The 230,686-nt window shown below is 63.5% G+C and carries 173 protein-coding genes, 1 pseudogene and 1 riboswitch (1 of these 175 cut by a window edge); of the genes and pseudogenes, 93 read left to right on the top strand and 81 right to left on the bottom strand.

Annotated features, from left to right (window positions below; genetic code table 11):
* Positions 1-42: the final stretch of a cysteine--1-D-myo-inosityl 2-amino-2-deoxy-alpha-D-glucopyranoside ligase gene (gene mshC / locus H7C86_RS05570; RefSeq protein WP_172932879.1), read on the top strand. Its footprint begins 1,200 nt before the window's first position; only the last 42 of its 1,242 coding nucleotides appear in the window; its start codon lies off the left edge, out of view; its stop codon occupies positions 40-42.
* A 57-nt stretch (positions 43-99) separates the two neighbouring features.
* Here mshC and H7C86_RS05565 read toward each other — a convergent pair whose 3' ends face one another.
* From H7C86_RS05565 to H7C86_RS05540, 6 genes are all read right to left on the bottom strand, one after another.
* Positions 100-4,275, bottom strand: a complete 4,176-nt coding sequence (locus H7C86_RS05565) for a TIGR02680 family protein (protein ID WP_092763963.1) — start codon at positions 4,273-4,275, stop codon at positions 100-102.
* The gene (locus H7C86_RS05560) at positions 4,272-5,714 is read right to left on the bottom strand and encodes a TIGR02678 family protein (RefSeq protein WP_182261216.1); all 1,443 of its coding nucleotides are present in this window, start codon (positions 5,712-5,714) and stop codon (positions 4,272-4,274) included. The genes H7C86_RS05565 and H7C86_RS05560 overlap by 4 nt, the downstream gene beginning before the upstream one ends.
* Positions 5,711-7,216, bottom strand: coding sequence for a TIGR02677 family protein (locus tag H7C86_RS05555; protein ID WP_182261215.1), 1,506 nt, complete (start codon positions 7,214-7,216; stop codon positions 5,711-5,713). The genes H7C86_RS05560 and H7C86_RS05555 overlap by 4 nt, the downstream gene beginning before the upstream one ends.
* A gap of 33 nt (positions 7,217-7,249) precedes the next feature.
* The gene (locus tag H7C86_RS05550) at positions 7,250-8,335 is read right to left on the bottom strand and encodes a hypothetical protein (RefSeq protein WP_182261214.1); all 1,086 of its coding nucleotides are present in this window, start codon (positions 8,333-8,335) and stop codon (positions 7,250-7,252) included.
* 146 nt (positions 8,336-8,481) lie between these two features.
* Positions 8,482-9,642, bottom strand: coding sequence for an MFS transporter (locus H7C86_RS05545; RefSeq protein ID WP_372461233.1), 1,161 nt, complete (start codon positions 9,640-9,642; stop codon positions 8,482-8,484).
* Entirely contained in the window at positions 9,639-10,493 is an 855-nt protein-coding gene (locus H7C86_RS05540) for a PAC2 family protein (RefSeq protein ID WP_223257810.1), read from the bottom strand. The genes H7C86_RS05545 and H7C86_RS05540 overlap by 4 nt, the downstream gene beginning before the upstream one ends.
* A gap of 168 nt (positions 10,494-10,661) precedes the next feature.
* Between H7C86_RS05540 and metH the strand changes: the two genes are divergently transcribed.
* From metH to hisG, 6 genes are all read left to right on the top strand, one after another.
* Positions 10,662-14,231, top strand: coding sequence for a methionine synthase (gene metH / locus H7C86_RS05535; protein WP_020907816.1), 3,570 nt, complete (start codon positions 10,662-10,664; stop codon positions 14,229-14,231).
* Complete coding sequence (locus H7C86_RS05530; protein ID WP_182261213.1) at positions 14,224-14,922, top strand: HAD family phosphatase; 699 nt, start codon at positions 14,224-14,226, stop codon at positions 14,920-14,922. The genes metH and H7C86_RS05530 overlap by 8 nt, the downstream gene beginning before the upstream one ends.
* Positions 14,923-14,934: 12 nt before the next feature.
* Positions 14,935-15,795: a rhodanese-related sulfurtransferase gene (locus tag H7C86_RS05525; protein WP_003944828.1), complete on the top strand. Its 861-nt coding sequence runs from the start codon at positions 14,935-14,937 to the stop codon at positions 15,793-15,795.
* Between the two features lie 57 nt (positions 15,796-15,852).
* The gene (locus H7C86_RS05520; RefSeq protein WP_046379912.1) at positions 15,853-16,713 is read left to right on the top strand and encodes a pseudouridine synthase; all 861 of its coding nucleotides are present in this window, start codon (positions 15,853-15,855) and stop codon (positions 16,711-16,713) included.
* A gap of 59 nt (positions 16,714-16,772) precedes the next feature.
* Positions 16,773-17,036, top strand: coding sequence for a phosphoribosyl-ATP diphosphatase (locus H7C86_RS05515; RefSeq protein WP_003944933.1), 264 nt, complete (start codon positions 16,773-16,775; stop codon positions 17,034-17,036).
* Positions 17,037-17,133: 97 nt separating this feature from the next.
* On the top strand, positions 17,134-17,985 hold the full coding sequence (hisG, locus tag H7C86_RS05510; protein ID WP_003944905.1) for an ATP phosphoribosyltransferase: 852 nt from the start codon (positions 17,134-17,136) through the stop codon (positions 17,983-17,985).
* Positions 17,986-18,031: 46 nt separating this feature from the next.
* Here hisG and H7C86_RS05505 read toward each other — a convergent pair whose 3' ends face one another.
* Positions 18,032-18,841: a thioesterase family protein gene (locus H7C86_RS05505; RefSeq protein ID WP_182261212.1), complete on the bottom strand. Its 810-nt coding sequence runs from the start codon at positions 18,839-18,841 to the stop codon at positions 18,032-18,034.
* Between the two features lies 1 nt (position 18,842).
* Complete coding sequence (locus H7C86_RS05500) at positions 18,843-19,733, bottom strand: RecB family exonuclease (RefSeq protein WP_370627683.1); 891 nt, start codon at positions 19,731-19,733, stop codon at positions 18,843-18,845.
* A gap of 138 nt (positions 19,734-19,871) precedes the next feature.
* On the opposite strand from H7C86_RS05500, the gene H7C86_RS05495 reads away from it, so the two are divergent.
* The gene (locus H7C86_RS05495) at positions 19,872-20,795 is read left to right on the top strand and encodes a tRNA (adenine-N1)-methyltransferase (protein WP_007729892.1); all 924 of its coding nucleotides are present in this window, start codon (positions 19,872-19,874) and stop codon (positions 20,793-20,795) included.
* Between the two features lie 64 nt (positions 20,796-20,859).
* On the opposite strand, the gene H7C86_RS05490 is transcribed toward H7C86_RS05495, so the two are convergent.
* A complete protein-coding gene (locus H7C86_RS05490; RefSeq protein WP_020907811.1) occupies positions 20,860-21,384 on the bottom strand; it encodes a hypothetical protein in 525 nt (174 codons plus the stop codon).
* Positions 21,385-21,579: 195 nt separating this feature from the next.
* On the opposite strand from H7C86_RS05490, the gene arc reads away from it, so the two are divergent.
* Both arc and H7C86_RS05480 read left to right on the top strand, forming a co-directional pair.
* Complete coding sequence (arc, locus tag H7C86_RS05485; protein WP_003944870.1) at positions 21,580-23,355, top strand: proteasome ATPase; 1,776 nt, start codon at positions 21,580-21,582, stop codon at positions 23,353-23,355.
* A 118-nt stretch (positions 23,356-23,473) separates the two neighbouring features.
* Positions 23,474-24,151 (top strand): TIGR00266 family protein, encoded by a 678-nt coding sequence (locus H7C86_RS05480; protein WP_003944961.1) that lies wholly within the window; start codon positions 23,474-23,476, stop codon positions 24,149-24,151.
* 50 nt (positions 24,152-24,201) lie between these two features.
* Here H7C86_RS05480 and H7C86_RS05475 read toward each other — a convergent pair whose 3' ends face one another.
* A complete protein-coding gene (locus H7C86_RS05475; RefSeq protein WP_020969670.1) occupies positions 24,202-24,759 on the bottom strand; it encodes an NUDIX domain-containing protein in 558 nt (185 codons plus the stop codon).
* Positions 24,760-24,817: 58 nt separating this feature from the next.
* Here H7C86_RS05475 and dop point away from each other — a divergent pair, with 58 nt between their 5' ends.
* From dop to prcA, 4 genes are all read left to right on the top strand, one after another.
* Complete coding sequence (gene dop / locus H7C86_RS05470; RefSeq protein ID WP_019748516.1) at positions 24,818-26,317, top strand: depupylase/deamidase Dop; 1,500 nt, start codon at positions 24,818-24,820, stop codon at positions 26,315-26,317.
* A gap of 147 nt (positions 26,318-26,464) precedes the next feature.
* Positions 26,465-26,659 carry a ubiquitin-like protein Pup gene (locus tag H7C86_RS05465; protein WP_003944925.1) on the top strand — a complete coding sequence of 65 codons (195 nt, stop codon included), beginning with the start codon at positions 26,465-26,467 and terminating at the stop codon, positions 26,657-26,659.
* A complete protein-coding gene (prcB, locus tag H7C86_RS05460) occupies positions 26,656-27,534 on the top strand; it encodes a proteasome subunit beta (RefSeq protein ID WP_182261211.1) in 879 nt (292 codons plus the stop codon). Before H7C86_RS05465 ends, prcB begins: the two co-directional genes overlap by 4 nt.
* Positions 27,531-28,298 carry a proteasome subunit alpha gene (prcA, locus tag H7C86_RS05455; RefSeq protein ID WP_182261210.1) on the top strand — a complete coding sequence of 256 codons (768 nt, stop codon included), beginning with the start codon at positions 27,531-27,533 and terminating at the stop codon, positions 28,296-28,298. Before prcB ends, prcA begins: the two co-directional genes overlap by 4 nt.
* 37 nt (positions 28,299-28,335) lie before the next feature.
* Here the strand turns inward: prcA and H7C86_RS05450 are convergent, their stop codons facing one another.
* Entirely contained in the window at positions 28,336-29,754 is a 1,419-nt protein-coding gene (locus H7C86_RS05450) for a phosphatase PAP2 family protein (RefSeq protein ID WP_182261209.1), read from the bottom strand.
* 144 nt (positions 29,755-29,898) lie between these two features.
* Here H7C86_RS05450 and pafA point away from each other — a divergent pair, with 144 nt between their 5' ends.
* The 7 genes from pafA (at position 29,899) to H7C86_RS05415 (ending at position 38,516) form a co-directional block, all read left to right on the top strand.
* Positions 29,899-31,257, top strand: a complete 1,359-nt coding sequence (gene pafA / locus H7C86_RS05445; RefSeq protein ID WP_007729869.1) for a Pup--protein ligase — start codon at positions 29,899-29,901, stop codon at positions 31,255-31,257.
* Between the two features lie 110 nt (positions 31,258-31,367).
* Positions 31,368-32,381, top strand: a complete 1,014-nt coding sequence (locus tag H7C86_RS05440) for a YafY family protein (protein ID WP_019748512.1) — start codon at positions 31,368-31,370, stop codon at positions 32,379-32,381.
* On the top strand, positions 32,381-33,358 hold the full coding sequence (locus tag H7C86_RS05435) for a YafY family protein (RefSeq protein ID WP_182261208.1): 978 nt from the start codon (positions 32,381-32,383) through the stop codon (positions 33,356-33,358). The genes H7C86_RS05440 and H7C86_RS05435 overlap by 1 nt, the downstream gene beginning before the upstream one ends.
* Before the next feature lie 134 nt (positions 33,359-33,492).
* Positions 33,493-33,768 carry a Sec-independent protein translocase subunit TatA gene (gene tatA / locus H7C86_RS05430; RefSeq protein ID WP_003944836.1) on the top strand — a complete coding sequence of 92 codons (276 nt, stop codon included), beginning with the start codon at positions 33,493-33,495 and terminating at the stop codon, positions 33,766-33,768.
* Between the two features lie 73 nt (positions 33,769-33,841).
* A complete protein-coding gene (gene tatC, locus H7C86_RS05425; RefSeq protein ID WP_019748510.1) occupies positions 33,842-34,870 on the top strand; it encodes a twin-arginine translocase subunit TatC in 1,029 nt (342 codons plus the stop codon).
* Positions 34,871-34,918: 48 nt separating this feature from the next.
* A complete protein-coding gene (locus H7C86_RS05420) occupies positions 34,919-37,630 on the top strand; it encodes an RNA helicase (protein WP_021344319.1) in 2,712 nt (903 codons plus the stop codon).
* 52 nt (positions 37,631-37,682) lie between these two features.
* On the top strand, positions 37,683-38,516 hold the full coding sequence (locus tag H7C86_RS05415) for a DUF4333 domain-containing protein (RefSeq protein ID WP_020907805.1): 834 nt from the start codon (positions 37,683-37,685) through the stop codon (positions 38,514-38,516).
* Positions 38,517-38,520: 4 nt separating this feature from the next.
* Here H7C86_RS05415 and H7C86_RS05410 read toward each other — a convergent pair whose 3' ends face one another.
* Entirely contained in the window at positions 38,521-39,486 is a 966-nt protein-coding gene (locus H7C86_RS05410; RefSeq protein ID WP_069146631.1) for a 5'-3' exonuclease, read from the bottom strand.
* A 37-nt stretch (positions 39,487-39,523) separates the two neighbouring features.
* Here H7C86_RS05410 and H7C86_RS05405 point away from each other — a divergent pair, with 37 nt between their 5' ends.
* Complete coding sequence (locus tag H7C86_RS05405) at positions 39,524-40,660, top strand: Xaa-Pro peptidase family protein (RefSeq protein WP_182261207.1); 1,137 nt, start codon at positions 39,524-39,526, stop codon at positions 40,658-40,660.
* Here the strand turns inward: H7C86_RS05405 and H7C86_RS05400 are convergent, their stop codons facing one another.
* Positions 40,661-41,086: a PPOX class F420-dependent oxidoreductase gene (locus H7C86_RS05400; protein WP_019748505.1), complete on the bottom strand. Its 426-nt coding sequence runs from the start codon at positions 41,084-41,086 to the stop codon at positions 40,661-40,663.
* Positions 41,087-41,116: 30 nt separating this feature from the next.
* Here H7C86_RS05400 and H7C86_RS05395 point away from each other — a divergent pair, with 30 nt between their 5' ends.
* From H7C86_RS05395 to H7C86_RS05360, 8 genes are all read left to right on the top strand, one after another.
* On the top strand, positions 41,117-41,878 hold the full coding sequence (locus tag H7C86_RS05395) for an SDR family NAD(P)-dependent oxidoreductase (RefSeq protein WP_182261206.1): 762 nt from the start codon (positions 41,117-41,119) through the stop codon (positions 41,876-41,878).
* On the top strand, positions 41,875-43,158 hold the full coding sequence (cbiE, locus tag H7C86_RS05390; RefSeq protein ID WP_182261205.1) for a precorrin-6y C5,15-methyltransferase (decarboxylating) subunit CbiE: 1,284 nt from the start codon (positions 41,875-41,877) through the stop codon (positions 43,156-43,158). The genes H7C86_RS05395 and cbiE overlap by 4 nt, the downstream gene beginning before the upstream one ends.
* Positions 43,155-43,904 carry a precorrin-4 C(11)-methyltransferase gene (gene cobM / locus H7C86_RS05385; RefSeq protein WP_182261204.1) on the top strand — a complete coding sequence of 250 codons (750 nt, stop codon included), beginning with the start codon at positions 43,155-43,157 and terminating at the stop codon, positions 43,902-43,904. The genes cbiE and cobM overlap by 4 nt, the downstream gene beginning before the upstream one ends.
* A gap of 23 nt (positions 43,905-43,927) precedes the next feature.
* A complete protein-coding gene (locus H7C86_RS05380) occupies positions 43,928-44,674 on the top strand; it encodes a cobalt-precorrin-6A reductase (RefSeq protein WP_182261203.1) in 747 nt (248 codons plus the stop codon).
* A 115-nt stretch (positions 44,675-44,789) separates the two neighbouring features.
* On the top strand, positions 44,790-45,740 hold the full coding sequence (locus H7C86_RS05375; RefSeq protein WP_229757156.1) for a HAMP domain-containing protein: 951 nt from the start codon (positions 44,790-44,792) through the stop codon (positions 45,738-45,740).
* 159 nt (positions 45,741-45,899) lie between these two features.
* Positions 45,900-46,541: a ScbR family autoregulator-binding transcription factor gene (locus H7C86_RS05370; RefSeq protein WP_182261202.1), complete on the top strand. Its 642-nt coding sequence runs from the start codon at positions 45,900-45,902 to the stop codon at positions 46,539-46,541.
* 10 nt (positions 46,542-46,551) lie between these two features.
* Complete coding sequence (locus H7C86_RS05365) at positions 46,552-46,911, top strand: VOC family protein (RefSeq protein WP_046378578.1); 360 nt, start codon at positions 46,552-46,554, stop codon at positions 46,909-46,911.
* Complete coding sequence (locus tag H7C86_RS05360; RefSeq protein WP_182261233.1) at positions 46,911-47,426, top strand: DUF1990 domain-containing protein; 516 nt, start codon at positions 46,911-46,913, stop codon at positions 47,424-47,426. The genes H7C86_RS05365 and H7C86_RS05360 overlap by 1 nt, the downstream gene beginning before the upstream one ends.
* Before the next feature lie 13 nt (positions 47,427-47,439).
* On the opposite strand, the gene ccsB is transcribed toward H7C86_RS05360, so the two are convergent.
* Positions 47,440-48,399, bottom strand: coding sequence for a c-type cytochrome biogenesis protein CcsB (ccsB, locus tag H7C86_RS05355; protein WP_182261201.1), 960 nt, complete (start codon positions 48,397-48,399; stop codon positions 47,440-47,442).
* 273 nt (positions 48,400-48,672) lie between these two features.
* Here ccsB and H7C86_RS05350 point away from each other — a divergent pair, with 273 nt between their 5' ends.
* Positions 48,673-49,455 (top strand): alpha/beta hydrolase, encoded by a 783-nt coding sequence (locus tag H7C86_RS05350; protein ID WP_182261200.1) that lies wholly within the window; start codon positions 48,673-48,675, stop codon positions 49,453-49,455.
* 212 nt (positions 49,456-49,667) lie between these two features.
* Here H7C86_RS05350 and H7C86_RS05345 read toward each other — a convergent pair whose 3' ends face one another.
* The 9 genes from H7C86_RS05345 to cobG form a co-directional block, all read right to left on the bottom strand.
* Positions 49,668-50,426 carry a nucleotidyl transferase AbiEii/AbiGii toxin family protein gene (locus H7C86_RS05345; RefSeq protein WP_029538141.1) on the bottom strand — a complete coding sequence of 253 codons (759 nt, stop codon included), beginning with the start codon at positions 50,424-50,426 and terminating at the stop codon, positions 49,668-49,670.
* Positions 50,416-51,447, bottom strand: a complete 1,032-nt coding sequence (locus H7C86_RS05340; RefSeq protein ID WP_182261199.1) for a helix-turn-helix domain-containing protein — start codon at positions 51,445-51,447, stop codon at positions 50,416-50,418. The genes H7C86_RS05345 and H7C86_RS05340 overlap by 11 nt, the downstream gene beginning before the upstream one ends.
* A gap of 82 nt (positions 51,448-51,529) precedes the next feature.
* Entirely contained in the window at positions 51,530-52,099 is a 570-nt protein-coding gene (locus H7C86_RS05335) for a dihydrofolate reductase family protein (protein WP_021333484.1), read from the bottom strand.
* A gap of 77 nt (positions 52,100-52,176) precedes the next feature.
* Entirely contained in the window at positions 52,177-52,416 is a 240-nt protein-coding gene (locus tag H7C86_RS05330) for a PLDc N-terminal domain-containing protein (protein WP_182261198.1), read from the bottom strand.
* A gap of 148 nt (positions 52,417-52,564) precedes the next feature.
* Positions 52,565-52,732 (bottom strand): hypothetical protein, encoded by a 168-nt coding sequence (locus H7C86_RS37150; protein WP_259349040.1) that lies wholly within the window; start codon positions 52,730-52,732, stop codon positions 52,565-52,567.
* Positions 52,729-53,088 carry an HNH endonuclease gene (locus H7C86_RS05320; RefSeq protein ID WP_019748490.1) on the bottom strand — a complete coding sequence of 120 codons (360 nt, stop codon included), beginning with the start codon at positions 53,086-53,088 and terminating at the stop codon, positions 52,729-52,731. Before H7C86_RS05320 ends, H7C86_RS37150 begins: the two co-directional genes overlap by 4 nt.
* Before the next feature lie 26 nt (positions 53,089-53,114).
* Entirely contained in the window at positions 53,115-54,602 is a 1,488-nt protein-coding gene (gene cobJ / locus H7C86_RS05315; protein WP_182261197.1) for a precorrin-3B C(17)-methyltransferase, read from the bottom strand.
* On the bottom strand, positions 54,599-55,225 hold the full coding sequence (locus H7C86_RS05310; protein WP_007729839.1) for a precorrin-8X methylmutase: 627 nt from the start codon (positions 55,223-55,225) through the stop codon (positions 54,599-54,601). The genes cobJ and H7C86_RS05310 overlap by 4 nt, the downstream gene beginning before the upstream one ends.
* A gap of 19 nt (positions 55,226-55,244) precedes the next feature.
* Positions 55,245-56,387: a precorrin-3B synthase gene (gene cobG, locus H7C86_RS05305; protein WP_029255379.1), complete on the bottom strand. Its 1,143-nt coding sequence runs from the start codon at positions 56,385-56,387 to the stop codon at positions 55,245-55,247.
* Between the two features lie 74 nt (positions 56,388-56,461).
* A riboswitch (cobalamin riboswitch) is annotated at positions 56,462-56,547 on the top strand.
* A 63-nt stretch (positions 56,548-56,610) separates the two neighbouring features.
* On the opposite strand from cobG, the gene cobN reads away from it, so the two are divergent.
* Positions 56,611-60,231, top strand: coding sequence for a cobaltochelatase subunit CobN (cobN, locus tag H7C86_RS05300; RefSeq protein ID WP_182261196.1), 3,621 nt, complete (start codon positions 56,611-56,613; stop codon positions 60,229-60,231).
* Positions 60,232-60,270: 39 nt separating this feature from the next.
* Here the strand turns inward: cobN and H7C86_RS05295 are convergent, their stop codons facing one another.
* Complete coding sequence (locus H7C86_RS05295; protein WP_182261195.1) at positions 60,271-61,926, bottom strand: GMC oxidoreductase; 1,656 nt, start codon at positions 61,924-61,926, stop codon at positions 60,271-60,273.
* A gap of 203 nt (positions 61,927-62,129) precedes the next feature.
* Here H7C86_RS05295 and H7C86_RS05290 point away from each other — a divergent pair, with 203 nt between their 5' ends.
* A complete protein-coding gene (locus H7C86_RS05290) occupies positions 62,130-62,510 on the top strand; it encodes a PPOX class F420-dependent oxidoreductase (RefSeq protein WP_029255376.1) in 381 nt (126 codons plus the stop codon).
* Between the two features lie 5 nt (positions 62,511-62,515).
* On the opposite strand, the gene H7C86_RS05285 is transcribed toward H7C86_RS05290, so the two are convergent.
* Genes H7C86_RS05285 through H7C86_RS05270 form a run of 4 tightly spaced genes read right to left on the bottom strand, consistent with a single transcriptional unit; the run spans position 62,516 to position 67,094 of the window.
* Positions 62,516-63,421 (bottom strand): TIGR01777 family oxidoreductase, encoded by a 906-nt coding sequence (locus H7C86_RS05285; protein WP_182261194.1) that lies wholly within the window; start codon positions 63,419-63,421, stop codon positions 62,516-62,518.
* Positions 63,421-64,779 carry a metallopeptidase TldD-related protein gene (locus H7C86_RS05280; protein ID WP_020969645.1) on the bottom strand — a complete coding sequence of 453 codons (1,359 nt, stop codon included), beginning with the start codon at positions 64,777-64,779 and terminating at the stop codon, positions 63,421-63,423. Before H7C86_RS05280 ends, H7C86_RS05285 begins: the two co-directional genes overlap by 1 nt.
* Entirely contained in the window at positions 64,776-66,296 is a 1,521-nt protein-coding gene (locus H7C86_RS05275; protein WP_042951923.1) for a TldD/PmbA family protein, read from the bottom strand. Before H7C86_RS05275 ends, H7C86_RS05280 begins: the two co-directional genes overlap by 4 nt.
* A 30-nt stretch (positions 66,297-66,326) precedes the next feature.
* Positions 66,327-67,094 carry a TSUP family transporter gene (locus tag H7C86_RS05270; protein WP_080910376.1) on the bottom strand — a complete coding sequence of 256 codons (768 nt, stop codon included), beginning with the start codon at positions 67,092-67,094 and terminating at the stop codon, positions 66,327-66,329.
* Positions 67,095-67,132: 38 nt separating this feature from the next.
* Between H7C86_RS05270 and H7C86_RS05265 the strand changes: the two genes are divergently transcribed.
* Positions 67,133-68,296 (top strand): sensor histidine kinase, encoded by a 1,164-nt coding sequence (locus H7C86_RS05265; RefSeq protein ID WP_070386243.1) that lies wholly within the window; start codon positions 67,133-67,135, stop codon positions 68,294-68,296.
* A gap of 57 nt (positions 68,297-68,353) precedes the next feature.
* On the top strand, positions 68,354-69,013 hold the full coding sequence (locus H7C86_RS05260; RefSeq protein ID WP_003945024.1) for a response regulator transcription factor: 660 nt from the start codon (positions 68,354-68,356) through the stop codon (positions 69,011-69,013).
* Positions 69,014-69,050: 37 nt separating this feature from the next.
* On the opposite strand, the gene H7C86_RS05255 is transcribed toward H7C86_RS05260, so the two are convergent.
* Positions 69,051-69,710 (bottom strand): hypothetical protein, encoded by a 660-nt coding sequence (locus tag H7C86_RS05255; protein ID WP_003944837.1) that lies wholly within the window; start codon positions 69,708-69,710, stop codon positions 69,051-69,053.
* Positions 69,711-69,960: 250 nt separating this feature from the next.
* Between H7C86_RS05255 and H7C86_RS05250 the strand changes: the two genes are divergently transcribed.
* The 6 genes from H7C86_RS05250 to H7C86_RS05225 all read left to right on the top strand — a co-directional run bounded on the left by H7C86_RS05250 (position 69,961) and on the right by H7C86_RS05225 (position 76,677).
* Positions 69,961-70,521 carry an FxsA family protein gene (locus H7C86_RS05250; RefSeq protein WP_003944915.1) on the top strand — a complete coding sequence of 187 codons (561 nt, stop codon included), beginning with the start codon at positions 69,961-69,963 and terminating at the stop codon, positions 70,519-70,521.
* A 12-nt stretch (positions 70,522-70,533) separates the two neighbouring features.
* Complete coding sequence (locus H7C86_RS05245) at positions 70,534-72,168, top strand: amidohydrolase (protein WP_182261193.1); 1,635 nt, start codon at positions 70,534-70,536, stop codon at positions 72,166-72,168.
* 37 nt (positions 72,169-72,205) lie between these two features.
* Positions 72,206-73,774: an apolipoprotein N-acyltransferase gene (gene lnt / locus H7C86_RS05240; protein WP_182261232.1), complete on the top strand. Its 1,569-nt coding sequence runs from the start codon at positions 72,206-72,208 to the stop codon at positions 73,772-73,774.
* A 92-nt stretch (positions 73,775-73,866) separates the two neighbouring features.
* Positions 73,867-74,712, top strand: coding sequence for a hypothetical protein (locus H7C86_RS05235; RefSeq protein ID WP_019748476.1), 846 nt, complete (start codon positions 73,867-73,869; stop codon positions 74,710-74,712).
* Positions 74,713-74,848: 136 nt separating this feature from the next.
* The gene (locus H7C86_RS05230) at positions 74,849-75,502 is read left to right on the top strand and encodes a hypothetical protein (protein WP_257209737.1); all 654 of its coding nucleotides are present in this window, start codon (positions 74,849-74,851) and stop codon (positions 75,500-75,502) included.
* Positions 75,499-76,677, top strand: coding sequence for a PrsW family intramembrane metalloprotease (locus H7C86_RS05225; RefSeq protein ID WP_020969637.1), 1,179 nt, complete (start codon positions 75,499-75,501; stop codon positions 76,675-76,677). Before H7C86_RS05230 ends, H7C86_RS05225 begins: the two co-directional genes overlap by 4 nt.
* Before the next feature lie 358 nt (positions 76,678-77,035).
* Here the strand turns inward: H7C86_RS05225 and H7C86_RS05220 are convergent, their stop codons facing one another.
* Positions 77,036-77,374, bottom strand: coding sequence for an RNA polymerase-binding protein RbpA (locus H7C86_RS05220; RefSeq protein WP_019748472.1), 339 nt, complete (start codon positions 77,372-77,374; stop codon positions 77,036-77,038).
* A 189-nt stretch (positions 77,375-77,563) separates the two neighbouring features.
* Here H7C86_RS05220 and H7C86_RS05215 point away from each other — a divergent pair, with 189 nt between their 5' ends.
* From H7C86_RS05215 to H7C86_RS05200, 4 genes are all read left to right on the top strand, one after another.
* Complete coding sequence (locus H7C86_RS05215) at positions 77,564-77,920, top strand: hypothetical protein (RefSeq protein ID WP_020907776.1); 357 nt, start codon at positions 77,564-77,566, stop codon at positions 77,918-77,920.
* A gap of 279 nt (positions 77,921-78,199) precedes the next feature.
* Complete coding sequence (locus tag H7C86_RS05210; RefSeq protein WP_182261192.1) at positions 78,200-104,776, top strand: non-ribosomal peptide synthase/polyketide synthase; 26,577 nt, start codon at positions 78,200-78,202, stop codon at positions 104,774-104,776.
* 110 nt (positions 104,777-104,886) lie between these two features.
* Positions 104,887-106,062 (top strand): lipase family protein, encoded by a 1,176-nt coding sequence (locus H7C86_RS05205; protein ID WP_254664956.1) that lies wholly within the window; start codon positions 104,887-104,889, stop codon positions 106,060-106,062.
* Positions 106,063-106,135: 73 nt separating this feature from the next.
* Entirely contained in the window at positions 106,136-106,609 is a 474-nt protein-coding gene (locus H7C86_RS05200; protein WP_019748468.1) for a DUF5709 domain-containing protein, read from the top strand.
* On the opposite strand, the gene H7C86_RS05195 is transcribed toward H7C86_RS05200, so the two are convergent.
* A complete protein-coding gene (locus H7C86_RS05195; protein WP_020969633.1) occupies positions 106,598-107,731 on the bottom strand; it encodes a diguanylate cyclase in 1,134 nt (377 codons plus the stop codon). The two genes, H7C86_RS05200 and H7C86_RS05195, sit on opposite strands and share 12 nt — an antisense overlap.
* 487 nt (positions 107,732-108,218) lie before the next feature.
* Between H7C86_RS05195 and H7C86_RS05190 the strand changes: the two genes are divergently transcribed.
* Complete coding sequence (locus H7C86_RS05190) at positions 108,219-109,283, top strand: hypothetical protein (RefSeq protein ID WP_259349039.1); 1,065 nt, start codon at positions 108,219-108,221, stop codon at positions 109,281-109,283.
* Here H7C86_RS05190 and galE read toward each other — a convergent pair.
* The 5 genes from galE to H7C86_RS05165 form a co-directional block, all read right to left on the bottom strand.
* Positions 109,174-110,208, bottom strand: coding sequence for a UDP-glucose 4-epimerase GalE (gene galE / locus H7C86_RS05185; protein ID WP_182261191.1), 1,035 nt, complete (start codon positions 110,206-110,208; stop codon positions 109,174-109,176). The two genes, H7C86_RS05190 and galE, sit on opposite strands and share 110 nt — an antisense overlap.
* Positions 110,205-111,335, bottom strand: a complete 1,131-nt coding sequence (locus tag H7C86_RS05180; protein ID WP_182261190.1) for a nucleotidyltransferase family protein — start codon at positions 111,333-111,335, stop codon at positions 110,205-110,207. Before H7C86_RS05180 ends, galE begins: the two co-directional genes overlap by 4 nt.
* Positions 111,314-112,192, bottom strand: coding sequence for a hypothetical protein (locus tag H7C86_RS05175; protein WP_235867796.1), 879 nt, complete (start codon positions 112,190-112,192; stop codon positions 111,314-111,316). The genes H7C86_RS05180 and H7C86_RS05175 overlap by 22 nt, the downstream gene beginning before the upstream one ends.
* Positions 112,193-112,199: 7 nt before the next feature.
* Positions 112,200-112,472, bottom strand: coding sequence for a PqqD family protein (locus H7C86_RS05170; RefSeq protein ID WP_020969628.1), 273 nt, complete (start codon positions 112,470-112,472; stop codon positions 112,200-112,202).
* Between the two features lie 61 nt (positions 112,473-112,533).
* On the bottom strand, positions 112,534-114,621 hold the full coding sequence (locus tag H7C86_RS05165; protein WP_182261189.1) for a glycosyltransferase: 2,088 nt from the start codon (positions 114,619-114,621) through the stop codon (positions 112,534-112,536).
* A 58-nt stretch (positions 114,622-114,679) separates the two neighbouring features.
* Between H7C86_RS05165 and H7C86_RS05160 the strand changes: the two genes are divergently transcribed.
* A complete protein-coding gene (locus tag H7C86_RS05160; RefSeq protein WP_070386236.1) occupies positions 114,680-114,973 on the top strand; it encodes a hypothetical protein in 294 nt (97 codons plus the stop codon).
* Positions 114,974-115,394: 421 nt separating this feature from the next.
* Here the strand turns inward: H7C86_RS05160 and H7C86_RS05155 are convergent, their stop codons facing one another.
* Complete coding sequence (locus H7C86_RS05155) at positions 115,395-116,192, bottom strand: metalloregulator ArsR/SmtB family transcription factor (protein ID WP_020907765.1); 798 nt, start codon at positions 116,190-116,192, stop codon at positions 115,395-115,397.
* 410 nt (positions 116,193-116,602) lie between these two features.
* Between H7C86_RS05155 and H7C86_RS05150 the strand changes: the two genes are divergently transcribed.
* Complete coding sequence (locus H7C86_RS05150; protein ID WP_019748456.1) at positions 116,603-118,018, top strand: NAD(P)/FAD-dependent oxidoreductase; 1,416 nt, start codon at positions 116,603-116,605, stop codon at positions 118,016-118,018.
* Between the two features lie 87 nt (positions 118,019-118,105).
* On the opposite strand, the gene H7C86_RS05145 is transcribed toward H7C86_RS05150, so the two are convergent.
* Together H7C86_RS05145 and H7C86_RS05140 are read right to left on the bottom strand one after the other, a co-directional pair.
* Positions 118,106-118,534 (bottom strand): PaaI family thioesterase, encoded by a 429-nt coding sequence (locus tag H7C86_RS05145; RefSeq protein ID WP_020969625.1) that lies wholly within the window; start codon positions 118,532-118,534, stop codon positions 118,106-118,108.
* A gap of 236 nt (positions 118,535-118,770) precedes the next feature.
* A complete protein-coding gene (locus H7C86_RS05140; RefSeq protein ID WP_020907762.1) occupies positions 118,771-119,553 on the bottom strand; it encodes a hypothetical protein in 783 nt (260 codons plus the stop codon).
* A 202-nt stretch (positions 119,554-119,755) separates the two neighbouring features.
* On the opposite strand from H7C86_RS05140, the gene H7C86_RS05135 reads away from it, so the two are divergent.
* From H7C86_RS05135 to H7C86_RS05125, 3 genes are read left to right on the top strand one after another with little or no spacing between them, the layout of a single operon-like run.
* Positions 119,756-121,216 (top strand): iron ABC transporter permease, encoded by a 1,461-nt coding sequence (locus tag H7C86_RS05135; RefSeq protein ID WP_019748453.1) that lies wholly within the window; start codon positions 119,756-119,758, stop codon positions 121,214-121,216.
* Complete coding sequence (locus tag H7C86_RS05130; protein ID WP_019748452.1) at positions 121,213-122,304, top strand: iron chelate uptake ABC transporter family permease subunit; 1,092 nt, start codon at positions 121,213-121,215, stop codon at positions 122,302-122,304. The genes H7C86_RS05135 and H7C86_RS05130 overlap by 4 nt, the downstream gene beginning before the upstream one ends.
* The gene (locus H7C86_RS05125) at positions 122,301-123,152 is read left to right on the top strand and encodes an ABC transporter ATP-binding protein (protein ID WP_020907760.1); all 852 of its coding nucleotides are present in this window, start codon (positions 122,301-122,303) and stop codon (positions 123,150-123,152) included. Before H7C86_RS05130 ends, H7C86_RS05125 begins: the two co-directional genes overlap by 4 nt.
* 10 nt (positions 123,153-123,162) lie before the next feature.
* Here H7C86_RS05125 and H7C86_RS05120 read toward each other — a convergent pair whose 3' ends face one another.
* Entirely contained in the window at positions 123,163-125,736 is a 2,574-nt protein-coding gene (locus H7C86_RS05120; protein ID WP_182261188.1) for a bifunctional lysylphosphatidylglycerol flippase/synthetase MprF, read from the bottom strand.
* Positions 125,737-125,927: 191 nt separating this feature from the next.
* On the opposite strand from H7C86_RS05120, the gene H7C86_RS05115 reads away from it, so the two are divergent.
* The 14 genes from H7C86_RS05115 (at position 125,928) to H7C86_RS05050 (ending at position 142,817) form a co-directional block, all read left to right on the top strand.
* Entirely contained in the window at positions 125,928-126,341 is a 414-nt protein-coding gene (locus H7C86_RS05115; RefSeq protein WP_003944876.1) for a BlaI/MecI/CopY family transcriptional regulator, read from the top strand.
* A 25-nt stretch (positions 126,342-126,366) separates the two neighbouring features.
* On the top strand, positions 126,367-127,320 hold the full coding sequence (locus tag H7C86_RS05110) for a M56 family metallopeptidase (protein ID WP_003944922.1): 954 nt from the start codon (positions 126,367-126,369) through the stop codon (positions 127,318-127,320).
* Positions 127,321-127,581: 261 nt separating this feature from the next.
* The gene (locus tag H7C86_RS05105; protein ID WP_084325946.1) at positions 127,582-129,549 is read left to right on the top strand and encodes a DEAD/DEAH box helicase; all 1,968 of its coding nucleotides are present in this window, start codon (positions 127,582-127,584) and stop codon (positions 129,547-129,549) included.
* Between the two features lie 217 nt (positions 129,550-129,766).
* Positions 129,767-131,224, top strand: a complete 1,458-nt coding sequence (gene gndA, locus H7C86_RS05100; protein ID WP_007730904.1) for an NADP-dependent phosphogluconate dehydrogenase — start codon at positions 129,767-129,769, stop codon at positions 131,222-131,224.
* Positions 131,225-131,286: 62 nt separating this feature from the next.
* Positions 131,287-132,789: a DEAD/DEAH box helicase gene (locus H7C86_RS05095; protein ID WP_020969621.1), complete on the top strand. Its 1,503-nt coding sequence runs from the start codon at positions 131,287-131,289 to the stop codon at positions 132,787-132,789.
* Between the two features lie 4 nt (positions 132,790-132,793).
* Positions 132,794-133,675 carry a DMT family transporter gene (locus H7C86_RS05090; RefSeq protein WP_020907757.1) on the top strand — a complete coding sequence of 294 codons (882 nt, stop codon included), beginning with the start codon at positions 132,794-132,796 and terminating at the stop codon, positions 133,673-133,675.
* 3 nt (positions 133,676-133,678) lie between these two features.
* On the top strand, positions 133,679-135,115 hold the full coding sequence (locus H7C86_RS05085; protein ID WP_020969620.1) for a GuaB1 family IMP dehydrogenase-related protein: 1,437 nt from the start codon (positions 133,679-133,681) through the stop codon (positions 135,113-135,115).
* A 311-nt stretch (positions 135,116-135,426) separates the two neighbouring features.
* Entirely contained in the window at positions 135,427-136,809 is a 1,383-nt protein-coding gene (locus H7C86_RS05080; protein ID WP_019748444.1) for a hemolysin family protein, read from the top strand.
* Positions 136,802-137,890: a hemolysin family protein gene (locus H7C86_RS05075; protein WP_003944826.1), complete on the top strand. Its 1,089-nt coding sequence runs from the start codon at positions 136,802-136,804 to the stop codon at positions 137,888-137,890. Before H7C86_RS05080 ends, H7C86_RS05075 begins: the two co-directional genes overlap by 8 nt.
* A gap of 3 nt (positions 137,891-137,893) precedes the next feature.
* A complete protein-coding gene (locus H7C86_RS05070) occupies positions 137,894-138,772 on the top strand; it encodes a hypothetical protein (protein ID WP_019748443.1) in 879 nt (292 codons plus the stop codon).
* Between the two features lie 18 nt (positions 138,773-138,790).
* Complete coding sequence (locus tag H7C86_RS05065) at positions 138,791-140,104, top strand: CoA transferase (protein ID WP_182261187.1); 1,314 nt, start codon at positions 138,791-138,793, stop codon at positions 140,102-140,104.
* A gap of 31 nt (positions 140,105-140,135) precedes the next feature.
* Positions 140,136-140,612 carry an OsmC family protein gene (locus H7C86_RS05060; RefSeq protein ID WP_019748441.1) on the top strand — a complete coding sequence of 159 codons (477 nt, stop codon included), beginning with the start codon at positions 140,136-140,138 and terminating at the stop codon, positions 140,610-140,612.
* Positions 140,605-141,639, top strand: coding sequence for a nucleoside hydrolase (locus tag H7C86_RS05055; RefSeq protein WP_113683628.1), 1,035 nt, complete (start codon positions 140,605-140,607; stop codon positions 141,637-141,639). The genes H7C86_RS05060 and H7C86_RS05055 overlap by 8 nt, the downstream gene beginning before the upstream one ends.
* A 230-nt stretch (positions 141,640-141,869) precedes the next feature.
* Positions 141,870-142,817: a sulfite exporter TauE/SafE family protein gene (locus tag H7C86_RS05050; protein WP_019748438.1), complete on the top strand. Its 948-nt coding sequence runs from the start codon at positions 141,870-141,872 to the stop codon at positions 142,815-142,817.
* A gap of 61 nt (positions 142,818-142,878) precedes the next feature.
* Here the strand turns inward: H7C86_RS05050 and meaB are convergent, their stop codons facing one another.
* The 3 genes from meaB to mutA are packed head-to-tail and all read right to left on the bottom strand — an operon-like array spanning position 142,879 to position 148,033.
* Complete coding sequence (gene meaB, locus H7C86_RS05045; protein ID WP_003945003.1) at positions 142,879-143,871, bottom strand: methylmalonyl Co-A mutase-associated GTPase MeaB; 993 nt, start codon at positions 143,869-143,871, stop codon at positions 142,879-142,881.
* Positions 143,872-143,888: 17 nt separating this feature from the next.
* Positions 143,889-146,141 (bottom strand): methylmalonyl-CoA mutase, encoded by a 2,253-nt coding sequence (gene scpA / locus H7C86_RS05040; protein WP_019748436.1) that lies wholly within the window; start codon positions 146,139-146,141, stop codon positions 143,889-143,891.
* Positions 146,138-148,033: a methylmalonyl-CoA mutase small subunit gene (gene mutA / locus H7C86_RS05035; RefSeq protein WP_029255353.1), complete on the bottom strand. Its 1,896-nt coding sequence runs from the start codon at positions 148,031-148,033 to the stop codon at positions 146,138-146,140. Before mutA ends, scpA begins: the two co-directional genes overlap by 4 nt.
* A 423-nt stretch (positions 148,034-148,456) precedes the next feature.
* On the opposite strand from mutA, the gene H7C86_RS05030 reads away from it, so the two are divergent.
* From H7C86_RS05030 to H7C86_RS05020, 3 genes are read left to right on the top strand one after another with little or no spacing between them, the layout of a single operon-like run.
* Positions 148,457-149,164 (top strand): TVP38/TMEM64 family protein, encoded by a 708-nt coding sequence (locus H7C86_RS05030; RefSeq protein ID WP_007727829.1) that lies wholly within the window; start codon positions 148,457-148,459, stop codon positions 149,162-149,164.
* A 31-nt stretch (positions 149,165-149,195) separates the two neighbouring features.
* Positions 149,196-149,792 (top strand): hypothetical protein, encoded by a 597-nt coding sequence (locus tag H7C86_RS05025; protein WP_003944858.1) that lies wholly within the window; start codon positions 149,196-149,198, stop codon positions 149,790-149,792.
* Between the two features lie 55 nt (positions 149,793-149,847).
* Positions 149,848-150,381 (top strand): hypothetical protein, encoded by a 534-nt coding sequence (locus H7C86_RS05020; RefSeq protein ID WP_182261186.1) that lies wholly within the window; start codon positions 149,848-149,850, stop codon positions 150,379-150,381.
* Between the two features lie 36 nt (positions 150,382-150,417).
* Here the strand turns inward: H7C86_RS05020 and H7C86_RS05015 are convergent, their stop codons facing one another.
* Genes H7C86_RS05015 through H7C86_RS05005 form a run of 3 tightly spaced genes read right to left on the bottom strand, consistent with a single transcriptional unit; the run spans position 150,418 to position 153,002 of the window.
* A complete protein-coding gene (locus H7C86_RS05015) occupies positions 150,418-151,701 on the bottom strand; it encodes an SPFH domain-containing protein (RefSeq protein ID WP_003944935.1) in 1,284 nt (427 codons plus the stop codon).
* Entirely contained in the window at positions 151,701-152,132 is a 432-nt protein-coding gene (locus tag H7C86_RS05010) for an NfeD family protein (RefSeq protein WP_019748432.1), read from the bottom strand. Before H7C86_RS05010 ends, H7C86_RS05015 begins: the two co-directional genes overlap by 1 nt.
* Positions 152,133-152,174: 42 nt before the next feature.
* Entirely contained in the window at positions 152,175-153,002 is an 828-nt protein-coding gene (locus H7C86_RS05005) for a DUF3097 domain-containing protein (protein ID WP_003944813.1), read from the bottom strand.
* Positions 153,003-153,069: 67 nt separating this feature from the next.
* Between H7C86_RS05005 and H7C86_RS05000 the strand changes: the two genes are divergently transcribed.
* Positions 153,070-153,861 (top strand): hypothetical protein, encoded by a 792-nt coding sequence (locus tag H7C86_RS05000; protein ID WP_019748431.1) that lies wholly within the window; start codon positions 153,070-153,072, stop codon positions 153,859-153,861.
* Here H7C86_RS05000 and H7C86_RS04995 read toward each other — a convergent pair.
* The gene (locus tag H7C86_RS04995; RefSeq protein ID WP_259349038.1) at positions 153,851-155,617 is read right to left on the bottom strand and encodes an enoyl-CoA hydratase-related protein; all 1,767 of its coding nucleotides are present in this window, start codon (positions 155,615-155,617) and stop codon (positions 153,851-153,853) included. The genes H7C86_RS05000 and H7C86_RS04995 overlap by 11 nt on opposite strands.
* Before the next feature lie 181 nt (positions 155,618-155,798).
* Entirely contained in the window at positions 155,799-156,290 is a 492-nt protein-coding gene (locus H7C86_RS04990; RefSeq protein WP_134999245.1) for a hypothetical protein, read from the bottom strand.
* A 77-nt stretch (positions 156,291-156,367) separates the two neighbouring features.
* Here H7C86_RS04990 and H7C86_RS04985 point away from each other — a divergent pair, with 77 nt between their 5' ends.
* Together H7C86_RS04985 and H7C86_RS04980 are read left to right on the top strand one after the other, a co-directional pair.
* A complete protein-coding gene (locus tag H7C86_RS04985; protein ID WP_003944783.1) occupies positions 156,368-156,709 on the top strand; it encodes a metallopeptidase family protein in 342 nt (113 codons plus the stop codon).
* 106 nt (positions 156,710-156,815) lie between these two features.
* Positions 156,816-157,424: a transcriptional regulator gene (locus H7C86_RS04980; RefSeq protein WP_182261184.1), complete on the top strand. Its 609-nt coding sequence runs from the start codon at positions 156,816-156,818 to the stop codon at positions 157,422-157,424.
* 17 nt (positions 157,425-157,441) lie between these two features.
* On the opposite strand, the gene H7C86_RS04975 is transcribed toward H7C86_RS04980, so the two are convergent.
* From H7C86_RS04975 to H7C86_RS04940, 8 genes are all read right to left on the bottom strand, one after another.
* Positions 157,442-158,494: a ferrochelatase gene (locus tag H7C86_RS04975; RefSeq protein ID WP_021344248.1), complete on the bottom strand. Its 1,053-nt coding sequence runs from the start codon at positions 158,492-158,494 to the stop codon at positions 157,442-157,444.
* 84 nt (positions 158,495-158,578) lie between these two features.
* Positions 158,579-159,376, bottom strand: a complete 798-nt coding sequence (gene inhA / locus H7C86_RS04970; RefSeq protein WP_003944803.1) for an NADH-dependent enoyl-ACP reductase InhA — start codon at positions 159,374-159,376, stop codon at positions 158,579-158,581.
* 54 nt (positions 159,377-159,430) lie between these two features.
* Positions 159,431-160,180 (bottom strand): 3-oxoacyl-ACP reductase FabG1, encoded by a 750-nt coding sequence (gene fabG1 / locus H7C86_RS04965; RefSeq protein WP_182261183.1) that lies wholly within the window; start codon positions 160,178-160,180, stop codon positions 159,431-159,433.
* 70 nt (positions 160,181-160,250) lie between these two features.
* Positions 160,251-161,231 carry a VWA domain-containing protein gene (locus tag H7C86_RS04960; protein ID WP_003944878.1) on the bottom strand — a complete coding sequence of 327 codons (981 nt, stop codon included), beginning with the start codon at positions 161,229-161,231 and terminating at the stop codon, positions 160,251-160,253.
* The gene (locus tag H7C86_RS04955; protein WP_182261182.1) at positions 161,228-162,220 is read right to left on the bottom strand and encodes a DUF58 domain-containing protein; all 993 of its coding nucleotides are present in this window, start codon (positions 162,218-162,220) and stop codon (positions 161,228-161,230) included. Before H7C86_RS04955 ends, H7C86_RS04960 begins: the two co-directional genes overlap by 4 nt.
* Complete coding sequence (locus H7C86_RS04950) at positions 162,217-163,413, bottom strand: MoxR family ATPase (protein ID WP_019748425.1); 1,197 nt, start codon at positions 163,411-163,413, stop codon at positions 162,217-162,219. Before H7C86_RS04950 ends, H7C86_RS04955 begins: the two co-directional genes overlap by 4 nt.
* A gap of 150 nt (positions 163,414-163,563) precedes the next feature.
* Positions 163,564-165,111, bottom strand: coding sequence for an NlpC/P60 family protein (locus H7C86_RS04945; protein WP_030245593.1), 1,548 nt, complete (start codon positions 165,109-165,111; stop codon positions 163,564-163,566).
* Positions 165,112-165,562: 451 nt separating this feature from the next.
* Positions 165,563-166,153, bottom strand: coding sequence for a DUF6676 family protein (locus tag H7C86_RS04940; protein ID WP_020969605.1), 591 nt, complete (start codon positions 166,151-166,153; stop codon positions 165,563-165,565).
* Between the two features lie 456 nt (positions 166,154-166,609).
* On the opposite strand from H7C86_RS04940, the gene acnA reads away from it, so the two are divergent.
* Complete coding sequence (gene acnA, locus H7C86_RS04935; RefSeq protein ID WP_019748421.1) at positions 166,610-169,411, top strand: aconitate hydratase AcnA; 2,802 nt, start codon at positions 166,610-166,612, stop codon at positions 169,409-169,411.
* A gap of 101 nt (positions 169,412-169,512) precedes the next feature.
* A complete protein-coding gene (locus tag H7C86_RS04930) occupies positions 169,513-170,079 on the top strand; it encodes a TetR/AcrR family transcriptional regulator (protein WP_003944970.1) in 567 nt (188 codons plus the stop codon).
* Between the two features lie 60 nt (positions 170,080-170,139).
* Here the strand turns inward: H7C86_RS04930 and H7C86_RS04925 are convergent, their stop codons facing one another.
* Positions 170,140-171,771, bottom strand: coding sequence for an ABC-F family ATP-binding cassette domain-containing protein (locus H7C86_RS04925; RefSeq protein ID WP_020907739.1), 1,632 nt, complete (start codon positions 171,769-171,771; stop codon positions 170,140-170,142).
* A 129-nt stretch (positions 171,772-171,900) separates the two neighbouring features.
* Here H7C86_RS04925 and H7C86_RS04920 point away from each other — a divergent pair, with 129 nt between their 5' ends.
* Together H7C86_RS04920 and H7C86_RS04915 are read left to right on the top strand one after the other, a co-directional pair.
* A complete protein-coding gene (locus H7C86_RS04920; RefSeq protein ID WP_182261181.1) occupies positions 171,901-172,686 on the top strand; it encodes an SDR family oxidoreductase in 786 nt (261 codons plus the stop codon).
* Positions 172,687-172,696: 10 nt separating this feature from the next.
* Positions 172,697-173,827, top strand: a complete 1,131-nt coding sequence (locus H7C86_RS04915; RefSeq protein WP_182261180.1) for a lycopene cyclase family protein — start codon at positions 172,697-172,699, stop codon at positions 173,825-173,827.
* A gap of 30 nt (positions 173,828-173,857) precedes the next feature.
* Here the strand turns inward: H7C86_RS04915 and H7C86_RS04910 are convergent, their stop codons facing one another.
* Positions 173,858-174,829, bottom strand: coding sequence for an alpha/beta hydrolase family protein (locus tag H7C86_RS04910; RefSeq protein ID WP_020969603.1), 972 nt, complete (start codon positions 174,827-174,829; stop codon positions 173,858-173,860).
* A 140-nt stretch (positions 174,830-174,969) separates the two neighbouring features.
* Here H7C86_RS04910 and H7C86_RS04905 point away from each other — a divergent pair, with 140 nt between their 5' ends.
* A complete protein-coding gene (locus H7C86_RS04905) occupies positions 174,970-175,818 on the top strand; it encodes a Ku protein (protein ID WP_020907736.1) in 849 nt (282 codons plus the stop codon).
* Position 175,819: 1 nt separating this feature from the next.
* Here H7C86_RS04905 and H7C86_RS04900 read toward each other — a convergent pair whose 3' ends face one another.
* The 8 genes from H7C86_RS04900 to H7C86_RS04865 all read right to left on the bottom strand — a co-directional run bounded on the left by H7C86_RS04900 (position 175,820) and on the right by H7C86_RS04865 (position 197,114).
* Positions 175,820-190,129, bottom strand: a complete 14,310-nt coding sequence (locus H7C86_RS04900; protein WP_182261179.1) for a non-ribosomal peptide synthetase — start codon at positions 190,127-190,129, stop codon at positions 175,820-175,822.
* Between the two features lie 338 nt (positions 190,130-190,467).
* Complete coding sequence (locus tag H7C86_RS04895; RefSeq protein ID WP_003944963.1) at positions 190,468-190,890, bottom strand: metal-sulfur cluster assembly factor; 423 nt, start codon at positions 190,888-190,890, stop codon at positions 190,468-190,470.
* The gene (sufU, locus tag H7C86_RS04890) at positions 190,887-191,390 is read right to left on the bottom strand and encodes a Fe-S cluster assembly sulfur transfer protein SufU (protein ID WP_003944894.1); all 504 of its coding nucleotides are present in this window, start codon (positions 191,388-191,390) and stop codon (positions 190,887-190,889) included. The genes H7C86_RS04895 and sufU overlap by 4 nt, the downstream gene beginning before the upstream one ends.
* A gap of 3 nt (positions 191,391-191,393) precedes the next feature.
* On the bottom strand, positions 191,394-192,659 hold the full coding sequence (locus H7C86_RS04885) for a cysteine desulfurase (protein ID WP_003944865.1): 1,266 nt from the start codon (positions 192,657-192,659) through the stop codon (positions 191,394-191,396).
* 5 nt (positions 192,660-192,664) lie between these two features.
* Complete coding sequence (gene sufC / locus H7C86_RS04880) at positions 192,665-193,471, bottom strand: Fe-S cluster assembly ATPase SufC (protein ID WP_003944795.1); 807 nt, start codon at positions 193,469-193,471, stop codon at positions 192,665-192,667.
* Positions 193,472-193,532: 61 nt separating this feature from the next.
* Complete coding sequence (sufD, locus tag H7C86_RS04875) at positions 193,533-194,753, bottom strand: Fe-S cluster assembly protein SufD (protein WP_020907733.1); 1,221 nt, start codon at positions 194,751-194,753, stop codon at positions 193,533-193,535.
* Entirely contained in the window at positions 194,753-196,213 is a 1,461-nt protein-coding gene (gene sufB / locus H7C86_RS04870; protein ID WP_003944799.1) for a Fe-S cluster assembly protein SufB, read from the bottom strand. The genes sufD and sufB overlap by 1 nt, the downstream gene beginning before the upstream one ends.
* A 154-nt stretch (positions 196,214-196,367) precedes the next feature.
* Positions 196,368-197,114 carry a metalloregulator ArsR/SmtB family transcription factor gene (locus H7C86_RS04865; RefSeq protein WP_269455348.1) on the bottom strand — a complete coding sequence of 249 codons (747 nt, stop codon included), beginning with the start codon at positions 197,112-197,114 and terminating at the stop codon, positions 196,368-196,370.
* Between the two features lie 130 nt (positions 197,115-197,244).
* Between H7C86_RS04865 and mptB the strand changes: the two genes are divergently transcribed.
* The 5 genes from mptB (at position 197,245) to H7C86_RS04840 (ending at position 203,306) form a co-directional block, all read left to right on the top strand.
* Positions 197,245-198,999 carry a polyprenol phosphomannose-dependent alpha 1,6 mannosyltransferase MptB gene (mptB, locus tag H7C86_RS04860; RefSeq protein WP_081329031.1) on the top strand — a complete coding sequence of 585 codons (1,755 nt, stop codon included), beginning with the start codon at positions 197,245-197,247 and terminating at the stop codon, positions 198,997-198,999.
* Complete coding sequence (locus H7C86_RS04855) at positions 198,996-199,937, top strand: ABC transporter ATP-binding protein (RefSeq protein WP_007727917.1); 942 nt, start codon at positions 198,996-198,998, stop codon at positions 199,935-199,937. Before mptB ends, H7C86_RS04855 begins: the two co-directional genes overlap by 4 nt.
* A 14-nt stretch (positions 199,938-199,951) precedes the next feature.
* Positions 199,952-200,788: an ABC transporter permease gene (locus H7C86_RS04850; RefSeq protein WP_370333988.1), complete on the top strand. Its 837-nt coding sequence runs from the start codon at positions 199,952-199,954 to the stop codon at positions 200,786-200,788.
* A 47-nt stretch (positions 200,789-200,835) separates the two neighbouring features.
* Positions 200,836-202,230, top strand: a complete 1,395-nt coding sequence (locus H7C86_RS04845; RefSeq protein WP_021344236.1) for a hypothetical protein — start codon at positions 200,836-200,838, stop codon at positions 202,228-202,230.
* A gap of 101 nt (positions 202,231-202,331) precedes the next feature.
* Positions 202,332-203,306 carry a heme A synthase gene (locus H7C86_RS04840; RefSeq protein ID WP_175413843.1) on the top strand — a complete coding sequence of 325 codons (975 nt, stop codon included), beginning with the start codon at positions 202,332-202,334 and terminating at the stop codon, positions 203,304-203,306.
* 63 nt (positions 203,307-203,369) lie between these two features.
* On the opposite strand, the gene H7C86_RS04835 is transcribed toward H7C86_RS04840, so the two are convergent.
* The gene (locus H7C86_RS04835; protein WP_019748406.1) at positions 203,370-203,732 is read right to left on the bottom strand and encodes a hypothetical protein; all 363 of its coding nucleotides are present in this window, start codon (positions 203,730-203,732) and stop codon (positions 203,370-203,372) included.
* A gap of 83 nt (positions 203,733-203,815) precedes the next feature.
* Here H7C86_RS04835 and H7C86_RS04830 point away from each other — a divergent pair, with 83 nt between their 5' ends.
* A complete protein-coding gene (locus H7C86_RS04830) occupies positions 203,816-204,781 on the top strand; it encodes a quinone oxidoreductase (protein ID WP_182261178.1) in 966 nt (321 codons plus the stop codon).
* A gap of 56 nt (positions 204,782-204,837) precedes the next feature.
* Here the strand turns inward: H7C86_RS04830 and H7C86_RS04825 are convergent, their stop codons facing one another.
* A complete protein-coding gene (locus H7C86_RS04825) occupies positions 204,838-205,821 on the bottom strand; it encodes a heme o synthase (protein WP_003944994.1) in 984 nt (327 codons plus the stop codon).
* A 201-nt stretch (positions 205,822-206,022) separates the two neighbouring features.
* On the opposite strand from H7C86_RS04825, the gene tkt reads away from it, so the two are divergent.
* The 10 genes from tkt (at position 206,023) to H7C86_RS04775 (ending at position 215,980) form a co-directional block, all read left to right on the top strand.
* Positions 206,023-208,125 carry a transketolase gene (gene tkt, locus H7C86_RS04820; RefSeq protein WP_047888340.1) on the top strand — a complete coding sequence of 701 codons (2,103 nt, stop codon included), beginning with the start codon at positions 206,023-206,025 and terminating at the stop codon, positions 208,123-208,125.
* A 5-nt stretch (positions 208,126-208,130) separates the two neighbouring features.
* On the top strand, positions 208,131-209,255 hold the full coding sequence (gene tal / locus H7C86_RS04815; RefSeq protein WP_113683658.1) for a transaldolase: 1,125 nt from the start codon (positions 208,131-208,133) through the stop codon (positions 209,253-209,255).
* 4 nt (positions 209,256-209,259) lie between these two features.
* Entirely contained in the window at positions 209,260-210,804 is a 1,545-nt protein-coding gene (gene zwf / locus H7C86_RS04810) for a glucose-6-phosphate dehydrogenase (protein ID WP_020907722.1), read from the top strand.
* Entirely contained in the window at positions 210,804-211,712 is a 909-nt protein-coding gene (opcA, locus tag H7C86_RS04805) for a glucose-6-phosphate dehydrogenase assembly protein OpcA (RefSeq protein ID WP_019748400.1), read from the top strand. The genes zwf and opcA overlap by 1 nt, the downstream gene beginning before the upstream one ends.
* A complete protein-coding gene (pgl, locus tag H7C86_RS04800; RefSeq protein ID WP_182261177.1) occupies positions 211,705-212,442 on the top strand; it encodes a 6-phosphogluconolactonase in 738 nt (245 codons plus the stop codon). The genes opcA and pgl overlap by 8 nt, the downstream gene beginning before the upstream one ends.
* Positions 212,443-212,768: 326 nt before the next feature.
* The gene (locus tag H7C86_RS04795) at positions 212,769-213,692 is read left to right on the top strand and encodes an SDR family oxidoreductase (protein WP_182261176.1); all 924 of its coding nucleotides are present in this window, start codon (positions 212,769-212,771) and stop codon (positions 213,690-213,692) included.
* A 206-nt stretch (positions 213,693-213,898) separates the two neighbouring features.
* Positions 213,899-214,243 carry an iron chaperone gene (locus H7C86_RS04790; RefSeq protein ID WP_182261175.1) on the top strand — a complete coding sequence of 115 codons (345 nt, stop codon included), beginning with the start codon at positions 213,899-213,901 and terminating at the stop codon, positions 214,241-214,243.
* A 32-nt stretch (positions 214,244-214,275) separates the two neighbouring features.
* Positions 214,276-214,998 carry an AAA family ATPase gene (locus H7C86_RS04785; protein ID WP_020969592.1) on the top strand — a complete coding sequence of 241 codons (723 nt, stop codon included), beginning with the start codon at positions 214,276-214,278 and terminating at the stop codon, positions 214,996-214,998.
* 27 nt (positions 214,999-215,025) lie between these two features.
* On the top strand, positions 215,026-215,346 hold the full coding sequence (locus H7C86_RS04780; RefSeq protein WP_019748395.1) for a TfoX/Sxy family protein: 321 nt from the start codon (positions 215,026-215,028) through the stop codon (positions 215,344-215,346).
* Between the two features lie 121 nt (positions 215,347-215,467).
* Positions 215,468-215,980 carry a hypothetical protein gene (locus tag H7C86_RS04775; protein WP_244891365.1) on the top strand — a complete coding sequence of 171 codons (513 nt, stop codon included), beginning with the start codon at positions 215,468-215,470 and terminating at the stop codon, positions 215,978-215,980.
* Here H7C86_RS04775 and H7C86_RS04770 read toward each other — a convergent pair.
* From H7C86_RS04770 to secG, 3 genes are all read right to left on the bottom strand, one after another.
* Positions 215,967-216,752: an oxidoreductase gene (locus H7C86_RS04770; RefSeq protein WP_182261173.1), complete on the bottom strand. Its 786-nt coding sequence runs from the start codon at positions 216,750-216,752 to the stop codon at positions 215,967-215,969. The genes H7C86_RS04775 and H7C86_RS04770 overlap by 14 nt on opposite strands.
* A 104-nt stretch (positions 216,753-216,856) precedes the next feature.
* Positions 216,857-219,631 carry a phosphoenolpyruvate carboxylase gene (gene ppc, locus H7C86_RS04765; RefSeq protein WP_182261172.1) on the bottom strand — a complete coding sequence of 925 codons (2,775 nt, stop codon included), beginning with the start codon at positions 219,629-219,631 and terminating at the stop codon, positions 216,857-216,859.
* A gap of 103 nt (positions 219,632-219,734) precedes the next feature.
* Positions 219,735-219,968 carry a preprotein translocase subunit SecG gene (gene secG / locus H7C86_RS04760; RefSeq protein ID WP_003944946.1) on the bottom strand — a complete coding sequence of 78 codons (234 nt, stop codon included), beginning with the start codon at positions 219,966-219,968 and terminating at the stop codon, positions 219,735-219,737.
* 209 nt (positions 219,969-220,177) lie between these two features.
* On the opposite strand from secG, the gene H7C86_RS04755 reads away from it, so the two are divergent.
* Positions 220,178-220,978 (top strand): tyrosine-protein phosphatase, encoded by an 801-nt coding sequence (locus H7C86_RS04755; protein WP_182261171.1) that lies wholly within the window; start codon positions 220,178-220,180, stop codon positions 220,976-220,978.
* A 126-nt stretch (positions 220,979-221,104) separates the two neighbouring features.
* Here H7C86_RS04755 and tpiA read toward each other — a convergent pair whose 3' ends face one another.
* The 10 genes and pseudogenes from tpiA to H7C86_RS04705 all read right to left on the bottom strand — a co-directional run.
* On the bottom strand, positions 221,105-221,890 hold the full coding sequence (gene tpiA / locus H7C86_RS04750) for a triose-phosphate isomerase (RefSeq protein WP_019748390.1): 786 nt from the start codon (positions 221,888-221,890) through the stop codon (positions 221,105-221,107).
* A gap of 6 nt (positions 221,891-221,896) precedes the next feature.
* Positions 221,897-223,108: a phosphoglycerate kinase gene (locus H7C86_RS04745; RefSeq protein WP_182261170.1), complete on the bottom strand. Its 1,212-nt coding sequence runs from the start codon at positions 223,106-223,108 to the stop codon at positions 221,897-221,899.
* A gap of 17 nt (positions 223,109-223,125) precedes the next feature.
* Positions 223,126-224,145 carry a type I glyceraldehyde-3-phosphate dehydrogenase gene (gene gap, locus H7C86_RS04740; RefSeq protein ID WP_003944851.1) on the bottom strand — a complete coding sequence of 340 codons (1,020 nt, stop codon included), beginning with the start codon at positions 224,143-224,145 and terminating at the stop codon, positions 223,126-223,128.
* 158 nt (positions 224,146-224,303) lie between these two features.
* On the bottom strand, positions 224,304-225,281 hold the full coding sequence (gene whiA / locus H7C86_RS04735) for a DNA-binding protein WhiA (protein WP_021344225.1): 978 nt from the start codon (positions 225,279-225,281) through the stop codon (positions 224,304-224,306).
* Positions 225,278-226,342 (bottom strand): uridine diphosphate-N-acetylglucosamine-binding protein YvcK, encoded by a 1,065-nt coding sequence (gene yvcK / locus H7C86_RS04730; protein ID WP_019748388.1) that lies wholly within the window; start codon positions 226,340-226,342, stop codon positions 225,278-225,280. Before yvcK ends, whiA begins: the two co-directional genes overlap by 4 nt.
* Positions 226,339-227,238, bottom strand: coding sequence for an RNase adapter RapZ (gene rapZ / locus H7C86_RS04725; RefSeq protein WP_003944872.1), 900 nt, complete (start codon positions 227,236-227,238; stop codon positions 226,339-226,341). Before rapZ ends, yvcK begins: the two co-directional genes overlap by 4 nt.
* The gene (gene uvrC, locus H7C86_RS04720) at positions 227,235-229,427 is read right to left on the bottom strand and encodes an excinuclease ABC subunit UvrC (protein WP_060938546.1); all 2,193 of its coding nucleotides are present in this window, start codon (positions 229,425-229,427) and stop codon (positions 227,235-227,237) included. Before uvrC ends, rapZ begins: the two co-directional genes overlap by 4 nt.
* A gap of 74 nt (positions 229,428-229,501) precedes the next feature.
* Positions 229,502-229,975 (bottom strand): PH domain-containing protein, encoded by a 474-nt coding sequence (locus H7C86_RS04715; protein WP_007727982.1) that lies wholly within the window; start codon positions 229,973-229,975, stop codon positions 229,502-229,504.
* Complete coding sequence (ribH, locus tag H7C86_RS04710) at positions 229,972-230,469, bottom strand: 6,7-dimethyl-8-ribityllumazine synthase (RefSeq protein ID WP_003944999.1); 498 nt, start codon at positions 230,467-230,469, stop codon at positions 229,972-229,974. The genes H7C86_RS04715 and ribH overlap by 4 nt, the downstream gene beginning before the upstream one ends.
* Positions 230,466-230,686: pseudogene (locus H7C86_RS04705) on the bottom strand (bifunctional 3,4-dihydroxy-2-butanone-4-phosphate synthase/GTP cyclohydrolase II); the annotation flags it as partial. The pseudogene H7C86_RS04705 and the gene ribH, both read right to left, overlap by 4 nt.

The raw sequence follows: 230,686 nt of genomic DNA, 5'->3' as shown, positions 1-230,686 counted from the left end.
GCCGATGCCGTCGACGCCCTACTGGGTATTTCGCTTCGCTGAACCCCTGCTGTGCGCCTTTATTAACCGCGGGCGGTTAATAAAGGCGCACAGTGGTTTCTAGGCGTAGTCCAACGCACCTTCGGCTGGTGTCGGGACCCGGCGCCGTAGCGGCGAGCCCAATGCCCGCGCCAGATCCGTTCCGTCGTGCTCGGCGAGCAGCTCACCGTTCGACCACACCAGCAGCGCGGCGCTGACAGCTTGTTCGGCCGTGGAGTGCGCGAGGTCGTAGTGCGCACAGCCGGGGACGTCTGCGTACGTGATCCACAGGTCGTAGCCGGTCATGAAGAGATCCAGGTCGAACTGAACGCTCAAGCCGAGCAGCTCGCTGCGTCCGTTGTCGTCGACACCGGCGAAGGCCTCGTCCAGTGCCAGCAGACGCGGGGCGTGCGGGTCGGCCGAGTCCAGCATGACGTGCGCCGCGGCGAACAAAGGAAGGTGCAGCGAAACCGACTGCTCGCCACCGGACAGCGCGCTGTGCCGCGCGACGGTAAGGCGGTCTTCCTTGCCCTCACCGCTGATGAGGGTGAACGAGAACACGCGCCACTGCCTGTAGTCGAGCGCCGAGGACAGGATTTCCGGGTACGAGCGTTCGGGGTGCGCCGCGCGGGCGGTACGGATCTGGGTCGCGAAATGAGCTCGCAGAGTAGCCAGTTCATCGACGCCGAGGGCCGACGCATCTCGATCCAGCAGCTTGGAGATCGCCCGCGAGCTGTCGTCGAGGTTGTCGGCGAGCACCCAGTGAACGCCGATGGTGTTGCCCGAGGACATCCGACGCTCACGCATCTCTGTGCCCATCTGTGCGATCAACACGCGTGCATCGACCGTGCGCTCGTGGATCTGCTGAGCCAATCCGGTCAGCAGGGCATCTTCGAGAATGCGACGCTCGGATTCGGTGAGCAACTGCTCCTGATCGCCGCGAGCATCGTGGATCCGCGTTGCGAATTCACCGATCGACGAATAGCCCTGATCGTCCTGCACTCGTACGACGGTCAGTCCGTCCGGTGCGTCCCACTGCAGGCGGTAGTCCTGTCCGGCCGCTGCGAGTTGGGCGTCGAAGTCCTGCAACGCCGAGGTCAGTGCCGTGCGGGTTGCCTTGCGGGCTCCGTCGGTGACGCGTACCGCCGAGGTCGCAGCCTCGAGCGCTCGGTACAACTTGTCGACGTCTTCGGGGAGGACGGGCGGGTGGGCCGCGTCCTCGCTGCGATCTTCGTTCTGGATGCGGTAGACCAACTGATCAGGGCTCATCCACGCCGCTGAACTTGCCGGCCAGCTCAGATGTTCCTTGACGCCCAACAACTCGAGAAGGTCCGGGCGCGCATAGGGTGCGAGTCGCTCTGCATCACTGCGGGTTTCGGTCAGGGTGTGCCGAAGAGTCTCGACGGCGGTGTTGTACGCACCCTCTGCCGTGCCGATCTGGAGGACGGCAGCGTCGTACGCCTTTCGTGCTGCACGCTGTTCGACCTTGCATTCTTCGATCTTCGCGCGGGCTTTTGCCAGGTCGAGGTCGATCTGCTCGGCGCTGGCCCCGAGGGTGTCGCGCAGTGTCTCGAGGCGCTGGACCTGCTGAAGCAGACTCTCCTCGGCGATGGCGGCTTCCTCGGCGAATTCCTCCGCATTGGCGCGTGATTCGTCGAGACGGTCGCGAGACTCGCGTTCGAGTTCGACTTCCTTGGCATGTTCGCGTCGGCAGCGCAGCGCCAGTTCGCCCTGCTTCTCGAAATGACGGATCGCCGCCGCGAGGGAGTCGAGTTCACGGCCGATATGCGGGGTCCGGTGCTGCGACGCCGTCGCCCGGAGTTGCTTTTCCTTCGCCGCGAGATCGGCGATCGCCGCATCGAGTTCGCGTTGTGCCGTTTCCGTGGCCTCCGAGCGAGTGCGGAGTGCACCGGCGGATTCGGTGACAGTTTTGAGTGCGCGGAGGATCGATCCTGTCTTCGGCAATTCCTTTGCCGCAGAGTTGATTCGGCTCAGCTGCTCGTTGGTCTGCGTCACCAGTGCCTTGGCTGCATCGACAGCGGCGGCAAGTTCTTCCAGAGCCGCGTCGATCTCGGTGATCCGAGCTTCGCGTCGACGCGCCCGCGCTGTCGTGCCGATGTACTCGGCGTCGGCCTTGACGTGCCGGCCACGCGCGACGCCCTGCCAGAAGCGCCCGTCGACGCCGATCGCGACGCTGGCATCGGAGTCGCCCGGTGCCTCGACGAGACTGATCGACGCGAGAATGTCCTGTACCCGAGCGTCGGGTACGTCGGCATTGCCTTCGACCTCGAGGACGTCGGCCAGCGTTCGTCCCTTCGGGCGCTGCTTGACCGGCAGAGCGGTCAGGAACTGCTCACTGACGTGATCGGGAATCTTTTCGTCGGGGCAGACCCAGCCGTCCAGCAGATTTGCCGCCTGGAGTGCGGATTCGATTCCCGTGGCCACGTCTGGTTCGACGGAATCGGCGAAGCGCACCAGCTGCCACAGCGGTGCCCCACCCAGATCACTGCGGTTGTCGGTGCGTGCGTGGAAGGCCGGCGGAGCATCGTCATGTTCCGCCGAGACGGCCTTGCGCTCGGATTTCAGAGCTGCGATGGAGGCGTGTGATGCAGATATTTCAGCTTCGGCCTCACGACGTCGCTCACGCAGCGTCTCGGTGCCTGCCTCGGTGTGCTCGGTGAGAACTGCGGACAGCGCCGGAGCGTCCTCGTCGCCGACCTCGGCGAGCGCCGCGTCGAGAGCCTCGAACAGCGACGTGTCCGCGCCGACAGCCGAAAACAGGGAGGAGTGATCGGTCCACCACGCGCGCAGCCCGCTGGCGCACTGACTGCGTGCGAGTTCCACGGCAGCTTCGCCTTCGAGCACAGCGGCCTTGGACGCTTCGAGCAGCTCTTGTCCACGGCGCGAGCTGTTTTCGGCCCGGGTTCGTTCGGTAGCGGCCTTCTCGACGGTCGCGAGCGCAGTGCGGACTACGCGTACGTCGCCGTCACGCTCCTCGGCATGGCCACGCACTGCTGCGGTGATCTGGTCGCTGCGTGAGCCGTCGGGCAGGGGAGTCCAGACGATGCCGGCGTCCTCGGCGGCTGCCTGCAGTTCGTCCTCGGCACGTGAGAGTGCCTCGGCTGCACGCTTGACCGACGATGCGGCCTTGTCGGCTTCGTCGCCGCGCTGCGCGAGTGCAGCCTGCGCCTTCCTCGACTTGTCTGCCTGTTGCTCGGTCGAGAGCTTGAGCGTCGAGACGGCCTGGGCGAGATCGTCGAGCTGCTGTTTGCCTTCGTAGGCGCTCGAGCGTTGCAACGCCTCGACATTGGCGCGCGCGTTCTCGAGTGCCTGCTCGGCCTGGTTGAAGCGCTCCTCGGCTGCTGCCCGGGCTTCACGGCTGCGGGTCTGGGCGAGCGACGACTCGTCCATGGCGGCAACGCCTCTGGTGACTGCTGCGAGGCGGGTGCTGACCTGTTCGATCTCTCCGCGCGACTGCTGACGCAGGTACTTGGTGTAGACGCCGATGAAACTCTGCGCTGCCTGATCGGCGGCTGCGAGCCCCTCGAGCGCGCGGCCGACCTCTTCCATATCGCTGAACGAACGCGCAGCTTCGAGGACGAGTTGGTCGTCGAGTGGACGGAGGCCGTCGGTGAGCGCTTGCGAAAGGCCCTTCGGATCAAGGTTCTTCGCGAGCTGGGGACGGCGAAGCGTGAGAATGAGATTGATCAGCTGGTCGTAGCGCTGCACTCCGAGACCGAACATTCGCGCGTCGATCGCGGTGCGGTAGTCGAGGGGACGGTCGGTGATGGAATCGCTGCCGAGTTGTTCGGCCAACTGCTTCTTGGTGAGAGGACGATCGTCGTTGCCGATCAGCGAGAAGTCGACTCCGACGCGGCCGTCGGCGACGAAGTACCAGCGGGTGACCTTGTCGTTGGTGCGGGTTGCCCGCATGCCGATTCCCACGGTCACCGACTCGGGATCTTCGAGGGAGCCGCGGCAGAACTCCATCCACACGTAGGAGTGCGCGCTGTCCTGGCCCCGGTAGAGAAGGTTGGACTTCATCGTGCGCTCTTCACCGGCGAAGGGGTTGAGGCGCCGCGGTTCGATGCGGCCGTCGAAAACGAACGGGAACAAGACCTCGAGGGCCTTGGTCTTACCGGATCCGTTTGGCCCTCGTAGGACCAGTCGACCGTCGGCGAACGAGAACTCCTGGTCTCGGTAATCCCAGAGGTTGATGATTCCAGCCCGAGTAGGTCGGAAGCGGGCGTTGCTCATACGTTCTCTACCTCTGATAGTTCGCCGTTGGTGGAAGATTCGGGGCCGAATTCGTCGACCGGATCCGGTGCGGAGTTGTCTACCGCGAAGTCGATCTGAGGATCGCGTTCGCGTACGGAGACCACGACGTCGCGGTACCGGGCAAGGACGGGCAACACCAGTACGCCGCCGTCGACCGCATGCGTCAGGCGCAGACGTTGCAGCAACCCGAGCGCCTGCTTGCGCAGCCCGTTGTGATCGGCCTGCCATTGCGCTGCGAACGTGCGTCCGAACTGGTCCACCAACTCGCTGACCTTGTCGGCGAGCCAGTCGTCGTCGATCATCGGGTACGTGACGGGTTCCGGGGGCTCGGCCGGTTCGCCGGCAGGCAGCACGAAATCGTCGTCCTCGTCGGCGAGGTCCTCGAAGATCCCGGCCTCGGGGATGGCGGCATCGAGTTGTTCGATCAGGTGATCGTCCGACAAGTGCGGGATCGGAAGTTTCGGCAGCTCCGGAGCGTCGACGTCGAGCACGCGGTCGGCAATCTCGCCGGCGAGGAGTAGCGCTACCTGGGCGATCGTTCCGGTGCTCGGGAAGCGGACGTCGGAGAGGCGACCGGTGGGATCGATCATCGCGATTCCCTCGGCGCGACGCTCGGCCACCAACCCCGTCAGGAGTTCGACTTCCGACGCGGTCTTGGGCTGCGCCAACGCGATCAATTCGTGCTGATCGAGTTCACCCGCCAGTACGACCGGCCGCTCGACCAGAGCCCGACGCACTCGGCGTCCGATCTCTTTCGCGTCCACAGGAATTCCGTCGTCCTCGGCAGCGCTCGAGGTCTCCGTGGCCAGGAGTCCGCGGATGGAGTGCAGGTGCTGCAGTGCGCGCGGCGGACGGAACAGGGCTACGACGACGGAACGGTCGATGTCGTAGAGCGCTTCTCCCGCTTCGGGATTGGACGCCCAGCCGTTTGCGTCACCGTCGGCGAGTGCGATGGCGCCTCTGACGCCGAGCCAGCCCACTGCGTCGACGAAGGCGTCGCGGTCCGACGCACGATCGGTGGAGAGTTCGACGCCGTCGACTTGTGCAGCGTCGGCCGCGACGTGATCGGCCAACTCCGACAACGTGATCTGGTTCCCGGCGCGGCCCAACGCGGCCAGGCACAGTGCCAGGTAGGCGTAACGCGTGCGATCGAAGGTTCGCTCGGAGGCAGTTCGGGCCGGTGCCGACGGGTTGAGTCGATCCGACACCGTGAACAGGCGCGCGGTGGTCTCCGTCACCTCGAGGCGGTAGCCGAACAGTTCGAGTAGGTCGTCACGCAGCTCGGTGGCCCAACGGCGCAAGAGCGGCAACGCAATTCGATCCGGGTACGTCGAGGTGATCAGGTGGTTGGACAGGATCACTCGTGCCGCGCGTTGATACGAGTCGAGGGCAAGGGGCGTGATCTCGCGAGCTCTCATCGAACACTGACCTCGATGCCGTCGAGGTGCATACGCCCGCGGGCGGTCTTGATGGTGGTCGAACCGTCCGAGGGACTGAGCGTCAGCTTCACCCCGTTCTCACTACCGGTGGAGCTCTTGACGCGTCCCACTACCGGAACGCGCGCGGTCAGTGCTGCATTGAGCAGACTCAGCAAAACTTCGGTCTCCTGCTCGTCGAGTTCACGCTGATAGACGCCGTTGGACGCGAGTGATTGCGCCGCGGCGCTGCGCGTACGTTGCGCTGCCAACTGCTCTTCGCGTAGGCGGCGGATGCTGCCGTCGTTGCGGGCGACCTTGCTCGGCAATCCTGGTGAGGGCGGGCGGCCGGTTTCGGCGAGTGTTCGCGCGATCTCGACCGGCGGCGCCTCCCACCACGAACGTGAGTGAGAAATGATGTCGGCGTCCGGATGCACCATCGAGAGGTGGCGTGGACGGCCGAGGTCGAACACTGCCTGGAACAGAGCATGAGCTGCGTCTTCGGACGGCGTGGCGGCGAACCAGCCGGCGAGGTGCCGGAGCTGGCTCTCGCGGCTGACGCCGCCGCGACGGGTTTCCGTGACGCGGCGAAGGAGCGCCAGAACCGCGGCGATCGCGCTCATCGTGCCCTCACGTAGACGCTCGGACTCGCTGATCCCCGATTCCGCGGAGACGAACCAGGCGGTCAATCCTCGCCAACGCGCAGCCCAGTCGTCTTCGCGTTCGGTGATCGGGACGAACACCCGTTCGTCACTGGCGGCGGCGAGGCGGATCATGCGATCGACCCCGGTGGATTCGACGTGCTCGATCGCTTCCTTGAGCTTGGGGGCGTAGCGCGCCAGATCGGAGCTGAACTCCCGCATGTGCGTGAGCAGAGCGTCCTTGTGCGTGAGGAAAGCCTGCGGAGTGATCTCCGTGGTCCGTACGAGGTCCCCGAGGGTCAGATAGAAGTGCGCGGCTCGATCGGCCATGTCGGAGAGCGTCGAGTCGAGGCGCTTGAGCTTGCGGAAGATCAGGTCGCCGTCGGAGCTTCGGTTGGCCTCGGCGAGTTCGGACATGTCTGCGAGCAGGTCCGGCAGAGCGAGGCGCGAGAGCGAGGCCGAGTCCAGGCGTGCGGCGAGAACGTCTTCGACTGATCGATAGACCTGGTATCCGGCCTGACCGAACTGGTAGACGAAGTGGCGATTGCGGTACTCGGCCAGCGTGGCCGCGCGGGTGCCGTCGTAGCTGCGCTCGAGGATCTCCCACACATGGAGCTGATCCAACAGGGGAGTGACCTCTGCTGCCGACAGATCGGCCGCCGGATCCGATCCACCGATCTTCTCGAGGATTTGCGCGACGGCTCCGGCATGCAGCAGGACGGTGTAGTTGGCGCGAGCATGGTCGAAGGCACGAAGTACCCAGAGGTACTCGGCCCGTTTTTCCGCGATCGTGAACGAAAACAGCTTCAGTCGATTGGTGTCGGCGTACGCGGCGTAATCGGGCGCACTCGTTTCTTCCACCATGACAGGGTAGGCGAGAGACGCCCCCTCTTTTTCCTACGGGCGATCCGTAGCAGGGGATGCGGCGCGTCGCCACTGCGATTCGTTCTCGATCATCCATGTGAGCAGGTGCTCGGCCGCCGCCTCGTCGGAGTCCGGGCCGACCAGCAGATCGGCGAACGCTTGGCTGGGGGCGACGATGCGGATGCCGTCGCGGGTGAGCAATCGGTCGAAGGCAGACGGTGAGAGGGGAGCGGTGATCCACACGTCACCGCCGGATTCCACCCGCCGTAGTCCGAGAGCGTCGGCGAACTGATCGACGTTGTCGGCATGGAAGTGGGCACGTCGAGTGGGCGCGTACCGAGCAAAGGGTGCCGCGGCCACCGAGGCGGTACCGGCGTAGATGTGACCGCTGAGCTGACGCAGTTGATCGAAGAGTGCTTCCAACCCGTCCGGCGCGTGAAAGCCGTGAGGCGTCGGCGCTTTGGCGCCGGCTTCAGCCGCCCATTCACGAAGCATCTTCGGCCAGCGGACGTCACCGATCCCGCCGCGGGGGAGCCTGGTCACCAGTTCACGATCCGACAGTGTCTGAACCACCCGATAGGTTGCTCCCGTCGACGCACCGGCCAGGCGCACCAAGGCAGTGATCGCCAGTGGCGCCGCGAAATCGGCAAGCGCACGCACGACGCGAGCTGACGGATCGCCCGTCAACTGTCCGGAAGGACGTCCGGGCCCCCGCCACGGATCGGCGTCGGCTCCGCGTCCACGCACCCAGACGGCGGGTCGATCAGCGGTCAACGACACGTTGCCCGTGGCGTCTGCGTACGAGATCGCGTGGGAATCGAGCTGCCGGCGGACCGGCTCGGACAGATATTTTGCGCACACGAAGCCGGGTTGACCGGTGGGGAAGCGATCGGCGATACCGGGAACGTCGCTGCTCAGGACACCGTGAGCGGCGTAGACGCCGAATTTGGCCACCGCGCCGTCAGGGGAGCGGAGGTCGAGTCGGAGTGGCGCCTCGGACAGGTCGGGGGAGCGCTGTGTCGACAAAGACCAGGTAGGAGGCAAATTTTCTTCGATGACGGCAATCGATCGCCGAAAAATGTCGATCGGCCGTTCCGGTTCCGACTCAGATTCGCTCATGTTCCAATGGTATCAATATCTGTCGACGACGGAAAAACAAGATTTTCCGAACAATGTTCGCCCTGACAGCCTCGCGACAACGGTGGTCGCTTTCACCGACAAACTCACTACCTACACAACTTCAAATTCGAAACTGCCGAGACCGATCAGCGTTGCTTCGGCATGATCAGGGGAGCGACGACGGCGAGCAATAGTGCGGGGATCAGGAAGCTCGCGGCAGGCGAAGAGTCGTAAATCGGTGTCAGGGCCAGGGGAGCAAGAGCGGCGCCGCCGAAGCGCATCGCTTGGACGACCGAGACAGCGCCGCCACGGTTGGGCCCCGCGGATCCGAGCACCGCCGCGTTGACGCCGACAAGGACGAACTGGCTCGCGACACCTGCGACAAACCATGCGATCGCGATCACCGGCACCAAGCCGGCAAGGCCGACGACGGAGACCAGAACTGCTCCGCCCAGTGCACCGATCATCACGGAGGAGCGTGCGCCGATGCGATCGATGAGGATTCCGATGCGCCGGGCCGAGAGGATGCCGGCCACGCCGAAGACGGTGAGCAGTAGGCCGCGGACGGTGGGGGACAGCCCGAACTCGTCTTCGAAGCGGAAGGCGAGCAGGAAGCTCAGTCCACCGAGGGCGCCCCAGCCGAGCAATGCAGCGATACCGATGCGGAGCACTTCGGGGCGTAATGCATCGCGGAGACGGGCGGGAGTGGTCGCTGCCGGTGCTTCGGACTTCGGGAGCCCGACGGCTCCCAGGATGCCCGCGACCAATGCGATGACGAGAAAGGCCAGACGCCAGTCGAATTCGGCCGCCAGTCCGCCGATCAACGGAGCCGACGACTGCCCTGCAGCCTGGAATGCGCCGAAGGCACCGAGGGCTCGACCCAATCGAGCCTGCGGAGTTGCGGCCGCCAACGAAGCAAGCAACAGCGGCGTGGTGAATGCGTTCGCGGAGCCCTGCAGTACCCGGGCGGCCAGGAAGATCTCGAGTGTCGGGGCGAGAAAGCATGCCAACGACGCGAAGACGTAGACGCCGTATGCGATCCGCACCGTCCGGACCTTGCCCCACCGTGTCCCGAGCGTCCCCGACACCAACATCAGAGCGGCGAAGGGGAGCAGGTACGCGGTGAGGGAGGAGGCGGCCGCCGACGGTCCGACCCCTAGATCGTCACCGATCTCGGGGAGGATCGAAGCAACCACGCCGCCGCCGAACGGGCCGAGGAACCCGCCGGCGTACAGCGCGATCAGTTGAAGCCGGAGGCGCAGTGGGCGCTGTGTACTTCCACCTTCTTCTGGAGTGTTCTTGCTCACAGTCCGAAGCTGCCGGGTCCTCGCCGTCTGAGGTAGCGCTCGAATTCCGCGGCGATGGCGTCGCCGTCGATCTTGGAGATTGCTTCGCTGATGTCGGTTTCGGCGTCTCCCCGCTCTTCCAGGGTGCGCACGTATTCGCCGATTTCCTCGTCGTCCGCGGTCATTTCGTTGACCGCTTCCTCCCAATCTTCCGACTGAGCTGGGAGTTCACCGAGGGGGACCTCGATGTCGAGAACATCCTCGACTCGTTGAAGGAGGGCCACTGTGGCCTTCGGGTTGGGTGGCTGCGAGACGTAGTGCGGAACCGCTGCCCAGAACGAAATAGCGGGTACACCAGCACGAACGCACTCGTCCTGAAGAACTCCGGTGATGCCTGTCGGGCCTTCGTATCGGGTCTGTTCGAGGTTGAATCGTGCCGCGGATTCGCTGCTGTACGCCGTGCCCGTGACCGGCACCGGGCGGGTGTGCGGAGTATCGGCGAGCAGGGCTCCGAGGATGACCACGGTCTTGACGTTCAGTTGGTCGATCAACTCGAGCAGATCCTCGCAGAAACTGCGCCACCGCATGTTGGGTTCGATCCCGCGAAGAAGGACGATGTCGCTCTCACTGCCTGGAGGTGAACAGACCGACAAACGTGTTGCCGGCCAAACGATTTCGCGAGTGACACCGTCGACCTGACGGACCGTGGGACGGTTGACCTGGTAGTCGTAGTAGTCCTCGGAATCGAGTTCGGCGAGCGGCTGGGCATCCCAGATCAGCTCGAGATGTTCGACCGCACCGCTGGCTGCGTCACCGGCGTCGTTCCAGCCCTCGAAAGCTGCAACGAGGATGGGATCACGTAGGACAGGGATGTCGCCCTCGAGGCGGTCGCTGCTGTCGACGGCAAAGCCGTCAGGGCTCTCGAAGGCCGCGGAATCGTCGAAATCGACCGGGCCGTCGGGAGTGACGGGGAACTCACTTGGACTCACCCACCCAGCCTACGGCCAGAGCTTGTCGGTGCGCCCACTACTCTGGACGGCATGTCTGCCCCATTTAACTCTGCCCTGCTTGATGCGCTGAAACAGCGCGTTGTCATCGGCGACGGAGCGATGGGCACCATGTTGCAGGCCGCGGACCTCACCCTGGACGACTTCCTCGGCCTCGAGGGGTGCAATGAGATCCTCAACGACACCCGTCCCGACGTGCTCAAAGACATCCACCGTGCGTACTTCGCCGCTGGTGCCGATGCCGTCGAGACCAACACCTTCGGTTGCAACCTGCCCAACCTCGCCGACTACGACATCTCTCACCGGATCCGCGAACTCGCGGAAAAAGGCACTGCTCTCGCCCGTGAAGTAGCGGACGAGATGGGACCAGGCCGCGACGGCATGGCCCGATTCGTACTCGGCTCGATGGGACCGGGAACCAAGCTCCCCAGCCTCGGACACGCACCGTACGCAGTCCTTCGTGACGCGTACACCGAAGCTGCGCTCGGCATGATCGACGGTGGCGCCGACGCCATCCTCGTCGAAACCTGCCAGGACCTGCTTCAGGTGAAGGCTGCCATTCTCGGCAGTCAGCGCGCGATGGAGCAACTCGGACTGCGGTTGCCGATCATCACGCACGTGACGGTAGAGACAACTGGAACGATGCTCCTGGGCAGTGAGATCGGTGCGGCGCTGACGGCACTCGAGCCACTCGGTATCGACATGATCGGCCTGAACTGTGCCACCGGGCCGGCCGAGATGAGCGAACATCTCCGGCACCTGTCCAAGTACTCGACGCTGCCGGTGTCGGTCATGCCCAATGCCGGTCTGCCGCAGCTCGGCCCCAAGGGCGCCGAGTACCCGCTGACCGCCGACGAATTGGCCGAAGCCCTCAGTGGTTTCGTTTCCGAGTTCGGACTCGGCCTCGTAGGCGGCTGCTGCGGTACGACACCCGAGCACATCAGCGCGGTCGCCGACGCGGTCCGTCAGGTCGAGAAGGCCCAGCGCACCCCGATCCACGAGCCGAGTACCTCTTCGCTGTACTCGGCGGTGCCGTTCGAGCAGGACGCCAGCATCCTGATGATCGGTGAACGCACGAACTCCAACGGCTCCAAGGCTTTCCGCGAGGCAATGCTCTCCGCGGACTACCAGAAGTGCCTGGACATCGCCAAGGACCAGACCCGCGACGGCGCACACATGCTCGACCTCAACGTCGACTACGTGGGCCGCGACGGTGCCGCCGACATGTCGGAACTGGCCAGCCGTCTGGCGACGTCCTCGACGCTGCCGATCATGCTCGACTCCACCGAGCCTGCCGTGTTGCAGGCTGGTCTCGAACACCTCGGTGGCCGCTGCGCTGTCAACTCCGTCAACTACGAGGACGGCGCCGGCCCCGAATCGCGTTTTCACAAGATCATGACGTTGGTCAAGGAGCACGGCGCGGCAGTCGTCGCCCTGACCATCGACGAAGAGGGCCAGGCTCGCACAGCCGAGACCAAGGTCGCCATCGCCAAGCGTCTGATCGAGGACATCAAGGGAAACTGGGGACTCGCCGAGTCCGACATCATCGTCGACGCCTTGACCTTCCCCATCTCCACCGGTCAGGAAGAGGTGCGACGCGACGGCATCGAGACCATCGAAGCCATCCGTCAGCTCAAGGCTGCGTACCCGGAACTGCACTTCACCCTGGGTATCTCGAACATTTCGTTCGGTTTGAACCCGGCCGCACGGCAGGTCCTCAACTCGGTGTTCCTGCACGAGTGCACCGAGGCAGGTCTGGACACGGCGATCGTTCACGCGTCCAAGATTTTGCCGATGGCGCGAATTCCGGACGAGCAGCGTGAAACCGCACTCGACCTGGTCTACGACCGTCGTAGCGAGGGCTACGACCCGCTGCAGAAGCTGATGGCTCTGTTCGAGGGTGTCTCGGCTGCGTCGGCGCGCGAGTCACGTGCGCAGGAACTCGCCGGACTTCCGTTGTTCGACCGGCTCGAGCGTCGCATCGTCGACGGCGAGCGCAACGGCCTCGACGACGATCTCACCGAAGCGATGACGGTCAAGTCCCCGATCGAAATCATCAACGAGACACTGCTTTCGGGCATGAAGACCGTCGGTGAACTGTTCGGTTCCGGACAGATGCAGTTGCCGTTCGTTCTGCAGTCCGCCGAGGTCATGAAGGCAGCAGTTGCGTTCCTCGAGCCGCACATGGAAGCGACGGACGACGACGGCAAGGGTCGCCTCGTCATTGCGACGGTCAAGGGCGACGTCCACGATATCGGCAAGAACCTTGTCGACATCATCTTGAGTAACAACGGTTACGACGTCGTGAACCTCGGCATCAAGCAGCCCATCGCGACCATTCTCGATGCTGCGATCGAGCACAAGGCCGATGTCATCGGCATGTCCGGACTGCTCGTGAAGTCGACAGTGGTCATGAAGGACAACCTCAAGGAACTGAACTCTCGCGGTGTCTCGGAACAGTTCCCGGTTTTGCTGGGTGGTGCCGCGCTGACGCGTTCGTACGTCGAGAACGATCTGCAGGAGGTGTACGAGGGCGACGTCAGCTATGCCCGCGACGCTTTCGAGGGTCTGAACTTGATGGACCAGATCATGACGACCAAGCGCGGCGGCGGCCCGGCGCCGGACAGCCCGGAGGCCATCGCTGCTCGCGAGAAGGCTGCCGAGCGTAAGGCTCGTCACGAGCGTTCCAAGCGCATCGCCGAAAAGCGTAAAGCTGCAGCGGTTCCCGTCGTCCTGCCGGAGCGTTCCGACGTCGCTACCGACATTGCGGTGCCGACACCGCCGTTCTGGGGCTCGCGCATCGTCAAGGGAATCTCTCTGTCCGAGTACTCGGGGCTGCTCGACGAGCGCGCTCTCTTCCTCGGCCAGTGGGGCCTTCGCGGTCAGCGCAAGGGCGACGGTCCGACGTACGAGGAACTGGTCGAGTCGGAAGGCCGTCCGCGGCTCCGGTACTGGCTCGATCGGCTGACGTCCGAGGGCATCCTCGCGCACGCCGCGGTTGTGTACGGCTACTTCCCGGCGATCTCGGAGGGCGACGACGTCATCGTGCTCACCGAACCGAAACCGGATGCACCTGAACGGTTCCGGTTCACCTACCCGCGTCAGCATCGCGACCGTTTCCTGTGCATCGCTGACTTCGTGCGCTCGCGTAAGGAAGCAGAAGCGACCGGCCAGGTGGACGTTCTTCCGTTCCAGTTGGTGACGATGGGTCAGCCGATCGCGGACTTCGCCAACGAATTGTTCGCGTCGAACTCGTACCGTGATTACCTCGAAGTTCACGGAATCGGCGTCCAGCTCACGGAATCTCTGGCCGAGTACTGGCATCGACGCGTTCGTGAAGAGCTTGTGCTTCCCGAGGGGCATACCGTCGCGGAGCAGGACCCGACCGAGGTTGCCGGCTACTTCGATCTCGAGTACCGCGGAGCGCGTTACTCGTTCGGATACGGCGCGTGCCCGGACCTCGAGGATCGTGCCAAGTTGGTGGCGTTGCTCGAACCCGAGCGAATCGGCGTCGAATTGTCCGAAGAACTGCAGCTGCATCCCGAGCAGTCCACGGACGCTTTTGTCCTGCACCACCCGGAAGCAAAGTATTTCAATGTCTGAGTTGTTGACCGAGGTATCCGAATCGACCCTCGGTGGTGTCCTGTGGGACATGGACGGCACCCTGCTCGATTCGGAGAAGCTGTGGGACATCGCGCTTCGTGAGTTGTCCCTACGCCTGGGCGGACCGATGACGGAAGCGACACGCATCGCCGTCATCGGTGCGTCGAGCCCCTTCGCTCTGGCGACGGTGTTCAACGCGCTCGGCCTGGAGAAGCATCCCGATGCCGTCGCCGAGGCGAAGGACTGGATGTACACCCGCGTCGGCGATCTGTTCGAGGACGGCGTGACCTGGCGGCCGGGTGCTCGCGATGCACTGGCGACCGTGCGTGACGGTGGTCTGCGTTCTGCACTGGTCACCAACACCGAGCGAGTACTGGTCGATCGGGCACTCGGCATGCTCGGCCGTGAATTCTTCGACCACTCGGTGTGCGGCGACGAGGTTCCCAACGGAAAACCGGCGGCGGATCCGTACCTGCGCGGAGCGCATCTGCTCGGACTCGAACCGGCGCAGTGCCTCGCGATCGAGGACTCGCCGACCGGTACTGCGTCGGCAAGCGCCGCGGGTTGCGCGGTGCTCGTCGTTCCGTGTGAGGTCGATGTCCCGGCGGGTCCAGGACGCGTGTTTCGAGAGTCTCTGGTGGACTTGTCCATTCACGATCTTCACGACGTTCACTCGAGCGCGGCACGTTAGGCTGGATTTGCTGTGGCTATTCCGAAAATTGTTCTGTTCTACCAGTTCACGCCATTGGCGGACCCGGAAGCGATCAAGCTGTGGCAGCACAGCCTGGCCGAGTCCAACAACCTGACGGGCCGGATCATCGTCTCGCCTCACGGAATCAATGCGACGGTCGGCGGAGACATCGAGGATGTCAAGCGATACGTCCGCGGAACGCGTGGCTACGAGCCGTTCCGTACCGCTGACATCAAGTGGTCGGACGGACTCGGAAACGACTTCCCTCGCCTCAGCGTCAAGGCTCGCTCGGAGATCGTGACGTTCGGAGCCCCCGACGAGCTGAAAGTCGACGAGAACGGTGTTGTCGGTGGCGGAGTTCATCTGGCGCCCAAGGAACTACACGAACTCGTCGACAGTCGCGGTGACGACGTTGTGTTCTTCGACGGCCGAAATGCCTTCGAAGCCGAGATCGGCCGCTTCCGGGATGCGGTAGTTCCGGACGTCGCCACCACCCGCGATTTCGTCGACGAACTCGACAGTGGAAAATACGACCATCTCAAGGGCAAAGCCGTAGTCACCTACTGCACTGGCGGAGTGCGCTGTGAGGTGTTGTCTTCGCTGATGCGCTCACGCGGCTTCGACGAGGTCTACCAGTTGGACGGCGGAATCGTCCGTTACGGCGAGACTTTCGGCGACCGGGGCCTCTGGGACGGCTCCCTGTACGTGTTCGACAAGCGGATGAACATCGAGTTCTCATCCGAAGCCAAGACACTCGGCGTGTGTGTCGATTGTGGTACTCCGACACCGCGGTACCGCAATCGGATCGACGGCGACGGCCGCACCCTCGAATTGCTCTGCGAGAGTTGTTCACCAGACCTCGAGCAGGACTGAGCAGTGCCCAAGGCTCCGTTGCCGATCCGAAACGGTCTCGGACCCGACCGGCTGCGGATGCCGGCGGAGTCGTCGGCGCATACCGTCCTCGAGCATCTGATCGGCGAGCACCCGGGGGAGCGGGACCTGTGGGCGGACCTCGTGAATGCCGGAGACGTCGTCGACGAGCACGGGCGGAAGATCACGAGCCGAACGCCCTATCAGCCGACCCGTTTCGTGTACTTCTACCGCGAGCCGGCCCCCGAGATTCCGGTTCCGCACGAGATCGAGATCTTGTACCGCGACGACTCCATTCTCGTGATCGACAAACCGCACTTCCTGGCGACCATTCCACGGGGAGCGCACATCGTCGAAAGCGCCGTCGTGCGACTGCGTCGTGATCTGGATCTTCCGGACCTTGCGCCCGTTCACCGCCTCGACCGAATGACGGCGGGTGTCATCGTGTTCACGGTGACACCGGACTTACGACGGCCGTACCAGGAACTTTTTGCCGAGCAGCGGATCGTCAAGGAATACGAGGCGATTGCAGGCTTCGATCCGGAACTGACTTTCCCCCGCACGGTGCGTAGCCGCATCAACAAAGTTCACGGCGAGATGACGGCTACCGAGATCGATGGCGAGCCGAACAGTGAGACTTCGATCGAACTGATCGAGACGATCACCGACTCGGCCGGCCGGACTCTCGGCCGATACAGGTTGCTCCCACGGACCGGCCGTACCCATCAGCTTCGGCTGCACCTCAACTCGCTGGGCGTCCCGATCGTCGGTGACAATTACTACCCCGAGTACCTTCCCTCGGTGCCCGGCGACTTCTCGACTCCGTTGCGATTGTTGGCGCGGGCGTTGGAATACCCGGATCCGATCACCGGGCAGACTCGCAGGTTCGTGAGTTCGCGCAGCCTCGACGCAGGCCTGTGAACACCGCTGTTCGTGGGCGTGTGCAAACCGCTTCCGTCCTCGTGAAAGAATGTGTACCCGTGAAGACCTTCGAATCCTTGTTCGCCGAATTGACCGAGCGTGCTGCTACTCGCCCCGAGGGGTCCGGCACTGTCGCCGCCCTCGACGCCGGTGTGCATGCTCAGGGCAAAAAGGTCATCGAGGAAGCCGGTGAAGTGTGGATCGCTGCGGAATACCAGAGCGATGAGCAGCTAGCCGAGGAAATTTCCCAGCTGCTGTACTGGACGCAGGTGTTGATGGTCGGTCGCGGACTGACCCTCGAGGACGTGTACCGACATCTGTGATCGGAGCTGACCAGCGAGATGTTCGCCATCTCGCTCGTCCAGGGCTTCCGATTCATGTCGTCTCACGTCACCCACACCTTCCGAAAGGACATCCACCATGCTGCGCGTAGCAGTTCCCAACAAAGGCTCACTGTCCGAGTCCGCCGCCGAAATTCTCAGCGAGGCCGGCTACCGTCGACGCACCGATTCCCGTGATCTGACGGTCCTCGATCCTGCCAACCAGGTCGAGTTCTTCTTCTTGCGTCCCAAGGACATTGCGATCTACGTCGGCTCCGGTGAGCTGGATCTCGGCATCACTGGTCGTGATCTTGCCGGCGACTCGGGCGCTCCCGTATCCGAGCGTCTGTCACTGGGCTTCGGCCGTTCGTCGTTCCGCTACGCAGCACCGGCAGGCAAGGACTGGGCCGTTGAGGATCTGTCCGGCCTGCGCATTGCGACGTCGTACCCGAACCTTGTCCGCAAGGACCTCACCGATCGTGGACTCGACGCAACCGTCATCCGTCTCGACGGAGCAGTGGAGATTTCGATTCAGCTCGGTGTCGCCGACGCGATCGCCGACGTGGTCGGGTCGGGGCGTACTCTCCGCCAACACAACCTCGTGGCTTTCGGTGAATCGCTCTGCGATTCCGAAGGTGTCCTGATCGAGCGCACCGGCGCTCCGCAGGACGATCCCGCACGCAACCAGCTCATCGAACGCGTACGCGGAATTGTCTTCGCGCAGCAGAATCTGATGATCGACTACGACTGCCCGCGCACCATCCTCGACGACGCCATCAAGATGACTCCGGGTATGGAGTCGCCGACCCTCTCGCCGTTGGCTGACCCCGACTGGGTCGCGGTTCGCGCGATGGTTCCGATCAAGGGACACAACCAGGTGATGGATGCCTTGGCGGAACTCGGCGCCAAGGCCATCCTCGCGTCGAACATCCGCTCGGTACGCGCTTTCTGATCACCGTCTGAATAGATTTACGCGCATTCGCGCCCGTTCCTGGAAATCAGGAACGGGCGCGAATCTGCAAAGTCTGGGCGATACGGCCGACGGCACCCTGCTCGTCGTAGAGCACTCCCGCACACATGCCGACGCCATCCGGACCGGTCGTGGTTTCGGCGGCGACACCGACCCACTCGCCCTCGGGCGCACGGAAGATATGCACCGTGAGATCGGTGTTGAGGAACGTCCAGTGCTCCGGGTCGAGCTTGGCGCCGACGCCGTTGGAGATGTCGGCCACCGCGAACAGACGCTCGAGGGCAGACATCTTCTCGCCCTCGACCAGCTCGGGCTTGGGGCGCGCCCATACCTTCCCGGTTCCCACGCACCCGATCGGAGCAATCCAGGACCAGTCGAGGGTCTTGAGGTAGCCGACGCTCCAGAGACCCTCGAGAACGCCCGGGGTGCCGCTGTCACGGGGTTCGAGCGGGGGATCGACTACGTGGACGACCTCGCCGGTATCGACGGTCTCCATCCGCCATGCCGTACCGCGCGCAACCGCGCGGGCAGATCCGTCGGCGGTGGTTGCCCACAGCTCGGCGACGATCAATTCGATTCGGCGACCGGGGCGTTCGATCCACGACCGGACTTCGAGGTCGGCAATCGGAATGGGCCCGAGAATCTCGACGACGACGCGCGTCAGACGGGTTTCGTCGCGCGCACCGCACCGCTCGAGGGCTCGTACCAACAGCGCCGACGGGGGAGCACCGTGCTGCAGTGTCGGGCCCCAGATGCTGACAGTCGCCTGCGTGCTCGCGAACCGCTCGTGCCCTTCCTCCGTGGTTCCGAGGTAGCGGTAGTACGAACTGTCCGTCATGTTATGAATTCTCCTTTGCAGCAACAGGTTCGGTGCTCAGCAGGTCCGGCCAACCTGGATACGGCGGTGGTGTTCCGCCGAACGAGGGGCACAGTGACTTGTGATCGCACCAGTCGCACAGTTTGCCAGGCTTGGGTCTGAAGTCTCCGGTCGCACCTGCCGCGAGGATCGCCTTCCAAATGGCGGAGAGGGTCCGCTCGAATCGAATGAGCTCGTCGTGATCCGGGGCGTACGTCAGAATCGAGCCGGAGGCCAGATAGATCAGGCGCAGTTGCGCGGGAACGATTCCGCGAGTGCGCAGTAGTACGAGCGCGTAGAACTTCATCTGGAAGAGCGCTTTGGACTCGGTGAACTCGCGGGGTGCCTTTCCGGTCTTGTAGTCGACCACCCGCACCTCACCGGTCGGTGCAACGTCTATCCGGTCGACGAAGCCGCGGAGTCGAACGCCGTTCTCCAACTCGGTCTCGACGTAGACCTCGCACGCCTCGGCATCGAATCGAGTGGGATCTTCGAGCGTGTAGTACGTCGCGACGAGCTTGCCGACTTCGCCGAGAAACGCGTCCAGCTCGTCTTCCGGAATCAGATCAGCTGCCTCGGGCGACTCGGCACTGACACGTTCCCACGCGGGACGGACGAGTTCGGCTGCGCGATCGGGAACCCGGTGACCGGTCGGGAGTGCAAACAGCGCTTCCAAGGCCGCGTGGACGACGGTGCCTCTGACCTGGGCTCTGGTAGGTGTTTCCGGAATTCTGTCGACCGCTCGGAACCGGTAGAGCAGGGGGCATTGCTTGTAGTCACCCGCACGCGACGGAGAGAGCGCCGGCCGACTACGCGGGCGCTCCTGTGATGTTGCACCCGTTGGAGTGGGGGTTGGCAATTCGACAGAGCTCACACCTGGCAGGCTATGCGGTTGGTCCGACAACTCCGTCGGAGCCGGTGGCGAGGACACCGGAAACAAGCGAACAGGGATCATCTGCGCATGGCGAACGAGCTGCAACCAGAAGAAGTCACGACCGAAGTGGATGAGGTTGTGCAGTCCGCTGTCGCCGAGATTCCCGAACAAGAGCTTCCAGAAGCTGATCTCACTGCGCCGGGCAAGCGGCCGTCGGGGCCGTTTCGCGTCGGCGACCGAGTCCAGCTGACCGACGGCAAGGGACGCCACTACACGATCGTTCTCGAGGCGAACCGCGAGTACCACACCCACAAGGGCGGAATCGTTCACAACGATTTGATCGGCGCCGACGAGGGCAGCGTCGTCAAGTCGGTCAACGGCACGCCCTACCTCGCCCTGCGCCCGCTACTGGTCGACTACGTGCTGTCCATGCCGCGCGGCGCACAGGTCATCTACCCGAAGGACGCAGCTCAGATCGTCCACGAAGGCGACGTGTTTCCAGGAGCACGCGTGCTCGAAGCCGGAGCCGGCTCCGGCGCACTGACGTGTTCACTACTGCGTGCCGTCGGACCCGAGGGCAAGGTCATCTCCTACGAGGTCCGCGACGATCATGCCGAACACGCGGTTCGCAACGTCGAGACCTTCTTCGGTGAACGTCCGCCGAACTGGGAACTGACCATCGCCGATCTGGCAGAGTTCGATCCGGAAGCACACGGCGGCAAGGTCGATCGCGTCGTACTCGACATGCTGGCTCCATGGGACGTCTTGCCTGCCGTCTCGAAGGCGCTCGTGCCAGGCGGCGTGTTGATCGTCTACGTCGCGACCGTTACTCAACTCTCGAAGGTCGTCGAAGCGATGCGTGAGCAGGAATGCTGGACCGAGCCACGGTCGTGGGAATCGATCGTGCGCGGTTGGCACGTCGTCGGATTGGCGGTGCGTCCCGAGCATCGGATGCAGGGCCACACCGCGTTCCTCGTGAGCGCTCGTCGTCTGGCCGAAGGAACGGTCACCCCGAAGCCGCAGCGGCGCGCGGGCAAGGGCTCGAACACGGCAGCCAAGTAGTCATACGAAATCAACAAGAGCGGCGATCCGGATTCCGGATCGCCGCTCTTGTCGTAGCTGGAAGTTATGCGGTGCAGGAAGCGCGGCCCATTTCCAGGAGCACGCATGCCGAGGTGTCGGACAGCTTCCAGGAGCCGTCTTCGAGCTCCCAGGTCCACGGGGTGGCGGGTGCGGCGCCGTGCGGGCTGACGACGGCGACGTCTGCGGTTGCGGTCTGACCGTCGACCTTGACGTTGTCCACGTTGAACGTGATCGCGTAGGCCGGGTTACCGCCCAGCGCAGCACTCATCGTCTCGATGTTGGCCTGACGCTTGGTTCCGTCGACCACCAGAGCGGTCTTCTCCTCGATCGGCTTGGCCGGATCGATCAGAGCGACGAGCGAAGCGTTGAGCTCCTCGGCCGTCGGAGCCGTTGCGGCAGCGGCAGCTGACGTCGTGGCGGAAGCCGAGGCCTTGGCCGTGGTGCTCGAGGCGGCGACCGAAGTCGAGCTGGCAGCCGTCGAATCCTTGTTGTCGTCCGAGCTGCATGCGCCCATGGTCAGGACGGCAGCGACGGCACAAGCGCTGATGAGAGTCTTGCGGATGATCACAGCGTTACCTTTCGTTGTAAAGAGAGACAGGCGCTGTCTCCATCTTGTAGGCAAGGCTAACATGACCAAAATCTGGCTCGAGACCAGTCGGCACGGTCCGTACGCCGGTGTGAATTCGCACTCGCGCACCGTGTCTGGCGACACTTGGGGCCTTATGCCGGTAGCGTTGATGGATCGCACTGGGAGGAGACGCACATGAGCTCGACAGAGAACCCGGATTCGGTTGCGGCAGCAGAAGAACTCCACGCGCTACGAGTGGAAGCACAAGTACTGCGCCGACAACTTGCACAATCGCCGGAGCAGGTGCGTGAGCTGGAGTCGAAGGTGGACTCGCTGTCCATCCGAAACAGCAAGCTGATGGACACCCTCAAGGAGGCCCGTCAGCAGCTCATCGCACTTCGTGAAGAAGTCGACAGACTCGGTCAGCCGCCGAGCGGTTACGGAGTCCTTCTCTCGGTACACGAGGACAAGACCGTCGACGTGTTCACGTCGGGTCGCAAGATGCGATTGACGTGTTCACCGAACATCGACACGGACACCCTTGCCCTCGGACAGACGGTGCGCCTCAACGAGGCACTCACCATCGTCGAGGCGGGCACCTACGAGCAGGTCGGTGAGATCAGCACGCTCCGTGAGGTACTCGACGACGGCTTGCGCGCTCTGGTTGTCGGTCATGCCGACGAAGAGCGCATCGTCTGGCTCGCAGCGCCGTTGGCAGCCGTCTTCGCCGACCCCGAAGCCGACATCATCGCGTACGACGCCGATTCTCCGACCAGGAAACTGCGTCCGGGCGACTCGTTGCTCGTCGACACCAAGGCCGGGTACGCCTTCGAGCGCATCCCGAAGGCCGAGGTCGAAGATCTGGTTCTCGAAGAAGTTCCGGATGTTCACTACGACGACATCGGTGGTCTCGGGCGTCAGATCGAACAGATCCGTGATGCCGTCGAACTCCCGTTCCTCCACAAGGACCTGTTCCATGAGTACTCGCTGAGGCCGCCGAAGGGTGTACTGCTCTACGGTCCGCCTGGTTGCGGTAAGACGCTCATCGCCAAGGCCGTCGCCAACTCGTTGGCGAAGAAGATCGCCGAAGCTCGCGGTCAGGACAGCAAGGACGCCAAGTCCTACTTCCTGAACATCAAGGGCCCGGAACTTCTGAACAAGTTCGTCGGCGAAACCGAGCGTCACATCCGGATGATCTTCCAGCGTGCTCGTGAGAAGGCGTCCGAGGGGACGCCGGTGATCGTCTTCTTCGACGAGATGGACTCGATCTTCCGTACCCGTGGTTCGGGAGTCTCTTCCGACGTGGAGACAACGGTCGTCCCGCAGCTGCTCAGCGAGATCGACGGTGTGGAAGGGCTCGAGAACGTCATCGTCATCGGCGCTTCCAACCGTGAGGACATGATCGACCCGGCCATCCTGCGTCCGGGCAGACTGGACGTGAAGATCAAGATCGAGCGCCCCGACGCGGAATCCGCTCAGGACATCTTCTCGAAGTACCTGGTGGACGGTCTGCCGATCAATGCGGACGACCTCGCCGAGTTCGGTGGCGATCGCACCGCATGCTTGAAGGCGATGATCGTTCGCGTCGTCGATCGCATGTACGCGGAGAGCGAAGAGAATCGTTTCCTCGAGGTCACCTACGCCAACGGCGACAAGGAAGTTCTGTTCTTCAAGGACTTCAACTCGGGTGCGATGATCCAGAACATCGTCGACCGCGCCAAGAAGTACGCGATCAAGTCGGTACTCGACACCGGTGCTCCTGGCTTGCGTGTGCAGCACCTCTTCGATTCCATCGTCGACGAGTTCGCCGAGAACGAGGATCTGCCCAACACCACCAATCCTGATGACTGGGCACGTATTTCGGGCAAGAAGGGTGAGCGGATCGTCTACATCCGCACACTCGTCACCGGTAAGAACGCCAGTGCCAGCCGCGCGATCGACACAGAGTCGAACACGGGCCAGTACCTGTAGCGAAACGAACACCGATCGGGCCGGCCACTCCACGGGAGTCGTCGGCCCGATCTGTGCGTCGCTGCCGTTCCCTCCGTTGCGATTGGACCGGTCGGTCGCGCTGGTTTAGAGTCCCGCCGTGCAGATACATCTTCGACACAATCCGTCGTCCACTGTCGCTCGCTGCTACCTCGCGCCCGGCGAACCGCTGCGCGTGGAGAGCGGGGCAATGCTCGCGCATTCCGCAGGCGTAGTTCTCGAAGCGAAGGCGCAGGGCGGCGTCCTGCAGGGACTCAAGCGGTCGATGCTCAGTGGGGAGTCGTTTTTCGTCACGACGTATACCGCTCCGCCGCAAGGTGGTTGGGTCGACGTGACCGGCGTGCTTCCCGGCGATCTGATCCCACTGACCATCACGTCCGACCGCCCGTTCTTCCTCAACCGTGGAACCTGGTTGGCCAACTCCTACGGCGTGACCGTCGAGTCCAAGTGGGGAGGCATGTCCAACCTCTTCGGCGGTGAGGGTGGATTCGGTCTGCGGGCAAGTGGCGACGGTGAAGTAGTGCTGGCCGTCTACGGCGCGATCGACGTCATCGACTTGCAGCCAGGCGAGACGGTCACGATCGATACCGGTCACGTGGTCGCCTACGACCTCGGGATGAACTTCAACATGCGGCGCGCCGTTCAGGGGCGCACCATTCAGTCGATGAAGTCCGGTGAAGGGTTTGTCTTCGACTTCACCGGCCCAGGACGCGTTCTCGCGCAGACCCGCAACCCCAGCGCGTTTGCAGCTTGGCTCTCAGCGATCACCCCGGGCTGATCACGGTCGCAGCAGTGTTCAGTCCCAGCGGTGTTCAACTCCAGCGGTGTTCAGCTCCAGCAATAGTCGGCCAGCAGCGCGCGTGAGTCCGGAACGAACGGCCACGACGGGTCCTGCAGGTGGGCGCCGAGTTCTTTCGGCGTCCACCACCAACCTTCGGCGATCTCGCTGGGTTGATGTGCCATCGGCCCGTCGTATCTGAGTTCGAACGCAAACAGGTGACAGCGCAACGGAGAGTTGTTCCACTCGCCGTCCCAGGAGATTCGAGCGATCTCCGTCAGTTGGAGTGGCTGATCTGCTGTTCCGAAGATTCCGAGTTCTTCACCGACTTCACGGATCGCGGTTTCCTGCGGCGTCTCACCTGGATCAACGACACCTCCGGCAAGACAGTCGTGATAGCCACCGAACACCGCTTTCGTGTCGGTTCGGCGATGGACGTAGATGCGGGAGCCGTCCCCGGTGCGAACCAGGACGCCCGCACTCGCGTGCCAGAGCCCACCCGAGTAGACGACGGAACGTGGTGCTCGGCCGATCGGATTACCCGTCCGGTCGTACACGGCGACTACCTCGTCCGCGGGATTCAGGTCTGCGGTGAGAGGTTGGTGCATTCCTCCAACTGTGCCACGCCTGTGGGTGCCGCGCCGCAATCACATAGGCTCTTGTGTCATGCAGCGGATCATCGGTGTCGAGGTCGAATACGGAATATCTTCACCCAGTGAGCCGTCGGCGAATCCGATTCTCACTTCAACCCAGGCGGTGCTTGCCTACGCCGCCGCAGCGGGCGTGCCACGGGCCAAGCGCACACGCTGGGATTACGAGGTCGAATCTCCGCTGCGAGATGCCCGAGGCTTCGATCTGGGGCGAATGAGCGGTCCCGCACCGGTCATCGACGCGGACGAGATCGGCGCCGCGAACATGATTCTCACCAACGGGGCACGGTTGTACGTCGACCACGCCCATCCGGAGTATTCGGCCCCCGAGGTCGCCGACCCGCTCGATGCCGTGATCTGGGACAAGGCCGGCGAACGAGTGATGGAGGCAGCTGCGCGGCACGCCTCCAGCGTGCCGGGTGCCCCACGGTTGCAGTTGTACAAGAACAACGTCGACGGCAAGGGTGCGTCGTACGGCACGCACGAGAACTACCTCTGCTCGCGTGACACCCCGTTCGCCTCGATCGTGACCGGCTTGACGCCGTTCTTCGCGTCCAGGCAGGTGATCTGCGGTTCCGGTCGTGTGGGTCTCGGTCAGTCCGGCGACGAGGCCGGATTCCAGCTTTCGCAGCGATCCGACTACATCGAGGTCGAAGTAGGCCTCGAGACCACGCTCAAGCGCGGAATCATCAACACCCGCGACGAACCGCACGCGGATGCGGACAAGTACCGCCGGCTGCACGTCATCATCGGTGACGCGAACCTCGCGGAGATGTCGACCTACCTCAAGGTGGGAACAACCGCGCTGGTACTCGACCTGATCGAGGCGGGCGTCGACCTCACCGATCTGCAACTGGCGCGTCCGGTCACCGCCGTCCACCACATCAGCCACGACCCCACCCTTCGCAAGACCGTTGCGCTGGCCGACGGTCGTGAACTGACGGGGCTTGCGCTGCAACGTATTTACCTCGAACGTGTCTCGAAGTTCCTCGATCGCGAGGCGGATCGTGATCCGCGAGCGGACGATATCGTCGCCAAGTGGGCGATGGTTCTCGATCTTCTCGAGCGCGATCCCATGGAGTGCGCGAACATCCTCGACTGGCCGGCCAAACTGCGCCTGCTCGAAGGTTTCCGCAATCGTGAGGGACTCGCGTGGTCGGCTCCGCGATTGCATCTGGTGGATCTGCAGTACTCCGACGTGCGACTCGACAAGGGCCTCTACAACCGTCTGGTTGCTCGCGGCTCCATGGAGCGGCTTGTCACCGAACAGCAGGTTCTCGACGCGGTCACGAACCCTCCCACCGACACTCGCGCATACTTCCGTGGCGAGTGCTTGCGCCGATTCGGTGCCGATATCGCGGCTGCGAGCTGGGATTCGGTCATCTTCGATCTCGGCGGCGAGTCGTTGATCCGCATCCCCACCCTAGAGCCGCTTCGAGGTACCAAAGCGCACGTCGGAGCGTTGCTCGACTCCGTTGACAGCGCCGCGGAATTGGTAGATCAGCTCACTCACTGAAACAGCCGATGCGGCTCGCCGTCGCGTCTCTCCACACCTGACGGTGCCGCTCGGTAGGGTGAAGGTCCGAGCGGGATCAGTTACCGACTCTGCTGGGCCGAACAGGATGCTCGCGAGAGCTCCCTTCACACAAGGAGGTCGACGGCGATGGCTCAAGAACAGACGCAGCGTGCCGGTGGCGGCGAAGACGACGAAACCACTGGTGGCGACGGCAGTGCCGGCCAGGAACGTCGTGAGAAGCTCGCTGCAGAAACCGACGACCTGCTCGACGAGATCGACGACGTGTTGGAAGAGAACGCCGAGGACTTCGTCCGTGCCTATGTCCAGAAGGGCGGCCAGTGACGGTGGATCGCGCGCCCCGGATCACCGACGGGGACACACGGTTGAGCTTCGGCTCGAATCTGTCGTCATTCTCGGAATACCTTCGGGTGCATGCACCGGAGCATCTTCCGCAGAACCGCTTCGCCGACACAGGAGGTGTTGTCATGGGCGGGGGAGACGTAGCTCCGCACGGCACCACCATCGTCGCGATCAGCTATGCGGGTGGTGTTCTGCTCGCGGGTGATCGCCGAGCGACGATGGGCAACCTCATCGCCAGCCGTGACGTGCAGAAGGTGTACGTCACGGACGACTACTCGGCTGCGGGTATCGCCGGTACGGCCGGGATCGCAATCGAACTGGTCCGGCTCTTCGCGGTCGAGCTCGAACATTACGAGAAGATCGAAGGCGTCCCACTCACGTTCGACGGCAAGGCCAATCGACTTTCGTCGATGGTTCGAGGAAATCTCGGAGCAGCGATGCAAGGTTTGGCGGTCGTGCCATTGCTCGTGGGTTACGACCTGGACGCGGTCGATCCGTCGAGGGCAGGCCGCATCGTCTCCTACGACGTCGTCGGTGGGCGATACGAGGAGCGCGCGGGCTATCACGCAGTCGGATCCGGTTCCCTGTTCGCGAAATCGGCGCTCAAGAAGCTGTATTCCCCGGGAATCGACGAGGACACCGCGCTTCGGTTCGCAGTCGAGGCGCTGTACGACGCGGCAGATGACGATTCGGCTACCGGTGGTCCTGATCTGACGCGCGGGATCTATCCGACAGCGGTCACCATCACCTCGGCCGGTGCCGTGGAGTTGTCGACGGCCAAGGCTGCCGAGATCGCAAGGGAGATCGTCGCGGCTCGTACTGCGACAGCGAGTCCGGAAGGGGAGGCTGCGCTATGACGATGCCGTACTACGCATCAGCCGAACAGATCATGCGCGATCGTTCGGAATTGGCGCGCAAGGGAATTGCCCGCGGACGCAGCGTCGTCGTTCTCACCTACCGCGACGGAGTGCTCTTTGTCGCCGAGAACCCGTCGAGGGCGCTGCACAAGGTCAGTGAACTGTACGACCGTCTCGGATTTGCGGCAGTGGGCAAGTACAACGAGTTCGAGAATCTGCGCCGCGCGGGCATCGTCCACGCCGACATGCGTGGGTACTCGTACGACCGTCGGGACGTCACGGGGCGTTCCCTCGCCAATGCGTACGCACAGACCTTGGGAACGATCTTCACCGAGCAGCCCAAGCCGTACGAGGTCGAGATCTGCGTTGCCGAGATCGGCCGTTTCGGGAGTAGTACGCCGGCTCAGCTCTACCGGATCACGTACGACGGTTCCATCGCGGACGAGCAGGAATTCGTGGTCATGGGCGGTACAACCGAACCGATCGTGACGGCGATGCGCGAGTCCTACCAGCGAGACCTCGACCTCGAATCCGCGGTGCGGCTCGCGGTTGGGGCGCTTCAAAAGGGCGGTCCGGCGCCGGCCGGAACCACTGAGGCGGAACCGCGAACACTCGATGTGAGTGCACTCGAGGTTGCCGTTCTCGACAGCAACCGTCCACGCCGTGCGTTCAAAAGAATCGCTGGTTCGTCATTGGAAGAGATGCTTCCAACTCCGGCAGCAACTGAGGACGCGCCGCCGGCAAACGGCGACGCACCCTCGTAGTTGCTGCGTCGGTCTGGGAGTTACTGCAGGTCTGGAGTTACTGAGTGATTCTGTAGACGGCCACCGCGCCCGGTTCGGTGTCGAAATCGAACCGGCGCGCGTCTGCCACCACTTCACCGTCGGTGGCGATGGCGACCGGTGAATCGGCCACTCGAACCGACATCGAGGACACGAGTTCGCGAACGTAGACCCGCGAGCTGCCCAATGTTCCTGTGGCAGCAGCAAACAGCAGGCGTGAACGCGAGAACTTCTTGTCCGCGCGCAAGTAGCGGACGTCGAGCAGTCCACGGTTCATCTCCGGACGCGACATCGGCACCTGATCAGCGGGGGAGTATCGCCCGTTTCCGACGAACAGCATCCAGATGGTGGTCCGCTTCCCGTCGATGGTGACAGTCGTCGGCTCTGCCGCTGCGAGAACCCGGATCATTGCAGCACCAGCGGCCGGCCACTTACCGAAACGCGGTTCCCACTTTTCCCTCAGACGCACAGCGTCCGGGTATCCGCCCAGGCTGGCTGTGTTGAGAAACCGTGCAGTCACTCCGGAATCCGTGCGCACCACCGCGTGGTCGACAAATGCCGCCTGACCGGACTCGACTGCCTGTGCGGTCTCCTCGACATTCACCGCCCCGACGTCGCGGGCGAAATGGTTCAACGTTCCGCCGGGAAATACCGCAAGTGGTAGCTCGTGCTTTGTCGCCGCGGTCGCGACCGTGACCACTGTTCCGTCGCCGCCGCATACTCCTAACGCTTTCGGCGAGAGTTCGGGGATCTTGGCATCGATCTGCATGTCGAAGTCGATGTCCGCGTCGAACTCGTAGACGATGGCCTCCGGTAGCAGTTCTCGAATCGATTCCACGATCCCGTCGTCCTCGGAGCCTGAACCAGGATTGGTGAAGACCAACAAGCCTTCTCCGCGCGCGAGCGCGGGAACCACACACTCGGGTCCGAGTTCGGCGGGTTCTTCGTCTCGCACCGCCCACCAACGACGCGTGCCGGCAGCGATTGCGCCGCCGACCGCGAGGCCTGCGAAGACGTCGGACGGCCAGTGCACTCCGTTGTGAACGCGTGAGTACGCCACTGCTGCGGCCAGTGGTGCGAGTGCGGCGCCCGCCGCCGGGGACTCCATGGCCACTGCCGCGGTGAATGCCGCGGCCGAAGACGAATGCCCGGAGGGGAACGAGGACGACGTCGGAATGTCGACGCCTCGCTTCGGGCTCAGCCAGACACGCGCCGGTGGGCGCCGCCGAGGGAAGAGGGGCTTGAGTATGCCGTTTGCCAGCGCGCTCGAACCTGCCAGCGCGAGCATCCCACGTGCCGCTGCCCTCCTGGGGCGGCCACCGATCATCGCGAGCAAGGCTGCGACAACCATCCACAAAACGCCGTGATCGGCAGCTCTGGAGAGAAACCGCATGGTCGGGTCGAGCACGGAAGGGCGCAGTGCTCCAGTGCTTTCCATGACTTTGACGTCGCTTCGGACAACTTTTCGGCGAATAAGGCTCACACCGTCACACTATGCCGCCGCCCGACGTTGTCGAGTCGTGACTTACGACGCGATCGAAGTACACGGGTGAACCTCGCATTCTGGTTGTAGTGTCGAAGTGTGCAGAGACGAATCATGGGTATCGAGACGGAATTCGGCGTTACCTGCACCTTTCACGGGCACAGGCGACTGAGCCCCGACGAGGTTGCTCGTTACCTCTTCCGTCGTGTCGTGTCGTGGGGTCGCAGCTCCAATGTCTTCCTCCGTAACGGAGCCCGCTTGTACCTGGATGTGGGTTCGCACCCGGAGTACGCGACCGCAGAGTGCGACAGCCTCATCCAGTTGGTCAATCACGACCGTGCCGGTGAGCGAGTGCTCGAAGAACTGCTGATCGACGCCGAGGCGAGACTCGCCGAGGAGGGGATCGGCGGCGACATCTACCTCTTCAAGAACAACACCGACTCGGCCGGAAACTCGTACGGATGCCACGAAAACTTTCTCGTCGCGCGCGCCGGTGAGTTCTCCCGCATTTCGGATGTCTTGTTGCCGTTCCTCGTCACGCGCCAGTTGATCTGCGGCGCCGGCAAGGTGCTGCAGACACCCAAGGCCGCGACGTTCTGCCTCTCGCAGCGCGCGGAACACATCTGGGAAGGTGTCTCGTCGGCGACCACTCGCTCGCGTCCGATCATCAACACCCGCGACGAACCGCATGCCGACGCCGAGAAGTACCGCCGACTGCACGTGATCGTCGGCGATTCGAACATGGCCGAAACAACGACGATGCTCAAGGTCGGTTCTGCAGCACTCGTGCTCGAGATGATCGAAGCCGGGGTTTCGTTCCGCGATTTCGCTTTGGACAACCCGATTCGTGCCATCCGCGAGGTCAGCCACGACGTGACAGGTAAAAAGCCTGTCCGCCTAGCTGGTGGTCGTCAGGCCAGTGCCCTCGACATTCAACGCGAATACCACGCCAAGGCAGTCGAACACCTGCGTAACCGCGAACCGGACCCGCAGGTCGAGCAGGTAGTCGACCTGTGGGGTCGCACCCTCGATGCCGTCGAAGCTCAGGATTTTGCGAAGGTCGACACGGAGATCGACTGGGTCATCAAGCGCAAGCTGTTCCAGCGTTATCAGGACCGTCACGGTTTCGACCTGTCCGATCCCAAGATCGCGCAGCTCGACTTGGCGTACCACGACATCAAACGCGGCCGGGGAGTCTTCGACGTGCTGCAGCGCAAGGGCTTGGTCAAGCGGGTCACCGAGGACGAGACGATCGACGACGCCGTCGAGAATCCGCCGCAGACCACGCGCGCCAAATTGCGAGGCGACTTCATCACTGCAGCCCAGGCCGCAGGCAGGGACTTCACGGTCGACTGGGTTCACCTCAAGCTCAACGATCAGGCGCAGAGAACGGTGCTGTGCAAGGATCCGTTCCGTTCCGTCGACGAGCGTGTCGAGCGTTTGATCGCTTCGATGTAGGTCACCCATTTTCACGATTTACAACACGGCAGGTCTGTTTTGCGGCGACGCGCCGGGCACGAAAGTGTCCGGCGCGCGTTCGGTTATCGGATAGCCACTAGGATTTCGGCGTGGCGACATCAAAAATCGAGCGGTTGATGAACCTGGTGATCGCATTGCTGTCCACCAGACAGTTCCTCACGGCAGAGAAAATCCGCGACAGTGTGGCCGGGTACAACGATTCCGCGAACTACGAAGCGTTCAGTCGCATGTTCGAACGCGACAAGAACGAACTTCGTGACCTGGGTGTCCCGTTGGAAACCGGTCTGGCAGGACGGTTCTCGACGGTCGAGGGTTATCGGATCAATCGCAATGCCTATGAGCTTCCGGACGTTGACCTCACCAGCGAGGAATCTGCTGCGGTTGCTGTCGCCGTGCAGTTGTGGGAGTCGCCGGAACTGATTTCGGCAGCCCAGAGTGCACTACTCAAACTCCGAGCGGCCGGCGTCCAGGTCGACTCAGAAGTCAGTGCCGCGCCGGTCACGGCGATTCCCGCGCGCACCCGGGGTTCGGAGCCCGCGCTCGGCAAGCTGCTTGCAGCCGTCGACGCCGGCCGAGCAGTTCATTTTCAGCACCGCGGCGCATTGAACGAACCGTTCACCGAGCGCACCGTCGAGCCGTGGGGCGTCGTCACCCACAACGGCAAGTGGTATCTGGTCGGGCACGACGTCGACCGTGATGCGGTGAGGACCTTCCGGCTCTCCCGGATCGGTGACGACGTCAGGGAGTTCGGCCCGGCCGGTTCGGTTCACAAACCCGAAGGTGTTGATCTTCGCGAGGTCGTCGACCGCGTGACCGGATCGGGAGTCGTCACCGGAACCGCCACGGTCTGGGTCGCAGACGGCCGCGCACATGAGCTTCGGCGGCTTGCGACGTCGTCGTCCGATCGGCGGCTGACCGATCGTGATGGCAGCGTGCTGGCCATTCCCGTCCGATCCTGGGAATGGACCGCTCGGTTGATCGCCGGTCACGGTTTGGATGCACTGGTGTTGGACCCACCGGATTTGCGTGCTGAGGTCGTCGCGAAGCTTCGCGCCGCCGCGGCGAGCCCGGCCACCAGCAATGACGGACAGGGGGACAACTGATGAGCAATCGACTGTCATCGCGGTTGGCACGGCTGCTCAACCTCGTGCCGTACTTCATCGCGAATCCGGGTATCAGTCCCGCCGAGGCCGCCGAGGAACTCGGCGTCAGCACGACTCAACTGATGACCGATCTGAATCAGCTGTGGGTGTGCGGACTGCCCGGGTACGGTCCCGGCGATCTCATCGACCTGTCCTTCTCCGAGGAAAGTATCGAGGTCACGTTCTCGGCCGGGATCGATCGCCCGCTACGCCTCACCTCTACCGAAGCGACGGCATTGCTGATCGCCCTTCGGTCGTTGGTGGAAATGCCGGGCATGGTCGATCCGTCGTCGGCCCAGCGCGCTATCGCGAAGATCGAGGACGCAGCAGGCTCGGCCGCGGCACGAGTTATCGGTCAGGACCGGGATACATCGCCGGCGCCGGACATCGCCGAAAACCCGATCGCCGCGACGGTCAGAGCCGCGCTGGCAGACAAGACCGCCCTGCGATTGACGTATTACTCGGCCTCGCGTGACGCGGTCTCCGAGCGCATCGTCGATCCCGTTCGTATCGTGTTGGTCGACAACTACAGCTACCTCCAGGCCTGGTGCCGTCAGGCCGAGGGTCTGCGGTTGTTCCGATTCGATCGGATCGATGCCGCCGTCCAACTCGACGAGCCAGCCGACCCGCCGCCGCAGGCCCTCGAGGAGGATTCGAATCTCGAGTTGTTCAGCGGCGACGGTTCCCTTCCGGAAGCACGGTTGTTCATCACCAAAGAGTGGGTGTGGATGCTCGACTACTACCCGATGGACGTCGAGCACGTGAACGGTGACGGGTCGGTCGAGGCGACGATGAGTTTCGGAACACTCGAATGGATGGCAAGGCTGGTGTTGGGATTCGGTGAGGGAGTTCGGGTCCTTCATCCGCCGGAACTAGTCTCCGAAGTCCACGATCGGGCCGTTGCGGCACTCGACGCCTACGACGTAATCGGTTCGTAAAAGTTGGGGAAACTGCGCGTTCAGTGGGTTCGCAGGAAACAAACAGGTAAAAGGTAGCTGAAGTAAGTGCTTTGACACCTCCGAGCGCCGGTTGTGTCCGGTAGCATCGAGGAATCTGATCATGGGAGGTCGTTATGGGTGCAATGCAGCCGATGCATTGGCTGATTGTCGCTGTTGTCGTCGTAATTCTGTTCGGGTCGAAGAAGCTTCCCGATGCAGCACGCGGTCTGGGTCGTTCACTCCGCATCTTCAAGAGCGAAGTCAAGGAAATGCAGAACGACGATGCGGCGCCCGCAAGCGCGCCGGTCGCACAGCCTGCTCCGGCACAGTTGCCGACGGCCAACACCGCGGTGGTCGCAAACGGTGCAGCAGCACCTGTTGCGCAGCCGACCGAAGTCAAGCCGCTCTAGTACACACTGCGTTCTAGCCGGGGTGAAATATTCGTTCACCCCGGTTGTCTGCTGACCAAGACCAGGATGCACAGTGCGTATTCCGTTAGATCCGCGTAACCGCAAGCGGAAGGTCAACCCAGACGGCACCATGTCGTTGGTCGACCACCTGTACGAATTGCGGACTCGTTTGTTGTTCGCATTCCTCGGCGTGATCATCACCACGGCGTTCGGCTTCTTCTGGTACTCACACTCGATACTCGGTCTCGAGAGTCTGGGCGATCTGCTTCGTGGACCGTACTGCGAGCTTCCGTCCGAGAGTCGCGCCAACCTCAGCACCGACGACGCGTGCCGATTGCTGGCGACCGGGCCGTTCGAGCAGTTCATGCTGCGATTCAAAGTGGCGCTCACCGCCGGCATCGTTCTTGCTTGCCCGGTGTGGCTTTACCAATTGTGGGCATTCATCACCCCGGGGCTCTACGCCAAAGAACGTCGATACGCGGTCGGATTCGTCACCGCCGGTGCCGCTCTCTTCATTCTCGGCGCGATCCTGGCGTACCTCGTCGTGGCGAAGGCTTTGCACTTCCTCCTGACCATCGGTGACAACGTCCAGATCACCGCGCTCAGTGGTTCGGAGTACTTCGGCTTCATCATCAATCTGCTGCTCATCTTCGGTGTCAGCTTCGAAATTCCACTGCTCGTCGTCGTGCTGAACTTTGCCGGCATTCTGACGTACGAGCGTTTGAAGGCCTGGCGTCGAGGATTGATCTTCGGGCTTTTCGTATTTGCTGCAGTCGCCACGCCGGGTTCGGATCCGTTCTCGATGCTGGCGCTCGCGCTGGCCCTGACGCTTCTCTTCGAGGTCGCTGTTCAGATCGCTCGCCTCAACGACAAACGTAAGGCCAAGCGAGCCGGTGAAGACTGGGGCGCACTGTCCGACGAGGAAGCTTCCTCCATCTCGTCTCCGTCCGATCTGAACGAGGCTTTCGACAATCCGACCAAACCCAAGGCCGAATCGAGTGGATTGTTCGGACGTAAGTCCAAGTCCAAGGCTCCGGTTGCGGAGAAATCCGACACCGGCGGCGACAACGCGCCCGGTCAGGATTTCACTGACACCCTCTGAGCGCCGTGCCACCACGTCGGCGGCGTGTGAAACCCTGACGAGGTGGTTATGAACAAGAGTGAACTGAGCACGTTTGCGTCCAGCCTGAAGTTCGAACTCGATCCATTCCAGGTGAAGGCATGCGTTGCGCTCGAAGCGGGCCACGGAGTCCTTGTCTGCGCGCCGACCGGTGCAGGCAAGACCGTGGTCGGCGAGTTCGCTGTCCACCTGGCTCTCGCGGCGGGCCGCAAGTGTTTCTACACGACGCCGATCAAGGCGTTGAGTAATCAGAAGTACGCAGAACTCGTCGAGCGGTACGGCCCGAGCGAGGTCGGCCTGCTGACGGGTGATTCGAGTATCAACTCCGACGCACCGGTGGTCGTCATGACCACTGAAGTCCTGCGGAACATGCTCTACGCAAATTCCGAGGCACTGCGCGGGCTTTCGCACGTAGTCATGGACGAAGTGCACTACTTGGCGGACCGGTTCCGTGGTGCGGTGTGGGAGGAAGTGATCCTGCACCTGTCCGAGGATGTTCGGCTGGTGAGTTTGTCGGCGACCGTGAGCAATGCCGAAGAATTCGGTTCCTGGATGGAAACCGTCCGCGGCGACACCACCGTGGTCGTCGACGAGACGCGGCCGATCCCGCTGTGGCAGCACATCATGGTCGGTCGACGGATCTTCGATCTCTTCGACAGCCGCAGTCATCCTGCGGCTGGGCCGAAGACCGTGCTCGTCGATCAGGATCTGGTTCGCCACGTCAAGCAGCGTCAGGCTCTCGAACGCGTCGAGAGCTGGCAGCCGCGTGGCCGCGGGCGTCGTGGCAGCTACCAGAGTTCCAACGATTTCCGACCCTTGCCACGACCTGACGTCATCGCGCAGCTGGACCAGTCCGGACTGCTCCCGGCGATCACCTTCATCTTCAGCCGCGCCGGTTGTGATGCGGCTCTTGCACAGTGCCTGCGGTCCCGACTGGATCTGACTTCGCCGGAGCAGGTTCGCGAGATCGACACCATCATCGAGAAACACACCGGGGAACTACCCGAGGAGGATCTCGAAGTTCTCGGATATCGGGACTGGTGCAAGGCACTGCGACGCGGACTGGCCTCTCACCATGCCGGCATGTTGCCGGCATTTCGCCAGACAGTCGAGGAACTGTTCGTCAAAGGTCTCGTGCGCGCGGTCTTCGCGACCGAGACGCTGGCCCTCGGCATCAACATGCCGGCACGCACGGTGGTCCTCGAACGTCTGGTCAAGTACAACGGTGAATCGCATGCCGAACTGACACCGGGGGAGTACACGCAGCTGACCGGTCGGGCAGGCCGACGCGGCATCGACGTCGAAGGGCACGCTGTGGTCCTGTGGCAGCCCGGGGTCGAGCCCACGGATGTCGCCGGCTTGGCGTCGACCCGGACTTTCCCGCTCCGCAGTTCGTTCCGCCCCTCGTACAACATGTCGATCAACCTCGTCGAACGCATGGGCGCGGCCGATTCACGGAAGCTGCTCGAGCGTTCCTTCGCACAGTTCCAAGCGGATCGCTCGGTGGTCGGCCTGGTGCGTGGCATCGAGCGAAACGAAGAAGCACTGAAGGGTTTGCAGGAGAAACTCGGCGGTGCGGACGGCGAATACTTCGAATACGCGTCGTTGCGTGAGCGGCTCAGTGCGCGCGAGCGCGCGCTCGAACGTAAGGGCCGCGAAGATCGACGCGGAGATGCGGTGGAGTCCCTCCGTGCACTCGCCCGCGGTGACGTGATCGCAATTCCCATCGGTCGTCATTCCGGGGTGGCAGTGGTCCTCGTCCCGGACAACGATCCGAAGGACCCGCGTCCGCTGGTTCTGACTGCCGATCAGTGGGCCGGCCGACTCTCCTCGGGTGATTTCCCGGAAGCAGCCGACGTTCTGGGAAAGATGCGCCTGCCCAAGCATGTCGATCACCACACCGCAAGGATCCGGCGCGATCTGGCCTCGGCATTGCGTAGTACCGGGATCAGTGCTCCCCGGCGGAAGAAGCGCCACAAGGCGGGCGCGTCCGAAGACGCCGAGGTCGCTACTTTGCGACGCGCTATTCGCTCGCATCCGTGCCACAGCTGGCCCGATCGTGAACATCTGAGCCGGATCGGTGAGCGCTACAACCGGCTGGCCCGGGAAACGCAGTCGATGAGGGAAAAGGCAGCGGCCACGACCAACTCGTTGGCGCGGACGTTCGACCGCATCATTGCGCTACTCAAAGAGCGTGAATACATGACTGCCGAAGCAGCGCCCGAAGTCACCGAATCCGGACGACGACTCAGCCGCATCTACTCGGAAAGCGACCTTCTGGTCGCCGAGTGCCTGCGGACCGGGGCGTGGACAGGTCTCAGCCCGGCCGAGTTGGCGGCCGTCGTCTCCTCGGTGGTCTACGAATCACGTCGGGACGGCGACACCGTTGATCGGGTGCCGACAGCGGCGCTTCGTCACGCCCTCAACGACACTCAACGATTGTGGAGCGAACTGCGGTCGGACGAGATTCGTCACAAGCTGCCGCCGACGCGGGAACCGGATCTCGGATTCGTCACCGCCGTTTATCACTGGGCGAGTGAGAACTCGCTTGTCGACGCACTGATCGCGGCCGGAGTGCAGGGCCGTGCGCTGTCTGCGGGTGACTTTGTACGTTGGTGTCGTCAGGTGATCGATCTCCTCGATCAGGTCCGCCTGACATCGACGGATGCCGACGTCGCGAAGACTGCGGCGCGGGCGGTAGCTGCAATTCGTCGCGGGGTAGTTGCTGTCGACGCAGCATGACCGCAACTATGTGGTTTGATTCGCAGACTGGTATTTCGAGTGGGAGGCGAACATGAGCGGGCCTTACGGACCGAACGATCCGAATCGGCAATGGGGTCCTGGTGATCAGCAGCAGCCGAACGAGCAGCAGTGGGGGCAGAATCCTCAGCAGCCGGGCGGTCAGCAGCAGCCTGGTCAGCAGCCCGGCCAGCAGCAGCCGTGGGGTCAGCCTGGTCAAACACCGCAGCCCGGTCAACAACCCGGCCAGCAACAGCCGTGGGGACAACCTGCCTACGGCCAGCCCGGGCAGCCTGGTGGTCAGCCTGCGTACGGTCAGCCGCAGCAACCTGGACAAGGACAACCCGGCCAGCAACAGCCGTGGGGACAACCCCAGCAGCAGCCTCCCGCTCAGCCGTGGGGTCAGCCCGGGCAACAGCAGGCACCTGACGCAACCCAGGCCTGGGGTCAGCCGCCTGCTGCCGCACCTCAGCAGGCATGGGGCGCCGCCGCTCCCGGCCAAGCGCCGGGACAGCAGAATCAGTGGAACCAGGCTCAGCCGTTCCCGAGTCCCGGTGCGCCCGGAAACCAGTCGGGTAAGTCGAAGAAGCCCTTGATCTTCGGTGCGATCGGTGTTCTCGTCGTTCTTGCTGCTGTCGTGGTGGCCCTGGTGTTCGGTGTCTTCGGCAAGAACACACTCGATCAGAGCGCAGCTCAGGCCGGCGTCGAGAAGATCGTCACCGAGTCCTACGGGGCAAAGAACGTGAGCAACGTTCAGTGCCCCGCGGACCAGGAAGTCAAGTCAGGCAACAAGTTCACCTGCACGCTTTCGATCGCGGGTGTGAAGTCGAACGTGACTGTGACTTTTGTCGACGACAACGGCACGTACGAGGTCAGCCGCCCGAGCTGACGCTCTACTGGTCGGAACGGCCTGCCGCCGCAGCCGCGAGCGCGGCGGCAAGCCGTCCGGCCGAGCGCTCGATGTTCAGCGAGGCCGCCACTTCCTCGAAGCGTGCGGGATCGGCAGGGGTCGCCGGGAGTTGGTCGTCCTTCGAGAACTGAACGTCCGCGTCGCGAACCACTCGTACTACCGGCAACGCAGCATCAAGGTAAGCGATGGCCTCTGGTGAGGTGAGTTTTGCGCGAATTCCCTTGGCCATGTCGGATTCCGGATCAGCTGCGGCCGCGCGAAGTCCGGCCAACGAGCCGTAGCGCAGCATCAGCGTCGACGCAGTCTTCTCACCGACACCCTTGATGCCGGGTAGACCGTCGGAGGCGTCTCCGCGCAGTACCGCGAGTTCGGCGTATGCCTCGCCCGCACGGTCACCGGGTACTCCGTACTTCTCGGCAACCTCGACCGGTCCGAAGAGTTCTGCCTTGGACAAGCCACGGCCCACGTAGAGGACACGAACGGGCACGTACTCGTCGGTGACGACCTGCAGAAGGTCTCGGTCACCACTGACGACGACGGTGAGATCTTCGCGCTCGGTGGCGGCAAGCGTTCCCAGCACGTCGTCGGCTTCGAGTCCGACGGCACCCGCCGTCGCGATTCCTGCTGCTGCGAGCACGTCCATGATCATGTCGACCTGAGGCGTCAACGTGTCCGGAACTTCTTCGGACGAACCGTCAGAGCCTTCTTCGACGCGATGCGCTTTGTACGTCGGGACTGCATCGACGCGGAACTGCGGTCGCCAATCCAAGTCCAGGCACACCGCGAGACGACTCGGCTGGTGTTTGGTGATCAGGGAAGCCACCATGTCGGTGAAACCGCGCACGGCGTTGACAGGTCTTCCGTCGGGGTCGACGAATGACTCGGGCAGCGCGTAGAACGCACGAAACCACAGGCTGGCACCGTCGAGGAGAAGCAATGGCCCACTCATGGTCACCATCCTGCCAGTCGGCACTAACCTGTAAGCCATGACGTCTCCAGCCGAACAGGATTCCCGATTCTCCAGCGCCGTGTACGGCGCACGTATCGCTCGCGCCGCGGAGTTGGCTCGATCAGCAGGACTCGACGGTCTGGTGGTGACTCCAGGCCCGGATCTGCGGTACCTGACGGGTTCTCGGGCCGACTCCTTCGAGCGCTTGACCGCGTTGGTCATCGCTGCGGACACGGCGAAGGCGTCTGTCGTGCTTCCTCGCTTGGAGTTGGCGTCGTTGAAGGAATCGGCGGTGGGCGATCTCGGGCTGACCGTGCTCGACTGGGTCGACGGTGTCGACCCGTATGCGATTGTGGCGGCGCAACTCCCGACCGGCGCCAAAGTTGCCGTGACGGATGCGATGCCTGCATTGCACCTGATCCCGCTCGCAGACACCTTGGGCGCGTTGCCGATCCTCGCTACCGGCGTCTTGCGTGAATTGCGGATGGTCAAGGACGACGCCGAGATCGAGGCGTTGCGACGGGCCGGTGCGGCGATCGACCGTGTTCACGCCCGCATGGCCGAGTTCTTGATCGTCGGCCGTACGGAAGCCGAAGTGGGCGAGGCGATTTCGGAGGCGATTCTCGAAGAGGGGCACACCGAGGCCGCGTTTGTGATCGTCGGATCAGGCCCGCACGGCGCCGATCCGCACCACGAGGTTTCGGACCGGGTGATCGAGAGCGGCGATGTCGTCGTGATCGACATCGGCGGACCGGTCGAGCCCGGCTACAACTCGGATTCCACCCGCACGTACAGCATGGGACAGCCGTCCGCCGAGGTATCAGCGCAGTTCGCGGTACTCGAAGCGGCACAGCAGGCTGCCATCGATTCGGTGCGGCCAGGAGTATCCGCAGAATCCGTCGACGTTGCCGCCCGCGAAGTGCTTGCCGCACAAGGTCTTGCGGAGGTCTTCGTTCACCGCACCGGTCACGGTATCGGGCTGTCCGTGCACGAGGAGCCGTACATCGTCGAGGGCAACACCATCGAACTCGTCGAAGGTATGGCCTTCAGCATCGAACCGGGAATCTACTTCCGCGGCAGTTGGGGTGCCCGTATCGAGGACATCGTTGTCGTGACCGCGGACGGTTGCGAGTCGTTCAACAACCGTCCGCACGGCCTGACTGTCCTCGGCTGATCAGCTTTCCTTGAACGCCGCGGACCCGAGGATGCGTGTGACGTCGATTTCGATGACCACGCGCGCTGGGTTGACCCGTGGCTGGCGGTACCGCTCGGCATAGCGCCGAACGGCGTCGGCCACGGAGTCCTCGTCGGCGAGCACGCGTGCCGGCCCTTCGAGCGTGAGCCAGCGACCACCGTCGACCGAACTGACTGCGGCGTATCCGCCACGCGCTGCGTTGATCGCCTTCTGTGAACCACCGCTGGTGATCACGCGCGCCTTTCCGGCTTCCTGGTCCCAGGTGAACCCGACGGCCACGACGTGTGGGGTGCCGTTCGGACGCAACGTCGTGAGTGTCGCGAGGTGGTATTCACCGACGAACTTCAGCCCGTCTTCGGTGAGAGTCTGCTGTGCCGATGGCGTGGTGGAGGGGGTGAGCGTCATGCCACGACGGTAATCCAGGAGACTGGAGCGGTGACTGCGGGTGCGAACGTGAATGACATCGAGACGGTACTGCTCCTCGGCGGACGAAGTGAGATCGGCCTCGAGATCGCGGTCAGGCTCGCGCCGGGCCGCAACATCGTTCTGGCTGCCAGACGCAGCGGCGAGCTGTCGGAGCAGGAGCAGATGCTCAGGAACGCCGGAGCGGTCGGCGTCTCCACCGTCGAGTTCGACGCCGACGCCGTCGACACGCACGGAGACCTCCTGGGCGCCGTAGTCGCCGAGCACGGTCGGATTTCGGTTGCAGTGCTGGCCTTCGGAATTCTCGGCGATCAGGCGCGTGCCGAAACCGACGCGGCGCATGCGGTCGCGGTGGTGCACACCGACTACGTGGCTCAGATCAGCATCCTCACGCACCTCGCGGAGATCATGCGCCGACAGGGAACCGGAAAGATCGTGGTGTTCTCGTCCGTCGCCGGCGTTCGGGTTCGCCGCGCCAACTACGTCTACGGGAGCGCAAAGGCCGGCTTGGAAGGTTTTGCCAGCGGTCTGGGCGACGCGCTGCACGGTTCGGGCGTGCAGTTGATGCTGGTACGGCCAGGGTTCGTCATCGGCAAGATGACCGAGGGAATGTCGCCTGCCCCAATGTCGAGCACTCCGTCGCAGGTCGCCGACGCCGTCGTACGGGGACTGAACTCCGGTGCGACTCGGGTGTGGGTTCCGCGAATTCTGCAGCCGGTGTTCTTCATCATGCGGCTTCTGCCTCAGACGATCTGGCGCCGGATGCCGCGATGACCGCACACCCGGTGGTGATCGTCGGCATCGGCGCCGACGGCTGGGACGGGCTGTCCGAGAGCGCAAAGGGCGCAATCCTCGGTGCGGAGGTCCTGATGGGGTCGCCGCGCCAGCTGGACTTGGTCCCGGCGGCACATCTCGGGGCACGGCGTGCGCCCACCCGGCTCACCTGGCCGTCTCCGATGATTCCGGCGTTGCCGTCGATGTTCGCCGAGAACGCTGACCGCAAAGTATGTGTGCTCGCCAGCGGTGACCCGATGTTCCACGGCCTCGGTGTCACGTTGGTCCGGCTGCTCGGCGCGGACAACGTGCGAGTGATCTCGCACCCGTCGTCGGTGGCGTTGGCGAGCGCGCGAATGGGATGGGCATCGGCCGACGTCGACGTCGTGAGCCTGGTGAACCGAGACTCGGCGACCGTCTTGGCGGCAGTGGTCGATGGCGCGCGCCTGTTGGTTCTGAGCAACGGGCGCTCGACACCGGGGGAGGTGGCTCGTCTGTTGTCCGCCGCGGGCTTCGGACGATCGACTCTGACTGTGCTGGCCCAGCTGGGCGGGGCCGAGGAATCGCGGACCGTCACGGTGGCAGACGAGTGGGATCACGCGGACGAGGACGTGGACGCGTTGAACGTTCTGGCCGTCGAGTGCATCTCGGTCGATCATCCGTTGCGGCTGACTCGAATCCCGGGTCTACCGGATGCTGCGTTTGTCGGCGACGGTCAGATGACCAAGCAGGAGATCCGCGCATTGACGTTGTGTGCACTCGCACCGGCGCCGGGAGAACACCTCTGGGACGTCGGCGGAGGGTCGGGAACCGTCGCCATCGAGTGGATGAGAACCCACCCGCGTTGCACTGCAACAGCATTCGAGAAGGTGGCGGGCCGGGTATCGCAGATCGGTGCCAATGCACTCAATCTCGGCGTGCCTGCGTTGGCAGTGAAAGGGACCGCGCCCGAGGCGTTTGCGGACGAGGTTCGGCGTCCCGATGCGGTGTTCGTCGGCGGCGGCGTCACGCAACCGGGAATGCTCGAAGCGTGCTGGGAGCAGTTGAGCGTGGGTGGTCGTCTGGTTGCCAACGCCGTGACTGCCGAGTCCGAATCATTGCTGCTCGGCTGGATGAGTCGCCATGGTGGGACGCTGCGACGCTTTCAGGTGCAGCGCGCCGAGCCTTTGGGCGCGTTCAACGTTTGGCGACCGCAACTTCCGGTGGTCCAATGGTCCGTCACAAAAAGTCAGCCGTCTGCAGGCGCAGACACAGATACGCCGGAGGAATCCACACAATGACCGTTCATTTCATCGGTGCGGGTCCCGGTGCGGCAGATCTGATCACTGTCCGCGCGCAACGCATCATCGCTGCGAGCCCTGTGTGCTTGTACGCCGGAAGCCTTGTCCCGGCGGAGTTGCTCGAGTGGTGCCCGGTCGGGGCGCAGGTCGTGGACACCGCTCGCCTGAGCCTGGACGAGATCACCGCGATCCTTGTCGAAGCGCATTCGGCCGGACTGGACGTCGCGCGTCTGCATTCCGGTGATCCGTCGATCTTCAGTGCAGTGGCCGAGCAGGCTCGTCGCCTGGACGCCGCGGGTGTCGATTTCGACATGATTCCCGGTGTTCCTGCATTTACCGCGGCCGCCGCCGCGCTGAGGCGTGAGTTGACCGTCCCAGGCGTCTCGCAGACCATTGTTCTCACCCGAGTCTCCACCTTGTCGACAGCAATGCCGGAGGGCGAGGATCTGCGGTCCCTGGGCCGCAGCGGCGCAACGATGGTGGTTCACCTCGGCGCTCATCGCATCGAACAGATCGCATCCGAATTGGCCGACAATTACGGCGAGGGCTGCCCGGTGGCGGTCGTCGCCTTCGCCTCGCGGCCTGAGGAGATCGTTGTTCGAGGCACTTTGAAGACGATCGTCGAACTTGTTCATGCAGCCGGCATCACGAAGACGGCCGTTGTGATCGTCGGCCGAGTGTTGACTGCTGAAGGATTCCCGGACAGCTATCTCTACTCGGCGGCGCGTGAGAGAAGCACACACTGACCCCGACGGGTACTCGTCGTCGCGTGCTCCTGCTCGGCGGCACGGGTGAAGGGCGAGTGATCGCTTCTCGGTTGGCCGGTTCAGCCGACCTCGAAGTTGTCACATCGCTGGCCGGCCGGGTTCGTGATCCTCGATGGCCGGAGGGGGAAGTCCGCATCGGTGGGTTCGGGGGAGCCGAAGGCCTCTCGGAGTGGTTGTCGGCCAACGATATTCGTGCAGTGCTGGACGCCACACATCCGTTTGCCGCTCGCATCACCAAAAATGCATTCGACGCGTGCCGCGCGAATTCCGTTCCGTACGCCATGTACCGACGCCCCCCGTGGCGCGAGCAACCCGGCGACACCTGGCTTCCGGTACGCGATCTCGATCGCGCCACAGAATTGGTGCCGACGGTCGGCTCACGCGCTTTTCTGACGATCGGGAGGCAAGGAGTTTCGGCGTTCGACCGTGTGAAGGACGTCTCGTTTCTCGTGCGTTCCATCGATCCGCCTTCAGGGACATTGCCGCCTCATTCGCAATTGCTGCTCGCACGTGGCCCATTCGACGTCGAAGCGGAAGTCGATCTGATGAGAACTCACGGCATCGACGTCGTGATCACCAAGAACAGTGGCGGCGAGCAGACGTACGCAAAGATCGCCGCCGCCAGGCAATTGTCGATCCCGGTGATCGTCGTCGAACGACCACCGATCCCGGCGACCGCTCCGGCCTTCGACACCGAAGCCGGGGCGGTGGACTGGCTCACGGCTTTCGGTAGTGGAACGGCGCTGTGAGGCCGACATCGCGTTCGCTTCAGGTTCGTCTAAGGTTCCGTGACCATACTGGAGGGATGTTGGGATCTTTCGACGCCGCACTGCGGGACCGCGCATGAGAGTGTCGGTTCCCGGAATGAGCCGTCGAAAACCATCGGGAATTCACGTTCGGACGCTCCATGCGCGCGTAAAATTGCTGACTGCAGGCCTGGTGGCGATCGCGGTGATCGTGTCGGCGTCGGCGGTGTACATCGTGTTCAACGCGTATTTGCAAGGCAACGTCGATCGACAACTCGAGCGCACGAGTGACGCGATCACCGACACCGTCAATTTCGGCGGTGTCACACCGGTTCTGGGATTGACGGCCGGCGCGGATACAGCGGTCATCCAGGCGGTGGGGCTTCTCACTGCCGACGGCGCATTGGTGACGGCGACTCCCGGTCTGCCGCCGTTCAGCACCAGCGCAGACGCCATCAGGTCGATCGCAGACGGCAATTCGTCGCAGACGATCGCAACCGTCGATGCGTATCGAATTCTTGTCGAGCCCTCGGTTGCGGGCCAAACTTTGGTTGTCGCGCAATCCTTGGGGCCGACACGTTCGGTCCTCAAGCGACTCGCAGTGGTGTTGGCGGCACTCGGGGCGGCCGGTATCGCACTCGCTTACGCGGCCGGAGATGCTGTGGCACGCACAGGATTACGGCCAATTGCGCGACTCACTGCGGCAACGCGGCGGGTTGCCGAAACGGATGATCTTGCGCCGATTCCGGTGACCGGCGACGACGAGTTGGCGTCGTTGACAGTCAGTTTCAATCGGATGCTCGGGACGTTGTCGGAATCGCGGGCGCGCCAGAGAAGTCTGATCACCGAAGCGGGCCAGGACCTTCTGGCTCCGTTGACTGCACTTCGCACCAATATCGAGTTGTTGATGTCTTTCGATACCAAGTCCGGCGCGATTTCCGAGGCAGATGCAACGCAGTTGCGTGAGGAAATCACGGACCAGATGATGGAGTTGACGCTCCTCGTCGGAGAGTTGGTGGACCGTGCGCGGGTTGACGAAAGCACGTTGGGGAGAGGAGATTCCCTCTAAATCGGACGTCTGACCAGCGCCTTTGTTGCATTCGTAATTGAAGCAATGGAAGGAGCGCTGGTAATGTGGGGCAATTGTGAAGTTTTTGGGTATAGCTGGAGTGTGGCGCGAACCGTGGGGTTTGCTGGGCGGGGGCCTTTGGAGGACGAGAGGGATTCAGTGGTCAAGCAAGCACGCGCCGAGCTGACTCGGCAGCAAATCGTTGCCGGCGCGGCCGCGCAGTTCGAGAAGACTGGTTACGGCAGCACCAGCATGGCCGACATAGTCTCGGGGGCCGGTACTACCAAGGGCGCGTTGTACTTCCATTTCGCGTCGAAGGACGAGCTCGCGCAATTCATCATTGCCGAACAGCATCGGCTCTCGATCGAATCGGTGCGGGCGATTTCCGCGACGGGCAAGGACCCGTTGGAACAGATGATCATGCTCACGCACGAAATGGCACGCCAGATTGTCGACGAGCCGATCGTTCGCGCGGGCATTCGCCTGACGCTGGAACTGAGCACGTACGAGGGGCCGGTGGAACCGTACGCCGAATGGATCTCGGCAATCACCGATCTCACCGCCAGAGCTCAGGCGGAAGGTGAAATCCGAAAATCGGTCAGCGCAGAATCGTTCGGCAGGTTCATGCCCTCGGCATTCACCGGGGTACAGCTGGTTTCGAACGTTCTCACTCGACGCTCGGATCTTCCGGATCGTGTCGACGAGATGTGGCAGATCCTGCTTCCGGGAATCGTCAGCGACGAACTTTCCGGTGACATCGAGCGCCTCGTCAAGTCGCGGTGGACTCCGGCGGCGGCGTAGCCTGCGGGACATGGCCGTCACGCGGATAGTTTCGGATCTGTCGAGTAGTTCGCTCGAGGCCGCGCAGCGCTTCTACACCGAAGTGCTGGGCCTCGAAGTTGTCATGGATCACGGGTGGATCGTGACGTTGGCTTCGCCGACGGATCCGTCCTTGCAGATCAGCATCATGACGCACGACGCTCATGCGCCCGTAGTACCGGATGTCTCCGTCGAGGTGGATGATCTCGACGCGGCGTACGAGGCCGCCGTGCAGCGCGGCGACACCATCGTCTATCCCGTCACCGAGGAGCCGTGGGGGGTCCGCAGGTTCTTCGCTGCCGACCCCGACGGCCACGTGATCAACATCCTCAGCCACCGACGCGAGCAATGATGGCGTCCCGCCCGGGCGGGCTGACGTACCTCGAGGTGGGCGCAACGTCAGGCGTTCTCCCCGCCGGCTATCACCACGTTCACGAGAGCGCGACGGTCGGATCCGGACGGGAGGATTTCGAGGTCGCAGCTCGTACCGTCCTGGAATGGGGAATGCACCGCGGAGCCGGTCTGACTGTCCGTACGGCAGCCCCGACCGCGGTGGCAGGTCAGGATGCGACTTTCGGACTCGGTCCGGTGACTATCCCCGTTCGGATCGTCTATGTCGTCGACGACCCCAATCGCAAGGGCTTCGCGTACGGAACCCGCGCAGGCCACCCCGAATGCGGGGAGGAGTTGTTTGTCGTCCAGTTCGACGAGACCAGCCAAGCGGTTCGTATCGAGATCGTCGCATTCTCCAAGCCTGGAACGTGGTGGGTGCGTCTCGGCGCTCCGATCGGACGTCGAGTTCAGGCGTTTGTGACGCGCCGCTACATCCGTGCCGTCCGCGCGAGCGTCGACCGATCGCGGGTTTGACCCGTTGTAGGCGTCAATTCAATCCAGCGTACGAGTGCAATCCCGACACGACGTAGTTGATTGCAAACATGTTGAAAAGCATGGTTGCGAGCGCAGCAACATTGATCCATGCCGCACGCATGTTCTTCAACCCTGCGGTAGCGCGCGCATGGAGGTACGCGGCATAGAGAACCCAGGAGATGAACGAGACCGTCTCCTTGGGGTCCCAGCCCCAGAAACGTCCCCACGCGGCTTCCGCCCAGATCGCCCCGCAGATCACCCCGATGCTGAACAATGGGAACCCGACGACCGTAGTTCGATAGGCCACGCGGTCAAGCAATTCGGATGACGGCAGTCGTGCCGCAATCCAACGCAACGCGCGTTTCTTCGACTGCGGACCCACCTCGGCAATCATGAAAAGTGCGCTGACCGCACTTGCGAACGTAAGGATGCCGGAGGCGGCGACGATGATCGTGACGTGCACGCCGATCCAGTACGAACGAAGAGCGGGTACGACCGGCGCTGCCTCGGCATACATGCTTGCGGCGGCGACGAACAGAAGCACCACGGTGGGTGACAGAACGAAGATGGTCAACGATCGAATCGGGTACCGCCGCAGAATGACCAGCCAGCATGCCACCAATGCCGCGCTGAGGAAAAGCGCGTACTCGTAGAGGTTTCCGAGAGGCCATCGGTGCGTCGAGATGCCGCGAAGTGCAAGCGCGGTGACGTTGAGCACCAGGGCGACGACGATGAGAGACATGGCAGCGCGACCCGCACGATGGGCGCGGGTTCGATTCGGCGGCAATGCGATCCGGCCGGGCAACGCCGGATTCGGTGCACTTCCGGCATGTGCGAGTGCCGGTCGCACTGTGGCAGAGAGGGGTGCGCTGGAGAAGTCGACGACGGAAAGAATAAGGGCGAGAACGTAAATCGCGAAAGACGACGCGAAGGCGTAGTCGCTGTACTGCGCGAGAACTGGATCGACCGACATCAGGCTCCTCATAACGACCGGTTGGTTGTCATTTGGAATCTACTACACACGATCGTAGAACTGGCAGGGCCGTCAGTCGGATCAGTGGTCCGGAAAATGATTGGACGAGCTTCGGTTCGGGTTGATAGCTTGTGCGAGACCGTGACAACACGCCAGGAGGTGAGACCCATGAACGCTGTAACCATGTGGGTGCTCCCACTCGTGTTCACGGATCGGCGATTGACGTAGGTGTCGCCGGGAGCGCCTCGAGTAGGCATCCCGAAAGGTGACACCATGCAATCCAATTCTCAGACCATCGAATTCACTTCCGAGACGACGTTGAACGGTGTCGTCGAACGCCATTTCATTCTGGACGACATCACCGGTGTGCTCTGGTCACCCGCGTCCGGATCTGTCGAATCACCCCTTCTGCTGTCCGGGCACTCCGGCGGCATGCACAAGAAGGCACCAGGACTGGTTGCCAGCGCACTCCACAGTGTGAGCTCCCACGGGTTCACAGTCGCCGCGATCGACGCGCCCGGACACGGCGACCGGCCGCGGAACACACAGGACGAACAGTGGGTCGAGGCGATCCACCAGGCTAGGGCGGCCCACGAGCCGATCGCCCCGATCGTCGTCGAGTACAACCGATCGTTGGCGGAGCGTGCAGTGCCGGAATGGCAGGCGACCATCGACGCTCTGCAAACGCTGCCCGACGTCGACGCCGACGCTCCGATCGGCTTCGGCGGCGTGTCGCTAGGGGTCGTGACCGGGCTGATGTTGGCCCCGGTCGAATCCAGGATCGCTGCCATGAGCTTCGGGGGAGTTTTTGTGGACGACTCCCTCATCGAAGCGGCACGAAAGCTCGCGGTCCCGGTCGAGTACCGGATCCCTTGGGACGACAAGGATTACGACCGCACGTCGGGGATAGCGTTGTTCGATGCCTTCGGCTCGAAGGAGAAGACGCTGCACGCCTACTCGGGCAGGCACTATCCGGTGCCCGACTACGAGCGCGACAGTTCGGCTCGGTTCTTCGCCCGCCACCTCGGCGGGAGCGTTGGCGCTTCCGCGAGCTGACGTGAACACGTATCGGCGTCCGGCGGTGTCGGACGCCGATACGAAGTCGAACAGTATGGCGTGACCGCCCGGACTCCGCGACGCGCTCACAACGGGGAGGACACAGGCCCAGTCGGTGAGCAGATCGTCGAACACGTCGACACCGTACTTACGGGAGTTTTTCACTAATGTCACCCGGGCCGGTTCCCGCGTCCGACATAGCCCGTTTGTGGTCAGCGTTGATGATCTGTTGCGTCAGTTAGCAATTCGGCGACCAGATCGAAGTCGTCGGCGGCGATATCTCGGTCGCCCGCTGCTCGGATCCGCTGGAGAGATTGCTCTCGTCTCTCCTTGAACCACAGATTGACGTGAAGGGCGATGTCGCGGGCAACGGCAATATCGACGGAGCTGATTTGCGCCATCGCCGCGGGGCGGGTGGCTGCGTCGAGCGCGAGGTGCACGATGTCGAGAAGGTCAGTGCCTTGTTTGTCTCCGGAACGATTCATCACCGCCTGAAGTTTCATCGCGATAAGTGGGCCCGGCTCGGCAACTGGGGTGGTGACCTCGACAAGATTGCCGTGGGCCCGGATCACCGCGATGGTCATGTCGCTGGCGGTGTCGTTGGCCCACGCGTGCGCTGAAGCGTGGAGCCGATCGCCAGGATCGTCGCTGGGGTGGTCGATCTCGATCTGACGGACTTCGAGCACGTCGACCTTCACTGATCCGTACGGCGTGGGCAGTAAGACGGCTGCCGGCTCGACAGGCTCAGCGCCGTTGGCAGAACGCAGGACTTCGAGTTGGGGGATATCGCCGAGAAGTCGATCCACAAGATCGAGGTCGACCGTGGCTCGGTGGGGATTCGACAACCGCGACAGTACAGCGAGTCCGCCTACGATGACAGGCGGCCCCCCGAGCAGTGACCGGACCTCGATAACACCCTGAACTACGGCGGCCATCGCATCACCGGCAAAGGTAACTCGGCTACCAGACACGGGTCCACCGGACGTCGGGTGTCCATGCGTCCAAGATCTCCCGGCCGCGTCCGGCGTCTTGGGCGAGATCGAGTGCGACGAACAACGGATGTGTGAGTGGCCATTCGAGCGCATTGGAGTCGAAATTGACGCGGTGATTCACGGCTGCGGGTACAGGCGCGACCCGCAACGTGGCCTTCGCCTGCATCGCAGAGGCTGAAGTTCCCAGCAGGGTAGTAGCGCGCCGGAGGGTCGAAGGGTCGGGGACAAAGAAGTCGAGGGTTTGGTCTGAGCGGAATGCCAAGGGCGCACCGTACATAGCGGCCGCCGCAGAGTCGGTCAAAGCCCAACCCGGTTCCTTCTCGATTGTGTCGAGATTGAGCCGCAGTGGTCGCATCAAAGTTGCATCGTCCCGAGACGGGAGCGCAGCTAAGTGAACGCGGGGTTTCGGCCAGCGCTCGGCGACCTGCCAGAACAGTTCGGTGCTCGTCGGCATATTCCTCGCATCGACGAAACCGTCGCGGCGGAGGGCAGCCAGTATCTCCGAGACCGTGCTGGGGGAACGACCCAACTCCCGCGCGAGCTCACGCACCGCGAAAGTTCGCTCGGGATGCATGAGCACTGAAACTGCGACCTCGAGGCCGGCCTTGCCGCCGAGTGCTTCCGACCGTTCAAGGCGTTTCTGGAGCGTCTTTACTTCGGCGTCTATGACCATGCTGCCTGTACGTATGGCAAGTCGTCCGCGGAGATCGAGGTAGCCGCAGCGTCGCTGGACGAGGATCGCGCGCGCGGTTTCGGTGAGGCGGTCCGATACGACAAACAATGTCGTGTCCGTGGACTGGTTTTCGGTGAGTAGTCGTTCGGCAACCTGGTCGGTGACCAGAGAGCGGTACTTCATCTGGATTGGGACGGCAAGACCGTCTGGGTCCAGCACAAGATCGATGCCGGTGCCGGGTTCGCGGATTGGTGGTTGGGCGTCGATGCCTAATTCTGCGAAGGCGTCGATCACGAAAGCCTCAACGGCGGAAGCCTGGTTGTTCACGCGTGTATCGTTTCAGCATGTTCGGTGTTCGGTCAATACCGAACACCGAACATGGTTGATTGCAGCTCTTCGCGCATTCACATCATGTCGGTACTTGAGCGGGCCGATATCGCACGGCGACTGCACCCGACTGGAACTCGTGGCGGTCGACGAGCTCGAGTTGGATGCGCTCGCGCAGGCCCGCGAGCAACGTCGGTCCGTGTCCGGCGAGGACCGGTTGAACAAGGAACTCGTACTCGTCGATCAGTCCCAGGTCTGCCAATGCCAGGGGGAGTGTCACTCCGCCAACCCACAGGCCTTCGCCGGGCTGCTCCTTGAGTCGCTGAACTGCTGGCCCCAAGTCGCCCGGCACCAGCTCGGCATTCCAATCGACCCCGCTCAGCGTGCTCGACACGACGTACTTCTTCGCCTCGTCGATGGTCTCGGCGAACGGGATCTCCCACTCGTCCATCCAGTCAGGCCATGTGCCCGTTGCGGGCCGCCGCCACGCCGACTCCATCATCTCGTAGGTCGCCCGGCCGAATACAAGGGCGTCGGCTCGTTCCATCTGGGCGGTCCAGTAGCGCATCGACTCCTCGTCGGGTGGGAGCCCCGCCTCGTGATGGCAGCAGCCGTCGAGGGTGACGTTGATCGAGTATCGAAGTGGTCTCATCTCGTTGTTCTCCCCTGATATGCGCAGAGTGACAGCACCGGACCGTACTCAGACTACTGCCGGGCCGTCGGTGTAGATCAGGTTCGGGACCTGGAGTCACGCGGGGGTCGACCGAACAGCAACCAGGCGAGCGCACCGAGTACGGGCACCGCGATCACCAGTGCCGACCACCAGAATTTGGCGCCCGAGCGGTCGAAGTCGGTGCGCACGATCGCCACGAGCGCGCTAATCGTGATGAAGATCCAGGCAAGAACGAAGACGGTGAAGGTGATGTCCACCCAAAGCGGAATGGTGGGGTTGTGGATCGATTCGTTCACGCTTCCAGACCACTTTCGACGACTGTGCCTTGATGAAACAACACGCTCCATCGATTCTCGGCGAACCGCCAGATGGATGATCGCTCGGTAACCCGATGCGCCTGCGCCAGACGGTACATCACCAGATACGTGTCAGGCGCGATCCTGCTCAGCGTTGGCCGGTCAACCCTTCACCCGAGGCTCCGATCTCCCGGAACTCCGGGTCGACGACCGCATCGAACTCGTCTCGTGACATCGCTACTCGAGTTCGGTGAAACAGAGGTTCGAACTCCATCAACTCGTCGAGGATCGGGCGCAACTCGTGCGGGGTCGTCACGACTGCTCCGAGAACTGCGCCTTCATCTCGATACCTATCTCCGCGTGTCGCAGGAGGAAGGCCTTCTCGTCATACCCCTTGCGCCGCAACCAGAGAGTGACCTCGCTGTTGCATTTGCTTGCATTGCACGAGCGGCACGCCGGTGCGATGTTGTCGAGCGTGTAGCGCCCACCGCGGGAGATCGCCAGCACACAGTCACGCTGCGGCGACTCGTCCGGCTCGCCGCAGTACGCGCAGCCACCCCAGGCCGCTTTGAGCGCGGACCACTGCTCGACGGACAGGTCGTGCTCCACCAGATCCATTCGGCGTTTGCGTTTGCGCGCGTATCTGGCTTTCCGGGTCCGGTTGACGGGCATGACGCCATGCTATCGCCGAGTGGTGGTTACTCCGGGTACCGCCGCGGGGTGAACACCTGACGGCCCGAACCGGTTTCGACGACCGTCGTCATCGACGATCCGACGATCAGCAGCGTCCGCATGTCGATCTCGGAAGGCTCGAGCTCGCCGAGGGTTACGACGCGAACTGATTCCTCGGCGCCGGCAACATCGCGCCCGATGACAACAGGAGTCTCGGGGGAGCGGTGCTCGAGCACGAGGTCCTTCATGGCTTGGACCTGCCACGTCCGGGACTTCGACGCCGGGTTGTATACCGCAAATGCCATGTCTGCGGCTGCAACTGCCGAGATACGGCGAGCGACGACATCCCACGGCTTGAGGCGATCAGACAACGAGAGCACCGCATAGTCGTGCCCGAGGGGAGCGCCGACGCGACTGGCGACAGCGTTTGCCGCCGTCATACCGGGAAGGATGCGGACCGGGACCCCGCGCCACTGGTCTTCGGCGGCAACTTCGAGAACTGCTGCGGCCATGGCGAATACGCCGGGATCTCCCGACGAGACGACAGCTACACGGGCGCCGTTCTTCGCCAGGTCCAACGCCATCGCGGCGCGTTCGGCTTCGACGCGGTTGTCGCTGGAATGGCGCCGCTGGCCCGGACGCGTCGGCACGCGATCGACGTACGGGCCGTAGCCGACGAGGTCGGTTGCCAACGAAAGCTCATGCGCCACTTCGGGTGTGGTCCAGGCGGTGTCGCCCGGCCCGAGTCCGACCACGACCACCTCGCCGCTCAACTCGGCTGCGGGTCGAGGGTTGTTCGACGGGCTCGGAACGATGGCGATCGAGAAGTACGGAACTCCGTCCGGGTCGACCTCGGCAGCGGATTCGACGCGTTGACGTGTGGTGCTCGCGCGCTCGACGTAGTGCGCTTCATCCAAGCGGCCGGAATCCTCGAGTGATTGCAGGACCGGCGGGAACGTGCGTCCGAGCTTGAGGATGGCTGCGGCGTCGGTTTCCTTGAGCCGCCTGGTCAGCTCGGCCTGCGGCAATGTTCCGGGCAGGATCGTCAGGATTTCTTCACCCTCGACCAGCGGCTTTCCGAGTGCAGCAGATGCCGCGCTGACGGAGGTCACGCCGGGAATCACTTCGGCGTCGAAGCGATCGGCCAGCCTCTTGTGCATGTGCATGTAGGAGCTGTAGAAGAGCGGATCGCCGGCCGCGAGCAACGCGACGGTTCGACCGGCCGCGAGGTGAACTGCCAGCCGTTCGGCAGCCGCTTCGTAGAACTCGTCCATCGCGCCCTGGTATCCGCCGGCATGATCAACGGTCTCGGTGGTCACGGGGTAGACGAGGTGTTCTTCTATCTGTCCTTCGCGCATGTACGGCGCTGCAACTCCGCGGGAGATGCTCTTGCCGTGCCTCGCGGAGTGGAACGCAACCACATCGGCCTCGCCGATGACGCGGGCGGCCTTGACGGTCACCAATTCGGGATCGCCGGGGCCGATACCGACACCCCAGAGCTTGCCTGCACTCATTCGACTTCGCTCGCAATCGCATTGACGACGGCCGCGGTGATCGCGCTACCGCCGCGTCGGCCGCGGAGCACGAGATGATCGATCCCGCTGGCGTGTTCGATGAGGGCTTCCTTCGACTCGGCAGCACCGATGAAGCCGACCGGCCCTCCGACGATGGCGGCCGGACGGGGCGCGCCGGCTTCGATGAGGTTCAGGAGATGAAACAGTGCGGTGGGTGCGTTTCCGATCGCGACAACAGCGCCCTCGAGCTTGGCTCCCCACAGTTCGAGAGCAGCTGCCGAACGAGTGTTGTCGATGGTCGACGCCAGCACGGGAACCCGCGGATCTCCGAGGGTGCAGATGACGTCGTTGCCGGCGGGCAGACGCTTGCGCGTGATGCCGGCAGCCACCATCTGGGCGTCGCAGAAGATCGGCGCGCCGTCGCGCAGAGCTGCGCGCGCAGCCGAGACGACACCGGGGGTGAAGGCGACGTCGTCGACGAGATCGACCTGGCCACTTGCATGAATCATGCGCACTACAGCTTGCGAGACATCCGCCGGGAAACGGCTCAGGTCGGCTTCGGCCCGAATGGTGGCAAAGGACTGGCGATAGATTTCCGCGCCGTCACGGATGTACTCGATCATGTGCCACACGATAGAGGCATCACCGATCGGCCGGATTCACCCGGTAACCGTCACCCGTCGCAATCACATCCGCTACGTCCCCGCGGGGACGTCCGCAGCTGCGGTCGCACCCGGCCCAGTGCTGGCGCCCGACGACAGGCAGTTCTGCCTGCTCGACGGCGGTGATTGCGTCGGTGCGCACATCGGCGAGCGACTTCTCGCATCCCGGGCTTCCGGTGCAGGCGGTGACGTCGAGCCACGGTGAGTTCTCGTCGAAGATCAACCCCATCGGCGCCAACACCCGGACTACCTGCTCGGCAGCCCATTCGTCGAGGTCGAAGATGTGCACCGATCGCCACGGCGTCACGACAACGGGCTTGTCGACGGCGGCCAGGAACTCGGCCAGCCGAGCGTCGAGCAGCCCGAATCGCAAGCCTCCGCCCAGGGCTACGGTCCCGTCGCGCTGCTCGAGCCAGCCGATGGTGGGTCGTGCATCCGGCGTGAGGTCCGCCGCACCGGTGGACTCGGCGCTCAGACCCAGCTGCTCGAGGGTGCGTTCGATTCCGTCCGGAACCTCGGCCAGGCGCCAGTGCTTGTCGCGGACGTCGAGGAATGATCGAGCCGCCTCGAGGAGCAATTCGACGGCGTCGTCCGCCTGGACGCGGTGAGTGGTGTGGTGACCGGCGAGCACCAGTGAATGCTCGGTGGCGCTGCGCGCATGGAGCCCGAAATCGCCCCGTAGCCCGGTGATGTCTCCGCGCCCGTCGTCCAGGGTGAACAGGGTTCGCCCTGGCAGATCCGCCAATGCTTGATCCGCTTGGATCGCCGAATCGAGACGGTGGACCAGTTCACGAATGTCGGCTACGCCCCCGATACGGCCGGACAGTGGGGACGCGAGGATGTTGCGCACTCGCTCGTGCGTCGCGGACGGCAGCAGGCCGGCCGACGCGATTCGCGACGCGAAGGCTTCGGGGTCCGAGACCGAGCGCAGTTGGACGTTGCCCCTCGAAGTGAGTTCCATCTGCCCGTTGCCGAGATCGCGCGCTGCGTCGGCGAGCGTCTGCAATTGGACCGGGGTGAGGAGTCCGCCGGGTAGGCGCACGCGTGCCAGTGCGCCGTCGGCGGCGTGGTGAACTTGCAGTGCACCCGGGCACGCGTCTGGCTGTGAACGGTCCGTGGGCATGGCTCCAGGGTACGACCTGTCATGAGTGCCTTCTGCGGACCGGTAGCATCACCACCACCAGTGACGGCAGTTGAGGAAACCGGTGAAAGTCCGGTGCGGTCGCGCCACTGTGAGTGTTGCTCGAGCGGGACGTGTTTCCGCTCGGAAACACGAGTCAGACCCTCAACCGCCGTCGATGACAGATCTGTGCCACGGGGCGCGAAACCCCAGGAAGGCTTCACCCGTGATTCTTCTGCTCTCCACGTCCGACACCGATCTGCTGAGCGCCCGCGCCAGCCAGGAAGCCGGCGACGGCGTCTCCTATCGCTGGGCCAACCCCTCACGCTTGCTGGTCTCGGAGGACTTGCCGCCCTTGCTCGACGGCGTCGACCTCGTGATCGTTCGTATCCTCGGCAGCCGTCGCAGCTGGGAAGACGGCCTGGACATGGTCCTCGCCTCCGGACTGCCCGTAGTCGTTCTCGGCGGCGAGCACGCGCCGGATGCCGACCTCATGGAGTGCTCGACGGTCTCCGCCGGTGTTGCTGCCGAGGCGCACAACTACCTGGCCGAGGGTGGCGCACAGAATCTGGCACAGCTGCACCACTTCCTCTCCGACACCGTCCTGCTCACCGGCCACGGTTTCGAGCCGCCGGCTCACCTGCCTTCCTGGGGCATCGCTGATTTCGCGCCCGATCTCGACTCGGCGAGCGGTCCGGTCATCGCAGTGCTGTACTACCGCGCCCAGCATTTGGCCGGAAACACCCGGTACATCCAGGCCTTGTGCGACGCGGTCGCCGAGGCCGGTGGCACCGCGCTCCCGATCTACTGCGCATCTCTGCGAACCGCAGAAGCCGAACTTCTGAGCACGCTCCGCCGCGCCGACGCCATGGTCGTGACAGTTCTTGCTGCCGGCGGCACCAAGCCCGCCACCGCGTCCGCCGGTGGGGACGACGAAGCCTGGGATGTCGCCGCACTCGCTGCACTCGACGTCCCGATCCTGCAGGGGTTGTGCCTGACCAGTAGCCGCGCCACCTGGGACGAGAACGACGACGGACTGTCGCCTCTCGACGTCGCGACGCAGGTGGCGGTGCCGGAGTTCGACGGTCGCATCATCACCGTCCCGTTCTCCTTCAAGGAGATCGACTCCGACGGACTGTCCACGTACGTCCCCGATGTCGAGCGCGCTGCCCGTGTCGCCGGCATCGCAGTCCGTCACGGCAAGCTTCGTCACATTCCGACCACCCAGCGTCGCGTTGCTCTGATGCTCTCGGCGTACCCGACCAAGCACGCCCGTATCGGCAATGCCGTCGGCCTCGACACTCCGGCGAGCGCAATCGATCTGCTCACCGAAATGCGTTCTGCCGGTTACGACCTCGGTCCGGTCGACGGCCCTGACGCAGTTCCCGGCCTGGCAGCCAAGGACGGCGATGCGCTGATCCACGCCCTGATCGCGGCCGGCGGACAGGATCCCGACTGGCTCACTGCCGAGCAGCTCGAGGGCAATCCGATCCGCATCTCGGCAGCGAAGTACCGCGACTGGTTCGCCACCCTGCCCGAGGAACTGCGCAGCGGAGTCGAAGAACACTGGGGCACAGCGCCCGGCGAGTTGTACGTCGATCGCTCGCAGGATCCGGACGGCGAAATCGTCATCGCGGCACTGCGATTCAACAACATCGTCCTCATGGTCCAGCCGCCACGGGGATTCGGTGAAAAGCCTGTCGCGATCTACCACGACCCGGATCTGCCGCCGAGCCACCACTACCTCGCGGCCTACCGCTGGATCGCTGCCACCCCGGACAACGGCGGATTCGGCGCCGACGCCGTTGTGCACCTCGGCAAGCACGGCAACCTCGAATGGTTGCCGGGCAAGACGCTCGGCATGTCCAGCAACTGCGGCACCGACGCAGCGCTCGGTGACCTGCCGCTGATCTACCCGTTCCTGGTCAACGACCCGGGCGAAGGAACACAGGCCAAGCGTCGTGCTCATGCGACGCTCGTCGATCATCTGATCCCGCCGATGGCCCGTGCCGAAAGCTACGGCGACATCTCCCGCCTCGAGCAACTGCTCGACGAGCACTCCAACATTTCCGCACTCGATCCGTCCAAGCTCCCGGCTATTCGCCAGCAGATCTGGACACTGATGCGTGCCGCCAAGATGGACCACGACCTCGGCCTCGCCGAGCGGCCTGAAGAAGACGTGTTCGACGACATGCTCCTGCACGTCGACGGTTGGCTGTGCGAGATCAAGGACGTCCAGATCCGCGACGGTCTGCACATTCTCGGCCGTGCACCCCAGGGCGACGCCGAAATCGAACTGGTCCTCGCCATGCTGCGAGCCCGTCAGATGTGGGGCGGCGAACAGAGCGTCCCCGGTTTGCGTGAAGCACTCGGGCTCAGCGAAGACGGCGACGAGTCGCGCAGCCGTGTCGACGACGTCGAGGAAAAGGCGCACGCACTGGTTCGCGGCATGTACGACGCCGATTGGAACCCCGCTGCGGCAGAACAACTCAGCGACGACGAGACCGTCGTGAAGATCCTGCAGTTCGCGGCCACCGAAGTGGTTCCGCGTCTGCGGCAGACCGACAACGAGATCAAGCAGGTCCTGCACGCGCTCGACGGCGGATTCATCGCCGCGGGCCCGAGCGGGTCACCGCTGCGCGGCCTGATCAACGTTCTTCCCACTGGTCGTAACTTCTACTCCGTCGACCCCAAGGCAGTTCCTTCACGCCTGGCGTGGGAGACCGGTCAGGCGATGGCCGAGTCGCTCGCCGCTCGCTATCTCGCCGATCACGGCGAATACCCGCGCTCGGTGGGTCTGTCGGTGTGGGGAACCGCCGCCATGCGTACCTCCGGCGACGACATCGCCGAAGTGTTCGCGCTCCTCGGTGTTCGCCCCGTCTGGGACGAAGCAAGCCGACGCGTCGTCAACCTCGAAGTGATCGATCTCGAAGAACTCGGCCGCCCGCGCATCGACGTCACCGTCCGCATCTCCGGATTCTTCCGTGATGCGTTCCCACACGTGCTCGCACTGCTCGACGACGCCGTTCAGCTGGTCGCGGCACTGGACGAGACGGACGAGCAGAACTATGTGCGCGCCCACGCACAGGCCGACCTTGCCGAGCACGGCGACGCCAGGCGTGCGACCACCCGTATCTTCGGTTCGAAGCCCGGAACCTACGGCGCCGGACTGCTGCAACTCATCGACTCCAAGACCTGGCGCGGTGACGACGACCTCGCCGAGGTGTACACCAACTGGGGCGGCTTCGCGTACGGCCGTGGGCTCGACGGAATCCCGGCAGCCGACGACATGCGCAGTGCATACCGTCGAATCAACGTGGCAGCCAAGAACACCGACACACGTGAGCACGACATCGCCGATTCGGACGACTACTTCCAGTACCACGGCGGCATGGTTGCCACCGTGCGCGCGCTGACCGGAAAGTCGCCCGAGGCATATATCGGCGACAGCACTAGGCCGGAATCGGTTCGCACACGCACACTTTCGGAAGAGACCGCACGTGTCTTCCGGGCGCGCGTGGTCAATCCCCGCTGGCTCGACGCGATGCGCCGTCACGGGTACAAGGGTGCCTTCGAGATGGCAGCCACGGTCGACTACCTCTTCGGGTACGACGCCACCACCAACGTGGTCGCGGACTGGATGTACGAAAAGCTCGCCGAAACCTACGTTCTGGATGAGCAGAACCAGAAGTTCATGACGCAATCCAATCCGTGGGCACTACACGGAATCGCCGAGCGGCTCCTCGAAGCCGCCGAGCGCAACATGTGGGAGCACCCCGAGCAGAAGACACTCGACGGCTTGCGTCAGGTGTACCTCGAAACCGAAGGCGAACTCGAGGGGGAGTAAACCTCGAGAATCACCGGCAGGTCCGGGCGCTGAGGTGTTTCAGCGTCCGGACTTGATGATCTGAGCGATGTTCCGCTCCGCCAGAGCAGTGATGGTCAGTGACGGATTGACGGTGCCGGTGCTGCCCGGAATGGCAGCGCCGTCCATCACGTACAGGCCGTCGTAGCCCTTGACTCGCCCGTAGCCGTCAGTGGCCTTGCCGAGAACCGCACCGCCGAGGGGATGCGCGGTGAACGAGGAATTGACGTCTTTCGCGAACGGCAGGGCGGACGGCAGCGTGGTGCCGGCGAAGGCCATCTTGTTCTGGACGGCGCGCAGGGCCTCGACGGTGGCGTCGTTGCCGTTCTTCGGCCAGTTCAGCACCACCCGATCGGAGCCGCCGTCGTAGGCGAAGTCGGCGCGCTGCGAATCGAGGGTCATACCCAAGGTTCCGAGCATGCCGATGTTGACGGGTAGCCCGGGGACGTACCAGTTTTCCAGGGAGAGGGGCATTCCCGACTCGTCGACGATGCGTGATGCCGACGGTGCGGCGTGCGCAGTGCCGTCACTGAAGCCGAACGAGCGCACCATCCCGGCGTCGCCGTTCGTTCCCCAGCCCTTACCGACGTGTTCGTTGAGGTTCGGCAGCGCGCCCGTCGCCTGGGCGCGTACCAGCAGTTCGGAGGTGCCGATCGAACCGGCGCCGAGGAACAGACGGTCACAGGTAAGAGTCTTCCGGGCCAGAACGCCACCCGTCGGATCCGTCGATTCGACGTCGACGACGTAGCGTCCATCACGTTCGCGACTGATCGCGAGCACCTGATGTCCGTAACAGACGGTGGCTCGTCCGGTGGCTTCGGCGGCGGGAATGTAGTTCTGCGTGAGGTCGAACTTCGCGCCGTTGGAGTTACCCATGTTGCTGTCACCGACAGTGGCCGAGGCTCGGGTTCGGCCGTCGAGTTCTGAGCGCACCACGTCCCAGTTCCAGATCCCGTCGATCCGCTGCGGATCGAATCCGGCACGACGAGCGTCCTGATCCCAACGACGCGAGTGGCCGAAATTCGGGGTTTGGTAAATATCTTCGGGCAACGCGCTCAGACGCAGCATCTGGCGCACCTTGGGGTACCAGGTGGTCGCCATCTCGTCGTAGTCGAGGGAGTTGCCGAAGACTGCGTCGAAGAATCGGCGCTCGGGCGCGATCATCACGCCGGTGAAGATGATGGAACCACCGCCGACTGCAGCGCCGCGCCAGACCGAGATGTGTTCGTAGTCGGTGGCATCGAGGACGCCGCTGAAGTAGTCGCACACCACCGGGAGTCCGGTGAGGTTGGTGAACGATGTGCGCCGGAAAACTCCGCGGCCGTCGGCCAGCATGTCGGAGGTGTGAATCTCCCGCTGCGGATCATGCGGCCATCGGAGTCCGCGTTCGAGGATGGTGACCTGGGTGCCGCTCTGCGCCAACCGGAGAGCGGTCGCGCTGGCGCCGAAACCTGACCCGATGACGATGGCTTCGGAATGTTCCGGGGGAGTGGGCGAGGGTACGAACAACTCGGGGACGAGTGCGCGGTAGTGATCGGCACCCATCGGTAGCGCACGCAGAGGCGCGGGGGCGGCGTGGCTGATCGATGTCGACATGAGCGGTGTCGCGGCTGCAACTGCTGCCCCCACTCCGGCCGCTTTGAAAAAGTCACGACGCTGCATGTCACGACGCTGCATGTGTTTGTTCGACTCCCCAGTTCGACGATTTGCCTCAGAATAACTCGAGATGGAGTTTGGGGACGAAACGGCATGTTGAATGCGCACAGAAACCGGATAAAACGTGCATAAGTGGCATGTTTCAGCCGATTGCGGAAGGTCGCCGGATAGTCGCCGAGGCTCATCGGTGTCCAGTGAGAGGTTCCCGCCCCTATCCTCGAGGAGTGAACTCCGACTTCAAGCGCGTCTCCGAGGCCAAGTACGTCCTACTCACTACCTTCCGCAAGGACGGAACGCCGGTGGCGACGCCCCTCTGGGCCGCGCCGGACGGCGACAAGCTCCTGATGTGGACCGTCACCGATTCCTACAAGGTCAAGCGCATCAAGCGAAACCCCTCGGTCACAGTCGCCGCGTGTGACGCGCGGGGAAATCCGAAGGGTGAACCGGTTGCCGCCGTCGCCGAGATCCTCGACGCGCCGGGCACCGATCATGCTCGCGACGCGATCGCGCGTCGCTACGGAATCCTTGGCTGGATCACCATGAAAGGCAGTCTCCTGCGCCGCGGCAAGACCGGAACGATCGGACTTGCCATCACTGCAGCTTGACCGCGTCAGTTGCCGAGCAGATCGTCCAACGCTGAATCGAACCGCGGATAGGTGAAGGGGAAGCCGTTGTCCGTCAGCACTTTCGACACGGCGTGACGACCCGTCAGGCCCAAGGCAGCGTCGCTGCGCAGCAGGAACGCGCCGAATCTGACCATGACAGCGGGCGTCGGCGGCGCAGGTGGCCGGTGAAGGTGCTTGCGCAGCCCGGCCATCAGTTCTGAATTGCGGACGGGATCCGGGGCAGTCGCGATGACCACCCCCGAGGCAGCCGAATCGGGTTCGAGGGCCCAACGAACGATCGACAGCCAGTCGTCGATGTGAATCCAACTTGTCCATTGTCGACCTGACGCAACGCGTCCGCCCAGACCGAGACGTACGAGCAACAGGAGTCGCTCGAGCGCCGGTGTGCCCTTCTCCAATACGACGCTGGTTCGCAGGATCACTACTCGTGACGTGTTTGCTCCCTCGACCGCTGCCTCCCAGTCCTTTGCGACGTCGGTCATCTGAGGTGGTCCGTCAGCGAGTGGGGAAGCCTCGTCGAGTCGGGTCTCTCCGGCGTCGCCGTAGATTGCGAGCGTGCTCGCTTGGATCCACACCGGAACAGGGTGCGCCAGTAGTTTCGACGCTTCGACCAGCGCGCGGGTCGGATCGACTCGGGAACTGGTGAGCAGTGCGATGTTTGCCGGGGTGGGTCGGCGATCGACCAACTCGCCGGCGAGGTTGATCACCGCGGCGCCGTCGAGTTCTCCTGCCCAGTCGCCTACCGTGACACCGTCCCACTGAACCTGCCTGTGCCTGCCGGGTTTCGGTGACCGAGTCAGGACCACGACGTCATACCCGCGGTCGGCGAGATCGTCGCTGATTCGGCGGCCGAGAGCGCCGGTACCGCCGGCCATCACGACCTTCGTCATCACTGCGCCTGGCTGACCGAGGACATGTGGAAGTCGGGAATCCGCATCGGCGGCATGGCCGTGCGGGTGAACCAGTCTTTCCACTCGCGGGGAAGCGTGATCTCGGTGCGTCCAGCCTCGGTGACCCGCCGCAGGAGATCGAGCGGGCTCTCGTTGAAACGGAAGTTGTTGACGGCGCCGACGATCTTGCCGTCCTCGATCAAATACACCCCGTCACGGGTGAGTCCGGTCAACAGCAGCGTCGTCGGATCCACCTCACGGATGTACCAGAGGGTTGTGAGCAGTAGACCCTTCTCGGTACCTGCGATCATGTCCTCGATCGAGGTGTCGTCACCACCGGTCAGGATGAGATTGTCGCCGGGAACTGCGACAGGTCGACCGAATTCTCGTGCAGCGTGGCGCGGGTACGCCAGTGCATTGACGACGCCGTCTCGGACCCAGTCGACGGGTTCGATCTCCATACCGTTGTCGAACAGTGAGACGGATTCACTCGACGACGTCGTGATCACGAACGGCGCGGACTGCAAGCCCTCGGCGCCGGGGTCGGAGGTGAGTGTCAGTGGCAATCCGAGCTTCTCGCCGATCCGGGTACCACCGGTCGTGGAAAGTGCGGTGTGGCCCTCTTCGGCGCCGCGCCCCTCCATGGTCCACATCAGATAGATCATCAGGTCCGCGACAGCCGAAGGCGGAAGAATCGTCTCGTAGCGGCCGGCGGGCAGACTGACCGAATTTTCCGCCCAGTCGAGTCGAGTGGTCAACTGCGACAAAAGATTCGGCACTGAAATGTCAGTGAAATCGACAGTTCCGGATCCGACCCAGGCGCTGGCGTCGCCGCGCTTGCCGTTGATCTCCACGGAGCCGGTGGCCTGAGCCGTTCTACGTCGCACGCCCGTCGAAGTTCCGAGCCAGGTGGTGTGCAACTGGTGGTGAGCGAAGCCGAACAACTGGTCGTCACCGTCGAAGGCCGTGGACAGGTCGGCAGCCAACTGCGCAAAGACACCGATGTCGGTCAGGGCGGCCGGCAGGTCCCAGTCGGTCTCTGCCGCCGACTGCGTGATCAGGTCGGACGCGTCGTCAGCCGGAGTGGCTGTGCGCGCAGCCTGTTCGCTTGCCTGTACGAGTGCGGAAATCTGCTCCGGATCGACACTGCTGGAACTGACAGTGCCCACCTTCGCGATGTCACCCTCGCGCACGATCGAGATCACCGTCCACGTCCGGGACAGCGAAACTCCGTTGGTGGTCATCGAATTGTTGGCCCACCGCAGCGACGCCTCACTCGCATCGGTCACGATCACCAACGATTCGTCTACCGTCCTCGCGGCCAATGCACGCTCGACGACCTGCTGCGGATCGATCACTGCTGAGCCTCCGAACGAGTATTGAGGATGTTGACTCCGCGGAACAGAGCGGACGGGCAGCCGTGGCTGACCGCCGCAACCTGACCGGGTTGCGCCTTGCCGCAGTTGAACGCGCCCTGCAGGCGCCAGGTCGACTCACCGCCAACGGCTTCCATCGAGCCCCAGAAATCCGTCGTCATCGCCTGATACGCCACGTCACGTACCTGACCGTCGAGCTTTCCGTCACGGATCTTGAAGAACCGCTGACCGGTGAACTGGAAGTTGTAGCGCTGCATGTCGATCGACCAGGACTTGTCACCGACGACGTAGATGCCGTTCTCGACTCGCGAGATCAGGTCTGCGGTCGAGGTGTCCGTAGAAGGGTCGGGGGAGAGCGAGACGTTGGCCATTCGCTGGATGGGAACGTGATGTGCGGAGTCGGCGTACGAGCAGCCGTTGGAACGCGTCAGCCCCAGCCTCGGCGCGAACACGCGGTCTAGTTGATACCCGACCAGTGTTCCCTCTGCCACCAGATCCCACCGTTGAGAGGCGACGCCGTCGTCGTCGAATCCGACGCTGGCCAGGCCGTGCTCTTCGTTACGATCGGCGGTCACGTGCATGAGTGGCGTTCCGTATTTCAGCGTTCCCAGCTTGTCCGGCGTCGCGAACGACGTACCGGCGTAGGCCGCTTCGTAGCCGATCGCCCGGTCGTATTCGGTGGCGTGTCCGATGGATTCGTGGATCGTGAGCCACAGATTGGTCGGATCGATCACGAGGTCGGTCGGACCCGCTTCGACGGTCGGTGCCTTCGTCTTCTCGGCCAGCCACTCCGGGATCTGCGCGAGCTCATCGCCCCAGTTCCATGTGCTCTGCGCCCCGAGGTACTCCCATCCGCGACCTACCGGCGGCGCCAAGGTGCGCATCGATTCGAAGCTGCCGGCCGACTTGTCGACGGCGGTCGCCTCGAACTCGGGGTGCAGACGCACCCGTTGCTGGGTGATCGACGAACCGGCCAGATCCGCGTAGAAAGTTTGCTCCTTGACCTGGAGGACACTCGCCGTGACGTGATCCACGCCGTCAGCGGCTTGAAGCCGTCCGGAGTAGTCGACCAGCAGCGCTACCTTGTCGGCCGTCGGTGTCGCGAAGGGATCTTCGAGGTACGGGGACACCCACGTCGCGTCGGCGTAGACGGGCTCGTCGGCGAGGGTGACCGGATCCCGATTGAGCGAGCGTAATGCCTTCGCAACCTCGACCGCTTGGCGTGCCAGCGCAGCCGCGACGTCAGGGGATACGTCGGCGTGCGAGGCGAAGCCCCACGTGCCGTCGACGATCACACGGACGGCGACCCCGATCTCGTCTCCGTCGGACACCGCCTGAACTAAGCCGTCGCGCAAGCGGATCGACTGTGTGAGCACGCGGTGGACACGAACATCGGCGTGCTGGGCGCCGGCTGTTCTCGCTGCCGACAGCGCCGCATCAGCGACGGCTCGCAGCGGGAGGGCGAGGAAATCTGCATCGACATCTCGGGTGACGGTCACGCACACGACGCTAGCCGACGACCGCCGATCTCAACCGAACTGCTGCCATCCGAGGCGAATCACCATGGCGATCACGACCACCAACAGCGTGATCCGGACGAATCCGGATCCCTTGCTCAGCGCCATCCGCGAACCGATGACCGCGCCGAGCACGTTGCACACCGCCATCGCCAAACCCAAACTCCACCAGACATGCCCGGTGACGGCGAAGTAGGCGAGCGCGCCGAAATTGGAACCGAGATTGATCACCTTCGCCATGGCTGCGCTCCGAACGAATTCGGTTCCGAGGAAGGTGGCGAAGCTGATGATGAGGAAAGTGCCGGTGCCGGGTCCGAGCAGACCGTCGTAAAGCCCGATGAGTCCGGCGGAGAGCAGCAGGACGAGGACGGTCTTGCGCTGCGTCGGACGATGAGTGGCGATCGTGGTGCCCAGCGTCGGCCGCATTGTCACGAAGACGGCGACAGCGACGAGTACGACCATCACGATCGGAATGAAGTACTTCTTGTCGATCAGTGAAACGGCCGCCGCCCCGCACGCGGACGTCACCGCAGCCAAGGCGGCTGCCGGCGCCATCTGCCGCCATTGCATCGGGATTCGACGCGAGAACGTGTACACCGCAGCACTCGTCCCGGTGAATGCCGTCAGTTTGTTGGTGGCCAGTGCGGCCTGCGGGGTCAATTGCGGGGCGACCAGAAAGAGCGCGGGCAACAGAATCAATCCGCCGCCGCCGACGACGGCGTCCACCCAACCCGCCGCCGTTGCTGCCGTCATCAGCAGTCCCCAATCAGCAATATCCACGGCGGTGACTCTTTCACAGCTGTGACACTCTTGAGCACATGCGGAGGTTCAGCCTGTGGCTGCGAGGAAAGCCGATGATCGCGGACAGCGCGCTGGCGCTCGTGTTCTTCGCGCTCGAGGTAGTCACGTTCGTCAGTTCGCCGCGTGAGGAGCGGTGGCCTCAGCTCGTCGTCGGATTTCTGATCTGCATTCCCGTCGTGTGGCGTCGCAAATATCCGCGTGTGTCCGCTGCGTCCATATTGTCGATGTCGTACTTCGCGACCCTGATGATGTGGGCGACCGGGGATCCGGCTGCGGAACATCCAGGCCTGCTGGCGCTCGGAGTTTCGCTCTACACACTCGTTGCGTACGTCGATCGGCGTACCGGGGCGATATTCGCGTGCTTCCTTGCCCTGGACATGACTCTCTCGTTGCTCGTCATCCGCCAAGACGTGATCCTGACGATCATCATCGCGACGCTGCTCTATGCATTGGCCTGGATCACCGCCGAGTTCTTGAGCGCGCGACGTGCCTACGACGAGGAAGTGGCCGCCAGACTCGAAGTGGCCGAATACGAACGAGACCGCCGCGCCGAGGATGCGGTGGCGACGGAACGAACCCGGATCGCCCGCGAACTCCACGACGTCGTTGCCCACGCGGTCAGCGTGATGATCGTTCAGGCGGACGGCGCCTCGTACGCCGTCGATTCCAATCCGGCGTTGGCGAAGAAGGCGCTCGGCAATATCTCCAGCACCGGACGTGATGCGCTTGCAGAGCTTCGCCGGACCGTCTCGCTTCTGCGCACCGAGGTCAGTAGCGATTTGATGCCGCAACACGGAACGGCCGGCATTGCCAAGGTTGTCGAGATGATGCGTGCCGCCGGTCTCGGCGTGCGCCTCGAGCTGACCGGCGAGCTCGACGACGTCAGTCCATCGGTCAGCCTTGGCATTCATCGCCTCGTTCAGGAATCACTGACCAATGTCCTCCGCCACGCCGGCGCGAACCCGAAGGCCCGAGTCACCGTGCGCCGCACCGAGACCGCGGTACTGCTCGAGGTCGTCGACAACGGAACGTCGAGCTCGACCTTCGCTCACGGTTCGGGCAACGGACTGGTCGGCATGCGTGAGCGGGTGGCGGTACTGCACGGGACACTCGAGACGGGACGACGCCCCGACGGCAGTTGGCGTGTGTACGCAGAGTTGCCGCTCGAGATCCACGATTGATCCCGGCTCGCCGCAATCGCATTGGCACCGACGTCTCAGGCCCGATAGGTTTACGCCGTGCCCATCACCGTGCTGCTAGTCGACGACCAGGAACTCATGCGGATGGGCCTGAACATGGTGCTCGAAGCACATGAGGACATCTCGGTGATCGGTGAGGCCGGTGACGGAGCCGCGGCGGTCGCAGCGGCGGTGGCGCTGAAGCCTGACGTCGTGTTGATGGATGTGCGGATGCCGATTGTCGACGGTGTGAAAGCGACGGAGCAGATTCTTGCCTCCGGGATCGAATCCAGGGTCCTGGTCATGACGACGTTCGACCTGGACGAACACGCGCTCGGCGCCCTGCGTGCCGGAGCGAGTGGGTTTCTTCTCAAGGACACCCCGCCCGAGGACCTCGTGTCGGCTATCCGCAGCGTGGCGGCCGGTGATGCGGTTGTTTCCCCGAAGGTGACACGTCGTCTGCTGTCGAGGTTCATCGTGGACGGTCCGGCGCCGCGACGCGATCCGGTGGTTCTCGACGTCCTGACCGAACGCGAACGCGAAGTCCTCGGGCACGTGGCCACGGGACTGTCGAACATCGAGATCGCACAGCAGCTGTACCTGTCCGAATCGACGATCAAGTCGCACGTCGGACGCATTCTGACCAAACTCGATCTGCGTGATCGTGTGCAGGCGGTGGTGCTGGCCTACGAGACCGGACTGGTGACTCCGGGCGCGTAGGCCAGCCGCCTGTCAGGCAGCGAGCGTTTCGCTCTGCTCAGGCATCAAAAGCGCCCACTGTTGGCAGCACGATGCAGGTCTTCCCGTCTGCGTAATCGACATTGCCGAACAGAGCGGCAAACACCTTGCCGTCGCCGGTGTCGACGACCTTCGAGAGCAACGGCGTATCGAGTACGGGTAACTTCTCGTCCAACGGGACGATGCCGCCCTTGAAGGTGCCAACGTTGATCCAGGCAACACTCAACCCTGAGGTCTTGGGTATGCCGACGTAACCCGGGATTGCCTGGAACCGGAGATGGTCGGCCTCGACCCACGGCGGCAACGGGAAGTTCGGACCGGCCTGTGCGGAGCTGAGGGTGACGGTGACAGGTTCACCGGCCACGCCACACCCGACCGTCGGTGCGGGGTACATGAACGACTGCGGCTTGGTGACGCCGATGTCCGGGAGATCGAGGGCGGTCGTGATCTGATCAGCTCCTGCCGTGCCGATCAACTGCTGAACAGCAGCAGAGGCTTCGGGGGAGATGGCTGCGGCCTGCGCGATCAGCGCGGCAATTCCTTCGGGTACTACCGGTTCTGCGGCCGCGGTTCCCGCGCTGATCATCGCGCTGCCGGCGGTGAGTGCCACGACGGCGGCAGTGCCGGCGATGGCAGCGGGAATGCGTCGGGCGAGTGTCTTGCCGGGGAGTCGGCTCATGTCGGGCTCCTTCATTTCATGAGGCCGGGAAATGCGGCCCGAAGTGACTTGACCACGCGCATAGTCTCAACGTCAACTTGAGGTTTAGAATCGTTAGCGGAGCGTTAGTTAACGCCAGGCAAGTCGCACGTGCGCGAGAGAAGGCCCGTGTGACTCACGGCACTCGCTTGTTTTGCACCTCTGCGTCGTTGTCGGGAGAAAATCCGGCCCCTCGAGCGTTGAACGGATAGACCGTCTGAAAGGGGACGTCATGATCGCCGCCGTATTCCTCCTCTACGTGATCGTCGAGATCGCCGCATTGGTCATCGTGGGCAACGCCATCGGTGTCGCCTGGACAGTGCTGCTGTTTCTCGCCGGTTCGCTTGTCGGATTGATCCTCATGCGTTCGCAGTGGCGACGAGTCATGGACGGATTCCGCAAGGCAACGAGGGGTGAGGGATCGCCGTCACTGGCGGTCGCCGACGGCGCCTTGGTCGCGGCGGGCTCCGCGTTGATGTTCGTACCCGGACTCGTGACTTCCGTTCTGGGCCTTCTGCTTCTGATTCCGCCGACCCGGTGGGCGCTCCGCCCGCTTGCGGTGCTCCTGGCAGGCAAGCGCGCAGCAGCATTTGCCGCCGGTGGTGACGCCTTCGCCGGAACCGTCGGCTACGCGGCGCGCATGCGCGGAAACGGCGAGGTGATCGACGGCGAGATCATCGTCGAGACACCCGAAACCACCGAGTACGTAGCAAGCAACGGCAAGGAACTGGTCCTCGAGGGTGAGATTCTGGACACGGATACACCCACCCGTTCGCGGGGGCCGCAGTACTAACAGGCAGACTGGGTGCTCGTGACTACTCGTCTGCTGGTCAACGGCCGGATCTACAGTTCATTTGCACCTGACGCGACCTCGATCGCCATTACCGACGGCACCGTCGTGTGGGTCGGCGACGAGCGCGCCGGACGGGCGTTGCACCCCGCCGCGGAGATCGAAGACCTGGGCGGTGCGTTTGTCACTCCCGGGTTCGTCGACACCCACGTCCACATCACTGCATTGGGACTCAATCTCGTCGGTCTCGATCTCGTGGGCGCGAACTCACTGGACGAATGCCTCTCGCGAGTACGAACATTCGCAGCGGCAAACCCCGAAACTGCCCATCCCGACGCAGTCATCTGGGGACACGGTTGGGACGACACCGAGTGGGCAGATCAGACGCCGCCCTCGACCGCGGATCTCGACGCGGCTGCCCCTGGCCGCAAGGTGTATCTCTCGCGGATCGACGTTCACTCGGCCGCGTGCTCGAGCGCATTGCGCGACGGGATCTCCGGCCTCGCCGACACTGCCGGATACTCGGCCGACGGCCCGCTGACCTTCGACGCACACCACCTGGCGCGCAATGCGGCTCGGAACCTGCTGACCGAATCTCAGCGCGCGTCTGCTCGTACCGCGGCGCTCGATCTGTGCGCCTCCCGCGGGATCGTCGCAGTGCACGAGTGCGGCGGACCGGACATCTCGGGACTGACCGATTTCCAGGAACTACTGGCCCACGACCACGGAGTGGAGGTTCGGGGTTACTGGGGTGAGCGCGTCGACACCGAAGAGGATGCTCGCGCACTCCTCGACAAAACCGGAGCAGACGGACTCGGCGGGGATCTCTTCATCGACGGTTCGCTCGGTTCGCATACCGCGTGGCTGCTCGAACCCTATGCAGACCAACCTGATTCGACGGGCAACGCCTATCTCGACGTCGACGCGATCGCCGCACACATCCGGGCCTGCACCCTCGCGGGTGTCCAGGCCGGCTTCCATGCCATCGGCGACGGTGCCGTCTCGTCGGCAGCGGCCGCGTTCCGCAAGGTCGCCGACGAACTGGGTGGCCTCAAGGTCGCCGCGTTGGGTCACCGCCTCGAGCACGCGGAAATGATGTCGATGGCCGACGCGGAAACCTTCGCGGCCTTGGGTGTCATCGCGAGCGTCCAACCGGTGTTCGACGCACTGTGGGGCGGTACCGACGGTCTGTACGCCACGCGCCTGGGAGTCGACCGCGCAGCAGCGTTGAATCCGTTTGCACCTGCTGCCGGTAAGGGTGTCTCGCTCGCATTCAGCTCCGATGCCCCGGTCACCCCCATCGAGCCGTGGGCGATGCTGCGCGCCGCTGTCCAGCACCGCACCGACGGAAGTGGAATCTCACCGCGTGCGGCCTTCTCCGCCGCAACGCGCGGCGCCTGGCGTGCGGGCGGAGTGCGGGACGGCGCCGCGGGAACGCTCAATCCGGGTGCACCCGCCTCCTACGTGTTGTGGGAGGCAGGCGAACTCGAAGTCAGTGCACCGGCCGATTCGGTCCAGCGATGGTCTACCGATCCGCGCTCGCGAGTACCCGCTCTGCCCAGGCTGGCGGAAGGTGCGCCGATTCCGGTCTGCATCAAGTCGGTGCATCGCGGACGCGTCGTCTACCAGCGCGGCTCGACGAGTGAGTGAGGCCGGCGCAGAGGCGCCCAGCAGTGATCGCTCCCGCGTGAGCGCTGTGCTCACCGGTTCGGCATGGCTACGTTCGCTGTACGCAGCCGCAGGCGGATTCTTGATCTTCGCCGGGTTCCCACCTCGTCCGCTGTGGTTTCTGGCGCCAGTCGGGATCGCTCTTCTGACGTGCGTGTTGACGAACTTCGGTCGAGGCGGATTGCGTCTTCGTGCCGGCTTCGGTTACGGGTACCTGGCCGGTCTCGGATTCCTGGTGCCGTTGCTTCCGTGGATCGGTGTGTTCGTGGGCGCGGTCCCGTGGATCGCGTTGGCCGCGGTGGAGTCGTTGTTCATCGGACTGTTCGGGTTGCTGGCGGTACTGGTGGCGAGGTTGCCTTGGGCACCTTTGTGGATTGCCGCGACCTGGACGCTTACCGAGTGGCTTCGTTCCAGCGTCCCTTTCGGCGGATTTCCTTGGGGCAGGCTCGCATTCGGTCAATCCGAAGGATGGCTCCTCCCACTCGCGAGTATCGGCGGTGCGCCGCTGCTCAGCTTCGCGGTGGCCCTGACCGGTACCGGCTTGGCAGCAGTCGTCGTCGTTGTCGCGGCAAAACGATGGGACCGAGGATTCTTCGGAGCCGTTGCCGCCGCCATCGTGCCCGTGATCGTTGCTCTCGTGGTGTCGCCGTTTCTTGCCACCATGGATTCCGGCGACCGAACGATCACCGTCGCCGCGATCCAGGGCAGCGTTCCGCGGTTGGGCTTGGACTTCAACTCGCAACGCAAGCAGGTCCTCGACAACCACGTCACCGAAACTGTGAAACTGGCAGCCGAGGTGGACGCGGGCCGCGTCGATCAGCCTGACGTCGTGATCTGGCCGGAAAATGCCTCTGACATCGACCCACTGCGAAACGCCGATGCCGCGGCCGACATCACCCGAGCCTCCGAAGCGATCGGAGCCCCGATTCTTGTCGGCACCGTACTCGTGAATGCCGATCGTACGACCACCAATTCAGTGATCGTGTGGGACGGCGCCAATGGTCCTCAGGAACAGCACGACAAGAAGATCATCCAGCCGTTCGGTGAATACCTGCCATACCGAAGCTTCTTCCGGAACTTCTCCTCGTACGCCGATCGTGCGGGCAATTTCGTGCCCGGCGATGGCAACGGCGTTGTCCACGCAGCGGGTGTACCGATCGGCGTCGCGACTTGTTACGAGGTTGCGTTCGACCGGGCGTTCCAGGAATCGGTGCGCAATGGTGCGCAGCTGCTGGCAGTACCGACCAACAACGCCACCTTCGGGGACACCGAGATGACGTATCAGCAGCTGGCAATGTCCCGTGTGCGGGCAGTCGAGCACGGCCGTGCCGTCGTTGTGGCCGCAACCAGTGGTGTCAGCGCCATCATCGCTCCCGACGGGGCAGTGACTTCGCAGACCGACCTGTTCGTGCCGGCGGCACTTGTGGCCAAGGTGCCGCTGTCGACCAGCTCCACCCTCGCTACCCGAGTAGGTCCGGCGCCGGAGATCGTGCTCAGCATCATCGCGGTCGGTGCGATTGCCATGGCGCTGGTAGCCCGGCGCCGAGATCGGGCCGAGCAATCACCAGAGGAGACTGCGGCAATCTGACCCGAGCAACGGATATCGGGCTGCCGATGTTCCGAGGGGCGCCTACGCGGGTACTCGCTGTGCCACCCGTTCCTGCGTAAAGGCGGCCTCCTGTGACCGAGCCAGACAAGACCGAGCCAGACAAGGCCCAGCCTGAGAAGACCGAGCCCCAGACTGCAGTTCGCAAGACCAGTGTCGTCGACGCGGTGCTGCAGTCACCGCTCGCGGGGCTGTCACCGTGGATCCTGCTGTCCTTGCTCTCCGGGCCGGGAAGGTTCGAGGAATCCGCGGCCGCCGCGCTCGGGTTGTCGCTGCTGATCTTGGCGGCCAGTCACCGGCGCGGCGGCACGGTGAAGCTGTTGGAGGTCTTCGACGTCGTGTTCTTCGGCGTTCTGGCGGCCATCGGCCTCCTCGCGTCGGCGAACACGATTCGGTGGTTCGAACTCTGGGGAGGCGAACTGACCAACATCGCGCTGGTGGTCTTTGCCTTCGGATCGATCCTGCTCCGCAATCCTTTCACTTTGCAGTACGCGAAAGAGTCGACGCCTGAAGAGTATTGGACGACGCCACTGTTTCTGCGCATCAACTACGTCATCACCGCAGTGTGGGCGCTCGCCTTCACATGGTCGGCCGCAGTGGGCTTGTTCGGAGACGCACTGCTGCACGACGGAGACAACTTCTGGACCGGATGGATTCTGCAGTTGCTCGGAACCTTCTTCGCGATCTCCTTCACCGAGTGGTACCCCGAGTATGCGCCGAACAAGGCCGCTCAGGCTCAGGGCCTCGAAACCGAACCACCGCAGTCGATTTTCAGGCTGTTCGACTTTTTGCCGGTGTTCGTAGCCGTGACCGGCATCGCGGGGTTGGTGACCGACTCCGTTTCCGTGACCGCAGGCGTCACGTTGATTCTGGTCGGCGTGTTCGGACATCTGGCGATGCGACGGTTCACCGTCGACTAGGAGCTCTCGGTGATCTCGCGCCGACGGGAACTTGGTGCACGATCGTCTCGATGACCGGCAGGTGCCGGCTGATGCACGGAATTTGTCCGTTTCTGCGATAGTCAGTGCACCTGCCGTGCAATGGAAACGAGGGAAATTGAGCGTTATTTCGAGTACTGCACACAAGCACGATCCCATACACGGACGACGTCCACCAGCGGATCACCGCTTCCTCGGACTCGACACACGCGTCTTCCCACACGCCCTCGCGATCTTGGGGGTGTGGATGCTCTGGACCGTGATCGTGCCCGCCATCGATTCGGCTGTCTCCTCCGAAGATCCAACCGGCGCCGGAGACCGAATGGCCGTGACCGAAACGGTCTCCTTCGCCGCACCTGCGGGCTGGAATGTCGACAGTGGTTTCCGAACCGACCAACATGGCGCGTCCGATTCGCTCCCACGTGTGACGTTGACCGGCGGCACCGTCACCGTGAGCGTCGACGCCGACACATTCAGTGGAACTGCCGACGAGCTCCTCTCCCAAACAGATGCCGTGAGTCTTGCGACGAACGGCAGTTCCGTGCTTGCGGTCTCCGGTAAACGCCAGCCGATCAGCACCGACGGGGGTCTGAGCGGCGTCCAGGTCAGCTTTGACACTCCGCGGTCCGCCGGATCGGTGACCACATTCGTCGCCGACGGCGAGGGAATTCGGGTACAGGTAGTCGGCCCACCCGATCAGATCGCCGCCCGCAGTCGAGAAATCACCGACATGATCGCCTCCATCGGCACACATGAGGGAGACACCAAGTGAGCAGCGATCTCCTCGAAACCCGCTCCCGCGCATTCGATACGACGGCCTGGGGCGAGAAATTTCACTTCTTCCAACCACGCAACGTCGTGTTCTGGATATACCTGTGGATGTGCGGATTCGGCCTCGTCAAAGGCTGGCAGATGTTCGCCCCCTTCGCCGGATACTTCGGGCGCGCACTCCTCGTTGCCGGCATCGTCGGCATCATCAGCGCCGCGGTCTGGACATGGTGGTTCCGGCACATCGACCGCTACGAACGCCAACCCGTAGGACTAGTGGTCACCGGCTTCATCTGGGGCGCCACCGCAGCAACGTTCACTATCGCAGTACCCGCGAACGGAGCAGTCGGCTCGCTCTACACGAAGATTTTCGGGCAGGTATGGGCTCAGGACTGGCATGCGGGCCTCTCTGCACCGTTCGTGGAGGAAACCGCCAAAGGCATCGGCATCGTCGTCCTCCTCGCGCTTGCACCGCGACTGGTGCGCACCGCAACCGACGGCCTGCTCCTCGGCGCTTTCATCGGCTTGGGATTTCAGACCAGCGAAGACTTTCTGTACTCGATTGCCGGCGCGACGCAGGGCTTCGGCGCCCACCAAACCGACGGACTGATCGGTTCCATCGCCACCCGCACCTACTCCGACATCGTCTCTCATCCACTCTTTACAGCCCTTTTCTGCGCCGGCGTGATCTATCTGATCGGCACCCCGGCCCAGCCCCGGCGGATCGGACGCGGATTGGCGTTGATCGTGGCCCCCATCCTGATCCACGGCGTGTGGGATTCGATGCTCGCGATCGCCGGCGGCAGCAGTTCGCTCGTGTTCGTCATCATGATCGGCGACATCGTCTTCGCTTTCACTGCCTTGTGGATCGCGTTCGTCTGGGCGCACCCACGTGAGTCCCACTTCGTCCGTGACATTCTCGCCCCGGAAATCGAGTCCGGCGTCCTGACCGACGCCGAGGTGACAGCCGCCGGCGGATGGCGACAACAACGCACTTACGCGAAAGCCGCACCCACTCGCACCGAACGTCGCCAACGACGACATATCGTTCGTGCCGCGCTGGATCTGTGCAGCGACCTTGCTGTAAGCAAGGGCGACGACAGCTCCCAGGTCGTCGAATCACGCAACGAAATCACCCGCCTCCGCCAAGGAACCGCGGCACAGAGCATCGCTCGGTGACCGCGAAGTAGCGGAAGTACCGTTCAGCACCGTAAGTCATTTACCCACACCCCAGTCGGCGTGAGTGGGGTACCGAAGTTTGGTGTGTCGCGGGGTGGGGGATACAGCTCACACTGGTGCACGAAGCAGTGCCGATGGTTCTCCAGCGCGAATCGCGAATCCGCGCACTGTCGGCTCGCGAGTGCGCCTGGATGCTGAATGACGGTGTCCTGAAGTGCCTTTGAGGACCACGAAGCATCCTGAAGTTGCCACGTCGAAGAAGGGCCGAAGTATGACGTCGACTTGTGAACGATCACTCCCCGTAGAACGAGAAAGACCGCCCGGTGTAGAACCGGACGGTCTTGATCGAAGTGCTAGTTCATGCGCCGCGACGCTTGGCCTTCAGCAAATCGAGACGCTCTTTGAGGAGCTCTTCGAGTTCCTCGACCGAGCGACGCTCGAGCAGCATGTCCCAGTGGGTGCGGGGAGGCTTGACCTTCTTGGCTTCGGGGGCAGTTCCCTCCATGAGGGCGCCTTCGAGGCCGTTGCGGCACAACCAGGTGCCGGGGATCTCGGCTTCGTCCGCGAACGGGATGTCGAAGATCTCGCCGTTCTCGCACTTGTACTTGGCCATACGACGGGGCGCGAGGTCATGGTCACGGTCGGTCTCGTAGCTCACAGCTCCGAGACGGCTACCTCGAAGTACGCGATCTGCCATGGTGGTGTCCTCTCTTCGTTCGTCACCGCTGGTGGGCGCCCTGACTTGGGGAGTAGACGCTCACACTCATCTACAACGCCACGAGCACCCGATTGGTTCCCGTGTGGCGAGAAGACGCAACCTCTCCATCTTACCGGGTACCGCGCGCGTTCATCGAAGGCGTCCGAATCTCGAGTACAGTGTCGACTCATGGCTGAGAGCACACGCGTCGGATCACCGCAGACTGCGCGTTCCGGAAACCCGTGTGTGTGGTGCGGCCGCGAGGTCGCGGTGACGGGAGTGGGTCGTCGTCGCCGGTACTGCAGCCAGTCTTGTCGCCAGCGCGCGTACGAGCAGCGCAATGCCGTCAAGGGCACGACGATCCCGGCTGACGCCGTCATCTTGACCGCCGTCGAGGCCGTCGAACTGGTGGATCGGATGTTCGAGGTTCGCTGCGCCGCCGAAGATGTGGCGACTGCTGTTGCCGAGGGAGCCGAAAGTTCGGAACTCGCACAGTTGTGTGAACGGTTGACCGAACTTGCCCGTGAAGCCGAACGTTTCCGGTGAAGCAGGTGTGGGCAACCGGTTTCTAGCCTTGCGTTGAGCACCGCAGCACTGCGGTGCGCCTGACGCCTGACGACGACAAATTCTGATCCTGAGTTCGGACCTTCGGGGAGGTTCGGACTTCGAAGCGACCCTTCGTCGAGGTCGATGACCTTCGGCTGCGCTCCCGCAGGATCGCCACATGGTTTCCACTCGATATCGAGGCGGTGCGATGTTTCTCTTCAATCCCCGAGCCACAGTTCCCGGCGCTGATCGTCACAACGCTGTGTGGGGGTGGTCGTGATGGATACCGACAAGAGGATCGATCCGCTGACCGGATCGCGAAGCCTGCCGGCAGGGGCGTTTCCCCTGTCAGCGGTGCAGCGCAGTATGTGGTTTGCGCAGCAACTTCACCCGACGGTGCCGTATTTCATTGCGCAGTACATCGAGTTCCACGGCGACCTGGACATGCAACTGCTCAGCCGCGCTGCAGTGGAGGCCGCCCACGAGTTCGAGTCGCCATTTCTGCGGTTGATGTACCCCGATGGTGAGCCGTGCCAGATCGTGGACTTCACGATCGATCCGGGTATCGACTACTTCGACTTCCGCGAGCGTGAGAACCCTCGGCAGGCTGCGTCGGAGTGGATGGACAACGATTACGCGACGACGCTCGACTTGACGCGTGATCGTCTCGTCGAGATGACAATTCTCCAAACTGGCGATCGAGACTACTTGTGGTACACCAGGATTCACCACGTTGCTCTCGACGGATACAGCGGAATGACGATAGTGAATCGAATTGCCGCGATCTACACCGCAGCAGTCGAGGGCCGGGAGCCTGCGGTAAACAAGGCGCTCGACGTCACGACGCTGTCCGAACTCGATCAGAAGTACCGCGAATCGAGTCGGTTCGAGGCCGACCGCGAATACTGGGCCCAGCGAGTGTCCGGCGTCGAGCACGGTTCTACGTTGGCGACGCGTGAGGGACCGCCGACTGCGCGTAGCGAACTCGTCAGTGCCGCGATGTCGGCGAACAGCCTTGCTGCCTTGGACGAGTGGAATTCGCGTTCCGGTGCCACTGCGGCGGCGGTGCTGATTTCGGCACTGGCGTGCTATTTGTCTCGAAACACCGGCTACGACGACGTTCTGATAAATCTGCCGGTCTCGGCGAGGACCACGGCACCGCTGCAACGCTCCGGCGGAATGCTGGTCAACGTCGCGCCCCTTCACATCCACGTCGACCCCGACGAAAGCGTGGACGATCTGGTCGGGCGGGTCCAACTCGAACTCCTCGGCGCGCTTCGTCATCAGCGATGCAGTCTCGAAGACATCAGGCGCGATGCGGGCTTGGCGGTCGGCGATGCACGACTGTCCGGTCCGATGATGAATGTGATGCTCTTCCGGCAGGAGATAACACTGGGATCACTGACCGGCGAGTTTCACATCGTCACGTCGGGGCCCGTCGAGGATCTCCTGGTCAACGTGTACCAGAGTGGCGACCCAGCTCAGACGTTGATCGACTTTCGTGGCAACCCCAATCGCTACGGTCACGACGAACTGGTTGAACACCACCGGGCGTTCACCGAGTTGGTCGCAGAACTGACAGCAGCACCGGCCGGTACGCCGATGAACCGGATTCATCCGGCAAGCGCCGAGGCCGGGGCACGCAGTGCGCAGCGGAGGGAAACCGAAAGGTTCTGGGCTGGATATCTGGGGGACTCCGACGAGGGTTCGGCGCTGGGGCTCGAGCGAATCGACGCAGAATCGGAGCCGACCACTACGAATCGGCTCAGCTTCCCGCTCGATCCCGCGGTCGCCGAACTTGCACGTACGGAAGATGTCTCACTCTTTGCCGTTGTCCACGCGGCATTTGCGGCATTGTTGTCGAGATCGACCGAGCGCCGTGACGTGTTGATCGGAACGAGGACAGAGTGGGGGACTTCGCCGCTGCGCTGCGAGGTCGATCCGGCGGCGCCGTTCGACGAGTTCGTGAGTTTTCTTGCTCGAGAACGCGACACGTTGTTGGTTCGATCGGCGGCAGGTATCCCCGAGCTTCCCGAGTTGCACGTCCATCTCAACGACGGCTCGCAGGAGACCACGATTGCCGGCCTCGATGTGGCGATCGACGTCCACGCGGATACCGGCGCCCTCGAGGTGGCGTACTCCACGCAGCACTACGCCGAATCCACGGTCCAAGCCTTCCTCTCGCGACTGGTGCGGATCCTTGCGGGCGCAGCGGCAGCCCCGCGAACGTCGGTCGGAGATCTCGATCTTCTCGACGAGTTCGAGCGTGAGTTCCTTATGCCGGCACGGGGAGCGACCGCGTCCGCGCCGTTGACCCTGCCCGATATCCTCCGCCGGGCCGCGGCTGTGAACCCCGATGCCCCAGCGCTCGTTTTCGGTGATCGTGAGGTGAGCTACCGGGAACTCGACGCCGAGTCGAACACACTCGCCCGCGAACTGATCAACAGGGGAGTCGGCCCAGGTACCTACGTCGCCCTTCCACTGTCGAGGTCGATCGAATCGGTGACCGCGACGTGGGCAGTGGCCAAGACCGGCGGCGCCTTCCTCCCGATCGATCCGCACTACCCCGAGGATCGTATTCGGCACATGCTCACCGATTCGGGAGCTGTTGTCGGAATCAGCGTGGGGGAGCACCATGCCGGGCTCGCCGATTCGGTGGACTGGCTGCTTCTGGACGAATTCTGCACCGACGAACCGAACGCGTACCGCTCGGACGCACCGCTCGACGATGTCGAACGTCGCTCACGCGTGCGCTACGACGACCCGGCTTACCTGATCTACACCTCGGGATCTACCGGCGTCCCCAAAGGCGTCGTGGTCAGTCACCGCGGGCTGAGCAGCTTCGCCGACGAAGAACGAATCAGGTTCGGAGTCGAACCAGGCGACCGCACCCTGCATTTCTCGTCGCCGAGCTTCGACGCTTCGGTACTCGAACTTCTCCTTGCCTTCGGCGGCGCGGCGACGATGGTGATAGCGCCGCCCACCGTGTACGGCGGCGACGAACTGGCCCAGGTGATGCGCGTCGGCCGGGTGACACACGCTTTCGTCACCCCGGCCGCGCTGGCAACTGTTGATCCCGCCGGCCTACCGGATCTACGAGTGGTCGTGACCGGCGGCGACGCCTGCTCGCCCGCGCTGGTAGATCAGTGGTCACACGGACGCTCGATGTTCAACGCGTACGGACCGACCGAAACCACCGTCGTCGCCACCCTGACCGGACCGCTGAGCAGCGATGTTCCCGTCACGATCGGAAAGCCGATGCGCGGCGCCGCGGCCGTCCTCCTGGATTCGCGGCTTCAACCGGTGCCGATCGGTGTCGCCGGCGAACTCTATGTGAGCGGTATCGGTTTGGCGCGTGGATACCACGCGCGAGCCACGATCACGGCCGAACGATTCGTCGCCGACCCCAACGGCGTTGCGGGAGAGCGCATGTACCGCACGGGTGACCTCGCGCGGTGGAACGGCGCGGGTGAGCTGGAGTACCTCGGACGGAGCGACTTCCAGATCAAGATCCGCGGTTTCCGCGTCGAACTCGGCGAGATCGACGACGTACTGCGCCGCCATCCGAGCGTCGCGCAGGCCGTCACCGCCGGAGTTTCGGGCCCGAGTGGGGAAACACTGTTGGCGGCGTACGTCACGGCGGCTGAGGGCACGCACATCGACAACTCCGAATTGATCGCCCACGCCGGATCCTCGTTGGCAGCGCACATGGTTCCGTCGCGGATCGTCGTACTCGATTCCATTCCACTGACTCCCGCCGGAAAGATCGACAGGAAAGCATTACCGGACATCGATTCGGCTGGCGGCACGGCCGAATACCGTGCCCCCGAGACCTCGACCGAGAAGCGAATTTCTGCGGTGTTCTGCGATCTGCTCGGCATCACCAGGGCAGGAGCAGACGACAGTTTCTTCGACCTCGGCGGTGACTCGCTGATCGCGACCCGAGTCGTGTCGAGGGTCAACGGAGCACTCGGGACGACGCTGAGCGTTCTCGACCTCTTCGAGGCGCCGACCGTCTCCGATCTGGCTGCTCGCGCAGACCTCGCGGACTCGCGGAACACGCGCGCCCCAGCACTGACGCGTATCGATCGCCCTGACCGGATACCGGTATCTCTGGCTCAGCAACGTATGTGGCTGACCAATCAACTCGATCCGAGTTCGCCGGCGTACAACATTCCGATCGCGGTTTCGATGACCGGCGATCTCGACGTCGACGCACTGTTCACCGCACTGCGGGACGTGATCGTTCGGCACGAGGTCTTGCGGACCGTTTTCCCCGAGAGCGCCCGTGGTCCGGTCCAGCACGTTCTCGGTGTGGACGAGATGTTCGATCATCTCGAGGTGGAAACGGTGCCTGCCGCAGCGGCCGCAGCGCGGGCGAGCGAACTGGCACGAACGGGATTCGACGTCAGCGAATCGGTGCCGATCCGCGCCACTCTGCTCGAGGTGAACGAACGCGAGCACACGCTGGTCCTCGTCGTTCACCACATTGCAGCGGACGGCCTGTCGATGGCGCCGCTGGCTCGTGACGTGATGGTCGCTTACGCGTCGAGGGCGAGCGGGCGTGTACCGGCGTGGTTGCCGCTCGAAGTGCAGTACGGCGATTTCAGCGAATGGCAACGAGGAGCGCTCGGCGAAGCGTCCGACCCGGATTCGATTCTCGCCGAGCAGTTGCGGTTCTGGTCGCACACGCTCGCCGAACGCGGTGAGCTCGCGGAACTGCCGATGGATCACCCGCGGCCTGCAGGTGTCTCGCTGCGCGGTGGAGATCTCGATTTCCGGATCGACTCCGCGACGTACCGCCGGGTCGGCGAGATCGCGGCGCGATGCGACGTCAGCGTGTTCATGGTGATCCACGCCGCGCTGGCCGTCCTGCTCAGTCGAGAATGTGGAGCGAACGACATCACGATCGGCACCCCGGTGGCCGGGCGTAGCGAGCGCGCCCTCGACGACGTCGTCGGAATGTTCGTCAACACGGTGGTGCTGAGGACGGTTCTCGACGGGGGACTCACCTTCGGTGAAGTTCTCACCCGCGTCCGGGACGTCGACGTGGCGGCCTTGCAGCACACCGAAGTGCCGTACGACGTACTCGTCGAATCCCTCGCAGAGCGCCAGGCACCGCTGTTCCAGGTCATGTTGGTGATGCAAGGCGCTGCTCCCGCCGAGGTCACCTTGCCCGAGCTCGACGTCACTGTTGACGAACTGTCCACGGGTGCAGCGAAGTTCGATCTTCAGGTCATTCTCACCGACCGCGGCGACCATCTCGACGGCCAGTTGAACTATGCCAGCCAACTTTTCGACTCGGACACCATGTCTGGCCTCGCTGATCGCTTCACGATGCTCCTCGACGCGGTAGCGGCCGACCCCGAATCAGTCGTCGGCGACGTCGATCTCACAGCTGTGGGCGAGGCGGAACTGGTCCTCGAGCGCTGGAATGCCACCGAACACGCCGTACCGATCACCACCCTCTCCGACCTGGTGGCGGAGCAGGCAGCCCGGACGCCCGAGGGGGCCGCGCTCATCTACGGCGAGCGGACACTGACGTATGCGGAGTTCGACGCGAGGGTCAGTGAACTTGCCAGAACCCTCATCGCCCACGGTGTCGGCCCGGACATGCGCGTCGCGGTGTCGATTCGCCGGTCACCCGAACTGCTCGTCGCGGTCCACGCCGTGATCCGTGCCGGCGCGGCGTATGTCCCGGTGGACCCCGACCATCCGGCCGAACGTATCGCGTACGTCTTCGACATCGCCGCACCGATCTGTGTGCTGAGCCGGCCCCAGGACCACGGCGCACTTCCCGCGCGAGTCCCGATCGTCGACGTCGATCTCGATCGTCCCGTGTCCACGACGGTGCCGATCACCGACGCTGATCGGATCCGACCCCTCCTCCCGGACAATGCTGCATACGTGATCTTCACGTCCGGATCGACCGGTCGGCCGAAAGGCGTTGCAGTATCACACCGTTCGATCGTCAATCGCCTTCTGTGGATGCAAGACGCGTACCCACTTCACGCGTCGGACGTGGTGCTGCACAAGACTCCGGTGACCTTCGACGTCTCGGTGTGGGAACTGTTCTGGCCCCTGCAGACTGGTGCGCAGTTGGTGATCGCGGAACCGGAGGGGCACCGTGATCCCGGGTACCTGTCGGCGTTGATGGCCGAAAAAGGCGTCACGACGGCGCACTTCGTTCCGTCGATGCTCGCGGAATTCGTCGCGGTCGCGACTGCCGGGCAGTGCGCAAGCCTGCGTCAGGTGTTCTGCAGCGGTGAAGCTCTCGCTCCCACCACCGCGGAGGCGTTCACCCGTCTGAGTTCTGCAGGATTGTTCAACCTGTACGGGCCCACGGAGGCTGCCGTCGACGTGAGCGCCGCCGAATTCACCCCCGACATGACCGTCACCGTTCCCATCGGTGCTCCTGTGTGGAACACCCAGCTCTATGTCCTCGACGGGCGGCTGCATCCCGTTCCGGTCGGAGTTCACGGCGAGCTGTACCTGGCGGGAGTGCAACTGGCGCGTGGATACCTCGGGCGCAGCGATCTCACCGCCGACAGATTCGTGGCCGATCCGTACGGCCCGGCTGGCACCCGGATGTACCGAACCGGTGATGTCGTCCGGTGGCGCGCCGACGGGCTGCTCGACTACGTCGGTCGACGCGATTTCCAGGTCAAGATCCGCGGCCAGCGCATCGAGCTCGCCGAGGTCGAAGCAGCGTTGCTCAGGCTGCCCGGTGTCACGCAAGCTGCTGCTCTCGTCCATCACGACGACGTGGTCGGTGACAGCTTGGTCGGCTACGTCATCGCCGAGACCGGCACCTCGATCGACACGGACGGCATGCGCGCCGAGTTGAGAGGTCTCCTTCCCGCCTACATGGTTCCCGCAGTGGTCATCGCCCTCGACGTGTTTCCGCTCGGCTCGACCGGCAAGCTCGATCGGAAAGCTCTGCCCGCTCCCAGCTTCGACAGCTCGCAGACGTATCTGGCGCCGCGAACACCGCTCGAAGCACAGTTGGCGGCGATCTTCGAGGAGCTGCTGGAATCCGGGGCAGTCGGTGTTCACGACAACTTCTTCGAGATCGGCGGAAACAGTCTCGTCGCTGCCCGCGCCGTGGCGCGCGTGAACGATTCACTGTCGTTGAACCTGTCGATCAGAGAGTTGTTCGACGCGCCGACCGTTGCGCAGTTGGCGGTCGAGTGCGCAACGGCGCGAGGGGGAGCAACCGTTCTTCCGCTCGAGGCGTTGCCGCGGCCACAGTCGATTCCGCTGTCGCTGGCGCAGAAGCGCATGTGGTTCGTCAATCAATTCGACGTCACCTCCGCGGCGTACAACGTGGCCATAGCGATCAGGCTGAGAGGCCGGTTGGACGTTGTGGCCTTGGAAGGCGCGATCATCGATGTGCTCGATCGCCACGAATCGCTGCGCACGCTGTTTCCCATGATCGAGGGAGTGCCGGCGCAGGTGATCGTGGAACCCGTTGAAGCGTTGGGGTCGCTACCGATTGTCGGCGCGAGCGCCGAAGCGGTACTCGGGGAGATCGAACGCGTCACCGCGAGGGGCTTCGACGTGACGCAGGCTCCACCGATCAGGGCCGAACTGATCGAGGTCGACGCAGAAGATCACGTCCTGGCTGTGGTCGTCCATCACATCTGCGCCGACGGATTCTCGATGGCACCGTTGGCGTTCGACGTGATGAGCGCGTACTCGGCACGGCATCGAGGTGAGGCCCCCGACTGGTCTCCTCTCCCGGTCCAGTACGCGGACTTCGCGATCTGGCAGGAAAGGGCACTCGGACGGATCGACGAAGCGGAGAGCACCCTCGCCGGCCAGCTCGAGTACTGGACACGTCAGCTGGCAAGTGTGCCCGAGCTTCTCGCGCTCCCCGCAGATCGCCCGCGGCCGCGCGTACAGGATCTCTCGGGCGGCGTCGTTCGATTCGACATCGATGCCGGCATTCATCGTCGTCTGAGCGAAACCGCGATCGAACACCGAAGCAGTATGTTCATGGCGATACACGCCGCGTACGCGGTGCTCGTGGCCAGATTGTCCGGCATGGAAGACATCACGATCGGCTCACCGATCGCCGGACGCGGAAATGCCCTCCTGGATCCGATGGTCGGTATGTTCGTCGGAACGTTGGTGCTGCGCGCCGATGTCGACCCCGCAGCCTCGTTCACCGATCTGTTGGCCAGAGTTCGCAGCACCGACCTCGACGCCTTCGCTCACGCAGACGTCCCCTTCGAGCGCGTCGTCGATGCGCTCGCTCCGGAGCGGTCGACTTCGCATTCACCGTTGTTCCAGGTGATGCTGGAGTTCAAGAACACCAGTCGACCAGCAGTTCGTCTGACGGACCTCGAGGTCGAGGTCCTCGAACTCGAATCCGCCGTCTCGAATTTCGATCTGCAACTCACGCTTGCCGAGACATTCGACGAGGAGGGCCGGCCGGCGGGAATCGAGGCCGGGTTCACCTACGCGAGCGCCCTGTTCGACGAGTCGACGGTCGAAGGCTTCGCTCGATATCTTGTTCGGATCCTCGGTGCGGTGACCGAATCACCGCACACGCCGGTCGGCGACATCGATCTCGTGGTCGACACCGACACGATGAGCGTCGTGTCTGCACCGGAACTTCCCGGCCAGGTTCACTTCTCGACGTTGCTCGAGCGGAAGTACGTCGACGAACCGCAGAGAACTGCACTGATTTTCGGCGACCGACATCTGACGTACTCCGATCTGGACCGCCGGGCCAATCGGCTTGCACGACTGTTGATCGTCCGCGGGGCAGGTCCGGAATCCGTTGTCGCCCTGGCATTGCCACGCTCACTGGAATCCGTGGTCGCGATCTGGGCGGTTGCCCGGACCGGCGCCGCATTCGTACCCGTCGACCCGGCGTACCCCGTCGACCGCGTACATCACATGATCAACGACTCGGGAGCGGGCGTCGTCCTCACCACCGCCGAGCATGTGGGTGTCGTCCCCGACGAGGCAGACGCAGTTCTGCTCGATCAGGCCGAGACACTGGCAACCCTCGAACAGTTCGGAGATCAGCGGCTGGAGGCCTCGGAACTGGCGGGGACGGTGTCTCTGGACAATCCCGCCTATGTCATCTACACCTCCGGTTCCACCGGCGTCCCCAAAGGTGTCATGGTCACTCACCGTGGGCTTTCGGCACTCGCCGAACAGGAACGTACTCGATTCGGGGTGGAATCGACTTCGCGCACGCTGCATTTCAGCTCACCGAGCTTCGACGCCTCGATTCTCGAACTCCTGATGGCCGTTGGTGCCGGGGCCACGATGGTCATCGCTCCACCGAGCATCATCGGCGGAACCGAACTGACGAGCCTGATCGCCGATCAGCACGTCACGCACGCCTTCATCACCCCGGCCGCTCTGGCCACGGTCGATCCGAGCGAACTGAACGAGCTGGTTTGCATCGGAACCGGTGGCGACGTCTGCCCGCCCGATCTCGTCGCCGCCTGGGTCAGTGATCACCGGATCATGATCAATGCCTACGGACCGACCGAATCGACGGTCGTCGCCAGCATCACCGAGCCGATGGCCCCGGCCGATCGAGTGACGATCGGCCGCCCGTCGACAGGCATCACTGCGTGGGTCCTCGACAATCGCCTGCACCGCGTCCCGGTCGGAGTGACGGGGGAGCTGTACGTCAGTGGCGACGGACTCGCCCGCGGTTACCGCAACCGCGCCGGCACCACCGCCGAACGTTTCGTGCCCAATCCCGCGGGCAGTGCGGGCACACGGATGTACCGCACCGGCGACCTCGCCAGGTGGAACAAGAACGGCGAACTCGAGTACCAGGGCCGAGGTGATTTCCAGGTCAAGATTCGTGGGTTCCGCATCGAACTCGGCGAGATCGAAGCAGTTCTGGCTCGCTATCCCGGGGTCGCGCATTCCGTGGTGACCACGCTCGAACGTGACGGACGCGCCGCGCGAATCGTCGGATACGTCGTGCCCGCCAACGATGCTCAGACTGTGGATCCCGAGGCCGTCATCGCGTTCGCGGGTTCGGCTCTGGCCCCGTACATGGTTCCTGCGGCGGTGGTCGTGCTCGACGAACTGCCGATGACTGCCAACGGAAAGCTCGACCGCCGAGCCCTGCCGGTTCCCGACCTGCGAGCAACCCAAGCGCGCTCGCGGGCTGCCGAGTCCGATACCGAGCGCACGCTGGCCGCCTTGTTCGTCGATGTCCTCGGTGTCGAATCGGTGGGCGTCGACGACTCGTTCTTCTCGATGGGCGGCGATTCGATCATGTCGATTCAGCTCGTCGCCCGTGCCCGCGACGCCGGGCTCGTGTTCACCCCGCGTGACGTCTTCGAGGTGAAATCGGTCGCCGGTCTTGCGGTTTTGCTGGCATCGACCAAGGACGACGAACCCGAGGTGCTCGAGGAACTTCCCGGAGGCGGCGTTGGCCACGTGCCGTTGTTGCCGGTGGCTCAGTGGTGGCTCGACCGGCTCGGCTCCGATCTCCAGGGGCTCGATTCGTTCTCCCAAGCGACCCTTCTCAATGCGCCGCACGGGCTTCGCAGTGTGGAGCAGTTGACCGCAGCGCTTCAAGTCGTTCTCGATCGTCACGACATCCTTCGCGCGCGCCTCGAACTCGACGGCGAGCGCGGGCTCTTAGTCGGCGATCCGGGATCTGTTGCAGCCGAAGACATCTGCCGGGTAGTCGAGGTCGAGGCCGAGCCGGGCACCGCCGTGTTCGACGCGGCGATCGTCGCCGCCCTGGGTGATGCACGTCGAGAACTCGACCCCGTCCGGGGCGAGATGGTGCGGGTCGTCTGGTTGTCCGGCGTACGCAACACCGGCCGGTTGCTCCTGGTGATCCACCACCTCGCGGTGGACGGCGTGTCCTGGCGCGTGCTCGTACCGGAACTTGCGTCCGCTTTCCACCGGATCGACGCCGGCGAGGAGCCGGAGCCGTCGTATTCGGGCACGTCGGTTCGTCGTTGGTCGCATGCGCTCCGTGACATCGCGCCCGATCGAAGAGTCGAATTGCCCCGGTGGCGTTCGATCCTCGAAGGTGACGACCCCCTGATCGGAACCCGGCCGCTGGACCCGCGGCTCGACACGTTCGATTCGGTCGGCCGAGTTGTCGCCGACGTGCCCGTCGAACTGTCCGACACAGTCCTGACCACGCTTCCCGCGCTCTTCGGTGGATCCGTCAACGACGGTCTCGTTGCTGCTCTCGCGCTGGCACTGACGCAGTGGAGGCAGGCACAGGGCATACGAACCGACAACGTGCTCGTCTCGATGGAAGGTCACGGACGCGAGGCTCACGTGGTGCCCGGTGCGGACGTCCTGCACACCGTCGGCTGGTTCACCAGTGTCTTCCCGATGCGAATCGACCTCGCCGACATCGACATCTCGAACGTGTTGAGCAGCGGCCCCGAGGCAGCGGTGGTTCTCAAGCGGGTCAAGGAAGAACTGTTGGGAGTTCCGGACAGTGGCATCGGGTACGGAGTTCTGCGTTATCTCGACGAGGTGGGCCGAGCGGAACTGGAAGATCTCCGCCAACCGCAGATCTCCTTCAACTATCTCGGTCGTTTCTCCGGCACCGAAGTAGGAGAGTCGCTGGGGGACTGGGCACTGGCCCGTGACGTCGATCTGGAAGCGGCAGCTCGGTCCGAGATGCCCGTGGGTTCGGTCCTGGACGTCAATGTCGTCACCACCGAAATCTCGGGTGCACCGCACATCGGTGCCACAATCGCCTATCCCACCGGCGTGCTGGCAGAGCGCGATGCTCGCGCCATCGCCGAACTCTGGGTGCAGTCGTTGCGCGCTCTGGCCACCTACGCCGAACACAGCGAACGCGGGGGACTCACACCGTCGGACATCGACCTGATCGAACTGGACCAGGAGTCCATCGACCACCTCGAGCGCGAGTTCCCGACACTGACCGACGTCTGGTCCCTTTCACCGCTGCAATCCGGACTGCTCTTCCACGCCCGCTACGCCGAACACACAGTCGACGCGTACACCGTCCAACTCGCACTCGAACTCGACGGCGTCGACGCGTCCAGGTTGCACCGCGCCGCACAGGCGTTGCTCGACCGTCATGAGAACCTGCGAGCTGCGTTCACGACCGACACCGGTGGGCGATCGGTGCAGGTGATCAGCGCCGACGTGGACGTGCCGTGGACCGAGATCGACATCTCTCCCTTGGCCCCCACCGAACAGGCAACCGAGATACGCGAGCTCCTCCATGCGGATCGGGTGCGAGGCTTCGACATGGCCACGCCGCCCCTGCTGCGGTTCCTGCTTCTGCGAACCGGAGACGACGCGTATCGGTTGATCCTGACCAACCACCACATCCTCCTCGACGGATGGTCGATGCCGCTGCTGGTCCGTGACCTACTGACGCTCTACGCCACCGACAGTGATCACAGTGCCATCCCACGCGTGCACCCCTACCGGGACTATCTGAGCTGGATCAGCACTCGCGACGACAGCGTGTCGATCGAAGCCTGGGGCGAAGCACTCCGCGGACTCGGCGACCCGACGCTGCTCACCGGAACTCACGCCGTCGACGAGGACGGCGCCACCTCACGCTCGACCACCACAGCCCTCGGAGAACGTGAGACGGAACTTCTGCGTGGATTCGTCCGCTCCCGTGGCCTGACGACAGCCTCCTTGATCCAGGTGGCCTGGGGAATCGTGCTCGCCGAACTCCTCGGCCGCGACGACGTCGTCTTCGGTGGAACCGTCTCCGGCCGACCACCCCAGGTGTCCGGCGTCGAGTCGATGGTGGGTTTGTTCATCAACACTGTCCCCGTCCGAGTTCGCCTTGACCCGCGAGAGTCACTGGCAGCGCTGTGCGTTCGTGTCCAAGCGGAACAGGCGCGGTTGTCCGATCACCATCATGTGGGGCTTTCGCACATCACTTCGGCAGTGGGGGCCGCTGCATCGTTCGACACGCTGACTGTGTTCGAGTCGTATCCCGTTGACCGCGGTGGACTCTCCTCCGGCACCGACATCGCCGGAATGCACGTTCTCGACGTCCACGACGCCGAGGATGCCGCGCACTATCCACTCGCGATCGTTGCCTCTGCGGCAGACGGGCGACTGCGGCTCAAATTCGAGTATTTCCCGGGAGTCCTGGGCGATCACGACATCGACGCGATCGCGGACCGGCTGCTCCGCACCCTCGAACTGATCACCGCACAACCGGATCTTCCGCTGGCGAAACTGCGTTTGATGCCGGATTCGCAAGTGCAGCAATTGGTTCCCGCGCGCGGCCGGCAAGGCCGCTCGGTAAGGACACTCGATCGCATCTTTTCGGACACCGCGAGCAGATTCCCCGAACGGGTCGCACTGTCCTGTGGTGACAGAAAGATGACCTATCGAGAGCTGGACGAGGCGTCGAATCAGTGGGCGCGCGTGCTCATCTCGGAAGGCGCGGGCCCGGACTCACGGGTGGCGATCTGTGTGGAACGGTCCTTCGAATCCGTCGCAGCGGTCTGGGCGATCACCAAGACCGGTGCCGCCTTCGTGCCGATCGATCCTCGCTACCCGAGTGACCGGATCTCGTTCATGCTCGAGGACTCGGCATCATCGCTCGGAATGACCACGGCTGCAAATGCACCGGCCGACGGTGGCGCAACGAAGTGGCTCGAACTCGACGACTCGGCGAACGCCACTCGGCTCTCCGGAGTGTCCACATCACCGCTACGCGAAGACGAGCGCCGGGGAACCCCGCGGCTGGAGAACACTGCCTACCTCATCTACACCTCGGGCTCGACCGGCCGGCCCAAGGGTGTCGTCGTCACGCACACCGGTCTCGAGAACTTCGCCGACGAACAGCGTCATCGCTACGGTCTCACGGAGAATTCACGCGCACTGCATTTCGCCTCGCCGAGTTTCGACGCCTCAGTTCTCGAGTATCTGCTCGCCTTCGCCGTCGGCGGCGAACTGGTCGTAGCTCCCACCACCGTCTACGGAGGAACCGAACTGGCCGACGTTCTCCGAGAGGGACATGTCACCCACGCGTTCATCACGCCCGCAGCGCTGACGTCGGTGGATCCCGAGGGACTCGACGAACTGACCACCATCACGGTCGGTGGCGAGGCGCCCTCGGCGGACCTGGTGCGCACCTGGGCGCCGGGAAGATCGTTCGTCAACGTCTACGGACCCACCGAAACCACCATCTCCTGCAACCTCAGTGACCCCATCCCAGCCGGTGAGAAGGTCTATCTCGGGCCGCCGAACCGCGGCTTCAGCGAGGTCGTCCTCGATCGCAGACTTCAACCGGTGTCCGTCGGAGTTCCCGGCGAACTGTATGTCGCCGGAGTTGGACTCGCGCGCGGCTATCACGGGCGTTCACCGCTGACGAGCGAACGATTTGTCGCCAACCCGTACGGCGAGCCGGGGGAGCGGATGTACCGCACCGGAGACGTGGTGCGCTGGCGCAGTGACCGCACCATCGAGTACCTCGGACGCAGCGACTTCCAGGTCAAGATCCGCGGGTTCCGTATCGAACTCGGCGAGGTCGACACGGCGTTGGGTCAGCTGCCCGGTGTGGAGTACGCGGTCACATTGGCGGTGCGCGGACCCTCCGACGAGCAGGCCTTGGCGGCATATGTCGTCTGCGACGACGAACGCCCGGTGAGCGCCGAGGACATCCGGGCGGCGGCACGGGAGCTACTGCCGGCACACATGGTGCCCGCGAGCGTCGTCGTGCTCGACGAGCTACCACTGACCGGCGTCGGCAAGGTCGATCGGGCTGCTCTTCCTGCGCCTCGCTTCGACACCGATGCCGAAACACTCGCTGCACCGGCGACCGAGCTCGAACGGCTGGTCGTGGGCGTTTTCGAGGACGTGCTCGGAGTGTCCCCGATCGGTATCGACACTCACTTCTTCGACATCGGCGGAAACTCACTGACCGCGACCCGCGTCATCGCCCGCGTCAACGCACTTCTCGGCACCGACATCGGCGTTCGAGGATTGTTCGAGTCTCCGACAGTTCGGCAGCTGTCTCGTCTGGCGGAGAGTGTCGGCCGCGGCGAGAACCCCAGACCACCGTTGACTCGGCGATCTCGCCCGGATCCACTGCCCGTGTCATTGGCACAGAAGCGGATGTGGTTCCTCAACCAGTTCGACGTGACCTCCCCCGCCTACAACGTTCCCCTGGCAGTGCGCCTCGACGGCGATCTGGACTTCGCAGCATTGCAAGCCGCGGTAGCGGACGTATTGGGTCGCCACGAGAGCTTGCGGACGAAGTTCCCCTCGATCGACGGACAGCCGGTGCAGCAGGTGATGTCCAGCGACGAGGTCATGCCGATCCTGGAGCCGGAAATCGTCACTGGTGCCAGACTGTCCGATCGAATCCTCGAGCTGGCCTCGGCAGGCTTCGACGCCTCGGCCGAAGTTCCGATCCGCTGCGCGGTCCTGCGCGTCGACGGGGACGAGCGCAGGCACGTACTCGTGATCGTCGTCCACCACATCGTCGCCGACGGGTTCTCGATGAACCCCCTGGCAGCGGACGTGGCAGCGGCATATGCGGCCCGCAGCGCCGGCAGTGCGCCGAGCTGGTCGGAACTGGCCGTGCAGTACGGCGACTTCGCTGTGTGGCAGCACGAAGTGCTCGGCTCCGAGGAAGATCCGGACTCGGCTCTGACCCGTCAGCTCGATTACTGGAAGGACCGACTCGCGGGACTGGGCGAGCCGATCGCCCTGCCGACGTCGTTCCCACGTCCGGCAAAGCCGTCCATGGTCGGCTCTGTTCACCGGTTCGCGGTATCGCCGCAGACCCATCGGGCGCTGACCGATCTGGCCCGCGAGCACGGCAGCACCATGTTCATGGTCGTGCACGCAGCACTGGCGGTACTTGCGGCACGCCTGGCCGGTACCGAGGACATCGCCATCGGTACACCTGTCGCCGGGCGCGGCGAGGCCGAACTCGATCACCTGGTCGGAATGTTCGTCAACACTCTTGTGCTGCGGACACAGATCACGCCCGACGCGTCGTTCGAGGACGTACTCGCCCAGGTTCGCGAAGGCGACCTCGGCGCGTTCCAACACACCGACTTGCCCTTCGAAAGGTTGGTCGACGCACTCGCCCCGGAACGCTCGACGTCGCACACTCCGTTGTTCCAGATCCTCATCGAGTTCCGTAACAACGCGCTACCGCAACTCGAACTGCCAGGTCTGTCGGTCTCGGGAGTCGAGTTCGACCTACCCGTCGCCAAGTTCGATCTGCAACTCTCGGTCACCGAGCGTTACGACGCGGATGGCGGAACGGATGGAATCGACGCCGAATTCATCTACGCCACAGACCTGTTCGACGGTGAATTGATCGAATCGTTCTCACGCAGGCTGCTCACCCTCCTCGAGGCGGTCTCCCGAGAGCCGTCGACTCCTACCGGTGACATCGACGTCGTGGGCGTCGGCGAGCGTCGACAGATGCTGACCGAGTGGAACACTCACGCCGAACCGGCTCCGGCCGACAACATCGCGGACCGATTCTTCGAAGCTGTTGCAGCACATCCGTCGTCGACCGCGGTCAACGACAGCGACGGCGCCATGACGTACGCCGAACTGGACGGGCGCGCGAACCGCCTGGCGCGGCTCCTGATCGGCCGCGGTATCGGTCCGGAATCCGTGGTTGCCGTTGCGATGCCCAGAACCACCGATCTCGTGCTCGCCCTCGTCGCTGTCATCAAAGCGGGGGCGGCATACCTGCCGGTCGACATCACCTACCCGGCCGAGCGCATGCGATTCCTCTTCGACGACGCGCGGCCGGTATGCCTGGTCACGACCGGAGACTTCCGAAGCGACCTACCTTCGGAGATCATCGAATCCGGCATCGACATCGTCGAACTCGGATCGCCGGAGATCGCGGTACGCCTCGATCACTCCGCGCCACATCGCATCACCGACGCGGACCGGACGACACCACTTCTGCCCGACGCGATCGCGTACATCATCTACACCTCCGGATCCACAGGGCGCCCCAAAGGTGTCCAGGTCAGCCACCGAAACGTCCTGACTCTGATGGACAACACCTCCCCGACATTCGGGTTCGACAACACGGACGTGTGGACGATGTTCCACTCGTACGCATTCGACTTCTCCGTCTGGGAGCTGTGGGGGCCGTTGCTGCACGGTGGCCGGCTGGTCGTCGTCGACTACTACACGACCAGATCGCCGGACATGTTCCACGAACTGCTCCGCCGTGAGCGAGTGACGGTGCTGAACCAAACACCCACCGCCTTCTACCAACTCGCCGAAGCCGACCGTGCGTACTCACCGAACGGCACGGACCCCGACCTTGCACTGCGTTACGTCGTCTTCGGTGGAGAAGCGCTCGATCTCGGGCAATTGCGCAAGTGGTACGACCGTCGTGCGGACACGGCGCCGACGCTGGTCAACATGTACGGGATCACCGAGACGACAGTGCACGTCAGTCGAATCGCACTCGACCGCAACGACAGCGAGCACGCGTCGGCGAGCATCATCGGGCGAGCAGTACCAGGATTGTCCGTCTACGTACTCGATCGGCGACTGAACCTGGTGCCACCAGGTGTTGTCGGCGAAATGTACGTCGCCGGTGACCAGGTGACTCGGGGATACCTCGGGAAACCCGCATTGACTTCGGTGCGGTTCCTTCCCGATCCATTCGGTAGTTCGGGGGATCGAATGTATCGGAGCGGGGACCTGGCGAGGTGGAACGACGCGGGGCAGTTGGAGTACGTGGGCCGCAGTGATTTCCAGGTGAAGGTGCGTGGTTTCCGCATCGAACTCGGAGAGATCGAAGCCGCAATGCTCCGCTGCCCCGGCGTCGCTGCCTCGGTAGCACTTGTTCGCACAGAGGGAGCGTCACCGCGGATCGTCGGGTACGTGGTCGCCGAAACAGGCAGTACCGTCGATTCAGCGACGGTGACCGACTTCGTCGCCGCCGAACTCGCGGAGTACATGGTGCCCACCGCGATCGTCGTCCTCGAATCGCTTCCACTGACGGTCAACGGAAAGCTCGACCGACGCAGCCTCCCGGCTCCGGACTTCACCGTGACGGGAACAACCGAGGCAACGCGGGCACCAGCCACCGCCACCGAAGCGGTCCTCGCGGACCTCTTCGGAGAGGTTCTGGGGCGGGGCGGTATCGGAGTGGACGATTCCTTCTTCGGCCTCGGCGGCGATTCGATCATGTCGATCCAACTCGTCTCACGGGCGAAGTCCGCAGGCCTCATCTTCACTCCGCGGGACGTCTTCGAAGCGAAAACCGTGGCCGGCCTCACCAAGGTCCTCCTCATCGAATCATCGGAAACGGCACCGGTTCTCACCGAGCTACCCGGCGGGGGAGCCGGCCCGCTACCGCTCACACCGATCATGGAGTGGCTCGTCGAACGCAGTCGCGGTGACCTGAGCACGATCCGCAGTTACAGCCAGAGCGCGCTGATCGCACTGCCCGCGGATGTGTCCGGCCCCGCGCTGGAGCGCGCACTACAAACGATCCTCGACCGCCACGACGTACTGCGGGCACGTCTGGAGGCCGTGACTCACCAACTCGAGATCAGCGAACCCGGCACCGTCGCAGCCTCCGACATCTTGCACCGAACCCCCATCGTGTCCACCGGCGGCGAAGAATTCCTACGCGCGGCAGAAGCCGCGATGCAGGACGCATCCAGCCGACTCGATCCCGAGCACGGCAAGATGATCAGCGCAGTCTGGTTGGATCCGGTCAGCGCGAACGGCAACCGGCCTGAGGCGGGACGGTTGCTCCTGGTACTTCATCACCTCGCGGTCGACGGTGTGTCCTGGCGAATGCTGGTCCCCGGACTGGTCACGGCATATGCGTCGGCGTTCGACGGCGAAACACCGATTCTTCCCCCCGGCGGAACGTCGATACGTCGTTGGGCGACAGCGCTCGCCGAGGCCGCCGCAGATCGACGCGACGAGATCGACCTGTGGTCGAGGATGCGGACCGACGAACCAATGCTCGGAACGCGCGGGCTAGACCCCGCGGTCGACGTCGGAGCCACCGTCGACCGCGTCAGCGTCGACGTACCGACCTCGGTGACCGAGAACATCATCTCGGCGGTGCCTCGACATTTCGGAGGCTCGGTGAACGACGGGCTGCTTGCTGCTCTCGCGATTGCCGTCACCGCCTGGCGTCGATCGCGCGGACAGCGCAGCGGGGAAGTGCTCGTCAACCTCGAGGGACACGGGCGCGAGGAGAACGCAGCGCCTGGCGCCGACCTCTCGCGAACTGTCGGTTGGTTCACCACCTTGTTCCCCGTCCGGATCGATCTCACCGGACTCAATGTCGTCGATGCACTGTCCGGGGGATCAACCGCGGCCTCCGCTGTGAAAGTCGTCAAGGAAACGCTGCTCGGTCTGCCGGACAACGGCATCGGGTTCGGGATGCTCAAGTACCTCGACCGGAACGAAGAACTACAGGAGTTGCCCACACCTGAGATCTCGTTCAACTACCTCGGACGTTTTGCCGGCTCGGATCCCGAGCACGGCGAGGTGCCGTGGCTGCCGATCTCGGAAGTGACGCTCGACGAAGCGCACAGCGGAGATCTTGCCGCCGCGTCGGTGCTCGACATCAATGCCGTCACCACCGACACCACGCACGGTCCGATTCTGCGCGCTACGTGGTCCTTCCCCCGCGGCATTCTCAGCGAGGCCGAAGTCACGGAACTGGCGGAACTCTGGTCCCGAGCACTCGGCTCGTTGAGTGAATACGTGGACGAACACTCCGAACGCGAGCTCACGCCCACCGATCTCGATCTCGTCACCGCGGATCAGCAGAGCATCGAACAGCTCGAGCGTAGGTTCCCCGACCTGACCGATATCTGGTCACTGTCACCGCTGCAGTCGGGCATGCTCTTCCACGCCCAGTTCGACGAAACGGAAATCGATCCGTACATGGTGCAACTGACCCTCGAGCTCGGGGGTCGGGTGGAGGCGCCGCGCCTGCGTCGCGCCGCGCAGGCCTTGGTTGATCGTCATCCGAGCTTGCGCGCGGGATTTGTCTCCGCGCCGGGAGGGCGGGCGCTGCAGGTAATCCGTTCCGGTGTCGAGATCGGCTGGGCCGAGATCGACCTGTCCGGGACCGAGGACAGTGAAGTCGCGTTCGCTCAGCTGCTCGAGCGTGATCGCGCTCAGCGTTTCGACATGGAAACAGCACCCCTGATCCGGTTCATGCTCGTACGATTCGGACCGGACACAGCACGCTTCGTCGTGACGAACCACCACATCCTGCTCGACGGCTGGTCAACCCCTCTGTTACTTCGAGACCTGCTCACTCTCTACGCAACCGACGGCGACCCCGAGATTCTGCCCAGAGTTCAGTCGTATCGCGACTACCTCACCTGGATCTCGAAGCAGCACCCCGACTCTTCTCTGCGAGCCTGGCAGGAAGCGCTACGAGGAGTGGACTCATCCACCCAACTCTCGCAAGCGAGCACCGCCGCCGAAACCGTTGCCAGTGACATTCACTCGTACTCGCTGCCGACCGAACGAGCCGAGACCCTTCGGGCGTTCGCGCGAAGCCGCGGATTGACCATGGCAACCCTGGTCCAAGTGGCCTGGGGAATCGTGCTCGCCGAACTCCTCGGCCGCGACGACGTCGTCTTCGGTGGAACCGTTTCCGGACGCCCACCACAGGTGTCCGGTGTGGAATCGATTGTCGGCCTGTTCATCAACACAGTGCCCGTGCGAATCCGCCTCGACGCCCGAGAAACCCTCGCGGAACTGGCCATTCGCGTCCAATCCGAGCAAGCGTCACTACTCGACCACCACCACATCGGACTGTCGGACATCGCGGGAGCAGTGGGCGCCGCCGGTTCATTCGACACCCTGACGGTATTCGAGTCGTATCCCGTCGACGAGGCAGCCCTGACCGCCGAAACCGACATCGCGGGAATGCACGTCCTCGGCATCGACGGACGCGACTCCGCGCACTATCCGATTGCCGTTGTCGCGTCGGAAAGTGACACGCTGAACCTGAAGATGGAATACTTGCCGACGCACTTCTCCGCCCGCGAAGTCGCGAAGATCACCGAGCGCGTGGGCATCGTCCTCGAGCAGCTGGCGTCGGCGCCGGATCAGCCGCTGGCCCGCCTGCAGGTTCTCACGGAGTTCGAGAGCCGTGATCTTGCGCCGGTCTTCGGATCCCCGGGTCGCTCCGCTCGTACGCTCCCGGAAATACTCGCCGACGTCTCCGCCACATATCCCGACCGCATCGCGCTCTCGGCCGGCAGCCGTTCCATGACCTACATCGAACTGGACCGACGCTCGAACCAGTTGGCCAGAGCCATGATCCGCCGCGGCGCCGGGCCCGAGACGTCGGTGGCCATCGGCATCGAAAGATCCGTCGAATCAGTACTCGCGGTGTGGGCAGTGGCCAAGACCGGCGCAGCGTTCGTCCCCGTCGACCCCACCTATCCGGCCGACCGAATCGAACACATGCTCAGCGACTCCGAGGTGTTGTTCGGGTTGACCGTCGTCGACGCCATCGACACATTGCCACCCATCGTGTCCTGGTTGGTGCTCGGAGAGGAAGCATTCGACGACGACGTCGCCACAAGCTGCACGCTGCCGATCGCCCAGGACGAACGGCTTGCACCGGTGGTCATGGACAACGCCGCCTACGTCGTCTACACCTCGGGATCCACCGGCCGACCCAAGGGAGTTGTCGTCACCCACACCGGACTCGACAGCTTCGCACTCGATCAGCAACGTCGATTCCACGCCGATCACCGCTCTCGGACCCTGCACTTCGCCACCCCCAGCTTCGACGGAGCCATCTTCGAGTACCTGCAGGCATTCGGTGTCGGAGCAACCATGGTGATCGTCCCGACCGACATCTACGGCGGCGCCGAACTGGCAAGTCTGATCCGCCGCGAACACGTCACTCACGCGTTCGTCACCACGGCGGCACTCGCCACCGTCGATCCGGCCGGCCTGGACGAATTCCGGCACGTCGTCGTCGGGGGAGAGGCCCTGCCACCACATCTCGTCGGTCTGTGGGCACCCGGGCGGGAATTCGTCAACGCCTACGGCCCCACCGAGACAACCGTCATGGCAGACATCAGCGAACCCATGACAGTGGGTGCACCCATCACGATCGGTGGCCCGATCCGCGGTGTGCACGAGATGATCCTCGATTCGCGGCTGCAACCGGTGCCCGTCGGAGCTCCCGGTGAGCTGTACATCGCCGGCATCGGCCTGGCTCGCGGATACCACCGGCGTCCCGGCTTGACCAGCGAGCGATTTGTCGCCGACCCCTTCGGCAAGCCAGGCGACCGGATGTACCGCACCGGTGACATCGCCTCCTGGCGAAGCGATCACACCATCGAGTACGTAGGCCGCAGCGACTTCCAGGTCAAGATTCGCGGATTCCGTATCGAACTCGGTGAGGTGGACGCCCAGATCACTGCAATGGCAAGTGTCACGAACTGCGTGACACTCGGCGTCGACGGACCGGCCGGCGCAACCGTTCTCGCGTCTTACCTCACCGTCGAGGAAGGGTCGACGCTGACCGGGGCAGAGATTACCGCGCACCTCGCCGGACGTGTTCCCTCGCACATGGTTCCGGCCAGCATCATGATCGTCGACGAGCTACCGCGCACCGCGGTCGGCAAGCTCGATCGAAAAGCGTTGCCGACCCCGGAGTTCACCGGAACCGGCGTGGAATTCCGGGCTCCCGGCACCAGCCTCGAGCGTCGGATCGCCGACGCCTTCATCGATGTACTCGGCGTCGAGCAGGTAGGCGTCGACGACAACTTCTTCGAACTCGGCGGCAACTCGCTGATCGCCACTCGTGTGGTCTCGCGGCTCAACTCCGCACTGAACATCGACGTCGGGGTGCGCGTGCTCTTCGAGGCACCGACGACAGCTCAGCTCGCCGAACGGCTTTCCGACGCTGTCACTGCCGTCGGCACTGTGCCGCTCACTCCCATGGAGCGCGACGGTAACGTCCCGCTCTCGTTGGCGCAGAAGCGCATGTGGTTCCTGAACCAGTTCGACACACGCTCAGCCGCGTACAACATCCCCCTAGCTGTTCGCCTCACCGGTGACCTCGACGTCACCGCCATGCAACAGGCGATCGCCGACGTCGTCGAGCGGCACGAAACCCTGCGGACGGTGTTCCCCGCCGTCGGCGGCGATCCGATTCAGAAAGTGCTCACCGCCGACGAGGCAGTACCGCCGGTCCGTGAAATGACGTTGGGAGAGCACGAACTCGCAGAGCGCATGCAACGACTCGCCACGACCGGCTTCGACGTGTCGGTGGACCTGCCGCTGCGCGTCGCGCTCTTCCGCCTCGACACCGATGAACCCGTTCACATTCTGTTTGTCGTGGTCCATCACATCTGCGCCGACGGTTCGTCGATGGCGCCGCTCGCACGCGACGTGATGACGGCCTACCTGGCGCGCACGGCAGGAACCGAACCCACCTGGGCGCCACTCGAAGTGCAGTACGCGGACTTCACGTTGTGGCAGCACCGCGTCCTCGGATCGGAAGACGATCCGGAATCCGTCATCAGTCGCCAATTACGCTACTGGAGTGAGCAACTCGCCGGCCTCGACGACGTCATCGCACTGCCCACCGACCACCCGCGGCCCGTGCAACAGACCTTCCACGGCGACCGATTCACCTTCGACATCGACGCCAACACCCACCGCGCCCTCGCGGACCTCACCAGGGCAAACGGAGTGACGATGTTCATGGCTCTGCACGGCGCACTGGCCGTGCTGATGTCGAAGCTGTCCGGCGCCGAAGAGGTCACCATCGGCACACCGATCGCCGGCCGCGGTCAGGCAGCGCTCGACCATCTCGTCGGAATGTTCGTCAACACGTTGGTCCTGCGCACCGGCGTCGACCCCGACATCACGTTTGCCGAACTGGTGGAACACATCCGGGAAATCGATCTGGCCGCATTCCAGAACTCGGATCTGCCATTCGAACGGCTCGTGGACGTCATCAATCCGACCCGATCCACGTCGTACTCACCGTTGTTCCAGGTCGCCCTCGAACTTCAGAACAACGAGCTAGCGCATTTCCACTTGCCCGGCCTCGATATCGAAGGCCTCACCGTGGAAACCGAATACGCGAAGGAAGATCTCGAACTGATCGTCGACGAGAAGTTCGACGAGTCCGGCGCCCCGGCCGGGATGTCCGCTGCCTTCGACTTCGCAACCGATCTCTTCGAACCCGCCACCATTCGGCGCTTTGCCGACCGTCTGCGTCTGATCCTCGACACTGTCGGACGCGAACCCGCAACACGTATCGCCGACATCGGCATCCTCGCCGCCGACGAAACAGCAGCCCTGGTGCCGGCATCCGGTGCAGCAGCGACTCGCGCGCAGGTGTGGCCGGAGATCCTCGCCGAGGCAGTCTCCTCGAACCCGGATGCTCCAGCCCTCTCGAGTCGCGAAAGGTCGATGACCTACCGCGAGCTCGACGAGGAATCTACGAAGCTGGCTCGAGCGTTGTGCCGGCGCGGTGTCGGACCCGAAGATTTTGTGGCGCTGGGTCTGCCGCGGTCCACGGCGGAGATCGTCGCCATCTGGGCGGTCACGAAAACCGGAGCAGCATTCTTGCCGGTCGACCCGAACTATCCAGACGATCGCATCAACCACATGCTCGACGATTCGCGGGCCGTACTCGGCATCACCGACGACGCTCACCGCAGTCAACTTCCCGACACGGTCGAGTGGATGGTCCTCGATGAAGCGCAGACCGTCGACGAGATCGACGGCCAGAGCGCCGCCGCGATCACCGACCTCGACCGCACGATCCCCTTGCATCACGGGCATCCCGCGTACCTGATCTACACCTCGGGTTCAACCGGGAAGCCGAAGGGCGTCATCGTCACCCACCTCGGTTTGTCCAACCTCAACGCCGAGGAACATCAGAGATTCAACGTCCAGCCCTATTCGCGTATCTCTCACTTGGCATCACCGAGCTTCGACGCCTCGGTCTTCGAACTCATGATGGCGTTCGGCAGCGGAGCCTGCCTGGTCGTCATCCCACCCACGGTCTTCGGCGGATCCGAGTTGGCCGAAATCTTTGCCGACGAACACGTCTCACACGCGTTCATCACTCCGACCGCGCTCAGCTCCATCGAAAGCTCCGCGCTGCCAGAACTCCGCGTGCTCGCAGTCGGTGGCGAAGCCTGCCCACCCGAACTCGTGGACATCTGGGGCCGAGACCGCCGCATGTTCAACGGATACGGACCTACCGAATCCACCATCCAGGCCAGCGTCAGTGAACCCATGCGGCCGGGCAAGGACATCAACATCGGCCGACCGGCCATCGGCTTTGCCGGCCTGGTCCTCGACGGGCACCTCAAGCCCGTGCCAGTGGGAGTCATCGGGGAGCTGTACGTGACCGGCCCCGGACTCGCCCGCGGGTACCACAATCGTCCCGACCTCACCGCCGACCGATTTGTCGCCGATCCGTTCGGCGAACCAGGCCAGCGGATGTACCGCACAGGCGACCTGGTGCGCTGGCGCTCCGACAGCACCCTCGAATACCTCGGCCGCAGCGACTTCCAGATCAAGGTCCGCGGATTCCGCATCGAGCTGGGCGAAATCGACTCAGTCCTGATGGCACACCCATCCGTCTACTTCGCCGCAACACTTGGGCACGAAGCACCGTCGGGGGAGACGATGATCGCCTCCTACATCCAGCCTGTGGAAGGACAGACCGTCGACGACTGGGAGCTTCGCCGCCACCTGTCTTCTCGCCTGCCTGCGCACATGGTTCCCGGCGCGATTGTCGTCGTCGACCGAATTCCGGTGACACCGGTCGGCAAGCTGGACCGTAAAGCACTGCCGACGCCGAGCTTCGAGCGTCGTACAGTCCCGTACGCGCCGCCGACCAATGACACCGAACGAACGGTCGTCGACATCTTCGAGGCAGTGCTCGGTCACGAGCACATCGGTGTCGACGACGACTTCTTCGAACTGGGAGGAACGTCGATCGTCGCCACTCGAATAACCATCGAACTCGAGAAGCGCCTCGGGATGCGAGTGCCGTTGCAGTCGCTTTTCCTGGATCCGACACCGGCCGGTGTCGCCCGTGCGGCCGACGGAATGGACGCACACTCGCCGGACGATTCTTCGGATCTGCTCGCCCCGATGATCACGCTGCGCGCCGGATCCGATCGAGCACCACTGTTCTTCGTCCATCCGGGTATCGGATTGTCCTGGGGTTATGCAGAATTCGTCAAGCACCTCGAGCTGGATCAACCCGTCTACGGTCTTCAGCTACCGTCCCTGAGCGGCGGACCCAGCTTCGACTCGCTGACCGAACTCGCCGACGACTACGCGAATCGCATTGCAGCCGTGGCACCGACCGGCCCGATCCATCTGGCCGGCTGGTCGCTCGGCGGCGTCATCGCACACGCCGTGGCGCACAGTCTCACTCGGAGCGGACGTGACGTGACGTTGTCGATCCTCGACAGCTATCCGTCGTCGGATTCCGATCAGCCCGCAGAACTCTCGGTCTCCGAACTACTGGCCGGGCTCGCGATGCCGGCGGGATCCAAGCCCGTCGAAACCTTCGAAGAAGCGGCGGAATTGCTGGAGCAGACCCTGGGCGCCGGAATCGGAATCGAAGCGGAGCATCTAGCGCGGATCAGTCGCGGTTACTCCCACTCCGTCGAATTGACGAATCGGCACCAACCGCCTGTCCATCTTGGAGCCATCGACTTCTTCGTAGCCGGAAGATCTACGGAGAACGGACACGACGTGGCCGAATGGCGAAGGTTTGTACAAGGCGACATCCGAGTCACCGAAGTCGACTGTGAACACAACCAGATGATCGAACCGGGTCCGGCGGCAACCATAGCTGTACGATTGCGGGAAGTTATCGCTCAGTGGGGTGTCTGAACCAGGTTCGACATGGGTATGAGTGAAACACACAGGGTGATGGACCCCGGGTGGGTCCGGACGAGGGGAAAACGTTGAAACTGCGAACCAGACGCGTGTTTACCGGATCGATGCTGACTGCTGCTGCACTGACTGCCGCACTTCTCTCCGGGTGGACTGCACAAGCAGATCCCGCATATCCGGCACCGGACCCTGACCCGTTCTATTCGCAAGCAGCGGCCGAAGGGACCGCCGGCACGCCGATCTCCGTGCGCCGGGCCCCTGACCTGATGACTTTCCCTGGTGTCGCGATCTGGCAGGTCAGTTATCGGTCCACGAACTCCGAGAACAAGCCGATCGCCGCGGTCAGCACGATTCTGGTCCCGCCGAATCAAGCGCAAGACGGCCCGTTGCTCTCCTATCAGCACATCGTCAACGCACTCGGAACGGGATGTGCGCCATCTCGCGCGCTTTACGCATCGGATCCCAACATCGTCATCCGTGAAGCGCCCATCCTCAACGTCGCGCTTCAACGTGGATGGACCATTGCCCTTCCCGACCATCTCGGACCCAACAGCGCCTACGGCGCCGCGCGCCTGGGCGGACAGATCACGCTCGACGGTATCCGCGCCGTTCAGAAAATCTCCGAATTGCGTAGTGGCGCCAGCCCAGTCGGTATTGCCGGTTACTCCGGCGGCGGCATGGCCACCGCGTGGGCGGCCGCACTGGCCCCGAGCTACGCACCCGAGGTCAACCTCGTCGGTGTAGCCGAGGGCGGCGTTCCGATGAATCTGTCCAAGATGGCCAACGGCCTCGGACAGGATCCGCACCCGGCATTCGGCCTCGCGTTCGCCGCAGCAATGGGCCTCGAACGCGAGTACCCCGATCTTCTTCCGCTGAGTAATCAACTCAACGACCTCGGTCGGTCGATGCGGACCGAACTCACCAACGCGTGCACCAACGACATCCTGAGAGTTGGCGCAGGACGCAGCGCTTCCCAGGTGTCGACGTCGACTTCCCTGTTGTCCAGCCCCGAAGTGCGAAAGGTTATGGACGACAACAGCGTCGAACTCTATCCGGGTGTGCCGACTGCCCCGGTATTCGAATGGCACACCCCCGACGACGTCCTTATCCCCATCGATTCGGTGGTCAACACGATTTCTCGGTACTGCGCCGCCGGAGCCACGGTTCAATCTCAGCTGTTCCCCAGCCCGGACCACCTCACCACTGCGGTCCTCGGCCTGCCCACCGCGTTCGAGTACCTGCAGGACCGGTTCGACGGAGTGCCGGCCCCGCGTTCGTGCTGAATGTCTCCGGAGTGATGTATCGAGCAGGCGCGGCACATGGCCAACTCGGTGTGCCCGTGGCATCGTTGATCGTATGAGCGACACGGATGACACCGGCGCGGCCGGCAATGGCGATTACAGTCTCGATCCCGACGACCAGCTTCAACCCGAAGACACCCTGATCGATCGAGGCGTGGACGACATTCTCGACGAGGGAATCTCACCACCGGAACGCCCATTGGGCCTGGACGCTCACGGGTTGACCGGCAGTGAAGAATCGGCGGGGGAGACCCTCGACGAGCGCCTGGCCGAGGAAGAACCTGATCCGTACGCGTCACTGGGAGATCCCCTGAAGGATCCGGCAGATGCCGACGAATTCGAACGGGAAGAAGAATTCCCGAACGGTGACGAAGTCGGAAATCGCCGCGTCGGGCGTCTCGTTGCCGAAGACGAGGGCCGATACGAGGACGAGGAAAGCGAACTCATTGCCGGAGACGTCGGAATCGACGGCGGCGCAGCGTCGGCGGAGGAAGCCGCGATGCATCTGATCGAAGAATCAGACGACTGACCGACCGCCTGACTGTTGTGGCTGTTGATCGGTGAGAACGATGGAGTGGACGTGATTTCCACCCATCCTCTTGCTTTCGTACATCGCCGAATCGGCTAGGCGATGTAGATCGTGAACGCCACTTTCTGCTGCTTGCACGTCTGGCCAGCCGCCGTTGTGTATGGCTATGCCGATGCTTGTCGTCGAGAGTGGTTCGCCCGTAGGGGAGTTCATGATGGGGGCGATCCGTGCGAGCAAGTCGCCGACGTACGGCAACGGCATGATCTGAACGACGACGAACTCGTCACCGCCGATACGAGCGATCGCTGCGTCCGATCTGGCCCAGTCGTGGAGTCGATACGCCGTGCGCAGGATGACGCGGTCGCCGACGTCGTGACCGTAGGTGTCGTTGAAGTGTTTGAAATTGTCGATGTCGATCACCACCACCAGCAAGGACTGGTCGAGGCTGGATTTCGCTTGCAGGAGTTCGGAAGTCCGCCGTGAGAGTCCGCGCCGATTCAGCAGGTCCGTCAACGGATCGAGTTCGGAGCTTTGAGCGTCGTTGCTCAGGAGCGCCAGAGCAATCTGCGTGACGACCGGTATGACGGTGATGACAGGGATGGCAAAGGCAATGCGTCCCAGGACGTCTGACAGGCCGGAAGGTACATCGGTGAACACGCCAATGCTGGCGATAACGATGACCGCCCCGGAAAACAGCAGGTGCCACAGCTGCGCTCGAAGATTGTGAAAGAACGCTATGTACGAGCCGACGAGTCCGAAGACGAGGCACCCCAGCAGCCTTTGATCCGGATTGGCCTCCGCCAGCACGATCACCGCGACAGCGAGGTCGCCCGCGATGACGAAAAGGTACGACCGTTCCCGGGTCGTCGCGGTGAACGGCAGCGCTGTTCCGCCGATCATCACGAGCACTGCGATGACGACGTCCAACGGAAATCCGATGGTCTGTACCGAATGGGTGCCCAGTCGCTTCAGCAGAATCGTGACTCCCAGGAGGAAAACCAATATGCCGATGCCTATCCGAGTCGGCATCAGAATTCCGTTGTCGCGCAAGAATCGCGTGAATCGGTCGAACTGGTCTGGCACTGCAAGCCAGCGGTGCACGGCCTTGGGTGTGTCACTCATCGCGGCCACTGATCATTCGAAGCGGCCGGTCGAAATAAAACACATGCGGCGATAGTAGTCCGTGGCGATGACAATGGAACTGCACCCGCTCGCAGCCTGTCGTCCCCAATACGTCACAGTGACGAATTGGGGCGGGATGGCTGGGAGTGGGCGAGACTCATCCATCAACATCAACCCGCGTCAGGCGGCCTGCCGCGCGGCCTGGACACCTGAGCGGCAGGGCGGCTCGGTGGCCGGCCGGGGTCGGACGGCGATCGACGATTGATTGTCCGACGACGGGCACGCCAAGATGATCAGCTCACACAATGCGTCCAGCGGTCCAGGGTGGAAGCACGCGAATGGTCGACAGATACATCTACGGATCGACGACGCAGGAAACGGATCAGGAGCCGATATCGCCAGGTCGACAATTTGCCGATAATCTACATTATGTCAAGTAATGGGTATTCGGACGTCCCCCGTCAGCCTGTCCGCTAGCTTTGCTCACATGGATTCCGTTGCACTCGTCCTCGGTTCACCACGTGGCCGTCGCTTCTGTGCGAACGTCGGGCACGCGTGCCGCGCCAGCGCACGCACATCCGGTGGACACTGGCCTCAATCGCCGGAACATGCGCTCGAAGTTCTCGGCGCTGTTGATATCCGGGCAATCGCCGAGATGTCCGAACTCGAGATTCTGCACTGTCTTGCGTATGCCGTAGATTGCGCACGCTACTGGGAGCCGCCGGACGAAGAAGACCTGATCTTCGTCCGGCCGGATGTCGCAGCGGCGCTGCGACCGATTGCCGGAGCACTACTCGACTCGCCACACGCCGCCTGGTGGACCGAGCCGATCGACCGTCTGAACCAGAATCTGGTTGAAAAGCGAAACCCTATTTACGGCTGGTCGGGCCTACCCCTGCGGATTTACCCCACGAAGGACGGCCTCGAACAGTGGCGCGATGAGGCACTCGATACCGAACGCCGGTTTCTGGAATACCAGATCGAAGATCCGGACCGTAACATCGGAGGCGAATGGTGGTCTACCCCTTTTGCCAACGGCACAACCGAAACAACCAGGGCCCGCGACGGTATCGGGGCCCTCGGGGTGTTTCTCGAAGAAGACAGCTCCTCGAACGAGGCGCGGGTGCAGCCGGTAAGGATCTACGGCGCGCCCCGCATCTACGAGATCACCGGTCCGCGGGACTGGGCGAATCTGGTCGATACCTATCCCCTGCCAGTGCCCGCTTCACGACGCTCCGTTTGGTACGACACGACCGGTGAATACCGTGACTGGTTCATTCCGGACTGGGTTTCGGTCGCCGCAGATTACGACGCCGTCCACCTGACCTTGATGGCTTATCTGACCACGCCAGGCATCGCGATCCCGTTGTCGGCCAACTCGGGGGCCACCGTGCTCGCCGGGTGGGATCCGGACGCCACATTCTGGCTACGAAGCAACAACATCACCGTCGAGGGCGAGCCACCAAGCCGACGCTCAGCGGCGCAGAATTCAGCAGGTGCGCCCGTACGGCCAGCCACCGTGCAGTGTCCTCGATCCCCTGTTCCAGGGTGAACGTCGGAACCCATCCGAGTAGTCGTAACGCACGATCGTTCGACGCGTAGGCGCCGGCAGTGTCACCGGTGCGTCGGTCGGCAACGACCACGTCGATTTCTTCGCCGAGCACGTTCTCGAATGTGTGTACCAATTCCCACACCGTCGTCCCCCGCCCGCTGCCCAAGTTGACCACAGTCATGCGTGATGAATCAGCGGTGACCCGGTCGAACCTTTCGAGTGCTCGAACATGAGCGTCTGCAAGGTCCCAGACATGAACGTAATCACGCACACCCGATCCGTCGCGCGTCGGCCAATCCGTCCCCGTAATCCTGAAAGGTATTCCTGCCGAATATGATTCGAACAGCTTTCCGAGTGCGTGGGTCGGGCGTGCCGACGCTGTTCCGCTTCGCAGCTCCGGGTCTGCCCCGACAGGGTTGAAGTAGCGTAGAGATATCGCCGATAATCCTGTGGCCGCCACGATGTCGTCAAGCATCGTTTCGAACTGAGCCTTGCTGTGCGCGTAGGGACTCTGCGGTGCGATCCGCCAATGTTCGTCGACACACCCACCGTCGCTCGGCGCGTACACCGCAGCAGAGGAACTGAACAAGAGGCGCTCACACCCGTTCCGAAGGACACTCGATACCAGCGTCAGTGACTTGGATACGTTGTTCTCGTAGTACCGCGCCGGGCTACTCACGGAATCTCCGACCACGATCAAGGCCGCACAGTGAACTGTGGCATCGATATCGGGATGATCTGCGAATATCTTGTCGAGCAGTTTCTCGTCCGCGATGTCGCCGCGGTAGAACGGGAATCTCTGCGCAAATTCGGCACGGCCGGTCAGCAGGTTGTCGAGAATCACGACATCGATCCCGGCGTCGACGCACTTCGACGCCACGGTGCTTCCGATGAATCCCGCTCCGCCGGTGATCAGTACTTTCACGCTGCTCCCCCGGCATCTTCGACGGCAGTCCTCGCACGACGGACGAAGTGGGATACGCGTGCGCGTGCCAAGTCCCATCCACGTAGGTCGCGCCCGTCCCGGATGGAAAGCCGATCACGGTCGAGAAAGAGCGGCACCATGACCAGATCGCGGTAGAGCGAGTGCAGGCGTGGGCGATCGGCCAACCACAGCGTGCATTGCCACCACCAACGCGCCGAGGTGGTCGTCACCCCGGTACTCACTCCGAAGATCGATTCCACCGCAGCCCAGTGGACGTTCACCGCCCGACGGACATCGCGTGGCAATCGGCGTCGCGCGAGCATCGCCGGGAGTGACGGCTCGGAGGTGAACAGGTACCCCACGTCGAAGACGCTGTTCAACGCCAGATCGGCGCGAATCAAGGCGCGATCGGCAAGCCGCGCGTGAGCGATGACATGAAGCGTGACATCGGAAAGGGCAAGCCTGGATCCTTCGGTCTCCGCGCTGAGTCCTCGGACCACGGACTCGCGGGTCAACGCGTGACGGGCGAACCGCGGAAGCAAGTGCGAATGGATTTCGACGGAGCCGTGACGGTCGTCGCGAAGGAGCGCTGGTTCCTGATGATCGTCGTGATCGATGGAATCCCCTGCCACCTCGTCCGCGCGAACCATTCGATAGCCGAAGTCGATGATCGCGTCGTTGGCTGGAACGGCGTGTGCGGGATCTACGACCAAGAGGTCGATGTCCGTCATCCGTCGTGCCGCCGGGTTCGGCCAGATTCTTCGCTCGAGAAGGGCAGCACCTTTCAGCGCGACAGTCGGAAATCCGCTGCTGTGTAACAACTCTTGCAGTTCTACGCGCTGCGCATCGAGGTCCGCGATACGAAGCGCGTTTCGGTGATGGACAAGGCTCAGCGTCAATTCCGGACTCGACGCGCTAGCTGCGGATTCCGACAGCATTTCGGCGAAACTCGCCGGCAGGACCGATGCGAAGCCGGCATCGACTGCGCGGGCGGCCAGCAGCGGCAGCACCTTGTGCCTGGCGGCGACGTCGATGACTCGCGGCCAATCCCGCTGCGAACACGAACGGATGACGTCGGCCCCGTGCTTGGCTTCCAACATCGAAATCAGGTACCGGGTGTCACGCATGACGCCACCAGTTCCTCCACGGTGTCGGCGCCGGTGTCGCCGTGGTGCCGGATCATTCTGTAGCACGGGGCATTCGAGAGCAGGGCAGCGATGTTTCTCAGGGTCAGACCGTGATTGTCGGACCACAACGCGGATTGCTCGGCCAGCGACTGTATCGCCTGGGGTGCGGGCATCGGCGCGATACGAGTAGGACCCCCGTCCCATTTATCGAGAATCAGCACCAGATCGATTCCGCGAACCGCCGAATCGACGTTGGGAGTAGCGGGCAATGTCGACGGGTCCAGTGCCCACACCGAAGGGGTATACGGGAGATACAGCGAATCGTGCGCCTTGATGTCCGGCAGAACGTCGAACGTACCGGCTTTGAGGTGGACCCGGCGCGGCAAGCCCACCGCTTCGGTACCGCGAATGAAGACCCCTTCGTCAGCCCGCAGTTGTGCACCCCGTAAGGCAAGGGCAAGCGCCAAGGTGGTTTTACCCGCCCCGGAGTGCCCGGCGATCGCCACTCTCACACCGTTGCAGTCGACCAGAGCGGCATGCAGGCGTGTCCACAGTTCGTTATCTGCGGCCGTCATGACATCCCGGTGCACAGTGCGGTAAACGTTCTCCGCGAGGTGGAGTCCGTCGAGACCGATCAGCGGTTCCTTTCTGCCTCCGATGCTCGAGTCGATGGTGGCGTCCCAGCGACCGAACGTCGATCGATTCCGCTGAATCCGAACTTCGACGTTGTGGTCCGCGGGCCAGGGGCTGGCAATTCGATGCTCGATGACACCGAGTTCGGGTATGGCAGGGCCGCGCACGATCGCATCAACCCACAGGTAGTGCGTTCGGAATTGTGGTACATGGCTGCCTGTCACGGGATTCTCACACCAGCAGACGCGAGGCGCTCAGCTGTCCATAGGTCTCGCTGACTACCGACTCCGCGTCATGGTCAGGGATCTCGAGCACCTCCGACACCGCCTGGACAATGTCACTGACGGTCCGGCCGTCACACAGTTCCCACACCAAAGTCGCGACGGGGTTGAGGTGATGGGCAACCTCGCTGGAACTGTCGTACAGCACGACACCGTCGGTGAGATCATTGCTCTCCACCGTCTGTGAGCGCTGAGGCCTCGCGTCTTCGAGTAGTTCCGTCAAGATATCTCCTTGTTCCAACCAGTCCGATATTCGTGTTGAGCTATTTGCGTTTGGGGTGGTGTCAGAGCGAGAAGCGTCGTGAGTATTCGGATTCGATTGCGCCCGAACGAATCAGGCTGCGTGTGGAGGCGATGCCGGGTGCGAGCGTCAGACACGTGAGCGCTCCCCCGGCGTTCGCATCCACCAGGTAGTTGCCCAAAGTTTGGTAGTGGCCCGCCCATTTTTCGAATGCTTCGGGGTCTACCTCCGGATCCGCAATCGCGTCCAGAATTCGTTCGAAGGCGCGCGAATGAACGAGGACGGCGTGAATTCCACGGTTCTCCGGACTGGTGCGCAAGAGCGCCGAACCGTCGATCAGCGCTCCGTCGGCCGATTTCGCGTCGTGTCCGAGTTGGACGACATCCCAATCGCGGTGATCGAGGTCTTCACGTGCGTGGTCCAGGATCGACGCAGCCGCATCCAGCAAACTCACGTCGTCAGCTGCAATGAGGACCGAATCCCAGCTCTTCTCGGTCGCCCGAGAAACCGCGCGACGCCATGAGACGGCAAAGGCCGCTTCCTGATTCATCACGTCCTCGAAAGCTGATTCTCTCTCCACCGCTGTTGCGCGCGGTAAGCGAATGAATCGATGCCAGGACGCCTTCCATCTGTCGATATCGAGGTCAAGATTCACGACGACAACACCGAGGTCCGACTTCGAATCCTCGACAGCCGGGGTGGGTTCTCCCCCTACTCGGGCAGGCGACAGTGGGCGATCGAGCACAACGTCGACTGCGCCCCGCTCGAGCAGATAGGTCGCCAGTGAAAAGTCGGACCGCACGGGTCCGTCCATGCTCCGAGAGAGTTCGTCTCGCAAGGTTCGGTATGCCGCGGCGCGAACAATCAGTGCAGCCCCGACCAGGTCTTCGCCGTGTGCGTGGATGACGGCCGCATCGGCTTCGGCGGGGAGGTCGTCTGTTATGTTCCGCAGCTTGTACATAACCGCGGGTTCGATCACGCGAGCCTCGTCCAGGAAGACCACCGACTTCCAGCCCAGCAGAATCGCCTTGTCGAGTCCGGCGACGAACGATGAGGCCGTCCTCCACCCATCCGGACCGTCGTCCTCCGCCGGAATGGCACGGTGAACGGTCAGTTCGATCGACTCGGCCTCCGCCAGGCATGAACGCCACGGAGCTACTCGGCCGTCGTCGCTGAGAACGATCACCCCGCCGAAGACCAACTCGGGTCGCTGGACGCTCAGTTCGGCACGGCGACGAATCTCGGGATACGAATCACCGAGGTACCTGGAGAACTGACGATGGAGTGAGTCGAGATCCCATCCGACCTCATTCCAACCGAGCAGGTAATTGTGAACGCGATCTTCCCAATTTATTCGATACGGGACACCCGCCGGGCGCTCGAATCGATGGTGCCAACCAAATGTCGGAAGGCAGACGACCTTTCCGCCGTTGATCCGGAACTTCTCGTGGATGTATCCCTCCTCACCGCCGAATCCGGTGAAGTGCGAGTTCAATCCCGGCCATGCCTCACGCCTGCAGGCAAATGAGCCGAGGCCCTGCATGATGATCTCGAAAGGCACGTCCGGGTGTTGCTTCGCTCGCGGATCAACTCCCCAGGAGCCGAACATTCCGTTGCGCCACTTGGGGTCCATGTGGGTGGCCGCGATGTGCGAGGAATCCTGGGAGAGCATCGGTCCCTGGATCAGATCGTCAGTTTCCGGATTTGCATCGAAATACGCCAGCAACGCCGACAACGATCCCGGTGCCAGGATCACGTGGGAGTCGAGGACCAGGACATACTTTCCGGTGGCCTTGCGGAACAGGACGTCCCGCACCGCAGTCGATCGAACGTCGGTGAACGGGATGTAGCGGAACCGATCGATGTAACCGGCAAACGATTCGAGCATCGGCGCCGGCAACCCCTCGGGGTTGTTGTCCAACAAGACGAATTCGACTCTGTCCAGAATCTCGCGATGATGGACCAGGATCGAGTGGATCGTGAAGTATGCGCCGTCGAAATCGTCGTAGGTCGCGATTGCAATGGTGAGGTCGGCAGATTCTCCGTGCGGCGGAGTTTCTTTCACCTGTACTGGCACCGCGCTCTGAAGCCTCTTCAGAGCGCGGTGCAGGGCGTCGTCGAACTCGGGCATCGGTCTGCTCCCTGGGAACCCGTGGCGTTGTATCGATTACGTCGGTTACGCAGGTTCCGTGGGATCTGTCGGCTTGGTCGGGCTGGTTGGGAACGTCGGCTCGGTGCGAGTGGTCGGCACAGTTGGGACAGTTGGGACGGTCGGCTCTGTCGGCCCGGTGGGCTTGGCGGTCGTCGTTCCACCCGAGCCTGACGAGCTACCGGTTGATCCGGAACCTGTGGAACTTCCCGACGATCCCGAACTCCCGGAACTACCCGAACTTCCCGACGATCCCGAACTTCCCGACGATCCGGGGTTGCCCGGCTCGTTTCCGCCCGGCTGGTTCCCTCCCGGAGTATTACCACCGGGCTGATTCCCGCCTGGTTGCTCGCCGCCTGGTTGATTCGGATTCTGCTGGCCACGAGTAGGAGCTCCGGAGAGGTTCGGCGTATCACCGGCTGCGAAGGCCGGTGCCGCACCACCGAGGCTGATCGATGTCACGACCGGAACAGTTACCGCCGAGGCCGCTAGAACTGTCTTGACGAACTTGCGTCGATCAACCGGAACATTCTGAAAAGCGTCGCCGCCCATAGCGTTTCTCCCATGCGTCCGAGACGAGGTCGTCCTCACTCGATGTCGGGCAAAACGCTAGCATCCTTACGGCAACTTTACAGACTGAACGCGCCGATATTTGACGGGTATGCGAATTTGAGTCCGGACTGCGCCGACTGTTCGGACAGAAGTACGGCGATCTCCTCCTGTTCAGGGGACTCGTTTGTCCCGGTCGACAACCGTCAACCGACCGGCATCTCCCACGGCGCCACCGGAAGAGTATTTCCGGTCTCGAGGTAGGACTTCAGATTCGACAGCACCGCCGACCATCCGCCCGCTACCTCCATGCGAGCCGATTCGTCCGCCAAATCGGTGTGCTTGACGGTCAATCGCACGATCGCGCCGAAGGCTTCGATGTCGAAACTCACCCGCGAGATATCGACGCCCGGTTCACCGTTCGGATCAGCCCAGGTGGTGACCAACCTCGACGGTGGGCTGCTTTCGACTACGGTGCCGACTACATCCGCGATGTTCGAACCGTCGATCCGGCGGTGCTCCCACGTCGATCCCGGCTGCCAGTCGGAGACGTTGCTGTGTCCCCAATACTCTGCAGTGGCCCCCGCGTCCGTGAGTGCTTTCCAGACGTTCTCGGCCGTACTGGCGATGTAGGTGACATATACAAAACTGGGCTTGTCGGTCATGGCTTCCTCCGCGAGTTTTTTGACGGCACTGAGCGCATGCAGGCGCGGTACCTCGAACTTGTTGATCCATCGCTCTCGAATCTCCTCGAGCGCAACGGGATTGAGATAGTGAAGTTTCGTTCTCCCCTGCCGCACCGTGCTGATCAGATTTGCATCCTCGAGCGCCGTGAGGTGTTGCGTGACAGCTTGGCGACTCATGTCGAGGCTCTCGCACAGCTCACCGAGCGACTGCCCGTTGGCTACGAACAGGCGGTCCAGCAGAAGTCTTCGCGTGGGATCGGCAAGTGCTTTGAAGGCTGCATTCATCCGGTCGTTCACAACTTCACGATATGCAAGCATTTGCTTGCATGTCAATGGTTGGGCGTGCCGGGTTTCGGAAGTGGGGATAAATAGGGTGTGATGTCTTCAGGCAGATGTGATCTGAATCCCGGATCGCACCATAAGAGAGGTTGGGCACATGGACTGGGCAGCAATTGGAGTGGGTGTCGGGTATGCCTCGGTGGCTCTGTCGATCCTGGTTTTCGTCGGCGGGTGCATCGCACTGTTCATTTTGTCGGTCCGCCAGTAGCTGACACCTCGACAAAGTGGTGAACACCCCCGGCGCGACGATGACACGCGTCTCGGGGTGATCGCCGCCGGAGGCTGCTTGATCGATTCGGACACACCGGCGCGCGTCGGACTGCTCGCAGAGAAGCTCGGCCGCGGTGGGACTACCGTAGGACTGTCGCCTAGAACTCGAGGAGTACGGAATGAGCATCCAGTCGGTTGAACCGCACCGCCACCGCGTAGTGGTGATCGGTTCCGGCTTCGGAGGATTGTTCGGCACTCAGGCTCTCAAAAAAGCCGATGCCGACATCACGATGATCGCGCGTACAACCCACCATCTGTTTCAGCCGCTCCTCTATCAGGTTGCGACCGGCATCCTCTCGGTCGGTGACATCGCTCCCGCCACGAGACTGGTGCTGCGCAAGCAGAAGAACGCCCAGGTGCTGCTCGGTGAGGTCGAGACCATTGATCTCGAGAATCAGACCGTGACCTCGCGTCTGCTCGAACGCGTAACGGTTACGCCGTTCGACAGTCTGATCGTGGCAGCAGGTGCCGGTCAGTCGTACTTCGGCAACGATCAGTTCGCGGAGTTCGCCCCCGGAATGAAAACGATCGACGACGCCCTCGAACTGCGCGGACGAATCCTCGGGGCCTTCGAACAGGCCGAACTGTCGGACGATCCCGCCGAGCGCGCGCGCTTGCTCACCTTCGTCGTGGTCGGCGCCGGCCCCACCGGGGTGGAGTTGGCCGGGCAGATCGCCGAGCTTTCCCGTCGAACGCTGGACGGCGCCTTCCGCAAGATCGATCCTCGTGAAGCGCGCGTCGTGCTCCTCGACGGCGCCCCTGCCGTGTTGCCCGTGTATGGCGGGAAGCTCAGCCGCAAGGCTGCCGAGACGCTCGAGAAGCTCGGCGTCGAGATCCAGCTCGACGCAATGGTCACCGACGTCGACAACGACGGTCTGATCATCAAGGAAAAGGACGGCACTCTTCGCCGCATCGAGTCGCAGTGCAAGGTCTGGTCCGCCGGCGTGCAGGCCAGCCCCCTCGGCAAGCAGCTTGCAGAGCAAAGCGGCGGAGAAACCGACCGCGCCGGCCGAGTGATGGTCAATCCTGACCTGTCGCTTCCCGGACACCCCAACGTCTTTGTCATCGGCGACATGATGTCGCTCGACAAGCTTCCCGGACTGGCTCAGGTCGCCATGCAGGGCGGCAAGTACGCGGCCAAGCAGATCAAAGCGTCACTGGATGGAAAGTCCCCGTCGGAACGAGTTCCGTTCAAGTACTTCGACAAGGGCAGTATGGCGACGATCTCGCGCTTCAGCGCGGTAGCCAAGGTGGGCAAGCTCGAGATCAGCGGGTTCATCGGGTGGGTTGCCTGGTTGGCAATTCACCTCCTGTACCTCGTCGGATTCCGTTCACGCGCCTCGACGCTCTTGTCGTGGGCAGTGACGTTCTTCGGGCGTGGCCGTGCTCAGATGGCGTCCACCGAGCAGCAGGTCTTCGCGCGAAACGCGATGGGCGAGTTGGAGAAGAAGAACAAGGAAGCGACGGAGTCCGGCAGCACTTCGAATGGCGAAGCCAAGAAGGCTGCCGGCAAGCAGCAGAAGGCCGCCGGCTGATCGATCAGCACCTGGGCGAATAACGAAGGGCGGCTGTGGAGTTGAACTCCACAGCCGCCCTTCGTTATTTGATCGACTGCCGCGTGGTCAGTTTCCGATCTTCGCCACCTCGGTGATGTTCGCGAGGCGAACCTGTCCCTTGGAAACGAGTCGGCCGTTCTCGTCGGTGATGCGAACTTCCCAGAGTTGCTGGGTGCGTCCGCGATGAATTGGGGTGGCTTCAGCGGTGAGAGTGCCCTCCCGCGTTGCGCGCAGGAAGTCGGTGTTGTTGTTGACTCCGACTACGTGTCCTCGCTCGCCCAGCCACACGGTGCCGCCGACGCTGGCGAGAGACTCCACCACCGAGCAGTACACACCCCCGTGCTGTATCCCGGCGGGCTGGTGCAGCGTGGGCTTGACCGTCCATTGCGCCCTCACACGGTCTGGGCTCAGTTCGGTGTATTCCAGGCCGATGGTGGCGTCGAAGCCCGTCCCGAGCCGTTTCATCATCTCTGCGGTCTCAGCAGTGTCGACCATGCCATCTCCATCTGTGATTCTCTGGCGCCGGTGTGGCTGCCACTCCCTACCTGATTACACGAGAGGTAACTCGAGCTAGGAATCAGGTCTGGAAAAAGAACCGGCGGGTTTCCCATCATTCGATGGGAAACCCGCCGTGGGAAGGACCGGGAGTCTCTGCAGCCCTCAGGACTCCGGCGCGGTCCGGCAGTTTCGTCACTCTCGCGTCGTGTAGCTCTCTGCGAGGTGTTCCACAATCATAGGCAAGGCTGACCTAATTTAGCAAGCCCTTCGTCGAACTGGTTCCAACGAGGGCGTAGCGAGACCTTGCGGCGCGCACGAACCGGCAGCCCGGCGGCGACAAAGGCGTCCAGCAGTCCCTGCCCTCGACGCTGAGCGGCCGATTCGCCCTCACCGGCCAAGATGGGGACGTAGGCCGCTGCACCCAGGATCGACTCCCCTACCAGGCCCCAGAATCTGAACTGGTCGACGGGCGCACACCTGGCGACGGCGTCATAAATGGCTCGGAGTGAAGTCAGGCAACGGTGCGCGGTCCAGACAAGGAGCGCTTCTTCACACGGCATGTCGACGACGCCGTCACTGCCGGACTCCCGTCCGTTGGGCGCAACGCGCAGCGTTTCGTCGACCACGCCGGCCCAGTCGATCCCGCCGTCGCTGTCCATGTGGATGAACAGGTTCTCGAGCCCCGGGTCCCATGCGGACCCCTCGGAGACGATCGACGCGGCCACCCTGCCGACCACGGCATGAATAAGTGACGTGGCAACCTGGATCGCCGCAGCTTCGGCGCTGTCGAGATCTTGAAGTGAACGGGCGAACATCTGATGCACCCGATCCCCGCACAGGCCCTCGCTCAGTTGCCACCAACGCCGTTTACCTTCGCCCGCCATGGCGGCAACCGCGTAGACGCGCGGATAGTCAGGGTTGAGTGCTCGTAGGCGAACGCTGGTGCGGCTCAATGCGTTCGACCGGAGTTCGAATTCACGAACATCCGCATGCTGGGTGGTCAAGGTGATGGTCACCGTGCACTCCAATCGGCCGAAGTTGTCTTGTGGTTCTTAATGTAGGTTAGCCTCACCATAATTCAAGAGTAAAGAACTGTGACGCTGGGCACCGCATATTCACAGGAACGTCCCCCGCAGGAAGCGCACCCGCATAGGGTTCCGTAACCTAAGATGCGAATTCCCTGCGCACCAAGACCAGGAGCTCGAACCGCCAGTGACGATGATCAAATCTCTCGGGAACGGACATCCCCGAGGACCCAGCGAGACGTACGGACGGCGCATCGTGCCGCGCGGCCCCGCTCCTGTCCGAATGCGTGTCCTGGCTGGACTTTTCGACGCGGCGGTGTTCCTACTTCCGTTGATCGTCGGCTGGTACATCGTCCAGTCGCTCCGTGACGACAACGGTGGCGGCGAGGCCGATCGAGCAGTCTTCGGCGGGACAGCAATAGCGATCGCCGTCGGTCTCCTTGTGTGGAACCTCGGATTCCGTGAGGGGGCCACCGGTCGGACCTCGGGGAAGGGATGGGTTGGCCTGGTCACGCGTGACGCGACCACCAAACAGCCCATCGGTGTCCGCCGGGCTCTGCGCAGACCGTTCGACCGAAGCGGCATCGAGGTGGTCCGAGAAAGCACGGCCCGCGACGAGGGCTTCGAAGAACTCGCACGCGACAACAGTGTCGGTGCAACTCGCCGGCGCCGCCTGATCGGACTCGCGGTCCTCACCGTGCTGCTCGCGCTTGTGATGCTCGCGAGTATCGCGGTGGGTGCTCGTCCACTGACGTTCGCCGAGATCTTCCACGCGCTCTTCAATTCGGACGGAACTCAAACGGACATCATCGTGCGGACGTTGCGCGCCCCACGAACGATTTTGGGTCTTGTTGTCGGAATTGCACTCGGTATCGCCGGTGCCTTGATTCAGGGACACACGCGCAACCCGTTGGCGGATGCCGGTCTACTCGGCCTCAACGCAGGCGCAGCGTTCTTCGTGGTCATGGCGATCTACCTCTTCGGCTTTACGGCACCGAGTCAATACCTCTGGTTCGCGTTCGCAGGATCCTTCGTCGCCAGCATCGTCGTTTTCGGCTTGTCTTCCATCGGAAACGGCGGCGCAAGTCCTCTGAGTCTGGCTCTGGCGGGCGCGGCCGTCGCATTCTTCCTGCAAGCCATGACCAACGCCGTGATAATCCTCGACCAGACGAGCCTGGACGCCTACCGTTTCTGGGTTGTCGGGTCGGTGTCCGGTCGCGGGTTCGACGTCCTCTGGCAGGTCCTGCCGTTCCTGATACTCGGATTGGTCATCGCCTTGGCAAGTACGCCGGGGCTCAACGTCCTCAGCCTGGGTGAAGACGTCGCAAAAGCACTGGGAACTAACATCGCGTTCAGTCGCACACTCGGCATCGTCGCGATCACCCTGCTGACCGGCGCCGCCACCGCGGCGTGTGGTCCGATCGCGTTCATCGGTTTGGTGGTCCCTCACGTGGCCCGGGCCATCACCGGACCCGACTACCGCTGGCTGGTCCCGTACGCGGGCTTACTCGGCGCGGTCATGTTGATCACCGCGGACATCATCGGCCGCGTGGTCGTGCGCCCTGGTGAGTTGCAGGTCGGCATCATCTTGGCCCTGTTCGGCGCTCCGTTCTTCATCGCTCTCGTACGCCGCAGGAAGTTGGCAAGTCTGTGACGCTCAAGCAGGAACTCCGGGTACTCCCCCGGACCGTCCCCTCACGTAAGTCGATCCGCCTCGGTGGATTCTCGCTGGTCTACCGCCCACTCGCGGTGTCGGTGAGCATTGCCCTCGCAGTTGCGCTGTTCCTTCTGCTTTGCATCAACATCGGGCGGGGCGACTATCCGATCTCGATCCCCGATGTCATTTCGGTCCTGCTCGGCAATGGCAGCAAGACACAGAACCTGATCGTCTTCGACCTTCGACTTCCTCGGTCGCTCACCGCGCTCTTCATCGGTATGGCACTCGGCATTGCCGGTGCGGTCACCCAGACGATTGCGCGCAATGCCCTCGCCAGCCCCGACATCCTCGGAATCACGGCTGGATCGAGTGCCGCCGCAGTGGCACTCATCGTACTCGGCGGGGGTGGCTCGTTCGTGGGACTGCTTGCCACACTGGGGATTCCGTTGGCTGCGCTCTGCGGCGGCCTACTGACAGCAGTGGTGATCTACGCCTTGGCGTGGCGCAAGGGCGTCGAGGGGTTCCGCCTCATCCTGATCGGTATCGGCATCAACGCCATGCTGGTGGCAGCGACGGGATGGCTCCTCATCTCGGCGGACATCAACGACGCTTCTCGTGCACAGGTGTGGCTCAACGGTTCACTCAACGGTGCCACCTGGAATCAGATGTGGCCGGTCGCAATCGCCGTCGCAGTAGTCGGCGGCTACGCGGTGATCGCATCGTTCACCATGGGAGCACTGCGGTTGGGCGACGACAACGCAACCTCACTCGGTGTTCGCTTGCAATCATCACAGGCCAAGTTGTTGCTTTCCGCCGTGGCACTGGCCGCCATCGCGACCGCAGCAGCAGGTCCGGTCGGCTTTGTCGCCCTGGCTGCGCCACAGGTCGCCATGCGTCTGGTGCGCTCCGCCGGCCCGCCCATCGTGGCTTCCGCGCTGACCGGTGCTGTACTGGTGGTAGGCAGCGACGTCATCGCTCGAACAATTCTGCCTGTGGAACTCCCCGTCGGAATCGTGACTTCCGCACTGGGCGGCCCGTTCCTGCTCTACCTGTTGGTTCGTAACAATCGGAAGGTCACAGCATGACCACCATCGCCCAGTCCACCGATGCTCCTTCGCGTCTCGTCGCGCAGAATCTGACGCTCGGGTACGGGGATCGCATCATCGTCGACGGACTCGATCTCGAGATCCCCACCGGCGTGATCACGACGGTCATCGGACCCAACGGTTGCGGCAAGTCGACGCTCTTGCGCGCGCTCGGTCGTCTGCTCAAGCCAAAGGGTGGATCGGTCATCCTCGACGGCAAGGCGATCAGTTCGATGAAGACCAAGGAAGTCGCGCGGGTGCTCGGAATGCTCCCCCAGACTCCGGTTGCGCCGGAAGGGCTCACCGTCGCCGATTTGGTCTCACGTGGGCGCCACCCGCACCAGTCGTGGATCAGGCAGTGGTCCGCGGACGACGAGGGCGAGGTCGCCGAAGCGCTCGAGCTGACCGGTGTCTCGGATCTCGCCGATCGGCCCGTCGATCAATTGTCCGGCGGTCAGCGTCAGCGAGCCTGGATCTCGATGGCTCTCGCCCAGGGAACCGACATCCTGCTTCTCGACGAACCGACTACCTATCTGGACCTCGCACACTCGATGGAAGTCCTCGACCTGGTGGATCAACTCCACGAGGAAATGGGGCGCACCGTGGTGATGGTTCTGCACGACCTCAATCTCGCGGTCAGATACAGCGATCATCTGATCGTGATGCGCGACGGCGCCGTCGTCGCTTCTGGTGTCCCCAAGGACATCATTTCCGCGGAACTTCTGCTCGAGGTGTTCGGTCTCGAAGCCGCGGTCATCGACGATCCCGTCTCGGATCGGCCGCTGATCGTTCCGATCGGAACCCGGCACGTGTTCGGCGCCGTCGGCGGGCCGGCAAAGCCTGCGTGACGATCGCGAATCAGCGACCCAGAATCGTCCGAACGAGTTTGAATCCCTGACCGATCGTCACGGTCGGCAGGTATGCCCGTCCGACCGCGTTGCCGATGCTCGGCAACGCGGCTGGATCGGCGAATGTCATGTGCATCGGCACGTACCGCGGCTGGAACTTCGATTTGAAGGCCAGCAGCGATCGAAATCCGTACACCGGTTCAAGGGTGCGACCGAGTAGGTCGAGCACGCTGTCCATCATCGCCGAGAAAGTCGTGGCCTCCGGTTCGTTCGCATTCCTCTCGGAGTCACCGGCGATTGTTGCCAGCGGTGCACCGGACAGACTGAGGAACTCGACGCCCTCCTCCTCCAATTTCAGTGCAGCGGAAGCGATGAGGAACTCCATCGCGGGACGGAACCCTTCGGAGCGTCGCCTCATGAAGTCGAGTGTCCACCCGACGACTTTGCCGTCGCGGTACACCGGTAGCCACGACGTGACACCGTGCACGGTGCGATCCTCGTCGACCGCGATCAGGCATCGCACTTGTTCGTCGTCGACCTCGTCGAGTCCGCCGAGGGTGAATCCCATCTCGGGCATCCCCTTGTCCGCTACCCACTCCTCCGAGATCGCTACTATCTGATCCTTGATCGCGAGAGGTGCATGAGGGAAGGAAATCCACTCGGCGGTGATACCGGACTTCTTCGCCCGGTTCAGTGCTGTGCGCACGTCCTGGAACCGCTTTCCTGTGAACGCGACTTGTCCCAGGTCGAGCACGGTTTCCTCGGCGACCTGTAGACCGCTCCAGCCCATCGAATCGGTGATGGTTCGGGCGTCGTCGGTCACGGAATAGAAGCAGGGAATCCAACCGTTCGACGACGCGAACTCGGCGAACCCCTCGATCGCTGCGCGCATGCGATCTGGAGGACCGACCGGATCACCGGTGGTGAGAGCAACGCCGGCGATGACGCGATACGCGACGTAACTCGAACCGTCCGCGCTGAACCAGTACGTGTTCCCCTTCCACGTCGTCATCCACGACAACGGGCTGCCGGTACCGGCGATCAACATGGATCGCGCTCGTTCGGCGGCTTTGGGATCGGCGGTCTTGACCGGCTTGAGGAAACTCACGAATACCAACACGGCGGCAACGCCCCAGAACACGACGCCGGTCCACTCGAAGAGCAACGTCGACTCGATGTCCACGGGAAGCAGGCGCGGGTCGATCAACTGCAGGTACACCGGCGGTACAAGGCGCTGTGGGAAGTCCGCGAGCAGCAACGTGACCGTGGGCTCGCGGTCGAACCCGTGCCTGGCGAGCATTCCGCCGCCGACGTAGATCACGGCGAGGACCGCGAGCAAGGTCACGATCGCAGCACCGAGACGTCGATACGTCTTGGCCGGGGCCGCGACGTCGAAGTATCGACGTGTGGCGATCAGCAGGATCAGCACGAAGAGCGGTGTCAGGAACGGCACCAGAGTTCGATACACGTTCGGATCGCTGATTCCGTAGAACAAGCTGTCGCTGTCGACTGCGTCGACGAACCTGATGACGAAGTTCCCGATCGAGAGGACGAGTAAGACGACCTGAGCACAGACAGTCGCAATCCAGGCGAATCTGCGGCCACGACGGAGCCCATCGCTCAACACCAGCACAAAAATCGACGGCATCAACGAGAGCAGAGTCGGCCCGATCCCCGAGAGTCTCAGCTCGAGGAGGCCGCGTCGGCAGTCCGGATCCGACGCGGATTCGGCGCACAGCTCACGTACTTCTGCGACAGTCCAGGGAACACCACGGAAGAGATCGCGGAGTACGGCGAGTGGGCCAACCGCCTGTGGGGACAGCGCGGCGATCATCGGGCCGATCGCACTTGCCGCGACGACGATGGCGACCAGGACGCGGCCCTCTCGCTGTGTCCCGGCGATGCGTTCACCGCGAGCCGATCGTCCGACGATCCACTGTCCGATGACCAAACCCACCACAGCGGCAAAGAATCGGATGACATCTTGCAGCTGACCACTGAACAGGGCCAAGGTGATGGTCAAAGCCAGGGTTCCGACGCGGATGCGGCGACGCCACAATGTCCCCATGTTCGAGCTGGCGGCCATCGCGGCGCCGACGATCCACGCGCTCGCGCCGACAGCGGAGCCGACATGGAGGCGGAACCCCCAATTGGAGTCGAACACTTTCACGAAGGATGCCCAGCCGAGCCCGAGCAGAACTCCCAAGATTTGAGTGCTTGCGCCGGCGATCGCCAGCTTGATCGTTCCCATCCGCCGTTCGAGGGGTGCAGCGACCGCAATCAGGAGCACGCTCGCGCCGATGTACCCGAGCAGGTTTCCTGCCCACAGCGCGGAGCTCAGTGGAATCCAGACATGTCCGTGCTGGATCGAGCCCATTCCCGCACCGATCGTGTGCTCGAGATCGCGGGACGGTCCGTGAACGATGCTGCCGGTTACGGCGCCCAGTATCCACATGGTGAGAAGTAGGACGACGGTCAAGGGTGCGTCGCGAATGCCGAAACGGATGATGCCGGCAGCTTTCTGCGTGACTACCCGCGCCCGTGATGTCGATTCTTCGGTGCCCGGCGAACTGTCGATCGTCATCTACGTGCGGCTACTTTCTGCGGATCGACTGTTGGCTTGCAATTATCGGGCATCGTCATTGTCGGGACTTTGGTCGTCTCACACCACCGTAACCGTCACGCAGATCACTATGGCCAATACCACACCCCCACCGAGGCGGTTACTACTACCAGTAGTACGTATTTCGTCGTGGAAGTCCGTAGAATCGAAGAATGGCAGGTCTAGGTGAACTCGAACGCGCGGTGATGGATCATTTGTGGTCCACATCGGAACCGCAAACTGTGCGACAGGTGCATGAAGCACTCGCGACACATCGCGAATTGGCGTACACGACGGTAATGACCGTTCTGCAGCGCCTGGCGAAGAAGCATCTGGTGATTCAGCAGCGTGACGATCGCGCCCATCGCTATCTTCCCGTCAACAAGCGCGAAGAACTGGTCGCGAGCCTGATGGTCGACGCTCTGGCCCAGGCTCCGGAGTCCGGCGGTCGCGCTGCGGCACTCGTCCACTTCGTGGGACAGGTCAATGCTGACGAAGCCGATGCTCTTCGCGAAGCGCTCGCTGCCCTCGAGGTGCGCGAGTCCGCGAAAAAGGCTGCGCAGCCCGGAATTTCTAGGCCGAACTGATTTCGTCGTGCATGATGTGTAGGACATGAACGCCACTACTGCACTGGTTTTCGGACTGCTTGCCTTGTTGCTGGCCGGTCCGGTTCCCGCACTCCTGAGCCGCTCCACGTGGCCTTACCGCGCTCCACGCGCGGCGTTGGTTCTGTGGCAAGCCGTCGCAATTGCTGCGGTGCTGTCGGCATTCAGCTCGGGCCTGGCCATTGCCAGCCAGCTGCTCGTTCCCGGCGCTGACGGTAGGCCGACGACGGCCCCGACCGCCGAAATCGATGCACTCGGGCTCCCGCTGTGGATTCTGTACGTGGTTGTTTTTGCCCTGACGCTTCTGATCGGCGCGAAGCTGATCTTCTCGATAATCCAGGTCGCTGTGAGAACCCGACGTCGCCGTGCACGTCACCGCGTGTTGGTGGACCTTCTCGACGACTGCGCCATGCCCGCGTCGGTGGAACGCACACCCGATCTGCGGGTGCTGGACGTGGACGAACCGATCGCATACTGCCTGCCAGGTCTGCGCCAACGCGTGGTTCTCAGTCAAGGCACTCTGCAGAACCTCGATCATGCCGAGGTCAAAGCAATTCTGACGCACGAGCGTTCACACCTGCGAGCTCGTCACGATCTGGTCCTCGAGGCTTTCACGGCCGTCAACCACGCGTTCCCCCGTTTCGTCCGTAGCAAGTCGGCTCTGGGATCGGTACAACTGCTGGTGGAGTTGCTCGCCGACGATTCAGCTGTGCGGGCTACCGGTCCCACTCCCCTCGCGCGGGCACTTGTCGCGTGTGCCGGATCGACGGCACCCCGCGGAGCGATGGCAGCGGGCGGCCCGTCGACGCTCATCCGAGTGCAGCGCCTCTCGGCCGACGATGCAGATCCCCGCATCGCAGTTTTTGCGTATCTCGGGGCGGTCGCGATTCTCGTTGTTCCCACGGTTGCGGTGGCTGTGCCCTGGCTCACCGAACTTCGACTGCTTTTCAACGCTTACTGAGTCTTGACCTGCGCAACCCCGTGTAGTAGTGCAGGTCACAGGCGGGGCTACCTGACTTCGGTGTCCCCGGTGGCGTAGAGTGGACCTCGGCCACCATCGTGGTCCGTCAACATATAACGGCACACAGCCCAATTCCCCGCAGTATGCGTTCGGATTGCCAGGTGACATGTGCCCTGGCTCGTCCCTTTGCGAACTGTGTCGTGTATTTCAGCATGGCTTCTTCCGCTCCGCGACGTGCCCGTAGTCCGGAGAGGTTTCCGCGTGACCAACGCTGTCCAAATGTCGTCTTCCGAGAACATCGAAGACCCCACCGTCAACACCCCCGCTGCCGAAGAAGCAGTCGCCACCGAGCCGGGTATCACCTTCGCCGAGATCGGCCTGCCCGAGCAGCTTGTTGCCGCATTGGCGCGCAACTCCATCACCGTCCCGTCCCCCATCCAGGCGCAGTCCATCCCGGACGCGCTCGCCGGAACCAACGTTCTCGGCCGCGCACAGACCGGATCGGGTAAGACCCTCGCCTTCGGCCTGCCGATGCTGACCCGCCTCTCACGCCACGAAGATCGCCCGGCCGCAAAGCGTCCCCGCGCACTCGTGCTCGTCCCCACCCGTGAGCTTGCTTTCCAGGTGGTCGACTCCCTCAACTCCTACGCCGGCGCACTCGGACTCACGGTTCGTCCCGCTGTCGGTGGAACGCCGTTCGCCAAGCAGGTCGATCAGCTTCGCCGCGGCGTAGACGTCCTCGTCGCAACGCCGGGTCGCCTGGGCGATCACCTGCGTCAGGGCACCTGCATCCTCGACTCGGTGGAAATCACCGCACTCGACGAAGCCGATCAGATGGCGGACATGGGCTTCCTGCCCGAGGTTCGCTCGATCCTCGGCGAGACCCCCGCAGACGGACAGCGTCTGCTGTTCTCGGCAACCCTCGACCGTGAGGTCCAGTCGCTGGTTCGTCAGTTCCTGGCCAACCACGTCACCCACTCCACCGAAGACGGCCGCGCAAGCGTCGACACGATGGAGCACTACGTCCTCCTCGTCGATCGTGGGCAGAAGGATTCCGTCCTCGCCGAGATCGGTGCCCGTGACGGACGCACCATCATGTTCGCCCGCACCAAGCTCGGTTGCGAGGGAATCACCGATCGCCTCCGCGCAGTCGGCATCGCTGCCGAGTCGCTTCACGGCGGCAAGGCACAGAACCAGCGCACCCGCGTCCTCGAGCGTTTCAAGAACGGCCGCACCCCGGTCCTCGTCGCAACGGACGTTGCAGCGCGCGGTATCCACGTCGACGGCATCGACCTCGTCGTTCACGTCGATCCCCCGGCCGACCACAAGGACTACCTGCACCGCGCTGGTCGTACCGCTCGCGCCGGCGAGAAGGGTACCGTTGTCGCCATCGTGCTGCCGAACCAGAAGCGTCAGTTCAAGCGTCTGACCGGAATGGCCGGCGTCAATGCCGCAGCCGTTGCCGTCACCCCGGGTTCTGCTGAACTTGCTCGCATCACCGGCGCCAAGAAGCCGACCGGAGAACCCTTGCGCGAGAGCTCTTCTCGTGGCGAGCGTTCCTTCGGTGATCGTGGCGGAAGTCGTGGCGGCTACCAGGGCAACCGCTCTTCCGGCGGCTACCAGGGCAACCGCTCTTCGGGTGGATACCAGGGCAACCGTGACGGTGAGAGCCGCGGCGGATACCAGGGTGATCGCTCCAGCGGTGGTTACCAGGGCAACCGCGACAGCCGCCCCTCGACCGGATACCAGGGCAACCGCTCTTCCGGTGGATACCAGGGAAGCCGCGACGGCGAGAGCCGCGGCGGATACCAGGGCAACCGCTCTTCCGGTGGATACCAGGGTGATCGCTCCAGCGGTGGTTACCAGGGCAACCGTGACAGCCGTCCGTCCTACGGAGACCGCGACAGCCGCCCGTCGACGGGTTACCAGGGCAACCGCTCTTCGGGTGGATACCAGGGAAGCCGTGACGGCGAGAGCCGCGGCGGATACCAGGGCAACCGTTCGTCCGGTGGTGGCTACCAGGGCAACCGCGACAACACGCGCTCGTACGGCGATCGCGACAGCCGCCCCTCGACCGGATACCAGGGCAACCGCTCTTCCGGTGGATACCAGGGCAACCGCGACGGCGGCGACAACCGTGCAGCCTCGACCAGCGGTGGCGGCTTCCGCAGCCGCACCGACCGTCGTAGCTATGACGGATTCGACGGCCCGAAGCGCGATCAGCGGTAATACCTGCGCTGAGCTGCGGCTCGACAACTGAACACTGAGAACCTTCCGGCTGTGCCGGAAGCTGTATCGAGACGGATGCAGGTCACTGCAATTAAAGTGATCTGCATCCGTGTTTTGTATGCACGGTCTGATGTTCACGCGCGTCGCGGCCGCACCGTTTTCGGCTGCGCACAGCGCAGGATTTCACAGCCGCGGACCGAGAGGGAAAGCTGTAAGTATGTCAACCACTAGCACCGAATCACCCCGAGCTCAGATCGGCGTCACCGGCCTGGCCGTCATGGGTTCGAATATTGCCCGCAATTTCGCCCGCCACGGTCACACCGTTGCCCTGCACAACCGCAGCATCGCGAAGACCGATGCCCTGATCGCCGAGCATGGTTCCGAGGGCGATTTCGTGCGCACCGAGACCGTCGAGGAGTTTGTTGCCGCACTGCAGAAGCCGCGACGCGTCCTGATCATGGTCAAGGCCGGTGCCCCGACCGACGCCGTGATCGAAGAGCTCGCGAACGCCATGGAGCCCGGCGACATCATCATCGACGGTGGCAACTCGCTCTACACCGACACGATCCGTCGTGAAGCAGCGATCCGCGCCCGCGGTCTGCACTTCGTCGGCGCTGGTATCTCCGGTGGCGAAGAAGGCGCACTCAACGGTCCGTCGATCATGCCCGGCGGCCCGAAGGAGTCCTACGAGGCTCTCGGCCCGCTTCTCGAGTCCATCTCCGCTCACGTCGACGGCACCCCGTGCTGCACGCACATCGGCCCCGACGGCAGCGGTCACTTCGTCAAGATGGTGCACAACGGCATCGAGTACGCCGACATGCAGCTCATCGGCGAGGCGTACAACCTCTTCCGCGACGCACTCGGTTACGACGCCGGTCAGGTCGCAGACGTCTTCACCGAGTGGAACAAGGGCACGCTCGAGTCCTACTTGATCGAGATCACCGCCGAGGTGCTCCGCCAGGTCGACGCCGAGACGGGCAAGCCGTTGGTCGACGTCATCGTCGACGCTGCCGAGCAGAAGGGCACGGGCCGCTGGACGGTCAAGTCCGCTCTGGATCTGGGCGTGCCGGTCACCGGTATCGCCGAGGCCGTTTTCGCTCGCGCACTGTCCGGTAGCCGCAATCAGCGCGCCGCAGCTCAGGCGCAGGGTCTGGCCGCCGGCTCTCTCGGCGACAAGCCTGCTGACGCCGAGCAGTTCGCCGCCGACATCCAGGCCGCGCTGTACGCGTCGAAGATCGTGGCGTACGCGCAGGGCTTCGATCAGATCGCTGCCGGCAGCGCCGAGTACGACTGGAACCTCAAGCCTGCCGACCTGGCGACGATCTGGCGCGGTGGCTGCATCATCCGTGCGCAGTTCCTCAACCGCATCAAGGACGCGTTCGACGCGGATCCGAGCCTGCCGAGCTTGATTCTGGCGCCGTACTTCCGTGAGGCCATCGAGGCAGGCATCGACAGCTGGCGCCGTGTGGTCGCCACCGCGACGATGCTCGGCATTCCGGTACCGGCGTTCGCGTCTTCGCTCTCGTACTACGACGGTCTCCGCGCGGAGCGTCTGCCGGCCGCCCTGACTCAGGGGCAGCGCGACTTCTTCGGCGCGCACACCTACGAGCGCATCGACAAGCCGGGCAAGTTCCACACACTGTGGAGCGGTGACCGCAGCGAAATCGAGGCCTGATTCACAGCGGGTATCGGTAGATGCGGTCATCTGCGTCTACCGATACCCGGTAGCCTGGACAAATGCAGGAATCGACGATCGACTCGCCCACCTCGACCGAAGGGCGTTCGTTCGTCGACCTCGGAATCCCCGCCGTGATGGTGCACGCGTTGCGCCGAAGCGGCATCGATGCCCCCTTCCCCATTCAGTCGGCAACCATCCCCGATGTCCTTGCCGGCCGCGATGTCCTCGGGCGCGGCGCGACGGGTTCCGGAAAGACTCTGGCCTTCGGGCTTCCGATGCTGGTGCGCCTCAAGGGCGGGGCGAGCAAGCGGAATCGTCCGCGCGGTTTGGTGCTCGCTCCCACCCGTGAGCTGGCGATCCAGATCCACAAGGCACTCGACGACGCTGCTACCGAGATCGGTTTGCGTGTGGCAAATGCGGTCGGTGGCGTTCCGATCAAGCGTCAGGCCGACATCCTTGCACGCGGCGTCGATCTGCTGATCGCGACCCCAGGGCGCCTACTCGACCTACTCGAGCAGAAGTCGGTGATTCTCGACGACGTCGTGATCACGACCATCGACGAAGCCGACCACATGGCAGACATGGGTTTCATCGACGAGGTTGCGAAGATTCTCGACACGACACCGAAAGACGGTCAGCGCCTTCTCTTCTCGGCAACACTCGACGGCAAGGTCGACGATCTGGTCGCGGGTTACCTGCGCAATCCGGCGTCGCACTCGACTGCTCCCCCGGTTGCCACCGTCTCGACCATGGAGCATCACCTGCTCTTCGTCGACCGCGACGACAAGAGATCCGTTGTCGCACATATCGGTTCACGGGCGGGGCGGACCATCATGTTCGTCAAGACCAAGCACGGTGTGGATCGTCTTGCGCAGCAACTACATTTGATCGGTGTCTCGGCCGGCGCCCTGCACGGCGGCAAGACGCAGAACAACCGGACCAAGACCCTCGCGTCGTTCTCCGACGGGACGACACCGGTCCTGGTCGCCACCGATGTCGCCGCGCGCGGAATCCATGTCGACGACGTGACGCTCGTCGTTCACGTCGATCCCCCGGCGGAGGCGAAGGACTACCTGCACCGGGCCGGCCGGACAGCACGCGCCGGGGAATCGGGCGTCGTCGTCACCATCGTCACCGACGAAGAACGTGATTCGGTCGAGAAGTTGACCAAGCAGGCAGGTATCAAGGTTCACGGCGTGCGGGTTCGTCCTGACGATCTGGAGCTCACGCGCATCACCGGCGCGATGGAGCCGACGGGAATACCGGTCGAAGCTCCCGATACGACGGTCGCCGTCAAGCACACCGCCAAGCGCGGCCGTCAGGAACACGACACTGCAGGCCGGACCGCTGCCGGAGGCCGGATGAAGAAGGACGGAGACAAGCGCGCGGCTTCCTCGCGGCGCGTCACCGATCCGAAGAGTGTGAAGAAGATCCGTGCGGACGGCACTCCGGTCCCGACCCGTTCGGAGCGTCTGGCGTCCAAGGGCTTGACCCCGCGTCGCGGCGCACCCGGCGCAGGAAAGCCGTCTGCCGGAAATCGGGCGGGCAAGCGCGCACACTGAGGGAATGGGTGATCTTCCACTGATCTCTGTTCTCTGCGCACTCGTCGCCGCGCTTCTCTTCGCGTGTGCCTCCGTCGCTCAGCAGCGCGCCGCGTCTGCGGTTCCGGAGGGCGAGGCGTTGGTGGCGTCGTTGATTCGCAGTCCTCGGTGGTGGGCCGGGCTGATCGGTGACGGCGGCGGTTACGTCATGCAGGCCGTTGCACTGTCGTTGGGTTCGGTGTTGGTGGTGCAGCCGCTGATCGTGACCTCGCTGCTGTTCGCGCTGCCACTTTCGGCCAGGTTCTCGGGAATTCGCATCACCCGTTCTGCGTGGTCATTGGCGATCATGCTCGCGATTTCCTTGGCGATCTTCCTCGTCGTCGGCGATCCCACCGAGGGAGACAGCAACGCTCCGTGGTCGGATTGGGCTGTGCCACTGACGATCACGGTCGCAGTGGCCGTGGTCGCAACTATCGGCGGCTTGTCCAAACTCGACGGTGGCTGGCGCGCTCTGCTTCTCGGCTCTGCGGCCGGAATCTTCTACGGCGTGGCCGTCGCATTCACCAAGTACGTCACCGACCTACTCGGACATGGCGTCGTCGGGGTGATTTCGGCATGGCAGACGTGGGCGCTGATCGCCTCGGGCGCAATCGGGGTCTACCTCCAACAGCGCGCTTTCCAGGTCGGGCCCCTGTCGGCGTCGCTACCTGCCCTGACGATCGGCGAGCCGATCGCGGCCATCTTCCTGGGGATGACGGTTCTCGACGAACGCCTCCGCGTCGACGGTCCCGGAATTGCTCTCATCGGGTGCGCCGTCGCCGTCATGATCATGACCACGATCGCCCTCTCCCGCTCACAAGCACGCGATACCGAGGGCGCTACGGCGGAATCGACGGTAGGCTCGTGAAACGTGCAGTTCCTCGAAGGGCAACGCCCCCCATACGACCTGACCTACGACGACGTCTTCCTCGTCCCTAACCGGACCGAGGTCACCTCTCGGTTCGACGTCGATCTCAATTCTTCCGACGGATCCGGAACGACCATTCCCGTCGTCGTCGCCAATATGACCGCAGTCGCCGGCCGCCGCATGGCGGAGACTGTCGCCCGCCGCGGCGGACTGGTCATCATTCCGCAGGACGTCCCCACCGAAGCGGTCGCCGAGACCGTGGCGTTCGTCAAGAGCCGCCACCTCGTCGCTGATACGCCGGTCACGCTGAGTCCGGACGACGCCGTCTCAGATGCGCTGGCGCTGCTACCCAAGCGTGCACACGGCGCAGTCGTGGTGGTCGAGGACGGCAAGCCTCTCGGTGTCGTCACCGAGGCTGCCTGCGCGGATGTCGATCGGTTCACTCGCCTACGTACCGTCGCGATCACCGACTTCGTCACCGCCCCGGTCACCGCCACACCGCGTGAGGTCTTCGAACTGCTCGAAACCAAGCACGATCCGTTGGCCGTCATCGTCAACGAGGACGGAACCCTCGCCGGCGTCCTCACCCGCACCGGCGCGATTCGTGCCGGCATCTACGACCCCGCAGTCGATGAGCGCGGCGCACTCCGGGTCGCCGCAGCGGTCGGTGTGAACGGTGACGTGGGCGCCAAGGCCAAGGCACTCGTCGACGCCGGTGCCGACGTGATCGTCGTGGACACAGCTCACGGTCACCAGCAGAGAATGATCGATGCGCTCACCACCCTCAAGGCGCTCGACCTCGGCGTCCCGTTGGTTGCAGGCAACGTGGTGTCCGCACAGGGAACCCGTGATCTGATCGCCGCAGGCGCGGACATCGTCAAGGTCGGCGTCGGGCCCGGAGCCATGTGCACGACTCGCATGATGACCGGCGTCGGACGCCCGCAGTTCTCGGCCGTCGCGGAATGTGCTGCAGCAGCACGCGAGCTCGGCAAGCACGTCTGGGCCGACGGCGGCGTTCGCCACCCTCGCGACGTTGCACTCGCCCTCGCGGCGGGCGCGTCGAACGTCATGATCGGCTCGTGGTTCGCCGGCACGTACGAGTCCCCCGGCGATCTCAAAGTCGATCAGGCGGGCAACGCGTACAAGGAGAGCTTCGGTATGGCCTCCAAGCGCGCTGTTGCCGCTCGCACAGCCACCGAAACGGCTTTCGATCGCGCCCGTAAGGGATTGTTCGAGGAAGGCATCTCCAGTTCGCGGATGCGTCTCGATCCCGAGCGCCCCGGAGTCGAGGACCTGATCGATCAGATTTGTTCCGGCGTACGCAGTACCTGCACGTACGCGGGTGCGCGCTCACTCGAGGAGCTGCACGAGAAGGCAGTTCTGGGAGTGCAGTCCGCCGCCGGATTCGCCGAAGGACGGCCGCTTCCGTCGGGTTGGTGAACCACGTTTTATGACAGTCGGCGGGTGCTCGGGTCCCTACTCCCGGGCACCCGCCGGTATCATTGGATCCGTAAACAGGAAACAAAACTCGGTCGGGTGCCCATCGGCGACCCGACCGAGCCCGCTACAGCCGAGAAATACTCGGCTCCGACGAGAGGAACCCGGTGCCCGAGGCACCCACACACTTACCCGGCGCTACACCCGTCGTTTTATCCGAGGAATCGTCTGATTCCGCTGGTTCGGAGGGCTCCTCTAGCGAGCCGGGAGACAAACCCGGCGGCCCCCGTGCACACCTCAGGTGGCGATGACACATGGACATCGTTTTCACCATTCTCAGCCTGGTCGGCTTCATCGCGCTGACTGCAGGCACCGCCCTCTTCGTGGCGGCCGAATTCTCACTGACCGCGCTCGAACGCAGCACCGTCGACGAAGCTGCTCGTGGCGGCGACCGACGCTCGCGGCAGGTTCAACACGCGCACAAGACTCTCTCGTTCCAGCTCTCCGGCGCTCAGCTGGGTATCACGATCACAACCCTGATCACCGGTTACCTGGCCGAGCCCGTTCTGGCACGGTTCATCACACCGGTCACGAAGGCCGTCGGGCTCAGCGAATCCGCTGCCTCGACAACGTCTTTGATCCTGGCGCTCGTGATTGCGACCTCGTTCTCCATGATCTTCGGTGAGCTCGTACCGAAGAACCTCGCAATCTCCAAGCCGATGCCCACCGCCCGCGCGACTGCGGGCCTGCAAGCGGGCTTCTCGCTGATCTTCCGGTGGGCCATCAACGGCCTCAACGGAACCGCCAACTGGATCGTGCGACGCCTGGGCATCGAACCCGCGGAAGAATTGCGCTCGGCGCGATCACCGCAGGAACTCGGGTCCCTCGTGCGGACGTCCGCGCAGCGCGGGTCCATCGACAAGGGCACGGCGATGCTCGTCGACCGTTCGCTGCAGTTCGGTGACCGCACCGCAGAAGAGCTGATGACTCCGCGAGTGAAGATCGAATCGCTGGAACTCTCGGACACCGTCGCAGACCTGATCGTGACGGCGTCGCGAACTGGCTACTCGCGCTTCCCCGTCGTTCGCGGCGATCTCGACGACACAGTCGGCGTCGTACACATCAAACACGCGTTCACCGTTCCGGCCGAGCGCAGGCGCACGACGCGCGTCGACAGTCTGGCTCAACGTGTTCCCGTCGTGCCGTCGAGCCTGGACGGAGACACCGTCATGGAGCGGATCCGCTCCGACGGCATGCAGGTCGCGCTTGTCGTCGACGAATACGGCGGAACAGCCGGCATCGTCACGATGGAAGACCTCATCGAGGAAATCGTCGGTGATGTGCGCGACGAACACGACGAACCCGAACTCGACGTACAGCGCGTCGGCGACGGCTGGTCGTGCTCCGGTCTCCTGCGCATCGACGAGGTCACGTCGGCAACCGGATACACCGCGCCCGAAGGCGACTACGACACGCTCGGCGGTCTGGTGCTCACCGAACTGGGCCGAATCCCCGACGAGGGTGACGAAGTGGAATTGCCCGACGTCGACTCGTCCGGTGATTCCCGCGGCAAGTGGATCGCCCGAGTGACCAGTATGGACGGCCGTCGTATCGACCGAGTGACCATCACGCCGGTCCCGGCACATGTCGAACCCGAATCCGCAGACGACGACACGAAGGAGTCCGACGATGAATAACCTCTTCGGTGTACTCCTCACCGTCGTGCTGCTCGCCGGTAACGCATTCTTCGTCGGTGCGGAGTTCGCGCTGATCTCCGCACGACGCGACCGCCTCGAGGCACTTGTCGCGCAGGGTAAGAAGCGGGCACTCACGGTCATCAAGGCCGGTGAGAACCTCTCGCTGATGCTTGCGGCAGCTCAGCTGGGCATCACGATCTGCTCGATCCTGCTCGGTAAGGTCGCCGAGCCCGCCATCGCGCACCTCCTCGAGGTGCCGATGGAAGCCGTCGGCCTTCCCGACGGATTGCTACACCCGATTTCGTTTGCGATCGCGCTCTCGCTGGTCGTCGTGCTGCATATCCTCCTCGGGGAAATGGTGCCCAAGAACATCGCGTTGGCGGGCCCCGAGAAGACGGCCATGCTGCTCGTTCCCGTGCATCTGGCGTTCATCAAGATCGCTCGCCCGATCATCGCGTTCTACAACCTCTGCGCCAACGGAGTGCTCAAGCTCCTGCGCGTCGAGCCCAAGGACGAACTCGATGTCACTGTCTCGGCGGTGGAGTTGTCCGCGATGATCGGTGAATCGCGGTCCGAGGGTCTGATCGACGCCGAAGAACACCGGCGCTTGAAGCAGGCACTCGAATCGACAGATCGCACCGTCTCCGAGGTCCTGATCACCCTCGACAAGGTGCGGACCATTCCCCTCACGCCGTCGGGAACAACACTGGGTGAGATCGAGCGTGCGGTCATCGAGACCGGATACTCGCGTTACCCGGTCCGAGCGAGCGACGGATCGCTGGCCGGGTACGTGCACCTCAAGGATGTGCTCGACGAGGTGCTCGACGAAGCTGCCGGGCCGGACACCGTCGTTCCGACATCGGATATCCGCCCGTTGCCCATCGTTCCGCTCAGCACGCCGCTGGCCGAAGCGTTGGCCGGCCTTCGTCGGGCCAGCTCGCACCTCGGCGCAGTCACGGACGCCGACGGAGTGGTGATCGGTATCGTCGCGCTCGAGGATCTGCTCGAGGAGTACGTCGGAACGGTTCGCGACGGCACGCACCGCGGCACGGATGCTGTTCCCGGACAAAGAAACAGCTGATCGATGACACGTTCGGTGCATTCACTCGCACTCGCACAGAGCGAGTGGACGGCTCGGCGGGCACTTCACCTCGAGGAGGTGGAAAAGCTCGTCGAGCCGCACCGAGCGCGTCGTAGCGCCGGTATCTCTCACCCGGTGCACGACTTCCTCTTCACGTACTACAACTTCAAGCCCGCGCAACTGCGCCGCTGGCACCCCGGGTACGGAGTCGCACTCGAGAACGCCGGCGAATACGCAGCCTTCTCCGGCTACCGCGTCGACGAATCGGGTACCGCGACGGTCGAGGCCGCCGTGCTGGAGCGTCGGCGTCACACAGTCGAATTCGTGTGGAATCTGTTGAATCAGACGTCGGCGCGGCCCGCTGTGCTGGGCTGTTTCGGCCTCCACGAATGGGCGATGGTCTATCGCGGCGGCGAGGACGCGATCCGTCACCAGTCAGTGCCGCTGCGGCTCGGGTTCGCCGGTACCGACGCGGTAGTCGAATCCCTGCCACTCAAATGCACGCACTACGACGCGTTCCGGTTCTTCACACCGGACGCGGCCCCCAAGAACTCGCTCCCGCTTGCACGCGAAACCCAGATCGATCACGAACAGCCGGGCTGCCTGCACGCCGGTATGGATCTGTACAAGTGGAGCTTCAAGTTGTTGCCACTCGTGGATTCCGATCTGGTGATGCGGTGCTTCGAACACGCGCTCCTGGCCCGTGAACTCGACATGCGCGCGAGCCCATACGACCTCGCCGAGTACGGGTACTCCCCCATTCGTATCGAAACTCCCGCGGGCCGCGCCGAATACGTGCGTCAGCAACAACAGTTGGCGGATCGTGCTGCGCCGCTCCGCGATACGCTGGCAGAGAAGTGCCGGGAGCTTCTCGGCCACTGAACTGCCGAAAGGCGCCACATGGATCACGGGTACGGGTTCTATCTCGACGAATACCAACGTGACGTCGGGGTGCACACCGACGACCGACGCGGCCACATCGAATGCCCGGACTCGGCGGGCTTCCTTGCGGCGCACTTGCCGGTGTTCGACCTCGCTGCAGGCTCAGTCGCGGCCTTCGCCTCGGCAATTCATCGGTCAACCAGCCCGGGCGACGGACACTGGACCCTCGATCCCGAGCGCATCGCCGCGTCCTTCTCGAGCGATCGACTGTTCCGGATCGGCGGCGAATCGATCAACGGATTCTCCGAATACTCGGGGTTCTTTGCCGCCCGCGACGGTTGGGTCCGCACGCACGGCAACTATCCACACCATCGCGACCGCCTGCTCGCCATCCTCGAACTCGACCATGGATCACCTAAAGATGCAGTGGCGCAACGGATATCCGAACTCAGCGCCATCGAGATCGAGCAGCAGGCCGCCGAGATCGGCGCCATCGCGGTCCGTGTTCGTACCGAGACCGAGTGGCGCCTGAGTGAGCAGTGCGCAGCTGCGAGGTCTGAGCCTCTGGTATCCATCCGAGTACGCGACGAGGGAAAACCCCGCACGCATCCGACGCGCCCACGTGTTCTCGACCTGACCCGCGTCATCGCCGGCCCGGTCGCGACCCGTGCCCTCGCGCTGGTCGGCGCTGACGTTCTGCGGATCGACCCTCCGGCGATCCCCGAGATCGGATGGCAGCACCTCGACAGTGGCCAGGGCAAGCGGTCGGCGCTTCTCGACCTGAAGTCCTCGGCAGAAGCGGCAGCATTCCGCGAACTCCTCGACACCGCAGACGTACTGGTCACCGGCTACCGTCCGGGCGCACTCGAAGCACTCATCGGGCAGGATCTTCCCGCCCACCTGATTCACGGGCGCGTCAGCGCATGGGGATGGGAAGGTCCGTGGGCGAATCGCCGCGGCTTCGACAGCATCGTGCAGGCCGCATCCGGTATCTCGTTCCTCGAGGGCGGCGAGAAACCGGGCGCACTTCCAGCGCAGGCCCTCGACCACTCGACCGGATACTTCTTGGCAGCTGGGATCCTCGACGCGTTGACGCTGCGCTCGCACGACGGCCGTGGCCGTGATGTCGACGTGTCATTGGCCAGCACCGGCGCCCGTCTTCTCGACGCACCCGGCCGAACCGTCCATCCCGGTCTACCGACCGCTCCCGGCCTGAATGCTGTTGTCAACCATGCCGACGTGACCACCGCACGACCCGCGCTGGCAGAGTTCGAGGACTACCCCGAACCATCCCATCCGTGGGGATCGGATCGGGCGGAGTGGGCACACTGAGGGACCGGCACATTCAGGGCAAGATGGACCTGTGAAGTCACATACCTACACACTCGACCTTCAGTGGACGGGCGATCTGGGAACCGGAACGTCCAGCACGCAGGGATATTCGCGCAATCATGCAATATCCGCGGTCGGAAAGCCGGAACTTCTCGGCAGCTCCGATCCCTCGTTCCGCGGTGACGCGCAGCGATGGAACCCCGAGGAACTGCTCGTTGCCTCCCTCGCCCAATGCCACATGCTCTGGTACCTCGGTCTGGCAGCTGCCGCTGGGGTCGTCGTTCTCGACTACAGCGATCAGCCGGTCGGCAGCATGATCGAGGAATCCGATGGCGGCGGCCAGTTCATCGAAGTGACGTTGAATCCGACGGTATTGGTCGCGGAGGCGTCGATGGTCGAGAAGGCCGAGGAGCTTCACGGCCCCGCACACACGAAGTGCTTCATCGCTCGGTCGGTCAACTTCCCTGTCCTGCATTCACCGACGATCCTGGTGGCCACCGATGAGTGATACGCACAAGCTCATCGTCGACGTCGACACCGGCATCGACGACTCGTTGGCGCTTCTCTATCTCCTTGCCAGCCCCGAAGCCGAGATTCTGGGGATTGCGAGCACCGCCGGCAACGTTCCGGTGGAACAGGTCGCGGCCAACAACTTGAACTGGCTTGCGCTCTGCGGCGCCCCGGACATCGAGGTTGCTCTCGGCGCCCGCGAGCCACTGGTCATCCCGTTGCGCACCACCGAGGAGACTCACGGTCCGCAAGGGATCGGCCATGCCGTCCTCCCCGATTCGGGTCGCAAGCGCTCGGTCCGAACGGCCACCGACCTCTGGGTGGATCTCGTGCGTGAGTACCCCGGACAACTCACCGGATTGGTGACGGGGCCGCTCACCAACCTTGCGCTGGCGATCAGACGTGAACCCGATCTGCCGTCTCTGCTGAAGCGACTGGTCGTGATGGGTGGGTCGTTCAACTATCCGGGCAACACGACGCCGACCGCGGAGTGGAACGTCTCGGTGGACCCGCACGCCGCCAAGGAGGTGTTCGACGCGTTCTCCGTCGTACCCGCGCACCGGCGCCCGATCATCTGCGGCCTCAACGTCACCGAATCCATCGAGATGTTCCCCGAACATGTGCGTCGGCTCGCCGACGCTGCCGGGAGCACTCCGGAAGAGATCATCTCGCCTGACGACGGCCCCGACGTCCGCAGTTCCGCGTCCAACAGCGTGATCAGGCATATGTCCGACGCGATCCGGTTCTACATGGAATTCCATCGTGAATACGACCAGGGCTTTCTTGCTCACATGCATGATCCCTTTGCTGCTGCCGTCGCGCTCGATCCGAGCTTGGCGACGCTGAAGCCGGCAACGGTAGATGTCGAAACCGAGAGTCCACTGCTGATCGGAACGACGGTCGCGGACTGGGTCGGGCACTGGAAGCGTGAGCCCAACGCGGATATCGCGGTCAGCACCGATCCGGCGGAATTCTTTGATCGACTTGTCCACCGAGTGGGAAATTACGCCCGCGTCGTGGGTTGACCGAGCCGGGCACCGGCTATGCTCGCATGGACAGAACACCAACGAACGAGAACAAAGGACCTGACGTGCAGATTTCCAGCCACGATGCCTCCCCGGCATTTGCGCTCGGATTGATGGCGTTCTGGCCCACTCGTCGTAGCGCATGCTTCGATCAGGCGTGTTGCTGAGCGGCGATTCTCGCTGCCTGCACCCCTGACTTTGTCGCTTCTTCGCTCGGAGTCTGTCTTCTCATGTTCAACCTTCTTTTGTTCACCCTTGTCGGCGTCGGCGCCCAGCTCGTCGACGGCGCCCTCGGTATGGCCTTCGGTGTCACCGCAACCACTCTGTTGATGATCGGTGGCCTCGGTCCGGCTCAGGCCAGCGCCGCTGTTCACCTGGCCGAGGTCGGCACCACCCTCGCTTCGGGCGTGTCGCATTGGAAGTTCAAGAACATCGACTGGAAGCTCGTCGCCAAGCTCGGTGTGCCCGGCGCAGTCGGTGCATTCATCGGCGCAACCGTGCTCTCGGGTCTGTCCACCGAAGCGGCAGTCCCCATCACGGCGACGATCCTGCTGGCCATCGGTATCTATGTGGCACTTCGCTTTTCGGTCCGCCCACCGGCCGTCGCGGATGCTCGTACCACTCCGCACACTGCACGTTTCCTGTCCCCACTCGGCCTGTTCGGTGGTTTCATCGATGCATCCGGCGGTGGTGGTTGGGGTCCGATCACCACCAGCACGCTGCTCTCGCGGGGCAAGACCGCGCCGCGCACCGTGATCGGCTCGGTCAGCGCCTCGGAGTTTCTGGTCGCGTCAGCCGCGTCGCTGGGATTTCTTGTCGGATTGGGTCGTGAGTCTGCTGGAAACCTCCTCGTTGTCGCCGGTCTCGCGCTCGGCGGTGTCATCGCTGCCCCGTTCGCGGCGTGGCTGGTCAGCCGCGTGCCTGCAACCTTGCTCGGAACGGCGGTGGGCGGCGTCATCGTGTTGACCAACGCACAGAAGCTGTTCAAATCCTTCGACATCACCGGGGCGGTCACAGTGGCCGGCTACCTGGCCATTCTCGGCGCGTGGGCAGCGTTGCTGTTTTACGCGTGGAAGCGGTCCACGCTCACCCCAGCCGAGGCAGAAGGCGATTTCACGGGAGTCGAACTCGCTGTCGAGAACGAACTCACCGAGCCTGCGGTCAAACGCGAACGATAGCTCGTCACAGAAGAAATCCCGGGTATCCGCGCTCGGATACCCGGGATTTTGTTTTTTCGCCCTAGTTGCTTCCGTCGAACGCGTCGAGAATTCGCCCCGCCGCCAACGCTGCTGTCAGCGAACCGTCACGCACGCTCTGCTCGACGTCGGCCCGGATCGCACGCACCCGATCGTTGCTCGAGAGCCTGCGTAGCAGCTGATCGTTGACCATCGTCCAGGTCCAATCGACCTGTTGCTTGCGACGCTTCTCCTCGAACTGTCCTGCTTCGGTGAGCACCTCACGGTGTTTGGTAACAGTTCCCCAGAACTCGTCCAGCCCGACACCTTCGAGGCCGCTCATCGTGATGACGGGCGGCTTCCAAATGGCGTCGTGCGGGTAGATCAGGCGAAGCGCTCCGGCCAATTCGCGGGCAGCACCCTTTGCCTCGCGCTCATGCTTTCCATCGGCCTTGTTGACCGCCACCAGATCTGCGAGCTCGAGGACACCCTTCTTGATGCCCTGGAGCTGATCACCGGTACGAGCGAGGGTCAGGAACGTAAAGCAGTCCACCATGTTGGCAACAGTGACTTCGGACTGGCCGACACCCACTGTCTCCACCAGGATGACGTCGAAACCGGCAGCTTCGAGAAGCACGATGGTCTCTCGGGTTGCCTTGGCAACACCACCGAGCGTGCCGGACGTCGGTGACGGCCGGATGTACGCATTCGGTTCGACGGTGAGCCGAGCCATGCGTGTCTTGTCGCCGAGAATCGAGCCGCCGGTGCGGGTGGACGACGGATCGACCGCCAACACCGCAACCCGATGCCCCTTGCCCAGCAAGTACATTCCGAGCGCGTCGATGAACGTCGACTTGCCGACGCCGGGAACGCCGGTGATGCCGATCCGGTGCGCTCCCCCGGCCTCGGGCAGCAACTTCAGTAGAAGCTGCTGCGCAAGGGCCCGGTGGTCGTCGCGAGTGGACTCGACGAGGGTGATCGCCCGAGCGAGGCCGGCACGCTGATTCCCGCGTACCGCCTCGGCGAGGGAATCAATGTCGATGGGCTGACGTGCCATCTTCAGTGACCCCCTTCTCAGCTGTGGTCGTGACCCAGTTGGGCGGAGAGCTTCTCCAACAATCCGCTGGCAGCGTCGGCGATGACGGTTCCGGGCGGGAAGATGGCAGCAGCGCCGGCCTCGTAGAGTTCGTCGAAGTCACCGGGCGGAATGACGCCGCCGACGACGATCATGATGTCGGGACGACCGGCCGCAGCCAGAGCCTCCCGCAGCGCCGGCACCAAGGTGAGGTGACCGGCTGCCAACGACGACACACCGACTACGTGGACGTCGTTGTCGGCCGCCTGATTGGCGACCTCTTCGGGAGTCTGGAACAGCGGTCCGACGTCGACGTCGAATCCGATGTCCGCGAAGGCCGTGGAGATGACCTTCTGGCCACGGTCGTGACCGTCCTGGCCCATCTTCGCGACGAGAATACGGGGACGACGTCCCTCGTCCTCGGCGAACTTCTCGACCAGTTCCATCGCCTTGCTGATGTTGCTCACCGTTCCTGCCTCGTCGCGGTACACACCACTGATGGTGCGGATCTCGGCCTGGTGGCGTCCGTACACCTTTTCGAGGGCGTCGGAGATCTCGCCGACGGTAGCCATCGCACGGGCGGCGACAACAGCGAGGGCGAGGAGGTTGTTCTCCATGCCGCCTTCGGTGGATGCGGCAGCGCGGGTGAGGTTCGCGAGTGCGGCCTCGACGGCTTCCGGATCACGTTCTGCGCGAAGGCGAACCAGCTTCTCGAGCTGTTCCTTGCGGACCTTGGAGTTCTCGACCTTGAGAACTTCGATGGTGTCGACCTCGTCGGGAACGTACTTGTTCACGCCGACGAGCGGCTGCCGACCGGAGTCGATGCGTGCCTGGGTGCGGGCGGCAGCTTCCTCGATGCGCAGCTTCGGGATGCCTTCGTTGATGGCCTGAGCCATTCCGCCGGCTTCCTCGACCTCTTCGATGTGCTTACGAGCCCGGTTGGCGAGTTCGTTGGTGAGCCACTCGACGTAGTACGAGCCGCCCCACGGGTCGATGGGACGCACTGTGCCGGATTCCTGCTGCAGCAGCAACTGGGTGTTACGGGCGATGCGGGCGGAGAAGTCCGTCGGCAGTGCGATGGCCTCGTCGAGTGCGTTGGTGTGCAGCGACTGAGTGTGGCCCTGGGTGGCAGCCATGGCTTCGACGCAGGTACGCGGAACGTTGTTGAAGACGTCCTGCGCGGTCAGGGACCAGCCCGAGGTCTGCGAGTGGGTACGCAGCGAGAGCGACTTCGCGCTCTTGGGATCGAACTTGGCAACAAGCTCGGCCCACAGGAGGCGTCCGGCGCGGAGCTTGGCGACCTCCATGAAGAAGTTCATGCCGATGGCCCAGAAGAAGGACAGGCGAGGTGCGAACTTGTCGATGTCCATACCGGCGTCGAGGCCGGCGCGGATGTACTCGACGCCGTCCGCAAGGGTGTACGCCAGTTCCAGATCGGCCGTCGCTCCGGCTTCCTGGATGTGGTAGCCCGAGATGGAGATGGAGTTGTACTTCGGCATTTCCGCGCTGGAGTACGCGAAGATGTCCGAGATGATCCGCATCGAGGGCTTGGGCGGATAGATGTAGGTGTTACGAACCATGAACTCTTTGAGGATGTCGTTCTGGATCGTTCCGGCCAGCTTGTCCGGGGTGACGCCTTGCTCGCCTGCCGCGGCGACGTACAGCGCGAGAATCGGGAGCACAGCGCCGTTCATCGTCATCGAGACCGACACCTGCGAGAGGTCGATTCCGTCGAAGAGCTGACGCATGTCGAGGATGGAATCGATTGCGACACCGGCCATTCCGACGTCACCCGCAACGCGAGGATGATCGGAGTCGTAGCCGCGGTGTGTAGCGAGGTCGAAGGCAACCGAGAGGCCCTTCTGACCGGCCGCGAGGTTACGACGATAGAACGCATTCGACTCCGCGGCAGTGGAGAATCCGGCGTACTGGCGAATGGTCCACGGCTGGTTCACGTACATGGTCGGGTACGGACCACGCAGGAACGGCGCTGCGCCCGGGAAGCTGTCGAGCGGGTAACCGGACTCGGCGGCGGCCGTGCGGTCCGCACCGGTGTACACCGGCTTGACGTCGATGCCTTCCGGGGTGGACCAGACAACCTGCTCGGCGGCGTAGTTGTTGGCGTTTGCGCCCTCTTCGATGAGCGCCTGTGCCTGCTCGACCGACGGCGGTGTGGGTGCCGGAGACTGCGGGTCCTCGAGTGGGACCTCGGCGAAACTGCCGATCACGTGCTTGACCTCTCGTGTCGTCACTTGGAGCTTCCCGTCTCGATGAAGTCGAGCAGTTCGGTCAGAGCCGACACTGCGTCGATGCGGGCTGTGAGGAATCCGTCCGGGCGAGAATCGCCGGTCGCGTCGGCGACTGCCTTTTCCGGTCCTGCGAGCAGCACCTTGGTGATGCCGGCAGCGCGAAGTTCGGCGACGGCCGCTGCGGCGCTCTCGCCGTAGCGCTTGTCCGTGCCGCACAGCACCGCGACGGTGGCACCGGAAGCCTTGACGGCTGCGGAGATGGCTTCTGCGCCTACCTCGAGGGGGCCGGGGTTGACTGCGTCGATACCACCCGAAGCGAGCAGGTTGGACGCAAACGTGGTGCGCACGTTGTGTTCTGCAACCGAGCCCAGCGGCGCGAGAAGCGCAGTGGGACGGGCGCCGCCGGCGGCGAGGAACGCGTCCGAACGGTCACGAAGCGCTTCGAATGCAGCTGCGTAGCGGGCGACGGACTGGCCGGGCTCGACGGCTTCGGCGGACAGCGGCGTTTCGCCGAGGTTCGGGAACTCGTTGACACCGGTGACCGTGGTCTTACGGTGTGCGATGTCGGAGTCGCGCTTGGCCTTCGTGGCAGCGATACGACCGGAGACGATTCCCGCTTCGAGTGCCGCCAGATATCCGCCGGCTGCTTCGATTTCCTGGAAGAACTCCCACGCGGTGGCGGCGATCTGCTGCGTCAGGTCCTCGACGTACCAGGAGCCCGCCGACGGATCGAGCACGCGGCCCAGGTGCGACTCCTCGAGGAGAAGCAACTGCGTGTTGCGCGCGATGCGCGAGGAGAAGGACTTGCTGACACCAAGGGTGCCGTCGGCCAGGGCGACGTCGAACGGAAGAACAGTCACTGCATCTGCTCCGCCGACGCCGGCGCCGAATGCGGCGAGGGTCGTGCGCAGCATGTTCACCCAGGGATCACGCTGAGCCATCATCGCGGCGGAGGTGACTGCGTGCTGCGGCGCTCCACCGAAGTCGGAAGCTCCACAGACCTGAGCGATGCGGGCCCACACGAGACGTGCGGCGCGGAACTTCGCGATGGTCTGGAACTGATCGTCGGTTGCCGAGTAGCGGAAAGCCAACTGCGACAACGCAGCACCGATGGTCAGACCGCTCTCTGCGGTGAGTGCGCGGAGGTATTCGAGTCCGGCGGCAATCGCGGCTCCGAGTTCCTCGGCGTCGCCGGCACCCGCGTTGTGGAAGGCCGTGCCGTCGACGGTGATCGCGTGCACGGTTTCCGCGCGAGCTGCAGCGAGGGCGGCCAACTCGACGGCGCCTGCAAATTCGACGTCGGCTGCGCCTGAGAACGAACTGGTCAGCGGCGCTGCACCGAGGTGAACTCGGATACTGCTGCGATCACTGACGCCGTCGCCGGCTTCGTCGCGAGCATCGAGGAGAGAGAAGAGTGCGCGGGCTGCATCGTTCACCTCGGCGCCTGCGTCGAGCGTGAGCGGTGCGAGGTCGAGAAGAACGCCCTCGAGCGCAGCGGCGAGGTCGGTGACCGGAACGCCGTCGGCGCCCACCTTCAACCAGAGTGCGCTGACTCCGTTTTCGAGGGCGTCCAGGATGGCGCGATTAGTCTCGGCCGCCGAAGCGGTTCCGAATGCAGCGGAAACCAACCAACCGGCATTGACATCACGGTGAGCGTCGACGCCACGCACGTACGGAAACGTGCCCGGCAAGCTCTGCTCGGGACGCTCGTCGCGTGGGCTGTAGAGCGGTGCGACAGTGACACCGTCGTAGGTGACGGTTTCGAGCAGTTTCTGTGGCTCGGGGCCCAGTTCTGCCGCATCGACTCTGCGGGACTTGGCGAGCACACCGGCTACGGAGCGCTGCCACTCCGCGTACGCCTGCTCGACAGCCTCGGCTTCTGAAGCTAATGACACTGTGTCCGCTCCCTCTCATTTTTTGCGTGAGCGCTTTACCGATAATCGGATTTGTTCGTTAGTTCTGTGATGCTAACCCGCGGTTGAGCCCAGATATCGTGAGGATCACGTCATGTTCTTCACAGGGCTGTTCGCGGCCACTTTCCGACCGGTCAGACGACGTGCAGATTCGGTCGTTCGTGCACGTGTGACCGGCCCTTACCTAGCGATTGTTCAGCATGTTTACGGGTTACCCGCGAGTTCGTTTCACTGGCCGGGACTACAGGTGAAGGCCACTCCGAAAGCCTAGTGGTTTTCGTCACAGCGCCGTTTCATTGTCGCCTGGAGCACGTCGCTTTCCCGCCCCCGTGGCGATGTTCGACTCACGATTGCGGGTCGGCAGTCGGCCCGGTTCACCGTTCGCAGGTAGCCTTGTGACCTGTGATGGGACGCCTGCTGGACCGAAGATTGATCGCAATAGTCCTGGTAGTGCTCGCTTTGTTCCTCGCAGCCCTCCTCGCCCCACATCCCACGGTGTCCCAGGTGCGAGAGTGGGCGGACTCGGTTGGCCCGGCGTTTCCCCTCGTGTTCTTCCTGGTTCATTCGATAGTCACCGTCGCGCCGTTCCCGCGCACCGTCTTCACCCTCAGTGCGGGGGTTCTTTTCGGCTCGGTGACCGGCATCGCTCTTACCGTGGCAGCAACGACTGTGAGCGCCGTTCTGGCCCTCTACCTGGTCCGCGCCATCGGCCGTGACGTCGTGTGGCAACGGATTTCGAGTCCGACGATCCGGCGGGTGGACGAGCGGATCGAAAAGCGGGGGTGGCTGGCCGTCGGCTCTCTGCGCTTGATCGCGTTTGTCCCCTTCTCGGTGGTGAACTACTGCTGCGGCATTTCGTCGATCCGGATCGTGCCCTACATCCTTGCCACCGTCGTCGGCATCTTGCCCGGCACTGTTGGGATTGTCGTTCTGGGCGATGCGCTCTCCGGCGAAGCCGATCCTCGTCTCCTGATTCTGTCCGGGATCTGCATTGCGATCGGCATCGCCGGTCTGGTGTTCGACGCTCGCCGTCAGCCTTCACCGGGCGAAACCATCGTTGACAACGGTCAACCTCAAGAGGTTGATTTGATTGAGTCAACCCAAAACGATTGACTATTGAAAGTCAACTATCTAGCATTGACTAATGTTCGTACTGACAGTGGATCAGCGAGGTAGCCGACGCGATGTCGACCGCGTCGGGGACATCATCGACGACATGGCCGATCGCAGGCTCCTGCGGCCGTTCGAGCGCACTGCGGGCGACGAGATTCAAGCGGTGACCGACGATCCGGCGCTACTCGTCCTCGTCGCACTCGAGCTGATTCGGCGCGAGCACTGGAGTGTCGGGATCGGGATCGGTCCCGTCGAGCAGCCTCTCCCACGGCAGACCCGGGCCGGACGCGGACCGGCATTCGAAGCTGCTCGGATCGCCGTCGAGCGAGCCAAGCGAGCTCCGGCCAGAATTGCTGTCGAACAGGCGCCGGCCGACAGCTCACGCGACGAACTCGCCGCCGATGTCGATGCCGCGTTCACCTTGCTCGGAACGATTGTCACGAGACAGACGAAGGACGGACGCGAAGCCATCGCTCTGATGGACAGCGGACTCACTCAGGTCAGCGCGGCAGCCCACCTCGGAATCACCAAGCAAGCCATGTCCAAGCGACTCCTGACAGCCGGGTGGCACGCAGAACTCGCGGGGCGCAGACTCGCAGAACGACTTTTGGTCAGACTCCAGCCCTAGACTGCTCACGCTCGCACCGGTACAAACTCGTCGACACAGCAGGGGGCTCGAATACATGGTCGTTCTGGCGTTGATCGCGCTCGCCGTCGCCGCCGCGGCACCAGCAGTTGCAGCGGCACTGGGACCGCTCAGTCGTGGTCGACTGGAAGTCCCCGAATGGGCGTCGTCCGTGGTGGCTCTTCCGGCGCTGGGTGTTGCCGCACTGGCATCGACCCGAACGACCCCGGTCACCGGTTTCGCTCTCGGGGCGACGCTTGTCCTGTGCGCACTTGCCGCCGCCACGGCCGGTGCACCGTTGGTACTTGCCACCTTCAAGATCGCTCGTCGCCAACCGGACGGGAGCCCGGCACCGGACGCCGGACCTCTTCGCGGCGGACGTGTGATCGGCATCCTCGAACGGCTCGCGGTGGCGGCGTCGATTCTCGCAACCTGGCCGGAGGGGATCGCGATCGTCTTGGCAGTCAAGGGGCTCGCACGGTACCCGGAACTTCGCGAACCTCACGCGTCCGAGCAGTTCATCATGGGAACTTTCGTCAGTGTCCTCTGGGCGATCGCTGTATGCGGAACGGGACGGGCACTCATCACGTAGGTGACGAGCGCCCGTCCCGATTACTACGAGAGGAGCCTACCGGCGCTGGCCGCCCTCCGGCGGCTGATCCTGGTACGGGTACTTCTGCTGGAATTCTTCGCGTTCGGACGGCAGCGGTAGCTGACCGGGCCAAGGATTTTCACTCTGCTGCGGCAGCGCGGGATCTACGAATCCGGGCTGCTCGGGCGCACTTTCACGGAGGTGCCTGACCGCAGCTGCCGGATCTTCGACGGGAGTACGTGCAGCAACTTCAGCGGCGCGGACTGCTTCTGCGATAGCCGGATCGGATTTCGTTTCGAACCACTCCGCCACCTCCGCTGAATCGTCCTCAGGGTTGGGAAGATTCTCTTCGGCGGCCGGCGGCTCGTAACGGAAGACACCGTCCTGCCCCTGCGCGCCAAGCGTTTTCGCAAATCCCTTCAGTGCGTCACCGAAGTCGCTGGGCACGAGCCACACCTTGTTCGCATCGCCTTGCGCCATCTGCGGCAACGTCTGAAGATACTGGTATGCAAGCAATTCCGGAGTCGGCTTACCGGACTTGATAGCAGCAAAGACCTTCTCGATGGCCTTGGCCTCGCCTTGGGCCTGCAAGTACTTGGCCGCGCGGTCACCTTGAGCCCGAAGAATCTGGGACTGACGCTCACCCTCGGCGTTGAGGATCGAGGCCTGCTTGTTGCCCTCGGCGGAAAGAATCTGGCTCTGCTTGGCACCCTCGGCTGTCTTGATAGCGGATTCGCGGTGGCCTTCAGCCGTCAGAATCATCGCGCGCTTCTCGCGGTCCGCCTTCATCTGCTTTTCCATCGACTCCTGGATGGAGGGCGGAGGATCGATGCTCTTGAGTTCGACGCGGGCCACTCGCAGGCCCCAGCGGCCGGTCGCCTCGTCGAGGACACCACGAAGCTGACCATTGATGGAATCACGCGAGGTCAGCGTCTCTTCGAGGGTCATTCCGCCGACGACGTTTCGCAGCGTCGTGGTTGTCAACTGCTCGACGGCAGCGATGTAGTTGCTGATCTCGTACACCGCAGCTTGCGGATTGGTGACCTGGAAGTACACCACCGTGTCGATGGACAGTGTCAGGTTGTCCTGGGTGATCACCGGTTGCGGTGGGAAGGAGACCACCCGCTCACGAAGATCCACCTTGGCGCGCACACGATCGGCGAACGGGATCAAGAATGTGAGCTGACCGGACACCGTCTTCGAATACCTACCGAGCCGCTCGATCACCGCGGCTTCTGCCTGCGGTACCAGTGCTACCGACTTCGCGACCACCAAGATCACGAATAGCACCAACACACCGAGCACTATGAGTGCTGCCATTAAGGTCCCCTCCAGACGACTGCTGTTGCGCCGTTGATTTCCATCACCGTCACCTTGGTGCCCGGCGGGTACACCTCGGTGGTGTCGTACGGCCTGGCAGTCCACACCTCGCCGTTCAACTTGACCTGCCCGGAATGCTCGCCCACTTCTTCCAGAACCAGAGCGTGTTTACCTTCGAGTGCCTGAATTCCGGTCGGGGTCGGTGGCGGACTACCGAAGCGACGCAACATGATCGGTCGCACACCCAGGACGAGGGCGGCGGAGAACACTCCGAACATGACGGCGTCGACCCACACCGGGAAGTCGGTGACAGCACTGACACCGGCAGTAGCGAGCGCCCCACCGGCGAGCATCAGCAGGAAGAAATCCCCCACCAGCGCTTCGGCCCCGGCGAGCACCAGTGCTCCGATCAGCCAAATAAGTGCAGCCACAACACCATCTAACCAGAATGTGTGCCCCAGGCCGCCGCTACGTCAGTTCGGCTCGGTAACGAAATCGACAAGTTGTTCGACGGCACCGATCAAGGGAGCTTCCAGATCGCGGAAGCTCTCGACCGAGTTGTAGACCCGCCGCCAGCCCTCCTGAGGTGTCCCCCAGCCCAGTTCGCGGCAGATTCCCGTCTTCCAATCCTCGCCGCGTGGAATCTTCGGCCAGGAGGCGATTCCGACAGATTTGGGACGAACGGCCTCCCACACGTCGATGTACGGATGTCCGGTCACCAACACGTTCGGGCCGAGGCCCTGAGTCAGTTGGGTTTCCTTGGAACCGGTGACCAGGTGGTCGACGAGGACACCGACACGGCGGCCGGGGCCCGGCCCGAATTCGGCAAGCCGCTCCCCCAGATTGTCGAGCCCTTCGAGATGTTCGACGACAACACCTTCGACGCGAAGGTCATGGCCCCACACCCGCTCGACGAGGGCAGCATCGTGTACTCCCTCCACCCAGATCCGGCTGGGCAGTGCCGTGCGTGCACGTAAGCCTTCGACTCGGGTCGAACCCGAAGCCGATCGTGCGGGTTTGGTGGACGCGGGCTTGGGGGCCGGGCGAACGAGGGTGACCGGTGAGCCGTCGATGAGGAAGGCCGCCTCGCGCATCGCGAACAACCGCGTCCGGGAACGCCCGTCCTCGAGTCGCACGAAATCGCCGTCGTACGTGCGCTCGAAACCGACTACCGCACCGCAGAATCCTGTCGCCGCATCCTCGACGACAAGATCACGTTCGGCCGCCACTTCAGGCGTCACGCGCTTCTGTTTGCGGGTATGACCCGCAAAAATGTCACCGTATCCGTTGCCACCGCTCACGCCGGATCACGCTAGGTCACAACGCCGGGGCCGCGCATGTCGCCACGCCGAACTAAACTTCACGGTCATGAGTTCTCCCAGCGCAACCCTCACCGTGTGGGCAGCGTCATGGCTCGCCGGCGACGCTGCGCCGGACGACGTCATCGACGCCCTTGCCGCGTGGGCGCCGATGCACCTGATCGGCGCCGCCGATGCGGAAACCGCGGTCCGCCACGATCTCGAGTGGCCGGGAGTCACGGCTTCGGGTGTGTCCACCCTGTTGAGAATCGCCCGCTCGGAGGCTGCTGAAGTCCGCCTGGTCCTGCCTACGGCCGGCGATGTACGTGGCCTGCCCACTGGCACCGAGTTCGCACGCGCTGCGATCGCAACGGGTGAAGGGATACAGATCGGCGCCGTCGGCAAGCCGGGAGTCGGCCTCGTGCCGTCGAAGGAAGGTCCGGACGTCTTGCGGTGGACGGTTTTCTCCATTCCCACTGTGGCGGGCAGCGCCGAATCGATCGGACTCCGTGAAGCCGAATACGAACTGCGCCAGGCTGTTCGGGACGCAGCGGAGGTGCTCGGCGGGCTTCCGACCGTAGCCACCGGAATGCCTGGGGGCGACGCTCGTACGCTGGTCGCCGAAGCGCTGCAGGCCCAGGCCGGGTACCGCTGGCCGTCGACACTGTCACCTCGGCATCTACAGGTGATCGACACCGCCGACAACGTGGCAGCCATTCTTACCGTCGCTGCGTCGGTCTCGACCAATCAGGCCCCGAGCGTGTCCACTGCGCAGAGGCGTGACGACCTGCTGCGACGACTGTGGGACGTCGTTCGCACTGCCCGTGTCGCGTCGGCGAACAGCGTGTCGATCAGAGCTTGAGCACGAAGTTCCGGCGTTTCTCGGCAAACCCGTTGCGGTCACCGAACATGTCGATCTTCATCTCTTCGAGCTCACGCTCCTCGTAGGGCTCCACCGGATCACGTTCCAGTCGACGACGTTTGCGCTCCAGCATCGATTCCATCCGATCTCCTTCGAGCAAGTCGGTGGCGACCTCGTGCAACCACGCCTCGAACAGATCCGGCCGCCTGGGGCCGATCGCGTCGACAAGTCCGATGTCCAAGGCTCGACGGATACCGATCGCACTGCACTCGGCCAGCAGGCTGCGGGCCTGCTCCTCGCCGACCCGAGCCGGAAGTGTGTACGTGTGCAGTTCCGAGCCGAACAGGCCCATCGTGGCGTAATGAGGATTGAGAACCACACCGTCCCTGGCCACGACTACGTCGGCTCCAAGCGGGAGCATGACCCCGCCGGCACCGGCGTTGCCTGTGAATGCCGCCACCACAACCTGTTCCGTACAGGTGACGATCGCTTTCGCGATCTCGTTGATGGCTTTGATGTTGGCCCACGCTTCTCCGGCTTGATCAGACGCGGCCTCGATGACGTTGAGGTGGATACCGTTGCTGAATCTGTCGTAGTCACCCGTCAGGACAAGGATCTTGGTGTCCTGCGCGATCGCCCAGCGGAGCCTGGCGGCCAGTCGGGCGCATTGCTTCGTACTCATCGCACCGTTGTAGAAGCGGAACGAGAGATATCCGATTTCGCCGTCGCGGTGATAGTCGGTCTCGGGGTAACGACTCTCCCAGACCTGTGGAACGAACACGTCCGGACGTACGACCGCGGTCGACGGAAGTTTGACATTGCCGGCGCCGACGAGCCGCGCATGTCCGATCCATACGGAGCCCGCACCGGTGGCGACACGTATCGCCTGGTGGAAGTACTCGACGATGGTGCCGGGCGCTGCATCGACGTGGGTATCGGGGTGAGCGTCGTAGACGTAGACCCGGTCGAGCCCCAACTGAACGGCGACGCCGGGAAACCCGTCGGCGGCGTTGACGGCGCGGACGATGCTCGACGCGTCTTCCTCCCAGCTGAAAACGCGATCGGCCTGTTTCATGCTGGGCCTCGATCGGGCCGATGCCACGGGCCGCGCAACTCGGTCCGATGGGATCGCCTGGAAGTCAGGAGTACGGAAATGTTCGACGACCTCCGTAATGCACTCCATCGCCGCGTCGGTGACTGCCTCGTTGTATACCGAAGATTTGGTTACACCGCTCTGGAGTTCGAATGTCCGCCACGCCCACACCGCTCCGGCATCGAGTTCCTCGGCGGCCTGCAACGCGGTCACTCCCCAGATCGGTTCGCCATCCGTTATCGCCCAGTCCAGCGACGACGGTCCGCGATCACCGGGCGGGCCGGGATGGATGATGATCGTTGTCCACCGCTGCCAAATAGATTCCGGTACATAGGCTTTCAGAAACGGGCAGATGATGAGATCAAAATCTCCCGCAGACGTCGCGGCCAGCACTGCGTCCGCGTCGGCGACGACGGCGGTGCGGACTTGGTGCCCCGCCTCGCGAAGAACAAGACCAGCCCGCTGCGAGAGACCATTGTCGGAGGTGACGAGAAGAAGCACGCTCAACGGTGGCGCGGAAGCCGCGCGTGGGCGTGAGCGCCGGAACAGTGCCGCCGTCGCCGCTCGCAGACGACCCCTGCCCGTTGCATCTTCGCGTAGCTTCGTCGTTGCTCCAGCGCTGGAAATAGCCACAGAAGTCGTGAGTGCGGCCGATTTGGGCATCGGTCTAACTTCGGGGGTCGAAACCATGGATTCCTGCTCGCATGCTCGGGTATCTGCAGCGCAGACCAAACTCCCCCCAGAGCAGGACCGACGCACCGATAGATTGATTGAGGTATTTAGGGACTTTATACCTACCATCGGTTTGTTTCAATAGCTATTTTCAGGCAAACAGCTTGATCGGTCAACCCGCAGTCTTGTGATTGATCGCAATATGTCGGTCGATGCGAATATGTTCGTCCAGCGTCGGGTAGCGCAAACCGGTGTCCTGGCTGTACCCCTGACGGCGCAACCAAGCCAGGACATCGCCCCAGAACCAGATCCCCCCGGCGACCGAGTTGTACGGAATCGGGAAGGGAGTAGCCGCCTGCCGGACCCCTCGCACCCACTGTCCGACAGCTTGCCGCGTCACCCCCGCGCGGTCGGCAATGTCCTGACGTGACACCAAATCGGGATGCGTCCGCTGGGGACGCACGCCTGCAGCCACCAACTGGTCGACCACGGTGATAGCCGTCGTCGCCGCTCGCATACCTTCCGAGGTGAGCGTCAGCAACTGCAGTCCACGCCGGTCCTCGACCTTTCCGCCCAAGCTCTCTTCGATCGCCTGCTCTTGCGAGACTGTCAGCATCTGAACGATGAATGTGAATTCGTAACGGTGATAGAGGTCTTCGGCCACGCAATGAACATAGCCGTAAGCTGCACTGTTTCCACATGGACACACCCGGATCCCGCCCTCGCACGCACAATGGGCAGATGATCGACGTGGACGACAGTCAGTTCGAGGACATGGTCAAGCGGGCGCTCGACAGTCTGCCCCCGAAGTTGGGTGCGGAGATGGCCAACGTCGCGGTGACCGTTCAACTCGAAGGGGGACGACCGGGGTTGCTCGGGTTGTATCAGGGCATCCCACTGACCAAGAGAACCACCACGTACGCCGGCGTCCTCCCCGACCGCATCACGATCTACCGCAGGGCCATCTGCGCGATCTGCAGCACCGAAGACGAGGTGATCGAGCAAGTTCGCCGAACCGTGATCCACGAAATCGGCCACCACTTCGGGATCGGAGATCCCCGGTTGCGTGAACTCGGATGGTGACAACCGACTCATCTACAAGTCGGAAATCAGCTAGAGGTTGATAATCGGCGAATTGTCATGTCAGCTGTACCAAACCCGCAACAATTGAACACTTACAGGAGTTCGCATGGTCAATTTGATCCAGATCGCCCCGAAGAATGCCCCGACGTTTGCGATGAGCCGACAGAAGGCCGCCGAACTGCTGGGCATCTCGGTCGACAGCGTTGCGTTTCTCCTCAAGTCTCGCTATCTCCCGGATCTGGACGCCGGCCGGTTGATCTCGATGGCCAACCAACCCTGGTTGTACTCGGACGGCGACTTTCCCGTGCTGCAGCAAGGTGCATCCGAACTAGCACCGAAGAAGATGCTCCCCGCCCGTAAGTACATCGGCGAGAGCGCAATTCACTCCGACGCCGAATGCGTGGAAGCCAACCAGGGGCAGTGGGCGGGATTCAACGTCGACCATGTGCTCGGCGCCCGCTTCCTGCCTGTGACGCTGCGCAAGTTTCCGGTGTCGGTGCTGCAGATCCACGACGTCAACGACGATGACGAAGAACGAGTGTCATTTGTAGCGACCCTCGCCGGGCGAGTCCGCGAACTGGGGGCGCCCAAGCTCAACTTCATCGACCCGTCACTGAGCCCCGAGGATCGACAGATCGTCGAGACGCTCCTCGCCTCACGCAGCACGTCCACCGTTCCGGGACCCTGCGGAAAGCTGAAGCAGCCGAACTCCTGAGCGTCGGAAAGCTTCCGTCAGCGGGGGCGCTGAACGGCGGCGCAGCAGTTCACCGCACACGAGAGACCGTTGGTGGTCGAGCCGAGCAGCGGCTCGACCCCCAATCGCAGTGGCTGCTCGGCGTCGGCCAGTTCCCGAACGAGCGTGGGCACCAGCTGCGCAAAACGCTGATCGCGGCCGGGTGTCGCGGCGCGCACGAAATCCATACCGAGTTCGGCCGCCTTGTCCTTGGCCTCGGTGTCCAGGTCCCACACCACTTCGAGGTGATCGGAGACGAAACCGACAGGACACACGATCACGGCGCGAACGTCCTTGGCGGACAGCGTATCCAGGTGATCACAGATGTCGGGGTCGAGCCACGGAACCTGCGGCGGGCCTGATCGCGACTGCCACACCAGATCAAAATCTTCGACGCCGACGGCCTCGGCAACCAACTTCGCAGCCTCGGCAACCTGTCGGCTGTAGAGGTTTCCGCCCTCTGCCGGCGGCCCTGCATTGCGGTCTGCGGCACTCGGGACCGAATGCGCCGTGAACACCAGGCGCGCGGTATCGCGAGTCGCTTCGGGCAACTCTGCGCGGGCCGCGCGCACACCGTCGGCGAACGCGCCGACGACGAGCGGATGGTCGTAGTACTGGCGAAGTTTTGTCAGCGTCGGTGCGCCGTCACCGACGGCTTCACGGGCACGGACGATGTCCTCGTGGTACTGCCGACATCCCGAGTAACCGCCCCACGCCGACGTGGCGAACACGGCGGCATTGCGGACACCGTCCTCGCGCATCTTGGCGACGGTGTCTTCGACCATCGGGTGCCAGTTGCGGTTGCCGAAGTACACGGGCAGGTCCACGCCGGCTGCTGCCAACTCACCTTCGACCCGTTCGATCAGGTCTCGGTTGAGCGCGTTGATGGGCGAAACTCCACCGAAATGCATGTAGTGCTCGACAACGGCGTCGAGCCGCTCCGGTGGCACTCCCCTACCGCGCGTGACGTTTTCGAGGAACGGCCGTACGTCTTCGGGTTTTTCGGGACCGCCGAACGACAAAACGAGAAGAGCATCGAACTGCATGTCCATACTTGCGGTCATGAGTTCAATCTTGCGTGATGCCGTTCGGCGGGGGTCACCCGGGTACTCACCTGTGTAGTAGAAGGGGTGCTACTAGCCGACCATCGCGTGGAAGCCGCCGTCGACGTAGATGATCGACGCGGTCGTGCCGGGCAACCAATCCGAGAGAACGGTGCAGACCGTTTTGGCGACCGGCTCGCGATCGTCGACGTCCCAGCCGATGGGCGCAGCACCGTCCCATGCGGTGTTCAGCTTGTCCAACTCCGCGCCCGGACCGGTGCTGTCGCCGGCAATGGCCTTGGCGGCCAGGGTCTTGATCGGGCCGGAGGACACCAGGTTCGAGCGGATGCCGCGGACGCCCACCTCTTTGGCCACGTAACGGTTGACGGCCTCGAGGGTTGCCTTGGAGACACCCATCCAGTTGTAGAAGGGCATTGCGCGTGCCGGATCGAAGTCCATTCCGACGATGGACGCGTTGTCGTTGAGCACCGGCAGCAAGGCCTTGGCCAGTGCGCTGTACGAGTATGCGGACACCTCGAGTGCGACCGCCACGTCTTCCCACGGCGCGTCCATGAACGGGCTTCCCAGGCAGGAGCGGGGAGCGAAGCCGATCGAGTGGACCACGCCGTCGATACCCTCGGGAGCCAGCTCGCGCACACGCTCGGCGAGAGATGCGAGATCCTCCGAGCTCTGGACGTTGAGCGAGATTGCCGGCGGCACGGGCTGCGGCAGTCGCTGGGCGATGCGATCGATGAGGCGCAGACGATCGAATCCGGTGATCAGCACCTTCGCACCCTGCTCCTGCGCGACCTTGGCCACGTGGAACGCGATCGACGAATCGGTGATGATGCCGGTGACAAGAATGGTCTTACCCTCGAGCAAACCGCCCATGAGATGTCCTCCTGATTTCAGACGTACGAGAAAGGTGTGTGTGCGAAAAGCGGGTCAGTGCCCCATGCCGAGTCCGCCGTCGACGGGGATGACTGCACCCGAGACGTATGCCGAATCGTCGGAGGCGAGGAAACTGACAACTGCTGCAACATCTTCCGGCTTTCCGGTCCGCTGCAACGGGATGAACTCGGTGGCCTTGTCCTTCACGTCGTCGCCCAGTGCTGCCGTCATGTCGGTCTCGATGAAACCCGGTGCGACAACATTGGCGGTGATCGAACGCGAGCCGAGTTCCCTTGTCAGGGAACGAGCGATACCGACGATGCCTGCCTTGGACGCGGCGTAGTTGACCTGGCCGGCTTGTCCTGCCAGACCCACCACCGAACCGAGGAAGATGAAGCGTCCGAAACGCGCGCGCAGCATCGACCGGGTCGCACGCTTCGAGAGGCGGAACGTACCGGTGAGGTTCGCGTCGACGACGCTCGTGAACTGCTCTTCACTCATTCGCATGATCAGTGTGTCGTCGGTGACGCCGGCATTGGCGACGATGACCTCGACCGGCCCCTGGTGCGCTTCGACCTCTTTGAATGCACGGTCGATCGACTCGGTGTCGGTGACGTCGCAAACGACGCCGAACAACCCTTCGGGGACACCGGAACCGCGGTGCGTGACGGCTACCTTGTGGCCGTCTGCGGCGAGCCGCTGAGCGACGGCCAAGCCGATTCCGCGGTTACCGCCGGTGACGAGCACCGAGCGCGGTGTGGTGACGGTCCGTTCGGAAACCACTGCCGTGGGAGGGGTAGACATGGCGATCAACCTATCAATTCTCTGCGGGCCGCGTACCAGCGGTATTTGGACAATTCGGAACTGCTCTCGATCAGGGCAGACGCTGCCTGCGTACCAGGGCAATCGTCAGACCAGCGGTCGCGAACACGACGCCGAGGACCAACCACGGTCGACTCGCATCGCCTCGTGTCGTCTCGAAACCGATCTGCTCTTCGAGCGTGTCGTACACCTGGCGCAGTTCTTCGAGGCTCGATGCCGTGAAGAAACTTCCGCCGGACAGGTTGGCGATCTCCTTCAGCGACGCATCGTCGACCGGGACGGGGATTCGGTCTCCTTCGATCTCGACTCGCCCGTATGTCGTTCCGAAGGAAATGGTCGAGATCGGAACGCCCTTGTCCTTGGCCTGACGGGCAGCGGTGAATCCGCCCCTCGGATCGTCCGAGTTCTCGGGAACGGTCTGCTTACCGTCGGACAGCAACACGATGCGCGCCGGTGGCGCCTGATCGCTGCCGCCGAGAACAGCCGACAGCGTGTCGATCGACTGCAACGAGGTGAAGATCGCTTCGCCCGTCGCCGTCCGCTCACTGAGCTTGAGGTTGTCGATGGCGACCTTCGTCGCGTCACGATTCGTGGTGGGCGACACCAGAACCGAAGCCGTTCCGGCAAATGCGACCAACCCGAGGTTGATGCCGGGAGTCAGACCGTCGGCGAACGACTTCGCAGCTTCCTGCGCTGCTGCCAATCGCGTCGGCTCGACGTCGGTGGCCTGCATCGACAGCGACACGTCGATCACGAGGATCACCGTGGCACGGTTTCGCGGGACCTTCTTGTCTGCCGTCGGACCGGCAAGGGCGACGGTGAAGAACACCAATGCGATGACCATCAGAATCGCCGGAATATGACGCCACCGCCCGGGCCGCGAAGGCGCGACCTTCTCCAACAGTGCGAAGTTCGTGAACCGAAGTGTGTGCTTGGCTCGCTGCTTCTGCACGAGTACGTAACCGACCACCAACGCGGCGATGACAGCGAGGAACAGCAGCCACCACGGTGCGGTGAATTGAGAAAGACTCACGAACGAACGCCCCCAGTTCCGGCGCCGGCACCATAACTGTGTCGGCGTGCCGAGATGAATCTCACGGCGTCGGCGATCCAGTCCCGATCGGTGTGCAGGGACATGAGCGGTGCGCCGCAACGACGTAGAGCTTGCCTGACCTCGACGCGGTGCTCGGCGGCGACTCTGGCGAAGTCGGCGCGCAGTTGCGGCGTCGTGGTGAATTCTCTGGTCCGGCCGGACTCGGGATCGTGGAGCACCACGTCGCCGACGTCCGGAAGTTCGAGGTCGCGCGGATCTACCACCTCGACGCCGAGCACGTCGTGACGTCCCGAAATGGCGCGCAGCGAGCGTTCCCAGTCGATCGGCCCGAGGAAGTCGCTGATGACGACCGCGAGTCCGCGCCGACGCTGTGGGCGTCTGAGCGCTTCGATCGCGCCGACCAGATCACCGCGTACCCCGTCCGGAGCGTGCGGAGTCGTCGCGATCTTGCGGAGCATCGCCTGTGCGTGAATGCGCCCACCGCGGGCCGGAATTCGAGTTGTCTGGGCGCCCGTCGAGATGATGGCGCCGACGCGGTTACCGCCCGAACTGGTCAGGTGAGTGATCGCCGCGGCTGCGGCGACAACCAGGTCGCGCTTCTCGCATCCGGCGGTCCCGAAGTCGAGACTTGCAGACAGGTCGATGACAAGCCACGTCTCGAGCTCACGATCCGCGACCGACTGGCGCACGTGTGGGTGCGTCGTCCGCGCGGTCACGGACCAATCCATCTGCCGCACGTCGTCGCCCGGCTGATACTCGCGGGCGTCACCCGGTTCCGAACCCGGGCCGGGAATCAGGCCGAGGTGATCGCCGTGCAGCACACCGTCGAGGCGACGACGAACCGTCAGCTCGAGGGTGCGCAGCGCAGCGGTGAGTTTGGGATCGCTGAGCTCGCCGGATCGGAACGACGGCGGAGAACCGGTGGATCCGGCGGGTGTCGCCTGGCCACCGTCGCGGCCTTCGGTCACTGCGGGCGACTCATCGTCTCAGCGGTCGCGATCGGCGCGCCGTTTCCCTGTGGATTGACTGTGCCCTGTGGATTCGCGGTGCCCTGTGCGTTGAACTGAGGTGCCTGCGGTGCGCCCTGCTGAGGCGGACCGGGAACGGTAGGAACAGGCCGCGCGGCGATCTGCGGCAGTCCGACGGTCTGCAGCACCCGGGCGATGACCGCGTCGGGAGTCACCTCGTCGGCCATGGCGTCGTAGGAGAGAACGAGGCGGTGGCGCAACACGTCCGGGATCACCTCGATGACGTCCTGCGGCACGACGTAGTCGCGGCCGCGGACGAGAGCGAGAGCCCGCGACGCGGCGATGATGCCGAGCGTCGCGCGGGGTGAGGCGCCGTACGCGATCCAGCCCGCGACGTCCTCGAGTCCGACCTCACGCGGCGTACGCGTAGCGGCGATGACCCGGACAACGTAGTCGACGAGCGCGTGGTGGACGAAGACGTTGCTGGCGACGCGTTGGAGCCTGACCAACTCCTCCGGACCGAGGATCTGGTGCGGCTCCGGGGCTGCCACACCCATCCGGTAGACGATTTCGCGTTCTTCCTCGACAGTCGGGTAGTCGACGAGGATCTTGAACAGGAAGCGGTCGCGCTGCGCCTCGGGGAGCGGATAGACACCCTCGTTCTCGATGGGGTTCTGCGTCGCCATCACCAGGAACGGATCGGGCATGTGGTACCGCTTGCCACCGATCGAGACGTGGCGTTCTGCCATCACCTCGAGGAGCGCGGACTGCACCTTGGCCGGGGCACGGTTGATCTCGTCGGCCAACACGAAGTTGGCGACGACGGGTCCGAGTTCGGTGTCGAACTCCTCGCGGCCCTGACGGTAGATGCGCGTGCCGATGAGGTCGGTTGGCACCAGGTCGGGGGTGAACTGGACGCGGGAGAACGAACCGCCGACGACCTTCGCGAAAGTCTCGACGGCCAGCGTCTTGGCGACACCGGGTACGCCTTCGAGGAGGACGTGCCCCTTGGCGAGAAGTCCGACGAGAATGCGCTCGACAAGCCGGTCCTGCCCGACGATGACTCGCTTGACCTCGTAGATCGCTCGTTCCAAGGTCTGAACGTCGGCTGCCAGGGAAGGTGCTGCTCCGTCCGCACTTCCGCTCGCCTTGCTTACGTCGACCGTTCCGACCGAATCTTCACGTGAGGTCACCAAGAATCCATCGCTTTCACCTAGAAAAGTACCGACAGTAACGTGTTCCCCGTCAACTATTCCAGGTAGTTGCGCTCGATGCCGTAACACCACGTCGGGAACTTGATAGTTCCCTGACAATGCGGGTGTCAGCGGCATTTCCTCTGACGGTCAGGACACCAGTCGGACGGCGTACGGCGTCATTCCGCCCCAGCGAACCGGGGAGACCATGACACTCGAACCGGATTGTGGTGCCTCGAGCATCTGCCCGTTACCGAGGTAGAGCGCCACGTGCTGGCTGGCGTTGGGGCCGTAGAAGATCATGTCGCCGCGTTTCATCTCCGAAGACGGGACCTGCGTGCCCGCGGTGTACTGATAGCCGGTGTAGTGCGGCAGCGAGATTCCGATGCCGGCGAAGGCGTAGATCATCAAGCCCGAGCAGTCGAACCCGACTTTGTTGAAGTCGCCGTAACTGTCGGCGACGCCGCCGTCACGGATGCCTCGCGTCGGACCGTTTTCGTCACCGCCGCCCCAGGCGTACTGCACGCCGAGCTGAGACATTCCGCGGTCGATGACGGATTCGATTGCAGCGCTTCCGGTAACGGAAGGCTTCGGCGTGCTGGGCTTCGGCGTCGTCGGCTTGGGGGTGGTGGGCTTGGGCGTCGTGACCGTTTCCTCTTCGGTACCGGTCTCTTCGTCCGTGCCTGTTTCCTCGTCGGTCCCGGTTTCCTCGTCAGTCCAGGTGTCGTCGTCGTCCGGGATGACGGTCGGAGTCGGGTCTTCCACAGCGGTGTGCGGACGCTGAGCCGCTGCCAGTGCTGCAGCTCGATCCTTGGCGGCCTGGTCGGCAGCTGCGCGGGCAGCAGCCTGTGCGGCAGCTTCCTTGGCGGCAGCTTCGAGAGCCTTCTGATGAGCTTCCTCGGCGCGACGCTGCTCGTCCCACGTCGCATACGCCTGGCGTTGGCCCTGCAAACCTGCGACTGCATTGCGGGCGGCGTCGAGCTGAGCCTGAGCGGAGTTCCGCTCGGCTTCGATCGCGGCCTTCTTGGCAACCTGCTGATCGAGAGCGTTGCGCGCGATCTGAATCGCCTGCTCGGCCAGATCCTTCAGTTGTGCCGCGACCTCGGCGGCGGCGTCGGCCTGCTGCTTTGCCTGGCGGGTCGCGGAGTCCTTGTTCGCCTGCTCGGTACGTGCTCGTTGGAGACCGTCAAGCACTGCGCTCTGCGTATTGGCGAGCAGTTTGAGGACCTGCGCGCGGTCGAGGACGTCGCCCGGGCCCTTGGCGTCGAGGAACGACGAGATGGACGCGGTGTTGGTGCCCTTGACGTAGCTCGAGCGTGCGTACTTGTCGAAGTCCGTCTGAGCGACCTCGATCTGCGCCGACGCGTCCTTAAGAGCTTGTTTGGTGACGCCGACGGCCTGCGCTGCGGTGTCTGCGGCGCCGCGAGCGTTCTGCAGATCCACGAGCGTCTTGTTGACGTCTTCACGCTTGATCGCAACTTCGTTGTCGAGTGCCGACAACTGTTCGTTGGCCGATGCGACTTGATTGATGAGCGCGCTGACGGTGCCGACGCTCGACGAGACCTGCGAATCGGCCGCAGCGATGTCCGAGTCACTCGGATTCGGCGGCGGCGGTGGTACGGCCGAGGACATGGCGGGCGTACCGACGATCAGGGACCCGACAATGCCGAATCCGATGACCAGTTGCGCCAGGCGCATCAACTTACGGGAAGGACCACGACGGGACTCGCCGCCACGTGTTACTTGCCTCACAAATAACTCTCCCTCGCGTGTAACGCCACGGCCCGCTGGGTCGCCGATCCGTGCGGGGAGGGAATGCGCAGACCAAGCACCGGTAGCCCACAGCCCGAGAGCTGCTCGTCGACCTGGACGTGCCGTACGAACGCCACCGTCGACACCTCGAGAACAAGGCAACCGACAAGTACGCGTCGAACAACATCAGCCTGTCTGCGACACTTCTTCCCCAAAAAGTGCCAGTTGTACCGTACGACACTCAAGCGTTCTTTGGAAACTTTAGCCACAAATAACACAAACGGTATTTGAGCTGGTCGAATGGCATGCAGGTACCAAAAAGGGCAGGTACTCACCGCAAACAGCGGTGAGTACCTGTTTTCGACGAGTTACTGAAAATCTCGCAAAAGGACCAAGGTCAGACGGAATCGGCCCGGTGGTCGGAAGATGTCGCCGTTTCTGAAGTCGAAGCGATATGTCTGGTTTGCGCGTTTTCCGGCTCTCGCCGCCACTTGACGGCAAAGGTAATTCCGGCAATAACCGCAACCAGTGCGATCACAAGGACCGTGTAAAGCGTCCACGGCGGACCCGGCGCCACGATCTCGTGCGAGAAGCGGTCCGCGGTCACGCTCGCGCTTTCTCCGAAAGATCGGTCCTGCGCGGTTTCGAGCTGCACACGACTGATCGAGTCGCTGTAGCTACCCATCCAGTCTGGGCTCAGAACGAGAACCGTGCCGCCTTCGGTTTTGCCGACCGTCGTGGCCAGGTCGCGAAGATCGGACGGCCGGCCCGGATTTGCGTCGACCACTACGACGCTCAAGTCGACACCACGTTCACGGGCGTCGGTCACCACCGCAGTCAGCCCCACAACATCGGACTCCGGGGCGGAGACGCCGTCCGTCGAAAGGTCCGCGAGCACGTCGTCGAGATCGACATCCGACGGAACAGCGACGTGCAACGGGGACTTCACGTGCACAGGCGCAAAAGCGTGATTGGTAGGAGCAGACATCTCTCATCCGGGTGCTGTTCGGATTCCGTCCACCGCTGAGATGCGGGGAGTTCTTCCGAGGTCGTTTTTCGGCGGCCGACCCGCGACGGGCCTGCATGCAGCCTACTTCAGGTCGACTGCCACCAGGCGTCACACGCAACCGCCGCGCGTGCCGCCCGAGCGGTAACTGTGGGTGTGGTCACCCAGCCAAGCCTGCGTTGCGCAGGCCCGCAGTCTGCATGAAGATTGTTTCGGTCAACTTGCCCTGAATTCTCACAGGACAAGCGTACTGTTAGACTTGGACCAAGAGGTACCACCGGTCAGGACAGGTTCTACTGCAGCTCCGATGTTCGGACAGTTCTCACGCGAACTGTGCGATTGGCGTGAGCTACGGAGGATCTTCCCGGCCGAAGTACCTCGCTTCAGCTGCCGACACAGCCCCGTCGGTAGCGACCCTCATAGACGAGTGGAGCAGACGTGAGCACCAGTATCGATTCATTCGGAGCCAAGGGAACCCTCGAGGTCGGTGAGAACTCTTACGAGATCTTCCGCCTCTCGGCCGTCCCTGGCACCGAGAAATTGCCCTATTCCTTGAAGGTTCTCGCCGAGAACCTTCTCCGCACCGAAGACGGTGCCAACATCACCGCGGATCACATCCGCGCAATCGCGAGCTGGGATCCCTCAGCCGAGCCGAGCATCGAAATCCAGTTCACGCCTGCCCGCGTGATCATGCAGGACTTCACCGGCGTTCCTTGCATCGTCGACCTCGCCACCATGCGTGAGGCCGTCACCACCCTCGGCGGCGACCCGAACAAGGTCAACCCGCTCTCCCCCGCCGACATGGTCATCGACCACTCGGTCATCCTCGACGTCTTCGGCCAGGCCGACGCACTCGAGCGCAACGTCGACCTCGAATACGAGCGCAACGGCGAGCGTTACCAGTTCCTCCGTTGGGGCCAGGGCGCATTCGACGACTTCAAGGTCGTCCCCCCGGGAATGGGCATCGTTCACCAGGTCAACATCGAATACCTGGCGCCCACCGTCATGTCCCGTAACGGACAGGCATACCCCGACACCTGTGTCGGCACCGACTCGCACACCACGATGGTCAACGGCCTCGGCGTGCTCGGCTGGGGCGTCGGCGGCATCGAGGCCGAGGCAGCAATGCTCGGCCAGCCCGTCTCCATGCTGATCCCCCGCGTTGTCGGCTTCAAGCTCTCCGGTGAGATCAAGCCCGGCGTCACCGCAACCGACGTCGTGCTCACCGCCACCGAGATGCTCCGTAAGCACGGCGTCGTCGGCAAGTTCGTCGAGTTCTACGGCAACGGTGTTGCCGAGGTTCCGCTCGCGAACCGCGCAACGCTGGGCAACATGAGCCCCGAATTCGGTTCCACCGCAGCGATCTTCCCGATCGACGCCGAGACCATCGAGTACCTGCGCCTCACCGGCCGCAGCGACGAGCAGCTCGCTCTCGTCGAGGCGTACGCCAAGGAACAGGGCCTGTGGCACAACCCCGACAAGGAACCCGTCTTCTCGGAGTACATCGAGCTGGATCTGGGAACCGTTGTTCCCTCGATCGCCGGCCCGAAGCGCCCGCAGGACCGAATCCTGTTGTCGGAGTCCAAGACTGCGTTCCGCAAGGACATCCACAACTACGTGGAAGAGAACTACCCGACCGAGCACACCCAGCTCGACGAGGCCGTCGAAGAGTCCTTCCCGGCTTCCGATCCCGCGGTTCTGTCGTTTGCCGACGACGGAGCGGTCGACGTTCTCTCTGCTGCCAACGGTGCAGAAGGCCGTCCGAGCAAGCCGGTCGTCGTCAAGTCCGACGCCGGTGAGTTCGTTCTCGACCACGGCGCCGTCGTTGTTGCAGGTATCACCTCCTGCACCAACACGTCCAACCCGTCGGTCATGCTCGGTGCTGCACTGCTCGCACGCAACGCCGTCGAAAAGGGCCTCGCCACCAAGCCGTGGGTCAAGACCAACATGGCTCCCGGTTCGCAGGTCGTCACCGATTACTACGAGAAGGCCGGCCTGTGGCCGTACCTCGAGAAGCTCGGTTACTACCTCGGCGGTTACGGCTGCACCACGTGCATCGGTAACACCGGACCCCTGCCCGAGGCAGTCTCGAAGGCCATCAACGACAACGACCTCTCGGTCACCGCGGTGCTCTCGGGTAACCGTAACTTCGAGGGACGTATCTCCCCCGACGTCAAGATGAACTACCTGGCTTCCCCGCCGCTCGTGATTGCATACGGCCTCGCCGGAACCATGGACTTCGACTTCGAGACCGATTCGCTCGGTAACGACACCGACGGAAACCCCGTCTACCTCAAGGACATCTGGCCGTCCACGCAGGAAATCGAAGAGACGATCAAGTCCTCGATCGACCAGGACATGTTCCGCAAGTCGTACGCAACCATCTTTGCGGGCGACAGCCGCTGGCAGAACCTCGAAACCCCGAAGGGTGACACCTTCGAGTGGGACGTGAACTCCACCTACGTGCGGAAGCCACCTTACTTCGACGGCATGACGATGGATCCGGCTCCGGTCAAGGACATCAAGGGCGCTCGCGTCCTCGCGCTGCTCGGCGACTCGGTCACCACCGACCACATCAGCCCGGCAGGTCCGATCAAGGTCGGTACCCCCGCTGCGCAGTACCTCGACTCCCACGGCGTCGAGCGTGCGGATTACAACTCGCTCGGCTCGCGTCGCGGTAACCACGAGGTCATGATTCGCGGAACGTTCGCGAACATCCGTCTGCGCAACCAGCTCCTCGACGACGTCTCCGGTGGTTACACCCGCGACTTCACGCAGGAAGGCGCACCGCAGGCATTCATCTACGACGCGTCGCAGAACTACCAGGCAGCCGGCATCCCGCTGGTCGTCCTGGGCGGCAAGGAGTACGGCTCCGGATCCTCGCGTGACTGGGCAGCCAAGGGCACCAGCCTGCTCGGCGTCAAGGCCGTCATCACCGAGTCGTTCGAGCGCATCCACCGCTCCAACCTCATCGGCATGGGCGTTGTCCCGCTGCAGTTCCCGGTCGGCGAGTCCGCAGGTTCGCTCAAGCTCGACGGCACCGAGACCTTCGACATCGAAGGCGTCGAGAAGCTCAACGAGGGCGTCACCCCGAAGACCATGAAGGTCACGGCGACGCGCGAGAACGGCGAGAAGGTCGTATTCGACGCAGTCGTACGCATCGATACCCCCGGCGAAGCGGATTACTACCGCAACGGTGGCATCCTGCAGTACGTGCTTCGCAACATGATCCGGGGCTAGTCAACCGAGCCCTGCTCTAACCCACGTGGCGGACTCAGCGAGGTGCTGAGTCCGCCACGTGCGTTCAGAGCACAAAGAAAGCGCGAGACGAGGACAACAACGTGCCCAAGGTCAGTGAAGACCATCTCGCGGCACGGCGCAGTCAGATCCTTGACGGCGCCCGCCGCTGCTTTGCGGAATACGGCTACGACGGCGCCACAGTTCGCCGTCTCGAAGAAGTCACCGGTTTGTCCCGAGGAGCGATCTTTCATCACTTCAAGGACAAGGACGGCTTGTTCCTCGCTCTCGCAAGCGAGGATGCGAGCCGGATGGCAGATGTCGTCGCCGAAGAGGGCCTCGTCCAGGTCATGCGGGACATGCTCGCGCAGCCCGATCAATTCGATTGGCTGGGAACGCGACTGGAGATAGCGCGTCGACTGCGCAACGACGCCGACTTCCGCGAGAAGTGGTCACAGCGCTCCGTAGAACTGACGGAAGCGACCAGTGCGCGCCTCGCCAGACAGAAATCGGCCGGTCGGCTCCGTGACGACGTTCCCACCGAAATTCTGATCGGATACCTGGATCTGGTGATGGACGGCCTGGTCGCGAGAATCGCCTCCGGCCACGGCGTCGACAACCTGTCAGCTGTTCTCGATCTGGTCGAGGAATCGGTGCGGCGGCGAGATTGAGGGGCTTCGCCCCTGTGAGTGGTTGAGGAGTGCGGGGACTCCCTAACCACTCACAGGGGGTTAGGCGAGCTGGATCAGCTCGAGGTATTCCTGCGACCAGTGGTCCTCGTTGCCGTCGGGCAGGAGGATGACCCGCTCGGGGTTGAGTGCCTCGGCAGCGCCCGGATCGTGGGTGACCAGGACGACGGCACCGGTGTAGCTGCGGAGCGCGTCGAGCACCTGCTCGCGTGAGATCGGGTCCAGGTTGTTGGTGGGCTCGTCGAGAAGCAGAACGTTGGCAGCGGACGACACCAGACCGGCCAGAGCCAGACGCGTCTTTTCACCACCCGAGAGCGTTCCGGCCGGCTGTTCGAGCTGTGGGCCGGTGAACATGAAGGCACCGAGCAGAGAACGCAGTTCCTGCTCCCCTGTATCCGGCGCAGCGTGGCGGATGTTCTCCCACACGGACGCGTCGTCGTCGAGGGTGTCGTGCTCCTGAGCGAAGTAGCCGACCTTGAGTCCGTGACCGGCGATCAGCTCACCCGCGTCCGCCTTCTCCGCGCCCGCGAGGATGCGGAGCAGTGTGGTCTTACCTGCACCGTTGAGTCCGAGGATAACCACACGAGACCCACGATCGATCGCGAGATCGACACCGGTGAAGATCTCGAGCGAGCCGTACACCTTGGTGAGGTTCTTGCCCATCAGCGGAGTCTTGCCACAAGCGGCGGGCTCGGGGAAACGAATCCGCGCAACCTTGTCCGAGACACGTTCGGCATCGAGGTTCGCCATCAACTTGTCGGCTCTCTTGGCCATGTTCTGAGCCGCGACGGCCTTGGTTGCCTTTGCACCCATCTTCGCTGCCTGAATCCGCAGCGCACCGGCCTTCTTCTCGGCGTTCGCGCGCTCGCGGCGACGACGCTGCTCGTCCGTGGCACGAGCGTCGAGGTACTTCTTCCAGTTCATGTTGTAGACGTCGGCCTCACCGCGGACGGCATCGAGGAACCACACACGGTTGACGACGTCGTTGAGCAGGTCGACGTCGTGGCTGATGACCACCAGTCCGCCCTCGTGGTTCTGGAGGAATCCACGCAGCCAGGTGATGGAGTCGGCGTCGAGGTGGTTGGTGGGCTCGTCGAGCAGCAGAGTCGTGTCCGAGCGGGCACCGCTGCCGTCGGAGGCGGCAAAGAGGATTCGCGCCAATTCGACACGACGACGCTGACCGCCGGACAGCGTGCTGAGCGGCTGCCCGAGAATACGGTCTTCGAGGCCGAGGCTGCTGGTGATACGTGCGGCTTCGCTCTCGGCTTCGTAGCCGCCGAGGGCCGAGAATCGATCCTCGAGCTGGCCGTACTTCTTGACCGCGCGGTCCTGAGATTCCTGATCGAGCACCTCGCCCATCAGGATCTGCTGCTTCTCCATCTCGCGGAGCATCGTGTCGAGGCCGCGGGCAGAGAGAACCCGGTCCTTGGCGAGGATGCTCAGGTCGCCCTCTTTGGGGTCCTGCGGGAGGTATCCGAGTTCACCGGTGCGTACGACGCTTCCCGCATATGCCTCACCTTCACCGGCGAGGATGCGCAGAGTGGTCGTCTTTCCGGCACCGTTACGTCCGACGAGTCCGATCCGGTCGCCCGGCTGGATGCGCAGCGAAGGCCCGGGAGCTGTGAGAAGGGTGCGGACACCGGCACGAACTTCGAGGTCAGTGGCGGTAATCAAGCAAACTCCTCAGGAAAAACGACGAATACGGGTAAACAATGCCTGACTACAGACACAAGAACTATCGATTTTACCGTGACCTGACGGTCGTTCCGACCAGGAGCGTGTGAGTCCGCTAACGTTCGGGACATGACTAGCGAAAACAGCACTCGTCCTCGCGACCTCGAAGGCCGCGCCGCCATCGTCACCGGCGCAAGTCGCGGAATCGGCAAAGCTGTCGCCGCCGAACTCCTCGCTCGCGGCGCCGACGTCTTGATCACAGCCCGCAAGCCGGAGCCCCTCGAGGCCGCTGCATCCGAACTGTCCGATCTGGGGCACGGCGGCAAGGTCGTCGCATTCGCGGGCAACGCAGCCGATGCCGAGGCCCGATCCGGTGCCGTCGACCGCGCCGTCGCCGAGTTCGGTTCGCTCGACATTCTGGTCAACAACACCGGAATCAATCCCGTCTTCGGGTCGCTCATGGAGGCGGACCTCGACGCCGTGCGCAAGATCTTCGACGTGAACGTGGTTGCCGCCCTCGGTTACGTCCAACAAGCACATCGGGCGTGGATGGGCGAACACGGTGGAGCCGTCGTGAACCTGGCAAGTGTGGCCGGGATCCGATCGACGGGCGTCATCGCGGCGTACGGCGCGTCGAAGGCTGCGCTCATCCGGTTGACGGAAGAACTGGCCTGGCAACTGGGACCGAAGATTCGTGTCAATGCCGTAGCTCCCGGGATCGTCAAGACGCAGTTCGCGGCAGCACTGGTCGCTGCCGGCGAGGACAAGGCGTCGGCGGGCTACCCGATGAAGCGGCTCGGCACCCCCGAGGACGTTGCCGGCTTGGTCGGCTTCCTCCTCTCCGACGCGGCGGCATGGATCACCGGCGAAACGGTCCGGGTCGACGGCGGTCTGCTCGCAACGGGATCGATGTAGTGCGCCGATCATGAGCACACTCGACTCCTCCGCCGACGTGGTGATCGTGGGCGGAGGGCCGGCGGGGCGGGCACTCGCGACGCGCTGTATCGCCCGGCAACTCACCGTTGTCGTTGTCGATCCGCATCCTCATCGGGTGTGGACGCCGACGTACTCGGCGTGGGCAGACGAGTTGCCGTCGTGGCTGCCGGGCGAGGTGATCGCGAGCCGGATCGAACGCCCGAGCGTGTGGACCAGCGGGCAGAAAACGCTTGATCGCATCTATTGCGTATTGAATACATCTTTACTGCAATCATTTCTCTCCGACACATCCATACAGTTCAGAGGCTTACGCGCTCAAACACTGTCCACCACCACCGTCGTGTGCGTGGACGGATCGCAGCTGACGGGATCCGTCGTCGTCGACGCCCGAGGCACCGATCTGGCAGTGACAACCGCGCAGCAGACGGCCTTCGGAATGATCGTGGACCGAGCTCTGGCCGATCCGATTCTGGGCGGCAGCGAGGCCTGGTTCATGGACTGGCGAACAGACAACGGCACCTCCGACGCCGACACTCCCTCGTTTCTCTACGCGGTCCCGCTCGACAACGAGCGAGTCCTCCTCGAGGAGACCTGCCTCGTCGGCCGGCCGGCGTTGGGGTTGCGCGAACTCGAAACACGTCTGCGCACCCGACTTCACAATCGGGGCCGCGAAGTCCCCGACGACGCGCCGGTCGAGCGAGTCCGTTTTGCGGTCGAAGGCCCGAAAGACTCGTCCCCGGACGGTGTCCTCCGGTTCGGCGGGCGAGGCGGTCTGATGCATCCGGGAACCGGATACAGCGTTGCCTCCTCACTCGCCGAGGCCGACACTGTCGCGAAAGCAATCGCCGACGGTGAGGATCCGAACGCGGCACTCTGGCCTCGCTCGGCCAAGGCGGTATCCGCTCTCCGCCGCGTTGGTCTGAACGCACTTCTCACCCTCGACTCGGGCGAAGTCACCACATTCTTCGGCAAGTTCTTCGATCTACCGGTCGAGGCTCAGCGGTCATACCTTTCCGATCGGCGGGACGCGGCCGCGACGGCGAAAGTGATGGCAACACTGTTCCGATCGTCACCGTGGCACGTGAGAAAGACGTTGATGCGCGCGCCGTTTCTCCGGTGACTAGATCCGCACCGACTAGATCCGCACCGACTACTGCGCTGCCATCGAGCTGGCGATCATCGGCCACGAATTGTGGAGGTCGTCCTGCCAGTAACCCCACGAGTGGGTTCCGCTCGGCTTGAAGTCGAAGGTCGCGGGGATGCCCAGTGCGTTCAGTCGGTCCGCCAATCCGTGTGTGCACCCGTTGACCGCGGATTCGATGATGCCGCCGACGATGATCTGATTCAGGAGTGCTCCGGGGTTTCCGTTCACATCGGGCGCCTGAAGGTTGTCGTGCGGACCTGGCAGCCCGGATCCGGTGGAGACGTACAGTTCGGTCCCCCGCAACTTCTCCGCGTTCACGACGGGATCGTTCTCGCGCCATCCCGGACCGTCGAACGGTCCCCACATGTTTGTCGGATCAGCGCCACCCCGCGCACCGACCACCAGTCGCACGTAGTCCTGACCCGGCTGGGTGGAAGTCTCCGCGCACCCGCTGTAGGCCCCGACACTCCGATACAGCCCTGGGGCTGAGATCGCGAGATTGAGTACCGAGGTCGCGGTCATCGAGATCGCCGCGATGGAGTTGACCCCGTTGGTACCGAACTGCGCATCGATGACTGGCGGCAGTTCACGCGTGAGGAACGTCTGCCACTTGTTGCGTCCGAGTACGGGATCGTCCTTCTGCCAGTCGGTGTAGTAGCTGAACGCTCCTTCCAGCGGCGTCACGACGTTGACGTTCTTGTCGGCAAAGAAGTCCAGGACATCGGTCCGTCCTTCCCACGTCGCACTGTCCTCGCCACCACCGGCGCCGTTGAGCAGATACAACGTGGGCCGTGGGGCGCTCGTGTCGGCGGGGAGGATCACCTCGAGTGGAATGTCGCGGCCCATCGCATCGGAGTGGACGCTGATGGTTACGGTGCGTGCCGGATCTGCGTTCGCGGGCCAAGGCGCAAACAGCAGTGGAACCAGTGAAATTGCCAGCGCTGCTGCTACGCGTCGACGGTAGGTTCGGATACTCATCGGAGTATGCCCCCAGGTGTGCGAGTCGGATTCTCGGAGCGGATACCCGCTCGCCGCGCCTCGAACCGGCCCACCCGGACGCAACGGTTCGGGATCAACCGTGAGCGTTTGCCTCGCGCAATCGGCTGGGGGCGACCATCATGGGAGGCATGCGCTCGATTTGGAAAGGCTCGATAGCCTTCGGTCTGGTCAACGTTCCGGTCAAGGTGTACTCGGCGACCGAGGACCACGACATCCGATTTCACCAGGTCCATGCAAAAGACGGTGGCCGCATCAAGTACAACCGTGTGTGTTCCGAGTGCGGAAACACGGTTCAGTTCGCGGACATCGACAAGGCGTACGACTCGGAAGACGGATCGCGCGTCATCTTGAGCGACGAGGACTTCAACAAACTCCCGGCCGCGGAGAAGCACGAGATTCCGGTGCTGGAATTCGTGCCGAACGATCAGATCGATCCGATCTTGTTCGAGAAGAGTTACTTCCTCGAACCCGATTCGGCGTCGCCGAAGGCGTACGTCCTGCTTTCGACTGTGCTCACCGAGAGTGATCGAACGGCACTGGTGCATTTCACTCTGCGACAGAAGACGCGCCTGGCCGCGATGCGCGCTCGCGACGGCGTCCTCGTGATCCAGACGTTGCTGTGGCCCGACGAAGTTCGCGCAGCAGAGTTCCCTTCACTCGACGACGTGGAGAAGCCGAAGGCCAAGGAACTGAAGATGGCGCAGACGCTCGTCGAGAGCATGGCGGGCGATTTCGATCCGACCGAGTTCACCGACGACTACCAGCTCCAACTGCGGCAGTTGCTCGACGAGATGATCGAGAACGGCGGCAAGAAGGTCATCCCCGCCGCCGAGGTCGACCAAGAGGGCACCGATGCAGAGGTGGTCGACCTCGTTGCCGCACTGCAGCGCAGTGTGGACGAAGCGAAGTCGAACGCCTCCAAGGCCGGCTCGTCGAAGTCGACGACGCCGAGGAAGAAACGAGCCTGAGTCAGCCGCGCACGTCTTGGATCTCGATCAGAGCGTCCAACTCAGCGTCGACGTCCGGGGCCGCGTGACGACCGGTTCCGACCGCCAGGTTGATCACGGGCCCGATCGCCTCCAGACCTGCCTCGGTGAACATTTCGGCGTGTGACGTGGGCACCGGACGGTCGATGATCACCCCGGACACGAACGGTCGCCACGCCGACGCCGTTCGCAGCGGGTCGAAGGTGTCGGTCTGTGCCGAGAAGAACAGCAGATCGCCCACGAACTTGCCCGGGCGGTACCGGTGGGCAAGCTCCGCGCCTGCGGAGTATTCCTCGAACAGTCGCTCGATCCGATCGCTCGAGACCAAAGGGTGATCGCCGATGGCCTCATGCAAGAGCGCTTCGGCGTCCTCCGGTGTCAGATCACGCTCGTCGGCGTCCGGGACCGAGATCCCCAACCCGCCGATCAGTTCGGCGAGAGAAGGCTGCGCGCCCGCCATCGTCGGGTCTTCGAGAACGAAGCTGTCGAGCAGAATCAGGTCGGCGACGCTCTCACCCGCTGCTTGCAACTGCACCGCCGCCGCGTGAGCGATCAATCCCCCGATCGACCACCCCAGCAGGTGATACGGACCGTGCGGCTGAACTCCGCGAATTTCCTCGACGTACCGCGCCGCGAAATCCTCGATCAGCTCCGCCCGGAATTCGGGGTCCGTCAGAATCGGCGACTGCAGGCCGTAGAGCGGCCGGCTGGAATCGACGTACCGATCGAGTGCCCCGTAGCACCAGGCCAAACCGATGGCCGGATGGATGCAGAACAGTGGCTCGGCGCGGCCTTCCGGGCGTAGTGGCAGGACTACCGCAAGTGCGGAGGTATCCGCGTCACTTGTCATAACTGTTGCCTCGAGTTCGAAGAGTCTGCGCGCCAATGCCTCCGGTGTCGGGTCGGAGAATATCCACGCGACGGGGACGGCCATACTGGTGCGTTCCTTGATGGCAGCGACCAAACGCGTTGCCATGAGCGAGTTTCCGCCGAGTTCGAAGAAGCTCGAATCGGCGTACGTGTCTGCGTCGGCGAGATCGAGTACCTCCGCGAAAGCAGCGCAGATCGCAATCTCGTCGCTGCCTTCCGGACTGCGTCCACTCGGCGCCTCCCAGAGGGGCGCAGGCAGAGCTGCGCGATCCAGCTTGCCCGCCGGTGTGGTCGGGACTGCATCGATCGTGACAAAAGCGGACGGGATCATGTGCGCAGGTAGGGATGTGCCTGCGTGGCGTCGTAGTGCGGTGACGTCGACGTCCCCGTGTGCCGGGACGACGTACGCGACTATCCGAGCGTCGACGCCGTCGCCGACGACCACGCTCACAGCCGAATGCACGGACGCCTCCGACGCCAGCACCGCGTCGATTTCACCGAGTTCGATCCGGAACCCTCGGACCTTGACCTGGTGGTCCGCGCGTCCGAGATAGACAAGCGACCGTGCGCGATCTTCACGCACAAGATCTCCGGTGCGGTACATCCGAGAGCCTTCGGGTCCGTGCGGGTCGGCGACGAACCGCGCTGCCGTGAGCGCGGGGTTGCCGAGGTACCCGCGGGCGAGACCGTCGCCGCTGACGTAGAGCTCACCGACGACCTGTCCGGGGACCGAGTGCAGTCGGGAATCGAGAACCATCGCATCCACACCGCGGATCGGACCGCCGATCGTCACAGACTCCCCCGCGACGAGTGAATCGCTGATGGTGACTGCGACGGTGGCCTCGGTCGGGCCGTACGCGTTGAACATTCGGCGCCTCGGCGCCCACCGAGATACGAGGTCGGCGGTGCAGGCGTCGCCACCGACAACGACGGCCTCGAGATGGTCGAGACCGGCGGGATCGACAGTCGCCAGGGCGGCCGGAGTCACGAATGCATGGGTGATCGTCTGCTCGTCGAGCAGTTCGTGCAATTCGACACCGCCGAGAACCGTCGGAGGCGCAATCACCATCGTTGCGCCGGCGCCGAATGCCAGAAGGAGCTCGAGAACCGACGCGTCGAAGCTCGTCGAGGCGAAGCTCAGAGCGCGAGAGTGCGCGGTGACGCCGAAACGTTCCCGCTGTTCGTCGGCAAACGCGGCCAATCCCGCGTGAGTGACCAATACGCCCTTGGGTTTTCCGGTCGAGCCCGAGGTGTAGATCAGGTAGGCCGGGTTGTCGAACTCGAGTGGCGCGTCCGGCAGTGTCTCGGAATGGACTGCCTCGATTTCGGTGGTGAATTCGACCGCGTCGAGCTCGATCCACGACGTGGCGCCCGGAAGGCCGGCCACATACTCACCCCTGGTGATACCGAGTACCGCCCCACTGTCGGTGAGCATGTGCTCGATCCGCTCGGCGGGGTACGCCGGGTCCACGGGAAGAAACACTCCGCCGGCTTTCGCTACCGCCCAGAGCGCGATCACATAGTCGGCCGACCTCGGAAGCGCGAGTGCCACAATCATTTCCGGCGCAATCCCGCGAGCGATCAACGCAAACGCCATTGCGTCGGAGCGTCGGTCGACTTCGCCGTACGTGAGCGTGGCGGAAGCCGCGACGTCGACGATTGCCGGAGCATGCGGATCGGCCGCGCCGCGAAGCAGCAACTCCGGCAAGGTCAAAGCATCGCCGGCCGGACGTCCGGGCAACGCACGCAGGCCACGTCCCGCAAGATCCACGTCACCGACGACGGCGGAGGGCTGGGCAGTCAGTGTCTCGATGATCGTTTCCAGCATCACCGCAAACGACTCCGCCGTATCGGTGTCGAAGAGGTCCTTCGCGTATGTGAGGGAGGCCTCGTAGCCGCCGCCTTCCTCCGCGGTCTGTTCGACAACGGTGAACTGCAGGTCGTACTTGGCGATGTCCGGTGTGATCTCGTGGGCACGAACGGCAAGTCCAGGCAGGTCCCACGTCGTCGGGTGGGCGCCGTGGAACGAGATCATCGTCTGGAACACCGGATGACGGTCGGTGGTCCGGGTCGGCGCCACCACGTCCACGACCTGCTCGAACGGAATGTCCGCGTGGGCGAAGGCGTCGAGATCGACGGAGCGGACAGTACGCAGAACGTCGACGAACGTCGACCCGGGATCGACCGTCGTGCGCAGTCCGACCGTGCCCACGAACATTCCCACGAGGTCGTCGAGAACTCGGTGTCCTCGCCCGGCGACCGGAGATCCGATCACGATGTCCGTGCTTCGACTCAGCCTGGACAGCAGCACGGCATAGGCAGCGTGCAACACCATGAACGGCGTCGCCGCATTCGAGCCGGCGACCGCCTCGACCGCGATCCGGGTGTGCGCCGGAAGCGAGACCGCGGTGTGGCCGCCGCTCAACGACTGGGTGAGCGGGCGCGCTCGATCGCTCGGAAGGTCGATCAGCTCAGGTGCTCCCCGCAACGTCTCCCGCCAGTACGACGCCTGTGCCCCGAGCACGCTCTCGGATTCGTTCACAGAGCCCAGCGCTTCCCGCTGCCAGATGGCGAAGTCCGCGTAGTGCACCTCGAGCGGGGTGAACTCGGGAGCGCGTCCCGAACTTCTCGCGACGTAGGCGGTGAGCACGTCCTTCATCAACGGCGCGATCGACCATCCGTCCGCCGCGATGTGGTGGATCACGATGACAAGTGTGTGGTGCTGCGGCGTCGACTCGAGCAGGAGCGCGCGAACGGGAGCTTGGGTCGTGATGTCGAATCCACGCGACGCGAATTCTCTGGCGAGCTCTGCCGGTTCACGGGTGTCCGCATTTGCGTACTCCAGCGAGGTGAATGCATCCTGGATCACCTGGTGTGGGCCGGTGTCGGAGTCGGGGAACACCGTGCGCAGGATTTCGTGCCTTTCGATCACGTCGAGGACCGCAGCTTCGAGGGCTGGGACGTCGAGTGCACCGTCGAGGGAGATCGCGGCAGGGACGTTGTACGCGGGTGAGCCGGGATCCATCTGGTTGAGGAACCAGATGCGGGCCTGCGCGTAGGACAGCGGAACTTGCTCGGGGCGGTCGACGGCGGTGATCGGTGGTAGCGCCTTCGCCCCGGCGGATGTGTCGAGCACGGCGGCAAGTTCCCGAATTTCGGGGTGCTCGAACAGCATTCGGACAGGTACCTGCCTGCCCAACGATTCGCCCAGTCGCTGGGCAAGTCTGGTGGCGAGCAGTGAGTTGCCGCCGAGTTCGAAGAAACTGTCCGACGCACTGATCTGTTCGATACCCAGCAGTTCCGCCACGACGCCGGCAACCTGGAGTTCGGTCGCGGTGGTCAGCGGCTCGACACTCCGCTCGGACGAACGCAGTGTCGGCGCCGGCAGCGCCGATCGGTCGAGTTTCCCGACGGGGGTCAGCGGAACGTGCTCGATCGGGGTGATCGCCGACGGCACCATGAAGGCGGGCAGTGAGCGGCGCGCATGGTTCAGCAGTTCGTCCATCTCGACCGCATCGGCGCCGAGTACTACGTACGACGCCAACATCGTCTCACCGGAAGCTGCGTCGATGCCCACGGTGACCGCGAACTCGACGCCGGGGTAATCGCTGAGGACGGAGTCGATCTCGCCCAGTTCGATGCGGAATCCGCGTACTTTCACCTGGTGATCAGAGCGTCCGACGTATTCGATCGTCTCGAGCGGCGTCCACCGAACCAGGTCACCGGTCCGGTACATGCGGGCGCCGGCCGGGCCGAACGGCGCTGCCACGAATCGCGTCGCCGTCAACGCGGGTTGGTCGAGGTAGCCGCGGGCAAGTCCGAGGCCGGCGATGTAGAGCTCACCGGTGACCCCGACGGGTACCGGCTGAGCCGAGCCGTCGAGAATTACCGCGGACACGCCGCGGACGGGTCCGCCTATGCTCACGGTCTCCCCCACCGTCAGGGCATCGCTGATGCACACCATGACCGTGGTTTCCGTCGGCCCGTAACCGTTGAACAACCGGCGACCCGGTGCCCACTTGCGGACCAGTTCGGGTGAACAGGCCTCGCCGCCGACAACGATCGACTGCAAGACGTCCAGCCCGGTGGGATCGACCGAGGCCAGCGCTGCCGGCGTGATGAACGCGTGGCTCACCTGCTGATCGGTGATCAGTTTTGCGAGGTCCTCGCCGCCGTACACATCGGGAGATGCGATCACCATCGTCGCGCCCTCACCGACGGCGAGCAGCAGTTCGAGGATGGATGCGTCGAAGCTCGGTGAGGAGAAGTGCAGCGTCCTCGACTGCGCCGAGATGCCGTAGCGCGCCGTCTGCTCGGCGGCCAATGCGCTCAGGCCACGGTGAGTGACGCTGACACCCTTGGGCTTTCCCGTCGATCCGGAGGTGTAGATGATGTAGGCGAGGTTGTCGATTCGGATCGGCGCGGCAGGAACCGGCTGCCAGACACCGTCGCCGTGGATGTCGTCCATCGTCATCCACGGAACCGGACGGGGCAGTGATTCGATCACCGCATCCGTTGTCACTCCGCGAGTGGCTCCGGAGTCGGTGAGCATGTGCAGAATGCGATCGGCTGGGTACCGCGGATCGACCGGAACGAACGCGGCGCCGGTCAAGGAAACGCCCCACAACGCGACGATCGAGTCGATCGAACGCGGAATCGCTATCGCCACAATGTCTTCGGCGCCGATACCTTCTGTGGTCAAACGGCGGGCAAGCGCCGATGCACGGGCGAAGAGATCTCGGTAGAGCACGGTGGTGTCACCAGATCGAAGGGCCACCGAATCGCCTGAACGGGTGGCGGTCCGCGTCAATATTTCGGCCAAGGTGCGCGAACTGGTCCACGCCGGACCTCGTACCGGCATCAGCGACGCCCGCTCGAGGGTGCTGAGGAATTCCATGTCGTCGATTGCGGTGTCCGGGTCTGCGGCGACGGCACGGGCCACCGACTGCACACGTGCGGCGATCGTTTCCGCAGTGGAAATGTCGAAGAGCGCCTCGGCAAACCTGAGCGACCCGGTGATCTCCGCCTTCTCGGAATCGCCTGCCAGCAGGGTGAACTCGAGGTCGAACTTAGCGACGGACGGTTCGAGCGCTTGCGCCTCGAGATGGGCGTCGTGGACGGTTACCTGCGGCGAGACCACATTCTGGTGGTACGACAGCATGACCTGAAACAGCGGGTGTCGCGTAGTTGACCGGTCGAGATCGAGGGCGTCGACCAGCACCTCGAATGGCAACTCGGGGTGCGCGAAGGCGGCAAGGTCGCGTTCACGGACGACCTCGAGCAGGGAGGTGAACGACGCTCGGTGATCGACCGGTGTGCGAAGCGGTAGCGAATTGACGAACATCCCGATCAGGGAATCCAGTTCGGGTCGGCCGCGGCCTGCCACCGGAGTACCGACCACCACGTCGTCGGTAGCACCGAGACGCGCCAAAACAACCGTCAAGATCGCGTGTACGACCATGAATTGCGTCGTGCCACTGCGCCTTGCCAAGGCGGCGAGCCGCTCCCCGGTCGCCGCGTCGATGACGATCGGCACCGATCCGACGGCGGTCGTGGTGACAGATCCGCGTGGGCGATCCACCGGTAGCAGTACCTCGTCCGGGGCACCAGCCATGGCAGCGGTCCAGAAGGTCAGCTCGCGGGCAACCAGAGACTTCTGGTCGTCGATCTGCCAGAGCGAGTCTTGCTGCCACACCGCGTAGTCGGCGTACTGCACGTCGAGCGGTATGAAAACCGGGGCGTCTCCGACGACGCGTGCGGAGTACGCCGCGACGAAATCTGTCGCGAAGGGAGTCAGGGACCAGCCGTCGAAGGCGATGTGGTGGATGACGACGACCAGTACGTGAGCGAAAGTGTCCTCGCGCACCAGCATGGCCCGAATCGGCAGATCCGAACCGAGATCGAACCCACGCGCCGCGAACTCCGTCGTCGCGGATTCGATACCTTCGGATCCGCAATAGCGCTCGACGGAGAACTGCACGTCGGAAATTGCTCGGATGACCTGGCTCGGGCCGTCTGCGCTGTCGACGTAGATCGTTCGAAGCACCTCATGGCGTGCAATGACGTCCGCAAGCGCCTCCTCGAGTGCATCGCCGTGGATGTCTCCGGTGATCCGGATCGCGAACGGAATGTTGTAGACCGCGGACTGCGGGTCGAAGCGATTGACGAACCACAGCCGCTGTTGCGCAGCGGAGAGCGGTAGTCGGTCCGGGCGAGCACCGGCGCTCAGGGCAGGTCGATCGTCTGATTCTTCGGCGCTCGCCGCCAGACGTGCAGCGAGCGCTTCGACGGTCGGTGCTTCGAAGATCGAGCGCACGTCCACAGCGAGTCCCGTCGCTGCGCTCAACCGCGCGGACACCTGCGTCGCGACGAGTGAGTTGCCACCGAGATCGAAGAAGCTGTCTCCGGCCCGGACCTCGGGTACGTCGAGCAGTGAAGCGAACACGTCGGCGACGGTGCGTTCGAGCCCGGCCTCGGGTTCACGACCCGTACCGAGGACTTCGCGCGGTATCGGCGTCGGCAATGCTCTCCGATCGAGTTTGCCGACCGGAGTCAACGGAATCGCGTCGATCGGGGTGATCGATGACGGAATCATGTACCGCGGCAGCGTGTCGGCGAGTGCCGCAAAGAGCGACTCGATATCAGCGTCGCCGCTGAGCAACACGTACGACGCCAGAGTGGTGCCTGCGGCGGATTCGACGGGAATCGTCGTGGCGAAGTGAACGAGAGGGGCATCCATCAGAGCAGCGTCGATCTCGCCGAGTTCGATGCGGAACCCGCGGATCTTGAGCTGATGATCGCTGCGGCCCACGTAGCGGAGGGTCAGGTCCTTGGTCCAGCGGACCAGGTCACCGGTTCGGTACATCCGGGCACCGGGCGTCGAGTACGGATGCGCGACAAAACGATCCGACGTCAGCGCGGGACGAAGGTGGTAACCACGTGCAAGCCCCGGCCCACCGATGTACAGCTCGCCGACGCCGCCGATCGGGACCGGTTGCAGCCGAGCGTCAAGCACCACGGCGTCGATTCCGCGGATGGGACCGCCGATGGTGATCGGATCGCCCGGTGAGAGTGGGTCACTGATGGCAACCATGACAGTGGTTTCGGTCGGACCGTATCCGTTGTGCAGTCTGCGCCCGTTGCCCCAGCTCGAGACCAATTCCGGGGTGCACACGTCGCCGCCGACGACTACGCATTCCAGTGCCGTCACGCCCGCCGGATCGACGGTCGCCAGAGCAGCCGGAGTGATGAAGGCATGAGTGACCTCGCGGCTTCGGAGGAACTCGCTCAACGCCTCCCCTCCGTAGATGTCGGGAGGGGCGATCACCATCGTCGCGCCGGTCGAACCGGCGAGCAGTAGCTCGAGTACGGCGCCGTCAAAGCTCGGTGACGCAAAATGCAGAGTTCGCGACCCGGCGGTGATCCGGTACCGATCCTGTTGTTCGCGAGCGAGATTGGCCAAACCTGCGTGAGTGACGACGGTGCCCTTCGGCACTCCGGTCGAGCCGGAGGTGTAGATGACGTACGCAGCCGACGCCGCGGTGATCGACGCTGTTCTGTCAGCGTCGATCACCGCGGCGTCGGAGTAGGCGGCATATTCTGCAACCGTGTCCGCGTCGCCGAGGTCGATCCAGACTGAGACGTTCCCGCCGGTTGCCGGACCGGCCGCAACCTCGGCGGACCGAATTCCGATCCGCACACCCGAATCCTCGAGCATGTGCGCAACTCGATCTGCGGGATAACGGGGATCGACCGGGACGAAAACGCCGCCGGCTTTTGTGACCGACCAGACTGCGAGCACGGAGTCGACCGATCGGGCGACGGCCAGTGCGACCGGTGTCTCGGGGCCGACGCCCAGGTCCATGAGGTATCGAGCGATCCGATTCGATCGACGCTCCAGCTCCCCGTACGAGAGTGAGCGCTCGGAGTCTTCGAGGGCGATCGCGTCGGGATACGTCCTCGCGGTAGCCCCGAGGATCTGCGCCAGCGTCGATTCGCCCACCGAAGCCACGCCGCGCCGCGGCAATATCGCGGCACTCTCCCGGGATCCGAGTACACGAAGGTCACCAACCGGTGCAGTCGGTTCCGACACTGCCGATTCCACGAGGGTCACGAAGTTTCGCGCCAACGCTTCGACGGTCGCGTTGTCGAACAGGTCGGTGGAATAGGTGAACGTGGCATCGATTCCAGCTGCGGCCCCGGACTCGTGACGTTCGGTGACGGTGAGCTCGAGGTCGAACTTGGTCAGCCCCGTCTCGACTGCCCGCGCCGTCATCGACACCCCGGCCAGTTCGGCTGTGTGAGCCGTGGTTATCCGAGAGGTGATGGCAGCTTGAAAGACCGGATGGTGCGCAGGCGAGCGGTCCAGTTCGAGCGCGTCCACGACGACGTCGAAAGGCACGTCCGCATTGTCGAAGGCATCCACGTCGACGGCCCTGACCTGCGACAGGTGTGCGGCGAACGTCGCGTCCCGATCGACGACGGTCCGCAAGGCCAGAGTGTTGACGAACATGCCGACGAGCAGATCGAGAGATCTGTCCCCTCGTCCTGCCACCGGTGTTCCGATGACGATGTCGTCCGTGCCGCTGTACCTGGCCAGAAGCAGGGCGAAGCACGCGTGCAGGGCGATGAACGGCGTGGCGTCGTGATCGCCGGCAAGTACAACGAGCTTCTGATGAGTGGAAGCGCCAATTCTGATGTCGACTCCGGCCCCGCGCATGGTCGGGTCGAGTGGGCGCGGACGGTCCGTCGGCAGGTGGAGTTGCTCGGGCGCTCCCGCCAGCTGCTGCTTCCAGAACGCGATCTGTGAGTGGGCAAGCGAATCGGTGGATGCCGCGTCGCCGAGGTGTTCTCGGTGCCAGAGCGTGTAGTCGGCGTACTGCACCGGAAGGGGCGCCCACTGCGGGCTGTTGCCGCCGACGCGGGCGGCGTAAGCGCCGGTGAGATCAGCAGCCAACGGCGCGAGCGACCAGCCGTCGGCCACCATGTGGTGCAGAACTACGACGAGGACTGCTTGCTCGTCATCGCCGTCCTTGCCATCGCCGTCCTCATCGTCGGCGACAGTGATCAGCAGGTATCGGACCGGGCGTTCGCGGACCAGATCGAAACCCGCCGAGGAGAATTCGAAGATCACACTTTCGAGATTCTCGCGTTCCACTTCGATCGACTCGAGCCCCGCGATACCCTCGCCCAGGCCCAGAACCTTCTGCGTTGCGTTGTCCCCGATTTGAGGAAACACGGTGCGTAGTGACTCGTGACGTGTCACGACGTCCACGATCGCGGCACTCAGTGCGTCGGGATCGACGTCGCCGCGCAACGACACCGCCAACGGAATGTTGTATGCACCTGATTCCGGTGCGACGCGGTTCAGGAACCACAGTCGCTGCTGCGCGGGAGCGAGAGGTAGTACCGCCGGCCGGGCCACGACCTGGATACCGTCGGCGTCCGGGGTCTGGGCGGCACGCTCGATCGTCGCCGCGATCCCGGACACCGTGGGATGGTCGAAGAGCGCACGCAGTGGCATACGAACTCCGGTGGCTTCGGTCAAGCGCGCCACAGCCGTCGTCGCTACCAGCGAGTTTCCGCCCAAATGAAAGAAATTATCGTCGAGCCCGAGCGGTCCGCTACCCAGGATGTCAGCCAGAACCGCGGCTACCTTGCCCTCGGTCGGGGTCGTCGGGGGCCGGAAGACCCTGGTGGAGGCGAGGATCGGCGACGGCAGCGCACGCCGGTCGAGTTTTCCGTTGGTGGTCAACGGAATCGAATCGATGACCATGAAGGCATCGGGAACCATGTAGGTCGGGAGGGCTTCGGCGGCGTGCGCGCGAAGGGCTTCGGCGTCCACGGCGTCCGAAGCGGTCACATAGGTCACGAGAGCGCCGCCGGCCGGCGTCGGAGCCACGACGGTCACGGCGTCGTCGATTCCCGGCGCGCCGAGGATCACGGAGTCGATTTCGCCGAGTTCGATCCGGAATCCGCGGATCTTGACCTGCGCGTCGCCGCGTCCGAGGTACTCGAGTTGTCCAGTCGCAATCCATCGTGCGCGGTCACCGGACCGGTACAACCGTCGTCCGCCGGCATTGAACGGATCGGCAACGAACCGGCCCGCGGTGAGGTCTGGTCGGCCCAGATAGCCACGGGCGAGTTGACCGCCGGCGACATAGATCTCCCCCGCAATCCCCACCGGGACCGGGGAGAGATGCTCGTCGAGCAGGTACACACGAATTCCGTCGATCGCGTCACCGATCCGGCTGCCGGTAACCGCACTCGCGCTCGCCCGGTCGATTTCGAGATGGGTGACATGCACCGTCGTCTCGGTGATGCCGTACATGTTGACGAGTGCGGGCCCGGATTCCGTGTGATTGTCGTGATTGTCGTAGCCCGCGTGATTGTCGTACCAGCGCCCGAGGCGACGAAGATCCAAGGCTTCGCCACCGAAGATCACGTACCGGAGCCGGGTCGCCGAATCGGCCCGAAGGTCGGCTTCGATGTACTGGTAGAAGGCCGAGGGCGTCTGATTGAGCACGGTGACGCCTTCTGCGGCGACGAGCGTGCGGAAGGCATCGGGGTCGCGTGAGACTTCGTGATCGACCAGAACCAGCGTTCCACCGTGGAGCAGCGCGCCCCACAGTTCCCACACCGAGAAGTCGAAGGCGAACGAGTGGAACATCGTCCACACGTCGTTGCCGTCGAATCCGAATTCGACCTGCGTGTTCTCGAACAATCGCACCACGGTGGCGTGGGTAACCGAGACGCCCTTGGGTCGGCCCGTCGACCCCGAGGTGTAGATCACGTACGCCAGATTGTCGGCTCCGTGCCCGCGCGGGCACTCATCGGTTTCCAGACCCTCACCGGAGTACTCGTCGGAGTCGACCCCGACGACCACCACGTCAGAGTTCGGGAAGGCGGAGTTCGGGAAAGTGGAATCGGAGATGACGCACACCGGTTGCGCATCCTCGACCACGTATGCCAAACGCTCGGCGGGGTGCGCACGATCGAGTGGGAGGTATCCGCCGCCGGCCTTCACTACCGCGACAGCGGCAACGATCATGTCCACGGATTTCGGCAGCATGATTCCGACCAACGACTCGGATTGCACGCCATGCTCGACGAGCTTGCGCGCCAACTGATTCGATCGTCGATCGAGTTCGCGGTACGACACGCGCTCGCTACCTGCGACAACGGCGATCGCTTCCGGGGTCGCCCGAATGCGATCGGAAAGGATGTCGGAGAGCGTTCGGACCGGGGTAATCGGCAGAACGGGCGGCACCAGCGCCTGGCGCGCGTCCGGGCGGAGTAGATCCACTGAGCCGAGCGCCGAGTGCGGAGCACCGACCATCGCGGTCAAGATTCGTAGATAACGGTCGGCGAGGTCCTCGGCTTGCTCCTTCGTGCCGAGCCAATCCAGAACACCGGAGATCGGCTGATCGAATTCGGCATGCTCACCAGTCGGAATCGCCAGGGAGACAAACAGTTCGGGCACGGTGGCCAGATCCGATCCGATAGGCGCACCGACCATGAGCCCCGGAAATCTCGGGTGAGCATCCAGCGGCTCCTCGAAGCAGACCATCGCCCGGAACAACGGGCCCGTCTCCACCCAGCGGCCGTCACCGAGTGCGGCGGTCACCGAAGACAGAAGAATGTCTGCGTGTTCGAAAGCTTCGATTGCGACGGTGTCCACCGCACCGACCAGGTCGTTGAGCGTCATGGTGTTCGACACCGTCGAGCGAAGCACCAACTGGTTGGCGAACATCGAGACGAAATCGTCCGGGTTCGAGGCGCCGTACCCGCGGACCGAGACGCCGATCGACACCTCGTCAGCCGAACCGACGCGGCGCAGCAGTCCGGCCATCGCAGACTGGAACAGCACGAACAGACTCGTGTTCATCGTCGTCGCCATCGTCTCGAGGCGGCGGCAGAGGTCGGCCTCGATCTCGAGGGGCGTGGACGTCCGACCGGATCCGGCGACGACCGGCAAACCCAGATCCTCGGCGGGGTTCGACAATGTCGAAGACCAGTACTCGACGTTGCGGGCGTGTTGAACTTCGGCGATCCACTTCCCCGCGGCGTCCGGGTCGATGTCCATCAATCGAGTTCCCGATTCCGCAGCGCAGAACAATTCGAGGAATTCGAGGAAACGTCGGTGGTGACGCGTGATGTCCTCGTTGGTGTAGAGGTCTGGGTTCGCGGCGAAGTCGATCTGGATCTCTTCGGCTGCGGAAGTCTGATAGACGTTGACCGAGAGGTCTTCGATCGGCCCGGTCGAGATCACGTTCAGTTCGCCGTGCGCGTCCCCGAGAGTGATTCCCGAGTGGAACAGCATGAGGTTGATCAACGGCCCGTGGAAGCCGCGTCCGTCGGCGATGCTGTGATCACCGGCGTTGAGGTCGCGTCGTAGGTCCTCGTGGCGGTACTTCTGATGACGCAGTGCGCCGGTGAGTTCGATCTTCACCTCGTGCAGCAAGTCTCCCACCGCGAAGTGCGGATCGACACTCGCACGTATCGGGACGACGTTCGACATCATTCCGCCGGACCTGCGAGCAGCTTTTGTCGTCCGCCCCGAGACCGGCAAGCTGAGGACCACGTCGCGGGTCCCGGTGGCCCGGGCGAGGTAAGCCGCCAGTGCACCGATCACCACTGACGACGTAGTCACGTCGTGAGCGACGGCAAGCCTTTCGAGGGAGCTTCGCAGTTCCGTAGGTACCGTCGCCGACCGCAGGCGTGACCACGCCTGCGACGGAGCAGTCGAGGACGCGAGCGAGGTTCCGCCCGGCTTGTCGGCCATCTTGGTGTTCCAGTAGTCGCGATCGCGTTCCCACCGGGAAGAGCCCAGATAGTCGGCCTCTGCCTTCACCAACGATTGGAGGGGGGCAGTTACCGCTGGGGGAACTGGCAGATCCCGCACCGCGGCGGTGTAGATCTCGGCTGTGCGGTTCATCATCGACATCGCGCCGAAACCGTCGAGCGCCACATGATGAATACGGCTGTACCAGTAGTAATGGTCGTCGCGAAGCACCAGGACTGCCAGCCTGACCAGGCGATCGGTGAACGGATCGATGGCAGCAGTGTGCTCTTTGCGCATCCATTCTCGCGCCGCCGATTCCGGATCGGATTCGGCGCGCAGGTCGACCACGTCGAGGGAGTCGTCCATGTCGAGATCAAGCCACTGACGCGCAACCCCGTCCACCTCGACCAGGCGCAGGTATCCGGAGCCGATCTCACGGCCGGTCTGTTTACTGGCAGCGGTCAGCAGCTCGATGTCGAGCGGGCCGTCCACGTCGACGTACTGAGCGATGCTGACGGGAATCTCGGGTCGAAGCTGTTGTGCGACAAGCAGGGAAAGTTGCGCGGCAGAAAGAGGGAAGGTGAGTTCGTCGTCCGGACGAGCTGCGGAAACGATTCCTCGGTCGGGACTGCCATCCACACGAATCTCCCTCTTACAACTTGATCATGATGCAAACAGGTATATGCGTCCGCTGGACGCTTCGAACTGATCGGGGCACTTCGAAATGAGACGAATACATTGGAAAGCTCGGGTGGAAACTGGCAAATCGCCCGCCGGAGATCACATCGTGACAATCAGCTGCGATGTTACCGATCAGTCAGCTTCCAGCAAATATTCATCAAACAACCATTTGGGACTATTGTCCTGAATATCATGGCTAAAACGGCCCTATATAACAAACCGAAGCGCCGGTACCCGACGAACGGGCACCGACGCTCCGGTGAAATGTATTCAGTTGATCGTGCCGAGGCTGCTTGTCAGACCGTGAAGCCGAGTGCGCGCAGTTGCTCGCGTCCGTCTTCGGTGATCTTGTCCGGTCCCCACGGCGGCAACCACACCCAGTTGATCTTCATGTCGGTACACAGATCGCTACGCACAAGTGCGCCGCGTGCCTGGTCCTCGATCACGTCGGTCAACGGGCACGCCGCCGACGTCAAAGTCATGTCGATCGTGACGACACCGTCGTCTTCGAAGAGTCCGTAGACCAAGCCGAGATCGACGACGTTGATTCCCAGTTCGGGGTCGACGACGTCGCGCATCGCTTCTTCGAGTTCGTCGAGTCGCTCAGGCGACGGGACAGTGCCACTGCCCTGTGCGCCACCGAATTCCGCAGTGGAATCGGGATTCGGATTCACCGGAGCGCCGACCTCGGCGTCCTGCACTGGTTGTGTCTCGGTCATGATCCCTGTCCTTCAGTCGTGTCGACCAATTCACTGCTGCTGTCCGCCGTCGTCACAGCACTGCCGTCGACAATCTGGACTACAGCATCCTTGAATGCCATCCATCCGAGCAAGGCGCACTTCACGCGTGCCGGATACTTCGAGACACCGACGAACGCGATGCCGTCGCCGAGAACGTCCTCGTCCCCTTCGACAGTGCCCCGACTGCTCACCATCTCGTTGAACGCCGTCACCGTCTTCAGTGCGTCGGTGACCTGCATCCCGATGACGAGGTCGTTCAGCACCGACGTCGACGCCTGGCTGATCGAACAACCCTGCCCGTCGTACGAGACGTCGGAGACCGTTCCGTCCTCGGATATCTGGACGCGCAACGTCACCTCGTCGCCACACGTCGGGTTGACGTGGTGCACCTCAGCGCCGAACGGCTCACGGAGTCCGCGGCCGTGCGGATGTTTGTAGTGATCGAGGATCACTTCCTGATACATCTGCTCCATGCGCATGATTCAGTTCAACTCCCCTGCGACACCGAAAAATTCCTGCGCACGCTTGATCGCTGCAACGAGAACATCGATTTCCGCGGTGGTGTTGTAGAGCGCAAACGACGCACGGGCCGTCGCAGCGACACCGAACTTACGATGCAGCGGCCACGCGCAATGGTGTCCGACGCGGATCGCGACGCCCTCGTCGTCGAGGATCTGTCCGAGGTCGTGGGCGTGAATACCGTCCACGACAAAGGAAATCGCTCCGCCGCGGTTCTCGGACGTCTGCGGTCCGATGATGCGCAGACCTTCGATCGCCGACAACTTTTCGAGAGCAGCCTCCACCAACACGTGCTCGTGCGCGGCGACGGCGTCCATCCCGAAGGTGTTCAGGTAATCCACGGCAGCGCCCAGTCCGACCACCTGTGAGGTCATCGGTACGCCGGCTTCGAAACGCTGAGGCGGCGGCGCGTAGGTGCTGACCTCCATGGTGACCGTCTCGATCATCGATCCGCCGGTGATGAACGGAGGCATCGCTGCCAGCAGTTCACGACGGCCGTAGAGAACTCCGACCCCCGAAGGGCCGAGCATCTTGTGGCCCGAGAACGCCGCGTAGTCCACTCCCAGTTCGTGGAAGTCGACGGCCATGTGAGGCACCGACTGGCACGCGTCGAGCACGACGAGTGCACCGACGGCGCGTGCTCGTCGCACCAATTCCTCGACGGGCGCGATCGCGCCGGTCACGTTGGACTGGTGGGTGAACGAAACGACCTTCACCGCGTCTGTCAGCTCCAGCGAATCGAGATCGATCCGGCCGTCGTCGGTGACGCCGTACCACTTGAGCGTCGCACCGGTTCGGCGCGCAAGTTCCTGCCAGGGAACGAGGTTGGCGTGGTGTTCGAGTTCGGTGATGACGATTTCGTCGCCAGGACCGACATGGCGGTCGAAGCGATCGTCACCGAGAACGTAGGTCACCAGATTGAGAGCCTCGGTGGCGTTCTTGGTGAACACCAACTCGTCCGAATCCGCGCCCACGAAAGAAGCGATGGTGGCGCGAGCATTCTCGTACGCGTCCGTCGCCTCTTCTGCGAGCTGATGAGCACCCCGGTGTACTGCCGCGTTACACGTGGTCAGGAAGTCCCGTTCGGCATCGAGAACCTGGACCGGACGCTGCGAGGTAGCGCCGGAATCCAAGTACACCAAAGGTTTTCCGTCGCGCACGGTTCGCGCCAGGATCGGGAAGTCGGCCCGAACCGCTGTGACGTCGAGCTCGCGCACCGAGGTGGTCATCGTGATTACGCTCCCTGGGTAGCTGCGGTGTCCGCGGTGAAACGAACGTAGCCGTTGGTCTCGAGCTCGTCGGCCAGCTCCGGTCCACCGGACTCGACGATGCGGCCACCGACGAACACGTGAACGAAGTCGGGGTTGATGTAGCGCAGAATGCGCGTGTAGTGCGTGATCAGCAGAACACCGCCGTTCTCGCGCTCCTTGTAGCGGTTGACGCCTTCGGAGACGGTGCGCAGAGCGTCGACGTCGAGGCCGGAGTCGGTCTCGTCGAGGATCGCGATCTTCGGCTTGAGCATGCCCAACTGCAGGATCTCGTGGCGCTTCTTCTCACCACCGGAGAAGCCTTCGTTGACCGAGCGCTCGATGAACGAGGGATCGATCTCGAGCTCGCTGAGGGCTTCCTTGACTTCCTTGACCCAGTGGCGCAGCTTGGGAGCCTCGCCTCGCACGGCCGTGGCGGCGGTGCGCAGGAAGTTGGACATGGAAACGCCGGGAACCTCGACGGGGTACTGCATCGCCAGGAAGAGCCCGGCACGTGCACGCTCGTCGACGCTCATTGCGAGGACGTCTTCACCGTTGAGGGTGATGGAGCCGGACGTGACCTGGTACTTGGGGTGACCGGCGATGGCGTACGACAGAGTCGACTTGCCGGAGCCGTTGGGGCCCATGATCGCGTGGGTCTCCCCCGAGCGGACCGTCAGGTCGACGCCCTTGAGGATCTGGATGGGCTCGGCGTTGGCATCGGAGTTGGCGACCTCGACGTGCAGGTCACGAACCTCGAGGACCGAGGTGGTGGTGTTGTCACTGGTAGACATGAAATTCCTTCAAGATGAGGCGGGCGAGCGTAGCGACGGGGTGGTGTCGCAGGCGGGGCGGTCAGGAGCCGACGGCTGCGAGTTCGGCTTCGACTGCGGCTTCGAGGCGATCGCGCACCTCGGGAACAGCGATCTTGTTGATGATTTCGTGGAAGAACCCACGTACGACCAGACGACGAGCCTGATCCTCCGGGATACCACGAGCACGCAGGTAGAACAGCTGCTCGTCGTCGAAACGTCCCGTTGCACTTGCGTGGCCGGCTCCGACGATCTCACCGGTCTCGATTTCGAGGTTCGGAACCGAGTCGGCGCGGGCGCCGTCGGTCAGCACCAGGTTGCGGTTGAGCTCGAACGTGTCGGTGCCCTCCGCTGCGGCGCGGATGAGAACGTCGCCGATCCACACGGTGTGCGCGTCGGGCTTGCCGGATCCGGGATCGCCCTGAAGCGCACCCTTGTAGACCACGTTGGACTTGCAGTTGGGCTGCGAATGATCGACCAGCAGACGCTGTTCCAGATGCTGGCCGGCGTCGGCGAAGTACAGGCCGAGCAGTTCGGCGTCGCCGCCCGGTCCGTCGTACTTGACGGTGGCGGACAGGCGAACCAGGTCGCCGCCCAGGCTGATCGAGGTGTATCGAAGCACTGCGTCGCGGTTCAGGCGAGCGTGGTGTGACGTCACGTGAACTGCGTCGTCCGCCCAGTCCTGGATGGCCACCACGGTCAGCTGCGAACTGTCACCGAGAACGAATTCGATGTTCTCCGCGAAGGTTCCGCTGCCGCGCTGGTCGATCACGAACGTCGCCTTGGCGAACTGTGCCAGGTGAATCTGGGTGTGTCCGTAGGCGACGTTGTCGACTCCGGGGCCGGTCATGGTGACCACGACTGGCTTCTCGACCTCGACCTCGGCGCCCACCGAGATGACCGTTGCAGTCTCGAAGCTCGAATACGCCTGCGCTGCAATGCGATCAGCGGGAACGCCGGCTTTGCCCAGACGCGCGTCGTCACGGCCGACGGTCTCGACGGTGATGTCGCTTCCCCCGTCGACCTCGACGGTGACCTGTCCGTTGGCGACGGCGCTGCCGTCATGCAGTCCCCGGAGACGACGCAGCGGGGTGAACCGCCAGATCTCGTCACGTCCGCCGGGAACCTCGAATGCATTGACGTCGAACGAGGAGAACTGCTCGCCCTTGTTCGTGATAGGTGAGCCTGTGGCTGCACCCTTTACAGGAGCGGTCGGGTTCTCCCCGGCAACAGCTCCGATGACTCCGGTCTCTGGCGTGGTCACTAACCCACAGCCCCTTCCATCTGAAGTTCGATAAGGCGGTTGAGCTCGAGCGCGTACTCCATCGGGAGTTCCTTCGCGATGGGCTCGACGAATCCACGCACGATGGTGGCCATCGCCTCGTCCTCGGTCAGTCCGCGGCTCATCAGGTAGAAGAGCTGATCGTCACTGACCTTGGAGACGGTGGCCTCGTGACCCATGGTGACGTCGTCCTCGCGGATGTCGACGTACGGGTAGGTGTCGCTTCGGCTGATCTGGTCGACCAGCAGAGCGTCACACTTGACGGTCGACTTGGAGCCGTGGGCACCCTTGTTGACCTGCACCAGACCGCGGTACGACGCACGTCCACCACCACGGGCGACAGACTTGCTGATGATGGTCGAGGACGTGTGCGGCGCGAGGTGGAGCATCTTGGCGCCGGTGTCCTGGTGCTGGCCCTCGCCGGAGAACGCAACGGAGAGAACCTCACCGCGGGCGTACTCGCCCATCAGCCACACGGCCGGGTACTTCATGGTGACCTTGGAGCCGATGTTGCCGTCGACCCACTCCATGGATCCGCCTGCCTCGACCTTGGTGCGCTTGGTCACCAGGTTGTAGACGTTGTTGGACCAGTTCTGGATGGTCGTGTAGCGGCAGTGGCCGCCCTTCTTCACGATGATCTCGACGACGGCCGAGTGCAGTGAATCGGACTTGTAGATCGGCGCGGTGCAACCCTCGACGTAGTGCACGGAGGCATCTTCGTCGACGATGATCAGGGTGCGCTCGAACTGACCCATGTTCTCGGTGTTGATGCGGAAGTACGCCTGCAACGGGATGTCCACGTGGACTCCCGGCGGAACGTAGATGAACGAGCCACCGGACCACACGGCGGTGTTCAGCGCGGAGAACTTGTTGTCGCCGGCAGGGATGACCGATCCGAAGTACTCCTTGAACAGCTCCGGGTGCTGCTTGAGACCGGTGTCCGTGTCGAGGAAGATGACGCCCTGCTCCTCGAGGTCCTCACGGATCGAGTGGTAGACGACCTCGGACTCGTACTGAGCTGCGACGCCGGCAACGAGGCGCTGCTTCTCCGCCTCGGGGATGCCGAGCTTGTCGTACGTGTTCTTGATGTCCTCGGGCAGGTCTTCCCACGACTCGGCCTGCTTCTCGCTGGACCGGACGAAGTACTTGATGTTGTCGAAGTGAATACCTTCGAGGTCGCTGCCCCAGTTCGGCATCGGCTTCTTGTCGAAGGTGCGCAGCGCCTTGAGACGGATGTCGAGCATCCACTCGGGCTCGCTCTTCTTGGCGGAGATGTCCCGCACGACAGCCTCGGACAACCCGCGCTGCGCGCTGGCTCCGGCTTCGTCGGAATCGGACCAGCCGTAGCCGTAATGACCGAGGGACGCGATGGTCTCTTCCTGCGTGAGCGGCTCGGTGCCTGCTGCCGCAGTGGTAGTCGCCTGGTCTGATGTGACGGTCATGCGAGCTCCTTCCGGAGTCTTGTTTCTTGACGGCTGCTCGGGTTCAGCGAGGGCTGGTCGCTGTGGTCGAGCAGTTCTGACTTTGAAGAACTAGCTGAAAAATCTCTATTCGAACGCTGCACGTGGCAACGCTCTGTAGAACACTCTGGTCCGGTCATCTACTCCCGGTGGACACGAGGGGCACGTGCGTCGTGCAGGCGCAGTCACCGTTGGCGATGGTCGCCAGACGCTGGACATGAGTCCCGAGCAATTGCCGGAATGCTTGCTGCTCTGCCTCGCACAGTTCCGGAAACTCTTCTGCCACATGGGAAACCGGGCAATGGTGTTGGCAGATCTGCACGCCGTTGCCGACCGGCCGGGTCGACGCTGCGAACCCCACCGCATTGAAGGCTTCGGCGATTGCGTCCGCTGTCGCCTCGACGTTGTCGACATCTGTCGGATCAGCCGGTTCGACGTCTCCGACGATCGCCTGGACCCGACGCTTGGCGAACTCCTCGATTGCCGCGTCTCCGCCGATTTCACGGAGTTGCCGCATCGCGGCTCCCGCCAGATCGTCGTAGGTGTGGCCGAGGCGGCCGCGACCGGTCGCGGTGATCTGGAACTGCTTGGCGGGACGACCTCGTCCGCGCTGACGCAGCGACGACGCCGAAGCGGTACGGGCTTCGCCCGACTCGATCAACGCATCCAAGTGACGTCGGACACCTGCGGCACTCAAACCGAGGCGTGTGCCGATTTCGGAGGCGGTAATGGGGCCTTCTTCGAGTAGCAGCTTGACCACTGCCGCCCGCGTCTGACCTTCGACGCTCACCGTAACCGGATTTGCGGCAGCACTCGGCGAGGCCGCTACAGTGGGCTGACCTGCAACTTCCTTGCTTCGTGGGTCTGACGCATTTCTTTTCACAACACAAGTGTGACGGAATTCTTTTCGCAGGTCTACTAAGGGCAACCTGCATTACATTCGGGAATATCCGGACAACGTACGTTGTTTGTGCTTGTCTGTCCGGCTGGATGGAGCCGCTACGCTGCCTGGTGTGCCGCAGACCCCCGAGAAGACGACGACCGCGCGATCGGCGCGCGCGATCCTGCTGGAAAAACCCAAGGCACTCGCGCTTTCCACAATCGGCGTTCGACCTTTCGGATCCGCTCCCCGGCAGAGTATGGCCGCGGTGCTGCACGGCGACGAGGACGAGCGCCCGGGCCTGAACGCGAAGGAAACCGCACAACTGCGAGGGATCCGCCGATTCGGCGCGACCGGCGCGGTCTTGATGGCAGTCGGAGCGCTCGGCGCCGGCGCACAACCCGTCCTGCAGAATCCGACCGCAGGACTTCGAGTCCTCAGCCTTCCCGGACGTATGCCGACGGTCTCACTCACCATGACGATGACCGGAACCGTGCTCGTCGTTCTCGCCTGGCTGATGATGGGCCGATTTGCAGTCGGGGACATACGCAGCCGTTCCGGCGCACCGCGGCGCATGACCCGTTCCCAGTTGGACCGCACACTCCTGCTGTGGATCCTGCCGCTCTCGGTCGCACCGCCGATGTTCAGCCGCGACGTCTACTCGTATCTGGCACAAAGCGAAATCGCGGCCCGTGGACTCGATCCGTACGCCATCGGCCCCAAGGCGGCACTGGGTGTCGACCACGTTCTCACCCGCACGGTTCCGACGATCTGGCGCGACACCCCGGCTCCGTACGGTCCGTTCTTCCTGTGGCTGGGACGCGGGATCAGCTCACTGACCGGCGACAACATCGTGGCCGGAATCTTCTTGCACCGCTTGCTCGCATTGGCCGGCGTCGCGCTCATCGTGTGGGCGATACCTCGACTGGCAAAGCGATGCGGTGTCTCTGCCGTCAGTTCGCTCTGGCTCGGTGCCGCGAACCCGCTGTTGCTCTTCCACTTGGTGGCCGGCATCCACAACGAAGCGCTCATGCTCGGGTTGATGCTCGCCGGAATCGAGATCGCCCTCCGCGCAGTCGAAGGGTCCGGGCCGATCCGTGGGCGAGCGCTGTTCTATCTCGTTGCGGGATCAGGTTTGATCGCATTGTCGTCGACCGTCAAAATTCCGTCCTTGCTTGCCTTGGGATTTGTCGGCATGGCCTTGGCTCGGCGTTGGGGTGGAACCTGGAAAGCCCTGGCGGGAGCCGCGATCCTCCTGGGCGTCGTTGCCGCTGTCGTCACGTTTGTCATCAGCGTGGCCAGTGGGCTCGGTATGGGTTGGATCAACACCCTCGACACCGCCACCGCAGTCCGGAGTTGGATGTCCATCCCGACGCTCCTGGGCGTCGGCACGGGATTGGCCGGTGTACTGCTCGGACTCGGCGATCATACGACGGCGATCCTCACGATCACGCGGCCCATCGCGACTCTCGTCGCCATGCTCGTCACCGCACGGATGATGATCTCGGTGTACATGGGCCGCATACACCCGGTCGGTGGACTCGGCATCGCACTCGGAGCGATCGTTCTCCTGTTCCCCGTTGTTCAGCCGTGGTACCTGCTGTGGGCGATCCTTCCGTTGGCCGCGTGGGCCACCGCACCGATTTTCCGCATCCCTGCCGTCGTCTTCACCTCGATCGTCAGCGTCATGTTGATGTCCAACGGCGCCGAATACCTTCCGTTCATGATCGTGCAGGCCGTCATCGCGACCATCCTCACCGCCGGAACGCTCATCGTCTTCACCCGCAATTCACTCCCCTGGCGTAGCGACAAGCCAGTAGCGGAGATCACGAAAGGCGGACCGGTAGACGAAGACAACTCGGCGGGGGCTTACGCTGATTCCCCGTGACCTCGAGAGCCTCCAGATCGTCGACGCCGGCGGTACAGATCCAGGGTGTCGTCAAGTCCTTCGACGGTGTTCGAGCCGTCGACGGTATCGATCTCACTGTCGAGACGGCCCAGGTCGTTGCCCTGCTCGGCCCCAACGGAGCCGGTAAGACAACCACCGTCGAGATGTGCGAAGGGTTTGTCACCCCCGATGCCGGCACGGTTCGAGTGCTCGGTCTCGACCCCATCGCCGACTCCGGTGAAGTCCGCTCGCGAATCGGCGTCATGCTGCAGGGCGGCGGCGCGTACCCCGGGTCCAAGGCCGGGGAAATGCTCGACCTCGTGGCCGCATACTCGGCCGACCCGCTCGATCCCGCCTGGCTCCTTTCCAAACTCGGCCTCACCGATGCGCGCAAGACCCCGTACCGCCGTCTCTCCGGAGGCCAGCAGCAACGACTGTCACTGGCGTGCGCGCTGGTCGGCCGCCCCGAATTGGTATTTCTGGACGAACCCACCGCTGGGCTCGACGCTCAGGCGCGCCTGCTCGTGTGGGAACTCATCGACGCTCTGCGACGCGACGGCGTGAGCGTCCTGCTCACCACACATCTCATGGACGAGGCCGAAGCACTCGCCGACGAACTGGTCATCATCGACCACGGCAAGATCGTCGCATCGGGAACGCCGGCCGAGGTCACCAGCAAGGGCGCCGAAGGACAACTCCGTCTGACGACGGTTCCCGGTTTGAGCCTCGATTCGCTGGCCGGTTCACTCGCCGGGTTCCGCATCGAGGAATCCAACCCAGGCACCTACGTCGTCGAAGGTGCAATCGATCCGGCAACCGTGGCAACAGTTGCGACGTGGTGTGCCGATCAGGACGTGCTGATCAACGACATTCGCGTCGATCAACGGAGTCTGGAAGACGTCTTCCTCGAATTGACGGGCCGGGAACTGAGGGGATGACGGAGATCAAGGTCATGAACGAAACAGCGTCGAACGGCCAGAGCAGTCCCATCAGCGTTGCCAGAGACCGACGGCTCGCCGAGAACCGCTTCGAGCCAGGCACCTTCTCGCCGGATCCCCGCCCCAATTCGGCGGCCAAGATGCTGGCGGCGCAGACCAAACTGGAGCTGACACTTCTGCTCCGCAACGGTGAGCAATTGCTGCTCACCATGTTCATCCCGATCACCCTGCTCATCGGACTGTGTCTACTTCCGATCGGCGATTTGGGCGATTCTCGGGTCGATACCGTGCTCCCTGGTGTCATGATGGTTGCCGTGATGTCGACGGCGTTCACCGGACAGGCCATCGCCGTCGGATTCGATCGCCGATACGGCGCGCTCAAACGACTCGGTGCAACTCCGCTACCGCGGTGGGGAATCATCGCAGGCAAGAGCGCTGCCGTCATCATCGTCGTGGCGCTGCAGTCGCTGTTGCTCGGCGCTATCGGTTTGGCGTTGGGGTGGCGTCCGTCGTTCGTCGAACTTGTACTCGGCGCAGTGGTCATTGCCATCGGTACTGTCACATTTGCCGCGCTTGGCCTCCTGCTCGGCGGTACTTTGCGAGCAGAAATCGTTCTCGCGCTCGCCAACGTCCTGTGGTTCATCATGGTGGGCATCGGCAGTGTGGTCTTCGCCAGCGGTGAACTCCCGACCGCTGTTCACACGCTGGTGCGCATTGTTCCGTCCGGCGCACTGGCACACGCACTCGAAGCGGCCCTCGACACCTCGATGGACTGGTTCTCGATTCTCGTACTTCTCGTCTGGGCCGCAGTGGCCGGAGTCTGCGCAGCAAGGTGGTTCAAGTTCACGTGAGTACACGACGGACAGCTCAGATCGTCGGCTGTGTGGCCGCAACAGTGATGTTGTGTGCCGGACCCGCAACGGCGACCCCTTCGGTGTCCGGTCCACTCGCACCTGCAAATCCGCACCTCGGTCCCGTCGGTACTTCCACCATGCACGGTGACGCGGGCTCGTCCGACGTCACGCCGCTGCCTGGTCCAGGAACCGGCCCACACGAGGTGACAGCTTTCCCGATGATGGCCGCCTGCCCGACGGTCCTCCAGGGGTCCGACGGCATGATCGTCTCGCTCTGCACGACGATGATCGGCCAGATCCCGACCATCCATTTGATCGATCCGAAGGCCGACGCCACACCCTTGGGACGGTCGGTCGCGCAACTGCCGCTCGCGAAGGGCAGCCTGCTCGGCGGCGTCTACGCCTACCTCGACAACGAGAACCGTCTCGTAGCCGTCGACGGAAACCGTCAACTGGTCCGCATTTCCCATGCGCAGAATCCGGACGGCAGTTGGCGGCTGGAACTCGCGGATGTCATCGATCTCAGTGGTGCGGTTGCCGCCGACGACAACGTCACCGGCCTCGCTCCGGATTGGGACGGCAATGTCTGGTTCGCCACGGGGCACGGCACCGTCGGGTACGTCGGCGCGGATCGAATCGCGCACAGCATTGCGCTCCCCGAGGGTGAGCAGGTGCAGAACAGCATCTCCACCTCCCCGACGGGCACTGCCGTCGCAACGACCCACGCGCTTTACCAACTGAAGCGAAGTGGCGACGAAGTCGTCATCGACTGGCGTCAGCCGTACGACCGCGGGCCGGCCCGCAATCCGGGTCAGCTCAGCTGGGGAACCGGATCGACGCCGACATATTTCGGCCCGTCGACGGGCAGCGATTTCTTGACCATCGTCGACAACGCCCACCCGACAGTGAGCTTGCACGTCTATCGCGCTGACACGGGCGCCGAGGTGTGCACGCAGCCGGTGTTGTCCGCGGCCAGCAAGGACGGCTCACCGAGTGGCAGCGAGAACTCCCCCGTCGGCATCGGTCATTCGGTCTACGTGGCCGGCACTTACGGATACCCGTACCCCACGACTCCTGAAGGTGCCGGTCCAGCGGTCCCCGCCACGGCACCCTTCAACGGCGGAATGACCCGGGTCGACATCGATCCGGTCGGCTGCCATGTCGTGTGGGACAACACGATTCGTAGCTCCGCGGTACCGCACCTCTCGACGGCGGACGGCTCGATCTACACCGTCACGCGGGACGGTAATCCGAGCACCTCTCCGCTCGACGGGTACTCGTTCGCGGTGATCGACTCGAAGGACGGGTCACAGATCGGTTCGACTCCCCTGCCGTCGACGATCCTCAACGACACCCTGCAGATGTCGGCACTCATCACCGAGTCGGGCGAGTACTTCCAGGGAACGATCTCAGGAATCGTGCGCGTTCGCGCGAACTGACGCGAGCTGGTCCCGACGACGCGGGGCAGCTCGCTTCGCGCCTGCTTCAACGCCTGCCCCCAACGACACTGTGTAGTTGATGGGGAACTACGATCGTTGGCGTGGTGAATCGTGTGTATGCCGGATTTTTACGCTTGGTGGATCGACTACCTCTCCCCTCGCTGAAAACGCAGAAAATCATCGCTTTCATCGTGATCCTGACGCAGGGCGGCATCGCTGTCACCGGCGCGGTGGTGCGCGTGACGGACTCGGGACTCGGTTGCCCGACGTGGCCGCAGTGCTTCCCCGGTAGCTTCGTCCCGGTCGGCCACGGACAGGTCGCGGTGATTCACCAAGCCGTCGAGTTCGGCAACCGCCTACTCACGTTCCTGGTCGTCATCGTCGCTGCCGCAATCGTGCTCGCGGTGACTCGCGCTCGCCGCCGCAAAGAGGTGCTTGTCTACGCCTGGATGATGCCGCTCGGCACTGTCGTTCAGGCAGTGATCGGCGGTATCACCGTCCTCACAGGTCTCCTGTGGTGGACGGTCGCCATTCACTTGGTTGCGTCGATGCTGATGGTCTGGGTTGCCACGGTGATGTACGCGAAGATCGCGGAACCCGACGAGGCAACAACTCTGGTCGTGATGCCGAAGCCGCTGCGCTGGCTTACCGCGCTGTCCGGTGTCGCGCTCGCCGGCGTATTGGTCGCCGGAACTCTCGTGACGGGTGCAGGTCCCCACGCGGGCGACAAGGGCCTGGAGCGCACGGTTCCGCGCCTGGAGGTCGAGATCGTGACGCTTGTTCATCTGCACTCACAGCTGCTGGTCGGATATCTCGCGCTGGTCGTGGGTCTGACATTCGGTCTATATGCGGTCGGGACATCTGCGGCCGTGAAGATCCGTCTGAAGGTCCTGCTCGGACTGATCCTCGCCCAAGCGCTCATCGGGGTCGTGCAGTACTTCACCGATGTGCCGGAGGTTCTGGTGATCATGCACGTCGCCGGTGCGGGACTGTGCACGGCTGCGACCGCAGCAGTTTGGGCTGCGGGTAAGACCCGCCAGTACACGCCGACCGATTCGCCGATACCGGCTCTCTGACGCTTCAAGACACGTGTGGGGCGTAGGAACACCAAGAAGTGTTCCTACGCCCCACACGTCATTTCAGGCTTCGTTGCGTGCTTTCGGGAACCGAGTCTGGTTGGCGACCCAACCGGCCATCTTCTTGAAGTGACCTTCCTGGGGGGTGACGATGCTCGTCAGCTCACGCTCCCACTCGGCAACGGTGACGGTGTCGAAGGACGCAACGACGGCATTGGCCGTGGCGAGGTCCTCGACGACCTGATCACCGAGGATGCCGTCGGCACCCACGAGAGTGATGCGAACGCCGGCCAGGCCGACCGGCTGAATGACGGCGCTGGCGGAGCCGCCGTGCTCGGCGACGAACTTGGTGATGGCGTTCACCGTGGACTTCGGCAGTTCCGGCGCGGACGGGGTGGCGTCCGACTTCTCGGTATCGGTGCTCATGACTCGACAATACTGGTCGGTAGCCCGGAAGCGACACCAGGCATGGACTGAGCGTCGGCCGTCTCGGGTGTAGAACAGAAACCATGCGAGCCATCTACGTGACCGAGACCGGCGGACCAGAGGTTCTGACTCTGACCGAACAACCCGAACCGACACCCGGCCCAGGCGATCTACTCGTCAGGACCGAAGCGATCGGCATCAATTTCATCGACACGTATTTCCGAATGGGCCAGTACAAGCGCCCGCTCCCCTATATTCCCGGCGACGAGGGCAGCGGCGTCGTCGAAGCTGTCGGTTCCGACGTCACCGAATTCGCCGTTGGTGACCGTGTCGCGTGGGCGGCCGCCACGGGCAGCTACGCCGAGAAGGTGGCTGTTCCCGCCGCAGTCGCCGTGAAAGTGCCTGACGGTGTCCCGGCATCGGCCGCAGCGTCGGCGCTCCTGCAGGGGATGACGGCGCACTACCTCGCTAAGTCGACGTATCCGATCCAGAGCGGCGACACCGTGCTCGTGCACGCAGGCGCGGGCGGCGTCGGGTTGATCCTGACGCAGATGGCCGTCAGCCTCGGGGCGAGGGTCATCACGACTGTGTCGTCGGATGCGAAGGACGAACTCTCGCGCGGCGCCGGTGCCTCGGAGGTCCTGCGGTACGACGAGGACATCGCAGCGCGAGTCCGGGAGTTGACCGGCGGCGAAGGAGTCGCAGCGGCATACGACGGCGTCGGCGCGACAACTTTTGATTCGAGCCTGGCTTCCGTCCGTATTCGCGGCACTGTCGCGTTGTTCGGTGCGGCCAGTGGCCCGGTTCCGCCCGTCGATCCGCAGCGGCTCAATTCATCGGGTTCGCTGTTCCTGACGCGTCCGACGCTCGCGCATCACATTCGCACTCGTGAGGAACTGACCTGGCGTGCCGGCGATGTCTTCGACGCCATTGCGGCCGGGAATCTCGATATTCGCGTCGGCGCCGAGTATCCCCTCGCCGACGCGGCAACAGCCCATCGGGATCTGGAAGGTAGAGCAACGACCGGGTCGATCGTTCTGATTCCCTAGCGAAGTGCTGTGCGCCTTTATTAACCGCCCGCGGTTAATAAAGGCGCACAGCAGAATCAGCTGAGCATGTCGCTGATCGTCTGGAGTCCGAGAACCGAGTCGACAGCGAGGCCGACGAAAACGATCGCAAGATAGTTGTTCGATTGCAGGAACAGGCGCAGCGGCTTGACCTGAGCACCGCCGCGAACGCTGCGGTACAGCTGATGAGCCATGAGCAGGAACCACGCACCGGCGACGATGGTGATGGCGGCGTAGATGACGCCCGACGCGGGGACGAGGACAAGCGTCGTGACGACCATCGCCCAGCTGTAGAACAGGATCTGCTTGGTGACGTGCTCCTCGGTGGCGATCACCGGAAGCATGGGAACACCTGCCGCCTTGTAGTCCTCTTTGTATCGCATCGCGAGCGCCCAGGTGTGCGGCGGCGTCCAGAAGAAGATGATCAGGAACAGCACGACGGGCTGCCAGCTCAGCGACCCGGTGACAGCGGCCCAGCCTACGAGGACGGGCATACATCCGGCTGCGCCACCCCAGATGACGTTCTGCCAGGTGCGACGCTTGAGAACCATCGTGTAGATGAGGACGTAGAACGCGATCGTGATCACGACGAGGATGCCGGCCAGGAGGTTGGCTCGCCACCACAGCCACAGGAACGACGCGAGTCCGAGAAGAAGTCCGAAGACGAGTGCGTTACGGGTCGGCACCGCCTCGCGGGCCAACGGACGCTTCGCGGTGCGCTTCATGACCTTGTCGATGTCGGCGTCGACGACGCAGTTGAGCGAGTTCGCGCTCGCTGCGCCCATCCAGCCACCGAAGAGGGTGCTGAGGATCAGAACGATGTCGACCGTTCCGCGATCTGCCAGCAGCATTGCCGGAATGGTTGCCACCAACAGCAATTCGATAACTCGCGGCTTCGTGAGCGCGATATAAGCCAGAACCTTGCCCGTTGCGCGTCCCCACACCGTATCGGTATTGGTCGCCCGCGGGGCGGCACCTGGGCTGCCGAAGCCATGTCCGCTCGGCTGTTGCCCTGTCCGCACGTTCTCTCCTTGCACCACGCGTTACCGCACTAACTGTTCACGACACACTGCTGACACTGTCCTCTACTACGAACGATGGTAGACCGCAGCCATTGAGGAACCGAATCGACCCGGACAGCCAGGACCATTAGGCTGGGTTACGCAGTGGAGGGACACCCCACCCTCGCAATCCACGTACACCATGTCAGGAGACATCTGCCAGTGTCGATCACAGACGAGATCCACGTCCTCACGCAACCCGTCCACCCCTCGGACTGGACCGACCTGGACACCAAGGCTGTCGATACCGCCCGCGTGCTCGCCGCCGACGCGGTTCAGAAGGTCGGCAACGGCCATCCCGGAACTGCAATGAGCTTGGCGCCGTTGGCATACACCCTCTTTCAGCGCATCATGCGCCACGATCCTTCGGATGCAGAATGGGTCGGCCGTGACCGCTTCGTTCTTTCCTGTGGCCATTCGTCCTTGACGCTGTACACCCAGCTCTACCTGTCGGGCTACGGTCTCGAGCTTGCTGACCTCGAAGCTCTCCGCACATGGGGCGCACTGACCCCCGGTCACCCCGAGGTCGGCCACACCGTCGGCGTCGAGATGACCACCGGTCCGCTCGGCCAGGGCCTTGCGTCCGCAGTCGGCATGGCCATGGCTGCGCGTCGTGAGCGCGGGCTGTTCGATCCGGAGACCCCGGTCGGCTCCTCCCCCTTCGACCATCACATCTACGTGATCGCGTCCGACGGTGACATCGAGGAAGGCGTCACCTCCGAGGCGTCGTCTCTCGCGGGTGTCCAGGAACTGGGCAACCTGATCGTCTTCTACGACGACAACAAGATCTCCATTGAGCACGACACCGCCATCGCTCTCGGCGAAGATGTCGGAAAGCGCTACGAGGCGTACGGCTGGCACGTTCAGCACGTCGAGGGCGGCGAGAACGTCTCCGGCATCCTCGACGCGGTTGCCGCTGCCAAGGCCGTCGTCGATCGTCCGTCCATCATCTTGCTCCGCACCATCATCGGTTTCCCGGCGCCGAAGAAGATGAACACCGGCGACGTTCACGGCTCCGCACTCGGTGCCGACGAAGTCGCCGCGGTCAAGGAAGCCCTCGGGTTCGATCCGAGCAAGTCCTTCGACGTCGACGCCGACGCTCTGGCTCACGCCCGTGAGGTCGTCTCGCGCGGAGCCGACGCACACAAGGCATGGCAGGTCGAGTTCGACGCGTGGGCCGCACGTGAGTCCGAGCGCAAGGAACTCTTCGACCGCCTGTTCGCCGGTGAGTTCCCCGCCGGCTGGGCCGACGCTCTCCCGACCTACGAGGCCGACGCCAAGGGCGTTGCGACTCGCAAGGCCTCCGGTTCGGCTCTCAACGCGCTCGGACCGATCCTGCCCGAGCTGTGGGGCGGTTCCGCCGACCTCGCCGGCAGCAACAACACCACCATCAAGGGCGCAGATTCGTTCGGCCCCTTCTCCATCTCCACCAGCGACTGGACTGCGCAGCCTTACGGCCGCACGCTCCACTTCGGTATCCGTGAGCACGCGATGGGCTCGATCCTCAACGGCATCGCGCTGCACGGGCCCACCCGTCCGTACGGCGGAACCTTCATGGTCTTCTCCGACTACATGCGTCCGGCGGTTCGCCTGGCTGCACTGATGAAGACTGCCGTCACCTACGTCTGGACCCACGACTCGATCGGTCTCGGCGAAGACGGCCCGACTCACCAGCCGGTCGAGCACCTCGCTGCTCTTCGTGCGATCCCGAACCTCGCCGTCGTCCGCCCGGGTGACGCCAACGAGACCTCGTTCGCATGGCAGGCAGCACTCGAGAACAAGACGGGCCCGACGGCTCTGGCGCTCACCCGCCAGGACATCCCGGTTCTCGAAGGCACCAAGGAGAAGGCTGCCGAAGGCGTCAAGCGCGGCGCTTACGTCCTCGTCGACGCTGCCAACGGTTCGCCCGAGGTCATCTTGCTTGCGACCGGTTCCGAACTGCATCTGGCCACCGAGGCTCGCGAGACCCTCGAAGCTCAGGGCGTCGCAACCCGCGTCGTTTCCGTGCCGTGCCTCGACTGGTTCCTCGAGCAGGATCAGGCGTACCGCGACGAGGTCATTCCGCCCGCCGTCCGCGCACGCGTGTCCGTCGAAGCCGGTATCGCAATGCCGTGGTGGCGCATCCTCGGCGACGCCGGCCAGGCCGTCTCGCTCGAGCATTACGGCGCTTCCGCCGATTACAAGACCTTGTACCGGGAGTTCGGCATCACCGCCGACGCGACTGTCGAAGCCGCGCAGCGCTCCCTCGCATCTGTGAAGGGATGATCTCGATGACACAGAACGTGAATACCGAAAAGCTCTCCGCTGCAGGCGTTTCCATCTGGCTTGACGACCTCTCGCGAGATCGCATCCAGTCCGGCAACCTGCAAAACCTCATCGACACGAAGTCGATCGTGGGTGTCACGACCAACCCGTCGATCTTCCAGGCGGCACTGTCCAAGGGCTCCGACTACGACGCTCAGGTTCGCGAGTTGGCCGAGCGCGGCGCCGATGTCGACGCCACCATCACGGCCGTCACCACCGACGACGTGCGCGCTGCGTGCGACATCCTGGCCCCGCAGTTCGAGGCATCGAACGGCGTCGACGGCCGCGTGTCCATCGAGGTCGATCCTCGTCTGGCGCACGACACCGACGCGACTGTCGCGCAGGCGATCGAGCTGCACAAGATCGTCGACCGCCCGAATGTCCTCATCAAGATCCCCGCAACGCTGGCCGGTATCCCCGCCATCGCCAAGGTGATCGGTGAAGGCATCAGCGTCAACGTCACTTTGATCTTCTCGGTCGAGCGCTACGAAGCTGTCATGGGCGCGTACCTCGACGGTCTGGACACCGCCAAGGCTGCCGGCCGCGACATCTCGTCCATCGAGTCGGTCGCCTCGTTCTTCGTCTCCCGTGTGGATTCCGAGATCGACAACCGCCTCACGGCGATCGGCACGCCGGAAGCTCTCCAGCTTCGCGGCAAGGCTGCACTCGCAAACGCTCGTCTGGCGTACAACGCGTACCAGCAGATCTTCGAGGTGCAGCCGCGCTTCCAGGCTCTCCTGGCCGATGGCGCCAAGGCTCAGCGCCCGCTGTGGGCGTCGACCGGCGTGAAGAACCCGGATTACCCGGACACGCTCTACGTCACCGAGCTGGTTGCGCCCAACACGGTCAACACCATGCCGGAGAAGACGCTCGACGCTCTCGCCGACCATGGTGAGATCACGGGCGACACGATTTCGGGCACCGCTCAGGACTCGCAGGTCGTCTTCGATCAGCTCGCAGCTGTCGGCATCGATCTTGCGGACGTGTTCAAGGTCCTCGAGACCGAGGGCGTCGACAAGTTCGAGGTGTCCTGGAACGAGTTGCTCGACGCAACTGCCGAGCAGCTTCGCGCAGCAACCCAGAAGAGCTGAGCCTGTGAGCGATTCCGCGGCGGCATCAGATTGGGTGAATCCCCTTCGGGACAGCACCGACAAACGGCTTCCGCACATTGCGGGGCCCTGCGCCCTGGTGATCTTCGGTGTTACCGGCGACCTCGCCAGGCGCAAGCTCATGCCAGCCATCTACGACCTCGCCAACCGTGGACTGTTGCCGCCCGGATTCGCTCTGGTCGGGTTCGCCCGGCGTGAATGGACGGACGAGGACTTCGCGAACGTCGTCCTCGAAGCAGTCAAGGACGGTGCTCGCACCAAGTTCCGTCAGGACGTCTGGGAGAGGCTCGCCGAAGGTATCCGGTTCGTGGAGGGCAGTTTCGACGAGGCCGAGGCCTTCCAGAACCTGTCCGAGACCTTGGCCACGCTCGACAACGAACGTGGTATCGGCGGCAATCACGGGTTCTACCTTGCGATTCCGCCCAACGCGTTTCCTCAGGTGCTCGAGCAACTGTCGGCGTCGGGCCTCGCGCAGGCCGAGGACGGTCAGTGGCGACGAGTTGTCATCGAGAAGCCGTTCGGTCACGACCTCGAGAGCGCTCGCGAACTGAACGCCGTCGTCAACAAGGTGTTCCCCGAGGACACGGTCTTCCGTATCGACCACTACCTCGGCAAGGAAACGGTCCAGAACATCCTGGCTCTGCGCTTCGCGAACCAGTTGTTCGATCCGATCTGGAACGCGCACTACGTCGACCACGTCCAGATCACGATGGCCGAGGACATCGGCCTCGGTGGGCGTGCCGGGTACTACGACGGCATCGGCGCGGCCCGTGACGTGATCCAGAACCACCTGCTCCAATTGCTCGCGTTCACGGCGATGGAAGAACCCATCAGCTTCGAACCGCTCAATCTGCAGGCGGAGAAGATCAAGGTTCTTTCGGCAACGCGTCTGGCCGAACCACTCGACGAGACCACTGCCCGCGGACAATACGAAGGTGGTTGGCAGGGCGGGTTGCCGGTGGTCGGACTCCTCGAAGAAGAGGGCTTCGCAGCGGACTCCACAACGGAGACCTTTGCCGCCATCACCCTCGAGGTCGACACCCGTCGCTGGGCGGGCGTGCCGTTCTACCTGCGCACGGGCAAGCGTCTCGGCCGCCGCGTCACCGAGATCGCAGTGGTCTTCAAGCGCGCACCACACCTGCCGTTCGACAAGACCATGACCGAAGATCTCGGCCAGAACGCACTCGTGATCCGCGTGCAGCCTGACGAGGGCGTCACCATGCGGTTCGGCTCGAAGGTTCCCGGATCGAGCATGGAAGTCCGTGACGTCAACATGGACTTCTCGTACGGTCAGGCTTTCACCGAGTCGTCACCGGAGGCGTACGAGCGACTCATCCTCGACGTGTTGCTCGGCGAGCCGTCTCTCTTCCCCGTCAATGCCGAAGTCGAATTGTCTTGGGAAATCCTCGATCCCGTCCTCGAACACTGGGCGGCCGGCGGCAAGCCGGAACCCTACGAGGCTGGAACGTGGGGACCACCGTCTGCGGACGAAATGATGCAACGCACCGGACGCGAATGGAGGCGACCCTAGTGATTCTCGATTTGCCCTCCACCACCACGGTCCAGGTCAGCAAGAAACTGGTCGAGGTACGTAAGACCGGCGGCGCTGTCACCTTGGGACGTGTGCTGACGCTTGTCGTCTGCACCAGGGACACCGGGAACGCCGAGGCCGCAATCGAGGCCGCCAACGAAGCAAGCCGCGAGCACCCCTGCCGCGTCATCGTGCTTCTGCGTGGCGACGAGCAGAGCGAGCCTCGGCTCGATGCTCAGATCCGCGTCGGTGGGGATGCCGGCGCCTCTGAGGTCGTGGTGCTGCGCCTCTACGGTCCCCTGGCGGACCACGAGAGCAGCGTCGTCATCCCGTTCCTGCTCCCCGACACACCGGTAGTCGCGTGGTGGCCCCTCGAGGCACCTGAGATTCCGGCGAAGGACCCCGTCGGAAAGCTTGCGATCCGTCGCATCACCGACGCCACCGGTGCCCCGGATCCGACTGCCACCATCAAGGGACGACTCGCGTCGTACACCGCCGGTGACACCGATCTCGCCTGGAGTCGCGTCACCTACTGGCGCGCACTGCTCGCGTCGGCTCTCGATCAGCCGCCGCACGAGAAGATCACCTCAGCGGTGGTCTCCGGTCTCAAAACCGAACCGGCACTGGATATTCTCGCCGGTTGGTTGGCAGCCAAGATCGACGGTCCGGTCATCCGACGTACGGGTGAGCTCACCGTCGAGTTGAAGCTGGAGACTCGCAGCATCTCCATCAGCCGCCCACAGGAGGGTACGACCGCAACCCTGATCCGCACCGGTCAGCCCGACTCGCTGGTCTCGCTCGGTCGTCGAGAGACGCGCGATTGCCTCGCCGAGGAATTGCGTCGGCTCGATCCGGACGAGATCTACGAAGAAGCTCTGGCTGGCTTGGAGAAGGTGACCTATGAGTGATGTTGTCGTAGAGAAGTTTTCCGACGCCGGCCAACTGGTCGATGCCGCTGCCGCACGCCTGGTCACGACAATCGTTGATGCCCAGAAGGCTCGCGGGTTCGCATCCATCGTGCTGACGGGTGGCGGAACCGGGATCGCACTTCTCGAGAAGTTGCGTGACGCTCCCGGCGACATCGACTGGTCGCAGATCGATCTGTACTGGGGCGACGAGCGGTTCCTGCCGTCCGGCGACCCCGAGCGGAACGAAGTCCAGGCGCGTGAGGCGCTTCTCGATCATGTGCCGGTCGATCCCGACAGGGTGCATGCGATGGCCGCATCCGACGGTATCGACGACGGTGATCCGCACGGGGCGGCGACGGCATACGAACAACTGCTGGGCGCTCAGGCACACGGCAATCAGGTTCCGACGTTCGACGTGCACCTGCTCGGCATGGGTGGAGAAGGACACGTCAACTCGTTGTTCCCGCATACCGACGCCGTTCGCGAAGAAGCTCGTTTCGTTGTCGCGGTGACGGACTCCCCCAAGCCGCCACCGGTACGGATCACCCTGACGCTGCCTGCTGTTCGGCGTGCCAAAGAGGTCTGGCTGCTCGTCTCGGGTGCTGCAAAGGCCGAGGCCGTTGCCAAAGCTGTCGGAGGTGCTTCGTCCGAGGACTGGCCGTCCGCCGGCGCCACCGGTTTGGTGGCGACGCGTTGGTTCCTCGATACGGACGCTGCCTCGCAGCTCTGATCTGATTTCACGGATCTGATTTCACACCGGGCCGGGAATCGTCTTCAGGCGATTCCCGGCCCGGTGGTACATCGAGGACATTTTCACAGTGGCGAGTCATGACTACCCGCTGAGTCCGGAGCCGATGCGAATTTCCTTTTGACGGAACGGAACTCAATCCCGAGATCCCTTGTCTCCAACGGGCACTCTGCCCTGCACAACGATTCATCTCTCCCCCTGTCTCGTTCTTTCGAGCGATTACTACCTTGGACGCCGCGAAGTAGGGTTCGGTTCCGTAGATCGCTTTCACTCTTGAACGAATCAATCCAGGCGAGAACAATCGAACAATGTCGTGGACACCGAATCCGGATGCACTTCGCGGGCGAGTGGCTGTTGTTGCCGGGGCGACGAGGGGCGCCGGACGCGGAATCGCCGCAGCCCTGGGTGAGGCCGGTGCAACCGTCATCTGCACTGGCCGGAGCACATCTGCCGGAATACTTCAGTCGGACTATCCGCGCGGCGAAACCATCGAGGAGACGGCAGAGCTTGTCACCGAACTGGGCGGCGTCGGCGTGCCGATTGCCGTCGATCATCTCAAGAGCACGCAAGTGGCTGATCTCGCCGAACGCTTGCGCGCCGACTATCAACATATCGACATCTTGGTCAATGACATCTGGGGCGCGGAACTGCTCAAGGGCGGGCCGGCAGAGTGGAACACGCCGGTATGGGAACACGATCTGGACAAGGGCTTTCACATTCTGCGCCTGGCGATCGACACCCACATCACCACGTCGCACCACCTCCTGCCGCTGATGATCGATCGGCCAGGCGGACTGGTCGCCGAAATAACCGACGGCACTACCGAATACAACGCATCGAACTATCGCATCTCGGTGTTCTACGACCTGGCGAAGGTGTCCGTGAACAGGCTTGCATTTTCACAAGGCCACGAACTTGCCCCGTTCGGCTGTACTGCCGTCGCCATCACTCCGGGGTTCCTGCGATCGGAGATGATGCTCGACAATTTTGGTGTCGGTGAATCGAATTGGCGTGACGCTTTGTCGCCGGAGCGGGATGGGCCGACTGCACCTCCGGATTTTGCCCGCTCCGAGTCACCAAGATTCACAGGACGTGCGATCGCCGCCCTCGCCGCCGATTCGAATCGGAAGCGATGGAATCAGCGATCGGTCAGTTCAGGCGAACTCGGAACGGCATACGGGTTCACCGACACCGACGGCAACCGCCCCGATTTTTGGCATTACCAACGCTGAGCGTGACTAGTCAACGGTCTTCCGACGAGCCGTCTACCTCGCGGTAAGACCACCCCCGCAGAAAGCGCCTTGCGTTGGTCAGGTAGGCGTGCACATGCGTGAGCATGCCGGCGAACTCCCAAGGTTCCAGATTTTTCATACCTAATGGTCTCATTTGTCCCCCAAGTCGCCGCCAGTGGGAGTCGGAGCGCGATTAGGATCCGCTCATGGCCGAATTCGCGACGATCGACGAATACATCGCGTCGTTTCCCACCGACGTGCAGCGATCCCTCGGGAGCATCCGCGAGACGATCCACAGCACTGTTCCCGGCCTCGATGAAACCATCAGCTATCAGATGCCGACCATGACGGTGAATGGGAAGAACCTGGTTCACTTCGCAGGCTGGAAACACCACATCTCGATGTACCCACTCCCGGCAGGTGACGCAGAGTTCGAGAAGTCCGTCGACCCGTACCGGGCTGCGAAATCAACCGTGAAGTTCCCGTTGAACAAACCGATCCCCCTCGATCTCGTGGCTCGAACCGTCGAATTGCTCGCGCAGCGCCACTAACCTCAGTTCCCGTCGGAGCCTTGTGAGAGCGTATGGCCGTGCAGAGACAACCCATCCGACGCATCAAGGCCGGGACATCGTCGGGCGCTGACGTAGGCAGCTGGCCGATGACGGTGCCCGCGGTTGCGCAGATCGTTCGGGACGGTCTTGAACTTCCACCGGGTGTCACCATTCTGGTCGGCGAAAACGGAGCGGGGAAGTCGACCGTCATCGAAATTCTTGCCGCCGTTCTCGGTCTCAATGCCGAAGGCGGGTCTACCAATACGCGACATCAGACCAGATCGAGTGAACCGAGCGGCCTCGACCTTGTGGTCGAGCGGAGCCCCGGCGCGTCGAAGTGGGCGTACTACCTCCGAGACGAAACCTTGCACGGGTTGTACACGTATTTGGAGGACAACCCCAATCCCACGCGACCTGAACCGCTTTACCATCACCTCTCCCACGGTGAGGCGCTGCTCGAGATCTTGTCGTCGAGGACCTCCGACGGCGGCTTCTATCTCATCGACGAACCCGATGCCGCACTCTCCTTCCAAGGGACCTTGACGCTGGTCGCACTGCTCGGTGAGCTGGTGGAATCCGGCGCGCAGGCAGTGATCGCGACGCACTCGCCGATCATCGCGGCACTGCCGAACGCCAATCTGCTCGAGATCGGCGAATGGGGAATCCGAGCCGCGAGCTGGGAGGACCTCGATCTGGTCTCGAACTGGCAGCGGTTCCTTCACGACCCGCAGACGTACCTGCGCCACCTGATCTAACCTGGAACTCCACCCCAGGAGGCCTCCATGGCATACGACAAGGCGCTGGCTGAGCGTATCCGCGATGCGCTCTCGGGCGAGAGCGACGTCGAAGAAGTAAAGATGTTCGGTGGGCTGAGCTTCATGGTGAACGGGAAGCTGGCCGCCAGTGCGAACTCACACGGCAACATCATGGTTCGGTGTGACCCCGATCGAGTTGACGAACTCCTGACGCACAAGGGTGCAAGTTGGCCCGAGATGCGGGGTAAGCCGATGAGCAAGGGATGGATCGTCGTCGACCGAACCGGGACGAGTTCGAACGTCGAGTTCAATGCGTGGATCAAGGAAGCTCTGGACTTCGTGCACTGACTGGTAGTGCCGGTTCGATCAATTTCGCTCGATTCGGCAAAAAGTGAAGTGGGCGGCCCTAGACTCCGAAAAAGCATTGGATTGGGCGCCACGACGGCGCGGAGGAAAGGTGGTCCATCGCGTGACGTTCACACCCAATCAGCCGGATCACCAACGCGCCTTCGGGTTTCAGCCGCCGTCGACCCGCACGATTCCCTCCCTCATGCCCGACCGTTTCGGACCTAGCCTCATCGGATCGCTGTGGGCGTGCGCCGGGATCGTCGCCGGAAGCCTCGGCCCGTGGACGTCATCCTCCGCCCTCGACCACAGTGGTACCGACGAATGCGGAGTGATCACACTCGTCCTCGCTCTGGGCGCGGTAACCGCGCTGATCACCCTCATGGTTCGGGACGTCACGCCCGAGATGAAGAATCACTGCACGGGACCGCTGGTGGGAATCGCCGTCTTGATCGTTGCCGTCGGAAACGCCGCGTCCATTGTGCGACGTAGTACCGAGGTCGCAGGGCACACCGCCGGACCGTCCATCGGGTGGGGACTCTGGGTGGTCATCGCGTCCGCAGTGATCCTGTGCATCACGTCGTCGACCGTCGCGCACATGATCAGGTTTCAGGCAGCAATGATCACAAGGTCTTGATCAGACCGCCGTCGATCACGAAATCCGCGCCCGCCACGTTCCCCGCGCGATCGCTGGCGAGGAACAACACCAGGTCCGCTACCTCTTCGGGAAAGGTGAAGCGGCCCGTCTCGGCGCCGGCGGCCGCACTTTCGACGATATCGTCGGCGGCTGAACCATTCGCCTTCGCCAGCGTCGAGGCCACTCCGTGCTTGCCGAGCCACAACTCCGTCTGCACCGGACCAGGGCTGACGGTATTGACGCGGATCCCCTTCCCTCCCAGTTCTTTCGACAACGACTTCGAGAAGTTGGTCAACGCCGCTTTGGCGGCGCTGTAGTCGATCACCGTCGGGTCAGGCAAGAATGCGTTGACCGAACTGATCGTCACGATGCTTCCGCCACCTCTGCGGATCAACTCCGGCAGCGCAGCGCGAACAGTGCGTACAGCCGACAAGAACGTCAGATTGAACGACGACGCCCACTCTTCGTCCGTGATAGCCGCGAAGCCGCTCGTTCGCGGGGTGACGGCGCCGACGTTGTTGACCAAGATGTCGACGCCGCCCCTCGCTGCTGCAACCTCGAGCAGTCGGGTAGATCCTTCGACACTCGCGAGGTCGACGCCGACAAAGGTGACGGCGCCGCCGGCCTGCAGCGATTCGAGTTCCGGCGAGAGCGTCCGCGAGCCCGCGACGACGTGGACTCCCTCTGCCACCAAGGCCCGAGTGATCGCCAACCCGATACCTTTTCCCGCGCCGGTAACCACGGCAGTTCGTCCGTCCAATTGCAGATCCACTGCGGTCCCCGTTCGGTCCGGTGCGCAGCGTTGGGTGTGCGTGCGACAGCTCTAGAGTCGCCGCACGCACACCCTGGTAAACCTGCAGAACCAGCCGCTGTTACCTAGCCACTGTTACGAAGCGCAGTGGCAAGGCCGTTCATCGTCAGCTGGATACCCCGACGCACCTGATCGCTCTCGTCGCCGGAACGGTACCGACGGATCAGCTCGACCTGTAGATGGTTGAGTGGTTCGAGGTACGGGAACCGGTTGTGAACCGAACGCTCGAGGCCCGAGTTGTCGGCAAAGAGGTTCTCGTTGCCTGTGATTGCCTTGTACATGCGAATTGTGCGTTCGTGCTCGTCGGTGATCATTCCGAAGACTCGATCGCGCAGTTCGGCGTCGGGCACGAGGTCCGCGTAGCGGGCCGCCAAACCGAGATCAGACTTCGACATCACCATGGCCATGTTCGAGAGCACGGTTCGGAAGAACGGCCACTTCTCGTACAGGGCCGTCAACGTGGCAAGCCGAGTGTCGTCTCCGTCTATCCATCTTTCGAACGCGGCGCCGGTTCCGTACCAACCCGGAAGCATCACGCGAGACTGACTCCACGAGAGCACCCAGGGAATGGCACGCAGGTCGGAAATCGCCTTGGTCTGCTTGCGAGAGGCCGGACGAGAGCCGATATTGAGTGCCCCGATCTCGGCGACCGGTGTCGACGCTTCGAAGTACTGCACGAATCCTGGTGTGTCGTGCACCAATTCGCTGTACGCGGTGCGGGCGAGTGCAGCCAACTCGTCCAACACCGCGTAGGCCGCATCTGCGTCGCTGCCAAGACCTTCGACGTCGAGCAACGTCGACTCGATAGTCGCGGCGATGAGTGTTTCGAGGTTGCGGTGCGCCAGACGCGGTTCGGCGTACTTGGCCGCAATCACCTCACCCTGCTCGGTGATTCGCAGAGAACCAGCGACTGCGCCGGGGGGCTGCGCGAGAATCGCTTCGTAGCTCGGTCCGCCGCCACGTCCGACGGTTCCGCCGCGGCCGTGGAAGAGCCTCAACCTGATTCCGCTCTTACGCGCGGCATCGACGAGGTCGAGTTCGGCACGGTACAGCGCCCAGTTGGCGGCCAAGTACCCGCCGTCCTTGTTCGAGTCGGAGTACCCGAGCATCACTTCCTGACTGTCACCGCGAGAACGGACGATCGCACGATAGATCGGGATGTCGAGCGTCGCCAGCAATGTGTCGGCGCCGCCCTGCAGATCCTCGATCGTCTCGAACAACGGGACGATGCCGATCGGGCAGGAGGGTTCGCTACCGACGCCCGGATCGAGCACCCCGACCTCTTTGAGCAGCACCGCAGCTTCGAGCATGTCGCTGACCGAGGTACACATGCTGATGATGTAGTTGGGTACTGCGCCCGCTCCGAGAACCCGCACTGCCTTGGCGCCGGCAGCCATGATGGCCAGTTCCTTGGTGGTCAATTCGCTGAACTCGGCGTCCGGCGAAGTCAGTGGTCGCCGCGTCGTCAACTCGGCCGACAGCAGTTCGACTCGATCGGCTTCCGGCAAGGACGTGTAGTCCGGGTGAACTCCGGCCCACGCCAGAAGTTCTGCGACGACGCTTTCGTGTACCTCGGAGTTCTGCCGCATGTCCAGACCGGACAGGTGAAAGCCGAACACCTCCACCGCTTCTCGGAGCCGATCGAGTCGATCGTCGGCGATGGTCTCGTCGCCGAAACGACGCAACGAGGTGTCGATGATTCCGAGATCCCGCTGCAGTTGTGCCGGGTCGGTGTACGCCTCGAGACCTTCATCAGCACCGTGTGCGGGCAACTCCCCCAGTACCGTCAGTGCGGTTGCGCTCAATCGCCCGCGGATACCGCGAATCGCACGACGGTACGGCTCGTCGGCCCGGAATGCAGAATCGTCGCCGGAGGTAGACGCCAGCAGATCGAGTTCGGGCGTGACGGACACCAGCCGCGCCGACATCGACAGTTCACGCTCGAGATGTTCGAGTTCCTCGAGATGATGCTCGAGAGCAGTCGCCGCAGCGCGCGACGTGGCGCGCTGGACGATTTCGCCGGTCACGTACGGATTGCCGTCCCGGTCACCGCCAATCCACGAACCCGGCCTCAGGATCGGTTCCGGCAGGAGCCCGGCGTCCGGCCAACGCGTTCGTAGAGCTTTGCGGACCTCGGCATTGATCTTCGGAATCACCTCGAACAACGCCGCGTCGTAGTAGCGCAGGCCTACCTCGATTTCATCCTGGATACGGAGGCGGCTGAGCCGGATCAGAGCCGTCTGCCACAGGGTCAGGATCTGACGGCGCAATTGCAGATCGACATCAGCGGTTTCTGCGACGCTCAGCGCCGTGCGCTCGCGGTATCGCATCAACTCGGTGATCCGACTCTGCGTCTCGAACACCGTGCGGCGTCGAGTCTCCGTCGGGTGAGCGGTGATGACGGGTGAGACCAGGGCGCCCCGCAGCGCTTCTTCGACGGTAGCCGAATCGATATCGGCTGCATCGAGTTTGGTGTACGTGGCGGCGAGAGTGCTGTCGCGGGGCGGTTCACCCGCGTTGACGTGGATGGCCCGTCGACGCTCGCGGTGGATGTCCTCGGCCAGGTTGGCGAGCAGCGCGAAGTGACTGAACGCACGAATGACGGGAATGGCGTCGTCCGTACTGATTTCGGCGAACAGCGACACCAGTTCGGCGCGGTCGATCTCCGACCGACGGACTCGGAACGACTCGACACGAGCTCGCTCGACCAGATCGAAAACATTGTCGCCGGCTTGCTCTCGCACTATTTGTCCGAGTATTCCGCCGAGAAGCCGGATGTCTTCGCGCAGCGGCTCGGTGGCCTCTCGCGGTGTTTCTCGATGCGACGCGGTTTCAGTCATCACTCAATTATCGACCGAAACAAAGAACCCCGCTCGATAGGCGGGGTTCCGTGTCTGAAATTCGTGTGTGAAAAACTACCGGCTGCAAGTCATGAGCCGAGAATCAGGCGAACTTGATCTCCAGGCCGATGCCGACGATCGAGATGAGCCAGATCAACGCGGTGAAGACCGTCAACCGGTCGAGGTTCTTCTCGACAACAGTCGATCCGGACAGGCTGGACTGAACACCGCCACCGAACAGACTCGACAAACCGCCGCCCTTACCGCGGTGCAGGAGCACCAAGGCGATGAGGAGCAAGCTGGTGATGACCAGCAGGATATCCAGGAACAGTTTCATGTCTGTCTACGTCCACCAATCCAATAGGGACAACTACAACCGATAACACCATACAGGCGCGCACAGATAGCCTGACCACATACCCGTCTCGCACATGACTTTGCACCCGGCCAGGCACGACTCTTGGTCAGTGGCATCGATCACACTGTCGAGATACCGATTCAGTAGTTTTTCAGTTGACGCGACTCTACCTCCGAAAGGCCGGCTCCATGCTTTCCGACACTGCCCTGCCCGACACTGCCCTGCCCGACATACCCTTGCCTGACACACCACGTCTGGCTTCGATTCACAACTTCCGCGACGTGGCCGGCCCCGGGTACGTCACGACCAGCGGACAGGCGATGAGCCGCGGAGTTTTCTACCGCGCAAACGTGCTGACGCCCTCGCCTGAGGATCTTGCAATCGTGGAATCGCTGGGGCTGACCGCCGTCTACGACGTGCGCTCCGAAACCGAAGCGAACGAAACTCCCGACACCGTGCCTGCGCCAGCGATGTACGCCCACATTCCCATCCTGTCCGGCAACATCCACGCCGAAGCGATGGCTCTCCGAACAGCGGACGCTGCAACAGCTTTCATGCAGAACATCAATCGCAGCTTTGTCGCAGACCCCGTCACTCGCAGCGGATTCTCGCAGTTGTTCGCCGCCCTGGCCACTACCGCCGGGCCGCAACTCTTCCACTGCACGGCAGGCAAGGACCGAACAGGCTGGGCAGCAGCACTACTGCAGACACTCGCCGGTGTACCGCGCGAAACGATCATGGCGGACTACCTGCTCACGAATACGTACTCGGCCGAGTACATCGATGCGACGGTCGCAACGATCGCCGCCGCCACAGATGCAGACAAGGGCGAGGTGATCCGGTTGCTGCTGTCCGTCGACGCAAGTTACCTGGGCGCTGCCTTCGAGCAGGTGGAACACCACTACGGGACCGTCGAGAACTATCTGACCACCGGGTTGGACCTTGCTCGCGAACTCGTCGGCGCTTTGGAAACCAAACTCGTGAGCTGAATCCGGCGAATCAAAAAAACTGCGGGCGTGTGACCTACTCGGTCACACGCCCGCAGTTCAGTGTCATGCAGTTCAGTGTCATGCAGTGACAGTGTCCTGCAGTTTCCAGCTCACTACCCGATCACATCACGGGAGTGGACCGCCTGCAGCGATCGCAGACAGTGTCGCGAACTCGTCAGCCTTGAGCGACGCGCCGCCGACCAGAGCGCCGTCGACGTCAGTCTGGCCGACGATCTCTCCGACGTTCTTGGAGCTGACGCTGCCGCCGTACAGAACGCGAACGCCGGCTGCGACCTCGGCGTCGGCAAGTTCGGCAACTGTTGCTCGTACCGCAGCGCACACTTCCTGTGCATCGGCGGCAGAAGCGACCCGGCCGGTGCCGATGGCCCAGACAGGTTCGTACGCGATGACGATCTTGGAGATCTCCTCCGCGCTCAGGCCCGCCAACGAACCCTTGAGCTGGTCGACGTTGTAGGCAACGTGATCGCCCGCTTCGCGGATCTCGAGGCCTTCACCGATGCACACGATCGGCGTGAGGCCGTTCTTGAGAGCGGCTTTGGTCTTGGCGAGGACGGTCTCGTTGGTCTCACCGTGAAGGGTGCGACGCTCCGAGTGGCCGACCACGACGAAGGTGCATCCGAGCTTGGCCAGCATGGAGCCGCTGATCTCGCCCGTGAACGCACCCGAGTCCTGAGCCGAGACATCCTGCGCGCCGTACGTGAGGAGGAGCTTGTCGCCCTCGATCAGCGTCTGGACGCTACGGATGTCGGTGAACGGCGGGATGACCGTGACGTCCACTTTGTCGAAGTACTTCGCAGGCAAGGAGAAAGCGATCTTCTGCACCAGGGCGATAGCCTCGAGGTGGTTCAGATTCATCTTCCAGTTGCCGGCGATCAACGGCTTACGTGCCATGTCGGATCAGCCTTCCAGTACTGCGATGCCAGGCAGCTCTTTGCCCTCGAGGTACTCGAGGGAAGCGCCACCACCGGTGGAAATGTGCGAGAAGCCCTCGTCCGGGATACCGAGCTGACGAACGGCTGCTGCAGAGTCGCCGCCGCCGACGACGCTGAAGGCGCCCTTCTCGGTTGCCTCCACGATTGCTTCGGCGACACCGCGGGTGCCTGCTTCGAACTTCGGGAACTCGAACACGCCCATCGGGCCGTTCCAGAAAACCGTCTTGGCGCCGGTCAGGATCGCGGCAAAGCGCTTGACCGACTCCGGTCCGATGTCCAGACCCATCCAGCCGTCGGGAATCTTGTCGAACGGAACGATCTTCGACTCGGCATCGGCCGAGAAGGAGTCCGCGACGACAACATCCTGAGGGACGTGGATGACGTCGGCGTACCGGTCGAGGAGACCCTTGCAGGTCTCGATCATGGACTCTTCGCACAGCGAATTGCCCACGGAGACACCCTGAGCCGCGAGGAACGTGTAGAACATTCCGCCGCCGATCACCAGAGTGTCGACCTTCGGTGCCAGTGCCTCGATGACGGCCAGCTTGTCCGAGACCTTGGAGCCACCGAGCACCACCGCGTACGGACGCGCAGCGTCCTGCGTGAGCTTGGCGAGCACCTCGACCTCGGCGCCGACCAGGTAACCGGCGTAATGCGGGAGCAGCTTCGCGACGTCGAAGACCGACGCCTGCTTACGGTGAACAACACCGAATCCGTCGGAGACGAATGCGCCGTCGTCACCGACCAGCTCGACGAGAGCCTTGGCGAGCTTGACCCGCTCGGCTTCGTCCTTGCTGGTCTCGCGAGGGTCGAAACGGATGTTCTCGAGCATCAGGACGTCACCATCGGTGAGTCCTTCGGAACGAGCCAGCGCGTCCTGTCCCACGACGTCACCGGCGAGTTGCACGTTGCGACCGAGGATTTCGGCCAACTTCGCGGCAACCGGTGCGAGGGAGAACTTGGGATCGGGCTGACCGTCGGGGCGCCCGAGGTGCGCGGTCACGATGACCTTCGCTCCACCCTCGGCAAGTGCCCGCAGGGTGGGAGCGGACGCGACGATGCGGCCCGGGTCCGTGATTTCTCCGCCATCCAACGGGACGTTGAGGTCGGAACGCACCAGTACGGTGCGCCCCTCGACCCCAGCGTCCAGCAGATCCTTCAGCGTCTGAACTGCCACTGTTATCGAAACTCCGCTCAGAGAGACTTGGCGACGAGGCCGATGAGGTCGGCGAGGCGGTTGGAGTAGCCCCACTCGTTGTCGTACCAGGAAACGATCTTGACCTGGTCGTCGATGACCTTCGTCAGACCCGAGTCGAAGATCGACGAGTGCGGGTCGGTGACGATGTCCGAGGAGACGATCGGTGCGTCGGTGTACTTCAGGATGCCCTTGAGGGGTCCTTCGGCAGCGGCCTTCATCGCGGCGTTGATCTCGTCGGCGGTAGCCGACTTCTTCAGGTTCGCGGTCAGGTCGGTGACCGAGCCCGTGGGGATCGGCACGCGCAGTGCGTAGCCGTCGAGCTTGCCGAGCAGCTGCGGGAGAACCAGGCCGATTGCCTTGGCTGCACCGGTGCCGGTGGGAACGATGTTGAGGGCAGCTGCGCGGGCGCGACGGAGGTCTGCGTGCGGAGCGTCCTGCAGGTTCTGATCCTGGGTGTACGCGTGGATCGTGGTCATCAGACCCTTGACGATGCCGAACTCGTCGTCGAGAACCTTGGCGATGGGGCCGAGGCAGTTGGTGGTGCACGACGCGTTGGAGATGATGTTCTGGCTGCCGTCGTACTTGTCGTCGTTGACGCCCATCACGATGGTGATGTCTTCACCCTTGGCCGGAGCCGAGATGATGACCTTCTTGGCGCCGGCTTCGAGGTGTCCCTTGGCCTTTGCGGCGTCGGTGAAGATGCCGGTGGACTCGACGACGACGTCGACGCCCAGCTCGCCCCAGGGAAGCTCGTTCAACGGGCCGCGGTGTGCGAGGGCCTTGATGCGCTGATCGCCGACGACGATCGTGTCGTCACCGTCGAGCGACACGTCGTACGGCAAACGGCCGAGGATGGAGTCGTACTTCAGCAGGTGAGCGAGCGTCGCGTTGTCAGTCAGGTCGTTGACTGCCACGATCTCGATATCGGTGGTTCCGAGCGCCTTCTGCGCATCCACCGCCCTGAAGAAGTTACGTCCGATACGGCCGAAACCGTTTACGCCAACCCGGACAGTCACAATTCGCTCCTTTGACCATGATTCTGGTGTGCAACTTGACCCACGCATACTCCGAATCCGTGTGTGCACGACGCGGACGTGGGGTTCATCGGTCGATGTGACTCATACCCTAATGCGCGTGGCCCGAACGTGCGCAGCCCACCCTGACGGAGGGCAGGTCACCCCTCTTCGAGTAGCTCCACATTCACTGCGGATTCGGTGTCGGGTATGCCCGTTTCCTTCGCCTTGCGATCAGCCATGGACAGCAGGCGACGGATACGTCCGGCAACGGCGTCCTTGGTCATCGGCGGGTCGGCCAACTGGCCGAGTTCTTCGAGGGACGCCTGCCGATGCTCGACGCGCAGTGCGCCCGCCGCCGCGAGGTGATCGGGCACGTCCTCGCCGAGGATCTCCAACGCACGCTCGACGCGCGCAGCAGCCGCAACGGCAGCGCGAGCAGAGCGTCGCAGGTTTGCGTCGTCGAAATTGGCGAGACGATTGGCGGTGGCGCGGACCTCGCGTCGCATCCGTCGCTCCTCCCACACCAGGCGTGTGTCCTGGGCTCCCATTCGGGTCAGGAGATCGCCGATGGCCTCACCGTCGCGGATCACCACACGATCCGTTCCGCGAACCTCACGTGCCTTCGCCGAGATCCCCAGACGCCGCGCAGCTCCGACCAGAGCAAGTGCAGCTTCCGGGCCGGGGCAGCTCACTTCGAGCGCCGACGAACGGCCGGGTTCGGTCAGGGAACCGTGCGCGAGGAACGCACCGCGCCAAGCTGCTTCGGCGTCGCCGACACTTCCGCCGACGACCTGCGCAGGCAAGCCGCGAACCGGGCGCCCGCGAAGATCGAGCAGTCCCGTCTGGCGCGCGAGGGCCTCACCCTCCTTCGCCACACGCACGATGTAGCGAGCGGATTTTCGAAGCCCGCCCGCACTGAGTACGTGAACATCGGCACTGTAGGTGAACAGGTCGAATATCTCCCGGCGCAGACGTCGCGCCGTAGAGCCCAGATCCACCTCTGCTTCGACGACCACCCGGCCGCCGACGATGTGGAGCCCACCGGCAAAGCGCAGCAACGCGGAGACCTCTGCCTTGCGGCAGCTGACCTGAGTCACCACTAACCGGCTCAGTTCGTCCTTGACCTCCGCTGTCATTGCCACGAAGCGTTCTCCCTCTGTTCTTCGGATTGCTGTTCTTGCAGGGAAGACTGTGTCGAATCCCCTACTGCCGCACTGCTCGACAGTTCAGCCAGTACATCGGCCAGTTTTGCCGGATCGTGTACATGCGCTGCGCCCGGTGAGGTGTCCGCGACATCCGCGTACCTGACTTCGGCTGAAAATTGATCCGCCGCACGCTGCAGATGTTCACGTTCACGCCCGGCCGGTACCGACGCCGAGTCGACCACCACGTAGTCGACCCGAAAATCGGGCACGTGTTGGGAGAGTACGTGCAGGTGACGCTCTGCGGAGAATCCGGCGGTCTCCCCCGGCTCGGGTGCGAGATTGAGCACCAGTACCTTTCGAGCATTCGTCGACGACAGTGATTCGACAAGTTCGGGTACCAGTACGTGCGGGATCACGCTCGAGAACCACGATCCCGGGCCGAGAACCACGAGATCGGCACGATCGATCGCAGTCACAGCCTCGGGACACGCGGGCGGATTGGACGGGAGCAGTCTCACACGCCGAACCTTGCCCGGCGTGGTCGCGACGGCGACCTGTCCACGAATGCAGCGGCTGACGCGTGGGTCCTCTTCGAGTCCTTGAACGTCGGCTTCGATCTCGAGCGCGATCGGCGACATCGGCAGCACGCGGCCACGGATTCGCAGCAGTCGCGCCATCTCGTCGAGCGCGACGACCGGATCGCCGAGCACCTCGGTGAGTCCGGCCAGGATGAGATTGCCCACCGAGTGCCCGGCAAGTGCGCCGACACCGCCGAAGCGATGCTGAATGGTCCGAGTCCAGTCGACTATCTCGGGTTCGTCCGACGCGAGAGCCGCGAGCGCCATCCGGAGGTCACCGGGCGGGATGACGCCGAGTTCGGCGCGCAGCCGGCCCGACGAACCACCGTCGTCGGCGACCGTGACCACTGCGGTGACGTCGACCGTCAGGCGTCTGACGGCCTGGAGCGTGGCGAACAATCCGTGCCCGCCGCCGAGCGCGACGATGGCCGGCCCATCTGGCTTCTCCCGCGAGCTATGTGTCGGTTCACTCATTCGCGCCCCAGATCCCGGTGCACGATGCTGACCGAGATGTCGTCCTCGGAACCCAAACGCCTCGCGAGAGCTTCGGACATGGCCACGCTTCGGTGCTTACCGCCGGTGCACCCGACCGCAATTGTCATGTAGCGCTTTCCTTCTCGCCGATATCCGGCGATCGTCAAATCGACCAGATGTCGGTAGGTGTCTAGGTAGTCTTCCGCGCCCTCGCGGGACAACACGTAGTCGCGGACGTCGGCATCCTGACCGGTGTGCGGGCGAAGTTCCGGGATCCAGTGGGGATTGGGCAGGAATCGAACGTCACAGACGAGATCGGCGTCCATCGGCAGGCCGTACTTGAATCCGAACGACTGGACCGTCACCTTCATCGTGCGGTTGGCATCGTTCCCGAACGCCGTTTCGATCTTCTGACGCAACTGATGTGCCTTCAGCGCCGACGTGTCGATGACCAGATCGGCGGCCGCCTTCACCACGGCCAACTGCCGACGCTCGGCTGCGATCCCTTCGGACAACGTGCCGTCGATGCCGTCGTTCTGCAACGGATGACTGCGGCGAACCTGTTCGAACCGTCGGATCAACACGTCGTCGGACGCTTCGAGGTACAGCACCCGAGTGTGGATCGGCTCCGCCTCGAGTTCGGTGAGCACCCACCCGAGATCGCCGGTGAAGAGTCGACTCCGCACGTCGATCACGACGGCGAGACGATCGACCGGCGGATCGGAGGTCAAGCTCAGACCGACCATCCGGGAAATGAGCTCAGGTGGCAAATTGTCCGCGACATACCAGCCGAGGTCTTCGAGCACCTTGGCAGCGGTACTCAAACCGGCTCCGGACAATCCCGTCACCAGCAGGAAATCCATCGTTCGACTGTCTTTGGCGCTGTCGGTAGTCACTGTGCACTCGGCCCCGTCGTCGGCATGGACAATTCTCGCGACTCGGAGCCCTCGTCACCGCTACCGGATTCGGCGCTGGGCGCGTCAGCAGAGGTAACAGACGATTCGGATTCCTTGTCCAGCTCATCATCCCCTACCGCGGCTGGCAGCGCTCGAGCTTCAGCACCCGCATCGGTTGCAGCCGAATCCGTGCCGAGTGCGGCCAGAACTGCTGTGGCTGTGGTCTCACCGATACCGGGGACCTGCATGATCTCCTCGACCGTTGCCGTTTTCAGCTTCGCCACGGAACCGAAGTGAGCCACCAGAGCAGTACGGCGAGTTTCACCGAGCCCCTTGACCGAGTCCAGAGCCGAAGCCGTCATCCGCCTCGAGCGCTTGCTGCGATGGAACGTGATCGCGAAGCGGTGGGCTTCGTCTCGGATGCGTTGCAGGAGGTACAACGACTCGCTCGTTCGGGGAAGGATGACCGGATCTTCTTCCCCCGGTACCCATACCTCTTCGAGTCGCTTGGCCAAGCCGACTACCGCGACGTCGGTGACCCCCAGCTCGTCGAGGACCGCCGCTGCGGCCGTGACCTGAGGGGCGCCGCCGTCCACGACGAACAGATTGGGTGGATAGGCGAACCGCCGAGGCCGGCCCGTCGCCGGGTCGATCGCCGCTTCGGGAGCCAGATCCCCACCGTCCGCGTCCATGGTCGACGCCGACGCAGCGAGAATGCCCAGGTCGCGGTTGTGTCGCAGGAACCGCCTGCGAGTGATCTCGGCGATACTCGCCACGTCGTCGGAATGACCGTCGCCGGCAGCTTCCTTGATCGCGTAATGGCGGTAGTCCGACTTACGCGGGAGCCCGTCTTCGAACACGACCAGTGACGCCACGACGTCGGTTCCCTGGACGTGACTGATGTCGATGCATTCGATTCGTAGCGGAGCCGAGTCCAGGTCCAGTGCTTCCTGGATGCCCTGAAGCGCCGCAGAACGCGAGGTGAAATCGCCGGCGCGCTTGAGCTTGTGCTGCGCCAGAGCCTCTTTCGCGTTTCGCTGGACCGTTTCGGCGAGGTCTTTCTTGTCGCCGCGTTGCGGAACCCGCAGTTGCACTTGCGATCCCCGAAGCTTGCTCAGCCACGCCTGGATCTCGGTCGCGTTGGCGGGCAGGACCGGCACGAGAACTTCCTTGGGAACGGCGCTGATCCCGGCCTCGGAGCCCGCTCCCGGGTCGAGTGCCGCCTGCTCACCGTAGAACTGGGTGAGGAACTGCTCGACCAGGATCGGCAGGTCGGACTCGGCGTCGAGTGCGGCCCAGTCGATGGCATCGCCTGCCTTCTCCACGACCCATCCACGCTGACCCCGCACGCGTCCGCCGCGCACGTGGAACACCTGAACGGCGGCTTCGAGATCATCGGTTGCAAAGGCGACGAGATCGGCGTCGGTGCCGTCACCGAGTACGACGGCCTGCTTCTCGAGCGCCTTGCGCAAAGCGCCGATATCGTCACGCAGACGGGCCGCGGTCTCGAAGTCGAGGTCCTCGGAAGCCTGCTGCATGCGCTTTTCGAGATCTTTGACCAGCTTGTCCGTGCGGCCGGCGAGGAAGTCGCAGAAATCTTCGACGATCTGACGATGCTCCTCGGCGCTGACTCGCCCGACGCAGGGCGCCGAGCACTTGTCGATGTAGCCGAGCAGACACGGCCGGCCGATCTGGTTGTGTCGTTTGAAGACTCCGGACGAGCACGTTCGTGCGGGAAACACTCGCAGCAGCAGATCGAGTGTTTCGCGGATGGCCCAGGCATGGGAGTAGGGACCGAAGTAGCGGACGCCCTTGCGCCGCGGACCGCGGTAGACGAACAGCCGCGGGAACTCTTCGTTGAGCGTCACGGCGAGAACCGGATACGTCTTGTCGTCGCGGTACCGCACGTTGAACCGCGGATCGAATTCCTTGATCCAGTTGTACTCGAGCTGAAGCGCTTCGACTTCGGTACTGACGACGGTCCACTCGACGCTGCCGGCGGTGGTCACCATCTGCCGAGTACGGGGATGAAGTGTCGTGACGTCCGCGAAGTACGAGTTCAAACGTGAACGGAGGCTTTTCGCCTTTCCGACGTAAATGACCCGTCCATGCGGATCGCGAAATTTGTAGACGCCCGGCGCAGCCGGAATGGTTCCGGTAGCGGGGCGGTAAGTCGAGGGATCCGGCACGGTTTCAGGTTAGTCGCCGCCACCGACCGACTCGGAAACGCGCAGGATGCGGGCACCGAACCGGTCGGAAGACGTCAGTTGCTCTTGTGCGCGACCGGTGCGTAGCGGTCGGCCAGTTCGCGGAACTTGCCGACCGTGTCGACGGCGTACTCACGGTCGTTGGACTGGATCGCCATCACTGCCATGTACTCGTCGTCGGGCAATTCGATGCGTGCCCAGGCGGCGCCGTCGGGGAACGAGAGTCCCTCGAACAGATCCCAGTCGACGATCTTCTCGCCCAAGATGTTTCGTACGGCGATTCCCTGCTTGCCCACCTTGACCCGGGGCCGCGTCAACATCAGTACACCGAGAGCCAGAATGGTGCCGATGCCTGCCATCGCAAGTTGGTCCGCGGCGCGGAAGTACACGCCGGTGGACCCCTGGCGGAGCAGGAGTGCAAGTGTGACGTGAACGATCACCAGGAGGACAGCAACTCCGATCGCGTATCGCGTCGACTTACGCGGTGACGCAATCAGTTCCCAGTTCTCGTTGTCGCCGGGTGTACTCATCGAAACGAATCCTCGGTCCATGGTGCTCGGAGATGGCGCAGGGTCACTGCGGTGTCCAGTGCGGCGGCGCAGGCCTGTGCGCCCTTGTCCTCGACGCTACCCGGCAGCCCCGAACGGTCAAGAGCCTGCTGCTCGGTGTCGGTGGTCAGGACACCGTTCCCCACGGGAGTGCTTTCGTCGAGCGAGACGCGTGTAAGGCCCGCGGTGACCGCGTCGCACACGTACTCGAAGTGCGGCGTGCCGCCGCGGATGACAACACCGAGAGCGACGACGGCGTCGTGCGTGCGCGCCAATGCCTGCGCAACGACCGGCAGTTCGATCGCGCCGGCGACACGGACCAGTGTCACGTCCTTGATCTGTGCCTCCTGCGCGACTCGCTGCGCGCCGGCGATCAGAGCCTCGGAGATCGTCGCGTGCCATTGCCCGGCAACGATCGCCAGCTTCAGATCCTTGGCCTCGGCGATCGCGAGCTGCGGCTGACCTTCGCCGCTCACAGTGCGGTTCCCGGCTGTGCGGTGTTCTGGTTCGCCTCGTACTCGTCCAGTCCGATCAGATCGTGACCCATCCGATCGCGCTTGGTGCGCAGGTAGGTGAGGTTCTCCGCATTCGCGCGCAGCGGCATCGGAACGCGATCGGTGATCTGCAGGCCGTAGCCGTCCAGACCCACACGCTTGGCCGGGTTGTTGGTCAGCAGACGCATCGACGAGATCC

Origin of the sequence: Rhodococcus sp. UFZ-B548, assembly GCF_903819475.1 — a bacterium.
Lineage (GTDB): Bacteria > Actinomycetota > Actinomycetes > Mycobacteriales > Mycobacteriaceae > Rhodococcus_F > Rhodococcus_F erythropolis.
The sequence above is the reverse complement of the archived record's forward strand: the minus strand, read 5'-3'. Positions and strand labels throughout refer to the sequence as shown.

What these genes read in the sequence shown, in the direction of transcription:
- H7C86_RS05565 (WP_092763963.1), bottom strand. Translation starts at nt 4,275, where the DNA reads ATGAGCAACGCCCGCTTCCGACCTACTCGGGCTGGAATCATCAACCTC.
- H7C86_RS05560 (WP_182261216.1), bottom strand. Translation starts at nt 5,714, where the DNA reads ATGAGAGCTCGCGAGATCACGCCCCTTGCCCTCGACTCGTATCAACGC.
- H7C86_RS05555 (WP_182261215.1), bottom strand. Translation starts at nt 7,216, where the DNA reads ATGGTGGAAGAAACGAGTGCGCCCGATTACGCCGCGTACGCCGACACC.
- H7C86_RS05550 (WP_182261214.1), bottom strand. Translation starts at nt 8,335, where the DNA reads ATGAGCGAATCTGAGTCGGAACCGGAACGGCCGATCGACATTTTTCGG.
- metH (WP_020907816.1), top strand. Translation starts at nt 10,662, where the DNA reads ATGTCTGCCCCATTTAACTCTGCCCTGCTTGATGCGCTGAAACAGCGC.
- H7C86_RS05530 (WP_182261213.1), top strand. Translation starts at nt 14,224, where the DNA reads ATGTCTGAGTTGTTGACCGAGGTATCCGAATCGACCCTCGGTGGTGTC.
- H7C86_RS05520 (WP_046379912.1), top strand. Translation starts at nt 15,853, where the DNA reads ATGCCGGCGGAGTCGTCGGCGCATACCGTCCTCGAGCATCTGATCGGC.
- hisG (WP_003944905.1), top strand. Translation starts at nt 17,134, where the DNA reads ATGCTGCGCGTAGCAGTTCCCAACAAAGGCTCACTGTCCGAGTCCGCC.
- H7C86_RS05505 (WP_182261212.1), bottom strand. Translation starts at nt 18,841, where the DNA reads ATGACGGACAGTTCGTACTACCGCTACCTCGGAACCACGGAGGAAGGG.
- arc (WP_003944870.1), top strand. Translation starts at nt 21,580, where the DNA reads ATGAGCTCGACAGAGAACCCGGATTCGGTTGCGGCAGCAGAAGAACTC.
- H7C86_RS05475 (WP_020969670.1), bottom strand. Translation starts at nt 24,759, where the DNA reads ATGCACCAACCTCTCACCGCAGACCTGAATCCCGCGGACGAGGTAGTC.
- dop (WP_019748516.1), top strand. Translation starts at nt 24,818, where the DNA reads ATGCAGCGGATCATCGGTGTCGAGGTCGAATACGGAATATCTTCACCC.
- H7C86_RS05465 (WP_003944925.1), top strand. Translation starts at nt 26,465, where the DNA reads ATGGCTCAAGAACAGACGCAGCGTGCCGGTGGCGGCGAAGACGACGAA.
- prcA (WP_182261210.1), top strand. Translation starts at nt 27,531, where the DNA reads ATGACGATGCCGTACTACGCATCAGCCGAACAGATCATGCGCGATCGT.
- H7C86_RS05450 (WP_182261209.1), bottom strand. Translation starts at nt 29,754, where the DNA reads ATGGAAAGCACTGGAGCACTGCGCCCTTCCGTGCTCGACCCGACCATG.
- H7C86_RS05435 (WP_182261208.1), top strand. Translation starts at nt 32,381, where the DNA reads ATGAGCAATCGACTGTCATCGCGGTTGGCACGGCTGCTCAACCTCGTG.
- tatA (WP_003944836.1), top strand. Translation starts at nt 33,493, where the DNA reads ATGGGTGCAATGCAGCCGATGCATTGGCTGATTGTCGCTGTTGTCGTC.
- H7C86_RS05420 (WP_021344319.1), top strand. Translation starts at nt 34,919, where the DNA reads ATGAACAAGAGTGAACTGAGCACGTTTGCGTCCAGCCTGAAGTTCGAA.
- H7C86_RS05415 (WP_020907805.1), top strand. Translation starts at nt 37,683, where the DNA reads ATGAGCGGGCCTTACGGACCGAACGATCCGAATCGGCAATGGGGTCCT.
- H7C86_RS05410 (WP_069146631.1), bottom strand. Translation starts at nt 39,486, where the DNA reads ATGAGTGGGCCATTGCTTCTCCTCGACGGTGCCAGCCTGTGGTTTCGT.
- H7C86_RS05405 (WP_182261207.1), top strand. Translation starts at nt 39,524, where the DNA reads ATGACGTCTCCAGCCGAACAGGATTCCCGATTCTCCAGCGCCGTGTAC.
- H7C86_RS05400 (WP_019748505.1), bottom strand. Translation starts at nt 41,086, where the DNA reads ATGACGCTCACCCCCTCCACCACGCCATCGGCACAGCAGACTCTCACC.
- cbiE (WP_182261205.1), top strand. Translation starts at nt 41,875, where the DNA reads ATGACCGCACACCCGGTGGTGATCGTCGGCATCGGCGCCGACGGCTGG.
- cobM (WP_182261204.1), top strand. Translation starts at nt 43,155, where the DNA reads ATGACCGTTCATTTCATCGGTGCGGGTCCCGGTGCGGCAGATCTGATC.
- H7C86_RS05375 (WP_229757156.1), top strand. Translation starts at nt 44,790, where the DNA reads ATGAGCCGTCGAAAACCATCGGGAATTCACGTTCGGACGCTCCATGCG.
- H7C86_RS05365 (WP_046378578.1), top strand. Translation starts at nt 46,552, where the DNA reads ATGGCCGTCACGCGGATAGTTTCGGATCTGTCGAGTAGTTCGCTCGAG.
- H7C86_RS05360 (WP_182261233.1), top strand. Translation starts at nt 46,911, where the DNA reads ATGGCGTCCCGCCCGGGCGGGCTGACGTACCTCGAGGTGGGCGCAACG.
- ccsB (WP_182261201.1), bottom strand. Translation starts at nt 48,399, where the DNA reads ATGTCGGTCGATCCAGTTCTCGCGCAGTACAGCGACTACGCCTTCGCG.
- H7C86_RS05350 (WP_182261200.1), top strand. Translation starts at nt 48,673, where the DNA reads ATGCAATCCAATTCTCAGACCATCGAATTCACTTCCGAGACGACGTTG.
- H7C86_RS05335 (WP_021333484.1), bottom strand. Translation starts at nt 52,099, where the DNA reads ATGAGACCACTTCGATACTCGATCAACGTCACCCTCGACGGCTGCTGC.
- H7C86_RS05320 (WP_019748490.1), bottom strand. Translation starts at nt 53,088, where the DNA reads ATGCCCGTCAACCGGACCCGGAAAGCCAGATACGCGCGCAAACGCAAA.
- cobJ (WP_182261197.1), bottom strand. Translation starts at nt 54,602, where the DNA reads ATGAGTGCAGGCAAGCTCTGGGGTGTCGGTATCGGCCCCGGCGATCCC.
- H7C86_RS05310 (WP_007729839.1), bottom strand. Translation starts at nt 55,225, where the DNA reads ATGATCGAGTACATCCGTGACGGCGCGGAAATCTATCGCCAGTCCTTT.
- cobG (WP_029255379.1), bottom strand. Translation starts at nt 56,387, where the DNA reads ATGCCCACGGACCGTTCACAGCCAGACGCGTGCCCGGGTGCACTGCAA.
- H7C86_RS05295 (WP_182261195.1), bottom strand. Translation starts at nt 61,926, where the DNA reads ATGCAGCGTCGTGACATGCAGCGTCGTGACTTTTTCAAAGCGGCCGGA.
- H7C86_RS05285 (WP_182261194.1), bottom strand. Translation starts at nt 63,421, where the DNA reads ATGACGAAGGTCGTGATGGCCGGCGGTACCGGCGCTCTCGGCCGCCGA.
- H7C86_RS05265 (WP_070386243.1), top strand. Translation starts at nt 67,133, where the DNA reads ATGCGGAGGTTCAGCCTGTGGCTGCGAGGAAAGCCGATGATCGCGGAC.
- H7C86_RS05255 (WP_003944837.1), bottom strand. Translation starts at nt 69,710, where the DNA reads ATGAGCCGACTCCCCGGCAAGACACTCGCCCGACGCATTCCCGCTGCC.
- H7C86_RS05250 (WP_003944915.1), top strand. Translation starts at nt 69,961, where the DNA reads ATGATCGCCGCCGTATTCCTCCTCTACGTGATCGTCGAGATCGCCGCA.
- H7C86_RS05220 (WP_019748472.1), bottom strand. Translation starts at nt 77,374, where the DNA reads ATGGCAGATCGCGTACTTCGAGGTAGCCGTCTCGGAGCTGTGAGCTAC.
- H7C86_RS05215 (WP_020907776.1), top strand. Translation starts at nt 77,564, where the DNA reads ATGGCTGAGAGCACACGCGTCGGATCACCGCAGACTGCGCGTTCCGGA.
- H7C86_RS05210 (WP_182261192.1), top strand. Translation starts at nt 78,200, where the DNA reads ATGGATACCGACAAGAGGATCGATCCGCTGACCGGATCGCGAAGCCTG.
- H7C86_RS05205 (WP_254664956.1), top strand. Translation starts at nt 104,887, where the DNA reads ATGCTGACTGCTGCTGCACTGACTGCCGCACTTCTCTCCGGGTGGACT.
- H7C86_RS05200 (WP_019748468.1), top strand. Translation starts at nt 106,136, where the DNA reads ATGAGCGACACGGATGACACCGGCGCGGCCGGCAATGGCGATTACAGT.
- H7C86_RS05195 (WP_020969633.1), bottom strand. Translation starts at nt 107,731, where the DNA reads ATGAGTGACACACCCAAGGCCGTGCACCGCTGGCTTGCAGTGCCAGAC.
- H7C86_RS05190 (WP_259349039.1), top strand. Translation starts at nt 108,219, where the DNA reads ATGGATTCCGTTGCACTCGTCCTCGGTTCACCACGTGGCCGTCGCTTC.
- H7C86_RS05180 (WP_182261190.1), bottom strand. Translation starts at nt 111,335, where the DNA reads ATGCGTGACACCCGGTACCTGATTTCGATGTTGGAAGCCAAGCACGGG.
- H7C86_RS05165 (WP_182261189.1), bottom strand. Translation starts at nt 114,621, where the DNA reads ATGCCCGAGTTCGACGACGCCCTGCACCGCGCTCTGAAGAGGCTTCAG.
- H7C86_RS05155 (WP_020907765.1), bottom strand. Translation starts at nt 116,192, where the DNA reads ATGCTTGCATATCGTGAAGTTGTGAACGACCGGATGAATGCAGCCTTC.
- H7C86_RS05150 (WP_019748456.1), top strand. Translation starts at nt 116,603, where the DNA reads ATGAGCATCCAGTCGGTTGAACCGCACCGCCACCGCGTAGTGGTGATC.
- H7C86_RS05145 (WP_020969625.1), bottom strand. Translation starts at nt 118,534, where the DNA reads ATGGTCGACACTGCTGAGACCGCAGAGATGATGAAACGGCTCGGGACG.
- H7C86_RS05135 (WP_019748453.1), top strand. Translation starts at nt 119,756, where the DNA reads ATGATCAAATCTCTCGGGAACGGACATCCCCGAGGACCCAGCGAGACG.
- H7C86_RS05125 (WP_020907760.1), top strand. Translation starts at nt 122,301, where the DNA reads ATGACCACCATCGCCCAGTCCACCGATGCTCCTTCGCGTCTCGTCGCG.
- H7C86_RS05120 (WP_182261188.1), bottom strand. Translation starts at nt 125,736, where the DNA reads ATGACGATCGACAGTTCGCCGGGCACCGAAGAATCGACATCACGGGCG.
- H7C86_RS05115 (WP_003944876.1), top strand. Translation starts at nt 125,928, where the DNA reads ATGGCAGGTCTAGGTGAACTCGAACGCGCGGTGATGGATCATTTGTGG.
- H7C86_RS05110 (WP_003944922.1), top strand. Translation starts at nt 126,367, where the DNA reads ATGAACGCCACTACTGCACTGGTTTTCGGACTGCTTGCCTTGTTGCTG.
- gndA (WP_007730904.1), top strand. Translation starts at nt 129,767, where the DNA reads ATGTCAACCACTAGCACCGAATCACCCCGAGCTCAGATCGGCGTCACC.
- H7C86_RS05095 (WP_020969621.1), top strand. Translation starts at nt 131,287, where the DNA reads ATGCAGGAATCGACGATCGACTCGCCCACCTCGACCGAAGGGCGTTCG.
- H7C86_RS05090 (WP_020907757.1), top strand. Translation starts at nt 132,794, where the DNA reads ATGGGTGATCTTCCACTGATCTCTGTTCTCTGCGCACTCGTCGCCGCG.
- H7C86_RS05080 (WP_019748444.1), top strand. Translation starts at nt 135,427, where the DNA reads ATGGACATCGTTTTCACCATTCTCAGCCTGGTCGGCTTCATCGCGCTG.
- H7C86_RS05075 (WP_003944826.1), top strand. Translation starts at nt 136,802, where the DNA reads ATGAATAACCTCTTCGGTGTACTCCTCACCGTCGTGCTGCTCGCCGGT.
- H7C86_RS05070 (WP_019748443.1), top strand. Translation starts at nt 137,894, where the DNA reads ATGACACGTTCGGTGCATTCACTCGCACTCGCACAGAGCGAGTGGACG.
- H7C86_RS05065 (WP_182261187.1), top strand. Translation starts at nt 138,791, where the DNA reads ATGGATCACGGGTACGGGTTCTATCTCGACGAATACCAACGTGACGTC.
- H7C86_RS05055 (WP_113683628.1), top strand. Translation starts at nt 140,605, where the DNA reads ATGAGTGATACGCACAAGCTCATCGTCGACGTCGACACCGGCATCGAC.
- H7C86_RS05050 (WP_019748438.1), top strand. Translation starts at nt 141,870, where the DNA reads ATGTTCAACCTTCTTTTGTTCACCCTTGTCGGCGTCGGCGCCCAGCTC.
- meaB (WP_003945003.1), bottom strand. Translation starts at nt 143,871, where the DNA reads ATGGCACGTCAGCCCATCGACATTGATTCCCTCGCCGAGGCGGTACGC.
- H7C86_RS05030 (WP_007727829.1), top strand. Translation starts at nt 148,457, where the DNA reads ATGGGACGCCTGCTGGACCGAAGATTGATCGCAATAGTCCTGGTAGTG.
- H7C86_RS05025 (WP_003944858.1), top strand. Translation starts at nt 149,196, where the DNA reads ATGTTCGTACTGACAGTGGATCAGCGAGGTAGCCGACGCGATGTCGAC.
- H7C86_RS05020 (WP_182261186.1), top strand. Translation starts at nt 149,848, where the DNA reads ATGGTCGTTCTGGCGTTGATCGCGCTCGCCGTCGCCGCCGCGGCACCA.
- H7C86_RS05015 (WP_003944935.1), bottom strand. Translation starts at nt 151,701, where the DNA reads ATGGCAGCACTCATAGTGCTCGGTGTGTTGGTGCTATTCGTGATCTTG.
- H7C86_RS05000 (WP_019748431.1), top strand. Translation starts at nt 153,070, where the DNA reads ATGAGTTCTCCCAGCGCAACCCTCACCGTGTGGGCAGCGTCATGGCTC.
- H7C86_RS04995 (WP_259349038.1), bottom strand. Translation starts at nt 155,617, where the DNA reads ATGCCCAAATCGGCCGCACTCACGACTTCTGTGGCTATTTCCAGCGCT.
- H7C86_RS04985 (WP_003944783.1), top strand. Translation starts at nt 156,368, where the DNA reads ATGATCGACGTGGACGACAGTCAGTTCGAGGACATGGTCAAGCGGGCG.
- H7C86_RS04980 (WP_182261184.1), top strand. Translation starts at nt 156,816, where the DNA reads ATGGTCAATTTGATCCAGATCGCCCCGAAGAATGCCCCGACGTTTGCG.
- H7C86_RS04975 (WP_021344248.1), bottom strand. Translation starts at nt 158,494, where the DNA reads ATGGACATGCAGTTCGATGCTCTTCTCGTTTTGTCGTTCGGCGGTCCC.
- inhA (WP_003944803.1), bottom strand. Translation starts at nt 159,376, where the DNA reads ATGGGCGGTTTGCTCGAGGGTAAGACCATTCTTGTCACCGGCATCATC.
- fabG1 (WP_182261183.1), bottom strand. Translation starts at nt 160,180, where the DNA reads ATGTCTACCCCTCCCACGGCAGTGGTTTCCGAACGGACCGTCACCACA.
- H7C86_RS04945 (WP_030245593.1), bottom strand. Translation starts at nt 165,111, where the DNA reads ATGCGCCTGGCGCAACTGGTCATCGGATTCGGCATTGTCGGGTCCCTG.
- H7C86_RS04940 (WP_020969605.1), bottom strand. Translation starts at nt 166,153, where the DNA reads ATGTCTGCTCCTACCAATCACGCTTTTGCGCCTGTGCACGTGAAGTCC.
- H7C86_RS04920 (WP_182261181.1), top strand. Translation starts at nt 171,901, where the DNA reads ATGACTAGCGAAAACAGCACTCGTCCTCGCGACCTCGAAGGCCGCGCC.
- H7C86_RS04915 (WP_182261180.1), top strand. Translation starts at nt 172,697, where the DNA reads ATGAGCACACTCGACTCCTCCGCCGACGTGGTGATCGTGGGCGGAGGG.
- H7C86_RS04910 (WP_020969603.1), bottom strand. Translation starts at nt 174,829, where the DNA reads ATGAGTATCCGAACCTACCGTCGACGCGTAGCAGCAGCGCTGGCAATT.
- H7C86_RS04905 (WP_020907736.1), top strand. Translation starts at nt 174,970, where the DNA reads ATGGGAGGCATGCGCTCGATTTGGAAAGGCTCGATAGCCTTCGGTCTG.
- H7C86_RS04895 (WP_003944963.1), bottom strand. Translation starts at nt 190,890, where the DNA reads ATGACCGAGACACAACCAGTGCAGGACGCCGAGGTCGGCGCTCCGGTG.
- sufU (WP_003944894.1), bottom strand. Translation starts at nt 191,390, where the DNA reads ATGCGCATGGAGCAGATGTATCAGGAAGTGATCCTCGATCACTACAAA.
- H7C86_RS04885 (WP_003944865.1), bottom strand. Translation starts at nt 192,659, where the DNA reads ATGACCACCTCGGTGCGCGAGCTCGACGTCACAGCGGTTCGGGCCGAC.
- sufC (WP_003944795.1), bottom strand. Translation starts at nt 193,471, where the DNA reads ATGTCTACCAGTGACAACACCACCACCTCGGTCCTCGAGGTTCGTGAC.
- sufB (WP_003944799.1), bottom strand. Translation starts at nt 196,213, where the DNA reads ATGACCGTCACATCAGACCAGGCGACTACCACTGCGGCAGCAGGCACC.
- H7C86_RS04850 (WP_370333988.1), top strand. Translation starts at nt 199,952, where the DNA reads ATGAACGAAACAGCGTCGAACGGCCAGAGCAGTCCCATCAGCGTTGCC.
- H7C86_RS04845 (WP_021344236.1), top strand. Translation starts at nt 200,836, where the DNA reads ATGTTGTGTGCCGGACCCGCAACGGCGACCCCTTCGGTGTCCGGTCCA.
- H7C86_RS04835 (WP_019748406.1), bottom strand. Translation starts at nt 203,732, where the DNA reads ATGAGCACCGATACCGAGAAGTCGGACGCCACCCCGTCCGCGCCGGAA.
- H7C86_RS04830 (WP_182261178.1), top strand. Translation starts at nt 203,816, where the DNA reads ATGCGAGCCATCTACGTGACCGAGACCGGCGGACCAGAGGTTCTGACT.
- tal (WP_113683658.1), top strand. Translation starts at nt 208,131, where the DNA reads ATGACACAGAACGTGAATACCGAAAAGCTCTCCGCTGCAGGCGTTTCC.
- pgl (WP_182261177.1), top strand. Translation starts at nt 211,705, where the DNA reads ATGAGTGATGTTGTCGTAGAGAAGTTTTCCGACGCCGGCCAACTGGTC.
- H7C86_RS04795 (WP_182261176.1), top strand. Translation starts at nt 212,769, where the DNA reads ATGTCGTGGACACCGAATCCGGATGCACTTCGCGGGCGAGTGGCTGTT.
- H7C86_RS04790 (WP_182261175.1), top strand. Translation starts at nt 213,899, where the DNA reads ATGGCCGAATTCGCGACGATCGACGAATACATCGCGTCGTTTCCCACC.
- H7C86_RS04785 (WP_020969592.1), top strand. Translation starts at nt 214,276, where the DNA reads ATGGCCGTGCAGAGACAACCCATCCGACGCATCAAGGCCGGGACATCG.
- H7C86_RS04780 (WP_019748395.1), top strand. Translation starts at nt 215,026, where the DNA reads ATGGCATACGACAAGGCGCTGGCTGAGCGTATCCGCGATGCGCTCTCG.
- ppc (WP_182261172.1), bottom strand. Translation starts at nt 219,631, where the DNA reads ATGACTGAAACCGCGTCGCATCGAGAAACACCGCGAGAGGCCACCGAG.
- secG (WP_003944946.1), bottom strand. Translation starts at nt 219,968, where the DNA reads ATGAAACTGTTCCTGGATATCCTGCTGGTCATCACCAGCTTGCTCCTC.
- H7C86_RS04755 (WP_182261171.1), top strand. Translation starts at nt 220,178, where the DNA reads ATGCTTTCCGACACTGCCCTGCCCGACACTGCCCTGCCCGACATACCC.
- tpiA (WP_019748390.1), bottom strand. Translation starts at nt 221,890, where the DNA reads ATGGCACGTAAGCCGTTGATCGCCGGCAACTGGAAGATGAATCTGAAC.
- whiA (WP_021344225.1), bottom strand. Translation starts at nt 225,281, where the DNA reads ATGACAGCGGAGGTCAAGGACGAACTGAGCCGGTTAGTGGTGACTCAG.
- yvcK (WP_019748388.1), bottom strand. Translation starts at nt 226,342, where the DNA reads ATGAGTGAACCGACACATAGCTCGCGGGAGAAGCCAGATGGGCCGGCC.
- H7C86_RS04715 (WP_007727982.1), bottom strand. Translation starts at nt 229,975, where the DNA reads ATGAGTACACCCGGCGACAACGAGAACTGGGAACTGATTGCGTCACCG.